Source organism: Bradyrhizobium jicamae, assembly GCF_018130695.1.
GTDB classification, from domain to species: Bacteria; Pseudomonadota; Alphaproteobacteria; order Rhizobiales; family Xanthobacteraceae; genus Bradyrhizobium; species Bradyrhizobium jicamae_B.
Map to the genome: position 1 here is coordinate 1 of NZ_JAFCJX010000011.1, position 224,143 is coordinate 224,143.

224 protein-coding genes, 2 tRNA genes and 1 pseudogene (1 of these 227 cut by a window edge) are annotated in these 224,143 nt (G+C 64.8%); 99 read left to right on the forward strand and 128 right to left on the reverse strand.

The features are described from left to right. The first annotated feature begins 415 nt into the window (after positions 1-415). Positions 416-1,000 carry a tetratricopeptide repeat protein gene (locus JQ604_RS17195; protein ID WP_212358669.1) on the forward strand — a complete coding sequence of 195 codons (585 nt, stop codon included), beginning with the start codon at positions 416-418 and terminating at the stop codon, positions 998-1,000. Between the two features lie 117 nt (positions 1,001-1,117). Here JQ604_RS17195 and JQ604_RS17200 read toward each other — a convergent pair whose 3' ends face one another. After that, entirely contained in the window at positions 1,118-1,336 is a 219-nt protein-coding gene (locus JQ604_RS17200; RefSeq protein WP_212358671.1) for a dodecin, read from the reverse strand. Positions 1,337-1,724: 388 nt separating this feature from the next. On the opposite strand from JQ604_RS17200, the gene JQ604_RS17205 reads away from it, so the two are divergent. Then, a complete protein-coding gene (locus tag JQ604_RS17205) occupies positions 1,725-2,066 on the forward strand; it encodes a hypothetical protein (RefSeq protein ID WP_212358673.1) in 342 nt (113 codons plus the stop codon). Here the strand turns inward: JQ604_RS17205 and JQ604_RS17210 are convergent. Next, on the reverse strand, positions 2,063-2,350 hold the full coding sequence (locus JQ604_RS17210; RefSeq protein WP_212358675.1) for a hypothetical protein: 288 nt from the start codon (positions 2,348-2,350) through the stop codon (positions 2,063-2,065). The two genes, JQ604_RS17205 and JQ604_RS17210, sit on opposite strands and share 4 nt — an antisense overlap. On the opposite strand from JQ604_RS17210, the gene JQ604_RS17215 reads away from it, so the two are divergent. Together JQ604_RS17215 and JQ604_RS17220 are read left to right on the forward strand one after the other, a co-directional pair. Continuing rightward, positions 2,349-4,706, forward strand: a complete 2,358-nt coding sequence (locus tag JQ604_RS17215) for an Orn/Lys/Arg decarboxylase N-terminal domain-containing protein (protein ID WP_212358677.1) — start codon at positions 2,349-2,351, stop codon at positions 4,704-4,706. The genes JQ604_RS17210 and JQ604_RS17215 overlap by 2 nt on opposite strands. Beyond that, on the forward strand, positions 4,703-5,278 hold the full coding sequence (locus JQ604_RS17220) for an N-acetyltransferase family protein (RefSeq protein ID WP_433996253.1): 576 nt from the start codon (positions 4,703-4,705) through the stop codon (positions 5,276-5,278). Before JQ604_RS17215 ends, JQ604_RS17220 begins: the two co-directional genes overlap by 4 nt. A gap of 7 nt (positions 5,279-5,285) precedes the next feature. Here JQ604_RS17220 and JQ604_RS17225 read toward each other — a convergent pair whose 3' ends face one another. The 5 genes from JQ604_RS17225 to mntR all read right to left on the reverse strand — a co-directional run bounded on the left by JQ604_RS17225 (position 5,286) and on the right by mntR (position 10,458). After that, positions 5,286-6,026, reverse strand: a complete 741-nt coding sequence (locus JQ604_RS17225) for a hypothetical protein (protein WP_212358679.1) — start codon at positions 6,024-6,026, stop codon at positions 5,286-5,288. A gap of 76 nt (positions 6,027-6,102) precedes the next feature. Then, entirely contained in the window at positions 6,103-8,361 is a 2,259-nt protein-coding gene (locus JQ604_RS17230) for a xanthine dehydrogenase family protein molybdopterin-binding subunit (protein ID WP_212358681.1), read from the reverse strand. A gap of 2 nt (positions 8,362-8,363) precedes the next feature. Beyond that, positions 8,364-8,840, reverse strand: a complete 477-nt coding sequence (locus JQ604_RS17235) for a (2Fe-2S)-binding protein (RefSeq protein ID WP_212358683.1) — start codon at positions 8,838-8,840, stop codon at positions 8,364-8,366. 4 nt (positions 8,841-8,844) lie between these two features. Continuing rightward, entirely contained in the window at positions 8,845-9,714 is an 870-nt protein-coding gene (locus tag JQ604_RS17240) for an FAD binding domain-containing protein (protein ID WP_212358685.1), read from the reverse strand. Positions 9,715-9,981: 267 nt separating this feature from the next. Beyond that, positions 9,982-10,458 (reverse strand): manganese-binding transcriptional regulator MntR, encoded by a 477-nt coding sequence (mntR, locus tag JQ604_RS17245; RefSeq protein ID WP_212358687.1) that lies wholly within the window; start codon positions 10,456-10,458, stop codon positions 9,982-9,984. A 501-nt stretch (positions 10,459-10,959) separates the two neighbouring features. Between mntR and JQ604_RS17250 the strand changes: the two genes are divergently transcribed. After that, complete coding sequence (locus tag JQ604_RS17250) at positions 10,960-13,863, forward strand: TonB-dependent receptor domain-containing protein (protein WP_212358689.1); 2,904 nt, start codon at positions 10,960-10,962, stop codon at positions 13,861-13,863. Positions 13,864-13,920: 57 nt separating this feature from the next. Here JQ604_RS17250 and JQ604_RS17255 read toward each other — a convergent pair whose 3' ends face one another. The 4 genes from JQ604_RS17255 to JQ604_RS17270 all read right to left on the reverse strand — a co-directional run bounded on the left by JQ604_RS17255 (position 13,921) and on the right by JQ604_RS17270 (position 16,192). Further along, positions 13,921-14,673 carry an energy transducer TonB gene (locus tag JQ604_RS17255; protein WP_212358690.1) on the reverse strand — a complete coding sequence of 251 codons (753 nt, stop codon included), beginning with the start codon at positions 14,671-14,673 and terminating at the stop codon, positions 13,921-13,923. Then, positions 14,670-15,095 carry a TonB system transport protein ExbD gene (gene exbD, locus JQ604_RS17260; protein WP_212358693.1) on the reverse strand — a complete coding sequence of 142 codons (426 nt, stop codon included), beginning with the start codon at positions 15,093-15,095 and terminating at the stop codon, positions 14,670-14,672. The genes JQ604_RS17255 and exbD overlap by 4 nt, the downstream gene beginning before the upstream one ends. A 4-nt stretch (positions 15,096-15,099) precedes the next feature. Beyond that, positions 15,100-15,849: a tonB-system energizer ExbB gene (gene exbB / locus JQ604_RS17265; RefSeq protein ID WP_249158315.1), complete on the reverse strand. Its 750-nt coding sequence runs from the start codon at positions 15,847-15,849 to the stop codon at positions 15,100-15,102. Between the two features lie 181 nt (positions 15,850-16,030). Next, entirely contained in the window at positions 16,031-16,192 is a 162-nt protein-coding gene (locus JQ604_RS17270) for a hypothetical protein (protein WP_212358696.1), read from the reverse strand. Positions 16,193-16,426: 234 nt separating this feature from the next. Here JQ604_RS17270 and JQ604_RS41560 point away from each other — a divergent pair, with 234 nt between their 5' ends. Both JQ604_RS41560 and aspT read left to right on the forward strand, forming a co-directional pair. Then, positions 16,427-16,924, forward strand: a complete 498-nt coding sequence (locus tag JQ604_RS41560) for a hypothetical protein (RefSeq protein WP_249158316.1) — start codon at positions 16,427-16,429, stop codon at positions 16,922-16,924. Between the two features lie 603 nt (positions 16,925-17,527). Continuing rightward, positions 17,528-19,222, forward strand: coding sequence for an aspartate-alanine antiporter (gene aspT, locus JQ604_RS17280; RefSeq protein ID WP_212358704.1), 1,695 nt, complete (start codon positions 17,528-17,530; stop codon positions 19,220-19,222). Between the two features lie 223 nt (positions 19,223-19,445). Here aspT and JQ604_RS17285 read toward each other — a convergent pair whose 3' ends face one another. The 5 genes from JQ604_RS17285 to JQ604_RS17305 all read right to left on the reverse strand — a co-directional run bounded on the left by JQ604_RS17285 (position 19,446) and on the right by JQ604_RS17305 (position 24,889). Further along, positions 19,446-20,216: a hypothetical protein gene (locus JQ604_RS17285; RefSeq protein WP_212358706.1), complete on the reverse strand. Its 771-nt coding sequence runs from the start codon at positions 20,214-20,216 to the stop codon at positions 19,446-19,448. Positions 20,217-20,279: 63 nt separating this feature from the next. Next, complete coding sequence (locus JQ604_RS17290) at positions 20,280-20,777, reverse strand: hypothetical protein (RefSeq protein WP_212358708.1); 498 nt, start codon at positions 20,775-20,777, stop codon at positions 20,280-20,282. Positions 20,778-20,928: 151 nt separating this feature from the next. Continuing rightward, a complete protein-coding gene (locus JQ604_RS17295; protein ID WP_212358710.1) occupies positions 20,929-21,669 on the reverse strand; it encodes a phosphotransferase in 741 nt (246 codons plus the stop codon). A 131-nt stretch (positions 21,670-21,800) separates the two neighbouring features. Further along, positions 21,801-23,138 (reverse strand): cytochrome-c peroxidase, encoded by a 1,338-nt coding sequence (locus tag JQ604_RS17300; protein WP_212358712.1) that lies wholly within the window; start codon positions 23,136-23,138, stop codon positions 21,801-21,803. 23 nt (positions 23,139-23,161) lie between these two features. Further along, complete coding sequence (locus JQ604_RS17305) at positions 23,162-24,889, reverse strand: alkaline phosphatase family protein (RefSeq protein WP_212358715.1); 1,728 nt, start codon at positions 24,887-24,889, stop codon at positions 23,162-23,164. Between the two features lie 466 nt (positions 24,890-25,355). Here JQ604_RS17305 and JQ604_RS17310 point away from each other — a divergent pair, with 466 nt between their 5' ends. Continuing rightward, complete coding sequence (locus tag JQ604_RS17310; RefSeq protein WP_212358716.1) at positions 25,356-30,113, forward strand: Dyp-type peroxidase; 4,758 nt, start codon at positions 25,356-25,358, stop codon at positions 30,111-30,113. On the opposite strand, the gene JQ604_RS17315 is transcribed toward JQ604_RS17310, so the two are convergent. Then, on the reverse strand, positions 30,101-33,202 hold the full coding sequence (locus JQ604_RS17315) for an ATP-binding protein (protein WP_212358718.1): 3,102 nt from the start codon (positions 33,200-33,202) through the stop codon (positions 30,101-30,103). The genes JQ604_RS17310 and JQ604_RS17315 overlap by 13 nt on opposite strands. A gap of 333 nt (positions 33,203-33,535) precedes the next feature. On the opposite strand from JQ604_RS17315, the gene JQ604_RS17320 reads away from it, so the two are divergent. Continuing rightward, positions 33,536-35,146 (forward strand): ABC transporter substrate-binding protein, encoded by a 1,611-nt coding sequence (locus JQ604_RS17320; protein WP_212358720.1) that lies wholly within the window; start codon positions 33,536-33,538, stop codon positions 35,144-35,146. A gap of 47 nt (positions 35,147-35,193) precedes the next feature. On the opposite strand, the gene JQ604_RS17325 is transcribed toward JQ604_RS17320, so the two are convergent. From JQ604_RS17325 to JQ604_RS17360, 8 genes are all read right to left on the reverse strand, one after another. Beyond that, entirely contained in the window at positions 35,194-37,203 is a 2,010-nt protein-coding gene (locus tag JQ604_RS17325) for an SPFH domain-containing protein (RefSeq protein ID WP_433996255.1), read from the reverse strand. Between the two features lie 241 nt (positions 37,204-37,444). After that, positions 37,445-38,212, reverse strand: coding sequence for a substrate-binding periplasmic protein (locus JQ604_RS17330; RefSeq protein WP_212358722.1), 768 nt, complete (start codon positions 38,210-38,212; stop codon positions 37,445-37,447). Between the two features lie 27 nt (positions 38,213-38,239). Beyond that, on the reverse strand, positions 38,240-38,626 hold the full coding sequence (locus tag JQ604_RS17335; RefSeq protein ID WP_349631112.1) for a c-type cytochrome: 387 nt from the start codon (positions 38,624-38,626) through the stop codon (positions 38,240-38,242). Positions 38,627-38,657: 31 nt separating this feature from the next. Next, entirely contained in the window at positions 38,658-40,376 is a 1,719-nt protein-coding gene (locus JQ604_RS17340) for a pyrroloquinoline quinone-dependent dehydrogenase (protein WP_212358724.1), read from the reverse strand. A 382-nt stretch (positions 40,377-40,758) separates the two neighbouring features. Further along, on the reverse strand, positions 40,759-41,553 hold the full coding sequence (locus JQ604_RS17345) for an enoyl-CoA hydratase/isomerase family protein (protein WP_212358726.1): 795 nt from the start codon (positions 41,551-41,553) through the stop codon (positions 40,759-40,761). A gap of 12 nt (positions 41,554-41,565) precedes the next feature. Next, complete coding sequence (locus tag JQ604_RS17350) at positions 41,566-42,555, reverse strand: alpha/beta hydrolase family protein (protein ID WP_212358728.1); 990 nt, start codon at positions 42,553-42,555, stop codon at positions 41,566-41,568. A 55-nt stretch (positions 42,556-42,610) separates the two neighbouring features. Further along, the gene (locus JQ604_RS17355; protein ID WP_212358729.1) at positions 42,611-43,090 is read right to left on the reverse strand and encodes a DUF5680 domain-containing protein; all 480 of its coding nucleotides are present in this window, start codon (positions 43,088-43,090) and stop codon (positions 42,611-42,613) included. A gap of 4 nt (positions 43,091-43,094) precedes the next feature. Further along, positions 43,095-44,246 (reverse strand): zinc-binding dehydrogenase, encoded by a 1,152-nt coding sequence (locus JQ604_RS17360; protein ID WP_212358732.1) that lies wholly within the window; start codon positions 44,244-44,246, stop codon positions 43,095-43,097. A gap of 254 nt (positions 44,247-44,500) precedes the next feature. Between JQ604_RS17360 and JQ604_RS17365 the strand changes: the two genes are divergently transcribed. From JQ604_RS17365 to JQ604_RS17380, 4 genes are all read left to right on the forward strand, one after another. Next, positions 44,501-45,739 carry an MFS transporter gene (locus tag JQ604_RS17365; RefSeq protein ID WP_283818002.1) on the forward strand — a complete coding sequence of 413 codons (1,239 nt, stop codon included), beginning with the start codon at positions 44,501-44,503 and terminating at the stop codon, positions 45,737-45,739. A 131-nt stretch (positions 45,740-45,870) separates the two neighbouring features. Beyond that, positions 45,871-46,488 carry a PilZ domain-containing protein gene (locus JQ604_RS17370; protein WP_212358735.1) on the forward strand — a complete coding sequence of 206 codons (618 nt, stop codon included), beginning with the start codon at positions 45,871-45,873 and terminating at the stop codon, positions 46,486-46,488. A 333-nt stretch (positions 46,489-46,821) separates the two neighbouring features. Beyond that, positions 46,822-47,436 (forward strand): transglutaminase-like cysteine peptidase, encoded by a 615-nt coding sequence (locus JQ604_RS17375; RefSeq protein ID WP_212358737.1) that lies wholly within the window; start codon positions 46,822-46,824, stop codon positions 47,434-47,436. A 156-nt stretch (positions 47,437-47,592) separates the two neighbouring features. Next, positions 47,593-47,871, forward strand: a complete 279-nt coding sequence (locus JQ604_RS17380) for a hypothetical protein (protein WP_249158317.1) — start codon at positions 47,593-47,595, stop codon at positions 47,869-47,871. A gap of 5 nt (positions 47,872-47,876) precedes the next feature. Here the strand turns inward: JQ604_RS17380 and JQ604_RS17385 are convergent, their stop codons facing one another. Beyond that, positions 47,877-48,125, reverse strand: a complete 249-nt coding sequence (locus JQ604_RS17385) for a hypothetical protein (protein WP_212358739.1) — start codon at positions 48,123-48,125, stop codon at positions 47,877-47,879. Between the two features lie 240 nt (positions 48,126-48,365). Here JQ604_RS17385 and JQ604_RS17390 point away from each other — a divergent pair, with 240 nt between their 5' ends. Next, positions 48,366-48,857: a uroporphyrinogen-III C-methyltransferase gene (locus tag JQ604_RS17390; RefSeq protein WP_212358746.1), complete on the forward strand. Its 492-nt coding sequence runs from the start codon at positions 48,366-48,368 to the stop codon at positions 48,855-48,857. Between the two features lie 70 nt (positions 48,858-48,927). Here the strand turns inward: JQ604_RS17390 and JQ604_RS17395 are convergent, their stop codons facing one another. Then, positions 48,928-49,317, reverse strand: coding sequence for a DUF6156 family protein (locus JQ604_RS17395; protein ID WP_212358749.1), 390 nt, complete (start codon positions 49,315-49,317; stop codon positions 48,928-48,930). Between the two features lie 460 nt (positions 49,318-49,777). Between JQ604_RS17395 and JQ604_RS17400 the strand changes: the two genes are divergently transcribed. After that, positions 49,778-50,596, forward strand: a complete 819-nt coding sequence (locus JQ604_RS17400) for a dienelactone hydrolase family protein (RefSeq protein ID WP_433996257.1) — start codon at positions 49,778-49,780, stop codon at positions 50,594-50,596. 16 nt (positions 50,597-50,612) lie between these two features. Here JQ604_RS17400 and JQ604_RS17405 read toward each other — a convergent pair whose 3' ends face one another. The 4 genes from JQ604_RS17405 to JQ604_RS17420 form a co-directional block, all read right to left on the reverse strand. Continuing rightward, positions 50,613-50,762 carry a hypothetical protein gene (locus JQ604_RS17405; protein ID WP_212358754.1) on the reverse strand — a complete coding sequence of 50 codons (150 nt, stop codon included), beginning with the start codon at positions 50,760-50,762 and terminating at the stop codon, positions 50,613-50,615. 185 nt (positions 50,763-50,947) lie between these two features. Further along, on the reverse strand, positions 50,948-51,430 hold the full coding sequence (locus JQ604_RS17410; RefSeq protein WP_212358757.1) for a hypothetical protein: 483 nt from the start codon (positions 51,428-51,430) through the stop codon (positions 50,948-50,950). 172 nt (positions 51,431-51,602) lie between these two features. After that, positions 51,603-53,297: a PAS-domain containing protein gene (locus JQ604_RS17415; RefSeq protein WP_212358766.1), complete on the reverse strand. Its 1,695-nt coding sequence runs from the start codon at positions 53,295-53,297 to the stop codon at positions 51,603-51,605. Positions 53,298-53,536: 239 nt separating this feature from the next. Then, the gene (locus JQ604_RS17420) at positions 53,537-53,848 is read right to left on the reverse strand and encodes a hypothetical protein (protein WP_212359277.1); all 312 of its coding nucleotides are present in this window, start codon (positions 53,846-53,848) and stop codon (positions 53,537-53,539) included. 72 nt (positions 53,849-53,920) lie between these two features. On the opposite strand from JQ604_RS17420, the gene JQ604_RS17425 reads away from it, so the two are divergent. Next, a complete protein-coding gene (locus tag JQ604_RS17425; protein ID WP_212359245.1) occupies positions 53,921-54,169 on the forward strand; it encodes a hypothetical protein in 249 nt (82 codons plus the stop codon). Positions 54,170-54,175: 6 nt separating this feature from the next. Here JQ604_RS17425 and JQ604_RS17430 read toward each other — a convergent pair whose 3' ends face one another. Continuing rightward, entirely contained in the window at positions 54,176-54,706 is a 531-nt protein-coding gene (locus tag JQ604_RS17430; protein WP_212358768.1) for a gamma carbonic anhydrase family protein, read from the reverse strand. Positions 54,707-54,773: 67 nt separating this feature from the next. After that, complete coding sequence (locus JQ604_RS17435; RefSeq protein WP_212358771.1) at positions 54,774-55,103, reverse strand: DUF6949 family protein; 330 nt, start codon at positions 55,101-55,103, stop codon at positions 54,774-54,776. 217 nt (positions 55,104-55,320) lie between these two features. Between JQ604_RS17435 and JQ604_RS17440 the strand changes: the two genes are divergently transcribed. Beyond that, a complete protein-coding gene (locus tag JQ604_RS17440) occupies positions 55,321-56,031 on the forward strand; it encodes a hypothetical protein (RefSeq protein ID WP_212358774.1) in 711 nt (236 codons plus the stop codon). 119 nt (positions 56,032-56,150) lie between these two features. Here JQ604_RS17440 and JQ604_RS17445 read toward each other — a convergent pair whose 3' ends face one another. Both JQ604_RS17445 and cysE read right to left on the reverse strand, forming a co-directional pair. Next, positions 56,151-56,363, reverse strand: a complete 213-nt coding sequence (locus tag JQ604_RS17445; protein ID WP_212358776.1) for a DUF3126 family protein — start codon at positions 56,361-56,363, stop codon at positions 56,151-56,153. Positions 56,364-56,535: 172 nt separating this feature from the next. Beyond that, a complete protein-coding gene (gene cysE / locus JQ604_RS17450; RefSeq protein ID WP_212358779.1) occupies positions 56,536-57,363 on the reverse strand; it encodes a serine O-acetyltransferase in 828 nt (275 codons plus the stop codon). Between the two features lie 205 nt (positions 57,364-57,568). Between cysE and JQ604_RS17455 the strand changes: the two genes are divergently transcribed. Beyond that, the gene (locus tag JQ604_RS17455) at positions 57,569-58,960 is read left to right on the forward strand and encodes a hypothetical protein (RefSeq protein ID WP_212359247.1); all 1,392 of its coding nucleotides are present in this window, start codon (positions 57,569-57,571) and stop codon (positions 58,958-58,960) included. On the opposite strand, the gene JQ604_RS17460 is transcribed toward JQ604_RS17455, so the two are convergent. Together JQ604_RS17460 and JQ604_RS17465 are read right to left on the reverse strand one after the other, a co-directional pair. Beyond that, entirely contained in the window at positions 58,946-59,701 is a 756-nt protein-coding gene (locus JQ604_RS17460) for an alpha/beta fold hydrolase (protein WP_212358781.1), read from the reverse strand. The genes JQ604_RS17455 and JQ604_RS17460 overlap by 15 nt on opposite strands. A 56-nt stretch (positions 59,702-59,757) precedes the next feature. Beyond that, complete coding sequence (locus tag JQ604_RS17465; RefSeq protein ID WP_249158319.1) at positions 59,758-60,867, reverse strand: hypothetical protein; 1,110 nt, start codon at positions 60,865-60,867, stop codon at positions 59,758-59,760. 274 nt (positions 60,868-61,141) lie between these two features. On the opposite strand from JQ604_RS17465, the gene JQ604_RS17470 reads away from it, so the two are divergent. Then, positions 61,142-61,387, forward strand: coding sequence for a zinc-finger domain-containing protein (locus tag JQ604_RS17470; RefSeq protein WP_057852504.1), 246 nt, complete (start codon positions 61,142-61,144; stop codon positions 61,385-61,387). A 23-nt stretch (positions 61,388-61,410) separates the two neighbouring features. Continuing rightward, complete coding sequence (locus tag JQ604_RS17475) at positions 61,411-62,613, forward strand: FAD-dependent monooxygenase (RefSeq protein WP_212358786.1); 1,203 nt, start codon at positions 61,411-61,413, stop codon at positions 62,611-62,613. Between the two features lie 60 nt (positions 62,614-62,673). On the opposite strand, the gene JQ604_RS17480 is transcribed toward JQ604_RS17475, so the two are convergent. Continuing rightward, entirely contained in the window at positions 62,674-63,105 is a 432-nt protein-coding gene (locus JQ604_RS17480) for a twin-arginine translocation pathway signal (protein ID WP_212358788.1), read from the reverse strand. 230 nt (positions 63,106-63,335) lie between these two features. On the opposite strand from JQ604_RS17480, the gene JQ604_RS17485 reads away from it, so the two are divergent. Beyond that, a tRNA-Leu gene (locus JQ604_RS17485) sits at positions 63,336-63,422 on the forward strand. A 117-nt stretch (positions 63,423-63,539) separates the two neighbouring features. Here the strand turns inward: JQ604_RS17485 and JQ604_RS17490 are convergent. Beyond that, positions 63,540-63,827, reverse strand: coding sequence for a PilZ domain-containing protein (locus tag JQ604_RS17490; RefSeq protein ID WP_212358790.1), 288 nt, complete (start codon positions 63,825-63,827; stop codon positions 63,540-63,542). A gap of 146 nt (positions 63,828-63,973) precedes the next feature. Between JQ604_RS17490 and JQ604_RS17495 the strand changes: the two genes are divergently transcribed. Further along, a complete protein-coding gene (locus JQ604_RS17495) occupies positions 63,974-64,120 on the forward strand; it encodes a hypothetical protein (RefSeq protein ID WP_212358792.1) in 147 nt (48 codons plus the stop codon). A gap of 78 nt (positions 64,121-64,198) precedes the next feature. Here the strand turns inward: JQ604_RS17495 and JQ604_RS17500 are convergent, their stop codons facing one another. After that, on the reverse strand, positions 64,199-65,818 hold the full coding sequence (locus JQ604_RS17500) for an ABC transporter substrate-binding protein (protein WP_212358794.1): 1,620 nt from the start codon (positions 65,816-65,818) through the stop codon (positions 64,199-64,201). Positions 65,819-66,072: 254 nt separating this feature from the next. Between JQ604_RS17500 and JQ604_RS17505 the strand changes: the two genes are divergently transcribed. From JQ604_RS17505 to JQ604_RS17545, 9 genes are all read left to right on the forward strand, one after another. Next, a complete protein-coding gene (locus JQ604_RS17505; RefSeq protein WP_212358795.1) occupies positions 66,073-67,203 on the forward strand; it encodes a M20/M25/M40 family metallo-hydrolase in 1,131 nt (376 codons plus the stop codon). A 113-nt stretch (positions 67,204-67,316) separates the two neighbouring features. Further along, a complete protein-coding gene (locus JQ604_RS17510; protein ID WP_212358797.1) occupies positions 67,317-68,258 on the forward strand; it encodes an ABC transporter permease in 942 nt (313 codons plus the stop codon). 4 nt (positions 68,259-68,262) lie between these two features. Beyond that, a complete protein-coding gene (locus JQ604_RS17515) occupies positions 68,263-69,153 on the forward strand; it encodes an ABC transporter permease (protein ID WP_212358799.1) in 891 nt (296 codons plus the stop codon). Next, positions 69,150-70,805, forward strand: coding sequence for an ABC transporter ATP-binding protein (locus JQ604_RS17520; RefSeq protein WP_212358801.1), 1,656 nt, complete (start codon positions 69,150-69,152; stop codon positions 70,803-70,805). The genes JQ604_RS17515 and JQ604_RS17520 overlap by 4 nt, the downstream gene beginning before the upstream one ends. Before the next feature lie 254 nt (positions 70,806-71,059). Further along, complete coding sequence (locus JQ604_RS17525; protein WP_212358803.1) at positions 71,060-72,577, forward strand: M81 family metallopeptidase; 1,518 nt, start codon at positions 71,060-71,062, stop codon at positions 72,575-72,577. A gap of 7 nt (positions 72,578-72,584) precedes the next feature. Next, on the forward strand, positions 72,585-73,757 hold the full coding sequence (locus tag JQ604_RS17530) for a M20 aminoacylase family protein (RefSeq protein WP_212358805.1): 1,173 nt from the start codon (positions 72,585-72,587) through the stop codon (positions 73,755-73,757). Beyond that, the gene (locus JQ604_RS17535) at positions 73,750-75,168 is read left to right on the forward strand and encodes an amidase (RefSeq protein WP_212358807.1); all 1,419 of its coding nucleotides are present in this window, start codon (positions 73,750-73,752) and stop codon (positions 75,166-75,168) included. Before JQ604_RS17530 ends, JQ604_RS17535 begins: the two co-directional genes overlap by 8 nt. 159 nt (positions 75,169-75,327) lie before the next feature. After that, entirely contained in the window at positions 75,328-76,218 is an 891-nt protein-coding gene (locus tag JQ604_RS17540) for a crotonase/enoyl-CoA hydratase family protein (protein ID WP_212358809.1), read from the forward strand. Next, positions 76,215-76,874 (forward strand): alpha/beta fold hydrolase, encoded by a 660-nt coding sequence (locus JQ604_RS17545; protein ID WP_212358811.1) that lies wholly within the window; start codon positions 76,215-76,217, stop codon positions 76,872-76,874. Before JQ604_RS17540 ends, JQ604_RS17545 begins: the two co-directional genes overlap by 4 nt. 102 nt (positions 76,875-76,976) lie before the next feature. Here JQ604_RS17545 and JQ604_RS17550 read toward each other — a convergent pair whose 3' ends face one another. The 3 genes from JQ604_RS17550 to JQ604_RS17560 all read right to left on the reverse strand — a co-directional run bounded on the left by JQ604_RS17550 (position 76,977) and on the right by JQ604_RS17560 (position 79,401). Continuing rightward, complete coding sequence (locus tag JQ604_RS17550) at positions 76,977-77,951, reverse strand: NADPH:quinone oxidoreductase family protein (RefSeq protein ID WP_212358812.1); 975 nt, start codon at positions 77,949-77,951, stop codon at positions 76,977-76,979. Beyond that, on the reverse strand, positions 77,951-78,562 hold the full coding sequence (locus JQ604_RS17555) for a 2-hydroxychromene-2-carboxylate isomerase (RefSeq protein ID WP_212358814.1): 612 nt from the start codon (positions 78,560-78,562) through the stop codon (positions 77,951-77,953). The genes JQ604_RS17550 and JQ604_RS17555 overlap by 1 nt, the downstream gene beginning before the upstream one ends. Positions 78,563-78,696: 134 nt before the next feature. Beyond that, the gene (locus tag JQ604_RS17560) at positions 78,697-79,401 is read right to left on the reverse strand and encodes a glutathione binding-like protein (RefSeq protein WP_212358816.1); all 705 of its coding nucleotides are present in this window, start codon (positions 79,399-79,401) and stop codon (positions 78,697-78,699) included. 110 nt (positions 79,402-79,511) lie between these two features. Between JQ604_RS17560 and JQ604_RS17565 the strand changes: the two genes are divergently transcribed. Then, complete coding sequence (locus JQ604_RS17565; RefSeq protein ID WP_212358825.1) at positions 79,512-80,534, forward strand: methionine synthase; 1,023 nt, start codon at positions 79,512-79,514, stop codon at positions 80,532-80,534. Further along, positions 80,534-80,755: a hypothetical protein gene (locus JQ604_RS17570; protein ID WP_212358827.1), complete on the forward strand. Its 222-nt coding sequence runs from the start codon at positions 80,534-80,536 to the stop codon at positions 80,753-80,755. Before JQ604_RS17565 ends, JQ604_RS17570 begins: the two co-directional genes overlap by 1 nt. Here the strand turns inward: JQ604_RS17570 and JQ604_RS17575 are convergent. The 4 genes from JQ604_RS17575 to JQ604_RS17590 are packed head-to-tail and all read right to left on the reverse strand — an operon-like array spanning position 80,752 to position 83,466. Continuing rightward, complete coding sequence (locus tag JQ604_RS17575; protein WP_212358829.1) at positions 80,752-81,366, reverse strand: hypothetical protein; 615 nt, start codon at positions 81,364-81,366, stop codon at positions 80,752-80,754. The genes JQ604_RS17570 and JQ604_RS17575 overlap by 4 nt on opposite strands. Continuing rightward, positions 81,366-82,163, reverse strand: coding sequence for a class II aldolase/adducin family protein (locus JQ604_RS17580; RefSeq protein WP_212358830.1), 798 nt, complete (start codon positions 82,161-82,163; stop codon positions 81,366-81,368). Before JQ604_RS17580 ends, JQ604_RS17575 begins: the two co-directional genes overlap by 1 nt. 10 nt (positions 82,164-82,173) lie before the next feature. Next, positions 82,174-82,698, reverse strand: coding sequence for a xanthine phosphoribosyltransferase (gene gpt, locus JQ604_RS17585; RefSeq protein WP_212358832.1), 525 nt, complete (start codon positions 82,696-82,698; stop codon positions 82,174-82,176). 30 nt (positions 82,699-82,728) lie between these two features. Beyond that, entirely contained in the window at positions 82,729-83,466 is a 738-nt protein-coding gene (locus JQ604_RS17590) for a competence/damage-inducible protein A (protein ID WP_212358834.1), read from the reverse strand. Between the two features lie 223 nt (positions 83,467-83,689). Between JQ604_RS17590 and JQ604_RS17595 the strand changes: the two genes are divergently transcribed. The 4 genes from JQ604_RS17595 to JQ604_RS17610 all read left to right on the forward strand — a co-directional run bounded on the left by JQ604_RS17595 (position 83,690) and on the right by JQ604_RS17610 (position 87,645). Continuing rightward, complete coding sequence (locus tag JQ604_RS17595) at positions 83,690-85,111, forward strand: circularly permuted type 2 ATP-grasp protein (protein ID WP_212358836.1); 1,422 nt, start codon at positions 83,690-83,692, stop codon at positions 85,109-85,111. A gap of 7 nt (positions 85,112-85,118) precedes the next feature. After that, complete coding sequence (locus JQ604_RS17600; RefSeq protein WP_212358837.1) at positions 85,119-86,066, forward strand: alpha-E domain-containing protein; 948 nt, start codon at positions 85,119-85,121, stop codon at positions 86,064-86,066. A 140-nt stretch (positions 86,067-86,206) separates the two neighbouring features. After that, positions 86,207-87,049 (forward strand): transglutaminase family protein, encoded by an 843-nt coding sequence (locus JQ604_RS17605; RefSeq protein ID WP_212358839.1) that lies wholly within the window; start codon positions 86,207-86,209, stop codon positions 87,047-87,049. Positions 87,050-87,231: 182 nt separating this feature from the next. Next, positions 87,232-87,645: a carboxymuconolactone decarboxylase family protein gene (locus JQ604_RS17610; protein ID WP_212359249.1), complete on the forward strand. Its 414-nt coding sequence runs from the start codon at positions 87,232-87,234 to the stop codon at positions 87,643-87,645. A 104-nt stretch (positions 87,646-87,749) separates the two neighbouring features. On the opposite strand, the gene JQ604_RS17615 is transcribed toward JQ604_RS17610, so the two are convergent. Next, on the reverse strand, positions 87,750-89,303 hold the full coding sequence (locus tag JQ604_RS17615; protein WP_249158333.1) for an ABC transporter substrate-binding protein: 1,554 nt from the start codon (positions 89,301-89,303) through the stop codon (positions 87,750-87,752). Positions 89,304-89,567: 264 nt separating this feature from the next. Between JQ604_RS17615 and JQ604_RS17620 the strand changes: the two genes are divergently transcribed. Then, positions 89,568-90,020 carry a hypothetical protein gene (locus tag JQ604_RS17620; RefSeq protein WP_212358841.1) on the forward strand — a complete coding sequence of 151 codons (453 nt, stop codon included), beginning with the start codon at positions 89,568-89,570 and terminating at the stop codon, positions 90,018-90,020. Between the two features lie 2 nt (positions 90,021-90,022). On the opposite strand, the gene JQ604_RS17625 is transcribed toward JQ604_RS17620, so the two are convergent. Further along, positions 90,023-90,412: a tetratricopeptide repeat protein gene (locus tag JQ604_RS17625; protein WP_212358843.1), complete on the reverse strand. Its 390-nt coding sequence runs from the start codon at positions 90,410-90,412 to the stop codon at positions 90,023-90,025. A gap of 133 nt (positions 90,413-90,545) precedes the next feature. Between JQ604_RS17625 and JQ604_RS17630 the strand changes: the two genes are divergently transcribed. The 3 genes from JQ604_RS17630 to JQ604_RS17640 all read left to right on the forward strand — a co-directional run bounded on the left by JQ604_RS17630 (position 90,546) and on the right by JQ604_RS17640 (position 93,297). Next, entirely contained in the window at positions 90,546-91,307 is a 762-nt protein-coding gene (locus JQ604_RS17630) for a peptidase (RefSeq protein WP_212358845.1), read from the forward strand. Between the two features lie 14 nt (positions 91,308-91,321). Then, positions 91,322-92,086, forward strand: a complete 765-nt coding sequence (locus tag JQ604_RS17635) for an SDR family oxidoreductase (RefSeq protein ID WP_212358847.1) — start codon at positions 91,322-91,324, stop codon at positions 92,084-92,086. A gap of 323 nt (positions 92,087-92,409) precedes the next feature. Then, entirely contained in the window at positions 92,410-93,297 is an 888-nt protein-coding gene (locus tag JQ604_RS17640) for a tetratricopeptide repeat protein (protein ID WP_212358849.1), read from the forward strand. A 133-nt stretch (positions 93,298-93,430) separates the two neighbouring features. On the opposite strand, the gene JQ604_RS17645 is transcribed toward JQ604_RS17640, so the two are convergent. Together JQ604_RS17645 and JQ604_RS17650 are read right to left on the reverse strand one after the other, a co-directional pair. After that, a complete protein-coding gene (locus tag JQ604_RS17645; protein ID WP_212358851.1) occupies positions 93,431-94,165 on the reverse strand; it encodes a hypothetical protein in 735 nt (244 codons plus the stop codon). Between the two features lie 323 nt (positions 94,166-94,488). Beyond that, on the reverse strand, positions 94,489-95,712 hold the full coding sequence (locus JQ604_RS17650; RefSeq protein WP_212359253.1) for an MFS transporter: 1,224 nt from the start codon (positions 95,710-95,712) through the stop codon (positions 94,489-94,491). A 117-nt stretch (positions 95,713-95,829) separates the two neighbouring features. Here JQ604_RS17650 and JQ604_RS17655 point away from each other — a divergent pair, with 117 nt between their 5' ends. After that, the gene (locus JQ604_RS17655; protein ID WP_212358853.1) at positions 95,830-97,080 is read left to right on the forward strand and encodes a NupC/NupG family nucleoside CNT transporter; all 1,251 of its coding nucleotides are present in this window, start codon (positions 95,830-95,832) and stop codon (positions 97,078-97,080) included. A gap of 112 nt (positions 97,081-97,192) precedes the next feature. Here the strand turns inward: JQ604_RS17655 and JQ604_RS17660 are convergent, their stop codons facing one another. Next, positions 97,193-97,729, reverse strand: coding sequence for a cupin domain-containing protein (locus JQ604_RS17660; RefSeq protein ID WP_212358855.1), 537 nt, complete (start codon positions 97,727-97,729; stop codon positions 97,193-97,195). A 154-nt stretch (positions 97,730-97,883) separates the two neighbouring features. Next, the gene (locus JQ604_RS17665; RefSeq protein WP_212358857.1) at positions 97,884-98,174 is read right to left on the reverse strand and encodes an usg protein; all 291 of its coding nucleotides are present in this window, start codon (positions 98,172-98,174) and stop codon (positions 97,884-97,886) included. Between the two features lie 380 nt (positions 98,175-98,554). Between JQ604_RS17665 and groES the strand changes: the two genes are divergently transcribed. The 4 genes from groES to JQ604_RS17685 all read left to right on the forward strand — a co-directional run bounded on the left by groES (position 98,555) and on the right by JQ604_RS17685 (position 104,630). Further along, positions 98,555-98,869, forward strand: a complete 315-nt coding sequence (gene groES, locus JQ604_RS17670; protein ID WP_212358859.1) for a co-chaperone GroES — start codon at positions 98,555-98,557, stop codon at positions 98,867-98,869. A 45-nt stretch (positions 98,870-98,914) separates the two neighbouring features. Beyond that, entirely contained in the window at positions 98,915-100,555 is a 1,641-nt protein-coding gene (gene groL / locus JQ604_RS17675) for a chaperonin GroEL (RefSeq protein ID WP_212358861.1), read from the forward strand. A gap of 324 nt (positions 100,556-100,879) precedes the next feature. Further along, complete coding sequence (locus tag JQ604_RS17680) at positions 100,880-104,209, forward strand: adenylate/guanylate cyclase domain-containing protein (RefSeq protein WP_212358863.1); 3,330 nt, start codon at positions 100,880-100,882, stop codon at positions 104,207-104,209. A gap of 109 nt (positions 104,210-104,318) precedes the next feature. Then, complete coding sequence (locus JQ604_RS17685; RefSeq protein WP_212358865.1) at positions 104,319-104,630, forward strand: hypothetical protein; 312 nt, start codon at positions 104,319-104,321, stop codon at positions 104,628-104,630. A 66-nt stretch (positions 104,631-104,696) separates the two neighbouring features. Here the strand turns inward: JQ604_RS17685 and JQ604_RS17690 are convergent, their stop codons facing one another. The 4 genes from JQ604_RS17690 to JQ604_RS17705 form a co-directional block, all read right to left on the reverse strand. Further along, on the reverse strand, positions 104,697-105,293 hold the full coding sequence (locus JQ604_RS17690) for a 2OG-Fe(II) oxygenase (RefSeq protein ID WP_212358867.1): 597 nt from the start codon (positions 105,291-105,293) through the stop codon (positions 104,697-104,699). Positions 105,294-105,367: 74 nt separating this feature from the next. After that, the gene (locus tag JQ604_RS17695) at positions 105,368-106,516 is read right to left on the reverse strand and encodes a slipin family protein (protein WP_212358869.1); all 1,149 of its coding nucleotides are present in this window, start codon (positions 106,514-106,516) and stop codon (positions 105,368-105,370) included. Between the two features lie 340 nt (positions 106,517-106,856). Further along, a tRNA-Gln gene (locus JQ604_RS17700) sits at positions 106,857-106,922 on the reverse strand. A gap of 269 nt (positions 106,923-107,191) precedes the next feature. Further along, complete coding sequence (locus JQ604_RS17705; RefSeq protein ID WP_212358871.1) at positions 107,192-108,025, reverse strand: LysR family transcriptional regulator; 834 nt, start codon at positions 108,023-108,025, stop codon at positions 107,192-107,194. A gap of 127 nt (positions 108,026-108,152) precedes the next feature. Here JQ604_RS17705 and JQ604_RS17710 point away from each other — a divergent pair, with 127 nt between their 5' ends. From JQ604_RS17710 to JQ604_RS17730, 5 genes are all read left to right on the forward strand, one after another. Next, positions 108,153-108,746 (forward strand): cysteine hydrolase family protein, encoded by a 594-nt coding sequence (locus tag JQ604_RS17710; RefSeq protein WP_212358873.1) that lies wholly within the window; start codon positions 108,153-108,155, stop codon positions 108,744-108,746. An 11-nt stretch (positions 108,747-108,757) separates the two neighbouring features. Continuing rightward, on the forward strand, positions 108,758-109,387 hold the full coding sequence (locus JQ604_RS17715; protein ID WP_212358875.1) for a glutathione binding-like protein: 630 nt from the start codon (positions 108,758-108,760) through the stop codon (positions 109,385-109,387). A 396-nt stretch (positions 109,388-109,783) separates the two neighbouring features. Continuing rightward, on the forward strand, positions 109,784-110,206 hold the full coding sequence (locus JQ604_RS17720) for a phasin family protein (RefSeq protein WP_249158320.1): 423 nt from the start codon (positions 109,784-109,786) through the stop codon (positions 110,204-110,206). 229 nt (positions 110,207-110,435) lie between these two features. Next, a complete protein-coding gene (locus JQ604_RS17725; protein WP_212358879.1) occupies positions 110,436-110,648 on the forward strand; it encodes a hypothetical protein in 213 nt (70 codons plus the stop codon). Positions 110,649-110,693: 45 nt separating this feature from the next. Beyond that, positions 110,694-110,882 (forward strand): hypothetical protein, encoded by a 189-nt coding sequence (locus tag JQ604_RS17730; protein WP_212358881.1) that lies wholly within the window; start codon positions 110,694-110,696, stop codon positions 110,880-110,882. 58 nt (positions 110,883-110,940) lie between these two features. On the opposite strand, the gene JQ604_RS17735 is transcribed toward JQ604_RS17730, so the two are convergent. From JQ604_RS17735 to JQ604_RS17780, 10 genes are all read right to left on the reverse strand, one after another. Then, positions 110,941-111,696: a Crp/Fnr family transcriptional regulator gene (locus JQ604_RS17735; RefSeq protein WP_212358883.1), complete on the reverse strand. Its 756-nt coding sequence runs from the start codon at positions 111,694-111,696 to the stop codon at positions 110,941-110,943. 220 nt (positions 111,697-111,916) lie between these two features. After that, entirely contained in the window at positions 111,917-113,401 is a 1,485-nt protein-coding gene (locus JQ604_RS17740) for an AMP nucleosidase (protein ID WP_212358885.1), read from the reverse strand. A 112-nt stretch (positions 113,402-113,513) separates the two neighbouring features. Then, positions 113,514-114,260, reverse strand: a complete 747-nt coding sequence (gene lepB, locus JQ604_RS17745; RefSeq protein ID WP_212358887.1) for a signal peptidase I — start codon at positions 114,258-114,260, stop codon at positions 113,514-113,516. A 259-nt stretch (positions 114,261-114,519) separates the two neighbouring features. After that, the gene (locus JQ604_RS17750) at positions 114,520-115,683 is read right to left on the reverse strand and encodes a tlde1 domain-containing protein (RefSeq protein ID WP_212359255.1); all 1,164 of its coding nucleotides are present in this window, start codon (positions 115,681-115,683) and stop codon (positions 114,520-114,522) included. A gap of 455 nt (positions 115,684-116,138) precedes the next feature. Then, positions 116,139-117,479, reverse strand: a complete 1,341-nt coding sequence (locus JQ604_RS17755; protein WP_212358889.1) for an RtcB family protein — start codon at positions 117,477-117,479, stop codon at positions 116,139-116,141. A 437-nt stretch (positions 117,480-117,916) separates the two neighbouring features. Further along, on the reverse strand, positions 117,917-118,612 hold the full coding sequence (locus JQ604_RS17760; RefSeq protein WP_212358891.1) for a DUF899 family protein: 696 nt from the start codon (positions 118,610-118,612) through the stop codon (positions 117,917-117,919). A gap of 74 nt (positions 118,613-118,686) precedes the next feature. Then, positions 118,687-120,192 (reverse strand): glycosyltransferase family 39 protein, encoded by a 1,506-nt coding sequence (locus JQ604_RS17765; protein ID WP_212358892.1) that lies wholly within the window; start codon positions 120,190-120,192, stop codon positions 118,687-118,689. Positions 120,193-120,199: 7 nt separating this feature from the next. Then, the gene (locus JQ604_RS17770) at positions 120,200-121,333 is read right to left on the reverse strand and encodes a glycosyltransferase family 2 protein (protein ID WP_212358894.1); all 1,134 of its coding nucleotides are present in this window, start codon (positions 121,331-121,333) and stop codon (positions 120,200-120,202) included. Between the two features lie 246 nt (positions 121,334-121,579). Next, positions 121,580-121,780 carry a hypothetical protein gene (locus JQ604_RS17775; protein WP_212358895.1) on the reverse strand — a complete coding sequence of 67 codons (201 nt, stop codon included), beginning with the start codon at positions 121,778-121,780 and terminating at the stop codon, positions 121,580-121,582. Positions 121,781-121,852: 72 nt separating this feature from the next. Further along, complete coding sequence (locus JQ604_RS17780; RefSeq protein ID WP_212358898.1) at positions 121,853-122,203, reverse strand: hypothetical protein; 351 nt, start codon at positions 122,201-122,203, stop codon at positions 121,853-121,855. A gap of 130 nt (positions 122,204-122,333) precedes the next feature. Between JQ604_RS17780 and JQ604_RS17785 the strand changes: the two genes are divergently transcribed. Further along, complete coding sequence (locus JQ604_RS17785) at positions 122,334-123,161, forward strand: DUF72 domain-containing protein (protein WP_212359257.1); 828 nt, start codon at positions 122,334-122,336, stop codon at positions 123,159-123,161. Between the two features lie 62 nt (positions 123,162-123,223). On the opposite strand, the gene JQ604_RS17790 is transcribed toward JQ604_RS17785, so the two are convergent. Continuing rightward, positions 123,224-124,174 (reverse strand): Bug family tripartite tricarboxylate transporter substrate binding protein, encoded by a 951-nt coding sequence (locus JQ604_RS17790; protein WP_212358900.1) that lies wholly within the window; start codon positions 124,172-124,174, stop codon positions 123,224-123,226. 191 nt (positions 124,175-124,365) lie between these two features. On the opposite strand from JQ604_RS17790, the gene JQ604_RS17795 reads away from it, so the two are divergent. After that, positions 124,366-124,827: a DUF488 domain-containing protein gene (locus JQ604_RS17795; protein WP_212358907.1), complete on the forward strand. Its 462-nt coding sequence runs from the start codon at positions 124,366-124,368 to the stop codon at positions 124,825-124,827. Here JQ604_RS17795 and JQ604_RS17800 read toward each other — a convergent pair. The 6 genes from JQ604_RS17800 to JQ604_RS17825 all read right to left on the reverse strand — a co-directional run bounded on the left by JQ604_RS17800 (position 124,824) and on the right by JQ604_RS17825 (position 130,743). After that, complete coding sequence (locus JQ604_RS17800; protein WP_212358909.1) at positions 124,824-125,738, reverse strand: PhzF family phenazine biosynthesis protein; 915 nt, start codon at positions 125,736-125,738, stop codon at positions 124,824-124,826. The genes JQ604_RS17795 and JQ604_RS17800 overlap by 4 nt on opposite strands. Positions 125,739-125,856: 118 nt before the next feature. Next, a complete protein-coding gene (locus JQ604_RS17805) occupies positions 125,857-127,170 on the reverse strand; it encodes an adenylate/guanylate cyclase domain-containing protein (protein ID WP_212358911.1) in 1,314 nt (437 codons plus the stop codon). A 33-nt stretch (positions 127,171-127,203) separates the two neighbouring features. After that, complete coding sequence (locus tag JQ604_RS17810) at positions 127,204-128,367, reverse strand: ABC transporter permease (RefSeq protein ID WP_212358913.1); 1,164 nt, start codon at positions 128,365-128,367, stop codon at positions 127,204-127,206. Then, the gene (locus JQ604_RS17815) at positions 128,364-129,317 is read right to left on the reverse strand and encodes an ABC transporter ATP-binding protein (RefSeq protein WP_212358915.1); all 954 of its coding nucleotides are present in this window, start codon (positions 129,315-129,317) and stop codon (positions 128,364-128,366) included. The genes JQ604_RS17810 and JQ604_RS17815 overlap by 4 nt, the downstream gene beginning before the upstream one ends. Next, complete coding sequence (locus tag JQ604_RS17820) at positions 129,314-130,090, reverse strand: HlyD family secretion protein (RefSeq protein ID WP_433996258.1); 777 nt, start codon at positions 130,088-130,090, stop codon at positions 129,314-129,316. Before JQ604_RS17820 ends, JQ604_RS17815 begins: the two co-directional genes overlap by 4 nt. Before the next feature lie 11 nt (positions 130,091-130,101). Continuing rightward, on the reverse strand, positions 130,102-130,743 hold the full coding sequence (locus JQ604_RS17825) for a TetR/AcrR family transcriptional regulator (protein WP_249158322.1): 642 nt from the start codon (positions 130,741-130,743) through the stop codon (positions 130,102-130,104). Between the two features lie 957 nt (positions 130,744-131,700). Here JQ604_RS17825 and JQ604_RS17830 point away from each other — a divergent pair. Next, a complete protein-coding gene (locus tag JQ604_RS17830; RefSeq protein WP_212358921.1) occupies positions 131,701-131,913 on the forward strand; it encodes a hypothetical protein in 213 nt (70 codons plus the stop codon). Between the two features lie 57 nt (positions 131,914-131,970). On the opposite strand, the gene JQ604_RS17835 is transcribed toward JQ604_RS17830, so the two are convergent. The 3 genes from JQ604_RS17835 to JQ604_RS17845 form a co-directional block, all read right to left on the reverse strand. Further along, the gene (locus JQ604_RS17835) at positions 131,971-132,165 is read right to left on the reverse strand and encodes a hypothetical protein (protein WP_212358924.1); all 195 of its coding nucleotides are present in this window, start codon (positions 132,163-132,165) and stop codon (positions 131,971-131,973) included. A 120-nt stretch (positions 132,166-132,285) separates the two neighbouring features. Beyond that, the gene (locus JQ604_RS17840; RefSeq protein ID WP_212359259.1) at positions 132,286-132,696 is read right to left on the reverse strand and encodes a DUF2000 family protein; all 411 of its coding nucleotides are present in this window, start codon (positions 132,694-132,696) and stop codon (positions 132,286-132,288) included. A 57-nt stretch (positions 132,697-132,753) separates the two neighbouring features. Continuing rightward, positions 132,754-133,131, reverse strand: coding sequence for a tautomerase family protein (locus tag JQ604_RS17845; RefSeq protein ID WP_212358926.1), 378 nt, complete (start codon positions 133,129-133,131; stop codon positions 132,754-132,756). Positions 133,132-133,252: 121 nt separating this feature from the next. Here JQ604_RS17845 and JQ604_RS17850 point away from each other — a divergent pair, with 121 nt between their 5' ends. Next, entirely contained in the window at positions 133,253-133,852 is a 600-nt protein-coding gene (locus JQ604_RS17850) for a TetR/AcrR family transcriptional regulator (RefSeq protein ID WP_212358928.1), read from the forward strand. Positions 133,853-134,017: 165 nt separating this feature from the next. Further along, positions 134,018-134,392 carry a hypothetical protein gene (locus JQ604_RS17855; RefSeq protein ID WP_212358930.1) on the forward strand — a complete coding sequence of 125 codons (375 nt, stop codon included), beginning with the start codon at positions 134,018-134,020 and terminating at the stop codon, positions 134,390-134,392. A 52-nt stretch (positions 134,393-134,444) separates the two neighbouring features. On the opposite strand, the gene tuf is transcribed toward JQ604_RS17855, so the two are convergent. Continuing rightward, positions 134,445-135,650: an elongation factor Tu gene (gene tuf, locus JQ604_RS17860; protein WP_212358932.1), complete on the reverse strand. Its 1,206-nt coding sequence runs from the start codon at positions 135,648-135,650 to the stop codon at positions 134,445-134,447. 400 nt (positions 135,651-136,050) lie between these two features. Here tuf and JQ604_RS17865 point away from each other — a divergent pair, with 400 nt between their 5' ends. Then, the gene (locus JQ604_RS17865) at positions 136,051-136,347 is read left to right on the forward strand and encodes a hypothetical protein (RefSeq protein WP_212358934.1); all 297 of its coding nucleotides are present in this window, start codon (positions 136,051-136,053) and stop codon (positions 136,345-136,347) included. An 85-nt stretch (positions 136,348-136,432) separates the two neighbouring features. Here JQ604_RS17865 and JQ604_RS17870 read toward each other — a convergent pair whose 3' ends face one another. Then, positions 136,433-137,701, reverse strand: coding sequence for a hypothetical protein (locus tag JQ604_RS17870; protein ID WP_212358936.1), 1,269 nt, complete (start codon positions 137,699-137,701; stop codon positions 136,433-136,435). Positions 137,702-137,836: 135 nt separating this feature from the next. On the opposite strand from JQ604_RS17870, the gene JQ604_RS17875 reads away from it, so the two are divergent. Continuing rightward, positions 137,837-138,436 carry an outer membrane beta-barrel protein gene (locus JQ604_RS17875; RefSeq protein ID WP_212358938.1) on the forward strand — a complete coding sequence of 200 codons (600 nt, stop codon included), beginning with the start codon at positions 137,837-137,839 and terminating at the stop codon, positions 138,434-138,436. On the opposite strand, the pseudogene JQ604_RS17880 reads toward JQ604_RS17875, so the two are convergent. The 9 genes and pseudogenes from JQ604_RS17880 to JQ604_RS17920 form a co-directional block, all read right to left on the reverse strand. Next, a pseudogene (locus JQ604_RS17880) lies at positions 138,437-138,786 on the reverse strand (DUF4189 domain-containing protein). A gap of 244 nt (positions 138,787-139,030) precedes the next feature. Further along, complete coding sequence (locus tag JQ604_RS17885) at positions 139,031-140,635, reverse strand: NTP transferase domain-containing protein (RefSeq protein ID WP_212358940.1); 1,605 nt, start codon at positions 140,633-140,635, stop codon at positions 139,031-139,033. Beyond that, positions 140,632-141,333: an XdhC family protein gene (locus JQ604_RS17890; protein WP_212358942.1), complete on the reverse strand. Its 702-nt coding sequence runs from the start codon at positions 141,331-141,333 to the stop codon at positions 140,632-140,634. Before JQ604_RS17890 ends, JQ604_RS17885 begins: the two co-directional genes overlap by 4 nt. Positions 141,334-141,335: 2 nt before the next feature. Continuing rightward, positions 141,336-141,659, reverse strand: a complete 324-nt coding sequence (locus tag JQ604_RS17895) for an XdhC family protein (protein WP_212358944.1) — start codon at positions 141,657-141,659, stop codon at positions 141,336-141,338. 25 nt (positions 141,660-141,684) lie between these two features. Then, positions 141,685-142,887, reverse strand: a complete 1,203-nt coding sequence (locus JQ604_RS17900; protein WP_212358946.1) for a vWA domain-containing protein — start codon at positions 142,885-142,887, stop codon at positions 141,685-141,687. Positions 142,888-142,928: 41 nt separating this feature from the next. Then, positions 142,929-143,837 carry an AAA family ATPase gene (locus tag JQ604_RS17905; protein WP_212358948.1) on the reverse strand — a complete coding sequence of 303 codons (909 nt, stop codon included), beginning with the start codon at positions 143,835-143,837 and terminating at the stop codon, positions 142,929-142,931. Positions 143,838-143,871: 34 nt separating this feature from the next. Continuing rightward, complete coding sequence (locus tag JQ604_RS17910) at positions 143,872-144,678, reverse strand: FAD binding domain-containing protein (RefSeq protein WP_212358950.1); 807 nt, start codon at positions 144,676-144,678, stop codon at positions 143,872-143,874. Between the two features lie 39 nt (positions 144,679-144,717). Then, positions 144,718-145,203: a (2Fe-2S)-binding protein gene (locus JQ604_RS17915; RefSeq protein WP_212358952.1), complete on the reverse strand. Its 486-nt coding sequence runs from the start codon at positions 145,201-145,203 to the stop codon at positions 144,718-144,720. A 155-nt stretch (positions 145,204-145,358) separates the two neighbouring features. After that, positions 145,359-145,805 (reverse strand): SRPBCC family protein, encoded by a 447-nt coding sequence (locus JQ604_RS17920; RefSeq protein ID WP_212358954.1) that lies wholly within the window; start codon positions 145,803-145,805, stop codon positions 145,359-145,361. Between the two features lie 217 nt (positions 145,806-146,022). Between JQ604_RS17920 and JQ604_RS17925 the strand changes: the two genes are divergently transcribed. Continuing rightward, positions 146,023-147,378 (forward strand): 3-carboxy-cis,cis-muconate cycloisomerase, encoded by a 1,356-nt coding sequence (locus tag JQ604_RS17925; RefSeq protein WP_212358957.1) that lies wholly within the window; start codon positions 146,023-146,025, stop codon positions 147,376-147,378. An 18-nt stretch (positions 147,379-147,396) separates the two neighbouring features. Further along, positions 147,397-148,179, forward strand: coding sequence for a 3-oxoadipate enol-lactonase (gene pcaD, locus JQ604_RS17930; RefSeq protein WP_212358959.1), 783 nt, complete (start codon positions 147,397-147,399; stop codon positions 148,177-148,179). Positions 148,180-148,238: 59 nt separating this feature from the next. Here pcaD and JQ604_RS17935 read toward each other — a convergent pair whose 3' ends face one another. Next, positions 148,239-150,014 (reverse strand): adenylate/guanylate cyclase domain-containing protein, encoded by a 1,776-nt coding sequence (locus JQ604_RS17935; protein ID WP_249158323.1) that lies wholly within the window; start codon positions 150,012-150,014, stop codon positions 148,239-148,241. A 242-nt stretch (positions 150,015-150,256) separates the two neighbouring features. Further along, complete coding sequence (locus JQ604_RS17940) at positions 150,257-151,093, reverse strand: 3-keto-5-aminohexanoate cleavage protein (protein ID WP_212358961.1); 837 nt, start codon at positions 151,091-151,093, stop codon at positions 150,257-150,259. Between the two features lie 252 nt (positions 151,094-151,345). On the opposite strand from JQ604_RS17940, the gene JQ604_RS17945 reads away from it, so the two are divergent. Beyond that, on the forward strand, positions 151,346-152,194 hold the full coding sequence (locus JQ604_RS17945) for an SDR family NAD(P)-dependent oxidoreductase (protein ID WP_212358963.1): 849 nt from the start codon (positions 151,346-151,348) through the stop codon (positions 152,192-152,194). Positions 152,195-152,203: 9 nt separating this feature from the next. On the opposite strand, the gene JQ604_RS17950 is transcribed toward JQ604_RS17945, so the two are convergent. Further along, on the reverse strand, positions 152,204-152,368 hold the full coding sequence (locus JQ604_RS17950; protein WP_212358965.1) for a hypothetical protein: 165 nt from the start codon (positions 152,366-152,368) through the stop codon (positions 152,204-152,206). Positions 152,369-152,441: 73 nt separating this feature from the next. On the opposite strand from JQ604_RS17950, the gene JQ604_RS17955 reads away from it, so the two are divergent. After that, positions 152,442-152,831 (forward strand): carboxymuconolactone decarboxylase family protein, encoded by a 390-nt coding sequence (locus tag JQ604_RS17955; protein ID WP_212358974.1) that lies wholly within the window; start codon positions 152,442-152,444, stop codon positions 152,829-152,831. On the opposite strand, the gene JQ604_RS17960 is transcribed toward JQ604_RS17955, so the two are convergent. Both JQ604_RS17960 and JQ604_RS17965 read right to left on the reverse strand, forming a co-directional pair. Next, complete coding sequence (locus JQ604_RS17960; RefSeq protein WP_212358976.1) at positions 152,814-153,350, reverse strand: hypothetical protein; 537 nt, start codon at positions 153,348-153,350, stop codon at positions 152,814-152,816. The genes JQ604_RS17955 and JQ604_RS17960 overlap by 18 nt on opposite strands. A gap of 193 nt (positions 153,351-153,543) precedes the next feature. Beyond that, positions 153,544-153,693, reverse strand: coding sequence for a hypothetical protein (locus tag JQ604_RS17965; RefSeq protein ID WP_212358978.1), 150 nt, complete (start codon positions 153,691-153,693; stop codon positions 153,544-153,546). Between the two features lie 277 nt (positions 153,694-153,970). Between JQ604_RS17965 and JQ604_RS17970 the strand changes: the two genes are divergently transcribed. From JQ604_RS17970 to JQ604_RS17990, 5 genes are all read left to right on the forward strand, one after another. Beyond that, on the forward strand, positions 153,971-154,888 hold the full coding sequence (locus JQ604_RS17970; RefSeq protein ID WP_212358980.1) for an ABC transporter permease subunit: 918 nt from the start codon (positions 153,971-153,973) through the stop codon (positions 154,886-154,888). A 15-nt stretch (positions 154,889-154,903) separates the two neighbouring features. Then, positions 154,904-156,232: a high-affinity branched-chain amino acid ABC transporter permease LivM gene (gene livM, locus JQ604_RS17975; protein WP_212358982.1), complete on the forward strand. Its 1,329-nt coding sequence runs from the start codon at positions 154,904-154,906 to the stop codon at positions 156,230-156,232. Further along, the gene (locus tag JQ604_RS17980) at positions 156,229-157,056 is read left to right on the forward strand and encodes an ABC transporter ATP-binding protein (RefSeq protein ID WP_212358984.1); all 828 of its coding nucleotides are present in this window, start codon (positions 156,229-156,231) and stop codon (positions 157,054-157,056) included. Before livM ends, JQ604_RS17980 begins: the two co-directional genes overlap by 4 nt. Then, a complete protein-coding gene (locus JQ604_RS17985) occupies positions 157,053-157,805 on the forward strand; it encodes an ABC transporter ATP-binding protein (protein WP_212358986.1) in 753 nt (250 codons plus the stop codon). The genes JQ604_RS17980 and JQ604_RS17985 overlap by 4 nt, the downstream gene beginning before the upstream one ends. 240 nt (positions 157,806-158,045) lie before the next feature. Continuing rightward, entirely contained in the window at positions 158,046-159,164 is a 1,119-nt protein-coding gene (locus tag JQ604_RS17990; RefSeq protein ID WP_212358988.1) for a branched-chain amino acid ABC transporter substrate-binding protein, read from the forward strand. Between the two features lie 75 nt (positions 159,165-159,239). Here the strand turns inward: JQ604_RS17990 and JQ604_RS17995 are convergent, their stop codons facing one another. Beyond that, positions 159,240-159,629, reverse strand: a complete 390-nt coding sequence (locus JQ604_RS17995; protein WP_212358990.1) for a response regulator — start codon at positions 159,627-159,629, stop codon at positions 159,240-159,242. Between the two features lie 393 nt (positions 159,630-160,022). On the opposite strand from JQ604_RS17995, the gene JQ604_RS18000 reads away from it, so the two are divergent. Further along, complete coding sequence (locus tag JQ604_RS18000; RefSeq protein ID WP_212358992.1) at positions 160,023-162,803, forward strand: PAS domain S-box protein; 2,781 nt, start codon at positions 160,023-160,025, stop codon at positions 162,801-162,803. A gap of 54 nt (positions 162,804-162,857) precedes the next feature. Beyond that, a complete protein-coding gene (locus JQ604_RS18005; RefSeq protein WP_212358994.1) occupies positions 162,858-163,856 on the forward strand; it encodes a P1 family peptidase in 999 nt (332 codons plus the stop codon). 34 nt (positions 163,857-163,890) lie between these two features. On the opposite strand, the gene JQ604_RS18010 is transcribed toward JQ604_RS18005, so the two are convergent. Next, a complete protein-coding gene (locus JQ604_RS18010; RefSeq protein ID WP_212358996.1) occupies positions 163,891-165,153 on the reverse strand; it encodes an acyl-CoA dehydrogenase family protein in 1,263 nt (420 codons plus the stop codon). A 14-nt stretch (positions 165,154-165,167) separates the two neighbouring features. Here JQ604_RS18010 and JQ604_RS18015 point away from each other — a divergent pair, with 14 nt between their 5' ends. Further along, positions 165,168-166,073, forward strand: a complete 906-nt coding sequence (locus tag JQ604_RS18015; protein WP_212358998.1) for a LysR substrate-binding domain-containing protein — start codon at positions 165,168-165,170, stop codon at positions 166,071-166,073. A 75-nt stretch (positions 166,074-166,148) separates the two neighbouring features. On the opposite strand, the gene JQ604_RS18020 is transcribed toward JQ604_RS18015, so the two are convergent. Then, a complete protein-coding gene (locus JQ604_RS18020; protein WP_212358999.1) occupies positions 166,149-166,925 on the reverse strand; it encodes an EF-hand domain-containing protein in 777 nt (258 codons plus the stop codon). A gap of 250 nt (positions 166,926-167,175) precedes the next feature. On the opposite strand from JQ604_RS18020, the gene rpe reads away from it, so the two are divergent. The 3 genes from rpe (at position 167,176) to JQ604_RS18035 (ending at position 168,369) form a co-directional block, all read left to right on the forward strand. Continuing rightward, positions 167,176-167,877, forward strand: a complete 702-nt coding sequence (gene rpe, locus JQ604_RS18025) for a ribulose-phosphate 3-epimerase (RefSeq protein ID WP_212359001.1) — start codon at positions 167,176-167,178, stop codon at positions 167,875-167,877. A gap of 164 nt (positions 167,878-168,041) precedes the next feature. After that, entirely contained in the window at positions 168,042-168,179 is a 138-nt protein-coding gene (locus tag JQ604_RS18030) for a hypothetical protein (protein ID WP_212359003.1), read from the forward strand. Positions 168,180-168,183: 4 nt separating this feature from the next. Further along, entirely contained in the window at positions 168,184-168,369 is a 186-nt protein-coding gene (locus tag JQ604_RS18035; protein ID WP_212359005.1) for a hypothetical protein, read from the forward strand. Between the two features lies 1 nt (position 168,370). Here the strand turns inward: JQ604_RS18035 and JQ604_RS18040 are convergent, their stop codons facing one another. The 5 genes from JQ604_RS18040 to JQ604_RS18060 all read right to left on the reverse strand — a co-directional run bounded on the left by JQ604_RS18040 (position 168,371) and on the right by JQ604_RS18060 (position 172,894). Then, positions 168,371-169,801 (reverse strand): serine/threonine protein kinase, encoded by a 1,431-nt coding sequence (locus JQ604_RS18040; RefSeq protein ID WP_249158341.1) that lies wholly within the window; start codon positions 169,799-169,801, stop codon positions 168,371-168,373. 16 nt (positions 169,802-169,817) lie between these two features. Next, entirely contained in the window at positions 169,818-170,558 is a 741-nt protein-coding gene (locus JQ604_RS18045; protein ID WP_212359009.1) for a metallophosphoesterase family protein, read from the reverse strand. 299 nt (positions 170,559-170,857) lie between these two features. After that, positions 170,858-171,466, reverse strand: coding sequence for a hypothetical protein (locus JQ604_RS18050; protein WP_212359011.1), 609 nt, complete (start codon positions 171,464-171,466; stop codon positions 170,858-170,860). Next, positions 171,459-172,130 carry a hypothetical protein gene (locus JQ604_RS18055; protein ID WP_212359013.1) on the reverse strand — a complete coding sequence of 224 codons (672 nt, stop codon included), beginning with the start codon at positions 172,128-172,130 and terminating at the stop codon, positions 171,459-171,461. Before JQ604_RS18055 ends, JQ604_RS18050 begins: the two co-directional genes overlap by 8 nt. Next, positions 172,127-172,894, reverse strand: a complete 768-nt coding sequence (locus tag JQ604_RS18060; protein WP_212359015.1) for a MotA/TolQ/ExbB proton channel family protein — start codon at positions 172,892-172,894, stop codon at positions 172,127-172,129. The genes JQ604_RS18055 and JQ604_RS18060 overlap by 4 nt, the downstream gene beginning before the upstream one ends. 178 nt (positions 172,895-173,072) lie before the next feature. Here JQ604_RS18060 and JQ604_RS18065 point away from each other — a divergent pair, with 178 nt between their 5' ends. Next, positions 173,073-174,434: a sensor histidine kinase gene (locus JQ604_RS18065; RefSeq protein WP_212359017.1), complete on the forward strand. Its 1,362-nt coding sequence runs from the start codon at positions 173,073-173,075 to the stop codon at positions 174,432-174,434. 7 nt (positions 174,435-174,441) lie between these two features. Then, positions 174,442-175,095, forward strand: a complete 654-nt coding sequence (locus JQ604_RS18070; RefSeq protein ID WP_212359019.1) for a response regulator — start codon at positions 174,442-174,444, stop codon at positions 175,093-175,095. Between the two features lie 262 nt (positions 175,096-175,357). Here the strand turns inward: JQ604_RS18070 and JQ604_RS18075 are convergent, their stop codons facing one another. Together JQ604_RS18075 and JQ604_RS41880 are read right to left on the reverse strand one after the other, a co-directional pair. Then, on the reverse strand, positions 175,358-175,945 hold the full coding sequence (locus tag JQ604_RS18075; RefSeq protein WP_212359021.1) for a TetR family transcriptional regulator: 588 nt from the start codon (positions 175,943-175,945) through the stop codon (positions 175,358-175,360). Next, positions 175,942-176,076 (reverse strand): hypothetical protein, encoded by a 135-nt coding sequence (locus tag JQ604_RS41880; RefSeq protein WP_283818005.1) that lies wholly within the window; start codon positions 176,074-176,076, stop codon positions 175,942-175,944. Before JQ604_RS41880 ends, JQ604_RS18075 begins: the two co-directional genes overlap by 4 nt. A gap of 365 nt (positions 176,077-176,441) precedes the next feature. Here JQ604_RS41880 and JQ604_RS18080 point away from each other — a divergent pair, with 365 nt between their 5' ends. The 5 genes from JQ604_RS18080 to JQ604_RS18100 all read left to right on the forward strand — a co-directional run bounded on the left by JQ604_RS18080 (position 176,442) and on the right by JQ604_RS18100 (position 182,404). Next, on the forward strand, positions 176,442-177,101 hold the full coding sequence (locus JQ604_RS18080; RefSeq protein WP_212359023.1) for a TetR/AcrR family transcriptional regulator: 660 nt from the start codon (positions 176,442-176,444) through the stop codon (positions 177,099-177,101). Continuing rightward, complete coding sequence (locus JQ604_RS18085; protein WP_212359025.1) at positions 177,098-179,779, forward strand: molybdopterin-dependent oxidoreductase; 2,682 nt, start codon at positions 177,098-177,100, stop codon at positions 179,777-179,779. The genes JQ604_RS18080 and JQ604_RS18085 overlap by 4 nt, the downstream gene beginning before the upstream one ends. Further along, on the forward strand, positions 179,776-180,699 hold the full coding sequence (locus JQ604_RS18090) for an FAD binding domain-containing protein (protein ID WP_212359028.1): 924 nt from the start codon (positions 179,776-179,778) through the stop codon (positions 180,697-180,699). Before JQ604_RS18085 ends, JQ604_RS18090 begins: the two co-directional genes overlap by 4 nt. A 91-nt stretch (positions 180,700-180,790) precedes the next feature. Beyond that, positions 180,791-181,123 (forward strand): PRC-barrel domain-containing protein, encoded by a 333-nt coding sequence (locus tag JQ604_RS18095; protein WP_212359029.1) that lies wholly within the window; start codon positions 180,791-180,793, stop codon positions 181,121-181,123. A gap of 108 nt (positions 181,124-181,231) precedes the next feature. Continuing rightward, positions 181,232-182,404, forward strand: a complete 1,173-nt coding sequence (locus tag JQ604_RS18100; protein WP_212359031.1) for a M20 aminoacylase family protein — start codon at positions 181,232-181,234, stop codon at positions 182,402-182,404. Positions 182,405-182,568: 164 nt separating this feature from the next. On the opposite strand, the gene JQ604_RS18105 is transcribed toward JQ604_RS18100, so the two are convergent. Beyond that, positions 182,569-183,129: a cytochrome b gene (locus tag JQ604_RS18105; RefSeq protein WP_212359033.1), complete on the reverse strand. Its 561-nt coding sequence runs from the start codon at positions 183,127-183,129 to the stop codon at positions 182,569-182,571. A gap of 205 nt (positions 183,130-183,334) precedes the next feature. Between JQ604_RS18105 and murI the strand changes: the two genes are divergently transcribed. After that, entirely contained in the window at positions 183,335-184,132 is a 798-nt protein-coding gene (murI, locus tag JQ604_RS18110) for a glutamate racemase (protein ID WP_212359035.1), read from the forward strand. 61 nt (positions 184,133-184,193) lie between these two features. Next, on the forward strand, positions 184,194-184,970 hold the full coding sequence (locus JQ604_RS18115) for an HpcH/HpaI aldolase family protein (RefSeq protein WP_212359037.1): 777 nt from the start codon (positions 184,194-184,196) through the stop codon (positions 184,968-184,970). 30 nt (positions 184,971-185,000) lie between these two features. Here JQ604_RS18115 and JQ604_RS18120 read toward each other — a convergent pair whose 3' ends face one another. Further along, a complete protein-coding gene (locus JQ604_RS18120) occupies positions 185,001-185,549 on the reverse strand; it encodes a hypothetical protein (protein WP_212359039.1) in 549 nt (182 codons plus the stop codon). Positions 185,550-185,632: 83 nt separating this feature from the next. On the opposite strand from JQ604_RS18120, the gene JQ604_RS18125 reads away from it, so the two are divergent. After that, positions 185,633-187,348 (forward strand): FAD-dependent oxidoreductase, encoded by a 1,716-nt coding sequence (locus JQ604_RS18125; RefSeq protein WP_212359041.1) that lies wholly within the window; start codon positions 185,633-185,635, stop codon positions 187,346-187,348. 178 nt (positions 187,349-187,526) lie between these two features. Here JQ604_RS18125 and JQ604_RS18130 read toward each other — a convergent pair whose 3' ends face one another. Beyond that, positions 187,527-187,817, reverse strand: a complete 291-nt coding sequence (locus tag JQ604_RS18130) for a hypothetical protein (RefSeq protein ID WP_212359043.1) — start codon at positions 187,815-187,817, stop codon at positions 187,527-187,529. Between the two features lie 175 nt (positions 187,818-187,992). Between JQ604_RS18130 and JQ604_RS18135 the strand changes: the two genes are divergently transcribed. Then, complete coding sequence (locus JQ604_RS18135; RefSeq protein WP_212359045.1) at positions 187,993-188,703, forward strand: hypothetical protein; 711 nt, start codon at positions 187,993-187,995, stop codon at positions 188,701-188,703. On the opposite strand, the gene JQ604_RS18140 is transcribed toward JQ604_RS18135, so the two are convergent. After that, positions 188,700-189,530: a tetratricopeptide repeat protein gene (locus JQ604_RS18140; protein WP_349631113.1), complete on the reverse strand. Its 831-nt coding sequence runs from the start codon at positions 189,528-189,530 to the stop codon at positions 188,700-188,702. The genes JQ604_RS18135 and JQ604_RS18140 overlap by 4 nt on opposite strands. Positions 189,531-189,620: 90 nt before the next feature. Further along, positions 189,621-190,811, reverse strand: a complete 1,191-nt coding sequence (locus tag JQ604_RS18145; protein WP_212359047.1) for a lanthionine synthetase C family protein — start codon at positions 190,809-190,811, stop codon at positions 189,621-189,623. A 308-nt stretch (positions 190,812-191,119) separates the two neighbouring features. Here JQ604_RS18145 and JQ604_RS18150 point away from each other — a divergent pair, with 308 nt between their 5' ends. From JQ604_RS18150 to JQ604_RS18170, 5 genes are all read left to right on the forward strand, one after another. Continuing rightward, the gene (locus JQ604_RS18150; RefSeq protein ID WP_212359049.1) at positions 191,120-192,004 is read left to right on the forward strand and encodes a sulfite exporter TauE/SafE family protein; all 885 of its coding nucleotides are present in this window, start codon (positions 191,120-191,122) and stop codon (positions 192,002-192,004) included. Positions 192,005-192,141: 137 nt separating this feature from the next. Further along, complete coding sequence (locus tag JQ604_RS18155) at positions 192,142-192,528, forward strand: cupin domain-containing protein (protein WP_212359051.1); 387 nt, start codon at positions 192,142-192,144, stop codon at positions 192,526-192,528. 116 nt (positions 192,529-192,644) lie between these two features. Then, complete coding sequence (locus JQ604_RS18160; RefSeq protein ID WP_212359054.1) at positions 192,645-193,430, forward strand: acyltransferase; 786 nt, start codon at positions 192,645-192,647, stop codon at positions 193,428-193,430. A 293-nt stretch (positions 193,431-193,723) separates the two neighbouring features. Further along, positions 193,724-194,341: a 30S ribosomal protein S4 gene (rpsD, locus tag JQ604_RS18165; RefSeq protein WP_212359062.1), complete on the forward strand. Its 618-nt coding sequence runs from the start codon at positions 193,724-193,726 to the stop codon at positions 194,339-194,341. A gap of 93 nt (positions 194,342-194,434) precedes the next feature. Next, the gene (locus tag JQ604_RS18170) at positions 194,435-195,499 is read left to right on the forward strand and encodes a threonine aldolase family protein (RefSeq protein ID WP_212359064.1); all 1,065 of its coding nucleotides are present in this window, start codon (positions 194,435-194,437) and stop codon (positions 195,497-195,499) included. 104 nt (positions 195,500-195,603) lie between these two features. Here the strand turns inward: JQ604_RS18170 and JQ604_RS18175 are convergent, their stop codons facing one another. From JQ604_RS18175 to grxD, 4 genes are read right to left on the reverse strand one after another with little or no spacing between them, the layout of a single operon-like run. Continuing rightward, complete coding sequence (locus JQ604_RS18175; RefSeq protein ID WP_212359266.1) at positions 195,604-196,860, reverse strand: serine hydrolase domain-containing protein; 1,257 nt, start codon at positions 196,858-196,860, stop codon at positions 195,604-195,606. Positions 196,861-196,879: 19 nt separating this feature from the next. Next, positions 196,880-198,157, reverse strand: coding sequence for a serine hydrolase domain-containing protein (locus JQ604_RS18180; protein ID WP_212359067.1), 1,278 nt, complete (start codon positions 198,155-198,157; stop codon positions 196,880-196,882). A gap of 45 nt (positions 198,158-198,202) precedes the next feature. After that, the gene (locus JQ604_RS18185) at positions 198,203-198,754 is read right to left on the reverse strand and encodes an O-acetyl-ADP-ribose deacetylase (RefSeq protein ID WP_249158346.1); all 552 of its coding nucleotides are present in this window, start codon (positions 198,752-198,754) and stop codon (positions 198,203-198,205) included. After that, positions 198,751-199,083, reverse strand: coding sequence for a Grx4 family monothiol glutaredoxin (gene grxD, locus JQ604_RS18190; RefSeq protein WP_212359071.1), 333 nt, complete (start codon positions 199,081-199,083; stop codon positions 198,751-198,753). Before grxD ends, JQ604_RS18185 begins: the two co-directional genes overlap by 4 nt. Before the next feature lie 308 nt (positions 199,084-199,391). Between grxD and egtB the strand changes: the two genes are divergently transcribed. Together egtB and egtD are read left to right on the forward strand one after the other, a co-directional pair. Beyond that, on the forward strand, positions 199,392-200,645 hold the full coding sequence (gene egtB, locus JQ604_RS18195; RefSeq protein ID WP_212359074.1) for an ergothioneine biosynthesis protein EgtB: 1,254 nt from the start codon (positions 199,392-199,394) through the stop codon (positions 200,643-200,645). A gap of 53 nt (positions 200,646-200,698) precedes the next feature. Beyond that, positions 200,699-201,670, forward strand: a complete 972-nt coding sequence (gene egtD, locus JQ604_RS18200) for an L-histidine N(alpha)-methyltransferase (RefSeq protein ID WP_212359076.1) — start codon at positions 200,699-200,701, stop codon at positions 201,668-201,670. Between the two features lie 116 nt (positions 201,671-201,786). Here egtD and JQ604_RS18205 read toward each other — a convergent pair whose 3' ends face one another. Together JQ604_RS18205 and JQ604_RS18210 are read right to left on the reverse strand one after the other, a co-directional pair. Then, positions 201,787-202,968: a low temperature requirement protein A gene (locus JQ604_RS18205; protein WP_249158324.1), complete on the reverse strand. Its 1,182-nt coding sequence runs from the start codon at positions 202,966-202,968 to the stop codon at positions 201,787-201,789. Between the two features lie 26 nt (positions 202,969-202,994). Next, a complete protein-coding gene (locus JQ604_RS18210; protein ID WP_212015434.1) occupies positions 202,995-203,231 on the reverse strand; it encodes a BolA family protein in 237 nt (78 codons plus the stop codon). A 183-nt stretch (positions 203,232-203,414) separates the two neighbouring features. On the opposite strand from JQ604_RS18210, the gene JQ604_RS18215 reads away from it, so the two are divergent. Then, positions 203,415-203,774 carry a DUF427 domain-containing protein gene (locus JQ604_RS18215; protein ID WP_212359078.1) on the forward strand — a complete coding sequence of 120 codons (360 nt, stop codon included), beginning with the start codon at positions 203,415-203,417 and terminating at the stop codon, positions 203,772-203,774. A gap of 74 nt (positions 203,775-203,848) precedes the next feature. After that, positions 203,849-204,952: an alpha/beta fold hydrolase gene (locus JQ604_RS18220; protein WP_212359080.1), complete on the forward strand. Its 1,104-nt coding sequence runs from the start codon at positions 203,849-203,851 to the stop codon at positions 204,950-204,952. 26 nt (positions 204,953-204,978) lie between these two features. Here JQ604_RS18220 and JQ604_RS18225 read toward each other — a convergent pair whose 3' ends face one another. Beyond that, positions 204,979-205,152 carry a DUF1328 domain-containing protein gene (locus JQ604_RS18225; RefSeq protein WP_212359082.1) on the reverse strand — a complete coding sequence of 58 codons (174 nt, stop codon included), beginning with the start codon at positions 205,150-205,152 and terminating at the stop codon, positions 204,979-204,981. A 190-nt stretch (positions 205,153-205,342) separates the two neighbouring features. Here JQ604_RS18225 and JQ604_RS18230 point away from each other — a divergent pair, with 190 nt between their 5' ends. Then, entirely contained in the window at positions 205,343-206,530 is a 1,188-nt protein-coding gene (locus JQ604_RS18230; RefSeq protein WP_212359085.1) for an acyltransferase family protein, read from the forward strand. Positions 206,531-206,639: 109 nt separating this feature from the next. Here JQ604_RS18230 and purL read toward each other — a convergent pair whose 3' ends face one another. Continuing rightward, positions 206,640-208,856, reverse strand: a complete 2,217-nt coding sequence (purL, locus tag JQ604_RS18235) for a phosphoribosylformylglycinamidine synthase subunit PurL (protein WP_212359087.1) — start codon at positions 208,854-208,856, stop codon at positions 206,640-206,642. Between the two features lie 160 nt (positions 208,857-209,016). Between purL and JQ604_RS18240 the strand changes: the two genes are divergently transcribed. The 3 genes from JQ604_RS18240 (at position 209,017) to JQ604_RS18250 (ending at position 211,308) form a co-directional block, all read left to right on the forward strand. After that, positions 209,017-209,496, forward strand: a complete 480-nt coding sequence (locus tag JQ604_RS18240; RefSeq protein WP_212359090.1) for a PaaI family thioesterase — start codon at positions 209,017-209,019, stop codon at positions 209,494-209,496. A 75-nt stretch (positions 209,497-209,571) separates the two neighbouring features. Further along, positions 209,572-210,558: a DMT family transporter gene (locus JQ604_RS18245; RefSeq protein ID WP_212359092.1), complete on the forward strand. Its 987-nt coding sequence runs from the start codon at positions 209,572-209,574 to the stop codon at positions 210,556-210,558. An 81-nt stretch (positions 210,559-210,639) separates the two neighbouring features. Next, entirely contained in the window at positions 210,640-211,308 is a 669-nt protein-coding gene (locus JQ604_RS18250) for a CPBP family intramembrane glutamic endopeptidase (RefSeq protein ID WP_212359094.1), read from the forward strand. 8 nt (positions 211,309-211,316) lie between these two features. On the opposite strand, the gene JQ604_RS18255 is transcribed toward JQ604_RS18250, so the two are convergent. The 5 genes from JQ604_RS18255 to purC all read right to left on the reverse strand — a co-directional run bounded on the left by JQ604_RS18255 (position 211,317) and on the right by purC (position 214,999). Next, complete coding sequence (locus JQ604_RS18255) at positions 211,317-212,060, reverse strand: tetratricopeptide repeat protein (protein ID WP_212359096.1); 744 nt, start codon at positions 212,058-212,060, stop codon at positions 211,317-211,319. Between the two features lie 245 nt (positions 212,061-212,305). Continuing rightward, positions 212,306-213,274, reverse strand: coding sequence for a tripartite tricarboxylate transporter substrate-binding protein (locus JQ604_RS18260; protein WP_212359098.1), 969 nt, complete (start codon positions 213,272-213,274; stop codon positions 212,306-212,308). Then, a complete protein-coding gene (gene purQ, locus JQ604_RS18265) occupies positions 213,271-213,972 on the reverse strand; it encodes a phosphoribosylformylglycinamidine synthase subunit PurQ (RefSeq protein ID WP_212359100.1) in 702 nt (233 codons plus the stop codon). Before purQ ends, JQ604_RS18260 begins: the two co-directional genes overlap by 4 nt. 10 nt (positions 213,973-213,982) lie before the next feature. Next, positions 213,983-214,222 carry a phosphoribosylformylglycinamidine synthase subunit PurS gene (gene purS, locus JQ604_RS18270; RefSeq protein ID WP_212359103.1) on the reverse strand — a complete coding sequence of 80 codons (240 nt, stop codon included), beginning with the start codon at positions 214,220-214,222 and terminating at the stop codon, positions 213,983-213,985. Between the two features lie 9 nt (positions 214,223-214,231). Beyond that, positions 214,232-214,999 (reverse strand): phosphoribosylaminoimidazolesuccinocarboxamide synthase, encoded by a 768-nt coding sequence (gene purC, locus JQ604_RS18275; RefSeq protein ID WP_016843454.1) that lies wholly within the window; start codon positions 214,997-214,999, stop codon positions 214,232-214,234. Between the two features lie 352 nt (positions 215,000-215,351). Between purC and JQ604_RS18280 the strand changes: the two genes are divergently transcribed. Continuing rightward, on the forward strand, positions 215,352-215,675 hold the full coding sequence (locus tag JQ604_RS18280; RefSeq protein ID WP_212359105.1) for a DUF1476 domain-containing protein: 324 nt from the start codon (positions 215,352-215,354) through the stop codon (positions 215,673-215,675). Between the two features lie 515 nt (positions 215,676-216,190). After that, positions 216,191-217,621 (forward strand): adenylosuccinate lyase, encoded by a 1,431-nt coding sequence (gene purB, locus JQ604_RS18285; protein WP_212359113.1) that lies wholly within the window; start codon positions 216,191-216,193, stop codon positions 217,619-217,621. 105 nt (positions 217,622-217,726) lie between these two features. Here purB and cynS read toward each other — a convergent pair whose 3' ends face one another. The 7 genes from cynS to JQ604_RS18320 form a co-directional block, all read right to left on the reverse strand. Next, positions 217,727-218,209: a cyanase gene (gene cynS, locus JQ604_RS18290; RefSeq protein WP_212359115.1), complete on the reverse strand. Its 483-nt coding sequence runs from the start codon at positions 218,207-218,209 to the stop codon at positions 217,727-217,729. Between the two features lie 60 nt (positions 218,210-218,269). Then, a complete protein-coding gene (locus JQ604_RS18295) occupies positions 218,270-219,196 on the reverse strand; it encodes an ABC transporter ATP-binding protein (RefSeq protein ID WP_212359118.1) in 927 nt (308 codons plus the stop codon). A 145-nt stretch (positions 219,197-219,341) separates the two neighbouring features. Next, positions 219,342-220,175 (reverse strand): nitrate ABC transporter permease, encoded by an 834-nt coding sequence (ntrB, locus tag JQ604_RS18300; protein WP_212359120.1) that lies wholly within the window; start codon positions 220,173-220,175, stop codon positions 219,342-219,344. Between the two features lie 148 nt (positions 220,176-220,323). Next, positions 220,324-221,712 carry a CmpA/NrtA family ABC transporter substrate-binding protein gene (locus tag JQ604_RS18305; protein ID WP_212359122.1) on the reverse strand — a complete coding sequence of 463 codons (1,389 nt, stop codon included), beginning with the start codon at positions 221,710-221,712 and terminating at the stop codon, positions 220,324-220,326. Positions 221,713-221,829: 117 nt separating this feature from the next. After that, complete coding sequence (locus tag JQ604_RS18310; RefSeq protein ID WP_212359125.1) at positions 221,830-222,708, reverse strand: sulfurtransferase; 879 nt, start codon at positions 222,706-222,708, stop codon at positions 221,830-221,832. A 46-nt stretch (positions 222,709-222,754) separates the two neighbouring features. Continuing rightward, complete coding sequence (locus tag JQ604_RS18315; protein WP_212359127.1) at positions 222,755-223,894, reverse strand: acyl-CoA dehydrogenase family protein; 1,140 nt, start codon at positions 223,892-223,894, stop codon at positions 222,755-222,757. Positions 223,895-224,023: 129 nt separating this feature from the next. Beyond that, positions 224,024-224,143, reverse strand: partial view of an OsmC family protein gene (locus tag JQ604_RS18320; RefSeq protein ID WP_212359130.1) — the end only. Its footprint extends 423 nt past the window's final position; the window shows 120 of its 543 coding nt (coding positions 424-543); its start codon lies off the right edge, out of view; its stop codon occupies positions 224,024-224,026.

The window sequence follows — 224,143 nt, forward strand, 5'->3', positions numbered from 1 at the left end:
TTTGTGCCACCATCATCCGCGATCGGCTTTGGACCTTTCGCGTGCTTGCCACCTGCATCGGGGCGGCAGGCCCACACGACTTCACCGTCCGCCTTGCGCACACACGCCTGTTGCACGCCCAGCGGCCACCGCATCGTCACCCACGTTCGTGGCGTTCGCGAGCGCCCCTCGTGTCGGGTGAGACGGGCATATTGTTAGCATAATCGGAAGTTCGTGTAAATCACATTATTTTTGCCCGCACCCCTTGACAGCTTTTTCTGATTTGCCCGTCGTGTCGATCTTGCCACAGTCCGTGGCTTGGACGGACTTCATTACACGTCCTCGTGAATGCGGACCGGTGGCAGGGAATGCCGGACCTCGGGCGGAGTTATAGCCGTCGGAAGGCTTCCTCCCCTCACCGCATGCAGGAGTGCACATGATCAAGCCCGCAATCAGGATTGCGACTTTGGCGATATCTGCGTTCGCGCTCGTCGCGACGCCATCAACCATGACGGCCTATGCGGCCGGAGGCGGCGGTGGCGGTGGCGGCGATCCGGCGGCGGACACCTATCCGCAAACACCGCCCAAATCCGACAAGAAGAGCTCGAAGAGCAAGAAATCCAGCAAGCAATCCGGCTTCGAGGACCCCGCGTTCCGCGAGGGCTACCGCACCGCCTACGCCACGATCTACGAGCGCAACGATTACGCCGACGCGATCGCGCAGCTGAAGGCGCTCGGCCATGACGACCATCCAAACGTCGCCAATCTGATCGGCTACTCCTACCGCAAGCTCGGCGACTACAAGACATCGCAAGTCTGGTACGAGCGCGCGCTGAAAGCCGATCCCAACCACGTGCTGACCTGGCAGTATTACGGCCTCTGGCAGCTCGAACAGGGCAACCGCGAGCAGGCGCAATATCACCTCAGCCGGATCGCCGCGATCTGCGGCACCGATTGCGCGGAGTATCGCTCGCTGGCGGAGGCGCTGGAGAAACCGCCGGGCACGGGGCTGGTGTATTGAACGACGTTTCGTAGGGTGGGCAAAGGCGCACTTGCGCCGTGCCCACCGTTCACGACGTGCTCACGAGGGTGGGCACGCTATCGCTTTGCCCACCCTACAGTCCATCTCACCGTCGCCCTACTCCAGCGTGAAGCCGACGCGCAGCGTCACCTGGTAATGCTTGACCTTGCCGTCCTCGATATGGCCGCGGGTCTGCACCACCTCGAACCATTTCATCTCACGGATCGTCTTCGAGGCGCGGCTGACGGCATTCTCGATCGCCGCTTCGACGCTCTTCTCTGACGATCCGACCAGTTCCAGAATCTTGTAGACGTGGTCGGCTGCTGCTGCAGGCATGTCGGTCTCCCTGGCTGTCACAAAACTCCGGAGCGATCCTCCGCCGTCGGCGCTTCACTTCGCTCGCCCAAATCGCTCGCCCAAATAGCTCGCCCAAGGCAAGCGGCGGCACACCGCTTCGTTCCGCCGATTCTAGATCATGATGCGATCAAGCGGAATCGCATCCAGGATGCTGCGCCGCGAAGAAATCGGTTCAATGCCGGCCAGCAGGCCCGGATCATTCGGACAAACCGATTCGGTTTGGTGGATCACATTCCTGCGACGGCCTGCCGCAGGCCTGGCCTGCGGAAATTTTCTGGGCCCCCTCGAACCAAGATCGGGCACGCGCAGTCCAACCCTGCGAGCGGGCCATTCCGGTCCCGCCGAAAACCAAGGACTGGAACAACCCATGTCGTTCACATCAAGACTTGCATTGTTCACGGCGGCGGCGACCACGACGCTGGCGACCACCGCAACGCTGACCGTCATCGTCGCTTCGACGGCGCTGACCTCGACCGCGGCGAATGCGTTCACGGTGTATGACCCGCTCTGCAACTCGTCCTCGAAGCGCTCCTGCAGCATGGTGCAGTATCAGCAGGAGACCGGCCGTCGCACGTCCGTCATCCGCGTCGGTGACGGCGACATCTCGCCTCCCTACATCAAGCAGACCGACCCGCGCTACAACCAGGGCATGCTGACTGCCGGTGGTGGCGGTGGCGGCGGCGGTGGTGGCGGCGGTGGCGGTCGCTAATCCGCGCTGACATCGATCGGACTGACATCAATCAGCAGGCGCCGTCGGACAAAGGTCCGGCGGCGTTTTGCTGTTTGCAAAGATTTTCGTTGGTAGGATGGGTGGAGCGCAGCGATAGCCATCATCTCATCATGCGGCACGAAGGTGATGGATATCGCTTCCGCCTTCGCTCTTCGAGCTACGGCGGACAAGTCGCTCCGCCCATCCTGCATTCGATCGCCCATTGTCATCTGCCTGTCATGAAATGTGCCGACACGTTGCCGGCACAGTTCGAGGACACGCATGGACTATTTCAAACGCTTCAACTTCCTGTTCGCCGCCCCCGTGTTCGAGGCCGACGACCTCGAAGGCATCCGCTTCAACCAGATCATCACCGAAATCGAGCGCTCCGGCTTCGAGGTGGTGCGGGCCCGCAAGCTGGAGGACGCCGAGATTGCGGTGCAGACCGATGCGGCAATCGGCTGCATGGTGGTTGACTGGGGCAAGAAGGGGCTGGAAGGCAAGACCGCCTCGCTGATCAATCTGATGCGGCGGCGCGGGCTGGATTTCCCGATCGTCCTGTTGATCCGCCGCAAGCGGTTCGAGGATTTGCCGGTCGAGGTGCTCGATTTCATCGACGGCTATGTGTTCCTCTCCGAGGAGACGCCGCCCTTCATTGCCAAGAATCTGATCAGCCGCCTCAAGCAATATGCGGAGACGCTGAAGACGCCGTTCTTCGGCGCGCTGGTCGACTATGCCGAGGAAGGCAACCAGCTGTGGACCTGCCCCGGCCACAATGGCGGCGTGTTCTACAGCCGCAGTCCGATCGGGCGGGTGTTCGTCGAGCATCTCGGCGAAGCGGTGTTCCGCGACGACCTCGACAATTCCGTGCTCGATCTCGGCGACCTCCTCACCCATGAGGGGCCGGCGCTGCGGGCGCAGAAGGAAGCGGCGAAGATCTTCGGCGCGGAGAAGACCTATTTCGTGCTCAACGGCACCTCGACCTCCAACAAGGTCGCGCTGGGATCGCTGGTCACCGACGGCGATCTCGTGCTGTTCGACCGCAACAACCACAAGGCCGCCCATCACGGCGCGCTGCTGATCGGCGGCGGCATTCCGGTCTATGTGCCGACCGTGCGCAACGCCTGGGGCCTGATCGGGCCGATGCGCTGGGACCTGCTCGATGAAGGCCAGCTTCGCGACCGCATCCGCAAGCATCCGCTGGTGAAGGACGAAAACGCCTGGAAGAAGCCGCGCCCGTTCCGCGTCGCCGTGGTCGAGCAGTGCACCTATGACGGCACAATCCATTCCGCCGAGATGATCCTGAAGCAGATCGGCCATCTCTGCGACTACATCCTGTTCGACGAGGCCTGGGCCGGCTTCATGAAGTTCCACCCGATCTATGCGGGGCGCTTCGCGATGGGGCTTGCCGATCTCGGCCCCGAGGCGCCCGGCATCATCGCGACGCAATCGACCCACAAGCAGCTCGCGAGCTTCTCGCAGGCCTCGCAGATCCACATCCGCGACCGCCACATCAGGGGCCAGAAGCGCCGGGTCGAGCACCGCCGCTTCAACGAAAGCTTCATGCAGCACGCCTCGACCTCGCCGTTCTATCCGCTGTTCGCCTCGCTCGACGTCGGCGCGCAAATGATGAAGGGCCGTTCCGGCGAGGTGCTGTGGGACGACACGATCCGGCTCGGCATCGAGCTGCGCAAGAAGATCCGCGCCGTGAAGCGCGAGTTCGAGGAGAACGAGGCGCGCGCCGAGCGGCGCTGGTTCTTCGAGCCGTTCGTGCCTGATCGTGTGATGATCCCGGATGTCGCGCGCGAGAACGGCGTGCATGATGTGGCCTGGGAGACGATCTCGACCGATCAGCTCGCGACCAATCCGGCCTACTGGCAGCTCAAGCCGGGTGAGAGCTGGCACGGCTTTGCCGACGTGACCGCCGGCTTTGCCATGACCGATCCGAACAAGCTGACCCTGCTGACACCGGGCTTCGATCACCGGACCGGCGCCTATGCCGATCACGGCATCCCCGCCCCCGTGGTCGCGCAATATCTGCGCGAGAACCAGATCGTCGCCGAGAAGAACGACCTCAATTCGCTGCTGTTCCTGCTCACCCCCGGCGTCGAGGCCAGCAAGGCCGGCACGCTGGTGAGCGGCCTCGTTGCGTTCAAGAAGCTGCATGACGACAATGCGCTGGTCGAGGACGTGATCCCGGAATTCTTCCGCCGGCGGCCGAACCGCTATGCGGGCGTGCGCCTGCGCGATCTCTGCGGCGACATGCACCGCTTCTTCCGCGACGCCAATGTCAGCGCGCTGCAGGCCAAGCAGTTCCTGCCGGAGCATCTGCCCGAGATCGCGATGTCGCCGCGCGAGGCGTCGCGCTACCTGGTGCGCAACGACGTCGACTATCTCCCGATCGACGAGATCGTTGGCCGCGTCGCGGCGACGCCGTTCGTGGTCTATCCGCCGGGCATCGCGACCATCGTGCCCGGCGAGCGGCTGTCGGAACAGACCCGGCCGATGATCGACTATTTGCGGATGTTCGAGGCGAGCTTCAACGCCTTCCCCGGCTTCGAGGTCGAGATCCAGGGCGTCTACAAGGAGACCGATGCGTCCGGCCGCGTTCGCTTCTACACCTATGTGGTGGCGGAATGAGCGACGGGATCATGCCGCCCGAACGCCGGATCACGGTGCGCGCCTCGCGCGATTCCGACGTCGATGCGATGCTTTCGATCTACCGCCGCCATATCCGTCACGGCGTCGAAGACAGCGTCGACGACACCGGTACGCCGGAGCCCGACGATCTGCGCGACCGCCGCAAGAATTTGCGCAACACGCGGCTGCCGCATCTGGTGGCGGTCGAGCATGGCGAGGTCGTCGGCTACGCCTATGTCGTGCTGTTCCGCAAGCGGCCGGCCTATCGCTACACCGTGAAGCACTCGATCTATGTGCATCACCAGTATGTCGGCCAGGGCGTCGGGCGGATCCTGCTGCAGGAGCTGATCGACACCTGCGCCGCCGCCGGCTTCCGCCAGATGATCGGTTATATCGACGGCGACAATGCCGCCTCGCTGGCGCTGCACGACCGCTTCGGCTTTGCGCGCGTCGGGCGCCTGCCCGGCGTCGCCTATCGCCACGGCCGCTGGTCCGACAGCGTGATGGTGCAGCGCTCGCTCGCGGCAGGTGCGACGGAGCCACCGCCGCCTGCGCCGCTGTCGCGGCGATGAGGACGCGCTACCGCCTGATCTCCGCCGCCGCACGCACCAGCGGCCGGTCCGAGAGCTGCAGCGGGCCGGAGAACGGCGTGCTCATGTCGAGCATCAGGTAGATCGCGCCCGAGATCAGCGCGGCCGCGGCGACATAGGTTGAGATCACCACCGCGTTGCGCGGCGCGCGGAAGCCCAGCGTTGCGAACATCAGCGTCAGCCAGCCGACCAGGATGCAGATCAGCGGCGACGGAAACCAGCCCTCGGACTGCTCGACGAAGGTCCAGCGCTGCTGCACCGCCTGCCGGTAGAGCGAGCGGGCATCGTTCCACAGCGCGACCTTCTGCTCGTCGTCGAAGCGCAGCTCGCGCAGGCTGTTGCCGACCTCGTCGAGCAGATGCTCGGAGACCTCGCTGGCGCGCGAGATCGGCACATCCTTGAGCACCTGCTCGACATAGGCGAGCAGCCGCTTGCGCGGCTCCTCGGCGCTCGGGCCGAGCGGCCGCATGCTGCGGTCGAGCAGGATCAGGTCGGTGGCGAAGACGTGCATGTTGCGGTCGACCGCCACATAGGTGTTGGCGGCGTTGTTCATCATCAGGCCCAGCAGCAGCGAGGGCATGGTGACGAACAGGGTGGCGACCAGCCGCACCGAGGTGTTGGTGTCGTCGCCGCGGTGATGCTCGCCGAGCCGGGCATGGATCGCCATGGTCACGAGCATCGCACCGGTGAGCAGCACGAAAATCAGGAGTGCGATGAGGATTGCGACCACGGCCTTAGCTGGTACCTGCGAGAGAATCAGATCGCAGGATAGCAAGTGGGGCGGATTCGTCATCCGCCCCGAGCGATCACTCCGCCGCCTGTCGGGTCGGCGCGTCGAGCACCTCGGACACTTTCGGCGGCGACATCGGCAAATGATAGAAACGTTTGCCGAGCGCGTTGTAGACGGCGTTCGAGACCGCCGCCATGACAGGCACCAGCGGCACCTCGCCGACGCCCTTGACGCCCTGCGGATGCTTGGGGTTCGGCACCTCGACCAGCACGCAGTCGAGCATCGGAAGATCCGAGCAGACCGGCATGCGATAGTCGAGGAAGCCGGGATTATCGACCTTGCCGTCGCGGTTGTAGATGTACTCCTCGTTCAGCGCCCAGCCGATGCCCTGCGCGACGCCGCCCTGCAGCTGGCCCTCGACATAGCTCGGATGCACGGCGCGGCCGACATCCTGCACCGCCGTGTAGCGGATCACCCTGACGATGCCGAGCTCGACGTCCACCTCGACGTCGCAGATATGGGTGCCGAAGCCGCCTTCGGCGCCCTGGGTGTTGAGCTGCACGCTGGCGCCGATCGGGCCGCCCTGCGACGGCGCCTTGTCGGCGAGATCCGCGAGGGTCAACGGCTCGAACTGGCCGGCATTGGGGCTTGCCGGATGCGCGGCGCCGTTCTCCCACTTCACGGCTTCCGGATCGATCTCCCAGATCTTGGCCGCGCGCTCACGGAGCGTGTTGATCACCTTGTCGGTCGCCTGCGTCACCACCATCGAGGAGGCGAACAGCACGCGGCTGCCGCCGGTGAGATTGGAGAAGCCGACCGTCTGGGTATCGCCGATGATCACGGAGATGCGCTTGTAGTCGATGCCGAGCAGCTCGGCGCAGATGTTGGCGATCCCCGCGCGGGAGCCGCCGATATCGGGATGGCCCGTGGTGACGACGACGTTGCCGTCCTCGGTGATGTTGACCTGCGCGGAAGATTCGCCGCCCGCGTTGAACCAGAAACCGGACGCGACGCCCCTGCCCTGCAGCTTGCCGAGCGGCGCCGCATAATGCGGATGGTTTTTCGCCGCCTCCAGCGTCTCGATGTAACCGATGCGCGGGAACACCGGGCCATGCGCCGCTTTCGTCCCCTCCTTCGCCGCGTTCTTCAGGCGCAGCTCCAGTGGGTCCATCTTCAGCTTCTCGGCGAGCTCGTCGAGTACGCATTCGACCGCATAGGCGCCGATCGGTGCACCCGGCGCGCGATAGGCCGCGACCTTGGAGCGGTTGGAGCAGACGTCAAAGCCCTCCGACAGCACGTTCGGGATATCATAGGGCGCAAAGCTGCAGCCGACCGCGCCGCGGATCGGCGAGCCCGGGAACGCACCGGCCTGCAGAAAGAACGCGCCATGCGCGGCGACGATGGTGCCGTCCTTCCTGGCGCCGATCTTCACAATGCTCTTCGAGCCCGATGTGGGACCGGTCGCCCGCATCACCTCCTCGCGGGTCATCACCATCTTGACCGGACGGCCCGACTTCTTGGCCAGCATGGTGGCGAGCGGTTCGAGATAGACGATGGTCTTGCCGCCGAAGCCGCCGCCGATCTCGGCGGGGATCGCGCGGATGTCGCTCTGCGGGATGCCCGTCAGCATCGACGTCATGGCGCGGACCATGAACTGGCCCTGGCTCGACGACCAGATCGTGGTCTTGCCGTCGGCCGCCACCGAGATGAGGCAGGCATGCGGCTCGATATAGCCCTGGTGCACCGGGCGCGTCGTGAAGGTGTGCTCGACGATGATTTCGGCCTCGGCAAAGCCTTTTGCGATATCACCCTTCTTCACCTCGAGCTTGCCGAGGAGATTCGACGGCTTGCCATCGACCTTGTTGAATTCGTGCAGGATCGGCGCGCCGGGCTTGAGCGCATCGTTGATCTCGATCACCCAGGGCAGCACCTCGTAGTCGACCTCGATCAGCTTGCAGGCCTCCGCCGCGATCGCCTCCGTGGTCGCGGCCACCGCTGCGACGGGATGGCCGGGGAACAGCGCCTTCTCGCGCGCCATCACGTTGCGGCACATCCAGCGCATGTCCTGGATGCCGAGCATCACCGCGCCCTTCTCGATCGTGAAATCCACGATGTCGCGCGCGGTGACCACAGCCTTCACGCCCGGCAGCGCCTCGGCCTTCGCGGTGTTGATCGACCTGATCCGCGCATGCGGATGCGGGCTGCGCAGCACCTTGCCCCAGATCATGCCGGGCATGTTGGTGTCAGCGGCAAACGCCGCGCGTCCGGTGACCTTGTCGACGCCATCGGGACGGATGGTGCGCTGGCCGATCCATTTGTTGTTGACGACGTTCATGCTTAAGCTCCCCGCATTTCGGCCGCGGTCTCCATCACCGCGCGGACAATCTTGTCGTAACCGGTGCACCGGCAAAGATTGCCGGCGAGCCAGAAGCGGACTTCCTCTTCGGTCGGGTTCGCGTTCTTCTTCAGGAGCGCCTCCGAGGCGACCAGCATGCCCGAGGTGCAGATGCCGCACTGGAGCGCGGCGTGCTCCAGGAATTTCTGCTGCAGCGGATGAAGCTTGTCGCCGTGGGCCATGCCCTCGATGGTCCTGATCTCATGCCCCTCGGCTTCCGCCGCCAGCATCAGGCAGGAGCAGACGAGGCGATCGTCGAGCGTGATCGAGCAGGCGCCGCAATCGCCGGACGAGCAGCCCTCCTTCGAGCCGGTCAGGCCGAGCTGGCCGCGCAGCGCGTCGAGCATGGTGTCATAGGGCTCGCAGAGGAATTCCACGGGCTCGCCGTTGACGGACGTCGTGACGTGAAGTTTCGCCATGGTGTTATTGTCCTCCGGCGCGCTGGGCGGCGATGGCAACGGTGCGCTTGAGCAGCACGCCTGCGGTCTTGATGCGGTAAGCGATGGTGCCGCGCTTGTCGTCGATCGGACGGCATGCGGCGCGGCAGGCGGCAGCTGCCGCTTCCAGCGCGGCATCATCGAGCCTGGAGCCGATCAGCGCCTTCGCGGCGAGCTCGACCAGCAGCGCAGTCGGCGCCACCGCGCCGAGGCCGACGCGGGCGGCGGTGCAGACGCCGTCCTTCAAGGTGAGGCTGACGCCGAGGCCGACAACGGCGATGTCCATCTCGGTGCGCGGGATCATGCGCAGGTACGCGTCGCTCGACCCAGCGGGGCGCGGCGGCAGCGTGAAGCTGACGAGAATCTCGCCCGGCTTGAGGTTGGTGCGACCGGGCCCGGCCGGCACCTCCTCCACTTTCATCTCACGGCGGCCGTTCGGGCCCTGCAGGGTGACGACGGCGCCGGATGCGATCAGTGCCGGCACGCTGTCGCCGGCGGGCGAGCCGTTGCAGAGATTGCCGCCGGCCGAGGCGCGGCCCTGCACCTGCTTGGAGCCGATCAGGTTCACGGCCTCGAGCACGCCGGGCCAGACCTTGCCGAATTTGGCATGCTCGGCGAGCGCCATGCCGGAGACGGCAGCGCCCACGCGGAAGCCGCCATCGGCGGTCTCCGTAATTTCGGTCATCTCGCCGATCTTCTTGATGTCGACGATCAATCCCGGCCGCACCAGGCCGGATCGCATTTGCACCAACAAATCGGTGCCGCCTGCCATAATGCGGGCGGCACTTCCGGCGGCAGCGAATGCGCCAATCGCTTCATCAAGCGTGCGCGGTGCCACGTATCGGAGGTCGGTCATGGCTGCTTGAACTCTCCCTCGTCTGCTTGTTCCCTTGTCGTGGCCTTATGGTTGGCCAGCAGGATCAAGAGCCTACACGCCGGGGCGGTTCCGGAACAGCCTCCCGGTTGCGGTGGAAAGCGGCAGGCTCCTATGCAGGAAGTGGGCTTGTGCGGCGCTGGAAGCGGAACACGCTTCGGGCGCTATCATGGACGTTTCACATCATGAGAGGTTTTGGCGGATGGGGTCGAGGCAGCGGCGACACATCTCGGCAACGCAGCCGAACCGTCAGCTGGCCTTCTTGACCCGCGATCCCCTAAGAAACTCCGAAAACGCCTTGAGCGTCGCTTCCGACACGTGGTGCTCGATGCCTTCGGCATCTGCTTCGGCAGCTTCATGCGGCACGCCGAGTGCAAGCAGCACCTCGAGCACGAGACGGTGGCGCGCTCGTACCCGCCTTGCGAGGACATCCCCCTTCTCCGTAAGGAAGATGCCACGGTAAGGACGGGCCGTAGCCAATCCCTCGCGCTTCAGCCGTGCGATCGTATTGATGGCTGTTGGATGCGACACACCGAGCCGTCTCGCAATATCGGTGGCGCGGGCCTCGCCCGTCGATTCGATCAAATCGGCGATCAACTCGACATAGTCCTCCAGGATCGCCGTCGATCGCGCCGAGCGTGCTTTGCCGAAACGTCGGGCCTGCGCCTGTTCCGTCGGCAGAGCGTGCAGCGATTGTTTGCGAACAGGTGAAGCCTTCCGGCTCATTGGAGAATCCGTGTCTTTCCGCGCCGAACCATGGGCTCCGCGGCAGGACATTGCAAGCTGACGGTTTGTCCTGTCGCCTTCTTGCAACAGCTTCGCAATTGCAACAGCCCCGCCTTGACATCGTAGCTGACGCTCTTCAATTGTAGCCAAAGCTACATGTTAGTGCTCTTGCTAACGCGCTTGCGGGCGCGCCTTTGGGGGTTGGGAATGCGTGTTTGCGTCGCTCGTTCGGTTCTGTTGGGCACGACGTCGGTCGCCTTGATCTGGTTGCAGGGACTAGCGGCGGCCCAGCAGGCTCCGTCTCCGTCGACCGACAGCCCGGCCCAGACCCAGCCGGCCGCGGCACCGGACGCACCGCCTGCTTCCGGCACCTCCACGCCAGTCCCGGCGGCGTCCGGTGTCCCGTCACCCCCGGCCCCGCCTCCCTCCACCGCATCACAACCGTCGCCGTCGACATCGCCCGCACAGGCTGCCGGTCCGGCAGAGGTCGACATTCCTCAGGTGACGGTCGAAGGACGGCAGCCCAAGGCGACACGCCGCACCGGCCGCGATGAGCCGGCCCGACGGACGGCATCTCGCCCAACGCCCGCGCCGGCCGCGACCACTCCGCCCGCGGTCGCATCCGACACGCAGCCCTTCGCGCCATCGGCGCTGACCAGCGGCCAGATCCAGTCGAGCACCAGTCCGAGCTTCGGAAATCTGTTCTTCACCGCCCCCGGAGCGACGTCGGCAGGCCTGTCGACCCAATCCTCGCGCCCGGTGCTGCGCGGGCTGTCCGACGCCAAGGTCAGGATCCAGGAAAACGGCATCGGCAGCGTCGACGTCTCCGACATTGCGCAGGATCACGGCGTGCCGCTCGATCCGCTGGCGCTGCAGAAGACGGAGGTGTTTCGCGGACCGGGCGCGCTTCGCTTCGGCTCGCAGGCCGTCGGCGGCATCGTCGACGTCACCAACAACCGGATTCCGACCGCCGCACCAGTCGGCGGCATGGCGGCGGAGCTGCGCTCGGCCGTCACCTCGGGCGACAGCGGCTGGGAAAGCGGACTGCTGCTGGATGCCGGCTCAGGCAACGCCGCCGTGCACGCCGACGTCTACGGCCGCGGCGCCCAGGACTATCGCATCCCGAGCTACCCCTATCTGGTCCCGCCCAGTCCGGCACCGGCCTTCAACGGGCGGCAGCCGAACTCGGCCATGCAGAGCGCCGGTGCGGCGATCGGCGGCTCCTATCTGTTCGACGGCGGATATGCCGGCCTGTCGATCTCCCGCTTCACCAGCGACTACCACGTCCCCGGCATCGCATCGGCCGACAGCCAGCAGCACAATGATCTCGAGCAGACCAAGATCATGAGCAAGGGTGAGTATCGTCCCGATGCCGCGGCGATCGCCGCGGTCCGCTACTGGCTCGGCTATTCCGATTACCGACATGACGAGATCGACGTCAACCAGACCGCTTTCGGCACCTTCCAGACCATCGGCGCGACGTTCAAGAACCGCCAGACCGAGGGCAAGGTCGAAGTGGAGAGCCAGCCGGTGGCGACGCCACTCGGCGCACTGACCAGCATCATCGGTGTGCAGGGCGCATACCAACGGCTCGACACGCTTGGTCAGGCGATCCTGCTTCCGGCGCAGACCACGACCGCTGCGGGGTATTTCTTCGAGGAGATGCGGCACACCGACACGCTGCGAACGCAATTCGCCGCGCGCATCGAATCCGTCGACGTCGCCGGTACCTCGTTCGGATTTCCGAGCAGCTACCTGCCGCCGCCGGGCGCGCCCACGAGCACGCCGTCCCGCTCGGACTTCCTGCCGACGAGCGTCAGCTTCGGGGTCATCAAGGATCTTCCGTCATATCTGCAGGCCAGCCTGACGCTGCAGCGGATCCAGCGCGCGCCGCGCGCGCTCGAACTGTTCGCGAGCGGCCCCGACGATTCGGAGAAGACCTTCAAGATCGGCAATCCCGACCTGACGCTCGAGACCGCCAACACCGCGGAGATCGGCCTGAAGCGCACGCGCGGCGACGTCAGATTCGACGCCAATCTGTATTACACCCGCTACGACAAGTTCATCTTCGGCCAGTCGACGGGCAATTTCTGCGGAGCGACCTTTGCGACCTGCGTGGCCGGCGGCACCGGCGACTACATCCAGGTCGCCTACTCCCAGCGCGACGCGATCTTCCGCGGCGGCGAATTGTCGTGGCAATGGGACGCCCTCCCGCTCTCGGGCGGCATCTTCGGGCTCGAGGGCCAGTTCGACATGGTACGCGCCACCTTCACCGACGGCAGCAACGTGCCGCGCATCCCGCCGATGCGGCTCGGCGGCGGCGTCTACTGGCGCAGCGACGCTTGGTACGCGCGGCTGAACCTGCTGCACGCCTTCAAGCAGAACGACTATGCGCAATTCGACACGCCGACCGACGGCTACAATCTGCTCAAGCTCCAGATCGAGCATCGGCAGAGATGGAAGGATTCGCCCTGGGGCGCCGTGGACGTGGCAACCGGCCTGATCGGCGACAACCTTCTCAACGCCGACATCCGCAACTCCGTGCAGTTCCACAAGGACGAGATCCTGCAGCCGGGCCGCACGGTCAAGCTGTTCCTCAACGTCAAATACGGCGCCGATGCGCCCGAGGCAACGCGGATCGGCGCTGCGCGCACGCAGGACGTTCCCTCGATCTTCCGTCAGACGCCGTCCGCAACAGGCTGGACCTGGGGCGGCTTCTATGCCGGCGGCAACGCAGGGTTCGCGTGGGGCGCCGCAAAGACCTATGCCGGCTTCATCGACAATGCGAGCCAGACACCGCTTTATGGCGAACAGCCGAGCGCCGGGCTCGACCACGCGGGCCTGGGCGTGCAGGCCGGCTACAACTGGACGATGGGCCGGATGCTGGCGGGCATCGAAGGCGATTTCGTCTATGGCAACCAGCGCGGCCACTCGTCCACCACCTGCCCCACCGCTGCCTGCAATGCGGCGCTGCTTCCGCTCAATGCCCCGATGACGGCCGACATGAACTACCGGCTCGACTGGATGGCCTCGCTTCGCGGCCGGGTCGGCGTTGCCGTCACCCCCATGACGCTCGCCTATCTCACGGCGGGCGTCCCCTTCGGCACCGTGAGTTCGTCAGGAACGGTATCGGGTTTCACGACGACGGGCGCGGCCACCACGATGCCCTACAGCGTCGATACGTTCCGCTTCGGCTGGGCCGTCGGCGCGGGACTGGAAAGCCGGCTGTTCGCCAACTGGACCGGACGGATCGAGTACCTCCACTCCGACCTCGGCACATTCCGCGCCACGCCGAACCTGGCGGCCGGCGTGGCAACCGCCTTCGATTCCGATGCGCAGGTGCGCACCGACGCCATCCGGCTCGGCCTGAACTACAAGTTCGGTGCCGACATCGCAAAGAACTGATGCGCGATCAATTCGGGATGAGGCGTTGTCACGTTTTCGACGCGGCCGACGAACACCCTACTTGACGGTGAAACGGATCGGCAGCCGGACCACGACGACGGGCCCGGCAAACGTATCGGGCGGCGCGGGAAATGGCTGGGCGCGCTTCAACAGGGCGATGGCTTCGCCATCCAGCGCATCGGAGCCGGAGCTCTGGATCACGCGCGGATCGCCGACGATGCCGTTGCGGTCCAGCGTGAAGCGAACCTGGGTGATGCCCTGCTCGCGCCGCGAGCGCGCCGCGTCCGGATAGCGCTTGTTGCGCTCGACCAGCGCCAGGATCTGCGACCGCCAGGTCGCAACGGCCTGCGAATTCTTTTGATCCGGTTGTCCCTGCATCGGCGCGGCCGCCACCGGCGCGATGCGTTCCGATATCGCCGGCGGCGCCGACGTCGTGGCCGCGGCCTGCTGCTCCGGCGCTGCATCAGGCTGCGCCCTGGTTTGCGCATCGACCACGGCCTCGGGATTGGCGGTCTGCGGAAGCTCCGGCGCATCGTCGGGCTGCGCGACCTCCGGCTTCGCCGCGGGACGCGCCTCCGACATCACCTGCTCCGGCCCGGGAGGGATGTCGGTCGGCGTCGCCGATGGCGCGGCGGGCATCGGCGCAAGGTCGACCACCACGGCTCCGGATGGTTCGGCAGGATCGAAATCGTCAGGCCGGGGCCACGTCACGGCTGTCGCCGCAAGGGCGCCGTACATGGTCAGGACGGCGAGACTGCTGAGGGTCCAACGCTTGAGATCGGAGGCATCTTCCGCAGCGAGACGCATCATGGCTCGGTCGTCTGCTCCAGCCCAACCAGCGCCACCTTGAGATAGCCCGCGGTTCGCAGCCCGTTCATGACCTTCATGATCTCCCCATAGGGCACGAGCTGGTCGCCGCGAAGGAAGATGCGTGTGTCCTTCTGACCGTTGGTCGCGGCATCGAGCGCGCCGGCCAGTGCAGCCCGGCTCACCGCCGCATCGCCGACCGACAGCGAGAGATCGGGCTTGACCGTGAGATACACCGGCTTGTCGGGCCGCGGATGCGGCTGCGCATTCGACGCCGGCAGATCGACGGCGATGTCGACCGTCGCGAGCGGCGCCGCAACCATGAAGATGATGAGAAGCACGAGGATGACGTCGATGAACGGCGTCACGTTGATGTCGTTGACCTCGGCAAGATCGCCGCCGGCCTGGTTGAGATTGATCGCCATTGGTTCATTCCGCTGCGGCGAGCCGCGGTTTTCCGGCGATCATGCCGCCATCGAGATCCCGCCCCACCAGTCGCGCGATCTCCGACGACCCCTCGCCGAGCAAGGCGCGAAACGATCCGATCTGGCGTGCGAAGAGGTTGTAGATCACCACGGCCGGAATCGCGGCGACGAGCCCGAGCGCAGTCGCCAGCAGCGCTTCCGCGATGCCGGGCGCGACCACGGCGAGATTGGTGGTCTGGGATTTCGAGATGCCGATGAAGCTGTTCATGATGCCCCAGACCGTGCCGAACAGGCCGACGAAGGGGCCGGTTGCGCCGATGGTCGCGAGCACGCCGGTCCCGAACGCCATACGCCGGCCGGCGGCAGCTTCGATCTGCTGCAGGCGAGACACGATCCGCGCCTTGATACCGTCGCAGTCCATCCGATCGGTGCTGAGATCGAGCTCGGCAACGGCGCCGTCGAGCAACCGGGCCACCGGCCCGTCGCGGACGGCGCGCACGGCCTGGTCCATGTTGCGCGCAGCCGCAAGCGCGCGCAGCGCCCGCCCCACGCTGCGGCGCGCGCCGATCAGCTCGATCGTCTTGGACAGACAGACGATGCAGGTGACGAGGGTCGCGAACGCAAGCCCGATCATGACGGCCTTCACGATCATATCGGCCTGCATGAACATGCCCCAGGGGCTGAGATCGCGCGGCAGCGTGGCGGCCGCAACCGGCGCACCGTCAGACCCCTGCTGGGCGAGCGCGGAACTCATCGTGCCGATCAAGCCAGGCACGGCGCCCGCGGAAACACGGCCGGCGACACGAGCCGCCCGGCCGGCCCAACGGAGGTGACGGCGCGGAAATGTACAAAATTGCATCGACTCCAGCCTTTCAGCAGCTTTCGGGATTGCCAACGCTTTATTATGTAGCATTGCCTACGTCTTGCTGCAAACGCTAATACCCGCCGGGAACGGCTGCAATCTCGCGGCGCTTCAGCGTGACCCGGGCAGCGTCGAGACCGTCTGATTGATGGTCGGCACGCCGACGCCACTCGCCGCCAGGTGCAGCTGGCAGCAGCGCGATCGTATTCGCGACGCTGTTCACGCTCGTCGGCATGCCGATCTCGGCGATCAGGGAATCGCGTTTGACAACGGGCCCTGGCGATATCGTCCCGGCATCTGGTTGCGCGACGTCCTGCATCGCGGCGGGCACACGCCACATGCCAACGGCACGACATGCGCCACACCATCGTCGGCCGAGAACAAACGTCGATTGGCTTGATCTGGATCAAGCCGCGCTCACTTCGGTCATGAGGTGTTGCGGCGTTGGCGTCCTTGAAAGGAGAGAGCAATGAAACAGGTAAGCAAGTCTGCCATTGCAATTGCGACCTTCGCGTGCGCTACACTCGTCTCCTTCGGCTGGTCTGGACAAGGCGGGGTCTCGATGTCGGTCGATAGTGCCGAGGCCCGCGTCGGTCGTCCCCTGACACCCGTCAGCGCTGCCGGCGTTGCGCGTCGGCAAACGCGCCGTGCGGCGTATGGATATGGGGTTGGCGGGGCTGTCGCTGGTGCCGCCGCCGTCGGCACCGCCGCCGCCGTCGGCACGGCCGCCGCCGTCGCGACCTCACCCTATTATGGAGGATGGGGCAGCAACAACTGGAGCAACGCTTACGCGGCCCAGACCGATCCTTATTTTGGGCAACCCCTCTATCCACACCGGGCCTATTTAGGACGTAGCCCCTATTACGGTTATGCCGGATGGGAGGATTACTCGACGCGCAACGGCCTCAAATGCACGCCCGGCGGCGTCATCAAGCTCGACGACGGTCACACCTATACGTGCCAGTAGCAGTTCGACCTCATCATGGCAGGAGCGGCCGTCCTGCCGCCTCTTCGACAGGGGCCAACTGGCAACCTCGCTCGCTGGCACACTTGAGGCGCCAGCAGCATTCTCGATTGCAGCCGCGGCGCCAACCCACAACGCATGGCGTCGAAGGCTGACGCCACGAGATAGCTTTCGACGACACACGCAGGAGGCCTCCCATGATCAAATGGATTGCTGCGGCAGGTTTCGCCTTGACGCTCGCAACATCGGCGCACGCCTTCACGCCCGCGCTGATTGCGGCGCCGGATGACATGGTCACGCCAGTCGCCGTCGGCTGCGGACCCGGCAGAACCCGGGTCGACGGGGTCTGCGTTGCAAGAACCACGATCCGCCAGACTCGCCGAACAGCCCGCAGATGCCTGCGATGGAGCGGGACGACTTGCGCGCTGTACGAATAGGGTCTGCCGAAGGACGTCGATAGTCGCAGCCCGATAAAGCTGAACCGTCGTCGGCCGGCGCGGCATGGCTCATCGCCAAGGCGGGATGCTGCCACTCGCGATTTGTCGTCAAAGCCTCCCTTGTCGATGTCTGCACACGGGGAGCCGGCCGCTGGAGGGGGCTCGCGGAATGCTTGCCTGGCTTGAGCAATTTCTGGTTCGCTATCCCGAACTCACGCTGTTCCTTGTGATCGCCGCGGGCTACGGGATCGGCAACATCAAGATCGGCACCTTCAGCCTCGGCCCGGTCGCCGGCGCTCTCTTTGCAGGCCTGTTCATCGGCTGGCTCGCGCCCGTGCCTGTCGCAGGCATGACGAAATCCTTTCTGTTCCTGCTGTTCCTGTTCGGGATCGGCTACTCGGTCGGTCCGCAATTCATGCAAGCCCTGAAGCGCGACGGGCTGAAGCCCATGCTGCTGGCCGTCGTCGTGTGCATCACCGGTCTCGCTACCTCGATCGTCATGGCCAAGGTGCTGGGATTGGACGCAGGATTTGCGGCCGGGCTGATGTCGGGCGCCCTGAGCCAGAGTGCCGCCATTGGAACGGCGACGGACGCGGCAAACGGTTTGGCCCTGCCCGAAGCGGAGCGTGGATCGATCGTCGCCCACATCGCCGTGGCTCATGCGGTCTGCTACATTTTCGGCTATGCCGGCGTGATCATCTTCAGCACCATGATCGCGCCGGCGCTCCTCAGGATCGACCTCAGAACGGAAGCGCTCAGGCTGGAACAGAGTTTGGGCATGAGCCGCACGAGGCCCGGTCTGGCATCGGCCCTGCGGAAATTCGAATTGCGCGCCTATCGAGTGGCCGAAGATTCTCCGCTGTGCGGACTGACCGTGGCCGCCGCAGAGGCCCGCTTTCCCGAGCATCGGCTGTTCCTGCACAGGATTCGGCGCCGGGAGCGCATTCTCGAGGCGGATCCCGCCATGACGATCGCGGGAGGCGACGTCATTGCGCTCTCCGGGCCGCGCGAAGCGATCGTTGAACTGACGAGATCCCGTGCCAACGAGATCGACGACAAGGAGCTTCTCGACGTACCTCTCTTGGCCGCGGACGTCCTGCTGATGCGTGCAGAGCTTGCCGGCGCAAGTCTCGCGGTCATATCAGGAAAGGACTGGGCTCGCGGTGTCTACCTGCGATCGATCAGCCGCGGCGGTCAGGAGATCCCTGTGGCAGACGGGATCACCCTGCAGCGTGGAGATTTGCTTCGCATCATTGGTCCGGAGACGCTCGCGCAGAACGCGGCCGAAAGGATCGGAGCGGTCGTCGCTCCGGACGCGAGCATCGATTATTTCGTTCTGGGTCTCGCGATTTTCCTGGGTGGCGTCGTCGGCGTCCTCATGACCGTGTCCGTCGGACACGTCACGCTGTCGCTGAGTACGAGCGTAGGGACGCTGCTGGCGGGCCTTCTCGTCGGACATCTCCGAACCCATTTTCCGCTGTTCGGGCGGATCCCCGGGGGCGCCGTCGCCCTCATGACGTCGCTTGGCCTGTCCGCCTTCGTCGGACTCACCGGCATCGAGGCGGGCCCGGTCTTCCTCTCGGCTTTGAGAGAGGTCGGTGTCGCGCTGCTGTACGGCGGCGTGGTGGTGACCCTTCTGCCGCAGATCGTTGGTTTGCTCGTCGGCCATTTCGGCCTTCGGATGCATCCCATCCTCCTGCTCGGCGCCCTCGCCGGCGCTCAAACCGCAACGGCGTCGATGGCGGCAGTCCAGGAACGCTCAGGCAGTCCCGTCGCGGTGCTCGGCTACACTCCGGCCTATCCGGTTGCGAACATCCTGCTGACGACCTGGGGCGCGCTCATGATCCTGGTGTTTGCGGCCTGAGCGCTGTCGACCCGGTCGTACTTCGCCAAGTTTCAAGATTTGATATATGAGGCAATACGGCTCGACTGGACGATCGCCTCACCCAGTTCGATAAATCCAGCGAGGTCGTGAGGCGCCGGAGGTAAGCCGCCAGCGCCGCGTTCGTGACGATCGAAATCTCCGTCAAGCACCTCGGTGCCCAGACCATTACCCGCCACGCGAATGACGAAGAGATCGTTTGGCCCTAGTCAGGGATAACCGGCATGCCGGCCACCAGATCAACCATGGGTCGCACGTCCTCCTTCAGGAATCCGGCGCGTGGGGAATCCAGATCAATGATGAGAAATATGACGGCACTGACCAGCGTTGCTGTGGTGAGGCTAGGCCAGCGAGACCGAAGCGGGTCCAGCCTGTTCGCGTAGCCTGCAAATCCGCAGGAAATGGCGCAAATCGCAAACAGCGCGGCCATTATTTCTTCCGGAATCTGGTTTCGCAGTTCTGCAAGACGCTTCGCCTGGTTGTCGATCATCTCGTTGAGCGACTGGATAAAGAGCCCGGTGGGCACCATTTCCTTGTCATTGGCGGAAAGAGTCTTCGCATGCTCCCATAACTTCTCCTGGATTTCGTTCGTACGAGCCAAAAGCACCGTCCGCGCTTTCTCGGACGTGGAAAGGGCCGTCCGCATCTCGGCATTTTCCCGAAGCAACTTCAGTGTCTCTGTCCGGGTGGGCTCTGGCAGCAAGCGCGCACGCAAGGCCGTGGTGCCTATCGCGTTGGCCAAATTGACTGTCGCTTCGCGTCGCGCGTCGAAACGCGTGAGCGCCATCAGAAAGCTAAAACCAACCATCAAGGCGACCATTCCGAGAAGCACTTGCTCCAGCGCGGCCAGATGGTTGCTGACGCCTTTGCCCTCATTCCGCTTGCCAAGTTGCCATCCGATTTCGTGCGCCAAGAAGACAACGCCGACGCCACCAAGAAAAAGGAAGAGAAGGGGGAAGCCGTAAAGTTGTGCCATGGACCTTGGCCAATCGCTGCCCAACGCAGATGCTGCAGGTCTCCTGCGGGCCTCACGCGTGCGCTACGCGCTTCGGGACCCCTGCATGACACGCTTGACCACCATGGCCGCGATACCTGCGAGCACGGCCTTTGCCTGCGGGGACGCAAGCATGTCGAAGATCGGGTTCGACGGTTGTGCTTGCTCTTGAGGCTGGGCGTCGCCACCGCCGAGAATATCCCGGAGCTGACCGGGCTTCCCATGCAGATCGGTGAGCACCTCGCCCAGTTGCTTCGGTTCGGGCGCCACTTGTCTCGGTAGCGCCACGCCGCGCGCCATGGCGCGCTCCTGCAACATCTTCACGAACGCCGCCCGCTCCTCCGGCGAAAGCTTGCCCAACGCTTCTGTTGCTGCCTGCGCGTACTGGTCAGGCGGCACGGCGTGTGACACATCACCATACCGCTTGAGAACCTCTTGATCGGAGTAGCCCTGCGACGGGTCTCCCTGTTCGTATCGATCAATGAAGTCCCGGTACTCCCTCTGGCGTTGGCCACCACCCATTAGCTCGTCAAGGATACCCATCTACAAGCTCCCTCATCGGCGTTGCGCACGGGGCTAAGATTGCAGTCGCTCCGAAAGTTGGTTGCTCTACCTCCAAGGTGAATCCGGGCGGAGAGTCTTGACCTAGGTCAAAGCGCCATCACAGCCGCGCAAATTCATGTTCGCTCGTGAGTCAGACCGCGCGAACCTGTGCAAGCCGCTTCCTTGAGAAATCATCGTCCCAGCAGACGGCGGCTTCCCAAGCGGCCGAGGCCTGGGCTGCGATGTCATGCGCGGCGGCGTCGAGACCGCCGGCGTTGTGGGGCAGCGCGAGGTCGAGATCGGGGACGTCGACATGCGACTCGTCCCAGTCGATCAGCGCGACCCGATCGGCTGATATGCGGATGTTGCGCGGGTTGGGATCGCCGTGGACGACGCACCTCTCGCGTCCGACGAGCCGCGCCCACGCGGCGCGGCATCGCGCAACGGCCTCTGGCGGCATTGCGCCGAGATTGATCCTCGTGCCGGTCTCGGCATGCAGCAGGTCGGTCGACGATCGCCAGCCCGGACGCTGCGGCCAGCCCTGCGTGATCAGATGCAGCTTGCGCAGCGTGTCGGCCACGCGACGCCAGTCGGCTTCCGTCTCGGGCGGCGTGCCCTCCAGATATGTCATCACCATCAGGCCGTCCGCGAACAGCCGGCCGTCTGTCGTCGGGATCGGCACCGGCACGGTCAGGCCTGCACGGTCGAGGTGCTGGAGCAGCCCGGTCTCCCATGCGAGATCGGCGTCGCTCCTGCTACCCAGACGACCGACCGCAAGCTGCCCGTGGACGCGCACGCTCCACACGTCGTTGGCGACCCCGCCGGAGAGTCGTTCGATGCGAGTTGCATCGTCACCCCACTGCCCGAGCGACTCCCATCCGGCTTGCGGCATCAGGGGCGCTCTTCGTCGCGTTGGCAGGCAAAGGACATTTGGCGAATGTGGCTTATTAGACCTGAGATGTCACCTATGGCGCTGGGCCTGTTGAATATTCACGAAACGCCGGTGGCAGGGATCTAGCCCCCTCACCGCTCCGCGCGATACCCATCCGTCAGCGTCTTCAGGAACGCGATGATGTCGGCCTCGTCCTGCGCGGTCATCGCCGGCTGATCGCCCGCCTTGCGGTCGAAGGGCGGATCGGTGACGTCGACATTGGCGTGATATTTCGCGGGCAGATCGTCGTACTTCTGCACCGAGCCGTCGGCCGCGCGCGGAAACACCTTTTCCGGATTCGTGTCGCGGAAATTGTAGAAGTCGAGCACCTGCTCGAGGCTGCTAAAGACGCCGTTGTGGAAGAACGCGCGGCGCGTCGCGGTGTTGCGCAGGCTTGGCGTGACGAACATCCCGCAATATTGGGTCTGCTCGGCGATGTCGGTGCGGTGCGGGCCGCAGACCCCGAGGTCGAAATAACCGGGGTTACCGTTGCCGGCGAGCGCGGTATTGCGCGGGGCACCGAGCGCTTCGTATTGATGGTCGGTGAACAGCGGCGGCAGGCCGTCGAGGGTCGGCGCCGAGGTATGGCAGCCCGCGCAATTGGCCTTGTCGGGATCGTTGAACAATTTGAGGCCGCGCAACTCGCTCTCGGACAGCCGCGCCTTGCCTTCGAGCCAGTGGTCGTACTTGCTGGTGTAGGGATGGAAGCTGACATCCTCGATCTGATAGCGCGCGACGGCGAACATCGCCTCGGAGACCAGCAGGCCGGTATTGCCGAACACGCCAGGCCCGAACAGGTCGGTGAAGCGCGCGGCGTAAGGCGCCTTGCGCAACTTGTCGGCGACGATGTCGATGCTGCCGCCGTCCATCTCGTTGGGATCGAGCAGCGGAAACAGCGCCTGCTCCTGCAGGGTCTCGGCCCGGCCATCCCAGAACAGGCCGCCCTGCGGCACGATGTTGGCCGCCGAGGCCGCGGATCCGCCGGCGGTCTTCGTGGCGCGCGCGGCCTGCTGGCCGACCGCGGCCATCTGCGCGAGATCGATGACGTGGTCGTCGTCACCCTTGTCCGGGCCGATGCTGAAGACCGGCTGGCGCTCCAGATAGGTCAGTGACGGCACGGCGCGCATGCCCTGCCGCGACAGCGTGGCGCCGCCGAGCATCACCGGCCCGTCATTGGGTGGGCCGTAGGCGTGGTCCGGGCTGTGGCAGGAGACGCAGGCGAGCTTGCCCGACGAGGACAGCGAGACGTCGTAGAAGATCTCCTTGCCGAGCAGCGCCATCGCCGACAGCGGCGCGACCGGCGGGCGCATCAGGCGAACCGGATTCGGATTGACGCCCACAGGCGTCGCCTCCGGCGCCTCGCCCGCAAAGCAGACGCCGGCCAGCAAGAGCAGGCCGGCGCCGAGGAGCCACACGATGCGGCTGTTCATTGATCGTCCGTCGTTTCTTATAATTATTGCGCCGGCGGGCTGGTCACGACCGTGCCGGACACCGGATCGAGATACAGCGTGGCAGGCCGGACCTCGCGGCTATGGTCGTGATCGAAATCGAAGAGATCCATGATCGATCCGGCCTTTTCGTCGAACGCGCCGCCGCCGAGGCGCCGGTGCTGCAGCCAGTTGTCTTCGATGAAGGCCACCACGGAGGCCTGCGTCGTGTAGTTGTGGCTGACAAAGTTGGTCCTGGCGTAGGGCGAGACCAGGATCAGCGGAACGCGCGTTCCCGGACCGCAGCGGCCGTTCACCGGCTTGCCGGCAAGGCCGTCGGGCTGCTGCTGCTTGTCGGCGCCGCGGCCGCACAGGCCGGGACCGTTGACCTGATCGGCGGTCGGATCATAGGAGGCGGTCTTCGGCGCCATGTACTGGTGATCGTACCAGCCGTCGGAGTCGTCGTAAGTAATGATGATGGCGGTGTGGCGCCATTCCGGCTGCTGCTGGATGAAGTTGATCAGCGCGACGTTGCCGGCCTGCTCATCGAGCGGGTCGGAGTTGCCGGCGTGACCGTCCTGATAGGCCGGCATCTTGATGTAGGAGACGGCCGGGAAGTTGCCGGCCTTCACCGCGGCGTAGAAGTCCTGCAGATCGTAATTGTGGTTGGCCGGATCGAGCGCCGTTCCACCCACGACCTTGCTATGGCCGATCGCGGCGACCGAGCTCGGACGCGCATGGGTCGGGTTGGCCGTCGAGGCGTGATACTGGAAGAAGGCGTGGTGCGGCACGTAGTCGACGATGGTGCTGTTGACGGTGCTCGAGAACGTGCTGCGCCCGCAGCCGGTGGTGCCGTTGGCGTTCTTGAGCGTCAGGTCGAAGCCGCCCATGAAGCTGCCCCAGCTGATGCGCTCGGCGGTGAGCAGGTCGCCGATGTTCTTGCCGCCCATCAGCATCGTGCTGGTCGTGCTGGAGCACGCGTCATGGCCGGGATCGGTGTCGCCGGTGAGCGTCAGGCCGCCCTGCCCGTCCGCAATCGATGACGTCGTGCCGATCACCGGCTGCACGCCGTTGGTCTGGCCGGCGACCACCTCGAGCACGCCGGGCGTCGACGGACCGAACGTGTCGGTCCAGTTGTTGTCGCTCATGGCGAAGTGCTGCGCGTAATTCCACAGCGCGGTGACGGTGTTGCCGTCGAAATAGCCCATCACCTGGCCATTGGTGCCGAAAGCGCCGGTGGCGCCCGCCGTGCCGCGGCCGGTGTACTTCGGAAAAAGGTCTTCCTTGCCGTTGTCGACGGCCTGCTGCTCGGGCGTATAGGAGTGGTTCTGCGAGCGCGTGTTGGCCTGGGTGCGATCGAGGCGGAACGGGTTCGACGCGTTGATCACCCCGTTGCTGTTGTTGGCGGGGTTGAGGTTCGGATTGTTGGTCAGCAAATTGTTGTTGGCGAGGTTGTTGACCTTCGGGGTATGCGGCCGCGGCACGAACGGGATCGATCCGGACGGATTGCCCGCGTTCGGATAGGTCGCGAAATAATGGTCGAAGGAGCGGTTCTCGTTGAAGATCACCACGAGATGCTTGATCGGCGTCTCCGTGGGGATCTCATGCCCGCGGCGATGATCGTTGTCATGGCCCTGGTTGTCGTGATTGCCCTGGTTACCCTGATTGTCCTGACCTGCGAAAACCGGAATGCTGCACGCAATCGCAGCCGCGACCGCAAGGACCGATGCGGTCGACAGAAGCTTCGTTTTCATTGTTGCCCCACTGTTCAATGTAAAAGCCGGGACACACTTATTCGTCGTCCGTGACAGCCCTGTGTCAGTTTGACGCAGCAGGGATCATCGACGGATTTTTGGTGTGGGCGCCTCCGATTCACACTCGGAATCGGCAAAAGAGCCACGCCTCACAACGACCTGCGGTTGCAGCGACTGCCTGATCGTCACGGCTTTCCGTTCCGCGGACCGCGACAGGAAAGTTCGCAAGTGTGGGCCAGTTCATAGAATCGAGGGCGCGGGAACAGCAGAGTTGACTGGCGACATCGATGCGCAGCTGGCGAGGGCACTGCGAGCGTAGAGGCTGCGGCAAAACCCCATCATCCAGCGGCGGAAAACCAGCGATAGTGTGGGCAGAATTACATCTTCCGAACGAAACACGTATTAGTTGTAATTTCAGGCTTGAGCGCGACGACGGTTCGACGGCTTGCCACCAGGGAGAGTGAACATGCGTCGGGATTTGACGATCAAGAACGGCAGCATGGCCGGCACTTCGGATTTCAGGGTGCTCGCTCCGATCAAGAAAGGGTTCGTGCCGTCGCTGGATGCGACCACCTACAAGACACGCGTCAAATACGTGCTGCGGACGCTGAATGCCGGCCGCGCCTTTGCGTTCGAATACGAACTTGCCCGCATCCTGTCCGACTCCGTGGAGCGCGTCGGACGCATCCACTCCGTGGGCATCGCCGTGCTCGAGCCCGAGGACGACCCCGAGGACTATGTGCTGCTCACCGTGACATTCGACGGCGCGTGGGAAGCCTATGTCCGCACCATCTGGCAGAAGGTCGCGCGGCTGCTCGATCTCATCTTCTGCAACACCGAGGGTTATGTCCTCGGCTATGAGAACACCTATGAAGACTGGGGCAAATGGCTGAAGAGCAGCCAGACCGAAGCCTACTTCCTCTACGCCGTCCCCGACCTGACCGTCGATGACACCCGCTACCTGCAGATGGAGGAGCGGGTCTACCGGCGCGCCACAGGCGACAATGCCGACCTCCTGGTCACGCGGATCAAGATTCCGTCGCCGGAGGAGATCGCGCAGCGCGGCATCTTCGAGGTCGACGGCCTGATCGGCGTCGATCCCACCGATGCCGGCTACAGCAAGCCGCTCACCGTCGAGATCGCGGGCCGGCCCCCGTTCCGTCATGGTGTCGGCACGCTGGCCGGGCTGTACCGGCTGGCCGACTACTATCCGCCCGGCACCGACGACGGGAAGATCCTGCACCGTGCCGCCCATGAGCTGCTGCCGGAATTCGTCGCCATGATCAACGACGGCAACAGCTACGCGGAAGGCATCGGCCGCGCGCGCCGGCGGTTTGACGAGGCCATGCTCTGGTTGATGTCCCCGCCCGACGTCGCGCCGGTGCGGCAAGACCTGCCGCTCGCCTTGCCGGCCGTGCCGCCGGTGCAGGATCGCGGCAATGTGCAAGGCGGGATTCTGACATCCTATGAGAACACGGATCACGGCTGCCTGCTGTTGCTGCAGTTCACGACGCCGGCGGCGCTGGCCGCCTTCCTGAACGCGCTGCAGGTGACGTCGGAAGCCGACGATCTGAAAGAGCGGCAGTTCACCACCAACATCGCGTTCACGGTCGAGGGCCTGCGCTACGCCGGACTGTCGGATGCCGAGGTGCGCAGCCTGCCGGATGAGTTCGTGCAGGGCATGGAGCGCCGCGCCGGCCTGCTCGGCGACGTCCGCTGGAATCATCCGCGGCGATGGCGCCTGCCGGCAAGCAACTGGGCGCTCGGGATCAACGCGCCTGATGTGCGCGAAGACGACCCGGCGCCGCGCATCGACATGAGCTCCGTCCACGCCGTCCTTCAGCTCCGCCTGCTGTCCAAGACGCCGCCGGCAACGGAGAAGGCGCGCGCACCGTTGATGGCCGAAATGCAGCGCCTGGTCGACGTCGATCCCGGCGTCAGGCCACTTTCGATCCAGTGGATGCAGCGTCAGCACGATGCGTCCGGTGCGACGCAGGACCATTTCGGTTTCGTCGACGGCAATTCGAACCCGGTGCTGCGCAAGGACCAGGCCGGCACGCGCTATCCCAATCAGGTGCATCTCGGCGAGGTCCTGTGCGGCTATCCGAACCTGGCCGACAAGAAGGCTCCTTTCGGCGACGACACCAATCGCGTTCACATGCTGCTTCGCGACGGCAGCTTCCTGGCGCTGAGGAAACTTCGACAGGATATCGAAGCACTCGAGGAAGTGCTCTACCGCAACACGCGACAGGCGGCCGACGCGGCCGCGGCCGGCGCCACCGCACCCGTCCTGCCGCGCGAAACGCTGCTGGCCAAGATGATGGGACGCTGGCCCACCGGGCACCCGCAGGCGGGTGAGCCGCTGAACCCGGTTCATCCAACCGACAAGCTGCTCAACGACTTCAACTACGATTACGACACGCAGGCCAAGCTGTGTCCGTTTCACGCGCACATCAGGCGTGCCAATCCACGCGTGCGGGTCACGCGGGCGGATGGCGGCGTTCGGCCGCCGCGCATCATCCGGCGCGGCATGTCCTACGGTCCGCCGCTCAAACCCGACGACGGCAGGGATGCCGTGCAACAGGAGCGCGGCCTCGTCTTCATGGCCTACAATGCGAGCCTCGGCGAACAGTTCGAGGTGGTGCAGCGCTGGCTCGCCGGCGGCAACAGCTCGGGCTCCTACTCCGGGCAAAGCGACCCCTTCCTCGGCCTCGCCGAGCCTGGCCGGCTGCGCCATTTCCGTTTCGAGCATGACGGCCAGACGGTTCGCGTGGCGCTCGACGGTTCCGACCGCCTCCACGACGAGCCGCGCCCGTTCGTGCGCCTGGAATGGGGCGCCTACTTCTTTGCGCCCTCGAAGAAGGCGCTCGCGACCTTGCAGCAATGGGCGGAGGAGCGTTGTCGCAAGCCGCAGGTGACGTGGAGCGCGGATGCCGGCGAAGAGGAGATCGCGCGGCTGCGTGAGATCGAGCGCCTGCACGGTGACGCCGAGGCGGCGGCCGCATGGAAGACGGCGCTCGAAGATCCGGATTCAGCCGCGAACTTCATCAATGCGTCGATCTGGGCTGCGATCCGCGAGCGCCACGGCGGCGTGCTGCGCACGCCGTTCGGGGTGCTGGTCGCCGACCGGGACATGGTCCATCAGGTCTTTGCCGATCCCGAGCACAGGCTGACGATCACCGGCTACCTGCCCCGCATGCAACGCTCGTTCGGCATCCTCTATCTCGGCCGCGACGCCGGACAGGAGGACCATGCGTATGAGCGGGAGTCCGAAGTCGGCAATGCCGCCATCATGGCGCTCGACCAGCCGGCGGCATTCGAGCTGGCGCGGACGACGATCCAGCGCGTACTCGACTGCTTGGTCGAGGAATCGATCGGCTATGCCCGGGACGACGGCGAAGCGAGCTGGAATCTGACGGTCGATGTGCGCGAACTGATCGATCCGCTGTTCATGATCTTCTGTGAAGAGTGGTTCGGCATGAGCGAGCAGGACGGTCTGTTCCGCCGCTCCGGCTATCGCTGGGACTGGAAGCCGGGCGAGCCCCCCAACTATCCCGGCCATTACCTGTCGCCCTCGCGCTACATCTTCCAGCCGCATCCGAACCAGGAGGTCGAGGCCGTCGGCGCCGCGCACGGCGCCGCGGTCCGCACCGCCATGATCGAATATCTCAACCGGTTCAAGGCAACGATCACCGCGCCGGTCACACGCGCCGTCCTCGACTCGCCACGGGCCGTCGGCGACATCCCGTATGTGGCGCGCACCATCGCCGGCGCCATGATGGGCTTCATTCCGACCGTCGACGGCAATTTGCGCCGCATCCTGAACGAATGGCTGCGCGAAGGAACGCTGTGGTCGTTGCGTGCGCGCTATGCCGGCACGACCGCAAGAGACTACATCGACGCCCTCAACCGGCTGCGAGACGATTTCATCCCGGCGATGCAGCTGCGCGCGGTACCCGAACTGATATGGCGGACAGCCGTCCTTACACACACGCTGGGAAAGGACGAGCACGCGGTCGAGGTCAGGCCGGGCGACATCGTCGTCGCCGGCGCGGTATCTGCCACCCAGCAAAATCTCGCCGAAGGCCGCCAGGATCTCTATCCCGCCTTCGGCGGCAACCGCAGGGTCCAGGGGCATCCCACGCATTCGTGTCCCGGAGCAAATCCGGCGCTCGCCGTGATGCTGGGCTTCTTCAGCGCGCTGGTGGAAACCAAGCTGCCGCTGCGGGCCGGCCCCGGTCCGCTGACGCTGAGCATGGACGGAAGGCTGCCGCCGCAGCCCGGCTCTCCCCTCACCCTTGCCCTGGAGACCAGAATGTTGACCGCAAATGATTTCCGTACATTTGATTTCCGTTCATCGACCATTCCGGCGCTCCACGATCCCCACGCCTATCAGATCCAGGACGCCGACAGGCTCTTGAGGGCCACCACGACCGAGATCGTCACACTCGGCGATTCCTGGCTGTTCGAATTCCCGCCGGCCTTCTTCCGGCCGAGCCTCTCATCATCGCTCAAGAAGCTGCGCTACGTAGCCGGTAACGGCCATCACTTCGGCACGTTCGGCGCACGCCTCGAGGAGATGGCGCGTCCCGACAGCCTCGACAAACTGCGAAATTGTTTCCTCAATCCCGATCCCCTTGCGCCGCCACCGCAGGCACTCGTGATGGGTGGTGGCGGAAATGACATCGTCTATGGCTACTTCGCGCCGGCGACCACGCCGCTCTTCAAGATGCTGCTCCAGGCACCGGCTGCCGGCGTCGACCCGCTGATCGAGGACGAGGTCCACGCGTTCATCGACATCAAGATCGCCAACTTCTACCGGACCATCCTCGATTGCATCGTCCACGAACTGAAGGATCACACCGACATTCCGATCCTGATCCATGGCTATGATTATGCGATCCCCGACGGCCGGAGGGATCCGGCGGCCGGCCCGTGGCTGTTTCCGATCTTCAAGGCACGCGGCATCCTCGACCTGTCCGTGTCAACCAAAGTGGTGCGGCGTCTCATCGACCGGGTCGGCGCGGTGGTGGCGACGGTCGCAGCCGAGTATCCGGGCCGCGTGTTCCCGGTCAAAACCGCCGGCACGCTGGAGCAGGATCCCCGCTTCCAAGTCGACTACAAGCTGCTGTGGGCCAATGAATTCCACCCGACGGAGGCGGGCTTCGACCTGCTGGCAGAGGTGGTCCGCAAGAAGCTCAAGGACGAGCTTCACATCGGCTGACGTGCACCCGTCACCAAGCGGATCGCGTGCTCCGCGTGCCAATGCATGCCGAGCGCGTGCAGTTTCGCGGTGGCTTCCGCTGCGATCTGCTGGGCCGCCTCACTCTGCCCCTGGTGGGCAAGAAGCTCACCGCGCGCGGCCATGTTCAGGGCGGCGTCGCGCAGCGATCCGCGCCAGCCTGCCGACGTGTCGGCCCGCTGCAGCCAGCGCTGGCTTCGCCCAAAATCGTGGCGCCGGGCTGCGAGCCTCGCAAGCGAACGGCATGCCATCGCCTCGCCGATCCGCTCTCCCTCGCGCGCGCGGGCGAGCACATGGGCGGCGTAGCGCCGCGCGGTGTCGACATCGCCCTCGGCCGCCGCCGCCTCGACCAGCCAGCTATACTGAACCGAGGTGTAGAAGTGGAAGTTTCGCCGTTCCATCCATTGCGCGGCATTCCGCAACTGCTGCAGACCGTCGGCATCGCCGCTCGCCGACCAGCGCGCAAATCCGGACGCGGCGCGGCAATCCGCCAGCAGCAGCAGGCTGCGGGTATTTTCGGCGACGCGCGCGCCCTCGACGGCGAGGCGCTCCGCTTCCTGCCAGCGGCCTTGCCAGACCAGCGCGACCGAGATCCAGTTGCGCACCGAATTGACGACCGGATGGGTCGACCCTTCGACCAGAGCCATCGCTTCATTGAAACATTCGTGAGCGCCGTCGAAATCGCCGCGATCCGCCAGGACGCCGCCCTTGCACGACAGCGCATAGGCCGAGCCGATGGCGATGGCGCCGTGCCGGCGGCTGCGTTGCTGCTTGGCCGAGATGGCTGCGTCGATCAAGGCGATGGCTTCGTCGTACTGACAGCTGGCGGCGAGAATCTGGCCCAGCGTGGCTTCGATCTGGGCGATCAGGCGCGGCTCCCCGAGCTTGCGCGCGATTTCCAGCGCCGTCCGTGTGTGTGTCACGCCCTCCCGAAAGCGGCCGAAGCCATAGCACATGTAGCCAAGCCATTCGTAGGCACTCGCCATCGCGGCGGTATCGCCGAGCGAGGACGCGATCGAGACCGCCTTCTCGAATACGCTGGTGTCATCGGTCAACGATAGCGGGTCGAATATGCTGGCCATGCCCAATTTATTGGCCAGCAGGCACCAGCGCAGCGACTGCTCGCGCGTGCGGTTCTGCACGCGATCCAGCGATTCCATCGCAACCTGATACTGGGCGCGGGCACGGTCGAGCGCGAACGCGGCCATCGCCTTGTCGCCGGCACGTTCGGCATAACGGGCCGCGCTTTCCCAATGGCCTGCGCCGCGCGAATGGTAGGCCAGGGCTTCCAGCGCGTCTTCGCGATCGGCCTGCTCGGATCGTGCCAAAAATGTCGCTTCGATGCGCTTGTGCATGGCCTGACGCTCGTGCAGGCCGATGGTGTCGTACACCGCGTCCCGCGTGATGCCATGCTTGAAGCGAAGGACACTGCCCGCCGGATCGGCATAGAGAAAATCCGCGTCGGCCAATGCCCGCACCGTCGCCGGATCGGGCTCGCTGCCGCAGGCCGAAACCAGCAACCCGTTCGGCACCGTGTTTCCAATGACCGCCGCGGCGCGCACCACGTTCATTTCATCCGGCGGCAGCCGCGCCAGCCGCGAGGCGACCAGCGTTGCGATCCATCCTTGCTTGCTGCGCATTTCGAACGATGCAGGATTGTTGGCCGAGATGGAATGGCACAGCTCTTCAATGAACAGCGGCACCCCGCCGGCATAGGCGTGAACACGGGCCACCAGGAAGGGATCGGCCTGCGGCACCCAGCGTCGGACCGCAAGGTCGGTTTCCGGTCCCTCGAACGGCTGCAGCAGCAGATGCGGCGCGCCGGCAATCCACTCGGTGCCGTCGTCGCGCGGCCGGCTGGCGAGGATGACCCGCGGTCCGTTGGGCAATTGCAGGATTGCCTCGAGCAACTGCCGGCTCGCGTCATCGGACCATTGCCAGTCGTCGATCACCAGCACCAACGCATCCTGCGCGGATACGGCCGTGAAGAATCCAAGCAGGTCACCGACCACGCCATCGACGGTGATCCGGCCGCCGCGCGCATCAGCGCCGGTCGACGCCAGCCCGATGATCGCGTTAGCACGCGGACCGAGCTGGGCGACCCATGGCTGCAGCGCGGCACGGGCCGTCTCGTTGGCCTCGGCGACAGATGCGTCCGGCCGTATTCCGAGGCAGGCGCGCAGCATCTGCAGGAAGGGCTGCAGAACCTCGGCACCGACATAACTCTCGCAGCTGCCCCGCAACAGCTTGAACTGTTCGGTGCCGCACTGTCGCAAGACTTCTTCCAGAAGGCGCGTCTTGCCGAGCCCGGGACCGCCAACGACGACCGCGCAACGTTGCTTGGCCGGTTTTCCCTCGCCGAGAAAGCCGGTCAGGAAGTTGAAGATCTCGTCGCGGCCAATGAAGGGCGTCAAGCCGCGGCGGGACGTGGCCTCAAATCGCCGGGTCGCCGTGCTTCGTCTCAGCACCACCCGCGCCTGCGGCATTCCGGACGCCGGCCCCGATGTTTGCAGATAGCCGCCGAGCTCGAAGAAATTCGCATGAGGCCCGAGGGCATCAATGCTGGCGAGGATCTGACCTGGACCGGCGTAGCGCGACAGGTGCGCCGCCGTGTTCACGACATCGCCGATCAGGTCGTACCGGCCTGACTCGATGTCGCCTTCCGCGAGCAGCAGGGTGCCGGCGTGGATCCCGGAATGCATGCGAAGCGGCATCAGCGCCGGCGACACACCGTCGTGGCGCAACTGTCCGACCCATTGGTGAATATCGAGTGCGGCTTCTGCGGCACGACGCCCGTCATCCTCGCCCGACCGTGGATAGCCGAACACGGCGAGAGCACCGTCACCTTGCGTCCTGATCACCCGGCCGCCGTGCTTGGCCACCGCGCGATGCCAGATCTGCCGCAGCTGGCCCAGCAGCTCGGACAGGTCTTCCGACTCCATATCTCTGCCCAGGACGGTGGACCCGACGAGGTCAGAGAAAAGCACCGTCAATCGATGACGTTCGCCTTTCGGGTCACGGACATGTACATTCATCGTTGCTGTCGAGGCCAGCTCGTTCCCGAACAGCAAGCACGGTCCTAACTGGCGCTAGACCGGATGCCGCAAGGGCATCATACACAGCCGTAGAAGCCCGGCTACCCTTCGCGAGCGCAAGGTAAACGGTCGGGAGGTCGCATCAACCGGAGATGGCACTCCGCGCGGCCGCCTCGAAACAAAATCTAACCCGTTCAAAAACCTGATTCATTTCCCTTGGCGGCACGCCTGCGTTGTCGCGGCATGCACGGCAATCGGCTACCTTCGGACTATCGAGGGCCAAGCGGACCCCATATGCTCGCACTTGCTTCGCGGGTTTATGACGTCACGTCCCGGCCACCTCGCCCGCCCCACTCTGGAGACGCCAGCATGTTTCACGTTTCGCGCCGAAAGCTTCTCAAGTTTGCCGCGGTCGCACCGGGCGCCGTGGCGCTGCCGGCGGCCTGGACGTCCGCTGTGGCGGCCGGCAAGAAGACCCTCACCGCCGTGATGCAATCGGACCTTCGCGTCACCGATCCCGGCTTCACGACGGCCATCATCACCCGCGACCACGGCTACATGGTTTACGACACGCTGCTCGGCATCGATTCCAGCTTCAAGGTGCGGCCGCAGATGGCCGACTGGACGATCTCCGACGACAAGCTGACCTATACCTTCACCCTGCGCGACGGATTGAAATGGCATGACGGCGCACCGGTCGCGGCGGAGGACTGCGTCGCCTCGCTGAAGCGCTGGGGTGGAAGCGTCGACGGCATGGCGCGCAAGCTGATGGACTTCACGGCGAGCATCGAAGCCGCTGACAGCAAGACGATCGTGCTCAAGCTGAAGGAACCCTATGGCCTCGTGCTGGAGACGATCGCCAAACCATCGTCGATCGTCGCCTTCATGATGCCGAAGCGGCTGGCCGAGACCCCGGTCAGCAAGCAGATCCCGGAGCAGATCGGCTCCGGCCCGTTCAGGTTCGTAGCCAGCGAATTCCAGCCCGGGGTGAAGGTCGTCTACGAGAAGAACACCGACTACGTCCCGCGCAAGGAGCCGGCCGAATGGACCTCGGGCGGCAAGGTGGCCAGGGTCGATCGCGTCGAATGGATCACGATGCCGGACGCGCAGACCGCCCTCAACGCGCTGCAGTCAGGCGATGTCGATTTCGTCGAGACGCCGCCGTTCGACTTCCTGCCCGCGCTCGAGTCCAATCCTGACATCAACGTGTCGATCCTGAACAAGTTCGGCTTCCAGTCGTTCGGCCGGATGAACTTCCTGCATCCGCCGTTTGACAATGTGAAGATCCGCCGCGCCGCGATGCTGGCGATCAACCAGAAGGACGTGCTCGACGCCCAGATCGGCAATCCCAAATACTACAAGCTCTGCGGCGCCTTCTTCATCTGCGACACGCCGCTCGCCAGCGACGAGGGCGGCGAGACCCTGATCAAGGGCAATAATCTGGCAGCGGCCAAGAAGGCGCTCGCCGAGTCCGGCTATGACGGCACGCCCGTCGTGATCCTGGCGCCGACCGATCAGATCCTGCTGAAGGCGCAGCCGGTCGTGGTCGCGCAGCTGCTGCGCGACGCCGGCTTCAAGGTCGATCTGCAGGCGATGGACTGGCAGACCGTGGTCACCCGCCGCACGATCCAGAAGCCGCCGAAGGAAGGCGGCTGGAACATGTTCTTTACCTATCAGGGCGCCGCCGACGCGATGAACCCGCTGGTCAACGGCGCAATCGTCGGCAAGGGCAAGGACGGCGGCTGGTTCGGCTGGTCCGAGGATCCCAAGCTCGAGGCGCTGCGCGACGCCTACGCCCGCGCGACGTCACCCGAGGAGCAGAAGAAGATCGCCCTCGACGTGCAGAAGGAAGCCTACGACCAGGTGATCTACGTCCCGCTTGGTCAATTCCAGGCACCGAGCGCCTGGCGCAAGTCGCTCTCCGGCGTGATCGACGGCCCGGCGACGCCGATGTTCTGGAATGTCGACAAGAAGGAGTGAGAGGCGGCGGCGCGATCGCCTCGCGCCGCCGCTCATTTCGTCGATCGCTATTGCGGACCGTTGGGCCGGCGCGCTGCCTTCGGCGCTTCGTCCTTCAGCTTCTCCAGCGCATCGGGCATCATGCGGCCGAACATCGAGCTCAGCATCGCGGTCGGGATCAGGCCGGCATTGCTGCCCTCCTGTCCCTGCGCGCCCGACATCAGGAATTGCGGCACCAGCGGCTGATTGATGCGCGTCAGCGCATCCGCGAACTTCGCAAAGTTCTGCTCGGCGAGGCGGAACTCCGGCCCGCCATAGGCGTCGACCGCGAGCTTGGTCGACTGCGCGTTCGCGGTACCGACCGCGAGCACGCGATCCGCCTCGCCCTGGCCTTCGAGCCGCGACTGCTCGCCGACCGCGGCCGCCGTCACCTTGCGGGTCTCGGCGTCCTTCTGCGCGCGGGCAAGTGCGGCCGCACCCTCGTTCTCGTTGACCTTGATCTGGATCAGCGATTGGGTGAGCGCGGTCTGGGCCGCGGCGGTCGCCTTGGCTTCGTTCAGCGCACGCTCTTGCGTCGCGGCCTTCTCCTGCTCCTGATAGGTCTCGATCTGCTCCCGCGCGACCTGGCGCGAGCGCAGCTGGATCAGGATGTTCTCGATGGTGTGGTCGCCGGCCGGCGCGCGCGGCGTGCCGATCAGCACCTCCTGCAGGTCGAGCGAATAACCCTCGAACTTCGCCTTCATCTGCGCCGCCGATTCCTCCTGGATCGAGGCGCGGTTCTGCAACAGCTCGATCAGCGTCATCTTCTGCGCGATGTTCTTGAAGAACGCGCTGACCATCGGGTCGAGCGTCTGCTCGACCAGCTTCTTCACGTCGCCGAAACGCTGGATGATCATCGGCGCCTTCTTGTAGTCGATATGCATCACGACAGAGAGCGGCAGCGTCGGCTCGAACGCGTCGCGCGTGATCAGCGAGATCTCCGACAAATTCTCGTCGAGCTTCATCGCGCCGACCTCGCCCCTCACCCATTTCAGGATGAAGTTGACGGTCGGGATGATCTCGATCTTGCCGGCATAGGTGTTGAAGGCATACTTGCCCGGCAGCAGCGGATCCTTCCAGACGCCGCGGCTGCCGTTGTGCACGAGCTCGCCATGACGATACTGCTCGCCGGAGACGTCGTCGGTGCGCGGTCCCGTGTAGAAGATCACGACGCCGACATTGCCGACCGGGATGATCGTCTTCGGCACCGCCTCGACGGTGGCGAACAGGCGGTTGATGTACCAGGTGCCTTCGACGATGATCTGCAGCTGCCGGCCGCGATAGCCGCCGGCGGCCAGGAATTTCTCCGGCTCCTGGAAGTTGTTGTGAAAGGTCGCACCATCAGCGAGCTCGGTGCCGACCTCGGGCGCGATGATTTCGCCTGGCGGCAGCGACGGGCCGTCGTGCACGGTGACGATGCCGACCAGATCGTGATCGGTCGCGAGCACGAAGGGCGTGAAACCCGAGCGCTCCAAGATCGTCTCCTGCATGCTCGCCAGCACGCCCCGCTCCTGCGCGCTCAGCGCATGACCATAGACGCGATCGTCGGTGATGATGGCGAATTGCGTGGTGTTGAACGCATAGGTCCCCTCGCGCAGGATCTTGCGCTGCGGGCCCTTCTGGCCGCCGCCGAGCAGGAAGCGCCGCGCGTCCTGGAAGTCGGACTTGTCCTCGGTGTCGTTGGCGCCGAGCACCTGCGAAGGGCCGAGCGGCGCGCCGTCGCGTGCGAACACATAGGCGATCTTGCCCTGGCCGACGGTGACGAGGTCGGAGGTGTGGATGCGGTACATGAACGGAAAGAACACGTGCAGGCCACCGCGCAGCACTTCGGGCTCATAGCCCGCCTCGCCGTTCAGCGCGATGAAGCCGTCCTCGATCGAGCCCCTGAAGGTCCAGAGTTTTTCGACGATGCCGACCTGGTTGTTCGGAATGTAACGAAAGATGTTTGAAATTCGCAGCAGGACGCCAAACGCAATCACCGCTGCGATCCACAGCCCCGGCTGAAGCAGGTTGGAGCTGTTCAAAGCATTGAAGTCCATCATCTTCTCCACAATACGCAACCGGGCGTTTTGGGATTCCAAAACGGTCATCCCAGAATTGCGGAGCGCTGATGTGGTGTGCCGCCACCTGCCGGCAAGGCGGATACAATAACAGCCGAGCCAATCTTTTTTCGTGCGCGCCTGATTGACAATGCCGAGGATTTGCGCCGTGCAAATCGACGCGGCATTTATAGGATTTTTATGCTCGCTCTGAGCTAAAGCCTTCGCAACGATGCCACGTCTAGTTCGGCCCCCGCAGCGCGACGCCGTAGCGGCGGTAGATCCGTTCGATCGTGCCGTCGGCCCGCAGCTTTTCCATCGCGCCGTCGACGGCATTGCGCAAATCGTCGTCGGGCCGGATCATGCCGACCGCAACGTTCCAGCTCAGCGCGGGCTCGCCGTCGTCGGGATCGACGATGCGGACCGCCTTGTCCGGATGCGTCAGGTTGAAATAGCTCGCCATCGCCGGCGTCACCGCGGCCGCGTCGATCTCGCGGTTGGCGAGCGCCTCCAGACTGTCGATCTCGAACCCGAAGGTCGACATCGGCACGTGGCGCTGGCCGAGCGTCATCGCCGCCATCGATCCGACGAGGACGCCGACCTTGGTGTGCCCGTCGAGACTTTTGAATGACGTCAGGCTGCTCGACGCCGGCACGGCCAGCGCGACGCCCGTGCGGTAATAGGGTTTTGAGATCCGCAACCGGGTTTCGCCCTGCGCCTCGCGATCGGCGATCACGTCGAGCACGATATCGCAGCCGGCGCTGCGCATCTGATACTGGGTGATGATCCAGTCGGGCCGCATGGTGACGCCGAGCTCGCGCGCCAGCGCCTGCCCCAGCTCGATCTGGAAACCCGGCGGATCGCCGGCCTTGCTGGCGAACGGCAGCGAGTTCGGATGGGCGCACAGTCCGAGCACGCCGGAGTCGCGGATTGCGCCGAGCGGTCGCGCCTGCCCCGCGCCAGCAAGTGCAATCGAGACGCCGACCGTGAGGGAGAGAATGATCTTCATTCTGTTGCCCGATGACGTTTGCCTGGCTCAACCCTCGTGCGGCTTGAGGGCGCGGATGTATTTGACGAGTCCGTCGATCTGCACATCGCTGAAAGCGCCGCCGAAGGCCGGCATCGCGCCCTGCTTGCCGGTCTTGATGCGATTGCGCAGGAAGTCATCGTCCCGCTTGCTGTCCATCAGCTGCGGGCCCTTCCCTGCCATGCGCCCGCCATCGGAGTGGCACCAGCCGCAGGTCGTCGCGAACAGCTGCCCGGCTTCGCCCGGTCCGTCATCGGCTGCGAAGGCCGGCACTGCAAGGGAGACAACGAGCATCAACGATGGCAGAGCCACCAATTTCCAATTCGATCGCATACTGCTCAACATCAGACCTGCGGGTTTGTTCGAAGCACATCGCAACGCATCGGGGAGCGGCACGACACCGCTCCCCGATATTTCAAGAAACGGCCTATTTCAGGCTGTAGACGATCAGCGCGCCGTCGTCCCGCGGCATGCTCTTGTAGACGCCGCCGAAGGTCGCGGCGTAATCGTCCGACAGCATGCCGCCGAAGCCTGCGGTCATCGCGATATACTGCTTGCCGCCGACGGAGTAGCTGATGATGCCACCCTGGTGTCCGGTGCCGTTGTTGTGGTTCCACAGCTCGGTACCGCTTTCGGCGTCGTAGGCATGCACGACCCCGCGAGCGTCGGGCACGAACACGAGATTGCCGGCCGTCGACAGCACGCTTGCGATCGGCGGCTCGGGGAAGCGAACCTCCCACTTCTTCGCGCCGGTGATGGGATCACGCGCGTCGAGGTGACCGTAGATCTCGCCGCCGGGCGGCGGCGCGATCTTGAAGTCGGCGCCGATGTTGAGCTGGACCTGCGGGGCGACGACCGGCGTGGTCTTCTGCACCTCGAGCGTCATGCACCATTCCTGGCCGATCTTGTAATAGAGACCGGTCTTCGGGTTGTAGGACCCGCCGTTCCAGCTGATGCCGCCGCCGATATAGGGGCACAGCGGCGGTGACTCGACCTTGCCCGCCGTGAAGTCGCGGCGGCCGATCAGCTCGCCGGTCTTGGGATTGATATCCTTGACGAAGTTGATGTTCTCCACGAGCCGCCAGACGTTCTTCACCGCAAGGCCGCGGTCATAGACGAACACGAAGCCGCTCTTGTTCGGATGCACCACGAGCTTCTGCCCGTCGCGCTCCAGCATCAGGAACTCGCCGACCGCGCTGTCGAAGTCCCAGGCGTCATGCGGCAGCTCCTGGTGGTAGGATTTCAGCTTGCCGGTCTCGATATCGAGTGCGATCACCGAGGTGGTGTAGAGATTGTCGCCGGGACGCGCGCCTTGCGTCTTGTAGTCGGCGCCCGACCAGTCGTAGAGCGGCGCCGGGTTGGCCGTGCCCCACAGGATCGTATTGGTCTCGCTGTCGAAGGTGCCGGGCATCCAGCCGCCGCCACCGCCGGTGCGCCAGGAGTCGTTACCCCAGGTCTTCATCGCCTCGTCGGTGCCGGCGACGGTGAGGAATTCCCACTTCTTCTTGCCTGTCGTCGCGTCGACCCCGAAGATCGGTCCGCGGCCCGGCCATTCGCCGCCCTGCGAGCCGATCACCACCGTGCCCTTGGCGTAGAGCGGCGCGCCGGTGAAGCCGACGGTCAGTTTCTGGGAATCGATCAGCTTGGTTTCCCACATCACCTTGCCGCTCTTCATGTCGAGCGCAATAAGCCGCCCGTCCATGGTGCCGACATAGACCTTGCCTTCGCCGATCGCGGCGCCGCGATTGTAGGGCGAGTGGGTCTGCCGCGCGATCAGGGCTTCATCGAGCTCAGGGAAGTAGGACCAGATCACCTCGCCGGTCGCGCCATTCAGCGCAAAGGTGCGGCTATAGGAACCGGTGTAATAGAGCACGCCGTCGGCGACCAGCGGCGTCGACTGCAGGCCGCGCGTCGAGCGTCCGGGAATGTGCATCCAGGCGACGCTGAGGTTCCCGACATTGCTCGCGTTGATCTGGGCCAGCGGAGAGTAGTGATAGGATTTGTACGAGCCGTGATAGGTCAGCCAGTCGTTCTGTCCGCCGGCCTCGATCCGCGCCGTGTCGACAGTCTGAGCCAACGCAGACGAGGTGCCGAGTGCCGCGACCGCCGCTGCAGCAAGGAAGCTGAAACGCCACTGCCTCTTCATGAGCATGTCCTCCTGATGATGTTTTTTTGTCGATGCCGGACGCGAGCGGCGCCTGCACTTGCGTATGCTTCTCGTTCTTGTCGCGCGTGCAGACTGACGGGAGAGAGATCGCGGATGAGCGATTGCCAGCCTGGTTTTCGGTGCACAGCCCTGCCCGCTCCCATAGCGTAGCACGGAATTGATGACGGCCAATCATGGAGAGGTGATGACGCGATTCACTGCGCGTCGAACGGTCAGCAATGCTGACCGTTATCTTTCAATCGATATTGCGATAGCAATTCATATAAAGCGCAACCGCCGCCGGTACGTGTTGCAACGCGGCAGCCGGCCACGGAACGCTTCGGATATACGCGACAAAGTGACGCCCGGTAGCGGTGCCGCGTCAGGTGCCGCGAAACACCGGCTTGCGCTTCTCATTGAAGGCACGGACGCCCTCGCGCCGGTCTTCCGTCGGCACCAGGCGATTATAGGCCTCGATCTCGAAGGCGAGACCATCCGGCAGCGACATCTGCAGGCCGCGATGGATGGACTGTTTGGCTTGCCGCGTCGCGAGCGGACCGTTGCCCGCAATGCGGCGTGCGATGCCGAAGGTTGCTTCGAGGAGTTCAGCAGGCTCGGTGACGAGATTGACGAGCCCCCACACCTCTCCTTCTGCCGCGGTGAACGGCAGTCCCGACAGGATCAGCTCCTTGGCCCGGCGCTCGCCGACGGCGCGCGCGAGATTCTGCGTGCCGCCGGCGCCGGGCATGATGCCGAGCGTCACCTCGGTCAGCGCAAACCGCGCAGTGTTCGACGCGTAGATAAAATCTGCAGCAGCAGCGATCTCACAACCGCCGCCATAGGCCGCGCCGTTGACTGCCGCTATCACCGGGATCGGGCAGCCCAATATCGCCCGCAGCATCCGCTCGAAGATGACATGCTGCGCCTGCCAGGCGGCATCAGTCATGCCATTCCGCTCCTTCAGATCGCCGCCGGCGCAAAACGCCTTGTCGCCGCTGCCGGTCACGATGATCGCGCGCAGATCCTGCAGATCGATCGAGAAGCCTTCGAACAGCTCCATGAGATCGAGGCCCATCTGCGTGTTGAGCGCATTCGATGCGGTAGGCCGGTTCAGCGTGACGAGCAGGATGTGCTGGTCGGGACGCGACAGCGCGATGGTCTCGAACTCGGTTCGCATCGTCAGTTCCTCTCAAGGCGTCGTTCCAAGGTGCTTGCGGAAAAATGCAACGGCTGCGTCGTTGAGCTCCCTGTGGAAGGCCACACGGTCGAAGCCCGGCGGATCCGTGCACAAGGCCGGTGCCGCTTTCGCAAATGCTGGCGGGCATGGCGCGATGAAGGAGAAGTGCTGCGAATTGGACGCCGTGCGATAGTCGGGCCTGACGGGAAGCAGCTTCTCCAGAGCGTCGATCGTGTTGGGCGTCGCACCGTCACCGCCGAACTCCGAGCGCCACAATAGCAGCGGGATCGTCACGCCGGCCACGCCCTCGCGATTGAAGAGGCCTTCGACCAACGGCGGATCCGCCAGAATGGCGGCCTTGACGCGCGGATCGTGAACCGGCGGCGCGGTCGGCATCCGTCCCTCGCGGATCGCCAGGCATTTCGCCGCCACGGCTGCCGCCTGTTGGCAAAGCGGCACCATCACGCCGTAGTCGGGGTTGCCGCCGATCACCATCAGCCCGGTGTAGGCGCCGCGCGAAAACCCGAACAGGCCGACCCGCCGGGGATCGAGCACCGCCGCATCCTTCCAGGTGCCGAGCATGAAGTCGGTCAGGCGCTTCATGTCGGCCGGTCGCTCGACCAGCACCGAAAACTCATCCGTCCGGCTGAAGTCCTGAGAGGTGTCGCCGGGGTGATTGATGGCGGCGACCACAAAGCCAGCGTCTGCGAGAGCAGTTGCAGTGTCGATGTGGCTGAGCGATGAGGCGCGTCGTCCGTGCGAGACGACGATGAGCGGCAATCGATTGCCGGCGATCGCACAATCCTTCACCCCTGACAGGACGATGCCGCCATCAAAAGCCGCCTCTGCCGCCGGTGCCGCGCATGGCGTCCATATGATGCCCTTGAGCGGCAAGCCACCATCTGCCGGGATCTCGAACAGCTGGAGCCCGGCCGCCTCGACATGCGGTGCGGCGAGGCTAAAGGCCGCGATGAGAAGAAGTTGGGCAAATCGTCCGGGCATGCCTGGCGCTTCCACATTCAAATTGCCTTGGCCGGCGCGCAGTGAAGGAATGCCCTCACCGAAGCAGGCCACCACTGTAGCGCAGCTCGTATAGCAGAGCATCGTTCTGCGAGATCGTTTCGACACCATGGAAGCGCTCCATCGTGCCTTCCACATCGGTGCGATAGGTCATGCCGTCGGCGGCGAGGACAGGCGGGCCTCGATACGGCGCGGCAACGTCGCCGGCGAGCAGCGCCTGCCGCAAGAATCCGTAGATCGCCAGCAACCGTGATCGATCCGCGATCTCCGGCCGCGCGCCGCCGCTGTAGCTCATCGACCAGATGACGCGGTCGTCCTTCGACACGGTCTCCTGGCCGACGAAAAAGCCCATTCCGAAATAGATGTCGCGATAGGCATACGGCGGCGCGCGATGCTCGAGCTGCCTGGAGCCGCCGAGCAGCGGCACCGCGATGGTCGCATCGTCGTCAAGACCTGCGTAGGTGCGCCGCTTGGCCTCGACCAGGAAGGCTGCGAGATCATCGGGAACGTTGGTCACGCGATCAACTCACCAATTCCGGCCACGGCACGATGGTCGACTTCACCGTCCGCATCGCCATTGCGTCGGCGACCGCAGTCGCGACGCCCTCCTCCGTGAATGGATAGATCGTCTGGGTGTCGAGCCAGGGATATTTGTTGCGGGTCCGGTAGAGCATGTCGACGCCGAGCGGAAGATCATTTCCGGTGAAGCCCCAGGAGCCGAGCACGTTGAGGTCCTTGGTGCAGATGCGATGCCAGGACGTGTTGATCGAACCGGCGTCGGTGAACTGACCCATCTCGACATAGGTGCCGCCGTCGCGCAGCATCTCGATGCCTTCAGGACCGGCGGTCGGATGGCCCGAGCAATCCATCACCAGATCGGCGCCGAAGCCGCCGACGATGTCGCGCACTGCCTTGATGCGTTCTTCCGGCGTCTTCAGCTGCTCGATGTCGACGGTCGCCTCCGCGCCGAATTTGCGCGCCAGCGCCAGCCGCGGATTTTCCGGCGCGCCGACGCAGATCACGCGCCCGGCGCCCATCTCCTGCGCGGCGGCGACCGCGAGAATGCCGATCGGGCCGGAGCCCTGGATCACCACCGTATCGCCCCAACTGAAGCCACCCGCGCGGGTGGCGCGGTTGAAGGCGCGGATGCAGGATGTGAGCGGCTCCGACAGCGCCCCTAACCGCAGCGACATGTCGTCAGGCAGCTTGTAGATCTTGGTGCCCGGCAGCTCTTCGAGATCGACATAGACATATTCGGCCCAGCCGCCCCACAAATGAGGTGGTTTATCGAAGCCGAGATAGCGGCCGTAATAGACCGGCGTCAGGCATTTGTTGGCGGTCAGCGGATAGTGGATGCAGTAGTAGCACTGGCCGCACGGCATCAAGGGCGGGATCATCACCTTCGAGCCGACGGTGAGCGGCTTGCTCATGAAGTCTTCCCTGAACTCTGGCCCGCATTCGACGATCACGCTGCCGATCTCGTGGCCGAGCGTGAACGGCCAAGGCAGCGGCTTCGGCCAATGTCCTTTCAGGATATGCAGATCGGTGCCGCAGACCCCGCACGCGCCGACCTTGAGCAGCGCCGCCTTCCGGCCGACCTTCGGCCACGGCACGGTGCGGATCACGGGTTTTGCGCCAGGGCCGTCATAGGTGCATACGCGGATCTGGTTCATGGCTGTTCCTCGCTGCCCGCTTATTGTGATTGATCATGGTGGGGCTAACGGCAGCGTATGGGAGACGCATTGCGATGCCAAGCAGCCGTCAGGCGCGCAGGGATCATCACGACAACGTCACCGCTCTGCTGCAATGCGCGTAGCGCCGAGGTCTACGCCTTGAGTGGTCGGTGGTGAGCGTGTATCCGCCCAAGCAAAGCCTGTTTGCCGCCGCGACCTCGCCGAGGCCAGCAAAATCCTGTTCAGGTGCCCCCTTGAACCCCCATCCTCCCCGACCCGTGGTCGCATCGAGCTCGTTTGCGGCCATGAAGTCCGTGCCGTATCGCGCGCAGTTCATCGCCTATGTGCTGGCGATGATGGCCGACAACATCGAGCACGTGATCAGCTATTGGGTGGTGTTCCAGAAATTCCATTCGCCGACGCTGGGCGGCTTTGCGGTGCTGTCGCACTGGCTGCCGTTCCTGCTGTTCTCCGTCGCCGTCGGCGGACTTGCCGACCGCACCGATCCGCGCCGCATCATCCAGTGCGGCATGCTGCTGTTCATCGTGGCGTCCGCCGGATGGGGCGTGTTCTTCATCACCGATACGCTGCAGATGTGGCACGCGATGGGGCTCCTGGTGATCCATGGCTGCGCCGGCGTGCTGTGGCAGACGCCGAACCAGCTGCTGCTTTATGATCTCGTCGCGCCATCAGACCTGCCGAGTGCGGTGCGGCTCAACGCGATGGCGCGCTATCTCGGCATCCTGGTCGGCCCGGCCGTCGGCGGCGTCATCATGCTGGCGCTCGTTCCCTCGCACGGCATCATCCTCAACACGCTGTTCTACCTGCCGATGCTGCTGTGGCTGTTCTGGGCGCCCGCCAAGGACATGGCCGTCGCGACGCACCGCTTCGCGGTCCGCGGCTTCGCCGATGTCATGCAGACCATCCGCGCCATCGGCCTGAAGCCGGTGCTCGCCTCGATGACTGTTCTCGCCGGGCTGACCTCCTTCATGATCGGCAACGCCTACCACGCCCAGATGCCGGGCTTTGCAGGCGATCTCGGGCACGGCGATCCCGGCGTCTCCTACAGCGTGCTGCTGGCCGCCGATGCGGCCGGCGCCCTGCTCGCCGGCATCGCGCTGGAATCATGGGGGCGGCTGAAGGGCACGCCGCGCACCGCGATCGGGCTTGCGATCCTCTGGAGCGCCTCGCTGCTCGCCTTCGCCTCCGTCAGGGTCTATCCGTTCGCGATCGCGCTGTTGTTCTGCGCCGGATTCTTCGAATTGTCGTTCAACACCATGGCGCAGGCGCTGATGCAGCTGAACGCGCCCGCCGAGATCCGCGGCCGCGTCGTCGGCCTCTATAATATGGCCGGCCTCGGCATGCGCGCTTTCAGCGGCATCACGGTTGGCGTCGTGGGCGCGGGCATCGGCATTCACTGGTCGCTTGGTCTCTCGGCCGCGGTCCTGCTGGCGCTGCTGCTCGCGCTGCAGCACCGGGCCAGGAAGGTGTGAACTGGTGGAACTTCCCGCGTCGCTCAACCGCAGGCCGTGCACACACTTCTTGCACCCTTTGCTAACGCATCGTTAACCCTGTCAGCCGTAGGGTCTATTCGAGCCGAAAGGCCGGGTGGCGGATTGCGGTAATGTCGTTTGCACAGAAGAAAACTACGGTCGTGCCCCAGGCTGAGGAGCGGCGCCGCTTCCAGCGCGTCAAGGTGCACCTGCTCGGCCGCTACATGCTGCCCGACCGGCGCGAATTTCCCTGCCAGATCATCAATATGTCGCCCGGTGGGCTAGCTTTGCTGGCGCCCGGCATCGGCAATGTCGGCGACCGCGTGATCGCCTATCTCGACCATATCGGCCGCGTCGAGGGCCGCATCACCCGCATCATCGACAACGGCTTTGCCATGACGGTCGGCGCCACCGCCCGCAAGCGCGACAAGCTCGCCGCCCAGCTGACCTGGCTCGCCAACCGCGACATCCTCAACTTGCCCGAGGATCGCCGCCACGATCGTATCGTGCCGCGCAATCCGATCGCCCTGCTCACCCAGGAAGACGGCACGCGGATGACCTGCCGCATCATCGACCTGTCTCTGTCGGGCGCTGCGATCGCCGCCGAGAACCGTCCGCCGCTGAAATCGCTGGTCATGCTCGGCCGCGTGCAGTCCCGCGTGGTGCGCAATCTCGAAGAAGGCTTCGCGCTCGAGTTCGTTCACGAGCAGGCCGCTGAAACGCTCGAAGAGAGCGTTACCGCGCGGTAAAGCGCGAGACGCGCAAAAACCCCTGATTTTCGGCCTCAAGAGGCGGCGTCCGGTGCAGCGGAAGCCGCCTCTGCCGCTTTTGGCGCGCGCCTTCCGCGGTTAACGGCACAGCCATTTGCAGCAACAAACCGCGATGGAACAACGCCTCGCGCGTTAATGCATAAAATTTGAATCAATTGCAGTTGTTTCAAATTTTACGCGAATTTGAATCAAGTATAGATCGAATTCACCGCGCTTTTTACCAGTATTCGCGTCAAATCTACTTTGCTGACTTAGCGGCGGTGCAAAACCTTTGTGGCAAAAGTGGTCCCAACAAGAAAAACGGGGGCCACAATGTTTGGTTTCGGGGGACAGGGGAAAGGCTTGGCGGTTGCCGCCATCCTGTTTGCTACATGCGTGTCGGCGAAGGCCGGCGACGCGCTCTATGCCAGCCTGGGCGACACCACGCGCTCGCCGATTGGCTGGGTCGAATTCTGCGCCGACAACGCCAGCGAATGCCGCGGCGGCGCGACACAACCCCGCGACATCGTGATGTCGCAGACCGCTTGGCGCGACCTGGTGCGGGTCAACAAGTGGGTGAACGAGACAGTGAAGCCCCTGACCGACATGGATCATTGGGGCGTGATCGAGAAATGGTCGTTGCCATCAGACGGCTACGGCGACTGCGAGGACTACGTGCTCCTGAAGCGCAAGATGCTGATGGATGCCGGCTGGCCACGCGAGGCGCTGTTGATCACGGTCGTCCGCGACAAGAAGGGCGAAGGCCACGCGGTGCTGACGGTGAAGACCGACAAGGGAGAATACGTGCTCGACAATCAGAACGAGAACGTCGTCGGCTGGACGGAGACCGGCTACCGCTTCGTCAAGCGGCAGTCGCAGAGCGATCCGAATGTGTGGGTCTCGCTCGGCGACAACCGCCCGGCCGTCTCGACTGCGAGCTCACGCTAACGACTTCAAAGGAATCCGCGACCCGGTCACATCCCCACCCCTCCCCGTCCCAGACCGGTTCGCGCGCGGCCAGGCTTCCCCCAAAGCCTGGCCGCAACTTTTTTGGTGGCATGGATCATCGCGCGTGCGATCATCGACGACTTGAGGAGACGAGTCATGATCATCCGCGCCATCATGCTGCTTGCCGTGCTCGTCGGCGCGAGTGCAGCCTTCACCAGCCCGTCGCGTGCCATCACCGCCGAGCTCGCCAAGAGGTGCAAGATCATGGCGGATGCGGCGTACCCGCGGCGTTCGGCTGTTAATCCCGCGGCCGGCAGCACCAAGGGGACGGTCCGCGACATCACGGCCTATTTCAACAAATGCGTTGCCAACAACGGCAAGGTCGATGACGGCGACGCGCCGACCACCGGCGGGCCTGCGGCGCCGTCGAAGTAAAGGGTTCAGGGCGCGTTGTTCGGACCTGCGACGTGGGCGCCGTGCGGCGCCTTGCGCTCCTTCGTCCCGATGCTGGCCCGCGCGAGGCCGGCGGCGACGAGCAACAGCAGACACAGCCAGGCGCATGCTGTGAGAAGAACTGGCACGATCCTGCGCATGACAAGCGGCCCTTCGAACAACGACGTCGTCACGCCGGGCGACGGACAGATCGCGGCGCGATCGATGCCCGGCAGGTGAAAGGCTAGCGCCCGCATTGGCCCTCGCAACAACATCCCGGCATTAAGCTTGATGCCCGCCCGGGTCGGTCCGTGCACCGCCATGCGCCTGCAGGGTGCGGCCGGGTGAATCCCCTGCAACGTCCCATTTTGGCGCAAAAGCCGCGCTTTTGCTGCGAATCAGGGGTGAATCCTTAAGGAAGCGTGAATCCCGGGTTTGAGGGCGTGCCCGGCTGTGCTATTCGGAACCTTTCAATTTAAGTCCGGTTTTGGTGTCGTATGATCGAACTCGCCCCCCGGAATTCCCCCGACAGCGCCCGTCTCGGCGTGCAACCGATCGCGATCGGGGCGGTCGCGCTGATCCTCGTGGTGCTCGGCATCGGTGCGATCGCCGGATGGCGCTTCTATACCGGTCATTCCCCGGAGACGGACCGCGCCGCAGTCGCCCGCCAGCTGCAGGTGCGCACCGCGCAGGCGTCGGAGGCGCTGGTCGAGAAGACCAAGGGTCTCGAAGCCACCCAGCAGGAATCGATCGATCAATTGCAGGTGGTACAGGACCAGTTGCAGACGATGCGCCGGCTGATCGCCTCGCAGCAGGGCGACACCAAGAAGCTCTCTGACCAGGTCGCAGCCCTCACCGAGGCTGTCGAAGGCCTGCGGCAGTCCTTCGCGAGCGCCAAGGACAATGACCCGTCCGCCGAGGCCACCCCGCGCAAGCGCTCCAAGGCGACGCGCACCTCGTACCGCAAGCGCTACCGCTCGCGCGGCTAGGCCGCTTTTTGTTTTGACGCGTTTTCTTCACGCGAACCGGGATCCACTTCGCTCGAAAACGCTATGGCCGCTACCAGACGAACGTCGGCGAATCCGCCTCCGTGTAGTCGCGCTCCAGCACCTCGCCCCGCGCATTGGTGACGGTCATGTGCCTGAGCCGGCCGCTCGGGTAGTAGCTGTAATGGTGCTCGAAGAACACCTGGCCTCGCAGCATCTTGACGTCGCGGACCAGACGGTTGTCGGCATCGAAATAGCCGACCAGATAGGCCGAGCCCCTGACGGCGCGGGCCTCGGCCTCCTCCTTGCTGATTCGCTTGACGAGGCGCAGCGGCAGGCCATAGCCGTCCCAGCTGCCGAAATACTCGACCGGATCGTGCCGGCGGGCGCGGAAGCGCCGCCAGAGCAGCCTTGCGGCAAAGCCGGCAGCCAGCAGCCCGGCCAGCACAAACAGCATTGTCATTGCCACGATCCGCCTCGGATTGACCCTCACGGTCAGTCGCGCCCCGAAGGCCCCGCGTTCGAGGGCGGATCATCCGCCGGACGGGCGGCGGGCACCCAGCCCGGAGCGCCTCAAAGCACGTCAACGTGATTTTTGTCTGCGCTTTGTGAACTGGTTCACATATCGCGGCGCGAATCCGGGGCATTGTTACGGCTACCGGATGGCGTGAGCCGATTTCAATGTCCGGGGCTGGCAAGGTCGTTGACGGTATACTACGTCGGCGGCCTTGTTTTTTTTCTGCACCAGCCCGCCGATCCGCAGCCATGAGCCACCTCGCACGCTGGTGATTTGCCTCCCCGCCCCATTGTTTGCTGAATGCGCCTCCTTGTTGTCCTGGGGAATATGGATGAGCGCTGAACCTGTTTTGACCGCCGACGTGGTGGGATTGACCAAAGCCGCGCCGGTGTCCCGCCGCGGCTTCATGACTGTGTCCGCCGCGGTCGCTGCCGGCTACACGCTGGCCGCCGGCCCGGTGCGGGCCGACGTGATCACGACCGACACCACCGGACTTGCGGTGGGCGACGCCAGGATCAAGGTCGCCGACGGAGAGATGCCCGGCTATTTCGCCCGTCCCGCCGGCGTCAGCAATCCGCCGGTCGTGCTGGTGGCAATGGAGATCTTCGGCCTGCACGAATACATCAAGGACGTGACGCGCCGGCTCGCCAAGCTCGGCGCCTTCGCGATTGCCCCGGACTATTACTTCCGCAAGGGCACCGACCTCACCAAGATCACCGACATCGCGCAGCTGCTGCCGATCGTGAATTCAAAGCCGGACGCCGAATTGCTTTCCGATCTCGACGCGACGGTCGCCTGGGCCAAGGCGCAAGGTGGCGACACCGCCCGCCTCGGCATCATCGGCTTCTGCCGCGGCGGCCGCACGGTGTGGGAATATGCGGCGCATTCCACCGCACTGAAGGCGGGCGTCGCCTTTTACGGCCCACCGGTCGATCCGCCGAACCCGCTCTGGCCGAAGAGCCCGACCCAGCTCGCGCCGGACATGAAGGCACCCGTGCTCGGTCTTTACGGCGAAGCCGACACCGGCATTCCCGTCTCAACCGTCGAGGCGCTGAAGGCGGCGCTCGCCGAGAACAAGAAGACCGCCGAGTTCAAGATCTATCCCGGCGCCCCGCACGGCTTCCATGCCGACTACCGCGCGAGCTACCGCAAGGACGCCGCCGAGGATGGCTGGAAGCAGATGCAGGGCTGGCTGAAGAAATACGGCGTGCTCAGCCACGACTGACGCGTGCCGCTTTTCTTCAGCGCATGCGATCTCGGAAGATGTGAACGTGGTCGCGCCGCAGCTTCGCGATCTTGGGCTCCAGCTCCCAGAGCATCCACACGAACGCGGTCGCCAGACTGGAAACGATGCAAATGAACAGCAAGGTCAAAGCAGGAATCGTCAGCATATCCAGACCCTCTCGCGCTTAACCGCCATCAACGCAGCCAACTTCCGACCTGCAAAGCAATCGGCGTACCAGCAGGACGCCGCACAATGGCCGGCCCCGGCAGTGAAAACACCGAGGCCGCGACAAACGTTCCGAAATGGCCGGCGTCTTCAGGCCATTCGCCGGTCATGCATTCGAGGGCGGGGTCAGTAGCAAATCTGCACGGGTCGAATCTGCCAGCCGTAGGGCGTCATCACCTGCTGGCGAACGATGCTGCAGCCGCCGTTGCCGTAATAGCCGTCGTCGTAGCCGTAATTGGCGTAATACGGATAGGCGTCATCATAATATCCGTACGGATAGCCGTAGCCCGCGGCATAGCCGAGGCCGACCCCTACGGCCGCCGCGAACGGGAAACCGCGGTGGCGGTAGCCCGGATAGTAGCCGCCACGCCAGGCGTTGCCGGCCAAGGTGCCGCCGCGGACGATGCCGGGGCTGACCGCAACCGCGCGAAAGCCGGCGCCGCCCATGCCAATTCCAGCGGCGCGGAAGCCCGGCGCACCCCCGCCACGGAAGCCGCCGAAGCCACCGCCGCCATGTCCGCCAAAGCCGCCGCGCGCCGACGCGGCATCGACGCCAAGCAGGCCGACCGCAGCCGTCGCCATCAGGGCGATCGTCATCTTCCGCAACATCACCTCACCCTCCTTGTCAGTGTCGGTGCGGGACGCATCCTCTCGTCCGCGCGTGCAACCCCAATCTAGGACGGCTTCTTCCGGCGCGGGTGTCTTGCGCCGCTCACATCTGCGCGACCGCAAGCGGCAATGGCGCGGCAACCGGCCAGGATGAACGAATGCCTTGGGATCCTCAGGCCGCGACGTCGGCCTGCCTGGTGCGGTCCTCGACCATGCTGACGAACAGCTGGGACTCGCCGTCCGGTCCGCCGATCTGCAGGCGCCGCACCGCGATGGTGCGCCGGCCGCGGACGGGATTGTCGATGGTGTCGACGATCTCCTCGAGCTGCTGCTTGCGCTCCATCAATTGGCGGTCGCGCCGCTCGATCAGGTCGGCCGCCTCTGCAGAGAACAATTCGCGCGCGGTCTTGCCCATGATCTCGCCGCGCGACATGCCGATCATCTGCTCGGCGGCGCGGTTGACGAAGACGTAACGCAGATTGCGCGCATCCTTGGCGATGATGCCTTCGGGAATGTTCTCGATGATGGTGGCCAGGAACTGCTCGGTGCGCTTCAGCGCCCGCTCGTTCAGCCGCTGCTCGGTGACATCCTCGTGCACCGCGACCCAGCCGCCGCCGTCCATCGCCTGCTCGGTGATGCCAATGATGCGGCCGTCGCTCAGCGTGATCTCGTCGGCACCGGGCGCGCGTTTGGCGATGCGCGCCTGGATCGCGGCGAGATAGGCGGCGACGTCGCCGATGAACAATCCGCTCTTGACACGGTGCTGCAGGATCGCCTCCAGCGACGCGCCGGCCACGATGGTCGCGGGCAGATCGTAGAGCTTGCGATAGCGGTCATTGATCGCGAGCACGTCCATCCTGGCGTCGAGCATGATGATGCCCTGCGGCATGGTGTTGATCGCCGCGGACAGCTGCCACTTGGTGGCCTGATATTTGTCGGAAAACTTGTCCCGCTCGTCCATCGCCGCGTCGCGCGCCCTGGCCGTGTAGATACCGAGCTGCTCGAGCTCGGCATTGCGGCTGACGGCCTTGCGGAAATCCTCGACCGCCAGCGCCAGCTTGCCGATTTCGTCCGGAGTGTCGAGATGCGGGATCGTGCCGGCGGTGTCGCCGGCGGCAATGCGCGCGGTCGCCGCCGTGATCTCGGACAGCGGGCCGACCACCGACGAGCGCATCAGGATGACGTTGAGCACGGCGAACAGCGCGGCGCCGATGCCGAGGATGCAGAGGTACCAGGACGCATAGCGGCCCTGGTCGCCGAGCTCCGCCGCATCGCTGGCGCGCTCGCGGTAGATCCGCTGCAGCGCCTCGAGATCGGTGTTGAGCTGGCTGCGCAGCGTGCGATTGGCATCGTTGTCACCCCATTCGCGCGCCGAGGCCGCGCTGACCTCGATGCCACGCCGGGCCAGCTCCTTGCGGAATTCGATGAACCGGTTGATCCGCTGCCTGAAGGCCTCGAACTGCGCGGCGTCGTCGGCGCGGATCGCCGTCCCCCACTGCTTCATCACCTCGGCCAGCTCGCGGTTGCGCTTGAGCAATTCTTCCGCGAATTGCTTCGCCTTGGCGCGCTCGGTCGACATATAGACACCGCGCGATTCCATCACGATGGCGTAGATCAGCGCATTGACGCGCCCGACATTGTCGCCGGCCTGCATTGAGGCCGTCTGCAGATGCTGGTAACCGGATTGCAGGCGGACCGTCTGGATCGACATCGCCAGCAGCACGACCGTGACGATGATCAGCCCGCCCATGATGGCGTAGCTCTTCTCGGCGACGCTCATCCCGGTGATGGCGCGCGCAATGATCTTCTTGATCGCTCCGGGGCCGGACGCATGGCCGGGACCGGCGCTCAGGGATGTACTTTCCATCGACGTAACCACAGGCTGACGAAACGACCGAGCCTAGACGCCGCAGCCCTAGCGCCGCCTTAAGTTGCGGATCGGTAGTACTACGGGACGGCCGCCGCGATGGTGCCAAGACCAGGCGACATCCGCCAGTTGTGGCCAGTGATTACGATTGCTGGTGGTAAACCGACTGAAACGGCGAAGGCTAAAGCGTGATGAGAATTGGAACCGTCATCGCGCGCTTGGCGCGAGGGACCCGCTTCCTAGCAGCCGCGACAGATGCCCTTCACCTTCCGGTCCATCAGCCTGTTCTCGTCCGCGATCGCCTTGTCGGTGCTTTCGGAACCCGACGCGCCGGTCGTCACACCCGCGCCCCTGTTGAGCCCGGAGGATTGCGCGGTGCCGGCGCTGTTGGTGCCGGGCGGCGACGTGTTGATGCCTGTCGATGGACCGCTCGAAGGACTGCTGGACGAGGGACTGCTGCCTGAGCTCCCCGTGCCCTGGGCGGATGCGGCGATCGGAAATGACAGAATCGCGATTGTCGCAAGCGCTGAGGTGACCGATAATTTGCGCATCGGAAGTCTCCTTTGCCGGTCAACGATTCGGCGAAGGCGCAGTTCCGAGCCTGCAACGGGAGCAATTCAGCCTTGCGCAAGCTGATTGAGTTCGACGACGACACCTTCGACAAGCTGAAGCAGCTCGGCCGCGACCGCATGGGCACGCTGCAGGAACTGGCCGACGAAGCGTTCGCCGATCTGTTGAAAAAACACGGCGTGCCCATCGACCTGAAGGACGCACTGCGCAAGAGCGCCCGGCTCAATGCGGCACCCGAGCAAACGCGCGCAAACATCAAACGCAGCACGAAGAAGAGCGGCACAACGAAGAAGACGAAGTGAGCGGCCTCAGCCGATCTTCTTCAGGCCGGTTTTGAATTGCGGGCCCTTGATCGCATAGGACTTGGCCGGCCGCGACATCGTTTCGATCTGCGCGGCATCGAGCGTGCGGATCACCCGCGCCGGCGCGCCGATGATCAGCGAGAATTCCGGAAACTCCTTGCCCTCGGTGATCACGGAGCCGGCGCCGACGACGCAGCCGCGCCGGATCCGCGCGCCGTTCATCACGATCGATCCCATGCCGATCAGCACGTTGTCTTCCAGCGTGCAGCCATGCACGATCGCGTTGTGGCCGATCGTGACGTCCTTGCCGATGGTCAGGGGAAAGCCGGGATCGACGTGAAGCGTCGAATTGTCCTGGACGTTGGAGCCCTCGCCGATCTCGATCCAGTCATTGTCGCCGCGCACCACCGCGCCGAACCACACGCTCGCCCGCGGATGCAGCCGCACCTTGCCGATCACGACCGCGGTGTCGGCGATGTAGAAATTTCCATCCGAGGGAAGATCGGGGGCCTGGCCGTCGAGCTCGTAGATCGCCATGAAAGTCTCCTTGATTAGGAAGACCTTGGCACGGCCGCTAACGAGGTTTCAAGCGAGCAAGCCTTGTTCAGGTAAGCAGGCCTGCGGCGCGCAGCGTCATCAGGAAGAAGGTACCGGACATCAGGCTCCAGAAGCCGGCGATGACGGTCGCCATCATCACGAATTCAAAGCGGCGACGCTCGATCTTGGCGCCACGCAGCGTGTTGCGCATGATGATGAAGGGCGCGGCGAACACCAGGAACGGCACGGCGGCAAAGGTCGTCGCCGCCACGCCCTCGCCGAGCAGGCCGAACCCGGCCGGACGCTGGGCCCAGGCCTGGTAACCGCTGGCCAGCGCGCCCGCGAGCGCAAAGCCAATGCAAAGCGAGAACAGGGAATTCAACGCATCCGGCGACATGGAACTTCCGCTACGCAATCAACTGAGGGTTCCACATCGCAAATTGGCCGGCCGGCCGCTACAACATCCTTAAGAAAAGGTTAACCCGCCTGCCCCGTTGCGCCGCACATGCATGGCTCACGCCTGGGTGATTCCCTTGGAATCATACGGAAATCGCCCGCTCCGTGGCATATTGCCCGGTGATTCGGCGCCCGCGCCTTCAACCGACGCATGGTTCATGACGCTTCTCTCGACGGCCCAGCATCTTGCCCGTGACACGCGCCGCAATCCGCGCGGCCACCTGCTCCCGATCACCGTCGCCATCATGCTGACCGCCGGCGCCGTGACGCTCGTGGGCTATCTGCTTTGGCCGACCTACGGCACGGTGTCGCCGGCCGATCCGTCACGGCTCCCCGTCAGCGTCGGCGCGACGCTGTTCAACGTGCAGCCCGCGGCGGTGCGCATGAAAATCCAGCGCCATTCCGGGCCGCAGGAGCGCGTCGACCTCAGCTTCGTCTATCCCTCGCTCGAAGCCCCCGCCGCGCCGAAGCACTACAGCGCCGACACCGTCGAGGACAAGGTGCAGCCGATCGACCGCATCTTCCTGTCGATCTCGGCGCATCATGATGCGCTGGCGCCCGAGGCCCGCGCGAGCACGATCTATCCGCGCTATCTCGAACCGACATCGACCGCCGACGATGGCTTGACCGCCCGCGCATTCCGCAACGGGACACCCTACGCCGGCGAAGATCTTTACACCGCGACCGAGCCCGCGCTGGTCGCGCGCTGCACGCGCGACACCAGCACGCCCGGCATGTGCCTCAGCGAACGCCGCATCGACGGCGCCGACCTCACCTTCCGCTTTCCCCGCAGCTGGCTCGCGCAATGGCGCGACGTGGCCACCGCAATGGATCGCCTCGCGCAGCAACTGCACGGCTCGAAGGGGTGATTTCTTGTAGAGATTTGTAGGGTGGGCAAAGGCGCGTAGCGCTGTGCCCACCATCACCAGCGTGCTCGCGAAGGTGGGCACGCTATCGCTTTGCCCACCCTACACATCTCGCGCTCAGCTTACTCGCTGAGATCTTCTTCCAGGATTGCCATCTGGAACTGGAACGAGCGATCATCGTCCTCGTCATCGACGAACAGCACGCCGATGAACTCCTCGCCGATATAGACTTCGGCGGAATCGTCCTTCTTCGGCCGCGGCACCACGCGGAGCTTGGGATTGCCAAATACGCGCTTGAGATAAGCGTCGAGTTTCCTGACTTCCTGAACGTCCACGGCGGTCTCCAATCGGATCGATGATGGTATCGGGTTGATGATTTTCCGGGGAGTTTTAGGACGAGACGACAGGGATCGCCAGAGGCTTTTGCGCCCCGGCGATCCCAAACTTGCGCAAATTTTGACGGCTCAAATCGCGAATAAAATCAAAGCTCGCGATTGAAACCTGCAATCAAATTCCAATTGCGTTGAGCATCTGGTCCATGGTGCGCGACGGCTCCGCGCAGCCGGCTTCGCCGACGATCTTGGCAGGCACGCCGGCGACCGTGACATTGTGCGGCACGGGCTTGACCACGACCGAGCCGGCCGCAATGCGCGCGCAATGGCCGATCTCAATGTTGCCGAGGATCTTGGCGCCGGCACCGATCAGCACGCCGTGGCGAATCTTCGGGTGACGGTCCTCGTTCTCCTTGCCGGTGCCGCCGAGTGTGACTCCGTGCAAAATCGAAACGTCATCCTCGATGACGGCGGTCTCGCCGCAGACAAAGCCGGTGGCGTGGTCGAGGAAGATGCCGCGGCCGATCCTGGCGGCCGGATTGATATCGGTCTGGAACACCGCCGACGAGCGGCTCTGCAGATAGAACGCGAAATCCTTGCGGCCCTTCAGGTAGAGCCAGTGCGCGAGACGATGCGTCTGCAGCGCGTGAAAGCCCTTGAAGTAGAGCAAGGGATCGATGAAGCGCGAGGTCGCGGGATCGCGGTCATAGACGGCGACGAGATCGGCGCGGAAGGCGTTGCCGAAATCGGGCTCGTCGCGCAGCGCCTCGCTGTAGGTCTGGCGGATCAGATCGCCCGACAGCGCAGCATGGTCGAGCCGCTCAGCGATGCGATGGACCACGGAATCTTCCAGCCGCTCGTGATGCAGCACGGTGGCATAGATGAAGGACGCAAGCTCGGGCTCGCGGCGCACGATGTCCTCCGCCTCGGTGCGCACGCGATCCCAGATTGGATCGAGCGTCGCAACCTTGCCGCCCTGCGGATTGACCTGATGAACTGCCATGATTGTCGCCTCGGCTGCTCTCAATGCATTTGTGGTGGTGCGTTATAGCACGGTGAAGTGGTCGCGTCCCGGGAAGGCTCGGTACAGTAAACCCCAGCCGAACGGCTCCCCATGGGCGTCATGAGCAAGTGGCCCAGATTTCGCCGAAATCAAGCCGCTGGCCGTGCAACTAATGACGAATTTCCTCTTGACCTCGCGTTTGGGCATGGTCCCGGAAACGGGGGGATATGCCATCAACACGCAGATTTTACGTGCGCGCACGACCGATACGCGCGCGGTCTGGGTCGCCGCCATCGCTCTTCCCTTGCTGCTGCTCGCGCCGGCCTTCTGGAACGGCTACCCGCTGCTGCAATGGGACACGGGCGGCTATCTGGCACGCTGGTATGAAGGCTATTTGGTGCCGAGCCGCTCCACGGTGTTCGGCATCTATCTGCATGTCGGCGAAGACTCGGGCTTCTGGTTCAACCTCGGCATTCAGGCGCTGGCCACGCTGTGGGTCCTGCAACTGACGTTGCGCGTGCTTGATCTCGCGCAACCGAGACGGCTGGTCGCGATCAGCCTGGCGCTGGTGCTCGCCACCGCCCTGCCCTGGCTTGCCAGCATGCTGCTGACCGACATCTTCGCCGGTCTCGCCGTGCTCGCGCTCGCGATCCTGGTGCTGCATGGCGAGCGCATCTCCAAAATCGAGACCTGCGCGCTGTTCGCCTTCATCGCATTCGCCGCTGCAACCCACAGCGCGACGCTGGGAGTGCTGTTCGGGCTCTGCTGCGTCGGGTGGATATTATGGCCGGTGTTGCGCAAACGCATTCCGGCCAAGGGCCTCGCGCAGGGCAGCCTGACCATTGCCACGGGCGCGGTCATGCTGCTGTCGGCGAATTTCGCGCTGTCGGGGCAGTTCGCCTGGACGCCGGGCGGCACCGGCGTCGCCTTCGGCCGCATGCTGCAGGATGGCATCGTCACGCAATATCTGCGCGACCACTGCGCGCAGGAGCAATTGAAGCTCTGTCCCTACCGCAACGAGCTGCCGGCCACTGCCGACGAATTTTTGTGGGGCAAGAGCATGTTCAACACGCTCGGCCGCTTCGCCGGCATGAACGACGAGATGGGTTACATCGTGCGCCGCTCGCTTGCGGCCTATCCAGGCTGGCAGGCGGAGGCAGCAGCGGTAGCGACCGCGCAACAACTCGTGCATGTCGCGACCGGCGAAGGCACCAATGGCTGGATTCCGCACACCTATGGGATCATCGAGCGCTATATCCCCGCCCAGTTGAAGCCGATGCGCGCGGCGCATCAGCAGAAGTGGCAGCTCGACTTCACCGCGATCAACCACATTCACGTGCCGGTCGCACTCGGCTCGATGCTGCTGGTAGCGATCCTGTTCGGCCGCGGCCTCTGGCAACGGCGGCTGGACGATCTCACGCTGCTCGCCGGCACCGTCACGCTGGCGTTGCTCGGCAACGCCGTCATTTGCGGCGTGATCTCCGGCCCACACAACCGCTATGGCGCGCGGATCGCGTGGGTGGCGACCTTCGTGGTGCTGATCGCGGTGGCAAAGCGCTTTGGCAAGAACGCGGTAGGTGACTCAGGCGCGGCGTGACAGGAAGTCGAGCACGCCGGTCTTGTAAACCTTGTCGCCGACCGCGCGCATGTGGTCGCGGTTGGGGATGTCGAGCACTTTTGCCCCCGCAACGAGATCGGCCAGCCCCTTTGCAGAGCCCGCGATCTCGTCCTTGGTGCCGGCCGCGACCAGCACCGCGACACCGATCCGCGAGGCCTCCTCGCGCGTCATCAGCCGCCGCGAGCCGCGCAGGCAGGCGGCGAGCGCGCGGCGGTCGGAGCGGGTCTGCTCGGCAAAGGCACGGAAGGTGCGCCCGACGGGATCGGTGACGTCGTCCAGCGAGGCGGCCTCCAGCGCTTCGGCGACGATCTCGCCCGGGCCGGTGCCCTCGATCATGCCGCCGATGCCGATGCCGCCGAGGATCGCCGAGCGCAGCCGCGCCGGATCCTTCAGCGCCATCACCGCCGTGATCCGCGATCCCAGCGAATAGCCCATCACGTCGGCGCGCGGGATCGACAGATGATCCATCAGCGCGAACACGTCGCCGGCCATGGTCTCAAGGCCGTACTGTGCGGAGTCGTACAGCTTGGAGGACTCGCCATGGCCGCGATTGTCGAGCGCAATCGCCCGACGGCCGGCCTTGGTCAATTCCGACATCCAGCCCGGATAATTCCAGTTCACGTTCTTGCTGGAGGCAAAGCCGTGCACCAGCACGATCGGCTCGCCCTCGCCTTCGTCGAGATAGGCAATTTCGACATCGCCGTGGTGAAAACTCGGCATGCATTCATTCCATGGATTGGGAGATTGGAATTGGCGATCGAGAAACGACCGCGAGTTTAGCCCTGCACTGCGGCGCCCGCCAGCGCAACATCACCGCTTGCCGCCGCGGCCAATTGCGCCTTCAGGCGACGCGCCTTGCGCCGGCGCAGCCACGACTCCGTCGCCCGCTCGGTCGCTGATTTGATCGAGGACAGGAAGCCGAACAGCATCACGAGCGCACTGAACAGCCACATCGAGAGATTGAACGCGCCGGTCGCGAGCAGAAGCGCGCCGCGGCCGAGGATCTTCAGGATCGCCCGGGTCTGGCTGCCCTTGGCTTCCGCAAGCCGTGCCGCGCGCGCCACGTCCTTCGGCCCCTCCGCGACCCTGAGCGTGTCGAGTGCACCGCGCGTGCCGGCCTTCTCGCCGACGCGGCCGACATCCTTGGCGAGCCGCACCAGGCCGCCGGCCTTCTCGACGCGGAACGCCGCCTTGATCGCATCGACCGTCTGGCCCGGCCGCAGCACCGAGCCGGAGGCGACGGCCTGTTGCAGCATCGGCGTATCGACCACTTCGCGCGCGGAACGGCCGGCCCATGCCGCAAGCCCCTCACCAACGCGGCCGACCTTGCGGGCGTCCTTGACCAGCGTCAGCCCGGCGCGCACCGGCCCCATGCCGCCAACCGAAACATAGGTGGCCGCAGTGACGGCGAGGCCTGCGGTGGCGAGCCCGAGCACGAGATGATCGGCCTCCTCGCCCATCGCCAGATGCTTGCTCTCGCGCACGACGTCCCTGACATCGCCGAACACGAAGAGATCGCCGGCAACGGTGCCCGTGAGGCTGCCGACATCGTCGGCCGTGCCGGTGACGAGCCCGGCGGCAAAGCGCTTGGCGAAATGCGAGGCGGAGTTCTCCTCGGCGACGGCATCGTCGACGCGGGTGATCAGGCCGTCATCGAGCGCAACGTTCCGCTCGCGCGCAAGCGCAACGAAGCTCGCGGCGAGGTCGGCATCGCCGGCGGCCAACGCCGCCTCGATATTGTCAGGGATCAATTTCGGGTTGTTCCGCAAGACTGCGCCGATCTTGACGTCGGCAAGCGTTGCGGGATCGTCCCGCGCTGTCAGCTCTGCGTAAGCTTCGCGGGCCTGCGGCCAAATGGCCACGCCCAGGGCAATGCTTGCTGCCATGCCTGCCGCCGCAAAACTGAGCCCCACCCGCGTCATCGCGCCGAAAACCTCGCAGTTTTAGTCAGCTTGAAAATAGTGTGCCGTTTTTGCGACACAACGTCCCCGACGAAAGAAGGGCTTCTCTGGGACGACAAGATTGTGTCGAATTTGCATGAGCAAATGAGCGGACGGGGCTACTTGGAATCAACGGTTCCCGCCAGTATGGTGCCGGCATTTCGTGATGCCGCATCTCGTTTGATTGCGTTTATCCGCCGTTGCCATCCAAGGTGAGAATATGTCCGACCACGTCGTCCCGCACTTCCACAACGATGCCGGAGTCTCGGTGATCGAGATCGGCTCGCAGGAGTTCATGTGCGTGGGCGCCAACCCGCCGTTCGACCATCCGCACGTGTTCCTCGACCTCGGCAACGATAACGAGATCATCTGCCCCTATTGCTCGACGCTCTACCGCTTCGCAGCCGACCTCGGCGCCGGCGAGGCCCGTCCGCCCGAATGCGTCCTGAAGGACAAGGTCGCCTGACCGCGCGCCCTGTGCGCTGACCCGTGGCGCTGACCCGAACCGTCGTCGTCGCAGGGGCCGGAATCGGGGGACTGACGGCGTCGCTTGCGCTCGCCGCGGTGGGCTTTCGCGTCGTCGTGCTGGAGAAGGCCGAGCGGCTCGAGGAAGCCGGCGCCGGCATCCAGCTCTCCCCCAACGCCAGCCGGATCCTGGTCGAACTCGGACTGAAGGATCGGCTTGCCCCGCGCGCGGTGACGCCCGAGGCGGTCAGCATCGTCAGCACACGGGCCGGCGGCGAGATCGCCCGCCTCCCGCTCGGCGAGGCCGCCGCCTTCCGCGCCGGCGCCCCCTATTGGGTGATCCACCGCGCCGATCTGCAGGCCGCGCTGCAGGCCGAGGTCAACGATCATCCCGATATCGAGCTCCGTCTCGGCTGGCAGTTCGAGGACGTCGCGAAGCATGCCAAGGGACTGACGGTGGTCGGCCGCCGCGGCACCACGCGGCAACAGGATCTGGCGGTGGCGCTGATCGGCGCCGACGGCATCTGGTCGTCGGTGCGCAGCCTGCTGTTTCCGGACGTCGCGCCGCAATTCTCAGGCCTGATCGCCTGGCGCGGCACCATGGAGGCGAAGGCGCTGCCGCGGGAATACACCTCGCCGCGCGTGCAGCTCTGGATGGGACCGAACGCGCATCTGGTCGCCTATCCGATCTCGGCAGGACGCCAGATCAACGTGGTCGCGATCGTGCCCGGCACCTGGAACAGGCCGGGCTGGAGCGCGCCCGGCGACACCAACGAGATCAAGGACGCGTTTGCCGCCGCGCGCTGGCCCGCGACCGCGCGACTGCTGATCGGTGCAGTCGACGGCTGGCGCAAATGGGCGCTGTTCACCCTGCCTGACATCGGCGACTGGCACGCCGATTCGGTGGCGCTGCTCGGCGACGCCGCGCATGCGATGCTGCCGTTCGCCGCCCAGGGCGCAGGCATGGCGATCGAGGATGCCGCTGTGCTCGCCAAGGCCCTGAGCGACAGCACGGGCGAGAACATCGCCGGCATCCCTGCTGCGCTGAAGCGCTACGCGCGGATGCGCCGCGCCCGCGTGCTGCGAGTTCAGCGTACCGCGCGCCAGCAGGGGCGCATCTATCACCTGACGGGACCGGCCGCGATCGCGCGCGATCTTGCGATCCGCGCGATGGGACCGCAGCGCATGCTGGCGCGGCAGGACTGGATTTACGACTGGCGGGTTTAGACTTCTTTTTTGAGCATCATCTTGTCGGAAAACCGCTCCACACTTTTTCCGGATGATGCTCTAACCCGACTTGCGCTTGCCCTTGGCGTTCGCAGCCGGCGCGGGCGCAATTTGCGGCGGCGTCGCGGCCGCCGGTGCAGGCGGCTCGTCGTGACACTTGCTGCGCTGCCAGTTTTCCTCGACGAGCTTCTGCTGGCCGCGCGCCGAGATGTAATCATTGCGATAGACCACCTCGGCCACGACAGGCCCGCCGACGCCGGTCTCGGCCTTTGCCATCAGCCCCTGCAAATCCTTGATGCGTGCAGCAAGGCTCTTGCGTTCCGCATCGAGTTGCTTGCAGTCGTACAGATCGTATTTCGCGGGATCGGCGAAGGCCGGCGAGATGGTGTCGCCCATCTGCGCGCAGCCGGACACGCCAACGCCCAGCGCCAGCAGCGCCCCGACGGCAGCGGCGCGCGGCAAGATTCGACGACATGAGCGGGTTGGCGACATCCGACCTTCGTAAGCAGACAGTGTTGAGATTGCCTAAAGCAGCCGCCGGTGTCCGGATTGAGGCTTGATTCCGGCCGCGCGCGGGCCCTTAGCGCGCCGAGTGAGGTCAGCGCAAATGATTTCGCAACGTACCGCGCTAAGCCATTGAAAGCGCGCATATTCGCCCAAGAGAATGCCATTTCACTTCCACCCCAAACGCGCTAGATATCGGCGCACCCTCGAGGGGCGATGCGGACGTGGCGGAATTGGTAGACGCAAGGGACTTAAAATCCCTCGATGGCAACGTCGTGTGGGTTCGAGTCCCACCGCCCGCACCACGCTTCGCCCTGACGGGCTACGCGTGGCGCAGCCACGCCGCAGGCCGGCTGGGTGAGGCGTGTCCGGCATAGCTTGAGCACCGCGAAAGCGACGACGGACGACGTCGGCAAGCCACCTCACTCGAAAGCCAGCCCCAGCCGCTTCTCCCTCCGCCACACGATCCGGCACGGGTGCCGTTCGCCGTCGACGGCGAGGACGAAGCGGTCGGGGAACCACAGCGGCGTGTTGACCTCGATGGCGGCGCCTGAGGCCGAGAGGCTGCGGACGGTGCAGGGAATCGCACCGCCGGCGAACTCGATGGTGCCGGCCTTGAGCACCTTGCGTCGCGGCGCCACGCGGCGGTTGTCGTCAGGCGGAGCGCATTGCAGGACGGCCGGTGTGGGTTCGAGATCGTGCGCGGTCATGGACTTCGTCGAAATCGTGTCGAGAGTCGATCTGCAAGGCTATCGCTCCAACCTGACGCGAAGCTGACGCGCCGCGCGGAACCGCAGCTCACCCCGGAACCACATGGCATCACGATTGTTGTCATGCAGCAATTGGAGCACGACGCATGACGAACGAGCAGCTTGACGACAAGGACGTGGAGAACGATCGCGATCAGCGCGACAGCGAGCGGTCGATCAAACAAGATTCGCCGTCGGTCAGCTCGCGTCTGATCCATCACGGGCTCGAGCAGGTGCGCGACACCTACACCTGATACGCTTGCGCACAACGCGCAAAAGAAAATGGCCGGGCGAGCCCGGCCATTTGCATGTCGTGACGAGAGGGTCTGCCCCTACTCCGTCTTGTCGATGTTCCAGAAGATCGGCGTCGCCGGACCGTCGAGCACGCCGGTCAGCGACTTCCGCCACGCGCTCGGGGCCTGGTACTGGCCGAGCGGGATGTAGATCACCTGGTCGTAGGCTTCCTTCTGGATCTCGGTTGCGATCTTCTTCTGATCGTCGAGTGACGCCGCGCGGACGAAGGCGTCTTTGAGCTGCTCGATCTTGGCGTCTTCCGCCCAGCCGAACCAGCCGCCTTTCGTGCCCTGGCCGCCGATCGACAGATTGGAGATCGGGTTGGAGACGTCGGCCGAGACCCAGTTGGTGAAGAACATGTTCCAGCCGCCTTCCTTCGGCGGCTTCTGGCTGGCGCGGCGGCTCACCACGGTCTGCCAGTCGGTCGCCTGCAGATCGACCTTGAAGCCTGCATCGCGCAGCTGCTGGGCGACCACGATCGGCTGCGCCTTCAGCGTCACCACATCGCCCGGTGCCATGATCACGACCGGCGTGCCGTCGTAACCGGACTCGGCGAGCGCCTTCTTGGCATCGGCAATGCTGCCGCCCTTCACCAGGCTCTCGCCGCCCGCGTCGGTCGCGAACGGCGTGTCGCAGATGAAGAACGCCGCGCAGGTCTTGTAGTATTTGGGATTGCCGACCAGCGCGTCGAGCACGTCCTTCTGGTTGACCGCGAGCAGAGCGGCGCGGCGGACCTTCGGATTGTCGAACGGCGGATGCAGGAAGTTCATCCGGCCGAGCGTCTGGAAACCGAACTTGTTCAGCGTCTCGACCTTGAGATCCTTGTTGCCCTCGAGGATCGGCAGCATCTCGAAGGACGGGTTCTCCATGAAGTCGATATCGCCCGACTGCAGCGCGTTGATCGCAGTCTGCGCGTCCGGCATCGTGATCCACTCGACGCGGTCGACCTTGACGACCTTGCCGCCCGCGGTCCAGCTCGCCGCTTCCTTGCGCGGCACGTAGTCCTTGTTCTTCTCATAGACCGACTTCACGCCGGGCTGGAATTCGGCCTGCACGAACTTGAACGGGCCGGAGCCGATCTGCTCGGGGATGGCCTTGTCCGGCGGCGTCTCGGCGAGACGCTTCGGCATCATGAAGGCGACGCGCGACGACGGCTTGCCGATCGAGTCGAGCACGAGGCCGTAAGGCTCCTTCAGCTTCAGCGTGATGGTCTTGGCGTCCGTCGCCTCGATGCTGGCGGTGAAGTCCATCAGCTTCTGGCCCATGCCGTCGACCTTGCCCCAGCGCTTCAGCGAGGCGACGCAGTCTTCCGCCGTCACCGGCGTGCCGTCATGCCACTTCAATCCGTCACGCAGGGTGAAGGTGTAGGTCAGCTTGTCGTCGGAGATTTTCCAGTCCGCCATCTGCGGCTGGATCTTGAAGTTGGAGTCGGTCGCGACCAGCGTGTCGTAGACCATGTAGCCATGGTCGCGCGTGATGTAGGCGGTGGTGAGGATCGGATCGATGATGCGCAGATCCGAATGCATCACGGCGGTGATGGTCTTGCCCGCGGCCAGCGCCTGCGGCGCAAACGATAGTGACGGCGGTGCGAAGGATAACGCGAGCGCGGACAACGCCGCAGCCAACGTGTGTCGTTTCCAACGCGAGATGTCGAACATTCAATCTCTCCTGACGTGAAACTGGTCAAAGCCGGCTTATTCGTTATGCATGTGGTTCGTTATTTGGGCGAACTAACATGCTGTATGGCTTCGGAAATCGAGACTTGCACCAAGCGCTTGGCCCGTCAATCGGGATTTGGTCGAGATCGCATGTACACAAACGAATGTCCCTTCCGCCCTTTACAAAACCGGGGGAAGCGACTTTCGTACGGGGCGCGATGCCGCGCGGCGGATAAATAGAAGAGAGAAAATCCATGAACCCAGCCAATCTTCCCTTTGATTCCGAAGCAATGCTGCAAGGCCTGCGCAGCTGGGTGGAATGCGAGAGCCCGACCTGGGATGCGAAGGCGGTGGAGCGCATGCTCGATCTCGCCGCGCGCGAGATGGCGATCATGGGTGCGACGATCGAACGCATCGCCGGCCGCCAGGGCTTTGCCGGTTGCGTGCGCGCCCGCTTTCCGCATCCAAAGCAAGGCCAGCCCGGCATCCTGATCGCCGGCCATCTCGACACCGTGCATCCCGTCGGCACCATCGAAAAGCTGCAGTGGCGGCGCGACGGCAACAAATGCTACGGCCCGGGCATCTTCGACATGAAGGGCGGCAACTATCTCTCGCTGGAGGCGATCCGCCAACTGGCGCGCGCATCCTTCACCACGCCGCTGCCGATCACCGTGCTGTTCACGCCCGACGAGGAAGTCGGCACGCCCTCGACGCGCGACATCATCGAGGCGGAGGCCGCGCGAAACAAATATGTGCTGGTGCCGGAGCCCGGCCGGCCGAACAACGGCGTCGTCACCGGCCGCTACGCGATCGCGCGCTTCAATCTGGAATCGATCGGCAAGCCGAGCCATGCCGGCGCCACGCTCTCCTCCGGCCGTTCCGCAATCCGCGAAATGGCGCGGCAGATTCTCGCGATCGACGGCATGACCACGGAGGACTGCACCTTCTCGGTCGGCATCGTGCATGGCGGGCAATGGGTCAATTGCGTCGCCACCACCTGCACCGGCGAGGCGCTCAGCATGGCCAAGCGCCAGGCCGATCTCGATCGCGGCGTCGAGCGCATGCTGGCGCTGTCAGGCACCAGCAATGACGTGACGTTCAAGGTGACGCGCGGCGTCACCCGTCCGGTCTGGGAACCCGATGCCGGAACCATGGCGCTCTATGAAAAAGCCAAGGGGCTTGCACGGGAGATGGGTCTCGATTTGCCCCATGGCAGCGCCGGCGGCGGTTCCGACGGCAATTTCACCGGCGCGATGGGCATTCCCACCCTCGACGGCCTCGGCGTGCGCGGCGCCGATGCGCATACGCTGAACGAACACATCGAGGTCGACAGCCTCGCCGACCGCGGCCGCCTGATGGCCGCGCTGCTGGCGACATTGGAGTGATCGCGCCGCCTAGCTGCATCGCAAAAAACGCGGCGCCAATGGCATAGGACTTGCTCAATTGCAGGCGTCCCGGCACCATCGGGACGCATCGACCCTCATCGAACGGATCGCCTTTGCTCGGATATCTGCTACGCCGCATCCTCGCCGCCATACCCGTGATGGGCGTGGTGGCCCTGTTCGTGTTCCTGCTGCTGCGCCTGACGCCGGGCGATCCCGCCGCGATCCTCGCCGGTGACAACGCGACGCCCGAACAGCTCGAGCGCATCAGGACGTCGCTCGGCCTCAATGAGCCGCTCGTGGTGCAGTTCTACACCTGGATCATGAAGCTGCTGCACGGCGATCTCGGCGTGTCCCTGATCTCGAACAAGCCGGTGATCGACCTGATCAGCAACCGCGTCGAGCCGTCGATCTCGGTCGCGCTGTCCACCATCATCCTCTCGATCCTGGTCGCAGTCCCGCTCGGCGTCATCGCGGCGTGGAAGCACGGCACCTGGATCGATCGCTTCGTGATGGGATTGTCCGTGCTCGGCTTCTCCGTGCCGGTATTCGTGATCGGCTATGTCCTGATCCAGCTGTTTGCGATCGATTTGCGCTGGGTGCCGGTGCAGGGCTTCAAGAGTATCTCGGCCGGCTTCGGTCCCTTCTTCGAGCGCATCATCCTGCCGACCTGCACCCTCTCCTTCATCTATGTCGCGCTGATCGCGCGCATGACGCGGGCCTCGATGCTCGACGTGCTCGGCGAGGATTATGTCCGCACCGCGCGCGCCAAGGGCATCGCGGAAGCCGGCGTGCTGCTGCGCCACGCGCTGCGCAATGCCGCCGTGCCCGTCATCACCGTGATCGGCTCGGGCTTTGCGCTGTTGATCTCGGGCGTCGTCGTCACCGAGAGCGTGTTCAATCTGCCGGGCATTGGCCGCCTCACCGTGGATGCGGTGCTGGCGCGCGACTATCCGGTGATCCAGGCGATGATCCTGTTGACGTCAGGCATCTATGTCGGCGTCAATCTGCTGATCGACCTCGCCTACACCCTGCTTGATCCTCGTATCCGGTACTAAAGCGATGGCGATCGAAACCCTCCCTGAGTCATCGCTGCCCGTCACCCGCCCGTTCCGGGTGAAGTTCGGATTTCTCACGGCAACGCCGATCATCGCGATCGCGACGATTTGCCTGGTGCTGATCATCCTGATGGCGATCTTCGCACCGCTGATTGCGCCTCACGATCCGCTGCTGCTGGCACCCGCCAAACGGCTCAAGCCGGGTGATGCGACCTTCCTGCTCGGCACCGACGCGTTCGGCCGCGACGTGCTGTCGCGCATCATCTATGGCGCGCGGATCTCGCTGTTGATCGGGCTCGGCGCCGCCGTGTTCTCGATCGCGCTCGGCCTTGTGATCGGTCTCGTCTCCGGCTTCTTCCGATGGGTCGACGCGGTGATGATGCGGGTGATGGACGGGTTGATGGCGATCCCCGCGATCCTGCTCGCGATCGCCGTGGTCTCGCTGTCGGGCGCCAGCATCTGGACCGTGATGGTCGCGATCACCATCCCCGAAATCCCGCGCGTGGCGCGGCTGGTGCGCTCGGTGGTGCTGACCGCGCGCGAGGAGCCCTATGTGGAGGCCGCGATCTCGGTCGGCTCCAGCCTGCCCAAGATCATGTGGCGGCATCTGATGCCGAACACGATCGCGCCGCTGATCGTACAAGGCACCTATGTCTGCGCCTCCGCGATCCTGACCGAGGCGATCCTCTCCTTCCTCGGCGCCGGCATCTCGCCGGAGACGCCGACCTGGGGCAACATCATGGCCGAAGGCCGGCAATATTTTCAGATCAAGCCGTCGCTGATCTTCTGGCCGGGTCTTTTGCTGTCGATTGCCATCCTCAGCGTCAATCTGATCGGCGACGCCGCCCGCGACGCGCTCGATCCCCGCATGAAACAGCGCGAGGCCGGCAAGTGACGACAGCGAATCCGAACAACGTCGTCCTCGACATCAACAATCTCGTCGTCAGCCTCGGCAAGAAGCCGGGCGGCGGCCGCATCATCGACGATCTCTCGCTGCAAGTGCACGAGGGCGAGACGCTGTGCCTGGTCGGCGAAAGCGGCTCGGGCAAATCGGTGACCTCGCTGACGGTGATGGGCCTGTTGCAGAAGGGCGCGCTGACGCCCTCGGCCGGCAGCGTCAAGCTGGTCGGCGAGGAGTTGCTCGGCGCCACCGACCGCCGGCTGCGCCAGTTGCGCGCGACGCGGATGGCGATGATCTTCCAGGAGCCGATGACGGCGCTCAATCCGGTTGTGCCGGTCGGCCGCCAGATCGACGAGGTGCTGCGGGTCCATACCGATCTCGATGCGCGCACCCGCCGCCAGAAAATCCTCGCGATGATGGAGCATGTCCGGCTGCCGGATGTGGAGCGCATCTTCTCCTCCTACCCGCATCGCCTCTCCGGCGGCCAGCGCCAGCGCATCATGATCGCAATGGCATTGGTGCTGGAGCCCAAACTGCTGATCGCGGACGAGCCGACCACGGCGCTCGACGTGACCACGCAAAAGCAAATTCTGACCCTGATCCGCGACCTCCAGCGCGACCACGGCACCGCCGTGCTGTTCATCACTCACGACATGGGCGTGGTCGCCGAGATCGCCGACCGCGTCGCCGTCATGCGCCACGGCCGTCTCGTCGAGACCGGTCCGCTCGATGACGTCCTGCGCACGCCGAAGATGGATTACACGCGCAATCTGCTCTCCTCGGTGCCGAGCCTGGTGCCGCGCGCGCCGCGTGAGGAGACCCAGGAGCCGGTGGTGCTGGAGACCAACGAGCTCAGCAAGGTCTATCGCGAGCGCTCCCTCTTCGGCAAAGCCCGCGAGGTCGCCGCCGCCAAGAGCGTCACGCTGACGCTACGCAAGGGCCGCACGCTCGGCATCGTCGGCGAAAGCGGCTCCGGCAAGTCGACGGTGGCGCGCTGCATCGTCCGCCTGATCGATCCGACCTCCGGCGGCGTCCGGCTGGCGGGCCGCGAAATCTCCGAACTGTCGCGGCGGCTGCTGCAGCCTCACCGCAAGAAGATCCAGATCATCTTCCAGGATCCCTACCGCTCGCTCAATCCACGCGTCACCGTCGGCGAGAGCATCGCGGAAGGCCCGATCAACTACGGCACGCCGCGCAACGAGGCGATGGCGCGAGCGCGTGAGTTGCTGGAGCTGGTCCACCTGCCGCCCGATGCGATCTCGCGCTATCCGCACCAGTTCTCCGGCGGCCAGCGCCAGCGCATCGCGATCGCCCGGGCGCTGGCGCTCGATCCCGACGTGCTGGTGGCCGATGAAGCGGTCTCGGCGCTCGACGTCTCCGTGCAGGCCCAGGTGCTGGATCTGCTCGACGAGATCCAGAAGCGGCTCGGCATCGCGCTGCTGTTCATCACCCACGACCTGCGCGTCGCCGCGCAAATCTGCGACGACGTCGTGGTGATGCAGCATGGCAAGGTCGTGGAACAGGGTCCGGCCGCCGAGGTGCTGTCCCATCCGCAGCAGGCCTATACGCGGGCGCTCCTGGATGCGGCACCCGGTCGCGGCTGGGACTTTGCGAACTTTCGTCCGGTGTCGGAGGCCGCAGAGTAGCGGTCTCTCCCCCGTTATTGCGAGCCAACGGGTCGCGCGAATGCGCGCCCGATGACAGGCTCCGCGAAGCAATCCATCCCTTCGCGCCCGCGGACAGATGGATTGCTTCGTCGCTATCGTTCCTCGCAATGACGGGCTCTCTGCAATGACAGCCAGCCCTGAGGGGCATGCAATTCCGGAAGTGCTCGGCAGCTTGCGCTCCGCCTGACGACGCGCTTAACGTCGCGGCCAAGAAACATGTTGAGACCAACTTGATGACCCGCATCGCCGTTGGCGGCTTCCTGCACGAAACAAATACCTTCGCGCCGACGAAGGCCACCTACGAAGACTTCGTGCATGGCGGCGGCTGGCCTTCGATGGCGCGCGGCGCCGACGTGCTGAAGGTGATGCGCAAGATCAATGTCGGCCTCGCCGGCTTTGTCGAGGAGGCGGAAGCCAATGGCTGGGAGCTGGTGCCGACGATCTCGGCGGCGGCAAGCCCGTCGGCCCATGTCAAAAAGGACGCCTTCGAGCGCATCGTCACCGAGATGGTCGACGGCATCGCCGCGGCCCTGCCCGTCGATGCCGTCTATCTCGATTTGCACGGCGCGATGGTGACCGAGCATTTCGACGACGGCGAAGGCGAGATCCTCGCCCGCGTCCGCAACGTGATCGGTCCCGATCTGCCGCTGGTCGCAAGTCTCGATTTACACGCCAACGTCTCGCCCGAGATGGTCGCGCATGCCGACGCGCTGATCGCCTACCGCACCTATCCCCATGTCGACATGGCCGACACCGGCCGCGCCTGCGCCAAACACCTCGGACTGCTGCTGAAGACCAAGCAGCGCTTTGCCAAGGCGTTTCGGCAACTGCCGTTCCTGATCCCGATCAGCTGGCAATGCACCAACGATCAGCCGACCAAGGGCATCTACGAGAAGCTGGCGGCGCTGGAGAGCGATGCCGTGCCGACGCTGTCCTTCGCACCGGGCTTTCCGGCCGCCGACTTCAGGGATTGCGGACCGAGCGTGTTCGCTTATGGCCGCACGCAAGCGGACGCCGATGCCGCCGCCGATCAGGTCGTCGCCATCGTCGCAAGCCATGAGGACGATTTCGACGGCAAGATCTATTTGCCCGACGAGGGCGTGCAGCACGCGATGGCGCTGGCGAAATCGGCGAGCAAGCCGATCATCATCGCCGATACCCAGGACAATCCCGGCGCCGGCGGCGATTCCGACACCACCGGCATGCTGCGCGCGCTGGTGCGCAACAAGGCCAGCGCCGCCACCGGCGTGATCTATGATCCGCACTCGGCCAGGACCGCGCATGCCGCGGGCGTTGGCGCAACGGTGACACTCGAGCTCGGCGGCAAATCAGGCATTCCCGGTGACGCCCCCTACAAGGAAACCTTCGTCGTCGAGAAACTGTCGGACGGCAAGTTCGTCGCCCCCGGCCCCTATTACGGCGGCCGCGACATGGACATGGGCCCGTCGGCGTGCCTGCGCATCGGCGACGTCCGCATCGTCGTCGGCTCCTACAAGGCGCAGCTCGCGGACCAGGCGATGTACCGCTATGTCGGCATCGAGCCGACCACGGAAAAAATCCTGGTCAACAAGAGCTCCGTGCACTTCCGCGCCGACTTCGAGCCGATTGCGGCAAAGCTTTTGATCTGTGCCGCGCCCGGCGCGATGCCGGCCGACACCGCCGCCCTGCCCTGGACCAAGCTGCGTCCGGGCATTCGCCTCAAGCCGAACGGCACGCCGTTCACACCCGCCCACTCACGCACAACCGGATAGGGATCAGATGCCCACGATCGACCGCATCGACGGCTTTGCCGACGAACTCACTGCTATCAGGCGGGATTTGCACGCCCATCCCGAGATCGGCTTCGAGGAGGTGCGCACGTCGGGCATCGTCGCCGAGAAGCTTTCGAGCTGGGGCATCGAGGTGCACCGCGGCCTCGGCCGCACCGGCGTCGTCGGCGTGCTCAAGGGCAAGGGCAATGGCACGAAGAAGATCGGGCTGCGCGCCGACATGGACGCGCTGCCGATGGAAGAGAACACCAATCTGAAGTGGCGCTCGACCATTCCCGGCCGCTTCCACGGCTGCGGCCATGACGGCCACACCACCATGCTGCTCGGCACCGCGCGCTATCTCGCCGAGACCCGCAATTTCGACGGCACCGTGCATTTCATCTTCCAGCCGGCCGAGGAAGGCCTCGGCGGCGCGCGCAAGATGATCAAGGACGGGCTGTTCCAGAAGTTTCCCTGCGACGAGATCTACGGCCTGCACAATGCGCCCGATCTCAATCATGGCGAGGTTGCGATCCTGCCGGGCCCGGCGATGGCCGGCGCTGATTTCTTCGACATCAAGATCCACGGTTATGGCGCACATGGCGCGATGCCGGAGCGCTCCAAGGACGCGGTCGTGATTGCAATGTCGGTCGCGCAGGCCTTGCAGACCATCGTCAGCCGCAACGTCGACCCGCTGCACGCCGCGGTGCTCTCGATCACCCAGATCCACGCCGGCTCCGCCTATAACGTCATTCCCGGCGAGGCGTGGCTGTGCGGCACGGTGCGTACGTTCGACGATGAGATTCGCAAGCTGATCGCCAAGCGGATGCGCACGATCTGTGCTGGCATTGCGGCCACCTTCGACGTTGAGATCGAGGTCGACATCCGCGACATCTTCAGCGTGCTGGTGAACCAGGAGGAGCAATCCCGCGTGGTCGAGGAAGTCGCCCGCACCGTGGTCGATCCCGACAAGGTGTTCACGCGCGCGACGCCGAAGATGGGCAGCGAGGATTTCGCCGACATGATGATGGCGATCCCCGGCGCCTATTTCTGGATCGGTCATGATGGCTCGGTCCCCGTCCACAATCCCGGCTACGTCCTCGACGACAAGATCCTGCCGATCGGCGCCAGCATGTTTGCTCGCATTATCGAGAAACGCCTGCCGGTAGGTGCCCATGCATAAGCTCAAGCCGAACGCGATCACATCGTTGCATGACCTCTCGGCCGTCGACCTGCTCGCCGGCTATCGCGCCAAACAATTCTCGCCGTCGGAGGTGCTGGACGAGGTGATCGCCCATGTCGCGGCCTGGGAGCCGCACATCAAGGCGCTCTATCTCTACGATCCCGATGCCGCGAAGAAAGTGGCGAAGGCCTCGACCGAACGCTGGCAACAGGGCGAGCCCGTCGGCACGCTCGACGGCGTCCCCGCCACCATCAAGGATAACGTCGCGACCAAGGACCAGCCGGTGCCGCTCGGTTCAGCGAGCGTCAAGCTCGCGCCGGCGGTGAAGGACGCGCCACCGGCGGCGCGGCTGCGCGAAGCGGGCGCGGTGATCTTCTCCAAGACCACGATGCCTGACTACGGCATGCTGTCGTCGGGCCTGTCCTCGTTCCATCCCCTCACCCGCAATCCCTGGGACCTCGGCAAGAATCCCGGCGGATCCAGCTCCGGCGCGGGTGCCGCGGGCGCGGCCGGCTATGGCCCGCTGCATCTCGGCACCGACATCGGCGGCTCCGTGCGCCTGCCGGCATGCTGGAACGGTCTCGTCGCGCTGAAGCCGAGCCTCGGGCGCATTCCGATCGATCCGCCCTATGTCGGCCGCGTCGCTGGCCCGATGACCCGCACCGTCGATGACGCCGCGCTGATGATGAGCGTGCTGTCGCGCCCCGACCGCCGCGACGGCATGAGCCTGCCGGCGCTGGAGGTGAACTGGAAGGCGCTGGAGAAATCGCCGCGCAAGCTGCGCATCGGCCTGATGCTCGATCTCGGCGTCGGCCAGAAGCTGGAGAAGGACGTCCGCGACGTCGCGGTGAAGGCCGCCAAGGCGTTCGAATCCGCCGGCGCCGTCGTCACCGAAGTCGACGGCATCCTCACCCCAGAGATGCTCGAAGGCCTCGACAATTTCTGGCGCGCGCGGATGTGGGATGATCTCTCGAAACTTCCCGCCGCCGAGCGCGACAAGACGCTGCCCTACATCCTCAAATGGGGCGAGGCCGGCGCGAAGCTTTCCGGCGTCGACGTCATCAGAGGCTTCAACATGACGATGGCGATCCGCGCCGCCGCGGCAAAGCTGTTCTGCGAGTTCGACTATGTGCTCTCGCCGGTATCGCCGGTGGTGAACTTCCCGGCTGAGTTCGCCTCCCCGCTCAACGATCCCGCAAAGCCGTTCGAGCACATCTGCTATACCGTGCCGTGGAATATGTCGGAGAACCCGGCCGTCTCGGTCAATGGCGGCTACGACAAGAAGGGTTTCCCAATCGGCGTGCAGATCGTCGGCCGCCGCTTCGACGACATCGGCGTGCTCGGCATGGCCAAGGCCTTCGAAGGCCTGCGGGGTGCGCAGAAGCCGTGGCCTACGCCGCCAAAGAAATAGCGCCTCGATAGCGTCTGAACACAATCGCCATGGCCGGGCTTGTCCCGGCCATCCACGTTCTTACACTGTCGCCAGAAAGACGTGGGTGCCCGGGACAAGGCCGGGCATGACGATGCCTTTGAATTCGACACCAACAATAACGCGGAGAGGAAACCGTCCATGGCATATGAGACGATCAAGTACGAGGTCGCCGAGCAGATCCTCACCATCACGCTGAACCGCCCCGACAAGCTCAACGCCTTCAACGGCCAGATGCAGCAGGAGCTGATCGACGCGTTCGACGCGGCCGACAAGGATGACGACATCCGCGCGATCATCGTCACCGGCGCAGGCCGTGGCTTCTGCGCCGGCGCCGATCTCTCCTCCGGTGCCAATACGTTCGATCGCGACGCGCGCCGTGGGCCGGTGAAGCGACTCGCCGACGGCAAGGTCGATTACAGCGATCCGCAGGTGCGCGACGGCGGCGGCCAGGTGACGCTGCGCATCTTCAACTGCCTCAAGCCCGTGATCGCCGCGGTGAACGGCCCGGCCGTCGGCATAGGCGTCACGATGCAGCTTGCGATGGATATCCGCATTGCGTCGGACGCCGCACGCTTCGGCTTCGTGTTCTCCCAGCGCGGCATCGTGCCGGAGGCAGCATCGAGCTGGTTCCTGCCGCGCATCGTCGGCATCTCGCAGGCGCTGGAATGGTGCTACACCGGCCGCGTGTTCCCGGCGCAGGAGGCACTCGCCGGCCGCCTCGTGAGCAAGGTGGTGCCGCCGGATGATCTGCTGCCGACCGCACGTACGCTCGCCAAGGAGATCGCCGCCAAGACTGCGCCGGTGTCGGTCGCGCTGATCCGCCAGATGATGTGGCGCATGATGGGGGCCGACGATCCAATGGAAGCCCACAAGGTCGACAGCCGCGGCATCTACGCCCGCGGCCGCTCCGACGACGTCAAGGAAGGCGTGGTGTCGTTCCTGGAGAAGCGCCCGGCGCAGTTCAAGAACAAGGTCTCCTCGGACATGCCCGACTATTTCCCGTGGTGGCAGGAGCGCGACTATAAGTGAGCGACGCGCGCGATGGCGTGGTGCTGCTGCACGGCATCAGCCGGACGGCGCGCTCGTTCCGCAAGATGGAGCTGGCGCTGCAACGCGCCGGCTATGCAACGCTCAATCTCGACTATGCCAGCCGGCGCAAGCCGCTCGAGGCGCTGACGGAGGACATCCATCCGGCGATCGAGCTGTTCGCCGGCGGCGTCACCGGCGTGGTGCATTTCGTCTGCCATTCCATGGGCGGCCTGCTCGCCCGCGCCTATCTCGCCAAGCACCGGCCGCCACGCCTCGGCCGCGTCGTGATGCTGGGCACGCCGAACGGCGGCAGCGAGATCGCCGACCGCCTGAAGGACCTCAAAGCCTATCGTGCCTTCTTCGGCCCTGCCGGCCAGCAGCTTGGTACAAAGCGCGATGCGGCGATGGTGGCGCTGTTGCCTGCGATCGATTATCCGATCGGCATCATCGCCGGCAATCGCTCGATCTACCCAATCAGTTCGATCGGCCTGCCGCGGCCGCATGATGGGCGTGTGTCTGTTACCAACACCAGGCTCGACGGCATGGCCGACCACATCGTGATCCGGACGTCGCATCCCTGGCTGGTGAGGAATGGCGAAGCGATCGCGCAGACGATGGCGTTCCTGCGGGATGGGAGGTTTCACGCAAATTCGTAGGATGGGCAAAGCGAAGCGTGCCCACCATTCTCGGCGTGCTCGTGATGGTGGGCACGTCGCTTACGCTCCTTTGCCCACCCTACGCTCTTCGCAACGACAGGACTACCGCATCATCAACGCCACGCGGCCGATCGCCTTGCGTTCGACCAGCAGCCGCATCGCCTTCGCATAATCTTCCAGTGGCAAGCGGTACGAGATGTTCGGCCGCACCTTGCCGGCCTCGGCCCATTCGCTCAGCGCCTTGATCCTGACCTCGCCGAGATCAGGATCCTTCCGCACCGCCTCGCCGGCGCGGACGCCGAGCACGCTGGCGCCTTTGATCATCAGCAGATTGGTTTTTGCCAAGCCAACACCGCCGGTGAAACCGATCACGAGAATGCGCGCGCCCCAGTTGATGCAGCGCATCGAGCTTTCAAACACCTCACCGCCGACGGGATCGAACACGACGTCCGCGCCCCGGCCGTCGGTCAGGCGCTTCACGGCATCACGAAACGGCTCGCGGTCGTAACGCACGAGATGGTCGGCGCCGCGGCCTTTCGCGATCGCGAGCTTCTCGTCGCTGGAGGCGGTGGCGATGACGGTGGCGCCGAGCAGCTTGCCGATCTCGACAGCCGCCAGCCCCACGCCGCCGCCGGCGCCGTGCACCAGCAGCACCTCACCCGGCTTGAGCTGCCCGCGGTCGATCAGCGCGTGATAGGCGGTGCCGTGCGCGGCGAGGAACGTCGCGCCTTCCGCGTAGTCGAAGGTCGAGGGAATCTTCACGAGTTGCGACGGCACCGCGACCGCCTCGTCGCAATAGGCGCCGAAGCGCATCTTGACGATCACCTTGTCGCCGACGCTGACGCCTGCGGCCTCGTTGACCTCGACGACATCGCCCGCGGCTTCCGAGCCCGGCGTGAACGGCAGTGGCGGCTTGAGCTGATACTCGCCAGCCGCCATCAGGATGTCGGGAAAGTTGATCCCGGCAGCGCGGATCGCGACGCGGACCTCGCCCAGCTTCAGCGGCGCGGAGGCAAAGCTCTCCAGCTGCAGGCGCTCGGGCGGGCCGAGCTCGCGGCAAATAACGGCTTTCGGCATCAGGCGGCCTTCGCCTTCAGCCGCAGCAACGCCTCGCGGATCAGCGGCAGGCGGTCATTGCCGAAATACATGTCGGTCTTGCCGACGAAGATGGTCGGCGAGCCGAAGCCACCGCGCGCCACCACCTCCTCGGTGTTGGCCTTGAGCTGGTCCTTGATCGCCTGGTCACCGATGCCGGCAAGGAATTGTTGCGGATCGATCCCGACCTTGCCGCAAATCTCGCTCAGCACCGCATCCTGCGAGATGTCCTTGTCGTCGCCCCAATAGGCGGCGAATACCGCGCGCGCAAACGGCACCATCGCCTCGTTGCCGAGCAGGATGCAGCCGCGCATCGCCTTGACGCTGTTCACCGGAAACACCGTCGGCGGCATCTTGATCGCAAGCCCCGCCGAACGCGCCCAGTCGGCGAGATCCTTCTTCATGTAGCGCGCCTTCAGCGGCACCGGCGTCTCGCGCTGGGCGTAGACCGAGGGATTAACGGTGTTGAAGATGCCGCCAACCAGGATCGGCCGCCAGATGATCTCGGCGCCGAGCTCTTTCGCCAGCGGCTGAATGTTGTGCCAGGCGAGATAGGTCCAGGGGCTGGAACAGTCGAAGAAAAATTCGATCATGGCGTTTCCTTTTGCTTCGTTTTTTATCCCTCATCCTGAGGAGCGCGAAGCGCGTCTCGAAGGATGCGGGCCCGTCTGTGGCCTCGTGGTTCGAGACGGCGCTTCGCGCCTCCTCACCATGAGGGGTGAGAGTGTCACGTCTTCCCAATCAATTCCTTCGCCTTCGCGCCGAACATGTTCTTCCGCGCTTCCTCGTCGAACGGCTCCTTGACGAACTTGCCGATCGCCAACCCCGCCTGCACCCGCGGCCGGGCGCGCACGGTCGCGTACCAGCGCCTGGCGTTCGGATAGTCGTCGAGCGTGAAGCCCTGCGCCTTGTGGGTCATGGTCCAGGGGAAGCAGGCGATGTCGGCGATCGAATACTCATCACCGGCGATATAGGCGCCGGTCTTGCCGAGCTGGCGGTCGAGCACGCCATAGAGCCGCGCGGTTTCGTCGCGGTAGCGTTCGATCGCGTAGGGAATTTTCTCGGCGGCATAGAGCGCGAAATGGCCATGCTGGCCGAGCATGGGCCCGAGTCCACCCATTTGCCACATCACCCATTGGATGACGTTCGACCGCGCACGCAGCTCTGCGGGGAGGAAGCGGCCGGTCTTGTCGGCGAGATAGATCAGGATCGCGCCGGTCTCGAACACCGAGAACGGTCCGCCGCCGTCGGCGGGCGCGTGGTCGACGATCGCGGGGATGCGGTTGTTCGGGCTGATCGCCAGGAATTCGGTGCGGAACTGCTCGCCTGCGCGGATGTTGACCGGGATCACCCGATAGGGCAGCCCCAGTTCCTCCAGCATGATCGAGATCTTCCAGCCGTTCGGCGTCGGCGCGTAGTGCAGGTCGATCATGAGTTTCCTTAAGGGCTCCCTATTCCCGCATCACAGGACTTTTGTTTTCTGTACCTCGACCATAAGACATGGCAGACAGGCGCTCAATCATATCCGTCCGGGAGGCTCCCATGCTGTTTCCAACCACGATCGCAGGCTCGCTGCCGAAGCCGGAATGGCTGGCCGAGCCGAACATCCTGTGGGCGCCCTGGAAGGCGCAGGGCGACGAGCTCGCCCGCGCCAAGCGCGACGCCACCGTGCTCGCGGTGAAGATCCAGGAGGACGCCGGCATCGACATCGTCACCGAGGGCGAGCAGGCGCGCCAGCATTTCGTTCACGGTTTCCTGGAGAAGATCGAGGGTATCGATTTCGCCCACAAGGTCGAGATGGGCATCCGGAAAGATCGCTACAAGGCGATGGTACCGCAGGTCGTCGCCCCGCTGCAGCTCAAGGGCCGTGTTCATGCCGGCGAAGCGCTGACCGCGCGGGCACACACCAGGAACAGGCTGAAGTTCACCCTGCCCGGCCCGATGACCATCATCGACACCATCTCCGATCAATATTACGGGGACCGCGTCAAGATGGCGTTCGCCTTCGCCGAGCTGTTGAACCAGGAGGCCAAGGCGCTGCAGGCCGACGGCGTCGACATGATCCAGTTCGACGAGCCCGCCTTCAACGTCTACATGGACGAGGTGCGCGACTGGGGCATCAAGGCGCTGGAGCGCGCCGCCGAGGGCCTGACCTGCGCCACCGCCGTGCACATCTGTTACGGCTACGGCATCAAGGCCAACACCGACTGGAAGCAGACGCTCGGCAGCGAGTGGCGGCAATACGAAGAGACCTTCCCGGTGATCGACAAGAGCACGATCCAGCAGGTCGCGATCGAATGCCGGAATTCGAAGGTGCCGATCGAACTGCTCGGCGCCCTGCCGGCCAAGATCGTGCAGGCCGGCGTGATCGACGTCGCCAGCGACGAGGTCGAAACTCCCGAGGATGTCGTTCAGGTGATCGAGGCGGTCGCCAGGCACGTGCCGAAGAGCAACATCATCGCGACCACCAATTGCGGCATGGCGCCGATGCGGCGGGATATTGCCGAGGCCAAGCTGCTGGCGCTGGGCGCCGGCGCCAAGCTGGCCAGGCAACGGCTTGGCTGATGCGCGTTCGGCCGGCGGCAGCACTTGTCCTGCTGATCGCAGCCTCGCCCGCTCTTGCCGGCGAGCGCGATCAGCTCAATGCCTGCAAGACGCTGATTGCAGCACATCCGGCCGGAGCGCCGGAGACGCCGGACGTGGCGCGCTGCCGCCAGATCATCAAGGAATGGACGCTGCGGGACTCCCGCAGGTCGGTCGACGAGAACGGTGAGCCGCTGCGCTAGGCCGACGCGGTCGGATGCAGCACAGGCCGATAGCCGGCCTGAAATGTGCGGACCGTTGACGGTGGCGTCAACAACAGCGCTGCACCATCAACCTCGGCCCGCCGATATCCATCGAACGACCATCGCAACGTCTTGCCGCCGGTGACGAGATAGCTCTCACCATCCGCCTGCACCATCGCGCCGTCGGGCAACTCCTGCATCGGCATCGGCAACGGATGCAGCCGCTTCTTGCCGCGGTCGAGCCTTTCCGCATGCAACACCGCATCCATCGCCTTGGCGCTGATGCCGCTCACACCATTGCCCTCTTCCCACGCGGCACGGAATCGTTTGGCATCCTCGCGGCGGCAGAAGAAGCATGGCCGGTGACCGGCAGCGAACGCCGTGGCCTCGTCGAGGAAAAACAGCTCGGTCCAGCTCCGCTTGCTCATCACCTTGCGCCGCCAACCGCGGAATTCGCAGAGGCAGGTGATCCAGGCCGGCGTCGACCAGCGCTTGCTCAGCAGCGTCCTGGTTGCGGGATCGTGGATGATGCCGCGATTGCCGGTGAAGGTGCCGCGCTGCGGCGTCGCGACGATCTCGCCTGCGGGCGTGACGCGGTTCTGCAGCGGCATTATTTGCCTTGCGCGGCGACGCGCATCTTCCACAGATTCCAGACCCGGTCGAGCACCTGCAGATTGATTGCATCAGCCTTGGCGCCTTCGGCTGCGGTCAGATAGTTCACCTCGCCGCCCAGCGCGATCGCCTGCGACTGCAGCCGCGCGTTGACGTCGGTGTAATAGGCGCGAAACACCGCGACCTTCACCGACGGTCCGACCGCGGCATCGCCATGGCCGCGCATCAACACCACCGCCTTGTCGCCGAGCGCAGCTGCCAGCGTCCTGCCGATCTCGGCATTGCGCACCAGCATGTCGGTCTCGCCGAACTCTTTCCTTATATCCCAGACCGGCGTGCCAGCGGCGAGGAACGCGGCGTTGTGGAACACCGGCCGCAACGCGACCTGGCTGACGGTGAACGGGATCACGCCCGGCGAATGCGTGTGCACCACGGCCATCACGTCCGGTCGCGCCTTGTAGATTTCGCTGTGGATGAAGCGCTCGAGGAAAACGCTGCGTCCCTTGGCGTCGACGGCATTGCCGTCGAGGTCGAACTCCATGATATCGCCTGATGTGACGAGCGCCGGCGCCAGCGAGCGCGCCATCAGGAAATGATTGGGATTGGCGGGATCGCGCGCGCTGACGTGGCCAAAGCCGTCGAGCACGCCGAACTCGGCCAGCACGCGGCTGCCGGTTACGATGTCCTCGACGACGGCCGCGTCCTGGCTCCGCGCCTCGGCGACACCGAGCAGCGCACACAGCGCGACCAGGACGCCGCGTCGTGCCTGCCGTGCCAACCGCGCGCGTCCCGTCATTGACAATGCCCTACGCCGCCCCGTCGCGGATCGGCGGCTGGAACGACAGTGCAGTGTCCCAGGGGAAGAAGATCCAGGTGTCCTGCGAGACCTCGGTGATGAAGGTGTCGACCAGCGGACGCCCCTTGGGCTTGGCGTAGACGGTGGCGAAATGCGCGTCCGGCATCATCTCGCGGACCAGCTTGCCGGTCTTGCCGGTGTCAACGAGGTCATCGACGATCAAGAGCCCCTTGCCGGTGCCGCCGCCGAGCCTGGCGGTGTCTGCCGAGATGCCCTTGAGCACCTTGAGGTCGCCCTGCTTGTCGTGGTCGTAGCTCGCGATGCAGACGGTATCGATGATGCGCACGCCGAGCTCGCGCGCCACGATCGCCGCCGGCACCAACCCGCCGCGGGTGATCGCGATCACCGCATGGAACGGACCGACCTCGTTGAGCCGCCAGGTCAGCGCCCGGCAGTCCCGGTGAAACTGGTCCCACGACACCGGAAAGGCCCTGCCGGCCCGCTCCTGCGCACTGAGGGTGGTATCTGAAGCCATATCTCTCTCCAAAAAATCCGGCTGGCCGCCTTAAGCCTTCGCATGAAGCTTGGCCAGCATTTCCTTCACGGCCCCCATCGCAGCCGCGAGCTTGTCCGGATCGCGCGAACGCACCACCAGATTGGTGTTCGGCTTCATGTCCTCGTCCATGAACGGATAGCTGCCGATGATGGTGTCGGGATGCGCTTCGGCGATCGCCCGCAGCGGGCCGCCGATGTCGCCCTCGCGCGAATTGGCGCGCACCGAGTCCGACAGCATGCGCACACCGGATTTCAGGCGGGGCGCCACGATGTCCATCATCGCCTGCATAATCGAGGGGATGCCGGCCATCACGATGACGTTGTCGAGCTTGAAGCCGGGCGCCAGGATAGTCGCGCTCTGGATCAGCTCGGCGCCATCGGGCACGCGGGCCATGCGCAGCCGCGCCTCGTTCAGATCCTGCTCGCTCCAGCGCTCGCGAAACCGTGCCACCACTTCGGGATGGTGATCGATCTTGACCCCGAACGCCTTGGCCACGCTGTCGGCGGTGATGTCGTCATGGGTCGGCCCGATGCCGCCGGTGGTGAAGACATAGGTGTAGCGATGCCGCAGTGCATCAAGGGCCGCGACGATGTCGCTCTCATCATCGGCGACGACGCGGACTTCCTTCAGGTCGATGCCGATGTTGGTCAGGTACTCGGCGATGAAGCCGATATTCTTGTCCTTGGTCCGGCCGGACAGGATCTCGTCGCCGATCACCAATATGCCCGCCGTGACGATCTCGCTCATGGTTCACTTCCTTCTTCCATTCCCCGACATTGCCGCCACAACGCCTTGATGTCACGGGGTTTTGCCGCACAAATAAGCACGGCCCCGCCGGTTTTTCAGGCAGCCCTTCGGCCCGTTCCCCGCAAATGCCTTCAGCCAGTGCATATCGCGCTGGCCCGGGCCTTGCTACCACCCCTTGAAGTCATGCAGTGTATCGAACGACCTCGAGGGGCAGTCAGGATTTATGGCAGTTGCGTTCGATGAGATGAACGGGCTCGGCGAGGCAGATCTCCGCCCGGCCTATCAGGAGCTCTCCCGCTGGCTCAAGGAAGTGCCGCCGGATGCGCTCGAATATCGCCGCCAGGAAGCGGAGCTCCTGTTCCGCCGGATCGGCATCACCTTCGCGGTTTATGGCGACTCGGAAGCCCAGGAGCGGTTGATCCCCTTCGACGTGATCCCGCGAATCATGTCGGCCAAGGAATGGACCATCCTGGAAAAGGGCCTGAAGCAGCGCGTGCTCGCGCTCAACATGTTCCTCAAGGACATCTATCACGGCCGCGACATCCTGCGCGCCAACATCATCCCGGAAGACCTGATCTTCCAGAACCCGGTGTTCCGGCCCGAGATGAACGGCCAGGCCGTGCCGCACGACGTCTATGTCCACATCGCCGGCATCGACATCATCCGCACCGATCCGGAAAACTTCATCGTGCTGGAGGACAACGCCCGCACGCCGTCCGGCGTATCCTACATGCTGGAAAACCGCGAGATCATGATGCGGCTGTTTCCGGACCTGTTCGCACGGCACCGCGTGGCGCCGGTCGAGCGCTATCCGGACGAACTGCTGTCGGCCTTGCGCTCGGTTGCACCGCTCTCCGCCTCCGCCGAGCCGACCGTCGCGTTGATGACGCCCGGCGTCTACAACTCCGCTTATTACGAGCACTCCTTCCTCGCCGACAAGCTCGGCATCGAGCTGGTCGAGGGCCGCGACCTCGTCGTCAAGAACGATGAGGTGTTCATGCGCACCACCGAGGGACTGAAGCGCGTCGACGTGATCTATCGCCGCGTCGACGACGACTTCCTCGATCCCCTCACCTTCCGCCCGGACTCCGCGCTCGGCGTTCCCGGCCTGATGTCGGCCTATGCCGCAGGGAACATCACGCTGGCGAATGCGGTCGGCACCGGCATCGCCGACGACAAGGCGATCTACTCCTACATGCCCGATGTCGTGAAATTCTATCTCGGCGAGGAGCCGATCCTGAAAAACGTGCAGACCTGGCGCTGCCGCGAGCCGCAGGATCTCTCCTATGTGCTCGACAATCTCGGCGATCTCGTCGTCAAGGAAGTGCACGGCTCCGGCGGCTACGGCATGCTGATCGGCCCGGCCGCGACGAAAGCGACCATCGAGGCGTTCCGCGACAAGCTCAAGCGCGAGCCGGAAGGCTTCATCGCCCAGCCGACGCTGGCGCTGTCGACCTGCCCGACCTGCACCGAGAAGGGCCTCGCCCCCCGCCATGTCGATTTGCGGCCGTTCGTGCTGACCGGCAGCAAGAGCACCACGATCGTGCCGGGCGGACTGACCCGCGTGGCGCTGAAGGAAGGTTCGCTGGTGGTCAATTCGAGCCAGGGCGGCGGCACCAAGGACACCTGGATTCTGAGCGAGTAAACCGAGCATGCTGTCGCGTACTGCCGAAAACCTGTTCTGGCTGGCCCGCTACGTCGAGCGCGCCGAATATCTCGCCCGCACCATCGATGCGACCCTGCGCGTCACGGCTCTGCCCGCCGCCTATATCGGCAAGACCAATGAATGGGATTCCGCGCTGCTCACCGCCGGCGTCGGGCCGGCTTTCTACGAGCACTACAAGGAAGCCAACGAGGCCAGTGTCGTCGAGTATCTGTCGTTCTCGGACGAAAATCCCTCCTCGATCAAGAACTGCATCGAGGCGGCGCGGCTGAACTCGCGCTCGGTGCGCACAGCACTGACATCGGAGATGTGGGACACCATCAACTCGGCCTGGATCGAGCTGCAGGGCGTCTGGAGCAAGGGCGGCACCGGCAACCGCGAGGAGCTGGCGAAATTCCTGCGCTTCGTTCAGGAGACCTCGCTGCGCTTCGACGGCTCGGCCTATCGGACCATGCTGCGCAACGACGCCTACTGGTTCTCGCGGCTCGGCGTCCATCTCGAGCGCGCCGACAACACCGCGCGCATCCTCGACGTGAAGTATCACGTGCTGCTGCCCGAGGAGGAGCATGTCGGCGGTCCCCTCGACTACTATCAGTGGACCTCGATCCTGCGCTCGGTCTCGGCAACGACAGCCTATCACTGGGTCTATCGCGAGACGCTGAAACCTTGGCTGATCGCGGACTTGCTGATCCTCAACGACACGCTGCCGCGCTCGCTCGCCAGCTGCTACAGCAATCTGGTGCGCAACCTCGACCAGATCGGCGTCGCCTATGGCCGCCAAGGCGCCTCCCAGCGCCACGCCCGCGGCATAAGGAACCGGCTCGAGCACAGCCACATGGACGACATCTTCCAGCACGGCGTGCACGAATTCATCCAGGAATTCATTGCAGACAACTCGCGCCTGGGCGAAATCATCACCAAGCAGTACCTGATCTGATCCGTCATGGCCGGGCAAAAGCGCGGAGCGCGTCTTTAAAGAGACTTTCCCGGTCCTCCACGTCTTGCTATGCCGCTCGAATAAGGGCGTGGATCCCGGCACGAGGCCGGGTACGACGCCACTAACCTCCTGGTTCAGCCATGCGCCTGCGGATAGCCCATACCACCACCTATCGCTACGAGCCGCCGGCGTCCGGCGTGATCCAGATCCTGCGGATGACGCCCGGCAGCCATGACGGGCAGTATGTCGCGAACTGGCAAATCGATGTCTCGACCGACTCCCGGCTCGACGTCCACGAGGACGCCTTCGGCAACGTCACCCATGTCTTGACCTATGGGTCGATCGCCGACCTCACGATCCATGTCGAAGGCCTGGTCGAGACCCACGACACCGGCGGCGTGCTGCGCGGCACCGACGAGCGCTTCCCGCCGAGCCTGTTCCTGCGCGCGACATCGCTGACCGAGGTCAATCCGGCGATGGCGAGTTTCGTGCGCGAGCTGCGCTCCGAGGCGACCGGCGACACGCTCGGCTTCCTGCATGCGCTGATGGTGCAGCTCAACGAGCACATGACGTTCGACGAAGACCCGACCAACAGCGGCACCTCGGCGGCGGAAGCCTTCGCACTGAAGCGCGGCGTCTGCCAGGACTACGCGCATATCTTCATCGCCTGCGCGCGCGCCGGCGGCGTCCCGGCCCGCTTCGTCTCGGGCCATTTCCTGCGCTCCGACGGCATGGTCAACCAGCAGGCCGGCCACGCCTGGGCGGAAGCCTATGTTCCCGATCTCGGCTGGGTCGGCTTCGACGCCGCCAACGGCATCTGCACCACCGACGCCCATGCCCGCGTCGCCATCGGCCTCGACTATCTCGGCGCCGCCCCCGTCCGCGGCACCCGCTATGGCGGCGGCGCGGAAACGCTGACGGTCGCAGTGAAGGTCGACCAGGCCGGCCGGCCCGGTCAGTGGCAGAGCCAGACGCAGTCGTAAAGCTCACATCTCGCCATCGTTATTTCGCGGCTTGCACCGAAGCCGTAGGGTGGGCAAAGCGACTTGTCCGCTGTAGCTCGGCGAGCGAAGGCGGAAGCGTGCCCACCATCGCGAGCACGCCGAGAATGGTGGGCACGTCGCTGCGCTCCTTTGCCCACCCTACGCAGCTAGCGAGACTGATCATGGCGACCGTAAAACTGCTTTCAGACGACGAGCTCTCGGCGGAGGCACGCGCCGTCTTCGAAGACATCCGAAACGTGCGGAAGTCGGACTTCGTCAACAATTTCTGGCGCGCGCTCGCGCACGACCCAAAGACCCTGCGCCGCACCTGGGAGAGCATCAAGGAGGTGATGGCCCCCGGCGCGCTCGATCCGAAGGTCAAGGAGATGCTCTACGTGGCGGTCTCGATCGCCCATGGCTGCAGTTACTGCATTCATTCGCATACCGCAGCCGCGCGCGCGAAAGGCATGACGGACGCCGAATATCAGGAGATGCTGGCGATCGTCGGCATGGCCGCGGAGACCAACCGCCTGGTCACCGCGTTGGGCGTGCCTGTCGATGAGGCGTTCCTGATCGATACGTCCAAAGAAATGTAGGGTGGGCAAAGGAGCGCAGCGACGTGCCCACCATCACGAGCACGCCGTAGCTGGTGGGCACGGCGCAAGCGCGCCTTTGCCCACCCTACGCAGCCACGCATCTGTCACTTATCCAGCCACACGTCCTCGAAGCGCAGATTGTTGTACTGGCTGCTTTCGTGCGGATGAAAATTCTTCACATAGGGCTGCCAGCAATTGCCGGCGGCCGAGTGCAGGATGATCGGGCGCGCGGCATCGTCGACCAGGAGGCGCTCGATGTCGAACACGATTCTGCGCCGCTTCTCCTTGTCGAGCTCGCGCGATTGCGCGGCGATGAGCCTGTCGACCTCGGCATTGCAATACTGGGTGTAGTTGCGCTCGGAGTTGCAGCTGTAGTTCTCGACCAGATTGCCGTCGGGGTCGTCGACGCTGACGCCGGTGACGTTGAGGCCGATGGTGTAGTCCTTGCGCTGCAATTTCGCGTACCAACGCGGCGTGTCGAGGATATCGAGCTCGCCTGTGATGTAGATCTTCTTCAGCTGGTCGGCGAGGATCACGGCGGGATCGCGATAGGTCGGCAGATTGCGGGTCTGGATCTTGATCGGCAGCGTCTTGCTCTCGCTGTAGCCGAGCTTCTGCATGATGGCTTGCGCCTCAGCGAGGTTCTTCGCGGCATCGGGGCCATAGCCGGGCAAGGTCGCCATCACGTCGTCGGGCAGGCCCCACTCGCCCTCGGGCTTCGCCAGCATGGCGCCGCCGAGTCGCGCATTGCCTTCCATCAGGATCGTATTGAACGCCTTGCGGTCGAGTGCCAGCGACATCGCACGCCTGATCTCGGCATTGTCGAACGGCGGGTTGACGCGGTTGACCAGCAGATTGATCTGCGTATTGGTCGACGTCATCTCGCAGATCGCGCTCGGCGCCCGCGCCTTGACGTCCTTCATCAGGGGCACGCTGACATCGGAGGGAAAGGTGATGTCGTAGTCGCCGGTCGCAAACGCCAGCATCCGCGTCGCGCGGCTGTCGATGGTGCGCACCGAGATCTCGTCGAGATATGGCCGGTCCTTCTTGAAGTAATCGGGATTGCGCACCAGGCGGATGGAATCGCCGCGCTTGAACTCGACGAATTTGAACGGGCCGGTGCCGATGGGCTTGGTCCGCATCACCTGCTGCGGCACGTGGCAGGGATAGACCGCCGAGAAGGCGCTGGCGAGCAGCGCCAGCAGGCCCGGCTGCGGCTCCGACAGCTCGAACGTCGCCTCATGGTCACCGTTGATGCTGACGTCCTGCAGCTTCGAGTACCAGACCTTTCGCGGATTGCGCTTGAAGTCCTGGGTCTCAGCCTTGCCGATCACCATCCGCCAGGTGCACTGCACGTCTCTGGCCGTGAATGGCTGGCCGTCATGCCATTTCACGCCCTGCCGCAGCTTGAAGGTCAGCTTCGTGTTGGTGGAATCCCACGACCAGCTCTCGGCGAGATCCGGGATCACAGTGTCGATAGTCTCGTGCGGCTTGGCCGGATCGAACACGACGAGATTGTTGAAGACAGCGGCGAACGGCATCACCGAGGCGATGGTCGACTCTTCCAGCAGCGAGGTCGAGGGCGGATTGTCGTTGTGATAAAGCCGCAGCGTGCCGCCCTTCTTCTGCGCGGCAACCGGGCCTGCGGCCAACAGCATCACGCCAAGCATCGCGACCGACGCAGCCAGTCTGAGCGTTATTCTCGCCTCCCGGAATTTTCTGTTTTCTTGTCGTACATGCAGTCGAGCACACGCCGCGATGCATCGCAATCACGGGAGAGCCTTGTCATTGCCGGATGCGCTGCACGCAGATCGCGACGCTGTGGCGCAGCCGCGTACCACCAGGGTTCCGCACCGCCGATGAACCTCGCCGGCGGCTACGGCCACTAAGGCGAGACAACCCTTTGGTAGAAGCCTTTCGCGATGACCGCCACGCAAGTGCAATCCCGCCGCCTCGGCTCGATCGGCAGCATCATCGGCCTCCTGGCCCTGATCGCCGCCGTACTGCCGCATTGGGTGCTGCCGGTGATCTATCCGCCGCCGCCGGTCGACAAGGTCGTCGTCGACACCGGTCACAAGATCAAGGATCGCATCATCGCCCGCGTGAAGGGCGTCGAGTATCAGGAGCCGCAGCAGGAGAAGCCGGTCCGCCGGACCCTGAGCGACAGCCTCTCCATCACCGCGATCTCGCTCGGCCTGCTCGCCATCATCCTTGCGGTGCTTGCCCTGATCTTCCGCGAGGAACGGCTGCTGGCCGTGGTCTCAGCCGGCCTCGGCATTGGCGCGATCGCCATCGAGGTCTCGTTCTTCTTCATCGGCGTGCTGATCCTGATCGCGATCCTGTACCTGATCGCGAACATCATCAATCTGTTCTGAAGCTAGTACGAACAATTGCGATAATCGGACGCTTCACAGGCGTCGACCATCTGGCGCGCATGTGACAGCTCGTCAGGCGTCATTGTCTTCGCGACCGCCTGCATCTCGGCCTTCGCCTTGCCGTCGCCGCGCCTGGCCGCCGCGCTGAACCACATGAAGGCCCGGGCCGCGCTTTTGCCGACGCCCTCGCCCTTGCGGTACATCGTCCCCATCTGGGACTGCGCCTTGGGATTGCCGGCCTCCGCCAGCGGCCGGAACAGGCGCATGGCCGGGATGTAATCGCCGCGGTTATAGGCGACCATGCCGTCCTCCCAGGGCCCGGCCGATGCGGCTGTTGAGGTCATGACAAGGGCGGCCGCGATCGCGCCGCTCACGACGATAACTTTCCTCATACGTTTGCCCGCCTCTTCCCATCGCCTTTTACCTCATCCGCGGCCTATCTCGCCACGGGAATTGGGGTTGGATGCCCCGACGAAATTGGCTATCAGTCGGGCGCCGAGACCTTCGGACGTTCGGGGACTGGAAATGACCTATTGCTGCGGAATCCTGGTGCGCGACGGCCTCGTCATGATCGCCGACACCCGCACCAATGCCGGCCTCGACAACGTCTCGACCTTCCGCAAGCTGCACATCTTCTCCAATCCCGGCGAGCGCATCATGGCGGTCGCCAGCGCCGGCAATCTGGCGATCAGCCAGTCGGTGCTGTCGACCTTGACCGAAGGCATGGAAAACCCCGACACCGGCGAGCTCGAGACCCTGATGAACGCGCCGACCATGTTCCAGGCCGCGCAGCGCATCGGCCGCGCCATCCGCGCGGTGCATGCCACCGAAGGTGAAGCCCTGAAGTCGGAAGACGTCTCATTTGACGTCTCGTTCCTGTTCGGCGGCCAGATCAAGGGCTCCAAGATGCGCCTGTTCATGGTCTACACGGCCGGCAACTTCATCGAATGCACCACCGACACGCCGTATTTGCAGATCGGCGAGCACAAATACGGCAAGCCGGTGCTCGACCGCGCCATGCATTACGACGTTGAGCTCTATGAGGCGCTGAAGACCGGGCTGATCTCGATGGATTCGACGATGCGCTCCAATCTCGGCGTCGGCCTGCCGATCGACGTGCTGCTGGTGCGCACCGATGCCTGCGAGGCCGACCTCAACCACCGCATCGAGGCCGGCGAGCCCTATTTCCACGATCTGCGCTCGCGCTGGTCGGCGGCGCTGCGCGCGGCGCATCAGAACATTCCACGTCCACCCTACAAGAACGAAACCGAAGCAAAAGCCAAATAAGCAGAGGAAACCAAATGGCCGAAGCAACCCAGAAGATCGCGCTCGTCACCGGTGCCGGCACCGGCGTCGGACGCGCAGCCTCGCTCGCGCTGATGAACGCGGGCTACACCGTCGTCCTGGTCGGACGCCGCATGGAAATGCTGGAGGAAACCAAGAAGCTCGGCGACAACATCGGCAAGAGCCTGTGCGTCTCCGCCGACATGACGAGCCCCGCATCGATCGCGGCGCTGTTCCAGAAGGTGAAGGACACCTATGGCCGGCTCGACGTGCTCTTCAACAATGCCGGCATGGGCGCGCCCGCGGTGAACTTCGAGGATCTCTCGCTCGAGCAGTGGCAGGCGGTGGTCAACACCAACCTCACTGGCCCGTTCCTGTGCACCCAGCACGCCTTCCGCATCATGAAGGACCAGACCCCGCGCGGCGGCCGCATCATCAACAACGGCTCGATCTCGGCGCACGCGCCGCGACCGTTTTCGGCAGCCTACACCTCGACCAAGCACGCCATCACCGGCCTCACCAAGTCGAGCAACCTCGACGGCCGCATGTACGACATCGCGGTCGGCCAGGTCGACATCGGCAACGCCGCAACGCCGATGACCGATCGCATGGTCAACGGCCCCGGCGTGCTGCAGCCCGACGGCACCACCAAGCACGAGCCGCGCATGGATGCGAAGGCGGTCGGCGATGCCGTCGCCTACATGGCGAGCCTGCCGCTCGACGCCAACGTGCTGACCATGACGGTCATGGCCACCAAGATGCCGTTCGTCGGACGGGGCTGATCTTCGCCCCCACTGCGGAAGGGCGATCACGTCGTCATGGCCGGGCATAGCCGTCCGAAGGACGGCGTGCCTTCCGCTCGCCTATGCCCGGCCATCCCCGCCGCTCCCTGGGCGCTCTGCCAAAATATCGAAAACAACCCCATGCACTGTAGCCGGCGGCTGCCGCTGTTCGCCACGGCAACTTGAAACGTCGGGCAAATCTGGCCCTTTGCAGGCCGGCCTCACATCAAAAGGTCATGTGCGCTCGAACCTTTTAGGGCAACCCGGTCACAAAGCATCCAAGATGCGATGGAATCGATCCGGTGAAAGCCGAGCGGAACAACATGCGAAAAGCTTTGCTCGCCGTTGCCGGCGCCGCGTTGATGGGGTTGGCCCTGGTCGCCCCCGCCTGCAGCGAGCCCATTGCTGACTACAGCGAGGCGATCAGGCTCGACCCCAAGAATACCATCGCTTATGGCAACCGCGGCATGGTGTACTACGCCAATGGCGACTTCGACCGCGCCATCGCTGACTTCGACGAGGTGATCCGGCTCGATCCCAAGGACGCCATCGCCTATAACAACCGTGGCGCGGCGCGTGCCGCCAGGGGCGATCTCGACCTTGCCACCATCGTCTATTGGACCATCATCGCCGACAGCCGGTGGCCTGTCCCCAAGGCCGTCTTTTCCTACAAGAACAACGGCCTCGGACAACGCCTCAAGGGCGACCTTGGCCTCGCCATTGCTGACTTCAGCGAGGCTGCAAAGCTCGCCCCCAAGGACGCCATCATCTACAGCAACCGTGGCGCCGCGTATGGCGCCGCTGGCGACCTCGACCGCGCCCTCGCCGACTTCAACGAGGCGATCAGGCTCGACCCCGGGAACGCCCAGGCCTTCAACCAGCGCTGTTACGCGCTCGCCATCACCGGCCAAGCGCAACGGGCACTTGCCGATTGCAACGAGTCGCTGCGGCTGCGGTCGGACGATGCCGATACTTTCGACAGTCGCGGCTTTGCTCACCTCAAGCGCGGTCAATTCGACAGCGCCATCGTCGATTACGACTCCGCTCTGAAGCACCATCGGTTGACGGCGAGCTCGCTCTACGGGCGCGGCGTCGCCAAGCTCAAGAACGGCGATCGCACAGGCGGAGCCTCCGACATCGCTGCGGCGAAGGCGATCCAGGCCGACATTGTCGACCAGTTCTCACGCCTCGGAATTCCGGCGACCGAATAGCTCGCGCCGATGCGTCACCCCTTGTCAACCCAATCTGATTAACCCGAGATGACCGCTGTTGGCCCATCGCGACATACTGCGCTGCCGCCCAAACCTGGTCGCCATAGGAGCTCGTGGGACGGAAGTGAACCCGTCACCGGTTCTTGCCAAACGCTTCCGACATGACATGGACCCCGACATCCCTGGCTGCGATCAACCGTCGTTGAAACGCGACCAGGGTTGCCTGTTTGCTATCGGGTGCAAGATCATTGCTCAAGGCAGCGAGGTGATTGTCGGCCTCGTCAAATCGGCCAAGGCGCCGCAGCATCTCGCCCATCAGAAGCCGATCGACGGTGCGCGCTTCCGCGCTCCTGGTCGTGTCGGCAGCATCCACCGCCAGCCGCGCCAGCAATTCATTCGCATAGCGACGATAGCGTTCGCCGGTCGTGCCTTCCGCCATGATGCGGCGAGCGAAATCCGCGGCGCCCTTCGCGGGCTCGCCCGGTGGGTTCGCTCGCGCCCGTTCAACAAGCTCGGCCTGTCCCGCCTCCCACGTCGCCTGCAGCAGCAGGCTGGACACTTGCGGATGCGCTGCGCCGGTGTGCTCCATAATCCAGGCTGCACGGTAGTAAGGCGTCTCGCTCTTGAGGTCCTGATATTCCGGCGACAGGATCAAGGGCCGTAGCTTTTCGAGCTCATCGTCCTCGTACTTCGCCTTGAGGAAGACAAATCCGTTGGTCGGACAGCTCCCGAGCGGCCAGGGACTTTCAATCGCGCCGATCGGCATCCAATCGAGCTGTCTGTCGAACGATGTGCCGGAGTTCTGCGCGCTGAAGCTGAAAGTTACGCCGTCATAGGGACAGGTCATTTCGACGGTGCTTCTGGTCATCGCATGAGCGGCGGATGCGGCGAGAACGCCGCCGGCCAGGGCAAACGCCGCCCAGGATGATAATTTCGATCGCAGGCCCATCGCTCCCTCTGCCAGACGTGGAGACCGATCTTCCGATCCTTCACGATACAATGCAGTTGGGAATACGCCGTTCGTGTGGCGTCTCTAAAACACACGTCCTCCGGGAGCCGGTCTCCTGCCCCGGGCGCAGCGCAGCGTGCAATGCTGCGCTGCTGAACCGGGGCCCATATCTCCATGAGCCGCGATAGGTCCCGGCTCTGCGGCGCACCGCTTCGCGCTGCGCCGCGTCCGGGACACGAAAGTTACTCCAGCCTCTCCACATCCCGCAGCGTCGGGAACAGCTTCATCCAGAGCAATGCGATGCCGACGGTGGCGACGCCGCCGAGGACGGCTGAGGCGACCGTGCCGAGCAGCGCGGCGACGACGCCGCTCTCGAACTGGCCGAGCTGATTGCTGGCATTGATGAACAGGAAATTCACCGCGCCGACGCGGCCGCGCATCTCGTCGGGGGTCGCGAGCTGCACCAGCGAGAAGCGGATCACGACGCTGATCGTGTCGGCGGCGCCGAGCACCGCGAGCGCCAGCACCGACAGCCACATCCATTGCGACAGCGCGAACACGACGGTGGCCACGCCGAACACGATGACGGCCTGGAACATGCGCCGGCCGACATGGCGGTTGATGGTGTGCCGAGCGAGAACCATGGTCATGAACAGCGCCCCGACCGCAGGTGCGGCGCGCAGGATGCCGAGCCCGAGCGGGCCGGTGACGAGGATATCACGGGCATAGATCGGCAGCAGCGCGGTGACGCCGCCGAACAGCACCGCGAACAAATCGAGCGAGATGGTGCCGAGGATCGCCGGATTGCTGCGCACGAACCTCACGCCGGCATAGAGATCGTCCGAAGCGTCGGAGTCTTTCACCACCGCCTGCTGCAGCCGGCCGATGCCGCCGGTCAGCACCATGCCGAACAGCCAGAACACCACCATGATCCCGTAAGCGAGACTCGGCGTGAAGGCATAGGCGAGCCCGCCGAGCGCAGGGCCCGTGATGGTCGCAACCTGCGCGGCGCCGCTGGAGATCGCGGTCGCGCGCTGCAGCGAGCCCTGCGGCGCGATCAGCGGCAACAGCGCCGCGGTCGCCGGGCTTTCGAACGCACCGGCGATCCCGATCACGAAGGTGGCAATGAAGATCTGCACCTCGCTGATCGTGCCGGCGAAGGTGCTGCCCGCGAGAAACAGCGCCGTCGCCGCTTCCGCGAGCTGGCAGGCCTGCACCACGCGTTTGCGCTCGAAGCGATCGGCGGCGTGGCCGGCGACGAAGACGAGCAAGGCGGTGGGGAGAAACTGCACCAGCCCGACCATGCCGAGATCGAAGGCGCTGCCGGTCAGATCATAGATCTGCCAGCCGATCGCGACCGCGCCGATCTGGCTGGAGAAGCGCGACAGGCTGCGCGACAGCAGGAAGAACAGAAACGGTCTGTGCTTCAGGAGATCGCGGGCGCCGACCGGCATCATCGAGGACATGGCCGAGCCGTGGCTGAGCGCCAATGAGTTGTCAATGGCTGCCACGCCAACGCGCAACAGCATTGCGCGGCGCGAAGCCCCTGCCATAATCGCTGCAGGGGTTTCTGCGGGGGCATGATGCTGCAGCTGCAATCGGCATTCGGCGTGGTCGCGCTCCTGGGCATCGCCTGGGCGCTCGGCGAGAACCGCCGCGCGGTCTCGCTCCGTCAGGCCGCCATCGGATTGGTCGCGACCATCGTCACCGCTGTCGTCCTGATCAAGGTGCCGCTGGTCACCAGGGCGTTCGGCTCCATCAACGACGCCGTCGGCACCATCGCCGCGGCGACGCGCGCCGGCACCGCTTTCGTGTTCGGCTATGTCGGCGGCGGCACGCTGCCGTTCGATCCCAAGGCGCCGGGCGCGGATTTCATCCTGGCGTTCCAGGCGTTGCCGATCGTGCTCGTGATGAGCGTGCTGACCACGCTGCTGTTCTATTGGCGCGTGCTGCCGCCGATCGTGCGCGGCATGGCCTGGCTCTTGGAGCGCACGCTCGGCGTCGGCGGCGCGGTCGGGCTGTCGACCGCCGCCAACATCTTCCTCGGCATGGTCGAGGCGCCGCTGTTCATCCGCCCTTACCTCGCGCAACTCACGCGCAGCGAATTGTTTCTGGTGATGACCGGCGGCATGGCCGGCATTGCCGGCACCGTGCTGGTGCTCTACGCGACGCTGCTGGCACCCCTGATCCCGGATGCGGCCGCGCATTTCGTCATCGCCTCCGTGCTCGGCGCACCGGCTGCGATCCTGATCAGCCTGATCATGGTTCCGGAGACGTCCGACAAGCGGACGGGCGGGTTGTTGAACGATCCGGAAGCCGGCGTGTCCTCGACCATGGATGCGATCGTCAAGGGCACCACGGCGGGCCTCGAGCTCCTGCTCAACATCGTCGCAATGCTGCTGGTGCTGGTCGCGCTGGTCTATCTTGCCAACGCCATCATCGGCCTGTTGCCGGAGATCGGCGGCGCAAAAATCTCGCTGCAAAGATTGCTCGGATACATCATGGCGCCGGTGTGCTGGCTGATGGGCTTGCCCTGGCCGCAGGCGATCACGGCCGGCAGTTTGATGGGCACCAAGACGGTGCTGAACGAATTGATCGCCTATGTCGATTTCGCCAAGCTCGGCCCTGATGCGCTCGATCCGCGCTCACGGCTGATCATGCTCTATGCGATGTGCGGCTTCGCCAATTTCGGCAGCCTCGGCATCATGATCGGCGGCCTCGGTGTGATGGCGCCCGAGCGGCGCGAGGAGATCAACGCGCTCGGGCTGAAGTCGATCGTCTCGGGCACGCTGACGACGTGTCTGATGGGCGCGATCGTGGGGCTGTTGACGTAACTGCGTAGCCCGGATGGAGTGCAGCGCAATCCGGGGCCGCATCATCCGCGGAGAAACTTTCCCGGATTTCGCTTCGCTCCATCCGGGCTACGAAGCTACGAGATCTACGACGTCAGGCCTTCAACCCCACCGTCTTGAACTCTGCCGGCAGGATCACCTCCAGCAGCTCGACGTCGTCGGAGTAATCCAAAATCATGTGCTTGATCTTCGGCGGCTGGGTCCAGGCGCTGCCTTCTTTCATCAGCGTCTCGCCCTCGCCTTCCATGTAGGTCTTCACCCAGCCCTTGAGCACGTAGACCATCTGGAACTGGACGTCGTGGAAGTGCAGCTTCGACACTTCCTCCGGATTGCACGGGCCCTGCAGGCGGATGACATGCGCCTGCGCCAGACCATGCGATGCCGCGGCGATGCCGAGATCGCGATATTTGGCGTAGGCACGCAGGCCGTCGGCCTTGAAATCTTCCTCGCGGTGATGGCTGATCGCGATGCGCTGCTTCGGCCGCGCTTTCGCCTTCGGCTTGGCGGTCGAGACGCGGCCCTTCGATTTGATCGCCTTGCGCGCGGAGGATTTGGCCGCGGTCTTGTGCCCGGTCCATTTCTTCCTGACCGCCGTCTTGGCTGCGGGTCTTGATGCCGGCTTCTTGGCCATGCTTGCCTCCCTGATGATTTCATGACGGAGGCTAACACGGATTGCGGTCTGTAGGGTGGGCAAAGCAGCGCAAGCGACGTGCCCACCATTCCCGGTGTGCTCGCGAGGGTGGGCACGGCGCTACGCGCCTTTGCCCACCCTACAAGATCGAGCCTCAGTGCAACCTGAAGACGCCGTCGACGGCGCGCATCTCGGCCGGCTTGACCAGCTTGGAGTGCGCCACCGTCACCGAGAACAGCGGCCCCTCGAGTTTCTCCTGCCAGAACGCGAGGAAGTCCTGCAGCGCCGGGAATTTCGGGAACAGATCGTAGTTCTGCCAGACATAGGTCTGCAGCAACGAGGGATGATCCGGCATCCGGTAGAGAATTTGCGCCGTCGTCAGCCCGTACCCCAGCAACTGTTTCCGGAAGTCGTCGGAAACAACCCCACCAACCCGCGAGACCATGCCAACCTCCTGTGACGGAGCGCATTCATTGGGGTGGCCGACCTGCCGGACACCCCGGCCAAGATTGCGCTCACATGAGAGAAATGTGACGCACGCGACTAACTCATCACAAGCCCAAATGTTTAATGAGTTGTTGAAATTTCATGCGTTAGCAGCAGCTTACCGCACGTGCTAATACGGGGTCGGCAGCCCCTCGGCATCGTTAAGAATGAAAAACAATTCTGGCAGCCGTGCCATCCGAGTGCCAAATTTTCTGCTAGAAGCCCTTGCCCGGCGCCCAAAGCTGGCCTATCTCAGCCGCGGCTGGACTAGCACTCGCTAGTCTGGACTGCTAACGCTCCAAAAATCCGACAACATATGCAAATGCTTAGGAGGACTGCATGAAATTCCGTCCGCTTCACGACCGCGTCGTGGTCAAGCGTATCGACGCCGAAGAGAAGACTGCTGGCGGCATCATCATTCCGGACACTGCCAAGGAAAAGCCCTCCCAGGGCGAAGTCATCGCCGTCGGCCCGGGCGGCCGCGACGAAGCTGGCAAGCTGATCCCCATCGACCTCAAGGTCGGCGACCGCGTCCTGTTCGGCAAGTGGTCGGGCACCGAGGTCAAGATCGACGGGCAGGACCTGTTGATCATGAAGGAAAGCGACATCATGGGCGTGCTCGACGTCCCCGCTTCCAAGAAGAAGGCCGCTTAAGCGCTTCTCCCCTCCAAAGATCAATTCTCAAGGAAGACAACTCACATGGCAGCCAAAGAAGTCAAATTCTCGGTCGAAGCGCGCGACAAGATGCTGCGCGGCGTCGACATCCTCGCCAATGCGGTGAAGGTCACCCTCGGTCCGAAGGGCCGCAACGTGGTGCTCGACAAGTCGTTCGGCGCTCCCCGCATCACCAAGGACGGCGTCACCGTCGCCAAGGAGATCGAGCTCGACGACAAGTTCGAGAACATGGGCGCCCAGATGGTGCGCGAAGTCGCCTCCAAGTCCGCTGATGCGGCCGGCGACGGCACCACCACCGCGACCGTGCTCGCGGCCGCGATCGTGAAGGAAGGCGCCAAGTCGGTCGCCGCCGGCATGAACCCGATGGACCTCAAGCGCGGCATTGACCTCGCGGTCGAGGCCGTGGTTGCGGACCTGCAGAAGAACTCCAAGAAGGTCACCTCGAACGAGGAGATCGCCCAGGTCGGCACCATCTCCGCCAACGGCGATGCCGAAATCGGCAAGTTCCTCTCGGATGCCATGAAGAAGGTCGGCAACGAGGGCGTCATCACCGTCGAGGAAGCCAAGTCGCTCGAGACCGAGCTCGACGTCGTCGAGGGCATGCAGTTCGACCGCGGCTACATCTCGCCCTACTTCGTCACCAACGCCGACAAGATGCGCGTTGAGATGGACGACGCCTACATTCTCATCAACGAGAAGAAGCTCTCCTCGTTGAACGAGCTGCTGCCGCTGCTCGAGGCCGTCGTGCAGACCGGCAAGCCGCTGGTGATCGTCGCTGAAGACGTCGAAGGCGAGGCGCTTGCCACCCTCGTCGTCAACCGCCTGCGTGGCGGCCTGAAGGTCGCGGCCGTCAAGGCTCCGGGCTTCGGCGATCGCCGCAAGGCCATGCTGCAGGACATCGCGATCCTGACCGGTGGCCAGGCGATCTCGGAAGACCTCGGCATCAAGCTCGAGAACGTCACGCTGCAGATGCTCGGCCGCGCCAAGAAGGTGATGATCGACAAGGAGAACACCACGATCGTCAACGGCGCCGGCAAGAAGGCCGACATCGACGCCCGCGTTGCCCAGATCAAGGCGCAGATCGAGGAGACCACCTCGGACTACGACCGTGAGAAGCTGCAGGAGCGTCTGGCCAAGCTCGCAGGCGGCGTCGCGGTGATCCGCGTCGGCGGCGCGACCGAGGTCGAGGTGAAGGAGCGCAAGGATCGCGTGGATGACGCGATGCATGCGACCCGCGCGGCTGTCGAGGAAGGTATCGTCCCGGGCGGCGGCGTCGCCCTGCTTCGTGCCTCCGAGCAGCTCAAGGGCCTGCGCACCAAGAACGACGACCAGAAGACCGGCGTCGAGATCGTGCGCAAGGCGCTGTCGGCTCCGGCTCGCCAGATTGCGATCAACGCTGGTGAGGACGGCTCCGTCATCGTCGGCAAGATCCTGGAGAACAAGACCTACACGCACGGCTTCGACTCCCAGACCGGCGAATACGCCGACCTCGTCAAGAAGGGCATCATCGACCCGACCAAGGTCGTGCGCACCGCGATCCAGAACGCTGCCTCGGTTGCAGCGCTCCTGATCACCACCGAGGCGATGGTCGCCGAGCTGCCGAAGAAGAACGCCGGCGGCCCCGCGATGCCCCCGGGCGGCGGCATGGGCGGCATGGACTTCTAAGCGACGAAGTCGTCCCGGACGCGGTGCAGCGCGAAGCGGTGCACCGCAGAGCCGGGATCTCGCTCAACGACAACAAGATGCAAAACCCCGGCAGCGATGCCGGGGTTTTTGTTTTTGTGGGTATTTCAGTCCCTTGAACGGGCTCCTCCCTTCGTCCGGGATCGAGATGCCTGATTCCTTTGCAACAATGTGGCGGCGAGACGTTTTGACGAAGCGGGGCGGCAAATCTAAAACGGGTGCGGGAATCCCCCGCGGTTAGAACAGAAGCCGCGGGATGAATGGTTGGGCCGCGGATGGGCACGAACGCGGCCAAGAGGACTCGATTTGGGCATCGACGACTGGCTTTCAGAGATCGGCCTTCCGCAATATGCCGAGGCCTTCCACCAGAACGGGGTCGACCTCAGTGTCGTCCACGACCTGACGGATCATGATCTCGCGCAGCTCGGACTGCTGCTGGGCCACCGCCGCAAATTCCTGCGCGCCGTCGCCAATCTCGGGACTGCCGAGACGAACGCATTGCCGGAGCAGACCGCCACCCCACGCCGGGCCGATGCCGCCAACCGCCGCCAGCTCACCATCATGTTCTGCGACCTGGTCGGCTCGACGGCACTGTCGACGCGGCTCGATCCTGAAGATCTGCGCGAAATCATCGGCGCCTATCAGCGCTGCTGCACCGACATCATCACCAGCGCCGGCGGCTTCATCGCGCGCTATCTGGGCGACGGCGTGCTCGCCTATTTCGGCTATCCGCAGGCCCATGAGCATGACGCCGAGCGCGCCGTGAGGGCTGGCCTCTCGCTGGTCGAAGCGGTGCCGAAGCTGCAGACGCCGGCGCAGGCGCCGTTGCAGGTGCGCATCGGCATCGCGACCGGCCTCGTCGTGGTCGGCGACCTCGTGGGCGCAGGCTCGGCGGCCGAGCAGACCGTGATCGGCGAGACGCCGAACCTGGCGGCGCGGCTGCAAGCCATGGCCGAACCCGGCTCCGTCGTGATCTCGTCCAGCACCCGCCGTCTGACGGCCGGTCTGATCGACTACCGCGAGATGGGCACCTTCGAGCTGAAAGGATTTGACGAGCCGGTCGAGGTGTGGCGGGCGCTCGGCGTCAGCGCCGCGGAAAACCGCTTCGAGGCGCTGCGCACCTCCACGATGCCGCTGGTCAACCGCTTCGAGGAGGTCGACCTGCTGATGCGGCGCTGGCAGGCGGTGCATCATGGCGAGGGCTCGGTGGTGCTGCTGTCGGGCGAAGCCGGCATCGGCAAGTCGCGGATCGCGCAGAACCTGCTGGAGCGGCTGAGCAACGAGCCGCATACGCCGCTGCGCCAGTTCTGCTCGCCCTATCACCAGCACACCGCGCTCTATCCCGTCATCACCCAGCTCGAGCGCACCGCCGGCTTTCGCCGCGACGACAAGGACGAGCAACGGCTGGCCAAGCTGGAGGCCGCGCTGGCACCGGCAACCCGCAGCCGCGGCGAGACCGTGTCGCTGCTCGCCGGCCTGTTGTCGATCCCGAACGGCGAAGCCTATCCGGCGCTCGACCTGACGCCGCAGAAGCGCAAGGAGAAGACCTTGCAGGCGCTGCTCGGTCAGGTCGAAGGGCTCGCGATGCGCCAGCCGCTGCTGCTGCTGCTCGAGGACATGCATTGGGCGGACCCGACCTCGCTCGAGCTGTTTGAGCAGATCATCGACCGCGCCCCTGCCCTGCCGATGCTGGCGATCGCGACCTTCCGCCCGGACTTCGTGCCGCCGTGGTCCGGCCGGCCGCAGGTCACGACGATCGGCCTCGATCGCCTGCAGCGCCGGCACTGCACCGAGATGATCTCGCACATCACCGCGCGCAAGAATTTGCCGCAGGAGGTCGCCGACCAGATCACCGAGCGGACCGACGGCGTGCCGCTGTTCGTGGAGGAGCTGACCAAGGCCGTGGTCGAGAGCGGCGCACTCGTCGAGCAGGACGATCGCTACATCGCGGTCGGTCCGGTGACGCAGCTCGCGATCCCGACCTCGCTCCAGGAATCGCTGCTGGCGCGGCTCGACCGGCTCGGACCGACCAGCAATGTGGCGCAGATCGCCGCGGCGATCGGCCGGCAATTCTCCTATGAATTGATCAGCGCCGTGACGGCGATGCCGCCGGCGGCGCTGGATGAGACCTTGCAGCAGCTCGTCGATGCCGAGCTGATCTTCCAGCGCGGCAAACCGCCCGAGGCGGAATACACCTTCAAGCACGCGCTGGTGCAGGATACCGCCTACGGCACCATGCTGCGGGGCCCCCGCCAGCAGGCGCACAGCCGCATCGCCGATACGCTCGAAGCGCAATTCCCCGACATCGTCGCGGCACAGCCCGCCTTGCTGGCCCGGCATCACACGGAAGCCGGACAGCCCGGGCGCGCCGTCGCCTATTGGCTGAAGGCCGGCCAGCAGGCGCTGGCGCGTTCGGCGATGATCGAGGCCGCCGCCCAGCTGCGCAAGGGATTGCAGGCGCTCGACGGCGTGCCCGATGGTGCCGAGCGGCGCAAGCAGGAGCTCGATCTGCAGCTTGGACTCGGTTTGGCGCTGATGGCCTTGAAGGGCTATTCGGCGCCCGAGGTCGGCGAGACGCTGGCGCGCGCCCGCGTGCTCGCCGAACAGATCGATCAGCCGCGCTACCTCTGGCCGGTGATCCTCGGCCAATCGTCGTTTCACCGGGTGCGTGGCGAGCACCGGCTCGCGCTCGCATTGGCCGAGCAGCTCGAGCATGTCGGCGAAGCGCGCCATGACATCGGAGCGCAACTGGTCGGCCGCTGGGCCAACGGACGCTCGCTGCTGTTCCTCGGCGACTTTGCCGGCGCGCGCGACTTGCTTGAGCGCTGCCACGGCCTCGCCGATCCCGCGCACCGCCGTGGCGTCTCCTCCGCCGACCCCTATGTGATGACGCTGACCTATCTCGCCTGGACCTTGGCAATGCTCGGCTTCCTCGACCAGGCCAGCGCGCGCTTGAGCGAAGCGCTGGCCGAGGCACGACGGCTCAACCATCCCCAGACGCTCGCCGACGTGCTGCTGTCGGCGCGTCCGGTCGAAGGCCTGACCGGCTCGCCGGACATGGAAACGCATGTGGCGGAGCTGATGGCGCTGTCGACCGAGCGCGGCTTCCCGCTGCATCTCGGCTGGGCCACGGCGTATCGCGGCGTGTCGCTGACCGCGCTCGGCGATGGCCAGGCCGCGCTGACGCAGATCCAGCACGCGATGGTGGCGATCCGGACCACCGGCGCCGTCACCGGCACGCCCGATCTGCTCCGGATGATCGCCGGCGCTCACGCCACCCTCGGCCAGACCACCGAGGGCCTGGATTGCCTGACCGAGGCCGAGCAGATCATCGAGGTCACCGACGAGCGGTTCGGCGAGGCCGAACTGCATCGGCTGCGTGGCGATCTGCTCAACGCCGCCGGCGATCTCGCCGCGGCCGAAGCGAGCTATCATCAGGCCATCACGGTGGCGCGGCGGCAGAGCGCCAGGCCGTACGAATTGCGTGCATCGATCCGTCTCGCGCGTCTGTGGTGCACACAGGACCGCCACGTCGAGGCGCGCGATCTCCTGGCAAGCGTCTATGGCGCCTTCACCGAAGGATTCGATGCGCCCGACCTGCGGGAAGCCGGCGCCCTGCTCGAAGAGCTCGCCTGACCGCCGGCGTCACGCCGAATTGTGCGGCATCGTCAATTCAACCAATATTGACAGTCCCGGCGACTGGTTCGATTGTGTCGCGGCGGGATCATATTGGAGGAAATGAATAATGCGACAAATTATCAAGGGCGCCGACGCGGACGAGATCACCCATTTCTACCTGATCAGCCGTACCGAAAAAGGCCGGTCGCAGAGCGACGCCGACAAGAAGCGCGGCGCCAACGACGTCACCAAGGCGGTGCAGAAGGCCGGCGGCCAGTGCCGGCTCTACTCAACCCGCGGTTCGGCGCACGACTATGTCAGCGTCATCACCGGCATCGGCCCGGCTGCAGCGATCCGGCTCGTCGAGGCCATCGAGAGCACCGGCGCCGTGAAGGCAACGCTGGTCTCCGGCCTCGAGATGTTCGGCGCCGCGCGCTGATCGGATCGCGCGTTTCCATCGCAATGCAAAGGGCCGCCCGTGGGCGGCCCTTTTTCTTTCACGCGCTCATGCCGTCAGCGTGGCGATACGGCGGTACATCACGTCGGTCCGCAGCACATATTTGCGCCCCGCGGAGACGGGATCGCCGCGATGCAGGATCGGGTGGTGGAACAACAGCCCCATGCCCTTCGCCGGCGTGATGCGCAGCATTCCGCTGGTCCCGAAACCGAAGCCATCGTCGCTGAACGTCGTCGCGCCGCCTTCGAAGTCGTCGTTCAGGTAGACCATGAACGTGAACTGGCTGCGCTCGCCGTTCGGCCGCTCGAAATAACCGTCACGATGCCAATCGAACTGCTGCCCGATGTCGTAACGGTAGAGTCGAAGCCGCTCGTTGAACGCCACTGGCCACCATCTCTGCTGAAAGCGGGGCGGCAGATCGTCGGCGAGCCGCTGATAAAGCGCCAGCGCCCGCGCCGGATCATCGATCATGACCCGGTTGTTGTTGCGCACGTCCTTCATCATGATCATCCCGCGCGAGGTGGTGATCGGTGCGTCCTCGAAACCGGTCGCCTCGCCAAGCGCGATATAGTCGTCGCATTCGGCCGCCGAGAGAAAGCCCGCGATGGTGGCGATGTTGTCCGCTCTCCAATAGATCTCAGCCATAACAGGCTCCTGTCATGTGATGTCCGTGAAGGGCCGCGCGTGGGCGGCCCTTCTGTCTTGTCACGCATTCTCTTTCAGGCGCTTTCGGGCGCCTTCAGGCGAACCAGCCTGGTGAGCAGCGCATCAAGGCCCTGCCCGTCGCCCGCATGCAGGTCGATGCGGCCGACCTTCTCGACCAGGCGCTCCAGCGACTCCAGCTCCTTGAGCCGGAGCAGCAGAGGGTTCTCTTCCATCAGCTTGGCGGTGTTCAGCAGTGAACGCGTCGCCGCGGTCTCCTCCTGGCGACGGATCAGGTTGGCCTTCGCCACCCGCTCCGCCTCCACCACCTTGTTGACGAGCTCGCGGATCTCGCCGGGCAGGATCACGTCCTTCACACCGAGCTCCGTCACCTCGACACCGGACTCCGCGACGCGCTCACGGACGTATGCCCGCAGCTCGTCGTCGAGCGCAGCCTTCGCCGACAGCACCTCGTCGAGCGTGCGGCCGGCAACCGCCTCGCGGATCGCGAACTGCACCAGACGGTACAGCCACGCATCCACGTCGGGAACGCTGGCAACGACCTTCTCGGGATCGACGATCCGGCGGAACGCGGTCAGCGTCACGCGCAGCGCGATGCGATCCTTGGTCAGCATCTCCTGGGCCGTGATCTCGAGCACCTGGGGACGCAGGTCGAGGCGCTTCACCTCGATCTTGCGACCGGCGATCCAGAACGCGTGACGGCCAGGCGCCAAGCGCTCAACCAGCTTGCCCTCGACGGTGAGCAGACCGGCCTCGTGGTTCTCGATCACGGCCTCGGTGATGACACCAGCCCGGTTGGGCTGGATCATCGCCAGATGCTGTGCGGTGACGCGCGGCTGCTCGGCCACGTCGATGCGCTCGACCGTGACCGCAGTCACGACCTTCCAGTAGACGCGCAGCTGCCAGGGCGTCATCACCTGCGCGGGACGGCCGTCGAGGCTGACGATGGCGATCTCGTTCGCCTTCGTCTCCACCGCCTCGAACAGCTCCGCGGCGAGATCAGGACGCGCAGCCTTGATCACGGCGTAGCGATCCGCGGGGAATTCGGTCCCCACGACATTGTACACGCCGGCCACGAGCTCGTTGCGCAGGTCGAACAGGCGATGCTTCCCGGGCGCGAGCACACGCTCGAGCCGGCCGTTGCGTGTCAACAGCGCGCGCTCACCGTCCTTCACGGTCAGCTTGGTCATCAGATGCCAGGTCATGGCACGTCTCCATCGTTTGCCGCCGGCCCATGGGCCGCGCAGCGGGTTTTCGTTGGCAAAGGACGTGAGGACGCGGACGCGACTTCCTGTAAGGCGCAGCGGGCCGTGGCTTGAGCTTGCGCGATGACGGGCGCACGCGCGCGATCGCGCGACAGAAGCCGCGCGGCCGTGCGGAGCCACCCGGCATCAGCGCAAGCGGCATCCACCGCGGCGCATAGCCGGTCTCACAGTGTCTTAAGTTCGGACGAAAAGCCTTTCGGCAAAACGACCGGACTGCGACTGAAGCGCGCGTCCGGTCCCCTTCAGAGGTATCAGCTTTGCAGGCTGAAACGGAGCGCTATGGAGCGGGATTCGAACCCGCGACCCGTTGATTCAATGTCAACTGCTCTACCCAACTGAGCTATCCTTTGTGGTGCGAGAGATCGGAATCGAACCGACGCCTTCGGAGTTTCAGCTCCGACGCTCTCCATGAGCTACATCTCGTGGCCTTCCCTTCAGCGGAACACGAAGCTGCAGAGCAACCCGCGCCAGTCAGGATCTCAACGAGCCTGAACACATGGCCAAAGCGAAGGAGCGGGCTAATAGACGAAGCACGTTCGGGTTGCAAGGGGGTGATTGAAAAATTTTTTGTCGCACGCCGCGTCGTATGACGCACTCATCACGACGACAGCGGTGTCAATTGTGCGGCAATTCCTGGAAGCACGCCCGCACCCAGTCGATCGTCACGCGCGTCGCGGCGTCGCGCTTGAGGTGGTTTTGCACCAGCAGCCAGACGTCGCGCCGCTTCGGCAGCAGCGTCGCGCGCAGGCGGCGATCGGCGAGCAGATCCGCGCAGCTGTGCTCCGGCAGGACGCCAGCGGCCTGATGCGAACGGATCAGCGTCCGGATGACGCGGACATTGTGCGTGACGCAGCGTGCGCGAGCTTTCCTGGCGCGCAGGAATTGCGTTTCGGGAATGGGCCCGAGCTCATCCGGATACGCGCACAGCACGGGCTCGTCATCGGTGGTGACCGGTTCAAAGAAATAGAGCCTGATGTCGCCGAGCTTCGAGATCGCGAAATCGCCCTTGTCGGGTTTGCGCAGGCGGATCGCGAGGTCGGCTTCCCAGCGCGAGAACTTCACGTTCTCGCTCGAGGTCAGGAATTGCAGCGACAGCCCGGGATTGGCGCGCAGGAAATCGCTCGCGCGCGGTGACAGCACCTCCTCGGCGACCGCATTGGTGGAAGCGATGCGCAGGCGCCCCACCGGGCCCGGAAGACTTTCGCCGATGCGGCCGATCTCGGCGGCATGCGCGGCCATCGCCTGGACATGCGCCAGCACCGCCTCGCATTGCCGGGTCGGCTTGCGAACGCCGTCGGCGGCCTCGAACAGGCGCAGGCCGAGCGAGCGCTCGATCCGCGACAGCCTGCGCCCGACCGTGGTCTCGTCGATCTTCAGCCGCGCGCTGGCGCCGGCATAGGTGCCCTCGTCCCTCACGGCGGCGATGATGCGGAGGTCGTCCCAGTTCATCGCTTGAGGCTACATCGCGCGCGAGCCGCCTGCAATATCGCAGCCATCGGCTGCAATATCCCTGCATATCGGCAGGCGTCCGAGCGGCTATGTTTGGTGAGCCACACGTCCCGGAGATCCAAGGCCCATGACATCCGCAAAGACCCTGCTGCAGCTCGCCGGCGCCGATCTCACCCCGCCGCGCCTCGGCGACGCCGCGCTGGTGCTGATCGACATCCAGAATGAATACCTCGCAGGTCCCCTCGCCCTGCCCGACGCGAAGCCCGCGACCGCGCAAGCCGCGGCGCTCCTGGCGCGGGCCCGCGAGAGCGGCGCGTCCATCATCCACATCGCCCATCGCGGCAAGCCCGGCAGCCTGTTCGATCGCAGCGCCGACCGCGGTGCCATCGTCGCCGAGCTCAGCCCTCGCGCAGGCGAACTCGTGATCGAGAAGGAATTGCCGAACGCCTTCGCCGGCACCGATCTGCAGGCGCGGCTTGCCGCGACCGAGCGCAAGAACATCGTGCTGGCCGGCTTCATGACGCATATGTGCGTCAGCTCCACCGCGCGCGCCGCGCTCGACCTCGGCTTCCGCACCACCATCGATGCCGATGCCTGCGCCACGCGCGACCTGCCCGACGGTCGCGGCGGCACGCTCGACGCCCGCACCATCCACGCGGTCGCGCTCGCCGAGCTGTCCGACCGCTTTGCGATCATCGCGCGCGGCGACGCGCTGAAGTGACGGAGCGCGCCATGCTGCAGCTGTATTTCTTTCCGATGGCCTGCTCGCTGTCGAGCCGCATCGCCTTGATGGAGGCCGGCATCGAGGCGCGCTATCACCTCGCCCATATCTGGACCAAGAAGGTCGTCGACGACGACAGCGATTTCCGCAGCGTGTCGTCGAAGGGCGCGGTCCCGGTCCTGGTGCTGGAGAACGGCGACCGCCTCACCGAGAGCGCCGCAGTGCTGCAATATATTGCCGACCTCAAGCCCGAGCTCGGCCTTGCCCCGCCGCCCGGTCATCCCGATCGCTACCGCCTGCAGGAATGGCTGAGTTTTGTCGGCGCCGAAATCCACAAGGCGTTCCTGTTTCCGACCTTCTGGTACAAGGATGACGCCGCGCTCGCCAAGCCGCGCGCCAGAATTGGACAGACCTTGTCGATCCCGGCTGCGCATCTCGCGACCAGGGAATTCTTGGTCGGCGACCGTTTCACTGTCGCGGATGCGCATCTCACCTGGACCTTGCTGCTGCTCCGCGCCGCCGGCGTCGATGTGGCACAATGGCCGCAGCTCGCGGACTATCTGTCCCGCATGCAGGCGCGGCCGCAGGTCAAGGCCGCGATCGGGATCGAGGCGGCCCTGCGCAAGACGCTCGCGGCGTGAGCGCGACAACCACGAACCGCTTCACGCTCCAGTCAAAGGTAGGGTCGCAACTTGCGGCGATGTCGGCACTTTTCGCAAAACCCGCGACGGGTTCTCAGCGCGACTGACGCGAATATTTTTTGCACAACCTTACGCTGAAAAAAGAATCGCCTGCTGCCCACGATATCCACGTTATACACAGAATGCCCGTAAACATACGTTGGTTTGAGTTGACATCTCAAAAATAATTTTCACGAGAGTCGCAAACCGAACCGACAGTCGTGCTCTTGTCCCGCACATTAGCGTCGGGACGGGCTGAAAACTCACCCAAAATCAAAACGGAAGCACGGAGCATCAGCTCTCGTGACGCGGACAAGCGTTGCGAGGAAGGCTTTCGCTCGCGAGGGAGACTGCACTTTGAGTGAAACTAAAACGAAAGTCACGGGCAACGGCGCCAGCACCAACGGAACGCAATCGTTTCCGTTTTCGAGGATTGCCATCCCTGGTGTGGTTGGCGATCTCGCCGAACGCAGTTTTGCCCGCGCGCAGGCGTTCAGCGAAGCGTATTCATCCAATGCGCAAGGCGCGGCCGACTACGGGCTCAAAGTGCTCGAGATTTCGCATGCCAACGCCGCCTCGGCGTTCGGCTTCTTCGTCGATCTCCTCGCCAGCAAGTCACCGACCGATGTCTTGAGCTTGTCCGCCGAGCACGCCCGCAAGAGTTTCGCCATGGCAACCGAACAGAACAGGGAATTGTGGGCGCTCGGCCAGAAGCTGGCCACCAACATGAGTGAGCCGGTCAAGAAGCAATTCGCCACGGTTCTCCAACAAGCCCGCTAGAAAAGCAGGCAGTCAATTCACGTCGAGGAAACGTTCGAGGAGGGATCCGGCCGGTTGGATACGCCCATGACGAGCATGCAGCCCCCACTGCCCGATGCTTGTCAAACGCCGCAGGTGCGCGCGATGCCCCCCAAGATAGCCGCACCAACACCAGGCGTACTCCAACCGGTCGGCGCTTTTTTTTCCAAAGAAAACAAACAATCAAAAGCAAGTATCGAGGGAGGCTCACATGGGTATGCTCATGGTCAAATGTCCGCGGACCGGAGACGCGATTCCCACCGGAATCCTGACGGATCGCGAGAGCTTCAGGCGTAGCGCGGTGTTTTTCTCGCGCACTAGTTGCCCGCTCTGCCACACCGACCACTCCTGGTTCGCGCGGGATGCCTGGGTCCACGAGCCGAGCATCCGCGTGCGGCGTCGCGGCGCCGCCGCGCCGGCCTGAACGTCGACGGAAAGGCCCTTTGATGATCGCGATGGAGGGGACGCCATGGCGCGCATGGAAATCACCACTGAAACATCCACCTGGCTGCTGCAGGCCAAGGATTTTCTCGACGAAGCACGTCGGCTGAAGCCAGGCCCGCAACGCAATGAATTGCGCGAGACCGCGAAGGTGCTGCGCGAGATTGCCAAGCTCGAGATGCAGGCCGGCAAGCCCGATCGGCGCCGGAGCCACTGATCGCGCCGAGGCGCGGTTGCAGCGTCGGTTTCGATCGCGCCCTCAAGCCCTTACCGCATCATGCTCGACATGTACGTTTGGTTATGGGCGCCGGGTGAAATCGGGCCTTGCGGCTCGCCAGGACCTCCTCGGCCTCGAAACGCATGACGCGGTGGCATTCGCACGCCGCCGCCGAAAGCCGCGCCCGGTCGATCTCGATCCGGCCGCGTTGCTCGGATCTGATCGCGCCGCGCGTGCGCAGATTGCGCATCAAGAGCGTCACCGTCGTGCGCCGCACCCCGAGGATTTGCGACAACGCGTGCTGGGTCAGCGGCAGCACGTCGCCGTCGACGCGGTCGCGCAGCTGGAGCAGCCAACGCGCCATGCGCGTCTCGACCGGGTGCAGTGCATTGCAGGCGGAGCCGAGTTCCAGCTGGATCAGCAACATCCTGATGTACTTCAGAACCGCCTGACGGATCGTCGGACTGCGGTCGAAAGCGGCCTGAAAGCGCGCCGCCGAGATCCGCGAGGCGGTGCCCGCAGCCCGGACGACTGCGGTCACGCCCAACGGTGACGACCCGAGCACCGCGAGACCGCCGAACGCCCCTTCGCGCCCGACCACGCCGGTCGCAACCGTGTGGCCATCCGCCATGTCGATCATCAGCAGGATCGCACCGCTATGCGGGAAGTAAACATAGTCGATCTCGTCGCCGGCGCGCGCCAGGACCACATCCTGCTCCAGAGCGATCGTCTCCAACTCCGGCCGCAACAGTTCGAGATCCGCTGCCGGCAATGTCGCAAGTAAGCGATTACCGGTTCCGCCGAAAGCACTCACTGGCGGGGACTCATCGTCAAACACACGCAACCAACACACTCCGACACGTTCAAAAAATCAGACTTCCAAACGCATTCTGCGGCAGTACTCTCTAAAGTTAGATGCAAATGCGCCGCCGGACGCAACAGCAAAATGCGCATGGTGGGGCCGTAGTAACGCGGCCCCAAGTTCCAGTTTCCCAACGCAAAATCGGCAAAGCGCGACAGCGTGACGACCGGAGCTACTGAAACGCAACTTCGGCAAAACTGCGCAACTTGCGCGAATGCAGCCGCTCGGATTCCTGCTGCTTCAACCGTTCGAGCGCCTTCAGGCCGATCTCCAGATGTTGCCCGACACGGCGCCGATAGAACTCGCTGGCCATGCCGGCGAGCTTGATCTCGCCGTGCAACGGCTTGTCGGAGACGCAGAGCAAGGTGCCGTAAGGCACGCGGAAGCGATAGCCGTTGGCGGCGATCGCGGCCGACTCCATGTCGAGCGCGATCGCGCGCGATTGCGACAGCCGCCTGATCACCGAGGGACCGCTGATCTCCCAATTGCGATTGTCGACGCTCGCCACCGTTCCGGTGCGCATCAGCCGCTTGAGCTCGAAGCCGGAGAGCCCGGTGACGTCGCCGACCGCCTCCTCCAGCGCAACCTGCATTTCAGCCAGCGCCGGGATCGGGACCCAGAGCGGCAGCTCGTGGTCGAGCACATGGTCCTCGCGGGCGTAACCATGGGCGAGCACGTAATCGCCGAGCCGCTGCGTGTTGCGCAGGCCGGCGCAATGGCCGATCATCAGCCAGGCATGCGGCCGCAGCACCGCGACGTGATCGGTGATGTTGCGCGCATTCGACGGCCCAATCCCGATATTGATCAGGGTGATGCCGCGATAGCCGGGCTCGACCAGATGAAACGCCGGCATCTGCGGCGCACGCTCCGGCGCGACCCCCGTGCTGCCGCCGCCTGCTTGCGCGTTGTGTGTGACCACATTGCCAGGCGCGACGAAGGCCTCGAGCCCCGGCTCGCCCGCCGCGAGGCGCTGCTGGCACGATTGCACGAAGGCGTCGACATAGAACTGGTAGTTGGTGAAGATCACGAAGTTCTGGAAGTGCTCGGGATCGGTGCCGGTGTAGTGATAGAGTCGGCGCAGGGAGTAATCGACCCGTGCGGCGCGGAACAGCGACAGCGGCTCGGGTGCGCCCGGCTTCAGCTCGAACGTGCCGTCCGCGATCGCATCGTCCATCGCCGACAGGTCGGGCGTATCGAACACGTCGCGCATCGAGCGCGTGAAGGCCGATGAGTCGGCGATCGTCAGCGCCGCCTCGATGTTCATGTCGCGCCGATAGGCGAAATGGATCGGGATCGGCTCGAGGGACTCGCCGATCTCGACGGGCACGCCGTGGTTCTTGATCAGGAGCCCGATCTGCTCGGTGAGATAGGTGCGGAAAATATCCGGCCGCGTGATGCTGGTCTCATGCACGCCGGGTCCCGCGACGAAGCCGTAAGCAAGGCGGGAATCCAGCCGCGCATGCGACGAGGTCGTGATCCGCACGAACGGATAATGCGCGCGCACGCGCGCCGTCGAAATCCCGCTGGTCACATAGGCTTCGAACCGATCGCGCAGGAACTGCGTATTGCGCTCATAGATCGCCTCGAGCCGGTCGACCGCCGCATCGGCATCGACGAAGGTTTCGGTTGCGATCGGCGGCGGCGTTTCGACGAGCATTGCGGGACACATTCGCTTGGCACCGGTTTGGTTGTCGGGCCAGGGACTCAAGGCCTGGATGGCCAGACTACAACAACCGTCGGCGATCCTGCCAGATCGCCTTCCCCGCCGCTCAACGAACCACCGTTCCGATGCGCTCGGATCGGGTCACCCCTGACGGCGATTTCGAGAAAAAGATCAGCCCGACACGCCCGATGACATTCTCGAGCGGGATGTAGCCCATCTGCGACAACACGCGGCTATCGACCGAATTGTCCCTGTTGTCGCCCAGCACGAAGAAATGGCCCGGCGGCACCGTGTAGACGTTTGTGTTGTCGTAGAAGCCGTTCGCGACGCAGTCGAGCGTCTCATAGCTCACGCCGTTCGGCAGAGTTTCGCGCCAACGCCGTGTGGCGGTTGCCGGGCCCGATCCGCAGGGATCGTTGCCGACGAAATCCTGCCCGCGCTCGCGCGCCACGGCCGTTCCGTTGATGTAGAGCTGTCCCTGCTTGACCTGGACGAGGTCGCCGGGCAAGCCAACCACGCGTTTGACGAAGTCGATACGATCGTCCTTGGGCGAGCGAAAGACCACCACGTCGCCGCGTTCCGGTGCCGATCCAAAGATGCGTCCCGAGAACAGATTGGGCGAAAACGGCAGGGAATAGTGGCTGTAGCCATAGCTGTACTTCGCGACGAAAAACATGTCGCCAACCTGCAAGGTCGGCGTCATCGAACCCGACGGCATGTTGAACGGATGAAACAGGAAGGTGCGAAACGGCAGCGGAGACAGGATGAGACCGGCAAGTACGATCAGCACGATCTTGCCCCAGGGCCTCCTCCGGCCCGCTTGCTGCGCTCCCGCTTGCTGTATCAGCGTCATGTCATGCCCGTATCCCTGCAACCCTGGGGTTCAGAATAGCCGAGATACCGCCCCGCGCAATCCGGCAGCGATGATCGGCGAGAGCATGCGAGCCCGCATCCAGGCCACGTCTGAAGGATGTCATCGCCCTTGACCGGGGCGACCCGGTACGCCGCGGCTCCCCGGCTCTATCGCTGGCGTCTCTGGAATACTGGATCAGCCGCGTGCGCGGGTGATGACGCCGTTGGGTTGTCAGGACGACGGTAGTGAGACCCTTCGCCTACTGAACCCTTGCGAGCACGGCGAGGCGGCGGATGCCCTTGTTGCGATAGGCGTCGAGGAATGCGTAATAGTCCTTGAACGAGACGCAACCGTTGGAATCGCCGTTCGGGCCGAGCATGAAGGTGTGTGCGAGCAGCCCGTTGCGATTGAAGATCTTGCCCTCGCCGCCGACCGGCGTCAGCCGCAGCGCCGGCACGCCGTGGAACAGCGCCTCGCGCGGCTTCAGCTCGTAGATGTGCGGCGGCGTGACGCCGACCATCTTCAGATGCGAGGAGCGCGGATCGTCGAGCCGGGAGCCGAGGCCGGAATGCGCTTCGAGCCTGGTGCCGTCGGGCAGATACACCGTCTTGGCGGAGATGTCGTAGACCGCGGTCTGGCGGTCATAGGGTGGCGAGCCGCCGAGCATCGGATCCTGATCGAGCGTCGAGGGGATACTGCCGGTGACGCTGGCGTCGGCCGAGGCGAACGACAGCAGCGACCCCGCCCCCTCGCGCTTGCCCCACAGCTTCTCGACCATGGTCTGCTTCTCGTTCGAAGCGATCGACATCACCGCGGCCTTGGCGCGCGCGGCCATGTCGCGAACCGTGACGCCGGACTTCGTCGCCGACTTGGCGTCAGGCGCCTTGTCGGCCGGTTTGGCTTCGGCGGGCCTGGTGTCAACCGCGGCCGCCGGCGTGTTGAGCGCGACCTGCAGATTGGCGGCCGCTTCCTTCTTCGCGGCGTCGACCGATTTCGGCGCAACGCTGGTCTTCGAGGCCTCGGCGACACGCGAGACCACAACGGGCTTGACAGCTTCTGCGACCTTCGGCGTATCCACGGGCTTGATGATTTGCGCGGGCGCGGCATCGGCGACGACGCGCGACGGCTCGCCCTGCGGGGCCGACGCCGCAAACCGATCGTTGAACATCAGCTCAGGCTGCGGCGCTTCCGGTTTCGCCGCCTGCTGCGGCTGCGCCGGCAGCGAGGCGAACACCTCGTTGAATGCGGGCGGCGCCAGCCGTGCGGCGACCGCGACCGGTCGCCTGGCCACTGGCGCCTCATAGGCGGCGCTGTTCACCGACGGATAGACGCTTGCAGCGAAGATGTTCGCATAGACCGTCCACGCGCAACCCAGCACGAGCCCCGCGATCGCGGCACTGCCGAGGAAATGCTGAGGAAGGATTTTCCGGGAAGACGTCTTGCGGACTGGTGCCCCAAGAACCAACGCACTCGCACTCGTACTCATACGCCCGCTCGAAACAGTTCCACCATGTCCCTCGCTCGATCTCGCGCCGAAAACACATCATCTCGGCGCCGCATCTCGCAGGGGTGCGGACGGCCATTAAGGCGGGTTTTAGTTAAATGCGGCTTAATTGCTTGCGATCCCTGCACCGCGGGAAGTGCCTGTGGCATGGGGCTTTTTTAAGATGAGTTCCGCGCGGAAATGCGGAATTTCTGTCCCATCATGGGACATTGACGCGCCTCCCGGCAGCGCGGAGAAATTCGTTTCCGATCACCCCGCAATCGCACGGGAGTTCCGCAAAATCTCTCTCCAGCAGGATTACGGGGACCGTGGGCGGCGAACGCTTCACGGCGCGGAGCGTCGATCAACGTTCCGCACCGGGCTGTTCGCCGCATTCAGTCCTTGAAGGGATCGAACTCGTTCCCACCGGCCATCACGACCGCGAACGGACGCAAGGTGTGCTGCACCTTGATCGTGCCGGCATGCTCGGCGATCACCTCGGGCAGCCTGCGATACGCCATCGGGCTTTCGTCGAGATCGGCGCCGATCAAGGTGACGCCGCGCGAGGCGAGCCAGGCGTCCATCTCGGCGCGCGTGAAGCGACGCTTGGCCTCCTTGCGGCCGAACAGGCGGCCGGCACCGTGCACGGTCGAGTACAGCGACGCCTTGGCGGCCTCGCTGTCGATCCCCTCCACGATCACGGCATCGTCGCCCATCGAACCGCCAATGAAGCCGCGCTGGCCCGGAAAGGCCGGCGTCGCGCCCTTGCGCACCACCCAGAGGTCCTTGCCGCCATGGTTCTCCCGCCACGCATAATTGTGGTGGTTGTGGACCATGTCGGTGACCGCGCCGCCGATGATCTTGCGCACGCGCTCGACCACCCACTCGCGGCCGGCATAGGAGTAGCGCCCGGCGAGTTGCATCGCCGCGATGTAGCGCCGCCCGATCTCGCTGTCCTCGTCGATCACGGCCGGCGGCACGTTCATGCCATCCTTGCCGCCTGCTGCCTTCAGATAGCGCGTCGCGCTGGTGTGGCCGAGACCACGGCTGCCGAAGTGCACGCCGATCCAGACCAGGCCGGCCTCGTCGCGCATCAGGTCGACATAGTGGTTGCCGGAGCCAACCGTGCCGAGTTGCGCGGTCGCCTTGTTCCGATACGCCTCCATGTCGGACTCGCGCCAGGCGTCGGCATCGTCGAACAGATCATGCTCGACGCGCTCCTCATTGGTGCGACCGATACCGAACGAGATCGCCTGGTGCACATCCCTGATGATGGTGCCGACCTTGCCCTCGATCTGGCTGAACGGCGTATCGAGACGCACGGCCATGTTGCCGCAGCCGATGTCGAAGCCGACGCCGGAGATGCTGATCTGCTTCTCATAGGCGATCACCCCGCCGACCGGCTGGGCATAGCCGAGATGGCCGTCGGCGCAGATCACGCCGGCCACGACATTGCCGACCGACATGCAGTTGCGCATCTGCGCGACGGTCGCGTCCTCGTGCTTGCCGAAGATCTTCAGCGGGCTGTTCTGATACGCGGCACCCTGCGGCTTGATCGCGACGTCGGCGGCCACGGCCTCCATGTCGCGCGCAAGCTTTTCCTTGCGCGCGGCATCGCGGAACAGGCACCAGGTCGGCATCGGCCGCTGTCCGGGGCGGTCGATCCTGGCGTCCGGATCGAGGCCGGCTTCGATCGCGAGCTCCCTCGCGCGGGTCTGATAGGGATCGGATCGCATGGGATCCTCCTTCACTGCAGTACACTCGGCTCCGGCCGCCAATTCAAGCGGCCGGCGATGACCTCCGTCAGACGCGACGGAGGCCGGTTTGGTGTTGCAGACAGGGAGACCTTCTGGAGATTTGGCGTGCCCCTTAAAGACACGTGACGGCGTCTCTCTCTGCCTGCGCGGCAGAGGGACACCCCGCTGCCGTTTACCGCGACGATGGGCGCGGGAGTATCGACGCAATCGCCGATGCTGCGCGCGCGACATTCCGTTCCCGCCGGACGACCGGCAGGACGGCATAGCGCGCGTGATCGGATTGGAGACGCAGCATCAATCTTCTCGTGGATCGGCAGAAGTGCGGGTTGAAATACAGCAATTCCCGGTTTTGTAAAGTGCAATGCCCGCAACGGGTGCGGCGGTCGCACCGTTCGACCGCCGACTTGAGTGAGCGATCAGTAGCTAAGCTTCGGATACCAGTCCTTGCCGCGTCCCTCCGGCGTCGTGTCCAGAATCGTCCAGAGCGGATCCAGGTCAGGCGCGCCGCGCGGGTCCTGGCCGGGGTCGACAGTACCCGCTCCCATCTCGCCGGCCCAGAAGTGGCGGATGGTCCCATCACGACGGGTGAACACGTTGTAGCCGGGCATATCGGCGTCGTCCTTGCTGACATAGTCGCGCGTGTAATCGCCGGACTGGTCGGAATAGATCCGGTGCCGCGTCCAGCCACGCGCGGTCTTCGCCTCGATCAGTCGGGCGATCGGCGAGCGCGCCACGAACACGAACGACATGCGCTGCTCGATGTCGGGCAGCTTCGCCGCCCAGGTGCTCATGAAGGAGGTGCACATTGGGCACGCCTTCTCGCGCTGCGGTCCGAACATGTAGCTGTAGATCACGAGCGTCGTCTTGCCGGCGAAGAGATCGGCCAGCGTTGCCTCGCCGGCCTCACCGATGAATTCGTAAGCACGAGTCACCTCGCCGCCCGGCGGCAACGCACGGCGCATCTCGGCGACGCGCTCGATGTGGCGGCGAAGCTCGATCTCTTCGGCGAGCAGGGCCTGGCGGGCGCGGCGATAGTCATCGCTTTCGTTGGGAACGCGCCTCGCGTTGGTCTTGGCGAGTTCGGTAGCGGGTTTCAGGCTGGAACCATTCATGGTGACCTCCCGTGCTAGGACGTGAGACTACAAGACGTTCCGGCATTGGGCGATCCGACACACCCCGCAACTTTTTACGGCTGTAGTTCCGGCGGCGGCGAGCGGTCGAAAATCTCGCCCTTCGGGCCTTCAAGCAGGTCGAGTGCGTAGGTTTCGATGACGAGCGGCCCGCGCATCCGCTTGGCCTCCGCAACCTTCTCAATACGACCGAACGTATCGCGCAGGGCCGGCGGCATACCCTGGTCGAGCTCGTGCACGTAGAGCAGCTTGCCGGCGAGCTGCGCGGCAGTCGGCTCCGCCATGTTGATCCAGCGAATGCGCTGGCTCGGCTGCGCGACGCAGGTGCCCTTCGGCAGATAGAAGGCGAGCCAGCTCGTGGTGCCATAATCCGGCGCCAGCACGCAGGTCGCGCCGATCCGCGCCCTCACCGCCTCGATCTCGCCGGCCAGTTCGCGCCAGCCGACGCCGACGCTGCGCACGGTGGCATCGCGCCGATAGCCCGACAGCGCGCCGGTGTTGGCCTGCACGATCAGCAGCGCAAACAGCATGACGCCGCCCGGCATCGCCCAACGCCGGCAGAAATCGATCAGGCGTTGCGCGCGTGGTCCCCATTGCACCAGCACCGCGGCCACTGCAGCCGCGACCGCAAAGCCCGGATAGACCGGTGCGAACCAGTTGGCCTCGACCCGCGCATGCAGGGAGTGCCAGACGAAATAGGCAACGATGGTCCAGACCATCGCATTGATCAGCACTCGCGCGCCCAACGCGCCGACCCGGCCCCGGTACAGCGCGGAGAGGCCCATCGCACCAAGGATGAACACCAGCGGCGTCGCAAAGGCGATCTGCGTCGGGATCAGCTCGGCGATAAAGGCGGGACGGAAATCCTCGATCCGCGCGCGGCCCATCTGCTTGATGAAGGACACCCAGTGGTGATCCGCGTTCCAGAGGATGACCGGTGCGAACAGGCCGAGCGCGACCAGCCCGCCGAGATAGAGCCAGGGCGACAGCAACCAGCGCCGCAGCTTTGGCACCACCGCGAGCCAGATCAGGATCGCAGGCCCGAAGAACAGCGCGGTGTATTTCGACAGCAGCGCAGCACCGGCGCTGGCGCCGACCGCGAGCCACCAGGCGCCGTTGCCGCTCTCCAGCACTTTCGCGAGCGAGAACAGCAGGAAGCTCGAAGCGACCAGCAGCGGCGCATCGGGCGTCACGATCATCGTGCCGACGGCGGCCATCAGCGTGACGTTGAGCAGGATGGTCGCGCTCGCCGCCACGCGACGGCCGCCGAACAGGATCGCGGCGGAGTGATAGATCGCCCAGCTCATCGGCAGCGCCAGCAGGATCGAGACCAGCCGCACACCGAGCGCGGTGTCGCCGGCGATCAGCGTGCCCGCGCGGATCACGAGGGCGACCATCGGCGGGTGGTCGTAATAGCCGCCGGCGAGCGCCTTCGACCACATCCAGTAATAGGCTTCGTCGAAGGTCAGCGGCGTCCAGGCCGCCGCCGCAAGCCGAACTGCGACCAGCACGCACACCGTCGCGACGGTGTTGAGGACCAGCCGCGCCTCGCCCGGATTCATGCGCGCGTCATCGCCTGCGCCAGACGAACAGTCCGGACATCGCGTAATTCCAGACCACGCCCATCAGCGCACCGGCCGCGCCCGCCAGCCACCAGATCGGCTCCTGGTCGTACACCGAGAAGGCGACGCCGACATTGGCGAGCAGGCCGACACTGCAGACCAGATAGAACAACAGCAAGCCGCGCAGGATCGCAAAACCCTTTAGCCGCTGGTCGCGGTAGGTCAGGAAGTTGTTGAGGATGAAATTGCTGGTCATCGCAACGATCGCGCCCGCGGCCTGCGCCTCCGGGAACGGCGCGTGGAAGATTTCCAGCGAGATGAAGAGCACGGCGAGATGCACCAGCAGGCCAAGCCCGCCGACCGCCGCGAACAGGATGAAGCGCAGCGTGATCAGGTCATTGGTCAGCTTCGCCAGCACCAGGCCGAGGAAGTCCAGCACGACCATCGAGTCGAGCTTGCTCTCGCCATGCTGACGCGCGCCGAAAGTGTAGGGAATTTCCACCGCGCGCAGCTTGCCCTGCGCCGTCGCGACGACGTCGAGCAGGATCTTGAAGCCCTGGGTCGAGAGCTGCGGGGCGAGCTGCTCGAAGCGGTCGCGGCGCAGCATGAAGAAACCGCTCATGGGATCGGCGATCTCGACCTTGAGCGCACGCCGCGCGATCTCGGTGGCAAACGCACTGCCGCCGGCGCGCTGCTTGTTGAAGCCCTCGGCCTTGTAGCCCTCGATGTAACGGCTGCCGACCACGAGCTCGGCCTCGCCGCTCTGCAGCAGCGAGACCATCTTCGGCAGCTGCGTCTCGTCGTGCTGCAGGTCGGCGTCGATCACCGCGGCATAGGGCGCGCTGGAGGCGAGGATGCCCTCGATGCAGGCGCCCGACAGGCCGCGCCGGCCGACGCGGCGGATGCAGCGCACCCGCTTGTCCTGCCGCGCCAGGCCGCGCACGACGTCCCAGGTGCCGTCGGGCGAATTGTCGTCGACGAAGATGACCTCCCAGGGGATGTCCTTCAGCGTCGCGTCGAGCCGGCGATACAGCACCGTGACGTTATCGCGCTCGTTGAAGGTCGGGACGACCACCGAAAGCTGCGGCAAACCTGTGGCCTGCGACGGGGTTTCGGGGCCCGGTTTGATGGTGTCGTTCATGAGGGCCAGCGTATAGCCGCAGCCTCCCGCGCTGCCAAGGCGGCAGGTTCCGATTCGCAGGCCGGAAACAGGGGGAAACCGGATAAAGGGGCCCGGAAATGCCAACGACCACGAACACTGGGCGCGCGTACATCCGGCGCAGCCAACTGTATCGTGGTCGTCCCAGCGCCGGAGCCTCTGAAGCTGCAACGTCGCCGTTGGTAGCTAAATAGGAACGCGCAACGCCTTCCGCAAGAGCCGGTCGGCCTAATTGTTCGGGACTTCCCGAATCACCGGTCCCCGTGGCGTTGGGGCGGGCGCGGGCTGGGCAGCCGGTGCCGGCTGCGCTGCGGCCGGCTGGGCGGGCTTGCCGATCTGGCTCGGCGACGGCCCATAGATGAACGCTGCCGCCAGCACGATCGCCGCGACGATCGCGCCCAACAAGCCCGCGACGGATTGAGAATTCATGCCGGTCGTCCCCTCGCCTCCGAGGCGGGATTGATATCAAGAATCGGCCGGCTGCAACAGCGGTTCCGCCCGTTACCTCGCCCGGCGCCGGACGAAGGCGGTCACGATGTCCTTTTGCGCAAGCTCGATGGCGCGGTTGGCGGTGGTCAGGTGCTTGTCGGCATCGTCTTTGGGATTTTGCAGCGACAGGAAATCGATCAGCGATACCCGGAAATTCTGCCGCTCGGAGGGACAGACGGTCGCGATCAGCGTGGTGAATTCCTGGTCCGACATCGCCTTGTTGGTATCGCGCGGATATTCGCGGGCAAGGCAATTCCAGTAGGCATCGCGGCCGCTGATCGCGAGCTTGTGCGCGTCCCCAACCTCGTCGGCGATCGCGGCCGAGGATGCGAGGGCCAGGACGGAAGCGAGCAGCATGCGCATGGTTGTTCTCCCTTTTTGAACATCCTAGCGCGGCGTGATGCACGCAACCAAGCGCATCGGCGCCAATCTGCCGAACTGGCCAATCACGATTATTTTGACTACTCTCCTTGCAGTTGTTCCCCTCCTCACGATGAGTTCGTTCGTGGCCAAAGCCCCCAAGACCAACGCAGGCAACATCTATATCGGCATCGGCGGCTGGACCTTCGAGCCGTGGCGCGGCGTGTTCTATCCGGACAAGCTCGCGCAATCGAAGGAGCTCGCCTACGCCGCGTCCAAGCTGACCTCGATCGAGATCAACGGCACCTATTACGGCTCGCAGAAGCCGGAGAGCTTTCGCAAATGGGCCAGTGAAGTCCCCGACGGATTCATCTTCTCGCTGAAGGGTCCGCGCTTCGCCACCAACCGCAAGGTGCTCGCCGAGGCCGGCGACTCCGTGAAGCGGTTCTACGATTCCGGCGTGCTGGAGTTGAAGGATCGGCTCGGCCCGGTGCTCTGGCAGTTCATGCCGACCAAGAAGTTCGACGGCGCCGATTTCGGCAAGTTTCTGGAGCTGCTGCCGAAGACACTCGACGGCCGCGCGCTACGCCACGTCGTCGAGGTCCGCCATGACAGCTTCTGCGTGCCGGAATTCATCGCGCTGATCCGCGAGTTCGAGACGCCCGTGGTGTTCGCCGAGCACGGCAAATATCCGGCCATCGCCGATGTCGCGAGCGACTTCGTCTATGCGCGGCTGCAGAAGGGCAATGACGAGCTGAAGACCTGCTATCCGCCAAAACAGCTCGACGCCTGGGCCAAGCGGCTGCAGGACTGGGCCGGCGGAAGCGAACCCGATGACCTGCCGCGCGTTGACAAGATCAAGCCGAAAAAGGCGCCGCGCGACGTGTTCGCCTATGTCATCCACGAGGGCAAGATCCGCGCGCCGGCCGGCGCGATGGAATTGATCGAACGGGTGAAGTGACGGCGGAGCACGGTCGGAACCGCGTCCGTCGCCCTGATCGATGAGTTGGATCGCGCCGCACGTCAATCCAGTTTGATCCCCGCTTCACGGATCAACCTTGTCCAGCTCTGGTGCTCGGACGCGACGAACGAAGCGAGCTTCTCGTCAGGGACGTCCCACACATCCCCGCCGCTTTTCTCGAACCGCGGTTTCAGATCGGGCAACGCGGCACGGATGTCCCGGCGCAGCTTCGCGATCACCTCCGGCGGGGTCCGGGCGGGCGCGAAAATCCCGAGCCAGGAATCGACGTCGAGGCCGGAGACGCCGGCCTCCGACATGGTCGGCACGTCGGGGGCGAGCGGACTTCGCTGCGACGACAGCACGGCGATGCCCCTCGCCTGCCCCGACTGCACATAGGGCAGCCCGGCGGCAACGGAGTCGAAAAACAGGTCGATGCGGCCGGCGAGCAGATCGGTGAATGCCGGCGGCGAGCCCTTGTAAGGGACCTCCTGCAGCTTCACGCCGGCGGCCTTCATGAAGGCCGCCGCAACCAGATGCTGACCGGTCCCAACACCGGCGGTCGCAACGCTGATGGAGCCGGGATTTGCCTTCGCAGCGGCGACGATGTCCTGCAGCCTGGCGTGCGGCAGGTCCTTGCGCGCGACCATCACATAGCCGAACTTGTAGACGACGGCGACCGGAACGAAATCCTTCAGCGGATCGTAGGCGAGCTTCGAATACAGCGCCGAATTGAACGCCATGTTGGAGAGCCCGCCGATCAGCAGCGTATAGCCGTCCGCCTCGCTCTGGGCTGCGGCCTGAGTCCCCACCACGGTGCCGGCGCCGGGTTTGTTCTCGACAAAAAAGCTCTGGCCGCTGCGCTTCGACAGCACCTCCGCCAATTGCCGTCCGACCAGATCGTAGCTTCCGCCGGGCGCAATCGGAACGATGATCTTCACCGGACGCTCCGGATAGGCCGGTTGCGCGAGCGCCAGCGTGATGCCGACGCCGAAAGCCGCGAACGCAACTGCCATCCTTGCCAGCAAATGCCCTGTCATTGCGTCCCCCCAAGCGACGGCGGCCTTCCGGATGAGCCGACCATGCGCCATGCCGAAGGGGTCGGCAACCACATGCCGGGCCGGATCGCCCGCATAACCTCGGCGGTTGTGGAAATGCGTTGCCGGCTGACATAGGCTCGACCGGAGTCCAGTTCCGGAATGTCAGCATGGCCAGAACCAAGACACTTTTCACCATCGGCTATGAGCAGACGCCGTCGAAGGCCGTGCTCGACGAGCTCGAGGACGCCGGCGTCAAGCTCCTGGTCGACGTCCGCGCCATCGCCTCCTCGCGCCGTCCCGGCTTCTCCAAGAGCCAGCTTGCCGCAGGGCTCGACGAGCGCGGCATCGCCTATCTGCATCTGCGCGGCCTCGGCACGCCCAAGACCGGCCGCGAGGCCGCGCGGAGCGGCAAGTACGACGTGCTGCACAGGATCTATTCGGCGCACCTGAAGACGGTTCAGGCCAGAGAGGAGCTCGACGAGCTCTCCGCGCTGGTGAAGAAATCCGGCCCGGTCTGCATCCTCTGCTACGAGCGCGACCACACCAATTGTCACCGGCAATGGATCGCGGAGATCATCCAGGACCGCGACGGCGTGAAGGTGAAGAATCTGGCCGCGCCGCAGGTCTAACCCTCCCCCTCCAGCTTGAACGTTCCCTCCATCATCTGCACGCAGGCCCCGCCGACATGCGCCGATACATTCGCGCCATTCTGCTTGCACACGCGCGTCAGCAGCAGGCTCGGACGGCCCATGTCAAAGCCCTGGCCGATCGTCAGCTTCAGTTCGCCATCGCGCTGCGGGTCGAGCTCGGCCAGCAGCGCGGCCGCCGCGACCGTGGCGCTGCCGGTGGCGGGGTCCTCGATCAGGCCGCTCGATCCCGGAAAAAACATCCGCGCCTGCAGATCGCAGGGCTTCTCCGCTGCAGGAACGTCGCGCGTGTAGAAATAGGCGGAGAAGGCGCCGTCCTTCGGGAAGAATCGGCTGAAGGCGGCAGCGTCGGGCTTGGCGCGGCGCACCGCATCGCGCGAGACGACCTCGAACACCAGGAACGGCGTGCCGACGCCGACGACTTGCGGCGCCTGACGATCCGTCTTGATCTCCTCCGGGCTCAGGGAGATCAGGGCTGCAACCTCGGCGGCGGACAACTGCGCCAGGCGCGACAGCGGCTGCGGCGCGGTCAGCTCGGTGGCCACGACCCTGCCTCCATCCCTGACGATGTCGACCGGCACCAGCCCGGCCTTCTCCTCGAAGCGCAGCTGCGGCTTTGGCTGCTTCGCGAGCGTCGCCAGCACGAAGGCGGTGCCGACATTGGGATGCCCGGCGAACGGAAGCTCGCGGACCGGCGTGAAGATGCGGACCTCCGCATCGTTCGCGGCATCCCGCGGCGGCAGCACGAAGGTGGTCTCGGAGTAGTTGAACTCGGTCGCGATCGACTGCATCTGCGCCGTCGTCAGTCCGCGTGCATCGAGCACGACGGCGAGCGGATTGCCGCCGAAGGCGCGGTCGGTGAAAACGTCGACGGTGATGTAGCGGCGCTGCATTGCTGTTGTCCTCGTGCTTGATCGAGCGAAGTGCGATCACTTTAACATGCTCGCGGTGACGCTCTTCAGAACACTCGGTGCAATCTCCCTCTTCGGAGCACTCAGTACAATCAAACCTCTATCCCAGCTCCCACACCGTCATCGGACGGTCGTAGCCGCGGACCGCGACCTCGCCGTGCGAGACCGCTTCGCCGCAGCCGTCGCCGAGCGCCTCGCGCACCGCTGACGAAATCAGCAGCTGCGAATTGAAATCCTTGTTCAGCGCCTCGAGCCGCGAGGCGAAATTCACGGTGTCGCCGATCACGGTGTATTCCTTGCGCCGGGGCGAGCCGATATTGCCGGCGACGACCTCGCCGATGTGGATGCCGATGCCGATGCGCAAAGGCCAGCTCGTCGCCTTGTTGGCGCGCTCATTGGCCTCCAGCATCTCGCGTGCGGCGGCGACTGCGTGCTGCGCAGAGTCCTTGGATTCAAAGGGCGCTCCGAACAGCGCGAGGAAGCCGTCGCCGAGAAATTTGTTCACGATGCCGCCGTGGCGATCGAGGATGTCGACCAGCACGGCGAAGGCGCCGTCGAGTCGATCCACCACCTCCTGCGGCGAGCGGGTGCGGGCGGTCGCGGTGAAGCTGCGGAAATCGACGAACATCACGGCGACGTGGCGGATGTCGCTGTGGGTCGACGCGCCTTCGGTCATCAAGCGCTCGACCACCTGCGGCGAGACGTGCTGGCCGAACAGATTGGTGATGCGGTCGCGCGCGGTCGCCGCCATGATGCTGGCGCCGAACTGGCGGCGCAGCTGCATGCCGACTGCGCCCGCCAACATGCCGCAGACCAGGATGATGACACTGCGCGCAGCGTGATAGAACAGCACCGGCTCGGGATCGACGCTGCCCGAGCGATGATAATACATCGCCATCCAGAACAGCTCGGCGGCCGCGACAAAGCCGGTGAAGGTCGAGAGCCAGAAATCCAGCCGCAGCGTCGAGGTGATGATGAAGATGAAATAGATAAGCGGCGCCACGAAGCCGAGCGCAGCGACCGAACCCATGTTGTCGATATGGATCGCCAGCGCCACCGTCGGCATCGAGGTCTCGATCAGCGCGCCGATGTAGCGCCGGACCACCGGCAGATCGCGCCCCTGCCGCATGTGCCGGGTGATCGCGCCATGCACCCACCATTCGAACAGGATGAACGGCACGATGACCGAGTAGAGATAGGACGGCTTGAGGTTGCCGTGCCACACGCGCATCATGGCCTCGGGATCGATGAAGTAGATGATCCAGACCATGACCCCGAGCACAGCGGCGGTGCCGATCAGCACCTTGATCCGCAGCAGCTCCGTGCTCATCACTTCCTGCATCAGCACATGCTGGAAGTCGGCCGTGACCGTTGCGTCCTGCGCCGTCTTTTCCCTGTCCACGATTCCAGCCATCGCTCCTGCCCCAGCCACTGCGATCATATTGCCTCAATCGAGTGTCCGGCGGAAGCGCGTCACGGCGATGGTCATGGCGAACAGCATCAGGGCGATCAGCGCCAATGTGTCATATTGCAGGTTCTGCACCACCGCGCCCTTCAGCATGATGGCGCGGACGATTCGAACGTAGTGGGTCAGCGGCAGGCCCTCGCCGATATATTGCGCCCAGACCGGCATGCCCATGAACGGGAACATGAAGCCGGAGAGCAGGATGCTCGGCAGGAAGAACATCATCGAGAGCTGCATCGCCTGCAGCTGGTTCTGCACGATGGTCGAGAAGGTGTAGCCGATCGACAGATTGGTGGTGATGAACAGCGTGGTCAGGAGCGCGAGCAGCGTCAGGCTGCCGAGGATGGGCACGCCGAACAGCAGCACGCCGATGCCGATGATCAGCGTCGCCTGGATGAAGCCGACCAGGACATAGGGGATGATCTTGCCGAACATGACCTCTACCGGCTTGATCGGCATCGACAGCAGGCTCTCCATCGTGCCGCGCTCGATCTCGCGTGTCACCGACAGCGCGGTGAAGATCAGCATGGTCATGGTCAGGATGGTGCCGACCAGGCCGGGCACGATGTTGAGCCGCGATTCCGCCGCCGGATTGTAGCGGGCATGCGTCCTGATCTCGAACGGCATCGACGGCGGATCGCCGGTATGCAGATCGTGGTCGAGTGCGGTCTGCACCAGCGGACCGAGCGCGCTGAGCGCAGATCCCGCGGCCACCGGATCGGTGGCGTCGGCCGCGACCAGCAGCGCCGGCTTGTCGCCGCGCCGGACCGCGCGCTCGAAGCCGCGGGGGATCTCGACGCCGAACAGCACCTTGCCGGATTGCAGCAGGTTGTCGAACTCCTCGACCGTGTGCACCTCGCGCGTGAAGCGGAAATAGGCGGTGTTCTCCATCGCCTTCAGGATCGAGCGGCCGAGATCGGAATCCTCCTGCATCAGCACCGCCGTCGGCAGATTGCGCGGCGTGGTGTTGATGGCGTAGCCGAACAAGGTGAGCTGCATGACCGGCAGCATGATGATCATGGCAAAGGAGACGCGGTCGCGGCGGAGCTGGATGAACTCCTTCACCAGCATCGCGTAAGAGCGCCGCCAGAAGCCGAATCTCGGCTCCCTCGCCTCGCTGTTGGGGATGGTGTCGGTTGCGCTCATTGGAAATTATCCTTGGAGCGATTCATCAGGTCGATAAACACGTCTTCGAGCGAGGGCTCACTCTCCTCGAAATGCCATCTGGGATTGCTGCGATAGGGCGCGATGGTCGCTTCCAGAGCCGCCTTGTCGCGGCCGGAGACGTGGAGGCTGGTGCCGAACGGCGCCACCATGTCGATGCCGGGCTTGCTGGTCAGTTCGTTCGACAGCCCGTTGAGATCTCCGGTGACCGTGTAGGTCGAGAGCGCCGAATGCGCGATCACCTCGTCCACCGTGCCGTGCGCCAGCAGATTGCCGTAGGCGATGTAGGCGATCTCGTGACAGCGCTCGGCCTCGTCCATGTAGTGGGTCGAGACCAGCACGGTGAGCCCGTCGGCGGCGAGCGCGTGGATCTCGTTCCAGAAATCGCGCCGCGCCTTGGGATCGACGCCGGCAGTCGGCTCGTCCAGTAGCAGCAATTGCGGATTGGGCAGCGTGCAGGCGCCGAGCGCCAGCCGTTGCTTCCAGCCGCCGGAGAGATTGCCGGCGAGTTGCTCCTCGCGGCCCTTCAGCCCGATCCGCGCGATCATCTCGCGCGCGGCCGCGACCGCATTCGGCAGGCCGTACAGCCGCGCGACGAATTCAAGGTTCTCCCGCACCGAGAGATCCTGGTACAGGCTGAAGCGCTGCGTCATGTAGCCGACCTTGCGCTTGATCTTGTCGGCGTCGCGCCGGATGTCGTAGCCGAGGCAAGTGCCCTCGCCGCTGTCGGGTGTCAGCAGGCCGCAGAGCATGCGGATGGTGGTGGTCTTGCCGCTGCCGTTGGGACCGAGGAAGCCGTAGATCGAGCCGCGCCTGACCTGCATTGAGAGGTCGCGCACCACCGGCCGGCCGCTGAACGACTTTGACAGGCCTTTCACCTCGATGGCGATGCCAGCAGAGTTGGTGTGCGAGTTGGTGTGCACGTCGGTCATTGCCGGTTCGCCACGGGCGTCTTGGCGTTGAGATAGACGCTGATCGGCTGGCCGACGCGCAAGACGTCGGGCCGGCTCGGCCGCGCCTGGATCAGGTAAACGAGCTTGTTGCGCTCATCGAGGCTGTAGATGACAGGCGGGGTGTACTCCGCCGTGGTCGCGATGAAATAGATCTTCGCCGTGAGATCGGCCGCGCAATTGTCGCAGGTGACCTTCACCTCGTCGCCGATCGCAAGCTTCGGCAGCTCGGCCTCGGGCACGAAGAAACGCAGCTTCATGTTGCCGGGCGGCATGATCGACAGCACCGGCCGCTTTTCCGGCACCATCTCGCCCTCGCGGAAATAGATCTGCTGGATCGTGCCGGCAACCGGCGCGAAGCCACTGCGGCGCGCCAGCCGGGTCTGCGAGGTGACGACGCGCGCCTCGGCCACCCGCAGCGCCGACACCGCGGAATCGAGGTTCGCCTGCGTGCCCGCGCCGGTGCCGCGCAGCGAGTTGGCGCGGTCAAAGGTCTGCTGCGCGTTGGCCAGCGTCGCGCTGTTCTGGTTGAGGTCGGCCTTCTGCAGGTCGTCGTCGACCGAATAGAGCTGGTCGCCGGTCTTGACCTCGTCGCCCTCGCGCACGTTGAGTTTTGTCACCCGGCCGGACTCGTCGGGGCTGACGAAGATCATGTCGGCCTCGACCCAGCCCTGGAAGCCGGGGTCCTTCTTCTGGTTGCAGCCGGCCAGAGCCGTCGCCGTCGTCAGCGCCAGCACCGCAAACAGCTTCGTCATTCGCGACGAGGTCATGTCGTCCTCCGTTCGCCAAAAATCAGATCGAGATGCACCTTGAACATCGCCAGCGCATCCAGTGGCGCGTGCCGCGCAAACAGGCTCTGCCAGATCACCGCGACCATCGCGGGCGCGATCAGCAATTGCGGATAACGCGCCAGCCCCTCGTGGCGGATTTCGCCGCGCGCGATCGCAAGCTCGATCAGCGCGCGCATGCCGGCGAGGCCCTTGGAGACCACCTCGCGGTAGTAGAAATCGGCGATCGCCGGGAAGCGCGGTCCCTCGGCCACGATCACGCGCACGATGTCGCCGCGACGGGTCGACACGATCTCGTGGATGAAGGTCTCGACGAACCGCTCCACCGCGTCGCGGATCGAGCCGCCGATCGGCGGCGGCCCCGCCATGCGGCCGATCAGCGGCACGATCGCGGTGCGGATCAGCTCCTCGAACATCGATTCCTTGTCCTTGAAGTGCAGATAGAGCGTGCCCTTGGCAACGCCTGCCCGCTTGGCGACGTCATCGAGCCGGGTCGCCGCGAAGCCGCGGGTGAGGAACTCGTCCATCGCCGCCGCCACGATCGCCGCCCGCCGTTCCGCCGATTTTTCCGCGCGGTTCGATGCGGGTTTTTCAAGCTTGGGCGAGACGACCTTCGGCATCTTGGCCGCGGCGGCCCGGAGAATCGCCGGGCGTTTGGCGGGAGGTTTGCGCGAGGGTTTTGCGGCTCGTTTTGTCATGATCCATATATGACTGACTGGTCAGTCATAGTCAACCTGGGCCGGCGCGGCGGGGTGTCACAGTGCCGTGATGCCTGCTTTGGGGATGGCTGGCCTTGATGGGGGTCAAGCCAGGAGGCATCTGCAACCACCAGCAGTGTCATCACCTGCGCATGCGGATGCGGGTGATCCAGTATTCCAGAGGCCGTCGTGCTCGACCCGATGGGCCGCGGCGTACTGGATCCACGCGTACGCGGGGATGACATTGAAACATGCGTCCGCATTCTCGCGACATGATTTGCCCGAGTTGTCCATCTCGTTCCGCCCTCTCTCGATAGCGAGGGCGCAGGGAAGACCGGGAGCACGCCGCCCCCGCGGTCTCGCGTGCAATGTGCACAAAAAAGTGCGCACACGAGCATACAGGTTTGGCTGAGACATCCGGCCCTCCCTGCGCGATGGCTTTACGGCTTATACGTGCTCGCCCTGGTGAGACTCTGCGTTTGTGCCACCATCATCCGCGATCGGCTTTGGACCTCTCGCGTGCTTGCCACCAGCATCGGGGCGGCAGGCCCACACGACTTCGCCGTCCGCCTTGCGCACACACGCCTGTCGCACGCTCAGCGGCCACCGCATCTGCACCCACGTTCGTGGCGTTCGCGAGCGCCCCTCGTGTCGGGTGAGACGATGCATTTTTAGCATATTCAGAAGTTCGTGTAAATAGGAAATATTCTTGCATGAGCCGCTTGACAGCTTTTTCTGATTTGCCCGTCGTGTCGGATTTGCCACACCGCTGGTGCCGCCCGCTCGCGCGTCGGTGATGGCGCGTGATGAAATAACGCCGTCCCCTCGCCGCACCTGGTCATTGGAAGCCTCGCTTCCACCATCCCAATGGAGAGACCCATGACCAAATTGACCTTCGTGGCGGCAGCGCTGGTTGCGGCGGCGGCCTATACGACCGAGGCGGTGTCCGCACGCAGCCATGCGCCGGCACAGAACGCCCAGATGACGGCAATGACCGGCGCCGTCGGCGGTTGCGTGCGGGCGCCGAAAGCGGGCGCGTTCGCCTCGGCGCCCTACTCCGTGCCGCCCTGCATGCCGAACCAGGCCAACTGACGGCGCGCATGATCGGGCCGGCAGCCTCCCGGCCGGCCGGATCGTCGACTCCTGCGCTTACGCCTCGTGGCAGGCCTGCCCCATCTCGATCCCGTGCCGGCGTCCGCGCGCGATGCCTTCGGCGATCGCTTTCGCGACGATCTCGGCATCCGCTGCCGAGAGATGGTTGAGCGGGCCCCACGAGCGCGCGATCTCGCGCGCGCGCTCCATGTCCCCGTAGATAGCAAAGGGAGCAAGCGGTTTGATTGTCATGGGCGTGGCTCCGCAGCCGCAATGCGCGGCAGCGTACAATGAGCCCGACCGGCCAGCTATGCGTTTGATCGCGCCATGGCCGCCTGTTGCGCCGCGCAGACGCATGACGCGCCACATCGATCAGGTATGAAACTTCAGCCCATCCATGATCTTGTCGACCACCTTGCGCTCGGCGCGCACGGCAAGCCCGACGAGGTTGAGATCGGCGCGCACGACCGCCTTCACCACCTCGCGATTGGCGGCATCATGCGTGGTCCTGAACATGTCCTCGGTGTAGAGCGCCGGCTTCACGTCCCGCGCAAGCGCGCGTTCCAGCGCCCGCGACAGCGCGGCACGGTCGGCGCCGTAGATCAGGATCGGCTGGCCGATCAGGGACAGATAGCTCGTCCCCGATCCGTCCTGGTAGTTGTCGCCGATACATTCGGGAAAGGCGGCGGCGATGCCGCCGGCGAGAAAGGAAGCGACATTGAGTTTCTGCCAGGCTTCCAGGTTGGTGCGGATCACGACCGCGATCTTGGTGTCGAACTGCATGGCGCGAGTGTAGCGGCGTTTCACCGCCGATGACCAGAGCCGGCAGCAGCGATCGCCTCACGCGAATTGTGCTAGCCCGTGACCGACCGACCAGTTCTCCTTGGGTGAATCGAGCACATTCACGAAGACATCATCCGGCCGAATGCCGGGATTGTCGCCGAGCAGCGCGGCGATGCGGCGATACAGCGCCTTCTTCTGCTCGACCGTGCGCGTGCTAAACACGGTGATCTGGATGTAGACGACGTCGTCGCTCCTGGCGACGCCGTAAGCCGAGCCGGTACGGAAGTTCGCGGGCGCGTGCTCGGTGATGGTCATGAACTGATCGTCCTCGGGCACGTCGAGCGCCTCGCGCATGGCACGGTAGAGGCCATCGAGGATCGCCTGCCGGTAGGCGTCGGACTTTCCGGCACGCAGCGAGACGTGGATCAGCGGCATCACGGGATCCTTTCGCAAGGCTATGAAATCAGCTACAAATGTTTTTGACACGATGTTAAAAACACATTCTTGACGCAGCGTCAAATACTATTTGGCGCCGATGATCCCGAGGAGACTTGCCGTGAGGCCCCGCGAGTTCGACCATGACGACGTGCTGCGCGTCGCCTTCGACCAGTTCTGGCGCAAGGGGGTGCGCGGCACACAGCTCGCCGACATCGCGCGCGACGCCGGCGTCCAGCGCGGCAGCCTCTACAACGCCTTCGGCAGCAAGGAGGCCCTCTTCCTCGCCGCCTATGAGCGCTACGCGCGCGACTATCTCGCCGCGATCGAGACGACGCTCGGCCAGGGCAGCCTGCGCGCCCGCCTCACCGCGTTCTTCGAGGTGACGATCAGCAACATGTGCGCGGGCTCGCCGCCGCGGGGATGCCCGACCACGCGCGGCCTGATGGAGCTCGGAGCGGCCGAGGGCGAAGGGCTCGATGACACCGCGCGGCAGGCATTTGCGGATTTGATCGAAGGGATCGCCGAGGTGCTGCGAGACACCTTCGCCGAAGGCAAGACGCGCGGCGAGTTCGCCGGCAACCCCGAGATGGCCGCACGCCACATCGTCACGGTCACGCGCGGTCTCGCCGTGCTCGAACGCGCCTTCGGCGACGAGGATGAGCTGCGGACCATTGCCGCGCATACGGTCGATCTGGTGCTGGGAAAGGCAGGGCGATGATCGCAGCCGTGCTGGCAACGTGGACCGTACAGACGCTCACAAATCCGGACAGGACCGCACACCATCCAAGGATAATTGCCGAACATTGATGGAAACGATGCTTGCGACAATCAGGCGCGAGAGCGTTCATTTCCGGATGTACGGCAACAGTCTGGAGGCCTTGGCGTGCCCGATCCGCTCCACTTATCTACCGGGTTCTTCTATCTCGCCACATTGATCATCAACCCACCCATCATAGGTGGAAATCCGCTTGTCACTGCACCGGATTCCAACGGCAATGTCTCGTTTACGTTCACACAGCCTGAGCAGCCGTGCGGCGACCCGGAATGCCAACAGGAGATCTTTCGGTTCGAACAGAATCCCGACTCGTGCTGGGTCTACGAGAATATTGCACTCGACAACGTGAACGAGGTGCGAGGATTCTTCTTCGCGCCCATTTTCACCCCCGGGGGATTCACGCTCAAATCTCTTGGAAACGTGAATGGGTGTGTATTCACCTTTCGCGCGCATGTGTCATCGCGTTGCGCACCGAGCAGTTGATGGACGTCGGGATCAATGTGAATGGGGGCCGGTTTGACCCGGCCCCCGTCCGTCACGCCACGATTTGCGTCACGATGCCGGCACCGACGGTGCGGTTACCCTCACGGATCGCAAAGCGCGAACGCTCTTCGAGTGCGATCGGCTTGTTCAGCTCGATCGTCAGTTCGGCGCTGTCCCCCGGCATCACCATCTCGACGCCGTCGTCGAGCTGGACGGTGCCGGTGACGTCGGCGGTGCGGAAGTAGAACTGCGGACGATACTTGCCGAAGAAGGGCGTGTGGCGCCCGCCCTCGTCCTTCGTCAGCACGTACACTTCCGCGCGAAAGGTCCGGTGCGGCTGAGCCGAACCCGGCCGCGACAGCACCTGGCCCCGCTGCACGACGTCCCGATCGATCCCGCGCAGGAGGCAGCCGACATTGTCGCCGGCCTGCCCCTGCTCGAGGATCTTCCGGTAGGTCTCGATGCCCGTGACCACCGACCTGCGGCTCTCGCCGAGGCCGACGATCTCGACCTCGTCGCCGAGCTTGACCGTGCCGCGCTCGATCAGTCCGGTCACGACGGTGCCGCGGCCGGAGATCGACTGCACGCCTTCGATCGGCATCAGGAACGGACGATCCTTGGCCCGCTCGGGCACCTCGATGTAAGCATCGAGCGCCTCGAACAGCTTCAGGATCGCCTGATCCGCGAGCGGACCGCTTTCGCCGCGCAGCGCCTGGATCGCCGAGCCTCTGATGACCGGCACGTTGTCGCCGTCGAACTTGTACTTCGACAACAGATCGCGCAGCTCGATCTCGACGAGATCGATCAGCTCCGGATCGTCAGCCACATCGCACTTGTTCAGGAACACCACGATACGCGGCACGCCGACCTGACGCGCCAGCAGGATGTGCTCGCGCGTCTGCGGCATCGCCCCGTCCGTCGCCGAGACCACCAGGATCGCGCCGTCCATCTGGGCCGCACCGGTGATCATGTTCTTCACATAATCGGCGTGGCCCGGACAATCGACATGCGAGTAATGCCGCGCCGCCGTCGAAAATTCGACGTGGCTCGTCGCGATCGTCAGGATCTTCGAGTCGTCGCGCGTACCTTGCGCAGCCGACGCCTTGGCGACATCCTGATAGGAGACGAACGCGCCCCAGCCGTGATCGGCCGAGACCTTCGTCATTGCCGCCGTCAGCGTCGTCTTGCCATGGTCCACGTGGCCGATCGTGCCCACATTGCAGTTGGGCTTGAGACGGGTGAACTTCTCTTTGGACATTGGACACCTGTGGTGCTCGAGCTCCCGTGCCGGGTTTGCACTGCTCGGGACACCGCGAGAGCTCGATCGGCATCCGGAGCCGTATCCGCTCCGGGCCGCTTCGATTGTCAGGTGTGACGTTCGTTCAGGCGCGCAGCAGATCCACGGCGGACAAGGGCATGAGCCCTTCCGTCATCATCAGCACTGATGCTTGCTGTGACTGCCGCATTGTTGGATGCCTAAAGTCTCTGAACACGAGGAGGCGCGTACATAAGCGAATATCTCGCCGTTTGCAAGTCGTGGATGCAACGACGCCAGCACCACCATCCCCAACTGCCATATTTTGTCCTGCCCTTCACAGGGAACATGGGCTCCGGTGGGCCGTTACTGCGCACACGTCCCTACAGGAGGAGGTTCCTAAATGAAGACGTTGATGATAGCTGCGACCGCGATTCTGATCGCCTCGCCCGTTCTCGCCCAGAACACGACATCCTCGCGCGGCGCATCGAAATACGCGCCGGGCCAGGAGATGCAGAACAGCACCAAGTCAACGGGGCCAGGCGCTTCGGAATATGCGCCGGGTCACCAGCGCAACACGGCGGCCGGCCCGGGCCACTCGGAAAGCGCGCCGGGTCAGAAGATGCAGACCACGACCGGCGCGAACACAAAGTCGTCGAACACAAAGGCGATGACCGGATCGAGCACGAACCGAAAGTAATCGCGATCGGCGGTTCGGCGATCACGCCGGACCGCCCGTCAATAGCGCGGCGCGTGCAATGCGCGCCGCGTGCGAACAACAACCTTCACGCCGCAACGCCCTCACGCTGGTGCGCCAACCACCATTGCGCGATCGCTTGCGTGAGCTCTTCCCACAGCGGCGTCGGAAGATCGGGCACGGCGAGGCGGACGCTGTAGCGGTCCGTCGTCGCGTTGTGAAACCACTCGGTGGCGGCAAAATCGAAACCAAAACTGCCGGCGTGGCGGATCGGCAGACCGGCTTTCGCGAGATCGTCGCTCATCTGCGCGGACGCGCGGCGTGCACTCGCCTCATCAAACGGCTGCGTGCTGGCCAGCGTGAGATAGAGGCCGTGGGCGAAGTGGAGTTCCGCCGTCAATCCCGGAATGGCAGACGCAAGATATCGGATGGCGCGGCGGCTGTTGCGCAGCATCGCCGCCACGCGCCGGCTGGTCAGCGCATGATAGGACGCAGTGCCGATATAGGGCGGGAAATGCGCCGGCAGCGGTGCGCCGCCAAGCAGCCTGACCGCATTGCGCATTTCGACGGGAAGCTGCTTGAGCGTCGCGTTGTGGTCCCAGTCAACGAACACCGCCGAGCCGAGCCGACCGTACTCCGCGCCGAGCGAGTCAAGCTTGGTGTGACTGCGCACCATCACCGTGGGGATTTCTCGCCGGCGCGCCCGGCGCAGCACGCGGCGGATGCGGCCGGAGCCGGCGGAGAAGCAGGTGGTGTCGAAGATCAGGAGATCGAGCGAAGGACTCATGATGCCGCGCAGTGCGGCTTCGAAGCCGCGCGCCGGCGCGCAGGAATCGAGCAGAAGGATTTGGCGCGATGTCGTCGGTGCCCTCACCTCGTCCAACGCATGCTTCAGCGTGACCAGGCGCAGATGACGCGCGTGGCGTTCGATCAGTTCCAGCGTCTCGCCATAGGAGCCCGCCGCAACGCGGATGTCGGCCTTGCCGATGACATCAGCGGAGGCCAGCAGCAGCGCCGCAATCGCCGCCATGCCGGAGGCGGTGTAGACCGTCTCACCGGCGCTTTCCTGGAGGTCATAGAAGGACGGACCGTGCACCTCGAGATCGGCGCGCTGATAGTCGTAAGCGAACGCGAACGGGCCGGCGTGCGGCTGGCCGGCATGCGACCAGTCGGTCTCGGTCGCGTTCCAGTCATGCAGCGTATGCTCCGCCTTCAGCGCCGCGGTGAGCTGGAATTTTTGCCTGACGACCTCCGTGACCGATTGAGGGCGCGGTACCGGCAAGGGCGTGCGCAGGCCCTCGTTCAGAAGCCTGAGTTCCTCATGCTTGCGGTCGAGATAGGCTGCGATGCTCTCCATGGCCGGGTTCGTCGATGCGCTTCGCTTTAGAAACGTTTCGAAACTGCATTGGGTCCTATCCGGACTGTGACTGCACCACACTGGCCCTCGCCGCCTTCGCCGTGTATAATTCCGGTGTTCGGATACAGGTGTCTGATGTCTCTGTTCGCAAATCGATGCGGTCTCACAATCCTGACGGCGGTGCTGTGCCTCGGCGCCCACGCCGCCAGCGCGCAGGTCGCACCGGTGCAGTACTGGATTCCCGGTGGTCCGTTCGGCTTCGGCGGCGGCGCCAGCGAGGGCGCGAGCCCGGACAGCTACACCAATGCGCCGGGCTTCGATGCGACCGGCCGCTACAATTTCCAGAACGGCTGGTTCGTCGGCGGCGAGCGCGGCAATCTCGGCTTCAGTGGTCTTGGCCGCGCCAGCGCGTTCGGCAGTTTCGGCACGCTGTCCTATGAAGGCATGCAGATGGGCAAGACCTTCAAGGGCGTCGGCGATTCCCCGGTGACCTTCTTCGCCGGCTTCGACACGCTGAAATACAATCCGGGCGGCATCACGCCGATGGGCCCGTTCAACAACAATTTCAGCACCAACGCCGGCTACAGCATGCACGGCGGCGTCGAGTTCAAGCCGGCCTCCAATGTCAGCCTGCAGTTCGGCGTCGGCTACACCCAGCAGGGATCAACCCGCGTCGACAGCGACATCAATTCGAATTTGCTGCCGGGCCAATCGGTGATGTTCGGCGGGCGGTAGTCAGCCCTTGGCGTCGCAGGCCCAGGCGCGGATTACGCATTCCTTGCCGCCGTACTCGTAGCACTTCTTCGTCGCGCGTTCAGCGTGCTCGATATCCGCGGCTTCACGGCATAGCCATGGGCGCCGCAGGGATTGGCCATGTCGACCGAGAGCGCGGCGCAGGCACGCTTCATGGTGATGGTGGTGCACTCGCCCTTGCACTGCTTCTGCGCGGCGGCGCGGGCGGCGGCTTCCGCCTGGTAGTCGTAGGCCTGGCCATAGGCGCCGCATTTGCCGACCGCGAACGCGCCGGCACCCCAGGCCTTGGTGACGAGATTGTCCGCGGCGAAACGCGAGGCGCCGAGCACCAGCGTGAAGGCAAGGACAATCAGCGCGCGGCGCTGCGCCGTGGCGGTCGACACGATCAAGACGGAAATCCCCCAGAACCCGGCCGGGAATCTAGCGGGGGGACGTTTCCAGATGGTGAATGAGGGGTTGACTGCGGCGGGCTGTAGGGTGGGCAAAGGAGCGTTAGCGACGTGCCCACCATCCTCGGCGTGCTCGTGATGGTGGGCACGGCGCAAGAGCGCCTTTGCCCACCCTACGGCACCGGTTTTAGCCTCTTCGCGCCGCTTCCAGCGCCTGTGGCGTATCGATGTCGAGGAAGGCGCTGTCGCCGTCGACGGGGACTTCGGCAACGGCTTCGGCGTGCTTGGCGATCAGATGGCGGGCGCCGATGTCGCCGTCGAGCGTCATGAGCTCCTTGAAGAAGCGGCGCGACCACAGCACCGGATTGCCGCGGCGGCCCTCGCTGACGGGAACGGCGATCAGGTGACCGCGGTCCGGCGCAAACGTCTCGATCAGGCGGTCGATCAGCTGCGCATCGATCAGCGGCATGTCGCCGAGGCAGACGATGGCGCCATCGGCCTTGTCGGAGACTGCCGAGATGCCCGCCTTCACGGAGCTGGCGAGCCCGCCGGCGAAATCGGGATTGCGAACGAATGTCACTTTCAGGCCGGCGAGCGCCTGCTCGACCAGCTCGGCCTGGTGGCCGGTGACGACGATCACTTCGGACGCCTTCGAGGCCAGCGCCTGCTCGGTGGCGATGCGCACCAGCTTCTTGCCGTCGAGCTCGGCGAGCAGCTTGTTCGGCCCGCCCATCCGGGTGGAGCGGCCGGCGGCGAGCACGATCGCGGCAACGTTGCGGTTGCCTTCGGTGTCGGGGACGGTGCGCGGCTGCGGCCTTGTGACGATCTCCATCAGGAGACCGCCGACGCCCATGCCGGTGAGGTCTGCGCGCGTCACCTTGAGCCCGGCGAGCAGCCGCATCAGCACCCAGTCAAAGCCGTTCTCGACCGGCGAGCGCGCGCAGCCGGGCGCGCCGAGCACCGGCACCTCGCCGGCGCGGCCGATCAAGAGGAGATTGCCGGGATCGACGGGCATGCCGAAATGCTCGACCATGCCGCCGATGCCGGTCAGCGCCGCCGGGATCACGTCGCGCCGGTCGGCAATCGCCGACGCCCCGAACACGATGACGAGCTCGGCGCCAAGTGAGAGCAACTCCTTGATCGAAGCCGCGAGCACGGTCTCGTCGTGCGGCACGCGGCGCTCGGCGATGATGGTGGCGCCCGCAGGCGCCAGCCGCTCAGCGGTCACGCGCAGCGTCTTGTCGATCACCTTCGGCGACAAGCCCGGCAGCAATGTCGAGACCACGCCGACCTTGCTGATGACATAGGGCGCGATCCGCAGCGCGTCCTTGCCCGCGGCCGCAACCGCGGCATCGCGCAGTTTCGCTTCGACGCCGAACGGGATCAGCTTGACGGTCGCAATCATCTCGCCTTCGACCACCGGCTTGAAGGCGGCGAGCGTGGCGAACGTAATGGCTTCGTCGACGCCGTTGATGCGGTCGACCGCGGCGCGATCGACCACCAGCACGCCGGGCCGCGCGGCGAACAGATTGGCGCGGCCGGTGAAGGCGCGCTCGACGGTGACGCCCTCGCCCGCCACCGCCTGCGCGACGCTGGCGGCGGCAACGTCCTCGGAGACGTCGCCCTCTTCCAGCCGCACCACGACGATGTCCTTGACACCCGCCTTGGTGAGCGCGTCGACCTCGGCATCGCCGATGGTCGTGCCTTTCTTGAGCACCAGCGCGCCCTGGCGCAGCGTGTGCACGGTGACGCCGCCAATCGCGTCGGCCGGACTGGCGGGACCGAACTTCATGCCGCTTCTTCTTTTTCTTTGGGAGGCAAACGCAGCTGCGCGGTGATCTCGGCCATGATCGAGACCGCGATCTCCGACGGCGAGACAGCGCCGATGTCGAGCCCGATCGGCGCGCGGATACGCGCGATGTCAGAGTCCTTCGCGCCCTGCGCGCGCAATCGCTCGCAGCGCTTGGCATGGGTCTTCCGCGAGCCGAGCGCGCCGATATAGAAGCAATCGCGGTCGAAGGCGTGCAGCAGCGCGGGGTCGTCGATCTTGGGATCGTGGGTCACGGCGACGAACGCGGTGTAGTGATCGACATTGAGCGGCGGCAACGCGACGTCAGGCCATTCGGCGACCAGCGGCACGTCGGGGAAACGCTCGGGGCTTGCGAATGCCGTGCGCGGATCGACCACGGTCACATCATAGTCGAGCGAGCGCGCCAGCGGCGCCAGCGCTTGGCTGATATGCACCGCGCCGATGATCACGAGCTTAGCCGTCGGCGCGTAGACATTGAGGAACAGCTTCTTGCCGCCGACCTCGACATTGCCGCTCTTGCCCATGCGCAGCTGTTTTGACAGCTCCGCGCGCAAGGGATCGGCGGCGATGTCTTTCGCTTTCACCAGGCGCTGATCGCCGCTGGCGGTGTCGGTGACGATGATGACCGGGCGGCGCGCGGCGCGCTCGGCGTTCAGTTCCTTGAGGGTGTCGAGTTTCACGGTCAGCCGACCTTCTCGACGAAGACGCGGATGGTGCCGCCGCAGGACAGGCCGACATTCCAGGCGGTCTCGTCGGCGACGCCGAACTCCAGCATCTTGGGCTGCCCGCTCGAGATCACATCGAGCGCCTCGGTGACGACGGCGCCTTCGACGCAGCCGCCGGAGACGGACCCTAAGAACGTGCCGTCATCATTGATGACAAGGCTGGAGCCGGCCGGGCGCGGCGCCGAGCCCCAGGTCTCGACCACGGTCGCCAGCGCGACGCCATGGCCCTGCTTCTGCCAAGTCTCGGCGGCCTGCAGGATGTCTTCGTCGCGGTTCAGCATGGCGGCCTCCTGTTCGGATGCTTCTTCAGGCTACGGAGCGGATCAGGCTGCGGTGGTGCGCCGGCGGCGGCGACGACAGCGCCTCGATCAACCCCTTGATGGACGTCAAGTTATGCACCGGACGGAATTCGTCAACGTGGGGCAGCATCATTTTGATGCCCTGTGCCTTGGCCTCGAAGCCGGAGTAGCGCAGCAGCGGATTGAGCCAGATCAGGCGGCGGCAGGAGCGGTGCAAGCGGTCCATCTCGAAGGCCAGTTTGGCATCCGCCTCCCGTTCTAGTCCATCGGATATAAGGAGGACGATGGCGCCCTGCCCGAGCACCCGGCGGGCCCAGAGCTGGTTGAAGCTGTGCAGCGACGCGGAGATCCGCGTACCGCCGGCCCAGTCCTCGACCGTGGACGAGCAGCTGGCCAGCGCCTCGTCGGGATCGCGCTGCCTAAGCGCCCGCGTCACATTGGTCAGCCGCGTGCCGAACAGGAACACCGAGACGCGCTTGCGGGCATCGGTGATGGCATGCAGGAAATGCAGGAACAGGCGGGTGTACTCGCTCATCGAGCCCGAGATATCGAGCAGCGCCACGATCGGCGCCGGCTTCTGGATCTGGCCGAGCTTTCTGATATCGATGATCTCACCGCCGGTGCGCAGCGAGTTGCGCACGGTGCGGCGCATGTCGAGGCGCAGGCCATGCGCATCCGGCTGGTAGCGGCGGGTCACCAGCTCCGCCTGCGGCAGCCGCATCTTCATGATCTCACGCGTCACCTCGGCGATCTCGGCCGCGGTCATCTGCGCAAAATCCTTCTTCTGCAGGATCTCCTTGTCGGAGACCGACAGCTTCAACTCCTGCTCCTGGGCCTGCGGCCGCTCCTCCTGCATTTGCGGCTGCGCCATCGCCTCCTGGACGCGGCGCGAGGCCGGCGGCGGCTTCTTCCTGGCGTGGTCGGGCAGCGGCACCGAGTCCAGCATGCTCTTCCACTCCTCGGCGGCGCGGAAGAAAAGGTCGAAGGCCTGGCGGAAGATCAGCGCATGCTCGTGGCGCTTGACGAAAATCGATTCCAGCGTGGTGTAGAAATCGCGGCGATGGCCGACCTCGATCAGCTGCAGCGCATTGAGCGCATCGATCACCGAGCCCGGACCGACGGGCAGGCCCGCCGCACGCAGCGCGCGGGCAAAGCCGATGACATTGTCGGCCATATGCCCGGTCGGCGGATTGAGGTGATTGATCGCCATCGAACCACTCGCTTGCGGAATCACTGTTGACGATTCTGCGATCAGGTCTCGCTTGTCGCGTCCTTCAAAACCTTCTGCAGCGCGTCGCCCTGCATGCGCGCGATGTCGTCCTGATACTTGAGCAGTGCGCCGAGGGTATCGCCGACCACCTGCGGGGTCAGCGAGCGCGCATCGAGCTCGGACAGCGCGGTCGCCCAGTCGATGGTCTCGGCCACGCCCGGCGACTTGTAGAAATCCTGGCTGCGCAGCGCCTGCACGAAGCGCACGACCTGCTGCGACAGCTTTGCGGAGATGTTCGGCACGCGCGACTTGACGATCGCAAGCTCGCGCTCGGCAGCCGGGTAGTCCACCCAGTGATAGAGACAGCGCCGCTTCAGCGCGTCGTGAATCTCGCGGGTGCGGTTCGAGGTGATGATGACGATCGGCGGCGCCGGCGCCTTCACGGTGCCGAGCTCGGGAATCGTGACCTGGAAGTCCGAGAGGATTTCCAGGAGATAGGCCTCGAACGCCTCATCGGCGCGGTCGAGCTCGTCGATCAGGAGCACCGGCGGTCCGGCAACGTCGGGCTCCAGCGCCTGCAGCAGCGGCCGCTTGATCAGGAAGCGTTCGGCAAAGATGTCGCTGGCGAGCTGGTCGCGGTCGGTATCGCCGGAAGCTTCGGCAAGGCGAATGGCGATCATCTGCGCGGCGCTGCTCCACTCGTAGACGGCGGAGGCAACGTCGAGGCCTTCATAGCATTGCAGGCGGATCAGCTTGCGCCCGAGCGCGGCCGACAGCACCTTGGCGATCTCGGTCTTGCCGACGCCGGCCTCGCCTTCCAGGAACAGCGGCCGGCCCATCCGCAGCGCAAGATACGTCACCGTCGCGAGTGACCGCTCGGCGAGGTAGCCGCGCGAGGTCAGCAATTCCACGAGCGCATCGACGGAAGTGGGTAGCGCCGATGCACTCATGGGACTGCCAGTCTTCGATCAGAGGTCAGCAAGGTCACGCTTTGGCGGTCGCAGCTTCCACGGCACGGCGCGCCAGAACGGCGATCAGATGGGCGCGGTATTCGGCGCTGCCATGCAGGTCGCTGTTGAGACCTTCCGCCGGCACGGTCATGCCGTCGAGCACCTTGTGCGAGAAGCGCTTCTTCAGGGCTTCCTCGAACGAGGTGACGCGGAACACGCCGTCGGAACCGGCGCCGGTCACGGCCACGCGGACGTCGGCCGGACGCTTGGCCACGAACACACCAACCAACGCGTAACGCGAGGCCTGGTTGCGGAATTTCACATAGGCCGCCTTCTTCGGCACCGGGAACATCACCTTGGTGATGATCTCGTCGGCCTCCAGCGCGGTCGAAAACAGGCCCTGGAAATATTCCTCGGCCTTGAGGCGGCGCTTGTTGGTGACGATGGTGGCCCCGAGCGCCAGCACCGCGGCCGGATAATCCGCGGTCGGGTCGTTGTTGGCGAGCGAGCCGCCGATGGTGCCGCGATGGCGCACGGCGGGATCGCCGATCTGGCCGGCGAGATCGGCCAGCGCCGGAATGGCTTCACCGACGACAGCGGAGTTCGCGACATCGGCGTGCTTGGCGGTGGCGCCGATGACGAGCGACCGGCCCTTCATCTCGATCGTGTCGAGGCCCTCGATATGGGAGAGATCGACCAGATGCGGCGGGCTCGCAAGCCGCTGCTTCATGACCGGCACCAAGGTGTGACCGCCGGCGATCAGCTTGGCGTCCTCGTTCTTGACCAGGAGGTTGGCGGCCTGCCGTACGGTCCCCGGACGATGATATTTGAATTCGTACATTGGAATTTCCTGATCGCGTGTCGCGATGAATGCGGGACTTTAGGCGCGGTCCGACTTCGCCATCGCCTTGGCGCCGGCGGAGATCGAGGCGACGATGTTCTGATAGCCGGTGCAGCGGCAGAGATTGCCTTCCAGCTCCTCGCGGATCACGTGATCGGACAGATCATGGCCCTTGCGATGGACGAGGTCGACCGCGGTCATGATCATGCCGGGGGTGCAGAAGCCGCACTGCAGGCCGTGATGCTCGCGGAAGGCCTCCTGCATCGGATGCAGCGGCGCGCCGTCCGCCGCCAGCCCCTCGATCGTCTTGACCTCATGGCCGTCGGCCATGACAGCCAGCGTGGTGCAGGACTTCACGGCCTTGCCGTCGAGATGCACGACGCAAGCGCCGCACTGCGAGGTGTCGCAGCCGACATGGGTGCCCGTCAGGCGCAGATGTTCGCGCAGGAACTGGACGAGAAGGGTACGAGGATCGACGTTCGCGTTAACGGGGTTGCCGTTCACGATCAGGGAAATCTTGGCCATCAGCACTCTCTTATCTGCCCTGCCGCATATCGGCAGAACAGGCGGTTTAAAATCGTTCCAGCGGCATAATATGGGCCAGACTCCCCAAGGGCAACCTCAGGAGCCACCCGTTTGGGGCATGGCCCGGCGCGACCGATCCGGGATATCGGCAGGGCTTACCCCTGCACCGCCTTGGCAAAATTGGCAAAGAATTCGTCGGCCAGCTTCTTGGCCGCGCCATTGATCAGGCGCTGGCCGAGCTGGGCGAGCTTGCCGCCGATCTGCGCCTCCACGTTGTAGCTGAGCAGCGTGCCGCCATCCTTGTCGGCCAGCGCCACGGTGGCGCCGCCCTTGGCGAAGCCGGCGACCCCGCCCTCGCCCTCGCCGGAGATCTTGTAGCCGTTCGGCGGGTCGAGGTCGCTCAAGGTCACCTTGCCCTTGAAGCGGGCGGAGACCGGGCCGACTTTCATTTTCGCGGTGGCGCGAAAGCCCTGGTCCTCGGTCCGCTCCAGCTCCTCGCAGCCGGGGATGCAGGCCTTCAGCACCTCCGGGTCATTGAGCTTGTCCCAGACGGCCTGGCGGGTCGCCGCAAGCTGCACTTCGCCTGTCATCGTCATGGCCATGAGACGTCTCCCCGGATCGCAAAACCTGTTATCCCCCAGTAAAGCAGCCGCCGCGCAAAGAAAAGAGCACCTTGGGAGGATGTGCGATGCATATTCGCAAGCGCAGCAAGACTATCGGCTGGCTCGCAAAAATCCGTATCCCGGCTGTGGCCGAAAATCGTGCAAAGCGCTGGCGGCCATTGGCATGGCGCCGCGGGAATGGTTAGGTCGCCCCGACATGAGCACCGCCCTCTCCCCACTGCTTGCGCCGATGCTGTCGAGCGCCGCCATGCGCGCCGTCTGCGACGATGCGACCTATCTGCAGAACATGCTGGACTTCGAGGCCGCGCTGGCCCGCGCCGAGGCGGCCTGCGGTGTCATTCCGCAGGCCGCAGCCGACCCGATCGGCGCCGCCTGCAAAGCCGAATCGATCGACCAGGCCGTGTTGGCCGATGCCGCGACGCGATCCGGCAATCTGGCGATTCCTTTGGTCAAGGCGCTGACCGCCAATGTCGCAAAGGCCGACGCCGAGGCCGCGCGCTATGTGCATTGGGGCGCCACCAGCCAGGACGTGATCGACACCGCGACCATGCTGACCTTGCGCGCCGGCATCGACGTCCTGCTCACCGACCTCGACCGCGCCGTCGCAGGCTTCGCCAAGCTGGCGCAAGCGCACCGCAACACCGCCGTGGTGGCACGGACCTGGCTGCAGCACGCGCTGCCGATGCCGTTCGGCCTGAAGCTTGCCGAATATGCCGCCGCCCTGCACCGCTCCCGCAAGCGGTTGCAGCGCCTGCGCAGCGAATCGCTGGCGCTCCAGTTCGGCGGCGCCGCCGGCACGCTCGCCGCACTCGGCGACAAGGGGATGGTGGTCGCGGAAGCGCTCGCCAGGGAATTGCAGCTGCCGCTGCCGGAGGCGCCCTGGCACACCCACCGCGACCGCATTGCGGATGCCGCCTCCGTCTTTGCCATCATCGCCGGCAGCTGCGGCAAGATCGCGCGCGACGTCTCGCTGATGATGCAGACCGATGTCGGCGAGGCCTTTGAGCCCGCGGGCGCCGGCCGCGGCGGCTCCTCCACCATGCCGCACAAGCGCAATCCGGTCGCCGCCGCCAGCGCGCTCGGCGCGGCCACCCTGGCGCCGAATCTCGCAGCGACCATCTTCGCGGCACAAGTTCAGGACCACGAGCGCAGCGCCGGCCCCTGGCACGCGGAATGGCCGACCCTGCCGGCCCTGATGCTGGCGACCTCGGGCGCGCTCGCGGCGATCGTCGATCTCGCGGAAGGTCTCGAGGTCGACGCCGCACGCATGCGCGACAATCTCGATATGACGCACGGGCTGATCATGGCCGAAGCGGTCACCTTCGCGCTCGCCGAGAAGCTCGGCAAAAGCGACGCGCATCATCTGGTCGAGGCCGCGAGCAAGACCGCGGTCGCCGAGAGGAAGCATCTGCGCGACGTGCTGTCATCAGATGCAAAAGTCACCGCACAGCTCAGCACCGACCAGATCGCAAAATTGTTCGAGCCAATGGCCTATCAGGGTGCCTCGCAGGCCCTGATCGACCGTTTGCTCGCCTCGCTCAACGATATCTAAGAGACCGGAGTATTTCCGATGCCGATGATCGACGCCGACGGATGCCTGCTCAACGTCTCCGTGGAAGGCCGCGACGGCGGACCGACGCTGATGCTGTCGAATTCACTGGGCTCGACCATGCAGATGTGGGAGCCGCAGATGAAGGCGCTGACGCAGCTGTTCCGCGTCATCCGCTACGACCGCCGCGGTCACGGCAAATCCAGCGTACCGCCCGGCCCCTACTCCATGGAGCGTTTCGGCCGCGACGTGCTCGCAATCCTCGACGACCTCAACATCGAGAAGACGCATTGGTGCGGCCTGTCGATGGGCGGCATGGTCGGTCAATGGCTCGGCGCCAACGCGCCGGAGCGGTTCGGCAAGCTGGTCCTCGCCAACACGTCCTGCTACTATCCCGATCCCACCCGCTGGCATCAACGCATCGCCGCCGTGAAGGCAGGCGGCATCGCCGCGGTCGCTGACGCCGTGATAGGAGGCTGGCTGACCGCGGATTTCCGCGAGCGCGAGCCGCAGATCACCGCCAACATGAAGGCGATGATGGTGGCGACGCCGGTCGAGGGCTACCTCGCCTGCTGCGAAGCGCTGTCGACCCTCGACCAGCGCGCGCTGCTGCCCAAAATCAAGAGTCCGACGCTGGTGATCGCCGGACGGCAGGACATGTCGACGACCATCGCCGACGCCGAGCTGATCCGCAGCAACATCCCCGGCGCCGGCATGACCATCATCGACGCTGCGCACATTTCCAATGTCGAGCAGCCGCACGCGTTCACGGACGCGGTGGTGGGCTTCCTGACGCAGCGCTAATTCGGCCGCCAACTCTTAAGTATCGCAACGACTTGCCCGAGTTATTCGAAGGGCGGGCTTCACTCTGGAAGCCCCGCCATGCGTAGCGGGCCGACCAATGCGTCCAGGTCGCCTTGTCGACGGTACGGAAGCAGCCTGGCCCAGCGGACCAAGGTGAAACTGGGATGACCCGCCAGCAATTCCCTTGAAATGATGCGCGCTTCATCCTTCTGGTCGAGATTCCAGAGCGCCGCTATGAGCGTTGATTGCGCAGTCAACCAGAGCGGCCGCTCTTTCAGGACGCGGGAGGCAATGTCGCGTGCCATCGCGAATTCACCGAGATGAAATCTCGCCCGCGCTTCGTCCACCATGGATTCATTGCGCTCAATGGGACTGAGCTGCTGCGCGTGTTCCTCATAGATGACCGCTTTTCGAAAATTGCCGGCATAGCCGTGGTACATGCCTGCCATGTGATGGGCGTCAGAACTGCCTGGAGCGAGGTTGATCGCCATTTCTCCTGCTGCCACGGCCTCGTCATGGCGGCGTTGAAACGTGCGAACATAGCCGATGATCAGGTATGCTTCGCCGAAACTTGGGTCGGCCGCGAGGGCTCGGTCCGCACAGTCCAGTGCGGCTTGATACGTTTCGGTTTCATCTTTCTTCCAACCGAACCGCGCCTGGTCGGTCAGAGTAAGGCCCAACAAATAGAGCGCCGGCATAAAGGCGGGATTGATCTCCAGCGCCCGTTCAAAAAGATTCTGGGCTTGTGAATGGGTGTGCCTTGCGAAATTAACGTAGAGGGCACGTCCTTTCAGGACATGCTCATAAGCCAGTGGACTGCCTGAGCGTTTTCGCCATACCCTTGCGCGTTCGCCGACTGTCAATTGAACTTCGAGCGCTTCAACAATCTCTTGCGTAATCCGGTCCTGGAGATCGAACACGTCGTCCAGATTCCCGTCGAAGCGATCCGCCCACAGATGACCGCCGTCTCGACTATCGATCAATTGCGCCGTCAACCTGATGCGATTGCCGACTTTTCGAACGCTGCCTTCCAGCAAATAACGAGCACCCAGAATCTGTCCAATTTCGCGAATGTCCCTGTTCTGTCCCTTGAACGCGAAGCTCGAATTGCGAGCGATCACCATCAACTCTTGAACCTTTGATAGGGTCGTGAGGACGTCTTCCGCGATCCCATCTGCGAAATACTCCTGCTCGCGTTCGCCGCTCATATTCTGAAATGGCAGCACCGCAATGGAGGGCTTTCCCGATAGCGGGCGGACATAATGCGGTTCGGTAGAGGTTGAATGGCGCGCGGCCGAAACCTCGGTACCGATTTTCATCCGCCAAGCACGTATCGGTTCAGTTATATTTTTGAGGGTTTGCCCGCCCATATCTTCGAACGCCGCGTCGACCTTTCCCCGAATTTGCCGGTAGGCATCGTCAGACAGACAAATACCGCCCGGATCGGCAATATTCTCCAGCCGAGCGGCGATGTTGACGCCATCGCCGAAGATGTCGTCGTTGTCGATGATGATGTCGCCGACGTGAATACCGATGCGAAATTCGATCCGCTGCGCTTGCGACAAGGCGGCATTCTGCTCCGCCATCCTGCTCTGAACTTCCATAGAGCTGCGCACCGCATCAACGGCGCTGGCGAATTCGACCAGCAGGCCGTCGCCTGTCGTCTTGACGATACGGCCTCGATGGGAAGCTATCGCAGGGTCGACCAGAGTGTTTCTGGCCGCCTTAAGCCTTGCCAGCGTGCCTTCCTCGTCGATTCCCATCAAGCGGCTGTAGCCGGCGACGTCCGCCGCCAGCACTGCTGCCAGTCGCCTTTCCACTCGCTCGGGCGCCAAGGAACTGCCCTAAACTCGGAAGTCCAACACGAACCATCAAAGCACGCCGGACTGCCCTCAGGCTAGAGGCGACTTCCCGCCCCCCAGTCCGGCAGGGTTTCCTGACGCAACGCTAGAGCATGATCCGGAAAAGTGTGAAGCGGTTTTCCGAAAAGATCATGCTCAAACAAAGAGCTAAAGCGCGATGACAATTCAACCTAATCTCATCGCGCTTTAGCTGACCCATGCGCTCCGCCGCGCAATTACGCTTTCACTGGAATCCCGAGGATCTCGCGCGCCTGCTGCCAGCTTGCGACAGGCCGCCCGTATTGCTGACACAGTGCTGCCGCGCGTTGGACCAGGGCTGCGTTCGATGGCGCCAGCCGCGTGCGGTCGAGACGCACGTTGTCCTCCATGCCTGTGCGGGCGTGGCCACCTGCCGAGATGGCCCATTCGTTCAACACGATCTGGTTCGAACCGATGCCGGCTGCGCACCACGGCGCGTTGTCGCCGAACAGGCGCTTGACGGTCGCGACATAGTAATCAAACACGTTCCGATCGGCGGGCATCGCGTTCTTCACGCCCATCACGAACTGAACATAGGGGCGATCCCTAAGCTGTCCGCGCTTCCACATCTCATGCGCCTTGAGGATATGCGAGAGGTCGAAGGCTTCGATCTCGGGCTTGACGCCATGAACCACCATTTCCGAGGCCAGCCAATCGACCAGGTCCGGAGGGTTCTCATAGACCCGGGTCGGAAAATTGTTCGAGCCGACCGAGAGCGACGCCATGTCCGGACGCAGCGGCAGCATCCCGCCGCGGGCCTGCCCCGCGCCCGACCGGCCGCCCGTCGAAAGCTGGACGATCATGCCCGGACAGTGCTTCTCGAGGCCCTCCTTGAGACGGGCAAAGCGCTGAGGATCCGACGTGGGTTTACCCTCGTCATCGCGCACATGACAATGTGCGATGGTCGCGCCGGCCTCGAAAGCCTCATGCGTGCTTTCGATCTGCTCGGCAATCGTGATCGGGACTGCCGGGTTGTTTTCCTTGGTCGGCAACGAGCCGGTGATGGCGACACAGATGATGCAGGGTTGCGACATGGCTTAAACATCCTGGAGACGGGCTACACTTCGCGCAAATCGAAGTGCAGCAGGAAGCGTGAACCATCATTAGCACGATGGCCTCGGGACAGCGACCTCGAAAATAGGACCGTACGAAGCCGTCGAAGTGATCCGGTGAGAGACTCGTCGGTCATCCGGCACCCTTCCCAATCGTTCGAAAGTGCGGTCATATGCCGTCCGGCGCCACTTGGCGTTGTGGCAAGAGTCTCGGCTTGCGGGAGGATAACGCGCGTGAAAGAACTCGCTGGAAAGACCGCGTTCGTGACCGGTGCAGCGTCAGGCATTGGACTGGGTATCGCAACCGCTTTCGCCCAGGCCGGGGCGAAAGTCATGCTTTGCGACATTGAAGAAGAGGCCCTGTCCGCAGCGCTCAAGCAACTGAGGCTCACCAACGTCGATGTCGACGGCGTGAAAGCAGACGTCTCGCTCAAAGCCGAACTCGTGGCAGCGGCCGAAGCCACGACTGCCCGCTACGGCAAGGTGCACATTCTCGTCAACAATGCGGGTGTCGGCGGCGGTGGCCCCTATGGCACCTGGACCGAAGCGTCGTGGAATTGGACCCTGGGCGTCAACCTGATGGCGACCATTTGGGGGATCGAGATCTTCGGGCCTTTGATCGAGCAGCATGGCGAGGGTGGACACATCGTCTCCACGGCCTCGATCGCTGGCCTGATTTCAGGGGCGAGCACCGCATACAACGTTTCAAAGTATGGCGTTGTCGCGCTGTCCGAGGGCTTGCGGCAAGAACTCGCGCCACGCGGGATTGGCGTATCGGTGCTGTGTCCCGGGTTCATCCGCACTCAAATCGTGAACTCAAGGCGCAATGTCCCCAAGCGCTTCGAGGAGGCGGTCCCTGCCATGCCGACTTCGGGCCCGATTGCCGAGCGGATCAATCTGATCCGGGAACGCGTCTCTCAGGGCATCGATCCCCTCTATGTCGGTGAACTCGTCCGCGAAGGCGTCGAAAACGACTGGCCGTATATCTTCACCGACCTCGAATTCGAGCCGATCGTCGAAGCGCGCTACGCCGCAATCAAGCAAGGCTTCGACCACATCCGCGGTCGTAACCCGAAACGCTGAGCGCGCAGCCTAGCCAACGATGGCCTTGATGTAGTCGCGAAGGATGGTCTTGCCCGTCTCTACGTCGCCCGAGAGCATGGCATCAACACCTTCACGCAACAGCGCCTCGGCGAACTTCCGGTCGCTCTTGACCTGTTCCTGGACAAGCTCCTTAAAGCGCTTGGTTCGTGCCATCATCGGCCTCCAAGAGCAGCGTAACACAAGTGTTACCTCGTGGCGAGCGAGGCGATCAGCAGAGGAGACTTCCATGGACGACAATCAGCGCCGCGATGACGGCATGACGCAGCGACGCAAGGTGCTCGGCAATGAGTGGGTCGACAAGTCGATCACAAACCGCAACGCCTTCAACACCGACTTCCAGGACTTGATCACGCGCTATGCGTGGGGCGAGATCTGGACACGGCCGCATTTCGATCATCGGACACGGCGGGTGCTCGTGATCGGCACCATGGTGGCGCTCGGACAGTGGGACGAATTCCGCCTGCATGTCCGCGCGGCGCTGGCCGAGGGCGGCTTCACGCCCGACGACATCAAGGAGATCCTGCTGCAGCAGGCAATCTATTGCGGCGTCCCTGCGGCCAATCACGCCGTCAAGGAAGCAGGCGCGATCATCAGCGAATTAGGGCTGTTGAAGTGACAGCTCGCCGGCCGGCGCGGTCGCCTCGACGGTGGCCTGCGCCGGCTTCTCGACGGCCATCACGATCGCGGTGCCGAGCAGCATCAACAGTTCGGCCGCGTGGATGCGCAGCGCTTCCATCTCGCCGACCTTGGAGGCCATCACCATGCTGATGAAGCTGAGCACGCTGCCGATCGCGAGCGCGAAGGCCAGCGCCTCGTTGCAGCCGCCGCTCTTGCGGATCGACGGGCGGGTGAGGAAGACCAGGAACAGCGCGAAGAACGCCACCGTGGTCATGCGTGCCAGCGCGAGGATCCAGGCGAGGCGGATCGTCGGCATCGCCGTCCAATGGAAGTTATCGCTGACGAACAGCGCAATCGCCACGCTCGGCCGGTCATAGAAGCTGTGGATCGGCGAGACCATGATGTTGAAGGCGATGATGGTCCAGGTCGGGATGAAATAGGCGGCAAGCAGCGCGCCGTTGAATGCGCTGATCCGCCAGCCGTCACCCGCTTCGCTCTTCGACCCAATGCCCGCCATGCCGCTTCCCGTTCGTTCCGCGGCCTCAGGACGCGAGGCGGCGGTTTTCGGACGTAACGCTCCTCAAGAGTGAGCGGCAATTTAAACCCTTTGTTAACCTTAACGCCCCCCCGGGGAACCGGCCATTCGGCCGGGCATGAAAAAGCCCCGCCTTCCGGCGGGGCCTGATTTCAGTGCATTGCTTCGCTCCGAACTAGCGATCCATGTCGGGATTGGGGGTCTGGCCCTGACGGCTCGGGTCCTGCTGCTGCTGGCCGGGCTTTTGCCCGCCGCCCTGCTGCTGGCCCGGCTTCTGACCCGGGCTCTGGTCCTGCTGACCCGGACTAGGCTTCTGGCTGCTCATTCGGGAATCTCCCTTGTTTCATGGAAGCCAGTGACAACGCGGCGGCGGGCAGCGGGGTTGCGCGGAAACGCCGGTTCCGGCGTGATCATTGCAAGGCGATGCCGTGACCGCCCTGTGACATCGGAACCGCACCCGCCAAACTAGTTATGTACAAGCCCGATCAACCAAGGCCGGCGCTGTTGCCGCCGCCGGGGTTCCACTGTTAGAAAATGCAACGACGCGGAGAAAAAGGCTGCCGGGGGCCTCGCCGCGTCTTCCTCTCGAGTTACGGCAGCGCATGGATTATTTCGCCCAGCAACTGATCAACGGCCTCGTGCTCGGTTCGATCTACGGCCTGATCGCCATCGGCTACACGATGGTCTACGGCATCGTCGGCATGATCAATTTCGCCCATGGCGACATCTTCATGATCGGCGGCTTCATCGCCCTGATCTCGTTCCTGGTGCTGGTCTCCTTCGGGCTGACCGCGATCCCCGTGATCCTGTTGCTCGTGCTGCTGGTCTCGATGGCGGTCACGGCGCTCTATGGCTGGACCATCGAGCGGATCGCCTACCGTCCGTTGAGGCATTCGTTCCGCCTGGCGCCGATGCTGTCGGCCATCGGCATGTCCTTCGTGCTGACCAATTTCTCGCAGGTCTCGCAAGGCGCCCGCGTCAAGCCGGTGCCGCCGATCATCACCGGCGGCCACACGTTGCATGAGGGATCGCAGGGCTTCGCCGTGCAGCTCTCCAACATCCAGATCGTCGTGGTGCTGACCACCCTGGTGCTGCTCGCGCTGTTCACGTGGATCGTCTCGCGCACCCGGCTCGGCCGCGACATGCGCGCCTGCGAGCAGGACCAGACCATGGCCGCGCTGCTCGGCGTCGACGTCGACCGCACCATCTCCATGACCTTCGTGATCGGGGCTGCGCTGGCCGCCGTCGCCGGCATGATGTACCTGCTCTATTACGGCCTGGTCGATTTCTTCATGGGCTTCGTCGCCGGCATCAAGGCCTTCACCGCCGCCGTGCTCGGCGGCATCGGCTCGCTGCCGGGCGCGATGCTCGGGGGCCTTGCGATCGGCCTGATCGAGACATTCTGGTCGGCCTATTTCTCGGTCGAGTACAAGGACGTCGCCGCGTTCTCGATCCTGATCGTGGTCCTGATCTTCATGCCGACCGGCCTGCTCGGCCGTCCCGAAGTCGAAAAAGTCTGACGGACGGATCGCTAAGTGAGCACCCCCAACGTCCGCACCTCGCAAGCCGCCCAGCAGCCCTCGGGCGCGGCCTTCATCTTCAAGAAAGCCCTGATCAGCGCCCTCGTCGCGCTGGTGTTGTTCTCGCTGATGATCGGCGTGCGCACCGAGGCCGGCAACCAGGGCGGCCTGATCTACTGGACCCGGTTCGACGACCTCGCCGCCATGGTCGCCGCGGTGTTCGGCGGCAGCATCGTCGTCGAGCTGCTGCGGCAATGGCTCGGGCCGGTCGACAAGGAGAAGCTCGTGCCGCCGGTGGTGCGCTCGGCGACGGCGCTGGCCGGACGCTGGATCGCGCCGGCGCTGCTGATCTTCACCTTCCTGGTCCCCGTCATCTTCTACGACCAGCGCTACATCCTCGATCTTGCGATCCTGGTGCTGACCTATGTGATGCTCGGCTGGGGACTGAATGTCGTGGTCGGCCTCGCCGGCCTGCTCGATCTCGGCTACGTCGCCTTCTACGCGGTCGGCGCCTATTCCTACGCGCTGCTCGCCACCAATTTCGGATTGTCATTCTGGGTCTGCCTGCCGCTCGCCGGCATCCTCGCCGCGTTCTGGGGCGTGCTGCTCGGCTTCCCGGTGCTGCGGCTGCGCGGCGATTATCTCGCGATCGTCACGCTCGCCTTCGGCGAGATCATCCGCCTCGTCATCATCAACTGGCAGAGCCTGACCGGCGGCCCCAACGGCGTCTCCGGCATTCCGCGCCCGACGTTTTTCGGCATTCCCCTGGACAACAGCGATGACGGCCTCGCCGCCAAGCTCGGCATCGAGTTCTCGCCGACCCACCGCGTGGTCTTCCTGTTCTATTTGATCCTGGCGATGGCGCTGCTCACCAACTGGGTGACGATCCGGCTGCGGCGCCTGCCGATCGGCCGCGCCTGGGAAGCGCTGCGCGAGGACGAGGTGGCCTGCCGCGCGCTCGGCATCAACACCACCACCACCAAGCTGACGGCGTTTGCGACGGGGGCGATGTTCGGCGGCTTCGCCGGCGCGTTCTTCGCCACAAGGCAGGGCTTCATCAGCCCGGAATCCTTCACCTTCCAGGAATCGGCGCTGGTGCTCGCCATCGTCGTGCTCGGCGGCATGGGCTCGCAGCTCGGCGTGGCGCTGGCCGCACTCGCGATGATCGGCGGCTTCGAGCTGTTCCGCGGGCTCGACCAGTACCGCATGCTGGTGTTCGGCATCGCGATGGTGCTGCTGATGATCTGGCGGCCGCGCGGCCTGATCGGCCATCGCGCGCCGACCGTGTTTCTCGAAAAGAGCCAGGCGATCTCGTCCGACCTCGTCAAGGAGGGCCACGGATGAGCGAGCCGATCCTCAGCGTCAATCATCTGATGATGCGCTTCGGCGGCATCGTCGCCGTCAACGACCTCTCCTTCGTCGCCCAGCGCAAGCAGATCACCGCGCTGATCGGGCCGAACGGCGCCGGCAAGACCACGGTCTTCAACTGCATCACCGGCTTCTACCGGCCGAGCGGCGGCTCGATCCGTCTCACCCATGACGACGGTCACGCGATCCAGCTCGAGCGGCTCAACGATTTCCGCATCTCCCAGCAGGCCAAGGTCGCCCGTACCTTCCAGAACATCCGCCTGTTTCCCGGCATGACCCTGCTGGAGAATTTGATGGTCGCCCAGCACAACGCGCTGATGCGCGCCTCGGGCCTGACCTTCCTCGGCCTGATCGGCGCGCCGAGCTGGCGCCAGGCCGAGCAGCACGCGATCGAGCTGGCCCGCAACTGGCTGACCCGCGTCAATCTGCTCGACCGCGCCGACGATGCCGCCGGCAATCTCGCCTATGGCGACCAGCGGCGGCTCGAGATCGCGCGCGCGATGTGCACCGAGCCGGCGCTGCTCTGCCTCGACGAGCCGGCCGCCGGCCTGAACGCCCGCGAGAGCGGCGCGCTCAACGAACTGCTGCTGGCGATCCGCGGCGACGGCACCTCGATCCTGCTGATCGAGCACGACATGTCGGTCGTGATGGAGATCTCCGACCACGTCGTCGTGATGGACTACGGCGTCAAGATCGCCGAAGGCACGCCGCAGGCGGTGCGCGACGATCCCAAGGTGATCGCCGCCTATCTCGGCGCCGACGAGGAAGAGGCCATCGCCGTGATGGAGAGCGGCACGTGAGCGCGGCGTCCACCTCCACAACACCCCTGCTCGCGATCCGGGGCCTTCGCGCGGCCTATGGCAAGATCGAGGCGCTGAAGGGCGTCGACATCGAGATCAACCCCGGCGAGATCGTGGCGCTGATCGGGGCCAACGGCGCCGGCAAGTCGACCTTGATGATGACGATCTTCGGCAAGCCGCGCGCCCGCGCCGGCCAGATCGAATTCGACGGCCGGGACATCACCGGTGTTGCCACCCACGACATCGCGCGGCTGCGCATCGCGCAATCGCCGGAGGGCCGTCGCATCTTCCCGCGCATGAGCGTGGCGGAGAATCTGCAGATGGGGGCGGACGCCACCGACTGCAGCGAGGCCGAGCGCGCCAGCGGCCTGGAGCGCGTCTTCACGCTGTTTCCGCGCCTGAAGGAGCGCATCGCGCAGCGCGGCGGCACGCTGTCCGGCGGCGAGCAGCAGATGCTGGCGATCGGCCGCGCGCTGATGAGCCGGCCGCGCCTGCTGATGCTGGACGAGCCCTCGCTCGGGCTCGCGCCGCTGATCGCGCGACAGATTTTTGACGCCATCCGCACCCTCAACCGCCAGGACGGCCTCACCGTGCTGATCGTCGAGCAGAATGCCAACCATGCCCTGAAACTCGCCCATCGCGGCTACGTCATGGTCAACGGCCTGATCACGCTGACCGGAACCGGCAAAGAGCTGCTGCAGCGCCCGGAAATCCGCGCCGCCTATCTCGAAGGCGGCCGGCACGGCTAAGCGGTAAGGCCTTCTTGTTTTGACGCGTTTTCTTGACGCGAACCGGTCCCCATCCCGGATCAAGTCCGGGACGGGCTTCGCTCGAAAACGCTACGCCTGCGGCGACGTGCTGCGAAGTGACGATCGATTTGCCCGAAAATTGCCGGTGACTTCCCCGTAAAATCAGCCGATTATGGCGCCGGTTCTTGCGCCCGGCCTGCCGGGCGCTTCCCGTAGAGGCAACGACCACGAGGACTTGTCATGAAATCACTAAAACTCATCGGCCTGGCATTGGGCGCTTCGTTCGCATTGTCGGCGAGCGCGTTCGCGCAGGACATCACCATCGCAGTGGCCGGCCCGATGACGGGGTCGGAATCCGCTTTCGGCCGGCAGATGAAGAACGGCGCCGACCAGGCGATCGCCGACATCAATGCCGCCGGCGGCGTTGGCGGCAAGAAGCTCAAGCTCGAAGTCGGTGACGACGCCTGCGATCCCAAGCAGGCCCGCTCGGTGGCCGAGAAGCTCGCGGGCGCCAAGATCCCGTTCGTCGCCGGTCATTTCTGCTCGTCGTCGTCGATCCCGGCCTCGGAGGCCTATGCCGACTCCAACGTCCTGCAGATCACGCCCGCCTCGACCAACCCGCTGTTCACCGAGCGCAAGCTCTGGAACGTGGCGCGCGTCTGCGGCCGTGACGACCAGCAGGGCATCGTCGCCGCCAACTACATCGCGAAGGCCTACAAGGGCAAGAACATCGCAATCCTGAACGACAAGACCACGTACGGCAAAGGCCTCGCCGACGAGACCAAGAAGTCGCTCAACAAGCTCGGCATCACCGAGAAGGTCAACGAGTCCTACAACAAGGGCGACAAGGACTTCAACGCGATCGTCTCGCGCCTGAAGAAGGAAAACATCGACCTCGTCTATGTCGGCGGCTACCACCAGGAAGCCGGCCTGATCCTGCGCCAGATGCGCGACCAGGGCATGCAGGCCGTGCTGATGGCGGGCGACGCCATGAACGACAAGGAGTTCGCCTCGATCGCCGGCCCGGCCGCCGCGGGCACCATGTTCACCTTCGGCCCCGACCCGCGCAACAAGCCGACCGCGAAGGCGATCGTCGAGAAGTTCAAGGCCAAGAACATCGACCCCGAAGGCTACACCCTCTACACCTACGCCGCGATCCAGGTCTGGACCCAGGCCGCCGCCAAGGCCAAGACCACCGACGCCAAGAAGGTGATGGAGACCATCAAGGCCGGCGAGTGGGACACCGTGCTCGGCAAGATGGGCTTCGACGCCAAGGGCGACATCAAGGTGATCGACTACGTCGTCTACAAGTGGGACGACAAGGGCAACTACGCCGAGATCAACCCCAAGGGGTCCTGATCAAGGAGCCCTGATATCAGTCGTCCAAGAGATCAAACGCCCCGGTTCACCGGGGCGTTTTTTTGGCGTGGGGCGTTAGCCGACTGCGCGTTGCCTGGCCGCATGCGCCGCGCCGCGGGCGGTCTCGATCGCACGCGTCAAATCGCCCGGCCGGAACGGCTTCTGCAGGCAGACCACATTGGCAAGCTCGGGCGAGCCCGGCAGGAAATCCAGCGCGGTCATGCCGGAAATGGCGACGATCGGAAGATCGGGAACCCGCTCGCGCAGCGCCATGATGACGTCGACGCCGCTCTTGTTCTCAAGGAAGATGTCGACGATCGCGAGGTCGAAAGCGGAGGCATCGAAGGCCTGCAGCGCCTCCTGTGCGTCGGCCGCCTCCACAATCTCGAAGCGCTGGACCCGCAACACGATGGCCATCATCGCGCGAACGTCGGCCTGATCGTCGACCACCAGAATGCGGGCCATGCAATGCTCCCGTAATTTCCTCAGCCTGGGGATAATCCCAAATCAGCTGGTAAAGTCCGGCATTATCCGAATTGTCGGTAAAGGGGCGGTTACTTCGATGCCGAACAGGCTGGCCCTTCGAATGAAAAGGTAATAAGTAACCTGGCGTTGAGTCTCTTTCGATCGCGCGCCGTATCGCGTCCGCGCCAGGTCGCAAGGCGTATGTACAACGCCATCGACGATAGAGCATGATGCGGGACAGTTTGCAGCGGTTTTCCCACCAGATGATGCTCGAGCCGACCGGCGTTCCCACCAATCTTGGTTGTTGCCTGGATTTCGGTTGCTGCGCGTTCCCAGCGTTGATTTCGAGTTCTTCCTTGGCGCATCGCGATGCCCCTTTTCAGGAGACCTTGAGTGCCGGCGGGAAGCGACCGTAGCATCTTCCTATCGACGCTGCCGGCCTCGCGCGGCGAAAAGACCGCCGCGCTGACCGTCGTTGCGATCTCGGCCGTGCTGTTTGCGGTCGCGCTTCCCTTTGCCGGGACGCCGCTGCTGCAGGTGCCGGCCTTCGTCGCCAGCTATCAGGCGGCGCTCGCGATCAGCGACATCATCACCGCCGTCCTGCTGCTCTCGCAGTTTGCCATCCTGCGCTCGCGCGCGCTGTTGATGCTGGCGAGCGGCTATCTGTTCACGGCCGCCGCTGCGGTGACGCACGCCCTCACCTTCCCCGGGCTGTTTGCGCCGCAGGGGTTGCTCGGCGCCGGCCCGCAGACCACGGTCTGGCTCTACATGATCTGGCACGGCGTATTCCCGCTGCTGGCACTCGGCTACGCCCTGTCGAAGGGCAAGGACGGCGGCGCCAGGATCCGCGGCTCGACCTGGCGCGCGGCGGTCGGCAGCATCCTTGCCGTGATCGGCGCGATGGCCATCCTGGCCTGGCTCGTCACCGCGCATCACGACCTGCTGCCGATCCTGCTCCGCGGCGGCCACTACACCGCGACGATGATCGTGGTGGTGTCGACGATCTGGTGCCTCTGCCTGGCCACGCTGGCGGTGCTGTTCGTCCGCAAGCCGCATTCGGTGATCGACGTCTGGCTGATGGTGGTGCTGTGCGCCTGGCTGTTCGACATCGCGATGTCGGCGATGCTCAACGTGGCGCGCTACGATCTCGGCTTCTATCTCGGCCGCATCTACGGCCTGTGCGCCGCGAGCTTCGTGCTGGCGGTGCTGCTGATCGACAATGTCGCGCTGCAGGCCGAGATGGCGCGGCTGCTCGGCGTCGCCCGCCGGCAGGCCGAGAGCGAGCGCGACTATCATGCCGAGCGCGAGCGGCTGTTCAGCGCGGTGGTGGAATCCTCCAACGACGCCATCATCACCAAGGCCCTCGACGGCACCATCACCGGCTGGAATCGCGCCGCGGAAAACCTGTTCGGCTATTCCACGGTCGAGGCCGTCGGCCGCCGCATCGATATCATCGTGCCGCCGGAACGGCGCGAGGAGGTCGACGAGATCCTCGCGCGTGTCGGCATCGGCGAGAAGATCGAACATTACGAGACCGTGCGGGTCCACCAGAGCGGACGCGCGGTCGACGTCGCGCTCAGCATCTCCCCGATCCGCGCCGCCAACGGACAGATCGTCGGCGCCTCCAAGATCGCGCGCGACGTCACCGACACCAAGCGCGCACAGACCGCGCTCGACCGCGAGATCGAGGAACGGCAGCGCATCTTCGACAGCTCGAACGATTTGATCCTGGTGACGGACACCCAGGGCAATTTCGTCCAGGTCAGCCCGAGCTCGAAGATGATCATCGGCTACGATCCCGCGGAGATGGTCGGGCATTCGGCGGTCGAGTTCATCCATCCCGACGATCTCGAAAACACCCGCAACGAGATGCGCGCGGCCCGCCGCGGCATGAGCAAGCGCAATTTCGAGACGCGCTACGTCTCAAAGGACGGCAAGGACGTGGCGCTGAACTGGACCGGCACCTGGTCGGAGCCGGTGCGGCGCCACTTCTTCATCGGCCGCGACCTGACCGAGAAATATGCCGCGGAGGCGCAGCTTCGCCACGCCCAGAAGATGGATGCGGTCGGCCAGCTCACCGGCGGCGTCGCGCACGACTTCAACAACATCCTCACCGTGATCACCGGCACGATCGGCATCCTGGAGGAAGCCGTCGCCGACCGGGCCGACCTCGTCGCGGTGGCGCGCCTGATCGACGAGGCCGCCGAACGCGGCGCCAATCTGACCAAGCATCTGCTCGCCTTCGCCCGCAAGCAGCCGCTGCAGCCGGCCGAGGTCGACGTCAACCGCCTGGTGCTGGAAGCCGCAAAATTGCTGCATCCGACGCTCGGCGAGCACATCGAGATCACGCCGCTGCTGGCCGAAGACGCCTGGAGCGCGATGGCGGATCCGAACCAGTTGACCACGGCGGTGCTCAACCTCGCGATCAACGCACGTGACGCCATGCCCGACGGCGGCAAGCTGACGCTGGAGACGCGCAACGTCTATCTCGACGAAGCCTATGCCGACATGAACAGCGAGGTCACGGTCGGCCATTACGTCATGGTCGCCGTGAGCGACAGCGGCACCGGCATTCCCGCCCATCTGCTGGAAAAGGTGTTCGATCCCTTTTTCACCACCAAGGAGGTCGGCAAGGGCACCGGCCTGGGCTTGAGCATGGTGTTCGGCTTCGTCAAGCAGTCGGGCGGCCACATCAAGATCTACAGCGAGGAAGGCCACGGCACCTCGGTCAAGATCTACCTGCCGCGCGCGACCGGGCTCGGCGAGACCGCGGTGGAGGCGCAGGCCGTCGCCACGATGGCCGGCGGCGACGAGACGGTGCTGGTCGTCGAGGACGACGCGATGGTGCGCAAATACGTCCTCACCCAGGTCGAAAGCCTCGGCTACCGGACGCTGGAGGCGGCCAACGCCGCGGAAGCCCTGCACGTGCTGGATGCGACGCCTTCGGTCGACCTGCTGTTCACCGACGTCATCATGCCCGGCGCGATGAACGGCCGGCAATTGGTCGACGAAGCGCTGAAGCGGCGGCCCGAGCTGAAGACGCTGTTCACCTCAGGCTACACCGAGAACGCCATCGTCCATCACGGACGGCTCGATACCGGCGTGTTGCTGCTGGCAAAACCGTACCGCAAGTCGGAGCTGGCGCGGATGCTGCGCACCGCGCTTGACGGTTGATACGCCCCGCGCGGCTGCTATATCGGATTTGACCGATAAACGCAGGCGCAGCTCGTGAAAAACCTCCTCACCGATATCCCCGGCGTCAATGTCGGCCACGCTGACGACCCCGTCGTTGCCTCAGGTGTCACCGCGATCGTTTTCGATCAGCCGGCGGTGGCCGCGATCGACGTCCGCGGCGGCGGGCCCGGCACCCGCGAGAACACGCTGCTCGACCTGCACAGCGCCAACGAGGCGATCGATGCCATCACGCTGTCCGGCGGCTCGGCGCTCGGGCTCGATGCCGCCGGCGGCGTCCAGGCCTGGCTCGCCGAGCGCGGCCGCGGCCTCAAGCTCCGCGGCGCCGTGATCCCGCTGGTGCCCGGTGCGATCTGCTTCGACCTGCTCAACGGCGGCAACAAGGCATGGGGGCGCTTTCCGCCCTATCGCGATCTGGCCTACGCCGCAGCCGATGCCGCGGCAGGCGGCGATTTCGGCCTCGGCAGCGTCGGCGCCGGCATGGGCGCGACCACCGCGACCGTGAAGGGCGGCCTCGGCTCGGCCTCGGCCACGACCGAGGACGGCGTCATGGTCGCCGCAATCGCCGTGGTCAACGCGGTCGGCAGCGTCACGGTCGGCGACGGCCCGTGGTTCTGGGCGGCGCCGTTCGAGGTGAACGGCGAGTTCGGCGGGCGCGGCCTGCCGCCGTCGTTCACGCCGGACATGCTCAGGATGCGCGTGAAAGGCGGGCCTGAGGTGAGTGCCGTCGAAAACACCACGCTGGTCGCCGTGGTCACCGATGCCAAAGTGACAAAACCGCAGGCGCGGCGGCTCGCGATGATCGCGCAGACCGGCATGGCACGCGCGATCTATCCGGTGCACGCGCCGACCGACGGCGACGTGGTGTTTGCCGCGGCCACCGGCGTGAAGCCGATCGATCCCGTGTTCGGCCTGACGCAGCTCGGCACGGTCGCGGCCAACGTGGTGGCGCGCGCGATTGCACGTGGTGTGTTTGAGGCGACCGCGCTGCCCTTCCCCGGCGCGCTACCGAGCTGGAAGGATCGGTTCGGTTAGAACCAGTCGTACGCCGCCACTCCATCGAATGTCGCTAAAATCGCGTGGTGCCCGGATCCATGCCGAGACCTAAACGGCCCGCAACAACGTAGTTGAGGGGGCTCATCGCGACATGCTTGACTGCGGCGTTGATGTCGCGTCCTGCACGCTCCAGGGGGTTGCTCTCGAAGATGGCGCCGGCACCAGCTTCGGTTGTCAGCATTTGCACCATATTTGAGGATCCTTCCGCAGCATAGGCGCAGGCGATCCGCAGCCGAGCGCGGGCTCGCATCAGGCGAGCGTGGTCGTCATCAAGTGCAGCAATCAGCTCGGTGATCGCTTCCTTGAGGAAGGCCCGGGCGGCGCCGACAATCGCTTCGGCCCGGCCAACTGCGGACTGAACCGCCTCGCGATCTTGCAGCCGGACCGTCATCCCCATCCGGACCTTTTGCTGGGTCGCTGATGTCACGAACGCGGCCATCGCGCCGCTTGCGATGCCCAGGGTGGTGCCCGTGATCGACCAGGGAAATATCGTCAGCCCCGGTATCCGGTAGATCACACCCGCCTGGCTTGGCGCCGGGGCGATGAGATCGTGGGTGTGCTGTGCCGGCACGAAAGCGTCCGTCACCTCGAAGTCGCAACTGCCGGTACCGCGAAGCCCGGAGACGTGCCAGGTGTCGTGAACCGTAACGCTTTCGCGCGAAAAGTAGCAGCAGATCGGCGGCTTGACGTTGTCACCGTCGTCTTTCACCGCGGCGAGCCCCATGAAGCGGGTGGCATGCCTCGCTCCGCTGCCAAATGGCCATCTTCCGCGAACGCGATAACCGCCCGCAACAGGTTCGGCCGTTCCGACTGCACCGGTGGCGCTGACGATGAACGCATAGGGATCGGCAAACCACTCGCGCGCAATGGACTCCGGCAAATATCCTGCAACGCGGCTCATGCCACCGCCATTTGCCACGATCCATCCGATCGAGCCGTCAAGAGCCGATGCCGCTTCAACGACTTCCATGAATTCGATGGGCGACAATTCCGGACCGCCGATCGCCGACGGCAGCCACAGGCGGAACAGCCCGGCCTCGGCCAGCGCGCGAAATACAACATCAGGAAGCTTTCGGTCGCGATCGAAGAAAGCGCGGTGCTGCTCGACGAGAGGTGCAAGCAATTCGATGGCGCGAAGGTATTCCGTCGTACGCGAGGGCGTGACAGCTAACATTTGGCCGCCTGTCCACTTGCAATGGGCGATGATGGCAATGTCGACGCATGCCGGCAGCGGACGCAATATCGAATATTTTCGGTACAGATGAATGAAATTCATCTAGACTTCCGGGCATGCGTAAACTCCCTCCCCTGGTGGAATTGCGTGCATTCGAAGCGGCGGCGCGTTGCCGGAGCTTCAAGCTGGCCGCGACCGAACTTGGGGTGACGCCAACCGCAGTGAGCCATCAAATCAAGTTGCTGGAAGCCTATTGCGGACAGCCCCTGTTTCGGCGACAGCCGCGTCCGATCACGTTGACCTGGGCCGGCGAGCAGCTCTTCCCCGTCGTGCGGGATGGCTTCACCTCCTTTGCGGAAGCAATCAACGTCGTTCGAGCCGGAGGCGCGACGGGGCGCTTGCGCATTACGACAACAAACGCCTTCGCGGCGCGGTGGCTGGTGCCACGACTACCGCAATGGCGAAAGGCACATGCGCGGTTGAAGCTTGAAATTGTGGCCAGCGATGAAGTCCTGAGCCTGAAGAACGGCGAAGCCGACATTTCGATCCGGTATGTCCGAAGCATTCCGACCGATGGGCTTTCATTCGAGCTGACACGCGACAGGTTCCACGTCGTCGCCGCGCCCAAGCTGGTCGGAAAGCGGAAGAGGCCGTTCAGTCCGGCCGAGCTGGCGCGATTTCCGCTGATCGAGGCCGGCTGGCGTTCGAATGATGCGGAAGCACCAACCTGGCAACAATGGGAGGCCGCCGCGCGCAAACATCACAAGCACGTTCCGGATCTTTCCGGCCTCGTCAGCTTGAATTTTCGTGAAGAACTTCACGCCATCGAGGCTGCGATATCAGGCCAAGGGATCGCGATCTGCAGCGACGTGCTGGTGGCTCCCGAGCTGGCGACGGGGGCCCTCGTGAGGCTCACCGACGTGACGATGCCGGGTTGCCGTTTCTACATCGTCCATCGGGCCAGTCATCCGAAGATGTCGTCGATCAAGGCTTTCGTCGCTTGGGCCATGTCGGCGCGATAGCACTGTTTGTGACAACAGCGGTTTGCCAAATCCGCGAGAGCCGATGCCTGCAGAGGCCCTCTTACCCCATTAGACCTACGCGCTCACCGACACCGAGGACGCAGCCTGCGCGGACACCGCCTGGGCCTGGCGCTGGATCAGCTGCTCGATGAAATTGTAGGACGAGGTCGCGTTGCTGGAGGCCGACTGCGCGGCCGGGGTCGTCATCGTGACCTTGGAGCCGTCGGCGTAGGTCATCGTGGTCGTGGTCGAGCCGTCGCTGTTGGTCGTCGAGGTGGAGGTTGCGCCGTCGAGCGCCTGCATCAGCGGATCGGAGCTCGATCCATCCGAGTTGGAGCCGTCAGTGGAGTTGCTCGCCATGTGATGATGATGGCCGTGGCCGCCATGCGAGCCCTTCAGCCCTTGCGACATCTCGTCGAGACTGACCGAGCCGTCGCCATTCTTGTCGAGCTTGGAGAAGACGTCGTCGGCCTGCGCGGTGTTGGTGCCGCCGGCGCCGAGCGCGTTCTCGAATTCGGACTTGGTGATGCTGCCGTCGCCATTGGCGTCGATCTGCGAGAACAGGTCCTTCAGCGCATCCTGCGGGCTCGTCGCGGTCGTGCTGCTCGACCCGCTCGAGGACTGGCTTTGCGCCGCGAGCAGCGCGCTCATGGTCTCCGGCGAGATCTGCGCGCAGCCGCTGCCGCCCGATCCGACGCTGGTGCTGCTGCCGGTCGAGCTCGCGGCGCCCGGCAGGGCGTCGAACAGGCCGCTGCTTTGGGTATTCGATTGGGTCGACGAGGACGAGTTCGTCGAGGTCAACGACTTCAAGAGATCGATGGCGGACGACGCAGCGCCAAGGGCAAACAACATGACCAAACTCCGACAGCACCGTGCACGGTGCGCGCTCTACTCTTGGCCAAAGTCGAGCAAGCGCTGTGCCATGGTGAAAAACCCAATGAAATCGGGCCTTTTCGCAATCGGCGGAGTTCCCTGCACCGGGCAGAAACTGCCGTCGGCGGCAGATTTTTCCGCCCACAACGCTTTGCCGTTGATTGCTCACCACACTGCTGCGTGTTAGGCGGAATGACCCGGTGCGCCCTCGTAAGTCTCGGAAGAGCACATGACTCAAGCCTTCACTCCGCGTCCCCTCGTCATCGCGCCGTCGATCCTGGCGTCCGACTTCTCCAAGCTCGGCGAAGAGGTCCGCGCCGTCGACCAAGCCGGCGCCGACTGGATCCATCTCGACGTGATGGACGGGCATTTCGTGCCGAACATCTCCTACGGCCCCGACGTCATCAAGGCGATGCGGCCGCATACCAGGAAGATCTTCGACGCCCATCTGATGATATCGCCCTGCGATCCCTATCTCGAAGCCTTCGCCAAGGCCGGCTGCGATCACATCACGGTTCATGCCGAGGCCGGTCCGCATCTGCATCGTTCGCTGCAGGCGATCCGCGCGCTCGGCAAGAAGGCCGGTGTCTCGATCAATCCGGGCACGCCGGCGAGCGCGATCGAATATGTGCTCGACCTGGTCGACCTCGTGCTGGTGATGTCGGTCAATCCCGGCTTCGGCGGCCAGGCCTTCATCCGCTCGGCGCTCGGCAAGATCCGCGACATCCGGGCGATGACCGCGGGCCGTCCGATCGACATCGAGGTCGACGGCGGCGTCGGCCCCGATGTCGCCGGCGAGCTGGCCGCCGCCGGCGCTAACGCGCTGGTCGCCGGCTCCGCGGTGTTCAAGGGCGGCACGCTCGAGGCCTATAAGACCAACATCGGCGCGATCCGCAACGCCGCCGCGCAGGCCCGCGGGGAAGCGATCTAGACTTTCGTCTCATCGTTAGCGACCCCGTCGCGACGGACGCGCTGTCCGTCGCGGCGATGTTGCGTTGCCGCAGCAATTATTCGTCCGACTCCGTATTCGACCGGACTTCACGGAGTCCTGCAAATCACTGCAAGAGGGGTGCACTGATTCTTTGGGAGTGCACCATGACGATGACCCTGGTTTGGACTGGCGTTGCGTTCTGGCTTGGTTTGAACGCGGCGCTGGCCGCCCGCTACGTCTACATCGCGCTTCCGGACCTGACGTCGTCGGCCAAGATCATCGAGCTGCCGCGCAAGGGCTAAGCACGTGCCCGCCGTGATCGTGAAGCGGCAGCCGAAGCGCAGGTGCCATATCCCGAAGCGTCCGCATCCGGACATCGAGTTCTTCTTCAACAAATACGACCGCAAATCCGCTGTGACGTCGCACGATGACGGAACCGGATTTGATGGCATCGAGCTGGACGACCAGCTCCATCCACCGAACGGGCGCTGATCTAGCCCGCCGCGTCCCGCGGCTCCTCGCCATCCTCATCCGCCTGCGCCACCAGCCGCGACGGCCGCACCACCGTCACCGTGCACGGCGCTTCCGAGGCGACCTTGGCCGAGACGCCGCCGAGCAGCGAGCGTACGGTCGAGTTCTGCCGCGCGCCCATAATGATGTGATCGACATGATTGACCGCGGCGAACTCCAGGATCGCGGCGGCCGGATCGATCGCCTCCAGCACATGCGTGGTTAGCCGCCCCTCCTCCAGGCCGAACGGCCGCGCCCAGTGTTTGAGCGCGACCAGGCGGTCGACGTGCTTGTTGCGGCCCTGCTCGTCCAGCGTGCGGTCGATGCTGACGAGGTTCAGCTTCAGCACGTTGAGACAGGCGAGCCGCGCCGAGGGCGAGGTCGAGAGCACGCGCTCCGTTGTGACGCGGATCGCGTCATGCAGCGCATCGCCGCCTTCGGACAGATCCAGCGCCACCGCGACGATCGGGCTCGAGGCCAGTTGCGCGGCGACGTCGGACTTCGGCTGCGGCTTAATCGCGCCGCGATTGAAGCGTCGCCGCCAGACCGTGCCGAGGGAATCGCGATCGATCCGCTCGGACCGCGCGGTCAGCTTGACCTGGTCGGGATGGGCGAGATCGAAGGCAAGTTGGGCCGCCGTCGGATAGCGCGCGGCCGGCTCGATCTCGAGACAGCGCAACACGATCTCCTGCAGCCCCGGCGGATAGTCGGCGCGCAGCTTGCGCGGCGGATAAGGATCGCGCCAGAGCCGGCGGCGCATGCCGCGCAAGGTCTCGGTCTCGCCGAACGGCCGCACGCCGGTGGTGAAGAAGTACAGCATCACGCCGAGCGAGAACAGATCGCTGCGCGGATCGTCGCGCACGCCGAGCAGCCGCTCCGGTGCCATGTAGGGCGCGGTGCCGTAGGGCAGCCGAAATTCTTCCTGCAGAAGATCGGGCAGATGGTTGTGATGCGACAGGCCGTAGTCGATCAGCACGGCCTCGCCGCGCTCGCGGAACATGACGCTGCTCGGCTTGATGTCGTGATGGATCACGTTCTGCCGATGCAGGCTCGCCAGCGCCGACGCGATGCGGCCCGCGATCCCCCTCGCCTCCTCATACGGTATCGGCAGATCGCCGAGCCGCTTGTAGAGCGTCACGCCGGGGATGCGCTCCATCACCACATAGGCCTGGCGCTCGAAATCGCCGGTGCCGAAACAGGCCGGCACATGCGGCCCCGACAGCCGCGGCACGATCATCTGCTCCATCTCGAAGGAGACGATCGCGGCCGGATCCTCGCCCTCGGACGTGAGCGGCACCTTCATCAGCGTCGGCACGCCGATGCCGGGATGGGTCACGGTCCACAGCGTCGCCATGCCGCCGCGATGCACGAGCTCGCCAATGGTGAAGCCGTCGATCTCGACACCCGTTTGCATCGGCTGCGGCACGGCGTCACCTGCCGAGGAACAGGCGGTCGGCGAGCCAGTTCGGCAGGCCGGCGCTGCGGATCCGCGCCGCCGCGGTCTCGACGTCGTAGGGCGCGCGGCAGTAGGTGATCTCGCGGCTACCCGTATCGAACATCGCAAAAGATGCCGCCGGATCGCCGTCCCGGGGCTGGCCGACCGAGCCGAGCACCGCAAGCCAGCGCCGGCCAGTCAGGAGTTGCACCGGCACGCCCGTGGTCGGGACAAAGCTCGTCATCTTTGCCGTCGTCGACATCGAATACAGTGCCGGGCGATGGATGTGGCCGCAAAAGGTGATGTGCTGGTCGGTTGCCATCATGCTGCGGCCGGCATCCGACGCGCCACGCACATAGTGCCACCTCGACGGCGCCGAGGCCTCCGCATGCACATAGAGGCGGTTGTCCTCCTCGCGCGTCATCGGCAGGTCAGCGAGAAACTTGCGCTGTACCTCGCTCAGCCGCGCGCGCGTCCAGTCGATCGCCGCCTGCGCGTCGGCATTCATGTTGTCGCTGGGATTGCCGATCGCATCGTCATGATTGCCGCGCACGGCGAGCGCGGCCTGCGCGACCAGCTCGCGCATCGTATCGACGCACCATTCGGGATCTCCACCATAGCCGACGACGTCGCCGAGACAGACCAGCCGTTCGGCGCCACGCGCGCGCGCGGCCTCGAGGCAGGCGGTAAAGGCCTGCCGGTTGCCGTGGATGTCCGCAAAGATCGCCAGTCGCACGCGCTCGCTCCCTCCCTCGATCCTATCTGCCACAGATCAGGCTGATTTGAGGGAGGTCAACAGGATGCGTCAGTGCGCGGCGGTTTTCCAGCCGGCGCTTTGCGGCGATGGCGCTCACTCGTAGCCGCATCGGCACTCGGCTCCCTCTCCCGCTTGCGGGGGAGGGTTGGGGTGGGGGTGCCTCCGCGTTGGGTTTCCCATTGTGGAGAGACCCCCACCCGCCGCGCTCTTCAAGCGCGTCGGCCTCCCCCGCAAGCGGGAGAGGCGAAGCGAGCCAGCGGACTCACTTGTCATGCGGCCTATTGCTGCTCGTCCTTGGGCGGCATGCGCGGCGGCGGCAGGGGCGTGAAGACGGCGCCTTGCGCGCCGGCTGGCGGCGCCAGGAACACGCCCGTCGTGGAATCGCCGCCGGTGGTCTCCAGCACGGTCTTGGGCGTGATGTATTCCCGGACCAGGTCCATGATGGTGCCGTCGCCGCCGCCGAAATCGGCGGCGCGGCCGCCCTGGGGATGGCCGGCCTTGATCTCGTTCTCGGCGGTGTGGGTCTTCTCGGCCAGCGCGTCGCTATAGGGCACGCGGAAGGCGCGCGGGATCGCGCTCGGGCGATTGTCGGCGTCGAGCTCCTCGACCCACAGATAGATCGCGCCGGGCTCGCCCTCCAGCGAATGCGGCTCGACGATCCGCGAATGCAACAGCTTGAACGAGGCCGGCAGTCTGTCCGGCGTGGCCCAGCCGAGCAGCCCGCGCATGCCGCCGAAGCTGATGATGTAGAACGCGCTGGTGACGATCACGGCGAGCGCCTTCCACGACCAGTGCAGCCGCGCATAGACCAGTACCAGCAGCAGCAGCGCGCCGATCACGGCATAGGCGACCGACAGCGTGACGATGACCCATTGCAGATTAGTCACGGCGCACCCTCACCCCGGTCTTGGCATCGAGATCGCCGCCATTGCGCCAGCTGCTGCGGAACGTCTCGAGCAGCGATTTCGGCCGCTGGTCGACATTGATCACCTTGCCCTCGCTGTCGAGGCGGAACCGCACCGCCGTCTTCTCGTCGCCGGTGTGGTCGAGCTTCAGCTTGTTGTCGAAGATCACCTGCGCCGTCGGATTGAGCTTCTGCACCTTCACATTGGCCTCGACCGGCTGACCGGTCGTCGCCACGAAGTGCGAGATGTTGACCGTGTACTCACCGGCAAGGATGCCGCGCACAGTGACGATCTCCTCGCGGATGGGCGAGGCGATCTTCTTGCCGTTGACGACGATGAAATCGTTGGCGCCGCCGCGATCGTCACGGTCGAGCGTCAGGAAACCGGCCTCGCGATGCCGGTACCAGGCGATGTTGCCGGCGGGATCCTGCACGAACAGGTCGAGATCGTCGGGATGATTGTCCGGCCAGTCCATGGTGATGATGAACTCGGCCTTGGAGTCGATCTTGCCCTCCTTGGAATCGGGCGAGACCGCGAGCAGCGCCAGGAAGAACAGGAACGCGATCACCTGCAGCGCCTTGAACAGCATGACGCCCAGCGGATCGAACTGCTCCTCGCGCGGATAGAGGCCGTAATCGTCCATCATGACCGCGTACCGCCCCGACGCTCCAGCGCCGGCGTCACATAGGTCTCGGTCAGCATCACGGCGTCGGAGAACACCCGCTGGGTCGCGGCATCGAGCATGTAATACTGGATGCGGACCAGGATCGAGCCGACCAGGCCCGCAAGCGTCGTGTACATGGCGACCGCCATGCCGTCGCTCATCAGCCCCATCGAGGAGCGCATCGCCACCTTGTCGGCGGCATCGAGTCCCGCGATCGGCGCCAGCATGATGATGAAGCCGATGATGGTGCCGAGCAGGCCGAGCTTCATCAGCGTGTCCGAGACGAAGGCGCCGAACCCGTTGGAGCCGCGCAGCCGGTCGGCGAGCGTGCGCAACAGCAGCGTCTGGTCGACCGGCCGGTAGTCCTGTGCCGCGGCTTTGGTCGCGAGGCTCTCGATGTGGTCACGCACCAATCCATCAGGCAGTTTTGCGGCTGGCGCATCGAGCGCCTTGCCGCCGTCGGCGGTCGACAGCACCGCGCGGCAGCGTCTCGCCGCGACACCCTCGCGCGCGATCGCCCGCGTCCGCCAGAAGCAGTGCGCACAGGTGACGATGTAAAGCACGCCGATCAGGCTCGAAATGTAGGTGCGGTCCGAGACCAGCATCAGATGGATCAGGCCATAACGCCACAGCAGGATGACGGCGAAGATCGACAGCCCCGTGAAGATCATCCAGAGCAGCAGCGCACTGCGCTCGGACGGATCGGTGGCTGGCCGTACAGTCGGTCCCATCGTCATCGAACTCATGCTGCATTGCTCCCAGATTCCTTTTGCCGATTAGATCAAAGCCGGGTCATCCCGTCCAAAGAGCGATGCCCAGATTGGTTCGGGAAATTTGCCCGAGCTGTGACCTCAAGCGCCGCCGCGATTGGCAAGCCATGGCGGCGTTGTTAGTCTGACCCTACCAAACACTGGGGATGATCGCATGCGCCTCGTGCTCCAGCTTGTCGCCCGTCTGCTCCTGATTGTCGCGCTGTGCCTCGGTGCGGCGACGGCATGGGCCATTTTCGACGCCCATCGCAGCGTCGATCGCGCCACGTCGGCCTCGGCCCAGCGGGTCGCCAAGGCGCTGGAGGGGCTGTACTGGCAGGAGCTGTTGCTGCGCAGCAGCCGGATGCGCGAGCACCTGCTGCCGGTTCCGGACTGGCGCACGCTGGACATGATGAAGCTGATCTCGCCCGGAATCTGCGTCCAGTTCCAGCCGGCCACCGCCTTCGAGACGCCGCTGTGCGGCCAGAGCCAGGGCATCGGCAAGACCCCGCCCCGCTGGTTTGCGGCTGTTGTCCCGAGCTTCCTCGGCAGCCATGCCGAGGTGGTGCGGCCGGTCAGCCCGCGTGCGGCGTCGGCCGGCACCGTCGTGGCGACGCCGAATACTGAGGCCGCGATCTCGCTGGCCTGGGAGTACATTCTCAACGTGCTTGGTGTCGCGCTGCTGATGGCGGCGGCGATCGCCCTGCTCGCCTCGCTCGCGATCGCGCACACGCTGGCGCCGGCGCGCTCGATCGTGTCAGCGTTGCAGCGGATGGCGCGCGGCCAGTACCGCACGCAGCTGCCGCGCTTCCGCTCGATGGAACTCGCGATGATCGGCCAGGCCGTCGGCGAGCTCGGCGGCCGGCTGGAAGAGGCCACCGAGCAGCGCGCGGCGCTGACGCGGCGGCTGATCGAGATCCGCGACGACGAGCGGCGTGCGCTGGCCCGCGAGCTGCATGACGAGTTCGGCCAGAATCTTTCGGCCATCCTCGCCTTCGCCAGCACGATCGAAGCCGCTGATACCAGGGACAAGACCATCGCGCAGGACGCGCGCATGATTTCGCAGGCCACGCACCGGATCATGGGCTCGCTCCGCGACACGCTGAAGCGGCTGCGCCACCCGCTGCCGGAAGAGCTCGGGCTCGAGGCCAGCCTCGTCAATCTCGTCGACAGCTGGCGTTCGCAGAGCGCGGCACAGCCGGTGATCCAGCTCGACCTCAAGGGCGATCTGACCGACGTGCGCGGCACCGCCGCCACCACGGCCTATCGGGTCGCGCAGGAATGCCTGACCAATGCGTTGCGCCACAGCGCGGCGCGCGAAATCGTGCTGCGGATCGAGCGCCGCAGCGGCGCCGAGGATGAGCTGTTAATCCGGGTCGAGGACGACGGCGGCGGCGATGCGGCGCGCGTCGCGCAATCCGCAGGCTTCGGCCTCACCGGCATCCGCGAGCGCGTCACCGCAGCCGGCGGCTCGCTGTCGATCGCACCGGCCACGCGCGGCCTCAGCGTCGCCGCGACCATTCCGCTTGCCGCATGAGACCGGCATGACCGACGTCGCATCCCAGGGCATCACGGTGCTGCTGGTCGACGATCACCCGATCGTCCGCCAGGGCTACCGCCGCGTGCTGGAAAGTCAGGGCGACCTGCATGTGGTGGCGGAAGCCGACAACGCGGCGGAGGCCTACGGCGCCTTCAAGGCGCACGCCCCCGACGTGATCGTGCTCGATATATCCATGCCCGGCGCGAGCGGTTTGGAGGCCATCAGGAATATTCGCGCGCGTGATCCGCGCGCAAAAATTCTCTGCTTCACGATGCACAACGAGGCCGTGCTGGTGAAGTCCGCCTTCAATGCCGGCGCCAGCGGCTATGTCACCAAGAGCAGCGAGCCGTCAGAGGTGGTGAAAGCCATCCGCGCGGTGGCACGCGGCGAGCGCGCGATGAGCGACGACGTCGCGCACAGCCTTGCCGACGCCAGCCTGTCGCGAAGCGGATCGGTGCTCGATGAGTTGGGTGAACGGGAAATCGAGATCTTGCGCCAATTCGCCGGCGGCGCCACCACCGAGCAGATCGCCTCGCACCTCAATCTCAGTGTGAAGACGGTGCAGAACTATCATTACATGATCAAGACCAAGACCGGCGCGCGCACCGATGCGCAGCTGGTGCGGATTGCCGCGAGTTGCGGGCTGACGAAGCTTTAGGGCGCTGAGATCGACCCAAGTAGCGGCCGCGTCGGAACTGCGCCCCCTCGCCCCGTTCTTACGGGGAGAGGGTTGGGGTGAGGGGCTGCTTCCGCACAATGATGATCTCATTGGCGCGCATCATTCAACGAGTCGGAGAGATCGTCCTTGCGGCGATCGTGTGCCATGCCCCTCACCCGAAATTCGCTACGCGAATTTCGACCTCTCCCCGCTGAAAAGCGGGGCGAGGTGAAGCGCGCTCGCCGCTTCGACTCAAATTATATCAGCAGGCCCTCAACCCGCGCAGCAGCAGCGCGAGCGTGGCGTCGATCCGCGCCGGCAGATCGGCGTCCTTCCATTCCAGCGCGTGGCCCGGATGATGGTAGCGGCTGGTGGCGTCGAAGATGGCTTTCGCGGTTGCCCTGGCATCGGCGACCTCGAACACGCCCTGCTTGACACCGTCGGTCAGAATGCCGGCGACCTGGTCGACCAGTCCTTCCTTGTGCGCGCGCACGGTGGCGCAGGCTTCGCGGGCCAGTGTGAGGTACGTCTCGAACATCTCGGGGTCGTCGTTGACACGCGTATGCTTGGCGGCGAACAGCGCGCGCAGCCAGCGATCGAGCCGCTCCGGCGCAGGTCCGGTCTCGGCCGCGATCTGGCGCAGCGGTGCGCCCATGCGGTCGAGCCAGCGTTTGGCGACGGCCTGGCGCAGCGAGGCCTTGCTCGGGAAGTGGCGGTAGACGCTGCCGTGGCTGACATCCAGCGCACGGGCAACGTCGACGACGGTGGCCTTGGCGAGCCCGAAGCGTCGCAAGACATCCTCGGTTGCTTCGAGGATGCGCTCGGGAGTCAAAACCACCGCCTCGTTCATGCGTTCACCGTCCGGTTGTCGCTGTCCTGCTCGCGGTGAAACTTGGCGGCCTGGGCGGCCAAATGGCGAGCAACACGCAAGTTGAGCCACTGTTGAATCTGGGTGGTGAGATGGATCAATTCTATCGTCATGGCGGTATTCCTTTAAGTCCGGCAGGCCCGCCGACCGGTGCCGGCTAAAGACCTTTGACGCCCTGCCCCGGCGTCGACTTTGGTTATATCGTATCGCGCTGACAGATTTCAATATCTGTTAGTCAAACTTCCGTGATTGATGGCTGAAATTGTGGGGTCAAGGAGTTCGGGCCGGTCCCGGGACGGGTCACCGGCGGAGGCCGTCCCTTCCGGCAAGGCCAGAAACCCAGGTCTCAAATCGCCCTCTCGCTACCATGAGCCGCGCCCGCGCATCGCGAATGTCGCCCGCGCTGACCGCCCCCGGCCTCGCCTCGTCTCACCAACTCGCGATTTGACAGTTTTCCCTATTTTGTCAAAATCGACAAATGGGACCTAAGACGCGCATCCTCGATGCGGCCATGCTGGTGTTTCGCCGGCACGGCTTTCGCCGCTCCTCGATCGAGCAGGTGGCCGAAGCGGCCCACCTGACGCGGCAGGCGCTCTATCATCATTTCGAGTCCAAGGAGGCGCTGTTCCGCGCCGTGATCGCACGCGTGCACGAGACCGCGCTTGCCGCCGAGGCGGCTGCGATCAGCGAGGCGGAGAACGCAGGCGGCTTCGCCGATGTGCTTGCCGCCGGCATGACGGCGCGGATGCAGGCCATGATCGGATCCTTCGACGGCTCTCCGCATATCGAGGAACTGTATTCCGAGCACCTCGTGCACGGCCGCGATCTCTACCAGAAATATGCGGCGCTCTATGCGGAGCGGCTGGTCGCGACGATCGCGCGGATCGCGCGCAAGCAGAATCTTGTGCTGCCGCAGGGCCTGTCGCCGGCCGAATTTGCACGCCTGGTCGAAATGGCGGTGCATGCATCGAAGTCGCAGCATCCGGCAATGCAGCCGGTAGATGCCTTCCTGAAGGACATGGTGCTGATGGTGCGCACGCTCTGCGCCGGCGTCGCGCCGAAGTCGCAAAACCAACCCGCCAACAGAGCCGGGATCAAATCACGATCACCACGCAGCAAAGCGGGAGCCCGTCCATGAACACGATGACCATCAACGGCCGCGTCGAAACCCTGCCCGACGATCCCGACGCGCTCCTCATCGACGTCGTGCGCGATCAGCTCGATCTCACCGGCACAAAGCTGTCTTGCGGTGGCGGCGTCTGCGGCGCCTGCACGGTGCTGGTCGACGGCGCGCCGGTCACGAGCTGCCTGATGCCGGCGCATGCCGCCGCCGGCAAATCCGTCACGACCGTGGAAGGCATCGGCGCGCAAGGTCTGCACCCGGTGCAGAAGGCGTTCATGGCGCATGACGCCTTGCAGTGCGGCTTCTGCACGCCCGGCTTTGTCGTGGAAGCGGTCGCGTTCTGCGACCGCTGGCGCGCGGCAAACGGAACAATGGTGCCGTCGCGCGAGGAGATCGGCGCGGCCTTGTCGGGTCATCTTTGCCGCTGCGGCGCCTATGACGGCATCTTCCGCGCCGTCGCCGATGCCTGCGCCGGCCGCTTCGATGGCGACAATTTTGCGTCTCCCCGCGTCGAGGCGCGCGACAAGGTGACGGGAGCGGCCAAGTACACCGTCGATATCAGGCATGACGGTCAGCTCGAAGGCGTGATCCTGCGCTCGGGCGAGGCCCATGCGCGCATCACGGCGCTCGATCTCGCGCCGGCGCGGGCGCTCGGCGATGTCGCTGCGGTGTCGCTGCTGTCCGACGACCGCATCGTGCGCTATGTCGGCGAGCCGATTGCGGCGGTCGCCGCCAAGGACCGCAGAAGCGCGCTCGCGGCACTCGCTGCGATCAGGCTGACCAGCGAACGGCTGCCTGCGGTGATCGGGCTGGACCTGGCGCGGAGAGATGATGCGCCTGTCGTGTTCGACCGGGCCAACCGCAAGAAGGCGGGCAATGTGTCGGAAGCGGCCGGCGGCCCGGCGCCATGGAAGCAGAACATCCGCGGGCCGACCTCGGTGTTTGCCAAGCGCGCCAGGAAGGCCCGCAACTGGGTCAACGAGGCACGCCAGGCCAACAACCGGCTGCTCGTCGAGGGGACCTTCCGCACCGGCACGCAGCAGCATGCCTGTCTCGAACCGCACGCCGCAGTGGCGCGGTTCGACGGCGATCGGTTGACCGTGCATGCCTCATCGCAGTGGGTGTTTCATCTGAAGGAGCAGATCGCAAAGCGGTTCAAGCTCGATCATGACAAGGTCCGCGTGATCGCCGACCATGTCGGCGGCGGGTTCGGCTCGAAGTCAAGCCTCGGCATGGAGACGATCGCCGCCATCGAGCTTGCGCGCGCGGCGAATGCGCCCGTGAGAGTTGCCTACGACCGGCATGAGGAGCTGTCGGTCGCCGGCTATCGGCCGGCCGCGGAGGTGAAGGTTTCGCTACTGCCCTCCGACCAGGGCGAGCTGAAAGCGCTCTCCGTCATCGCGCATGCCGACACGGGTGCTGCGACCAACTCGATGATCGCGGGGCTGGCGCGGCTGATCTACCCGGCCGAGGCCAAGGAGCTCCGGGATTTCGACGTCATCAGCAATCTGCCGCCGGGCGCGGCGTTCCGCGGCCCGGGCGGTCCGCCGATGGCATTCGCGGTGGAGCAGGCAATCGACGAGGCCGCGCTGCGCCTCCAGCTCGATCCGATCGCGCTGCGCAAGCGCTGGGACCCCGATCCCAACCGCCAGCGGCTTTATGATTGGGCGTCCGGTCTCGAGGTCTGGCGCAACCGGAACGCGGTGCAAACCGGCCGCTATCGCCGCGGCGTCGGCGTCGCGACCGGCTACTGGCTCTATCTCTGGCAGCCCAAGGTGAAGGTCGAGGTCGCCGTCAAGGCCGGCCGCATCGTCGCATCGACTGCGACCCAGGATATCGGCACCGGCACCCGCAGCGTTCTGGCCGAGACGGTCGCGCGCGCGTTCGACATCGAGGCCAGCGAGGTCGAGGTGCGGATCGGCGATTCCGCGCTGCCCGAAGGCCCCGGCTCCGGTGGCAGCCGCGTCACCGCCTCGGTGCTGCCGCCGACGCTGAACGCGATTGCGAAACTGAAGGCGGCGATCCTCGATCAGGCCACGCGAAAACCTGCACCCGGCTCGAATGCGCCATGGCGCGAGCTGATCGCGCGCTCGCCCGACATCGCCGTCACCGAAACGCGCGGCGAGGACGGCACCAACACCGCGCCCGGCATCCGCTCGCCGCTGAAGGAGCTCGGGCTTCTCGGCATCATCTTCGGCTGGATGATGCGCCGCAGCTCCAACATCGCGATCGGCGCCGGCGTGCCGAGCTCGGTGCAGGTGATCGAGGTCGAGGTCGACACCTGGCTCGGCCACGTCCGCGTGCTCAATGTGCACACCGGCATCGCGGTCGGGAGGATCGCGGCTCCCCAGCTCGCCCATAGCCAGGCCTGCGGCGCGGTGATCCAGGGCCTTGGCTACGCGCTCTACGAGGCGCGCGAGGTGGATCCGCGCGGCGGCAACGTCCTGACCGCAGGGATGGAGGATTATCGCATCCCCGGCATTGCTGATACGCCCGAGATCGACGTGCATTTCGACGAGGCGGGTTTCGATCACGTGCTCGGCAACAGCGTCGGCATCGGCGAAGCGGCGACGGTGCCGACATCGCCTGCGGTGGCGAACGCGATCTTCAACGCGATCGGTGTTCGCCTCACCGAGATTCCGATCCGGCCAGACCGCATCGTCGCCGCGCTGAACAAGAGGGCCGTCGCATGAGTGCCGCAACAGCAACCGCAAGCGCCCTGCCCGAATTCCGCGCCGCCGGCACCGACCTTTCGGAACGCCGCCGCAGCGGCCTGTCGCGCGGACCCATCGTCGATCTCGCCGCGACACCAGGCACGATCGGAGTATCCTGGGCAGCCGACGGCTCGGCCCGCATCGGTGCCTTCACCACGATTGCGATGATCGCGGCCGATCGGCGCATCGCCGCCGCCTATCCCGGCGTCGCCGCCGCGGCACAGGGGCTCGCGACACCGCAAATCCGGCATCTGGCCACGCTCGGCGGCAACCTCGCCCAGCGTTCACGCTGCTGGTACTTCCGCAATCCGCAGATCGACTGCCTGAAGAAGGGCGGCTCCGATTGCCCGGCGCGCTCGGGCAATCATCTCTATCACGCAGCCTTCGACCTCGGCCCTTGCGTGGCGCCGCATCCGTCGACCATGGCGATGGCGCTGCTCGCCTATGATGCGACGGTAACAACCGACCAGCGCAGCCGATTGACGCTTGCCGATCTGCTCGGCGATGGCACCAATGGTACCGCCGACCATTTGCTGGCGCCGGGCGAACGGATCGAGGCCATCGACCTTCCCGCGCCGCTCGCCTCCGAACGCGCCGCCTACAAGCGCGCGATCAGCCGCACCTATGCGGAATGGCCGCTGGTCGAGGTGTGCGCGCGCACCGTGCTAACAGGCGGCACCTTCCGCCAGGTGCGCATCGCCGCCGGCGGCATAGCCCCGGTGCCGCTGCGGCTGACAGCATGCGAAGCAGCCCTGGAGGGAAAGCCGGCGGACGTGGAAAACATCGCGCAAGCCGCGCAGCTCGCTACATCGGGCGCAAGGCCGCTGCCGATGACCGGATACAAGCTCGCGCTGCTGGTCGGCCTGGTCCGGGACGTGGTGGAGCAGATCGCGGAGTAGGATGGCCGTAAGGCCGTAGGGCGGCTAACCGCCCTACTTCCCCCGCGCCTATTCGTGCTATCATGACACCCGAGGCAAACGGGAGGACGCCATGACTCATGCCATGGTTCCCAGTGACCGCGTGGAGCACGTGACCGTTTACGGGCGCGACAGCGCCAAGCTCGGCACCATCGAGCGGTTGATGCTCGACAAGCTGAGCGGAACGGTGGCCTACGCGGTGATCAAGACCGGCGGGCTGCTCGCCAGCCACCACCACTATCCGGTGCAGTGGAGCGCGCTCAAATATGACCCCAAGCGCCAGGCCTTCGAGACCGAGCTGACGCTGGAGGAGTTGCGCGCCGGCCCGTGCGAGTTCGATGACGACGATTTCGACTGGGGCGATCGCTCGCAGTCGTACACGCATCCGCACTATTGGTCGGTCTGAAATTGCAGGGCGGATCGGCGTGATCCGCCCTTTGCCCATCACAACGCGGCGGGTTACGCTGTGCGAACTCGCTCACCCCTTTATTGTCTTTGCAAACGGACCCTTCCCATGCCCATCGTCAACCGCGTCGCTGCTCTCTCGGACGAAATGGCCGCCTGGCGCCACGACATCCACGAGAACCCGGAGCTGCTCTACGACGTCCACCGCACCGCCGGCATCGTCACCGAGAAGCTGAAGGAGTTCGGCTGCGACGAGGTGGTGCCGGGGATCGGCCGCACCGGCGTGGTCGGGGTGATCCGCGGCCGCAAGAACGGCTCGGGCAAGACCATCGGCCTGCGCGCCGACATGGACGCGCTGCCGATCGAGGAGACCTCGGGCGTGCCCTACGCCTCGAAGGTGCCGGGCAAGATGCACGCCTGCGGCCATGACGGCCACACCGCGATGCTGCTCGGTGCCGCAAAGTACCTCGCCGAGACCCGCAATTTCGACGGCACCGCGATCGTGATCTTCCAGCCGGCGGAAGAAGGCGGCGGCGGCGGCAAGGCGATGGTCGAGGACGGGCTGATGACGCGCTGGGGCATCCAGGAGGTCTATGGCCTGCACAACATGCCGGGCCTGCCCGAAGGTCATTTCGCCACCACGCCGGGCGCGCTGCTGGCCTCATCGGATTCGCTGGAGATCTTCGTGCAGGGCAAGGGCGGCCATGCCGGCGCCGGCCCGCACCGCGCGGTCGACACCGTCTTGATCGGCGCGCAGATCGTCAGCGCCTTGCAGTCGATCGTGTCGCGCAATGTCGATCCGCTCAAATCAGCGGTGATCTCGATCACCATGTTCCAGGCCGGCACCGCCTTCAACATCATCCCGGAGACCGCGCGTCTCGCCGGCACGGTGCGCACGCTCGACCCGGAGATCCGCGACCTCGTCGAGCGCCGCATCGGCGAGATCGCCGACAGCATCGCGCGCGCCTATGGCGGCTCGGCCGAGACCAAGTACACGCGCATGTATCCGGTGACGATGAACCACGCGCGTGAGGCCGGCATCGCCGCCGAAGTCGCCCGCGACGTCGTCGGTGTCGATCGCGTCAACGACCGCGCCATTCCGCTGATGGGCGCCGAAGACTTCTCCTTCATGCTGGAAGCGCGCCCCGGCGCGTTCGTGTTCCTCGGCATGGGCGACGGCAATGAGTGCCACCACCCCGGCTACGTCTTCAACGACAACATCCTCGGCCACGGCGCATCCTACTGGGTGCGGCTGGTCGAGAAGTCCATGCCGGCCGGCTGAGGCTGTTCCTCACCTCTCCCGGAGGGAGAGGTCGAATTGCGCAGCAATTCGGGTGAGGGGCTGCGGTGCCCACGAGAGAGCGTGACCCCTCACCCGGCGCTACGCGCCGACCTCTCCCAATGGGAGAGGTGAAGGACGAGCGCCTCATCTGACTCGATTTCGCTTCATGCTGTCTTGTCCGCCTGTCCGCCGATCATCCGTCCCGCCACGCGGTCGCGCTTGATGAACTGGTGGAACGCTGCGGCGGCGACATGGAGCACGACCAGCGCCAGCAGCACATAGGCAGAGAGGATGTGGCGGTCCTCATAGGCGGCTGCGGCCGCCTTGTCCGGCGAGGTGAACTGCGGCACGTGGAACAGGCCGAAGAAGTCGGAATAGTCAGGCGAGCGCGCGCCGGAATGCGCCCAGCCGAGTAGCGCGACCAGGATGGTGACGGCATAGAGCGCGCCATGGCTGACCCGCGCCGAGATCCGCTGCCAGCGCGGCGTGTCCGCCGGCAGCGCCGGCGTCGGATTGACGCCACGCCAGACCAGCCTCAGCACAGTCAGCAGCAGCACCAGATAGCCGATGTCGGCATGGATGGAGCGGTAGAAAAAGCGGTCCGCCCGCGCCGGGACGTGGTTCATCCACCAGCCGTAAGCGAGCATGCCGATGATGGCCGCGCCCAGCGCCCAGTGGAACGCCCGCGCCAGCGAGCCCCAGTTGGTTTGAGTGTTTCGAATCATCTCTGGCGCAGTCCCCTGTCGATCCCCAAAATCCGCCGTTGTGGCAATGGCTTGCCCTGATAATGGCAGGTATCGGCCATAGCCATAAGAAATTCCAAAGAAAATCCAGGAGCTCACCGCCTTGTGTGTTCCGCATGCCTCCGCGCAACCCCGGCCGGGTCGAAAACAACTGAATCGTAACCACAGTTCGGCTAGACTCGCCGTCGTGTCCGCTCCCCCCACCATTCTCGTGTTCGATTCCGGCCTTGGCGGCCTGTCCGTGCTGCGCGAAGTCGTGCGCGCGCGGCCCGATGCCCATTACGTCTATGTCGCGGACGACGCCTTCTTCCCCTACGGCCATCACACCGAGGACGAGATCATTGCCCGCGTGGTGCCGCTGGTCGGCGACCTCATCGCGGCGCATGCGCCCGACCTCGTGGTGATCGCCTGCAACACGGCCTCGACGCTGGTGATGTCGCACCTGCGCGATGCCTACACCCTGCCCTTCGTCGGTACCGTCCCCGCCATCAAGCCGGCCTGCGCCTCGTCAAAGACAAAACGCGTCTCCGTGCTCGGCACCAAGGGCACCGTGAAGCGCGAATACACCCGCAAGCTGATCCATGATTTCGCGCAAGGCTGCGAGGTCACCCTGGTCGGCTCCGGCGAGCTTGCGTCGCTGGCGGAAGCCGCGCTGAGCGGCAACGCCGTCCGCGACGAGGACATTGCAGCCGAGCTCGCCCCCTGCTTCCTCGGCAATGGCGCCGAGGATCCTGCGCGCACCGACACCGTCGTGCTCGCCTGCACCCACTATCCGCTGCTGCTGGACCGCCTGACCAGGCTGGCGCCCTGGCCGGTCGACTGGATCGATCCCGCGCCTGCGATCGCCCGCCGCGTCGCCGACCTGCTCGGTCCCGCCGGCGCCGTCAGCGACACCGCCGGTGCCGAGATGATCTTCACCTCGAAGCGCCCGCACACGCTCGCCGACACGCTAATGCCGTTCTTCGGCGGCCGCGTCCCGGCGTGATGCTTTTCGGCGTCATGGCTGACTGCTAGCTTCCTCCCTGCCTTCACGAGGAGGACTGGAATTGACACCGACACCCCCGCCCCCGCTCAATCGTCTCCGCAAGGCGTGGCGCAACAAGCGTCCCACCTTCGGCGCGATCGCGACGATCCCGAGCGTGCAGACCGTGCAGATCATGGCGCAGTCGCTCGACTGGATCATCGTCGACCTCGAGCATGGGCCAATCGATCTCACCATGGCGCATGCGATGATCGTGGCGACGTCAGGCACATCATGCGTGCCGATGGTGCGCATCGCGGCCAATGAGCCGCATCTGGCGAAGGCGCCGATGGATCTCGGCGCGCTCGGCATCAACTTCCCGATGATCTGCAAGCGGGCGGATGCCGAGAAAGCCGCGCGCAGCGTGCGCTATCCGCCGAACGGCGACCGGCTATGGGGCCCGTTCCATGCGCCGTTTCGCTGGGGCGTCTCGATGGCCGACTACATGGCAACCGCCGATGACGATATGATCTGCATGATCACGATCGAGCATGTGGAAGCGGTCAACCGCATCGATGAGATCATGGCGACACCGGGCATCGATCTCGCGGTGATCGGCCCCGGCGATCTCGCCACCTCCATCAACAAGCGCGGCCTGCCCGACGATCCCGAAGTCATCGCGCTGATGCAGCGCGCCGAGCAAGGCATCTTGAAGAGCGGCGTGCCGATCGGCGGCGTCGCGCGCACCGCAGAGCAAGCCAATGCGATGATCGATCGCGGCTACCTCGCGCTTGCGCTCGGCTTCGACTGGTCTCTGTTCCAGCGCGGCATCGCGGCGGCATTCGCGGGGATCAGGCGGTGAGCGATCCGTGACCGCGGACCAGCGCGGTCATCACGGTGTCTCGGCTGGAAACTCGCGCGGCGAGACCCAGAAGCCGTAGCCGCACAGCTCGAACGGCCGGCGCCATTTGTCGATGTCGATCGCAGGCACCAGATAGTTCGTCGTGCCGGACGAGACGATGAATCCACCGTCGGATCCGATCAGGTCGAGCAGCCGGGATTCGGCCTCCTGCCAGCGCTTGCCGTAGACCCTCGGGTCGTTCTTGCCGTAGCCAAGATAGGCCTGCTGGAAGTTCGTGACGCTGTTCTCGTAGGACGGGACGAATTCGCCGTTGAGCTCGATCCTGTTCTTCCCCGCGACCAGCGTGAGGCGCGCCTTGCCGTCATGGCTGGTCGAAGCCGGGTGCTTGATCAGCAGTCCGAAGCCGCGACCGCAAGAGAGCTCGAACACCTTCTTGCCGTCGTCGAGATAGCTGAGGATATGGCCGTCGTTGCGGTCCTCGTGATAGGTCCAGCGGCCGGCGGCATGTGCCGCCGTGGAGACCACGAAGAGGCCTGCGGTGAAGGCCACTGCCAAAGACGCTGTTCGCGCAGACAACATTGAGCCACTCCGGGTGAATGGGATAGACCTTTGTTCGGCGCCCTGGCCGACAGGTTCACCAAAAAGCGTTCAAGACGGCACCGATGTCTTCACCCGACGACCGCCATTGGGATGACGAGACCGACTTGCTGGTGATCGGCGCCGGCGCGGCCGGCATGACGGCGGCGCTGGTCGGCGCGCTCGAGGGGCTACAGGTCGTGCTCTGCGAAAAGTCCGACATGGTCGGCGGCACCACGGCGACCTCGGCGGGCACCGTGTGGATTCCCGGCAGCCGGCAGAGCAAAGCCGCCGGCGTCCCCGACACGATCGATGCAGCGAGAACCTATCTCGGAGAATTGCTCGGCGAAGCTGCGGCAGACGAGCGGCTGTCGGCCTATCTCGCGTCGGGACCGATCGCGCTCGACGACCTCGCGCAGCGCAGCCATGTCATCTTCACGCCGCCGCCCGTGCATCCCGACTATCACGATTTGCCTGGCGCGGCGCGCGGCGGACGCGCGCTCTCCACCGTGCCATTCGACGGGCGCCTGCTCGGCGCCGACTTCGATCGGGTGCGGCCGCCGCGGCGCGAATTCATGGTGCTCGGCGGCATGATGGTCGGCAAGACCGATATCGCGCCGCTGCTCGCGCCGTTCCGCTCGCTGGCGAATTTCCGGCACGTGATCGGCCTGCTCGCCCGGCAGCTGTCGGATCGTCTGCGCTTCAGGCGCGGCACGCGTCTCATCATGGGCAACGCGCTGGTCGCTCGCCTGCTGTACGATCTCCGCCGGCTGAGCGTCGACATCCGCTATCGCACCGGTTTGAAGGACCTCATCCGGAACAATGACGAGATCATTGGCGCGATCCTGACCACGCCGGCCGGCGAGATCGCGCTGCGCGCGCGCAAGGGCGTGATGCTGGCGACCGGCGGGATCGGCTGGAGCGACGCGCTCCGCGCGCGGCTGCTGCCGGAGAACACCCGCCGCTATTCGATGGCCCCGGAGAGCAACACCGGCGACGGTATCTTGGCCGGCGAGCGCGCGTCAGGCGAGATCGACACCGCGCTGGAGGGCCCCGCGCTGTGGATGCCAGTTTCGGTGATGATGCTGCCCGACGGCCATCTCTCGGTATTCCCGCACATCATGCTGGATCGCGCCAAGCCCGGATTGCTCGCGGTCGACAAGAGCGGACGACGTTTTGTCAACGAGGCGAATTCATATCATGACTTCGTGCAGGGCATGCTGCGGTCGAACCGGAATCCCTCCAGCGTGCCGGCCTATCTCATCTGCGACCGCAATTTCATCACCGACTATGGGATCGGCCTGATCCATCCGGGCACGCGCGATCTCGAACGCTTCGTCGAGGCCGGCTATCTGGTCGAAGGCCGCGAGATCGCCGACCTTGCCGCGACGATCGGCATCGACGGTGCCGCCCTCGCCGACACCGTTGCGCGTTACAATGCCTACGCCGAGAGCGGGATCGACGAGGAGTTCGGCCGCGGCAGCAGCGAGTTCAACCGCTTCAACGGCGATCCCTTGAACACGCCGAACCCCTGCCTGCGCAAGCTTGGACCCGGCCCCTGCTACGCGGTGGCGGTCTGGCCCGCGGATCTCGCCAGCAGCGCGGGCCTGCGCACGGATTCCCGCGGACGTGTGTTGACGCGCGACAGCAGCCCGATCAAGGGCCTCTACGCCATCGGCACCGATGCCTCGTCGATTTTCCGCGGGACCTATCCCGGACCGGGAACGATGATCGGGCCGGCCATCGTGTTTGCCTGGCGCGCCGCGATGGACGCCGCCGGCGAGTTGGACGGAAGGTGTTGAGGGAAACTCGTCTGTCGTAGCCCGGGTGAGCGAAGCGACACCCGGGGAGACTTGTCCCGCATATCGCTATCGCTCATGCGGGCTACGCAGCTACGCAGCGTTCTCAACCCGGCATACTGCAACGCTGAAAGAGGCCACCTTGCGGTGGCCCCTCCTGCATTTCACCAGGACGTCATCGTCACTTGCCGCTGCCACCGCCGGCCGTGCTGCCCATGTTGTTGGTGTTCGGCAGGCTGCCGCCCGGCGTCTTGCCGCGGCTGTCGCCGGCCTTGTTCTTCATGGCGCCACCGGTGCCGGTGGTCATGCCGGTGGCGTGATTGATCTTGCCCTTCTTCATCGTGCCCTTTGTCGCGCCCGGGCCGACCTCGCCCTGCCCGGACGCGCCGGGTGCGGGTTGACCAGTCTGCGCGAATGCGCCGGCCGACGACAGCGCAAGGATGCAGGCCGAAGCCAGGATGATCTTCTTCATACGGTCGTTCTCCCTATGGTCTTAAACACATTGATATCAGTCGGGCCAACGGCCGATCGGAACGGCGGTTCCTAAATGGTACGATGTTGGAACGCGGATTGAGTGGCGATCGCGATCTGTCGTAGACTCCGATCGCCGAAGTTCCTCCTCGCCCATCCGAGCTCAGACAAACCCCATGTCCGCCACCGAAAAACCGACGCTGAAATTTCGCTGCCCGCCGGAACTCGAAGGCCTGCTGCCGCCGCCGATCCCGGCAGCGCAAGGCATTCCCGACTGGATCAAGGCGATGCCGGTCAAAGCTTTCAGCGCGCTCAATCTGCGCGACGAGGAAACGGTCAAGCGCTGCCCGCCCTTCATCGACGCCATGACCTCTGGCTTCCTGATTCCGCTGGTCTGCGATCTCAGGATCGAGAACGGCGAGATCACCTGGGACAACGAGATCCCGCCGGGCGGCGAGCTCGACTTTCCGCGCTCGCCGATCGGCTTTCATGATGCAGGCCAGCTGTCGGGCACGCCGCTGTTCGACCAGGACCGCTTCTTCATCAAATTCCACAATCTCTGGACCATCGAAGCGCCGGAAGGTTATGCGGTGATGTTCACCCATCCCTTCAACCGCTTCGACCTGCCCTTTACCACGCTGAGCGGACGGGTCGATTGCGATCGCTACAACGAGACCTGGATCCACTTCCCCGCACATTGGCACAACACGAGTTTTCGAGGCGTGCTGCCGAAGGGCACGCCGATCGCGCAATGCATTCCGGTCAAACGCGAGAGCTGGGCGGTGCAGACCTCGTCCTTCACACCGGACGAGTCGCTGAAGGTGCACGAACTGCGCAATGAGATCCGGCGCGAGCCGGAGCTCTACCGGCGGAAGTTCAGGGCCTAATTCTCGCGCCCAAAATACTTCGCCGCCGCGCTGGGACGAAAGAAGAAGCGGCCATGCGCCGACGTCGCCATCACATAGGCGGTGCGGCTCAGCATGTTGGGCCGCCCGGCCAGCACGGCGCGGAGCGCCGCCTCGCCGCCGTCGCGCTGTCCCATCTCGAGCAGAGCGCCCGCGAGATTGCCGCGTGCCATGGTGTCGTCGGGCCGCAGGCCCAGCGCGTGACGATAGACATCCGCGGCCGCAGCGTAGTCGCCGTCGCGATAGAGCACCCAGGCGAGTTCGATCAGAATGTCGTGGCGCCCCGGCGCCGCATCGCGCGCGACGATCAGCGCCGCACGCGCCCTGGCGCGTTCATTGTTCTGCAAACAGAGCCGCCCGAGATCGAGTTTCAAATCGATGCTGTAAGGTGCCAGCGTAAGCGCATCCTCGATCACCGCGATGGCGTCGCTGAGCTGCCCGGCCTTGGCGAGCTGACCGGCCAGTTCCTGGAACGCCGGCAGATAGAGCGGACGCTTCGCCGCGACGCGCCGCAGTTGCGCGATGCCATCCGCCGCGCGATCCGCAGCACAGAGCGCGGCCCCCAGCAGCGTGCCGATTTCCGCGTCCTCGTGGCGGCGCAAAGCGCGTTCCAGCGGCGGAAGCGCCTCAGCCGCGCGATTTTGGCCGAGCAGCGCATGCGCCAGGATCAGCGCCGCGTTGCGGTCGGCGCGGTTCGATTTCAGGATGCCGTTCGCGATCTGCTCGGCCTGGCCGAACTGCCGCATCTGCAGCGCATGCGCGGCCTGCTGAAGGGCCTGCATCAAAGATTTGTTCTGTCGATCGCTCACGATGTCGTCTCTGCCATCCCGCCCGACCATAGACGCTGGCAGCACGAAATCCACGACAAAACGACGAGCCCGGCCGTCGCATTATCGCCGTCAGAACACGTCGATGGTCGGAAAGCGCGGTTCCGCGGTGATGCAATCCCACAGGTAGATCGCAAGCCCGACGTCGCCGGTCCACAGCGAATAGCGTCCGCGACCGACCGCCAGCAGCGCACCGCGATACTGCACGATCGCGGTCATCGCGAATTGCCGCGCACGATCGAGCCAGACCGGATCGTTGGTGCGGCGATGGAGCTTGAGGAAGGCATAGCCGTTGCCGCCGGTGCCGTGGCAGAGGTTCGAGCCCTTGGTCAGCGGGCCGGCAGCCCAGGTGAAGCGGCCGCCATCCAGCAGCAGGTCGTCGAGCTCGGGACTCGCGAACGGCGCATCGGCGAAGGTCGTCACCATGCCCGGTGCGCCGTGGCAATGCTGGCACATCGCCGGCGGCCTCTCGCGCTGGCTCTTCATGCTCCATGTCGTCCCGACGTCGGACCGCCACGCATTCGCCGCGAGGGCCTTCGGCACAAGGTCGGCCACCTGCGCCTGCTGTGCCGGCGTCAACCAATCCCAGCCGCGCAGCAACGGAATGACATTGCCGGCAAAGCCATGCACGGGCCCGAGCCAGCAGTCGTGAGTGCCATATAGATCCTGTCTCCAAAGCGGCCCTTGCGGCGTCTCCTCCAGATCGGCGAGCAGACGGGCCGCCTGCTCTTCAAACAGCGCGCGCCATCGCGGCTCGCGCGTCATGTCGGCCATATGGACGGCCGCCACCATGGAGCCGGGCGTACCCCACATCAGCTCCCGGACCGGCAGCTCCATGTTGGCCATGGCGCGCGCGTGCACGAGATCGGCAAAGTCCGACGCCGGTGCAAGGCGCATGGCAAGCAGTCCAGCTCCCATGTCGCCGACCAGCAGCGAGCCATGTTTCAGGTAGTCCGCCGGCCGGCCCTGCAGATTGGCGACCGTCCGCTCCATGAGCGTCGGCAGCACCGGGCGAAAGTCCATTGCGGCATCGACAGCGCCGATCCGACGCAGATAGTCCAGCGCCCAGATCACGCCGGCCGCGCCGTAGTAGAAGCTGGCGTTGCCGTCACCGACCCAATCGTCGCTCGGGTGGGCCGGCCAGAACTTGTCGGGATCGAACTGGGCGATCGCGTCGCACGCGATCTCCTCGATCACAGCGCGGACGGCCTGTTCATTCCAGGCGTCTTGTACGAGCCGACGATGGCGACCGAGGACGATCATGCCTTTGGAATTCCCGAGCGGCGAACATCACGCGATGAGGGGATCGCCCCACGATCGCCGCGTCCGTCGCCTCCCGCAACCATAGACATCGGCGCGGCGAAATCCACAGCCAAGCTCTCATATCTGCGCACGGCCGACCAGAATTCCGCCGTAGCCGGGCGAGATCACCTTGAGCCACTCGGAATCGCGATTGCCGAGGTGAACACAAAATGCGAATGCAGGAATGTGCGGCTTCCGGCACGCCAGACTGTTGCGATATCATCGACACGCTTCCCAGCGACGGCTGGCCAGGTGATTGAGTAGAGAAGATGCCTGCCTTTGACACCGCCATGCTCGTCCTCGCCGCGATCGCTCTGCTGGCGGCTACGGTCAATGGCGCGCTGGGTTACGGATTTTCGTCGCTGACCGTGCCGCTGGCGCTGGTTTTCTACACCAATCGCGTGCTGAACCCGGCCATCGTTTTGGTCGAGGTCGTTCTGAACTGGTACGTCCTGCTCACCAATCTCGGGGGCGTCAGGTCGGTGTGGCGGCGGGTCATTCCCATCCTGGTCGGGATGCTGCCCGGCATCGGCATCGGCGCGCTGGTTCTCACGTCGCTCGAACCAGGCTGGATCAAGCTCGCCACCTACGCGATGATTCTGCCGCTGATTCTGGTCCAGGCCGCCGGCTGGCGGCGGCCGATCTCGTTCGGCTGGACCGTCGGTTTTCCCTTCGGCACCGGCCTCGGGCTGTTGTATTCGGTGACGACCATCTCAGGCCCGCCGCTGGCGATCCTGTTCAACAATCAGGGCCTGGTCAAACATGAGTTTCGCGCCGGGCTGGCCCTCGTGCGCGTGGTCGAGTCGAGTGTGACGGCGCTCGTCTACTATCGGCTCGGCCTGTTCATTCACGACAGCGCGAACGTGCTGCTGGCGCTGATTCCGGGCGTCGTGATCGGAATCCCGCTCGGGGCCTATCTGATCCGACGGATGCCGTCCGAGACGTTTCGTCGAATCTGCATGAGCTTCGACGCATGGGTGGTCGGGTTTGGATTCTCGCGGGTGCTGATCGAATTGAATCTGATGGCAAGCCCGCAGGCCTACATCGTCATGGCGACCGCCATCCTGATCGACGTCTATTTGCTGTATGTGTTTTTCACCAGGCCGCGAAGTGCATCGGCGGCGGCGCAGATGAGCGGAGAACGTTTCCATTAAGTGGAATGGTCCGATGCGCGGTACCATCCATGTCTCCACCGAAGGACCTAGGCGCCACGTCCGGGATTGAGCCTGCCCGCCGCTTTCCGCTCCGTTACCGCGCTGCTAAACTCGCGCGCACAGGGAGAACCAAAACCATGCTCAAGAAATTCATTTTCGGCTGCACAGTCCTTGCCATCGCCGGCGTCGGCATTGCCTTTGCCCAGCAGAGCGGCATCAAGCGCACGCCGCTGCAGAAGCTCGATTTCCCGCCTGGCTACAACACCGTCACCGCCATTGCCGAAGTCCCGGCCGGCGGTGCGGCGGGTCGCCATACCCATCCCGGTGCCGAGACCGGCTATGTGCTCGAAGGCGAGCTTGAACTCATCATCGACGGCAAGCCACCAATGAAGATCAAGGCCGGGGAATCCTACCAGATCCCCGAAGGCGCCGTTCATGATGCCAAGGCGGGCGACAAGCCCTTCAAAGTGCTTGGCGTTTACGTGGTCAAGGCCGGCGAGCCGCTGGCCAAGCCGGCGCCGTAATAAAAAGAACCAATTGGCCTCAGGCCCGTTGGTTCGTGGTATCAGGGAGCCGGCGAGCGACCGATTTGGCGCGCCGGTTGCTTGATCATTTGCTGTTGGGAATTTGAGCCAAACGGATGCGCGGTACGTCACGGAAAATCTCGCTGCCGCGTCGCCTCGTCGCCGACCTCATGCACGCGTCGATGTGCGTGCCGTTCGTGTCGCTGTCCCGTCCGATCAACGTCCGTGGCCTGCTCGAGGCGCGCGCGATCTGCGCCGAGCCGGCCGGCTGGGCGGCGATCTTCGTCAAGGCCTTCGCGATCCTCGCCAAGGGCGAGCCGACCTTGCGCACGCTCTATGCCAAATGGCCGTGGCCACAGCTCTACGAATTGCCTGATAGCGTCGGCACGGTCGCGATCGCGCGCGTCGAGGACGGCCAGGACTGCGTGCTGTTCCAGCAGATCCGTTATCCCGACGCGGTGCCGCTCACCCAGATCGCAGCCGAGCTCCGTCACGCCAAGGATGCGCCGATCTGCGAGGTGGCCTCGTTCCGCAGGATGCTGGGCATCACCCGCCTGCCCTTGCCGTTGCGGCGGCTGTGCTGGGCGCTGGGGCTGAACTTCGGCCGGCAGCGCGCCAATTTCTTCGGCTCGTTCGGGATCACCTCGGTCGCGGCCTATGGACCGGGTGAGCTGCACCCGCTGAGCCCGGGACCGTTCGTGCTGAGCTATGGCGTGGTCAATCCCGACCAGACCATCGACGTGGTGCTGCGCTGGGACCACCGGGTCTGCGATGCCGCGCTGATGGCGCGGATGTTCGGCCGGCTGGAACAGGTGCTGAACACCGAGATTTCGGCCGAGTTGCGGGCGATTGTGCCGCAAACCGAGGCAAAACCGGTCCGGGCGGTGGGATCCCGGCCCTAGAGCCCGTTCTGATTGTACCGGAACGGTGTCCACTTCACTGGAAAACGCTCTAAATGGCCGAAACGGCCGGTTTTCCGCACCGATCCGCGCCAAAACCGGCCGGTTTCGTTTGACAGGCCGGCGCTTCCCCCTTAAAGACCCCCTTGCTCGCGGGCCGATTTCGGCCCGCGATGCGTTTCGCGACCCGTGGTTCTCCCCGAGCTTTCGAGGCGGACCTGTCGGCACCGGTCTTGTGGGGCGGGTGCACAGGAGGGCGCGTTTCCTCAAAACTCAAACTCTATCAAGAGGACGCGATGACTAAGCGCAGTGAGGCGAAGTACAAGATCGATCGCCGTATGGGCCAGAACATCTGGGGCCGCCCGAAGAGCCCCGTGAACCGCCGCGAATACGGCCCCGGCCAGCACGGCCAGCGCCGCAAGGGCAAGCTCTCCGACTTCGGCGTGCAGCTCCGCGCCAAGCAGAAGCTCAAGGGCTACTACGCCAACATCAGCGAGCGCCAGTTCCACGGCATCTATGTCGAGGCCGGCCGCATGAAGGGCGACACCGGTGAGAACCTGATCGGCCTCCTGGAGCGCCGTCTCGACACCGTGGTCTATCGCGCCAAGTTCGTCGCCACGATGTTCGCCGCGCGCCAGTTCATCAACCACGGCCACGTCAAGGTGAACGGCCGCAAGGTCAACATCGGCAGCTACAAGCTGAAGGTCGGCGACACCATCGAGGTCAAGGAATCCTCCAAGCAGCTGACCCCGGTGCTCGAAGCCTCCCAGCTTCCCGAGCGCGACGTGCCGGACTTCATCGAAGCCGATCACGGCAAGATGACCGCGAAGTTCGCCCGCATCCCCGGCCTCTCCGACGTGCCGTTCCCGGTGCAGATGGAGCCGCATCTGATCGTCGAATTCTATTCGCGCTGATCATTTCAGCATTGCGAGATTCGGAAGGCCCCGGTTTTGCCGGGGCCTTTTTGTTTGGGTAATGTCGCGCGAACCTCATCGAGAGATTTTGTCATGTACACCCCTGCCCGTCCCGATCCGAAGGCGCCGCCTGTCCGCATCAATCTGTTGTCGGACACACAGACAAAACCGACGCCGGCGATGCGCGAGGCGATGGCGCGGGCGGAGGTCGGTGACGAGCAGGTTGGCGACGATCCGACCACGAACCTGCTGTGCGACCGCGTCGCCGAATTGCTCGGCAAGGAAGCCGCGGTGTTCATGCCGTCGGGCACGCTGTGCAACGTCACCGCGACCCTGGTGCATTGCCGTCCCGGCGACGAGATCCTCGCGCATGCGACCGCGCACATCATCGCGCGCGAGGGCGGCGCACATGCAGCCGTCGGCGGCTTCCAGATCATGCCGCTGCCGGGCGAGGACGGCCAGTTCACGCCGGAGACGTTCCGCGCCGCGCTGCATCCGCGCACCCGCTACCAGCCGCCGCAGACCGTGGTCAGCGTCGAGCAGACCGCCAATATCGGCGGCGGCACGATCTGGAAGAAGGCCGCGCTCGATGAGGTCGTGGCAATCGCCAAGGCCCACGGCCTCGCCACCCACATGGACGGCGCGCGGCTGCTCAATGCCACCGTTGCGACCGGCATCTCCGCGCGCGACATGGCGGCGGGCTGGGATTCGGCCTGGATCGATTTCTCGAAAGGCCTGGGCGCGCCGATCGGCGGCGTGATCGCCGGCACGCGCGCCTTCATCGACGAGGTCTGGCGCTGGAAGCAGCGGCTCGGCGGCTCGATGCGGCAATCCGGCATCTGCGCAGCGGCCTGTGTCTACGCGCTCGATCATCACGTCGAGCGCCTCGCCGACGATCACGCCAACGCCCGCGCGCTGGCGCGCGGCCTGTCGCAGATCTCTGGCGTCGAGGTGCAGTCGCCCGAGACCAATCTCGTGTTCTTCAAGCCCGACGGCGCCGGCGTCTCCGGCGACAAGATGGTCAGCGAATTGCGCAAGCGCGGCGTGACGCTGGCGATGATGGACGGACGGATCAGGGCCTGCACCCATCTCGACGTCAACGCGGCCCAGATCGAGGAGATGGTGGGACACGTCCGGGATATCGTCCGGGCGGCGTAGCCCGCACGTGTAGCCCGGATGGCGCGCAGCGTAATCCGGGGCAGGTCCATCCGCGAATGAACCGGCCCCGGATTGCGCTTCGCTCCATCCGGGCTACGAAACCACTACCTTCCCATCGCCTGATAGATCAGCGTCTTCAGCGCGAGCTGGATCCGGCCGCGCTGCGATGGCGTCTGCACCATGAAGATCCCGAACAGATCGTCCTCGGGATCGATGAAGAAGAACGTGCCGCCGACGCCGTCCCAGCGATACTCACCGAGCGGCCATGACGTGCCCGGCGGCACCGCGGTGCGCACGGCGAAGCCGAGGCCGAAGCCACTCGTGACGCCCGGATAGTAATTCTGGTCACGCGCGATCTTCGTCTCCGGACCGATGTGGTCGGATGCCATCAGCGCGATGGTCTCGGGCTTGAGGTAGCGCCGGCCGTCATACGTCCCGCGGTTCAGCAGCATCTGCGCGAAACGCGCGTAATCGCCGATGGTGCCGACCATGCCGCCGCCGCCGGATTGCCATTTCACGGGCCGGCGCGGATCGCGCACCGGCGTGGTCGGATTGACCAGGCGATCGTCTGGCATCGGCTCGGCGATGCGCAGGAAGTTCTTGGGATCGGCGACGTAGAAAGCTGTCTCGGTCATGCCGAGCGGATCGAGCAGCCGCTCCTTCTCGAACTGCAGCAGCGTCTTGCCCGAGATCACCTCGACCACGCGGCCGAGCACGTCGGTGGAATAGCCGTAGTCCCACATCGTGCCCGGCTGCTCGACCAGCGGCAGCGTCGCGATCTTCGCGACGAAATCGGCATTGCTGAGGTCGGCGTGGAAGAGATTGGCCTGCGCATACAGCTCACGCACGGCGCCGCCGCCATAGTAGCCGTAAGGCAGCCCCGACGTATGGCGCAGCAGGTCCTTGATCGTGACCGGACGCGCGAGCGGCTCCAGCGTCAGCGTGACCTTGCCGTCCTCCCCCTTCTTCTCGACGCCGACTTTCATGTCGGCAAAGGCCGGAATGTATTTCGAGACGGGATCGTCGATGGAGAGCCTGCCCTCCTCGACCAGCATCATCGCCATCACTGATGTGATCGCCTTGGACATCGAATACAGGCGGAAGATGGTGTCTGAACTCATCGCAAGCTCGGTTGCGACGTCGCGGACGCCAAAACTCTCGTAGTAAACCGGCTTGCCGTGCTGCTGCAGCAGCAGGATCGCGCCGGGAATCTTGCCCGTCGCGATCTCGTTCCTGATGTAGTCGGAGACCTTCGCCAATCCCTCAGGCGAGAACGTGCGGGCCCGCATCTCGGAGGCCCGCGCACCGAACGTCCCGAACAGCAGAACGAGCGCCGCGATCAGCGCGCGGCGCCCGCACAGGTCAACGCGCCAGGACGGCTTAATTCGCCAGGGCTTCATAGACCAACTGCTTCAAAGTCCGCTGAATGCGCTGGCGTTCGGTCGGCGTCTGCTCGAGCAGGACGAAGAACATGTCCTGCTTCGGATCGACCACGAAGTAGCAGCCACTGGCGCCGTCCCATTTCAATTCTCCGAGGTCGCCCGGCGGCGGCGGCTTGGCGTTGCCGGGATCGGTGCGAACGGCAAGGCCAAGGCCGAAGCCAAAGCCGTCGCCGGGGAAATAGAAATAGTCACGCTCGACGCCGGAACCAGGGCCGATCTGATCCTTGGTCATCAGCTTGAAGGTCTCGGGCTTCAGGTAGGTCTTGCCCTCGAACGTGCCGCCGTTGAGCACCATTTGCACGAAGCGCGCATAGTCGCCCATGGTCGAGACCATGCCGCCGCTGGCGGATTCCCATTTCTTGACCTTGGTCGGATCGTTGATGCGGCCGACGCGGAAATCGCTGTCGTTCGGCATCGGCTGCGCCATCAGCTTCACTTTCGCAGGATCGGTGACGAAGAAGCTGGTGTCGGTCATCCCCATCGGATCAAGCAGCTTCTCGCGCTCGATCGCATACAGCGACTTGCCGGCCGCGACCTCCATCACCCGCGCCAGGATGTCGGTGGAGTGGCCGTATTGCCAGAGCTTGCCGGGCTGATTGTGCAGCGGCAGTTTTGCAATCCGCTCGGCGAACTCGGCAAGGTCGAAATCGCCGGCATAGATATTGGCGTCCTTGTAGGCCTTGCGCACCAGGCTGTCGCCATAGAAGCCGTAGGTGACGCCCGAGGTGTGCGTCATCAGATCGTGCACCGTCACCGGGCGGTCCGGCGCCACCAGCTCGAGCGTCTTGCTGCCGTCGTCGGCCTTCTTCTCGACGCCGACCTTCACATTGGCAAAGGACGGAATGTACTTCGAGACGGGATCGTCGAGCTTGATCTTGCCCTCCTCCAGAAGCTGCATCGACACCACGGCGGTGATCGCCTTGGTCATCGAGAACAGGCGGAAGATGGTCTTGTCGGTCAGCGGCGCCTTGCTCTCGACGTCCTGCACGCCGAAGGACTCCTTGTAGATCGGCTTGCCGTGCTGCTGGATCAGCACCATCGCGCCGGGGATCTTGCCGGTCGCGACCTCGTTCTTGAAGAACTCGCCGATCCTGGCGAGCTTGTCGGGGTTGAACTTGGCGCCGGCCGGAACCTCATAGGTGCCTTCGCCGCGCGCGGGCGCAGCCGCCAGCAACGCCGCAACGGCGGTCGCACAAAACAATCGCAAAAATGTCATCAAATCCCTCCCCGGAAAACGCCGGGGAGTGTAGCCAGCACGTCATCAGGCACAAGGGCTGCCGAACGCGTCCAAAGCGTCCTGATGCAATTCGCCGCTGCTCCTGGAGAAGCAGCAGAAGGTCACCTGCGTCACGCCAGGGGCTGAGGTCAGCGCACCAACGACGGTCTTCACCGCAATCTTCGCGGCCCTGTCAGGCGGAAAGCGAAAAACGCCCGTCGAGATCGCCGGAAAGGCAACGGAGGAAAGATTATTGGCGTGGCACAGCTCGATGCCGCGGCGATAGCACGATGCGAGGTCGGCATCCTCGCCTCGGTCGCCGCCGTACCAGACGGGACCGACCGCATGAATGACATGCTTGGCCGGAAGCAGGTATCCTTTGGTGATCTTGGCGTCGCCGGTGGCGCAACCGCCGAGCGTCCGGCACTCGTCGTACAGCTCTGGACCAGCCGCGTCGTGGATCGCACCATCAACACCGCCGCCACCGAGCAACGACGAATTGGCCGCGTTGACGATGGCGTCAACGCGCAACGTGGTGATGTCAGCAACGATGATGTCGAGCCGCGCGTGACCGACGCGGCGCGCGGTCACAATCAGGCCGCCGCGTCGACCGGGATGCCCTTGTCGGCAAACAGCTGCTGCAGCTCACCGGCCTGGAACATCTCGCGGACGATATCGCAGCCGCCGACGAACTCGCCCTTCACGTAGAGCTGCGGAATGGTCGGCCAGTTCGAATACTCCTTGATGCCGTTGCGCAGTTCGGCAGATTCAAGAACGTTGAGGCCTTTGTAGCCGACGCCGATGTGGTCGAGGATCTGGACCACCTGGCCGGAGAACCCGCACTGCGGAAATTGCGGCGTGCCCTTCATGAACAGCACGACGTCGTTGGCCTTCACTTCGTTGTCGATGAATTGCTCGATGCTCATTGTGGCTTCCTTTGCGGGCGGACCCTCAAGCCAACCTTTGAACATCGGTTGGCCGGTCCACCCTGTCTAACCCGTGACTTGCCATATATGTAGCCCAAACCATTGTGCATCCAAAGCAAAATGGCGGGGGTCTGGCATGCCCGGAGGTTGGGCGGCGGCCCATTGGGCCTCGATCATAGCCTGATGACATTCATATCATAGCGCCTGAGGAGGTCTTTTTTCCTGTAACAGAGCCCCTATCTAGGACGAACTGTCCGTTAGGAACCTGTCTGCCGAACCAACGTTCTCTCCACTCACCGGAGATACCTGTGACGAAAACAGCATCCGCTGCGGCCGCCCTTTCCGCCCCTACCCCGTCACTGCTCTCCCAATCCGGGTCGCTCGCCCGGCGGCTGGTCGAGGCTTACCGCGCCGTGCGCGAGGAAACCGAACGCCGCGCCGCACCGCTGTCGCCGGAAGACCAATTGATCCAGTCGATGCCGGACGCGAGCCCCGCCAAATGGCACCGCGCGCACACGACCTGGTTCTTCGAGCAATTCCTGCTCGGCGAGCACGTCGCGGGCTACACGCCGTTCCACCCCGACTACGCCTATCTCTTCAATTCCTATTACGTCAGCGCCGGCCCGCGCCATGCCCGCCACCAGCGCGGCCATCTGACGCGCCCGAGTGCGGATGAAGTCACCGCCTATCGCCGCCATGTCGACGCGGAGGTGGTGAAATTCTTCCAGTCCGCGAGCGAGGACGCGCTGACAAAACTCGTGCCGCTGGTCGAGGTCGGCCTCAATCATGAGCAGCAGCATCAGGAGTTGATGATCACCGACATCCTGCATGCCTTCGCGCAGAACCCGATTCCGCCGGCCTATGATCCCGCCTGGCGCTTCCCGGCATCGAACCGCGGGGCCGAGGAATGGGTCGCGCTGAACGAGGGCATCCACACCGTCGGTCACGGCGACGACAGCTTCCATTTCGACAATGAGAAGCCGGCGCACCGCGCCCTCGTCGGTCCGGTCAAGCTCGCGAAGAATCTCGTCACCAATGCCGAATGGCTCGCCTTCATGAAGGACGGCGGCTACGCGACCGCGACGCTCTGGCTGATGGACGGCTTTGCCGCCGCCAACAACGAGGGCTGGCAAGCACCCGGCCATTGGCGCGAGATCGATGGCAAATGGAAGATCATGACGCTCGGTGGCCTGCAGCCGATCGATCCCGACGCGCCGGTCTGTCACGTCAGTTATTACGAGGCCGACGCGTTCGCGCGCTGGGCCGGCAAGCATCTGCCGACCGAGATGGAATGGGAGGTCGCGGCCCGCGCCGGCCAGCTCAACGACGCCTACGGCATCGTCTGGCAATGGACCCGCAGCTCCTACTCGCCCTATCCCGGCTATCGCGCCATCGAGGGCGCGCTCGGCGAATACAACGGCAAGTTCATGGTCAACCAGCTGGTGCTGCGCGGCTCCTCGCTGGCAACGCCTGAAGGTCACAGCCGCGTCACCTACCGCAACTTCTTCTATCCGCACCACCGCTGGCAGTTCACGGGACTACGCCTCGCCGACTACGCCTGATCTGATCTCTGTCAACATCGTCACGCGCGGGAAAGCGCGTTCAGGAGAGTATCATGAATGTGCACACTCCCGCTTTGGGCAATTCCGATCCGTTCGATGAAGCCACCTCGATCTTCGCAGATGACGTGATCGGCGCGCTCGCGCAGCATCCGAAGCGGCTGTCACCGAAATATTTCTACGACGCGGCGGGCTCGGAGCTGTTCGAGCAGATCACGGTGCTGCCGGAATATTATCCGACCCGCACCGAGCTCGGCATCCTGCGCAACCGCGGAGCCGAGATCGCCGCGATCATTCCGAAGGGCGCAGCGCTGGTCGAATTTGGCGCCGGTGCGACGACAAAAGTGCGGCTGCTGCTGCAGCATTGCGAGTTCGCCGCCTATGTCCCCGTCGACATCTCCGGCGATTTCCTGACGCAGCAGGCCGCGGGCCTGCGCAAGGATTTCCCCAGGCTTGCGGTCCATCCGGTCACCGCGGATTTCACCGCGCCCTTCGCGCTGCCGGAGGAGATCAGGGACCTGCCGAAGGTCGGCTTCTTTCCGGGCTCGACGCTCGGCAATTTCGAGCCGCAGGAAGCCGCCGCCTTCCTGCGCACCGCGCGCGAGATCCTCGGCCGCGGCGCGCAGATGATCATCGGCGTCGATCTGGAGAAGGACGAGCGCGTGCTCTACGACGCCTACAATGACGCGGCCGGCGTCACCGCGCGCTTCAACCTCAATGTGCTGGTGCGCATCAACCGCGAGCTTGGCGGCAATTTTGACATCTCCGCCTTCAACCACCGCTCGATCTATAACCGCGACCGCCACAGGATCGAGATGCACCTGATCAGCCGCAAGGCCCAGACCGTGCGCATCCTCGGCAAGTCCTTCTCGTTCCGACCGGGCGAGAGCATTCACACCGAGAACAGCTACAAATACTCGCTCGACCGCTTCACCGCGCTCGCCCGCGAGACCGGCTGGACGGTGCGCAACTCCTGGACCGATAATGCGAAGATGTTCTCGGTGCACGCGCTGACGGCGTCGGACTGAGACGGCTCTCTCCCCGTCATTGCGAGGAGCGAAGCAACGAAGCAATCCATATCTCCGCAAGCCGTGAGATGGATTGCTTCGCTTCGCTCGCAATGACGGGATAAAACTGCACCGCCCTATTCTTCTTCCGCCGGCGCACTCAGCGACAGCGACTCCCACATTGCGACCACGATCAGGATCGCGGTCGTGACCACCGACAGAAGCAGCGGCGACATATCACTTGCGAACCAGGCGGTCACAGCCAACAGGATGATGCCGACGCCGTGCGAGAGCTGCAGGAAGCCGCGGATCGAGTGCTTGAACAGGATGGTCCCGACCAGGAACAGCAGCGCACCGCCGACGGCGCTGACCGCGGTCTTGAGATCGGCATGGCCGGTCGGATGCTTCAAGACAAGTTCGTCGGCGACTGCGGTCAGGATGATGCCGCCGACGATCGGCATGTGCAGATAGGTGTAGGCGAGCCGCGCCAGGCGGCCGGACTCGGTCGATTTCGACAGCCGCTCGGAGCCGGCCTCCGCGCCGCGATGGAAATAGATCCACCACATCGCGATGCTGCCGACCAGGGCCGACAGGAACGCTGCGACATTCTCCGGCGTCCAGGTCAGCTCGGCGAAGGTCGCGCCGTCGACGACGATGGCTTCACCGAGCGCGATGATGATGAAGCCGGCGCAGCGCTCGGCCATGTGGCCGCCCTCGACCGACCAGGCCTCCATCGAGGAGAAGCCGAGCCCCGGCGTCCAGAACCGCGCGGCGGGCGAAACATATTCGATCGCGATCGCGACGATCCACAGCCACAGCCGGGTCTCGCCCTCGGAGAGCCCGCCGAGGATCCAGAACACCGCCGAGCCGGACAGCCAGACCAGGATGCGGATCGCGTTGTGGCGTACCGCCGTGCGATGCGGCGGCGTCGCGAACAGCCAGAATGCGGTGCGCCCGACCTGCATCGCCGCATACGCAATCGCAAACCACAGGCCACGGCCCTCGAAGGCCTGGGGAATCGAGGTCGACAGCACCAGCCCACCCAGCATCAGCAGGAACAGCAGGATGCGGACCGGCGTCAGCTCGGGATTGAGCCAGTTGGTGACCCAGGTGGTGTAGACCCACACCCACCACACCGCGAGGAACAGCAGCGTGACCTGCACGGCGCCGAGCGGGGTGAAGTGGTGCAGCAGCGCGTGCGACAGCTGCGTGACGGCAAAGACGAAGACGAGATCGAAGAACAGCTCGGCATTGGTGACGCGGCTGTGCTGGTTCGGCACCAGCACACGAAACATCGCGCCGCGCGGATTGTCGGCCATCGCTGCCGCCCCTCGCCCGTTGGGCGCTAGCCGCCGGGCACGCCGGTCTGTAGCGCCAGCGCATGCAGCACGCCGCCCATCTGGCCCTTCAGCGACTGGTAGACGATCTGGTGTTGCTGAACGCGCGACTTGCCACGGAAGGATTCCGAGATCACGGTGGCTGCGTAGTGGTCGCCATCGCCGGCCAGATCGCGGATCGTCACCTCGGCATCAGGGATCGCTGCCTTGATCATCGATTCGATATCGCGGGCGTCCATCGGCATCCCAGTCCACCTCCATAAGGTCTTCGAATCACGGCCCGCTCGCGCGGCCGTGAGGGATAAACCTAGGGCTTGCGCTCTTCTAGGTCATCCCATCGGTCACTATATTCTCATTCCCGTCGATTGAAACCTGCAACAATCGGTCACAAGCAATCACGTCGAAATGACCCAAGAAGGCGCAAAAACATGAAGCTCCCCGGTCCCGACCACCCGATCACGATCACGCCCAATCCGAAGCGCGTCCGCGTCACCGCCGACGGCGTCGTGATCGCCGAGACGACCCATGCGCTGACCCTGAAGGAAGCGATCTACCCTGCCGTGCAATACATCCCGCGCCAGGACGCCAGGATGGACCTGTTCACCCGCACCGAGCGGACCACGCATTGCCCCTACAAGGGCGACGCGAACTATTTCAGCATCAAGGCCAACGGCAAGACGCTGGACAACGCCATCTGGACCTATGAGACGCCGTTCCCGGCGATGGCCGAGATATCAGGCCATCTGGCGTTCTATCCGGACAGGGTCAAGATCGAGGAAGTGGTGTAAGCTTGGGGCGCACCGCGAGTCGATCTTCGTCGACTCCTCTCAGTCGCCTCCTCTTAAGCCAGCGCAAGGCTCCGATGCCGCGAAAGTCCGTAAGACGGTTTGGGGTCGCTCTGCTGGGGGCAGCTTGCGTCCTCATTGTCCTCGCCTCCGCCGGACTGGGATATCGTGCCTACCGCCAGCATGTCGCCGCGGAAACGCTCGCGATCCGCTCGCCCAACGGCGTGCAGGAATCAGGCTACGTCGAGATCGGCGGCATCAAGCAATGGGTCCAGATCCGCGGCGAGAATCGGGATAATCCGGTTCTGCTGTTCGTCCATGGCGGGCCCGGCGCGTCCAGCCTGCCGATCTCGTCCGCCTGGCGGCCATGGGAGAAGCGCTTCACCGTCGTGCAGTGGGACCAGCGCGGCGCCGGCCGCACCTATGGCGCGGCTGGAGAGGCGCTGGCGCCGACCATGACGGTGGAGCGGATGACGCAGGACGGCATCGAGCTCGCCGAATATCTGCGAAACCATCTGCACAAGGACAAGATCATCCTGGTCGGGCATTCCTGGGGATCGTTCCTCGGCATTCGCATCGCGAGGGAGCGCCCCGATCTGTTTCATGCCTATGTCGGCACTGGCCAGGTGGTGGGCAGGACGACGTTCGAGAAGGCCTTCGCGCTCACCATCGCGCGCCTGCAAACGCTGGCGCAGTCCGCCAACAACGCTTCTGCTCTCGCGGAGCTGGCGCCGATCGCATCGCAGCCGGCCCTCACCCCGGAGAATCGCCTGATCGCCGACAAATGGAGCAACGCGCTGGCCCTGCCGCCGGCTGACAGCTTCCCGCTGGCCGGCCCGGTCCCGCCGCTCTTCATGCCTGATGTCTCGCTGCTCGATTTGTACAACTGGCACAAAGGCGTGGCCTTCTCCGCCAAATACCTGACCGGACGGACCGGGCCGATGTATCAGAGCGACATGGCCGGAAGCGGCCTCGCGTTTCCGATCCCCATGGTCTTCATTCAGGGCGATGCGGACAGCGTGACGCCGGGCGAACCTGCCGAGCAGTATTTCAAGGAGATCACGGCCCCGTACAAGGAATTCGTCTGGGTGCGCGGCGGCGATCACTTCATTCCGTTCGATCGTCCCGACGAGTTCCTGGCGGAGCTGCTGACACGCGTGATGCCGTTCGTAGGCAATTGAGCCTCACAGATCGCGCGTCTGTCCCGCTACGCCCTGAAGATCGTCAGCCCAAGTATCAGCAGCACCAGGAAGATCACGACGAAGACGTAGAACAGGAAGCGCGCGATGTCGGCTGAGGCCGCCGAGATGCCGGTGAAGCCCAACAGGCCCGCGACGATCGACACCACGAGGAAGATCAGCGCCCATTTCAAGATCGTCATTGCGTGCTCCAAAACCTGCCAACGGCGCCGCGTCTTGCCGCGGCCAGCCGGATATTCGGCTTGATAACCGCGGTCCGCGGCTGCTGTTCCTTGTATGAAACGAGCGCTGCGACATCCGGCTGGCCGGATTGGCCCTTGCTGAATCGGGTTCGCGGCTGCAACATTGCCCAAAACCCTGCCGGGGGGATTGATGTCATCGATTTCACAGACGGCCGCGACCGCGGACGTCCACGCCGCGCCACAGGCGCGAGCCCGCAACGCGGCGCTTGATCGTGCGCGGACCTTCCTCACGCTCGTGGTGCTGCTGCACCACGCGGTGATCCCCTATACCTATTTCGGTCACACCGATCCGAAGTACTTCTTCGGCTTCGACATGATCGTGCTCGCCACCGACAGTTTCTTCATGGCGATGTTCTTCTTCCTGTCGGGACTGTTCGCCTGGTCCGGTATCGCCCGAAAGGGACCGTTGAACTACATGACGGACCGCGTGCTCCGGCTTGGCCTGCCGTTCGTGATCTGCGCCTTCACCGTCATTCCGCTCGCCTATTACGCCATCTCGCTGCGGCACCATCCCGAGATCGGCTTTTCGGACTACTGGTGGAACATGGTCACGAAGGGCCCGTGGCCGAGCGGACCGATCTGGTTTCTCTGGGTCCTGTTCGCCTTCGACCTGGTTGCCTGCGTGCTGTACCGGCTGTCGCCCAATTTGCTCGATCCGATCAACCGCCTCTCGCTGCACGGCCGTCGCCGGCCCGCCGTGTTCTTCGCGGTCATGCTTGCCGTCACCGCCGCGTTCTACATTCCCGGGCGGATTCACTTCGGAGCAGGCAGCTGGTTCGAATTCGGGCCGTTCTCGGTACAGCACGGGCGCGTGTTTCTCTATGCGAGCTACTTCTTTTTCGGTGCCGGCATCGGCGTTGCGCAAATGGATCGCGGGCTGCTCGCAGCAGACGGCCGGATGGCGAAGGTCAGCTGGGACTGGATGGTGCTGGCGATCGTTCCGTATTGCCTGCTGTGGACGCTGATCTTCATCAAGCGCGAAATACTGGGCAACCCGTCGCCACTGCCGGACTGGTATGAGGGGCTCTATGCCGTCTGCTTCACCGTCTTCAGCGTGGCCATCATGTTTCTGATCCTGGCCCTGTTCCAGAGATTCAAGCAATCGGGCTCAGCCAGGCTGCTCGATCCGATGCAGGCCGACGCCTATGGCATCTTCCTGGTGCACTATCCGATCGCGCTATGGCTGCAATACTGGCTGTTCGACTACGACCTGCCGGCGATCGTCAAGGTGGCGATCGGGTTCGTGCTGACGGTCGCCGCAAGCTGGGCGCTGACGCGCGCGCTGCGGCAGATTCCGGGCGCGACGAAGGTGCTCTGACCTTAGTGACGCGTAGCCCGGATGGAGTGCAGCGCAATCCGGGGTCACCTTTTCCGCCGAGGGACTTCCCGGATTTCGCTTCGCTCCATCCGGGCTACAGGTCCGTGAACTACGCCGCCTTGCCGCCCATATAGGCCGGGAGCCACGCCTCGAACGCCGCGTTGAGCGCCGTAATCGACACCGGCGTCTCGCCGGCGACCGCGATCGCATCGCCACCGGTGGTGCCGATCCGCGCGCAGGGCACGCCCGCGCCCTTCATCTTCGCCAGCACCAGGCCAGCGTCCGCCGCAGGCACCGTCACGATGTAGCGCGCCTGATCCTCACCGAACCAGAAGGCATGCGGCACGAGCGACGACGGCGCCGCCAGCAGCTGCGCGCCGATGCCGCTCGCGATCGCCATCTCGGCGAGCGCGATCAGGAGACCACCGTCGGACACGTCATGCACCGCGGTCGCAGTCGCCGCGTGGATCATGCCGCGCACGACGTCGCCATTGCGCTTCTCCGCGGCGAGATCGACCGGCGGCGGCGCGCCCTCTTCGCGGCCGCAGACGTCGCGCAGATACACGGACTGGCCGAGCCAGCCTTGGGTGTCACCGATCAGGAGGATCGCCTCACCGGACGACTTGAACGCCAGCGAGGCTGATTTGGTGAAATCGTCGAGCACGCCGACGCCGCCGATCGACGGGGTCGGCAGGATGCCGCGGCCGTTGGTCTCGTTGTAGAGCGAGACGTTGCCGGACACGACCGGGAAGTCGAGCGTGCGGCACGCTTCGGAAATGCCCTTCAGGCAGCCGACGAACTGGCCCATAATCTCGGGCCGCTCCGGATTGCCGAAATTGAGATTGTCGGTGATCGCGAGCGGCCGGCCGCCGACCGCGGTGATGTTGCGCCAGGCTTCCGCCACCGCCTGCTTGCCGCCCTCGAACGGGTCGGCCTCGCAATAGCGCGGCGTCACGTCGACGGTGAGCGCAAGGCCTTTCGGCCCGTCCTGCACGCGCACCACAGCGGCATCGCCGCCGGGGCGCTGCACCGTGTTGCCCATGATGACGTGGTCGTATTGCTCCCACACCCAGCGCTTCGAGCACAGCTCAGGCGTGCCGATCAGCTTCTCCAGCGCCTGCGCGATGGGAAGCGGCGGGCTCACGTCGCGCGCATGCACGACCGGCTGCGCGGCGGACGCGACATGCGGACGGTCATAGAGCGGCGCCTCGTCGCCGAGCTCCTTGATCGGCAAATCGGCCATCACGTCGCCGCCATGCTTGATCACGAAGCGCTTGGTCGGCGTGGTGTAGCCGACGATCGCGAAATCGAGCCCCCACTTCTTGAAGATCGCCTCGGCCTGCTTCTCCTTCTCGGGCTTCAGCACCATGAGCATGCGCTCCTGGCTTTCCGAGAGCATCATCTCGTAGGCGCTCATGCCGGTCTCGCGGGTCGGCACCGCGCTGAGATCGAGCTCGACGCCGAGGTCGCCCTTGGCGCCCATCTCGACGGCCGAGCAGGTCAGGCCCGCCGCGCCCATGTCCTGGATCGCGATCACGCAATCGGCTTCCATGATCTCGAGGCAGGCCTCGAGCAGCAGCTTCTCGGCAAAGGGATCGCCGACCTGCACGGTCGGACGCTTTTCCTCGGACGCATCGTCGAATTCGGCCGAGGCCATCGAGGCGCCATGGATGCCGTCGCGGCCGGTCTTGGAGCCCAAATAGACGATCGGCATGTTCACGCCGGACGCCGCCGCATAGAAGATCTTGTCGGCATCGGCGAGCCCGACCGCCATCGCGTTGACGAGGATGTTGCCGTCATAGCGGGTGTGGAAGCGCACCTGGCCTCCGACGGTGGGCACGCCGAAGGAATTGCCGTAACCGCCGACGCCGGCGACCACGCCGGACACGAGGTGGCGCGTCTTGGGATGCTCCGGCGCACCGAAGCTCAGCGCGTTCAGGCAGGCGATCGGCCGCGCGCCCATCGTGAAGACGTCGCGCAGGATGCCGCCGACGCCGGTGGTCGCCCCCTGATAGGGCTCGATGTAGCTCGGGTGGTTATGGCTCTCCATCTTGAAGACCACGGCCTGGCCGTCGCCGATATCGATCACGCCGGCATTCTCGCCGGGGCCCTGGATCACCCAGGGCGCCTTGGTCGGTAGTCCCCGCAGATGGATGCGCGAGGATTTGTACGAGCAATGCTCGTTCCACATCGCCGAGAAGATCCCGAGCTCCGTGAAGGTCGGCACCCGTCCGATCAGCTTCAGGATGCGCTCATACTCGTCCGGCTTCAGCCCGTGGGCTGCGACGAGTTCGGGGGTGATCTGGGGCTCGTTCTTGGCGGTCATGGGACCCTTCATAGGGAGATCGAACGGGGGCGAAAAGGCCTTTTAGGGGGCATTTTCGGCCTGTCCAGAGCTTTGCGGCGGCTTACCGCAGGCGTGGGATTTGCACTGCGGGAATGGATCGGATTTAAGGACCGAAACCGTCATTTGAAGGCCAGATTTCGTGAACCAGCATACCAAGACCGCATTCGACCTTCGCCCCGGCATCCACGTCGAAACCGAGGGCGAGTTTGCCGGCTGGCGGACCTGGAAACGGGACCATTTCGAGACCCATGCCGGGCCGTTCTACCACCGGATGGACGAGACCGGCCGCATCACTTGCGCATTCCGGGTCGCGAAACAGCACCTCAACAGCTCCGGCAACGTCCATGGCGGCTGCTTCATGACCTTTGCCGATTACTGCCTGTTTGCATTGGCCGCCATCGAGCTGCAGGGCCCGGCGGTGACGGTGTCTTTTTCCAGCGAGTTCCTCGACGCCGCTCGCGAGGGCGATCTGGTCGAATGCACCGGCGAGGTCACCCGCGCCGGCGGCTCGCTGATCTTCGTGCGGGGCATGCTGACCTCAGGCGATCGCTCCCTGTTCACGTTTTCCGGGACGATCAAGCGGGTGAAGCGGAAGGCACAGCCTGAGGCCAGCGCATAGCTCGCGGCTATCTTTCTCCGACGCAGCCAAGCTACAAAGTTGAGTAGCGCATGGATGCGCGGGGAGCCAAACAAGGTGCCGCAGAGCACAGCGAGAACGGGCCGCGCGACGGCTCCCGTGCAAACGCCGATTCCGTCCATCAACCCACGGCCCAAAGGCGGCTGGCGCGACTATGCGCTGCTGCTGGCACTCGCCTGCTGCTGGAGCTCGACCTATCCGCTGACCAAGATCGGTCTCGGCTCGATCCCGCCAATCACCTTCATCTCGGCGCGCTCGCTGGTCGCCGCCCTCTTCCTGTTCGTGATCCTGCGTTTCCGCGGCCTGACGATCCCGACCGATCTGAAGGCCTGGAAGCTGTTCGCCTTCCAGCAGACCATCAACTCGACGATCCCGTTCCTGATGATCACCTGGGCGCAGCTCTACGTTCCGGCCGCGCCGACCGTGGTGCTGGCCTCGACCACGCCGATCTTCGCCTTCCTGATCACCTGGGGCATCACCCGCCACGAGCCGGCGACGTTGCTGAAGCTGATCGGCGCGATCCTCGGCCTCGCCGGCACCGCCGTGATCATCGGCCTCGACGCGCTGCAGGGCATGGGCCATCAGCTGATCGCCGAGCTTGCGATCCTGCTCGCCACCGTCTCCTTTGCCTGCGCGACGATCTTCGGCTTGCGGCTGTCGGACTACGACCCGATGGTGGTGGCCGCCGGCTCACTGTTGTTCGGCGGCATGGTGCTATTGCCGGTCTCGCTCATCGTCGACCATCCCTGGACGCTGCATCCGACGCCGGAGGCGCTGGCTGCGGTTGTCGCCATGGGCATATTCTCCAGCGCGCTCGGCCTGATGCTGTTCTACATGTGCCTGGTGCGGCTCGGTACGCTCACCACGAATGCGCAGGGCTATCTGCGCATTCCGATCGGCGTGGCGCTGTCGGTGGTGCTGCTCGGCGAAAGCGTGCCGTCAAACCTCGCGCTCGGCCTCGTGCTGGTCATGGCCGGCGTCGCCGCGATGACGATCCCGGGCGGGGTGTACAAGCGCTGGCTCGGGCGATTGCGGGGGCTCTGAGGGCCGGTTGACACACGTTGGGCGAATGTGAGGTAGTCGCGCGCAAGCCTGACGTGACGCATCCCTCCCTCAAGGCTCAGCATGGAGAGTCGTTCACCGTACGCCATTGGCGATTCAAAAGCCGATCGCGTGCCCGGCATCTGGTGGTTCGCCCTCGCGCTTGTTCCGCTCGTGGCATCCCAACTCATGCGCCTGCATCAGAACACTGCAGCGGGTTGGCTCGTCTGGGACTATGCGGGCCGGATCGCCGCCCTGGTCATCCTTGCGGCGATTCCGGCAACACGAGCTATTGCCTATCGCACGGAGAAACGTCGGATTTCCATTCTTGAAATCGGCGTCTGGATCGCGGGAATTGTGCTGTTGGACCGCTTAGGCCAGTGGCCGCGACGTCTCATCAATGCGACATTTCCGGCGACCATCATTGGCAAGTATCCGCATCCGACCGGCTGGCTCAACGTTCTCGATCTCATCGTTGGCCTGGCGCTGGTCGCAGCCAGCGAAGAAATCATTTTCAGGCGATTGCTTCGGAACGCATCGCAGCCTTACCTCGGCGACGGTGGCTTTGCCATTCTGGTCACGTCTTTGATATTCGGCGCCTATCATTGGTGGGCGGGAATCGGAAACATCTTGCTCTCCGCAACAATTGGCATTCTTTTCATGGCGATGTTCCGGCGCTCAGGCGCGCTTTGGCCGGTCGTGCTCGTGCATTACCTGGTTGACCTGATCGCCTTCTCTGGCGTTTGGCGTTGAAGTGACGATCAGCGCGACGCTGACAATTGCTTCTCGGCGATGTTCAGCCATTCGGCCTGCGCGTCGCGCAGATATTTTGGCGCGCGGCGCATCTGGATCAGGAGTTCGTTGAACACGATGCGCGCTTCCGCGGTCCGGCCGACCATGTCGAGCAGCAGGCCGTAGCGCACCCGCGCCTCGGCGCCGGGCGCATAGTCGACCAGCGCGTGATATTCCTCCAGCGCCTCGTCGGTGCGGCCGAGCTCGGCGAGCGCGCGGGCGTACAGCAGATGGCCCTCGGCGGATTCAAACTCGGGCCAGCGTTCCCGCAAGCTGTCGAGCGTGGCGAGCGCGTCGGCAGCGCGGCCGCGGGCGAACTGGGCCTGCGCCTTGGCGAGCGCATAGGCCGGGTCGTTGCCCATCGGCAGCGTCATGATGTGGTCGTAATGGTGCTCGGCTTCGTCGAAGCGGCCGACATTCTGGCACTCGGCGGCGAGCGCGGCGCGATTGGAGATCGTGTCCGAGACCACCAGGCGATCGGACAGTTCGCGATACTGCTTCTCCCGATCGAGCTTGCTCGCGACCCGCTTGCGGGCCTGTGCGCCGCCCGGCCCACCCCACCATTCCGGGACCAGCTCGACCACGATGTAGGCCAACGCGCCGATCAGCGGCACCATCAGGATGATGAAGGCCCAGGGCTGCAGCCGCCCGGTGCGCGAGGCGTGCCAGATCAGCGTGATGTCGAGCAGCAGAACGACCAAAGCAACGGGCATGGCGAAATCCAGCTAAGCGATCAAAATCATGGCCTTGATAGCGTGACCGGCAACATCGAACAATCCCCGGTTGTCGCCACCGCAGAGATCATCGTGAAAGGAATGTGAAACGCAAAGCGGCTGACTGTTAGTTTCCCGCCATGCCCCGCAGGTTCATCGCGCTAGCGCATGATCCGGACCCGTAGGCCGCGTTAGCGCAAAGTGTGAAGCGGTTTTCCGAAGGAGATCATGCTCAAACCAAGAGTTTACTTCTTGTCGTCCGCCAGCAGCTTCCTGTACTTCTCGACGTCGCGCGTCACGAGCTGCTGCAGCACCTCCGGCGTCATCTCGTTTGCGTCGGGCGCGACCGTCGACAAATCGACGAAGCGCTTCTTCACGGCGTCGCTGGCCACCGCGCTGCGCGCCGCGGCATTCAGTTTGGCGATGATCTCGGGAGCTGTACCTTTCGGGGCGAACAATCCGTTCCAGCCCTGCGCCTCGAATTCAGGCAGGCCCGCCTCGGTCGACGTCGGCAGATCCGGCAGCGTCGACAGCCGCACATCGGAGCCGACCACGAGGCCCTTCACCAGCTTCTCGTTAACCGATTGCGACACCGAGGCCGCGGCGTCGCAAACGCCGTCGATCTGACCGCCGACCGCGTCGGTCAGCGCAGGCGCGGCGCCGCGATAGCCGACCAGCGTGACGTCGATCTGCGCGGCATGAACGAAGCTCTTGCAGATCAGGTAATTCGAGGAGCCGACGCCGGCGTGGCCGAGATTGATCTTGCCGGGATTCTTCCTGGCGTAGTCGAGGAACTCCTTGAGATCCTTCGCCGGGAAATCCTTGCGCAGCGCGACGATGCCGAAGGTCTTGGCGACAACAGCGATCGGCACAAAGGACTCGGGCGTGAACGGCAGTTTGGGATAGATCGTGTAGGTCGCGGCACTGGTGCCGGCATTGCCGATCGCAATCGTGTAGCCGTCGGCGTCGGCGCGCGCGGCGCGCGCCAGCGCGGTCGAGCCGCCGGCGCCGGCGACGTTCTCGATCACAATCGGCTGGCCCAGCGCCGGGCTCATCTGGTCGGCGACCGCGCGCGCGATCACGTCGGAGGTGCCGCCGGCCGCGAACGGCACGATCATGGTGATCGGACGTTTTGGATAGTCCTGCGCATGCGCGACCGACGCAAGCGACAGCGCCGCCAGCGCGGCGATAAGCCTTACGCTGCGCGAGATCACGCCGCCTTGTCCAGATGCTGGACCAAGCCGGCAAACAGACCGCGGCCGTCGGTGCAGCCCATGATCTCTTCGACGTGGTTTTCCGGATGCGGCATCATGCCGAGCACGTTGCCGCGCTCGTTGACGATGCCGGCGATCGAATGCGCCGCGCCGTTGATGTTGGAGGCCTCGTCGACGACGCCATCGGCCGAGCAGTAGCGATAGAGCACCCGCCCCTCGCCCTCGAGCCGCTTCACGGTCTCCTCATCCGCCTCGTAATTGCCCTCGCCATGCGCGACGGGGACGCGGATCACCTGGCCGGCATTGTAGCCGCGGGTGAACGGCGTATCGGAGCGCTCGACGCGCAGATGCACGTCCTTGCAGATGAACTTCAGCCGGTCGTTGCGCATGAGAACGCCGGGCAGCAGGCCGGACTCGCAGAGGATCTGGAAACCGTTGCAGACGCCGAGCACGAGGCCGCCCTTGGCCGCATAGTCGCGCACCGCATCCATGACCGGCGAACGCGCCGCGATCGCGCCGCAGCGCAGATAATCGCCATAGGAGAAGCCGCCGGGCACCACCACGAGATCGGTGCTCTCGGGCAGCGAGGTCTCGGCATGCCAGACCATCGCAGCTTCGTTGCCGGAGGCAAGCTTCAAGGCGCGCGCCATGTCGCGCTCGCGGTTGATGCCGGGGAAGACGAGGACGGCTGATTTCATGGATTTAGGCCTAGAGCAGTTCGACGCGATAGTTCTCGATCACGGTGTTGGCGAGCAGCTTGTCGGCCGCCGCCTTCAGCGCGGCTTCCGCCTTCGCCTTGTCGCCTTCGGACAGTTCGATGTCGAACACCTTGCCCTGGCGGACGCTGGCGACGCCATCGACGCCGAGCGATTTCAGCGCACCCTCGATCGCCTTGCCTTGGGGATCGAGGATGCCCGACTTCAACGTCACAGTCACACGTGCCTTCACGACTTTCCCTCAGCTCTTAACCAACACCGGGCCGCTACCAGCCGGCCGTTCATTCTCGATCAGGATGCCGAGCCGCTTTGCCACCTCGGTGTAAGCCTCCAGCAGACCACCGAGGTCACGACGGAAGCGATCCTTGTCGAGCTTCTCGTTCGACTTGATGTCCCACAGCCGGCACGAGTCCGGCGAGATCTCGTCGGCGACGATGATCCGCATCATCTCGTTTTCGAACAGGCGGCCGCACTCCATCTTGAAGTCGACGAGGCGGATGCCGATGCCGAGGAAGAGGCCGGTCAGGAAGTCGTTGACGCGGATGGCGAGCGCCATGATGTCGTCGATCTCCTGGGGCGTGGCCCAGCCGAACGCGGTGATGTGCTCTTCCGACACCATGGGGTCGTTGAGCTGGTCGTTCTTGTAATAGAATTCGATGATCGAGCGCGGCAGCTGGGTGCCCTCCTCGATGCCGAGGCGCTGCGACAGCGAGCCCGCGGCGACGTTCCGCACCACCACCTCCAGCGGCACGATCTCGACCTCACGAATCAGCTGCTCGCGCATGTTGAGGCGGCGGATGAAGTGGGTCGGCACCCCGATGTCGTTGAGGTGCTGAAACAGGTACTCCGAAATCCGGTTGTTGAGGACGCCCTTGCCCTCGATCACCTGGTGTTTCTTGGCATTGAACGCGGTGGCGTCGTCCTTGAAGTGCTGGATCAGGGTTCCCGGCTCCGGGCCTTCGTACAGGACCTTGGCCTTGCCTTCATAAATGCGACGTCGACGGCTCATTGGGATGTACCGTGTTTTGTTGAAATCCATGAATTTGGTGTGCTCCGGATAACAGGGGTTTACGACCCACGACGGAGCTGCCGCGGAGGCCTGGAACCCGACCATTTCAACCGGAAACAGAACAAGAACCACGCCTGTTGGCAACCTATCCGATTGGCCCTTCCAGCACAATCGATCCGGGCCCATTGGCGGCACTTATACCGCCCTATCGTAAGGCTCGGATTCCGCCTGTTTTGCCTGCGGCTTAACGGCTCGTTGTGTTGCCGTTTTCTCCTACCTATCTAGGCAGGCGCCGGGGCTACCGCAACGGATGCGGCGGCCGGCCTTTCAGCAGGGGATTGGAACTTCAGCCATGAGCGAATTCAACAAGCGCCAGGAAGGTTTTGAGAAGAAGTTCGCCCTCGACGAGGAGCAGAAATTCAAGGCGGAGGCCCGCCGCAACAAGCTGCTCGGCCTGTGGGCCGCCGAGAAGCTCGGCTTCACCGGCGATGCTGCCGCCGCCTATGCCAAGGAGGTGGTCGCCGCGGACTTCGAGGAAGCCGGCGACGGCGATGTCCTGAAGAAGGTGCTGGGCGATCTCACTGCCAAGGGCCACGCCGTCACCGAGCGCGACATCCGCGCCAAGATGGACGAGCTGCTGGCCCAGGCCGCGGCACAGGTGAAGGCGGGCACGTAAGGCGGGCCGCACCTGCATCAGCGCGATCTGGAGGTTCATCGATCCGTTTCGCATTCGCGCGCCGCAATGGATGATGCGGCGCGCGCGACAGAGCGATCTCACTATCGTCCCTATTGTTCACGCGATGCGACAAGCGTCGCTCCCGTCACAGCTCGGCAATGGGCCGTCGGGCCTGAGCGGGCTTGTCGATTTCTGTGAGGATTTTTGCGGGGTCACCGCTCGGGCGGCGTCCAGTCGATCGAAATTCCCTCCTGTCCCGGGCGCACTGCGGCGCGAAGTGCCGCTGTGCAGAACCGGGACCCAGCTTCGAGAATGGGTCCCGCATCAGCGGCGCACCACTGCGTGCTGCGCCGCGCGCGGGACACGAGAACCTTGACGCGGAAGCGCCAGCTGCCGATCGGCGCCGAACAGGCCGGATTGCCGGACCAGGAATCAGAACCTATCTGGTAGGGTGTCGCCCACAGGCGCGTTCGAGGCTTGCAGCCGGCCCCGGGCAATGCCAAGACAGCGGAATCATGCCCCAGGATCACATTTCCAACGTTCTCTCCGAACGTTACGCTTCACCCGCCATGCGCGCCATCTGGAGTGGCGAAGGCAAGGTGCGCCTCGAACGCGACTACTGGATCGCCGTGCTGAAGGGCCAGCGCGACCTCGGCATTGCCGTGCCGGATGGCGTGATCGAGGCTTACGAGCGCGTCAAGGACCAGGTCGACCTCGCCTCCATCATGCAGCGCGAGCGGATCACCCGCCACGACGTCAAGGCGCGCATCGAGGAGTTCTGCGATCTCGCCGGCCACGAGCACCTGCACAAGGGCATGACCAGCCGCGATCTCACCGAGAACGTCGAGCAGCTGCAGGTCTATCGCGGACTGCAGCTGATCGAGACCAAGAGCATCGCCGCCCTGATCCGGTTTGCGAAGCACGCCAGGCAATTGCGCGACATCCCCTTCACCGCGCGCACCCACAACGTGGCCGCGCAGGTCACCACCCTCGGCAAGCGCATCGCCATGTTCGGCGAGGAGATGCTGCTGGCGCATCAGAGCCTGGTCCATGTGCTGCAGACCTATCCGGCGCGCGGCCTGAAGGGCGCCGTCGGCACCCGTCTCGACCAGATCACCCTGTTCAATGGCGACGCCGGCAAAGCCCGCGCGCTCGAGCAGCAAATCCTCAAGCACCTCGGCCTGCCCAAGAGTTTTGACGCCGTCGGCCAGGTCTATCCGCGCAGCCTCGACTTCCGCGCCGTCAGCGTGCTGGTCGATCTCGCCAGCGGCCCCGGCAGCTTTGCCAAGACGCTGCGCCTGATGGCGGGCCATGAGCTCGCCAGCGAAGGCTTTGCCAAGGGCCAGGTCGGCTCGTCGGCGATGCCGCACAAGATGAACAGCCGCTCCTGCGAGCGCATCAACGGCCTGCATGTGGTGCTGAAGGGCTATCTCGCGATGGCCGCCGGCCTCTCCGGCGATCAGTGGAACGAGGGCGACGTCTCCTGCTCCGTGGTTCGCCGCGTGATGCTGCCGGATGCCTTCCTCGCCATGGACGGCCTGCTCGAGACCCTGCTCTCGGTGCTCGACCAGATGGAAGTGTTCGACGCGGTCGTCGCGACCGAGCTCAATCGCTACCTGCCCTTCCTCCTCACCACCACCGTGATGATGGAAGCGGTGAAGAAGGGCGCCGGTCGCGAAGGCGCCCATGAAGCGATCAAGGAGCACGCGGTCGCCGCCATCCGCGACCTCCGCACCGGCACCATCGTGCAGAACGATTTGCTGCAGCGCCTCGCCGCCGACAAGCGCCTCGGCCTCAGCGACGCCGAGCTGCAGAGCGTGCTCGATCACGGCCGCGCCAATTCCGGCGACGCGCCCGCCCAGGTCGATCATTTTGCCGAGCAGGTCGACGCGCTGGCGAAGGCGAAGCCGGAAGCGGCCAGCTACACGCCGGGTGCGATCTTGTAGGCCCCAATCGTCATTGCGAGCGAAGCGAAGCAATCCATTTCGCAACTAGCGGAGACATGGATTGCTTCGTCGCTATCGCTCCTCGCAATGACGGTTGAGAGAACCTTACTCCTCCTTGAACCCGTACTCCGGCACATTGCCGCTGGCGCCGTAATATTTGTACGGCAGGAACTTGCCCGACATCGTGATCTTGACGCGGTCGCCCTTCGGGTTCGGCAGGCGCTCCATCACCATGTCGAAGTCGATCGCCGACATGATGCCGTCGCCATATTCCTCCTCGATCAGCGCCTTCCAAGCCGGACCGTTGACCATCACGAGTTCGTAGAAGCGGTAGATCAGGGGGTCGGTCGGCGGCATCGGCATGCCGCGCATCGGCGTCTCGTTGAGCATCGCAATCTCGGACTTCGACAGCCCGAACAGCTCGCCGGCATTGGCGGCCTGCGGCTTGGTCAGTTTCATCTGGCCGAGGATGGCACCGACGATCAGCACCTCGGAATAACCGCCGATCTTCTCGCAGATATGCTTCCAGCTCCAGCCCTTCTCGCGCTTGATGTCGAGCAGCTTTTCGGTGAGGTCTTCGCGTTTCATGTGGTTTCCTCTCTTCGTCATGCCCGGGCTTGTCCCGGGCATCCACGTCTTGGTTGGCAACTAAGTAGACGTGGATGGCCGGGACAAGCCCGGCCATGACGTCTGTGGGTGTGGTTCAGCTCCAGATGCGATCACCAACTCCGGCAGGCCCGGCCGGACGGTCGGCACGTTGCGCGGGTCGTGATCGCCGACATCTGCCGCAAAGGTCTTGCTGCGGCTGACCAGGAAATCGACGATGTGGTTGCGGAGCGCATAGTAATAGGGATGCCGGTGCAGATCGATGCGGTCGCGATGCTTCGGCAGCGGATTTTCCACGATCTCCGCCAGCACTGCTCCGGGGCCGTTGGTCATCAGGAAAATCTTGTCGGCGAGGAAGATCGCTTCATCCACGTCATGGGTGATCATGAAGGTGGTCTGGCCGGTCTCCAGACAGATGCGCCGCACCTCGTCCTGCAGCGTGCCGCGGGTCAGCGCATCCAGCGCCGAGAACGGCTCGTCCATCAGCATGATCTTTGGCGTGATCGACAGCGCGCGTGCGATGCCGACGCGCTGCTTCATGCCGCCTGAGAGTTCGGAAGGGTGCTTGTGCTCGGAGCCGGTGAGACCGACGAGATCGATGAACTTCTGCGCGTGCGCCTTCACCCGCGCGCGGTCCCATTTGCGCCACTTCGAGCTCACGGCATAGGCGACGTTGCCGAGCACGGTGCGCCATGGCAGCAGCGCGTGACTCTGGAAGATCACGGCGCGATCGAGGCTGGTGCCCTCGATCGCCCGCCCGTCGACGATCACGGCGCCCTCGCTCGGCTCGTCGAGACCGGCGAGGATGTTCAGCACCGTGGTCTTACCGCAGCCGGAATGGCCGATGATGCAGCCGAACTCGCCCCGCGCCATCGACAGCCAGAGATTCTCGAAGATCGTGGTGCTGCCGCCCCCGGCCGCCGGATAGCGCCGCGCGATGCCCTCGATGGAGATGAACTTGTCGGTCATGATTCTCGTGTCCCGCACGCGGCGCAGCACGCAGTGGTGCGCCGCAGATGCGGGACCCATGTCGCCGCAATGGGTCCCGGTTCTGCGCAGCAGCACTTCGCGCCGCAGCGCGCCCGGGACATGAGAGAATTGCGCGTTGCCATACTCATTCCGGAAACGTGACCATGCGCGCGAAGCGCGCCAGGATCTGGTCGAGCAGCATGCCGACGATGCCGATCAGCAGGATCGCGATGATCACGTTGGTGATCGAGAGGTTGTTCCACTCGTTCCAGACGAAATAGCCGATGCCGGTGCCGCCGACGAGCATCTCGGCCGCGACGATCACGAGCCAGGCGATGCCGATCGAGATCCGCATGCCGGTCAGGATCGTCGGCGCCGCCGCGGGCAGGATCACCGTGAAGGCGCGCCGGAGCGTGCCGACCTCGAGCGTGCGGGCAACGTTGATCCACTCCTTCCGCACGCTGGCAACGCCGAACGCGGTGTTGAGCAGCATCGGCCACACCGAGCAGATGAAGATGACGAAGATCGCCGAGATCGAGGAATCCTTGATCGTGTAGAGCGCGAGCGGCATCCAGGCGAGCGGCGAGATCGGCTTCAAGACCTGGATGAAGGGATCAAGGGCCTTGCTGATCAGCGGCGACATGCCGATCATGAAGCCCAAGGGGATGGCGACCAGCACCGCGATGAAATAGCCGAGCCCGACACGGCCGATCGAGTAAGCCAGCTGGATGCCCAGCCCCTTGTCGTTCGGCCCGTTGTCGTAGAATGGACGCTTGAGATGCTCCCAGAGCTTTGCGCCGACATCGAGTGGTCCCGGCATCGCGGATTTGCCCTGCGTTGCCGTCAGCCCCATCAGCTTTGCGTATTCCGGACTCATGTTGGCCGCAGCACCGGTGCTGCGGGTCGCGAGATGCCAGACGCCGAGGAACAAGGCGAGCAGTGCGATCGAGACGATGGCGGCGCGGAGACGGAGGGTCATTCCCTTCTCCCCGCTTGTGGGGAGAAGGTTAGGATGAGGGGGAATCTCCGCGAGCCGAATTCGTGGAGAGTCCCCCTCACCCGCCGCGCTTTGCGCGTCGGCCTCTCCCCGCAAGCGGGGCGAGGCGAAGTAAGCAGAGCGCGCTCCCTCACGACGACTTCCTGATCTTGAAGCTCGCGAGATAATCGTCGGGCTTGGCCGGATCGAACGTCTTGCCCATCACCGAGAACGATTTGGACGAGGTGGTCGGCGGCGCGAGGCCCATCTCGGCCATCACCTTGCCCGTATCGGTCGCGAGATAGACTTGCTCGGCGACCGCCTTGTAGTCGACGTCGCCCTTGATCTGGCCCCAGCGTTTCATCTGGGTCAGCATCCAGACCGCAAAGGACTGCCAGGGGAACGGATCGAAATCGACGCGCTTGGCATCCGTCTTCACGCCGCCGAGCCCGTCCGCATAGGTGCCGGTCAGCACCTGCTCCAGCACCGTCACCGGCGCGTTGATGTAGTTCGCCGGTGCGATCGCCTCCGCGATCTGCTTGCGGTTCTCAGGCTTGGCCGCATAGCCGGTCGCATCCACGATCGCGCGCGTCAGCGCCGCAAACGAGTTCGGCGAGGTCGTGATGAATTCCTTGCTCGCAGCAAAACTGCAGCAGGGATGGCCGTCCCAGATCTCCTTGGACAGGATGTGCAGGAAACCGACGCCGTCATAGATCGCACGCTGGCAGATATTGTCGGGCGCGAGGAAGCCGTCGATATTGTCGGCGCGCAAATTGGCGACCATTTCCGGCGGCGGCACCGAGCGCAGCTGCACGTCGGTATCGGGATCGAGGCCGTGCTCGGCCAGATAATAGCGCAGCAGATAGTTGTGCATGGAATAGTCGAAGGGAATGGCGAACTTCATGCCCTTCCAGTCCTTCGGGTCGCGCTTGTCCTTGTGCTTCATCGCCAGCGTGATGCCCTGCCCGTTGATGTTCTCGATCGCAGGCACCGCGAAGGGAATCGCATTGGCGCCTAAGCCTAGCGAGATCGCGATCGGCATCGGCGCCAGCATGTGCGAGGCGTCGTATTCCTTGTTGATGGTCTTGTCGCGAATGACGGCCCAGCCGGCGGTCTTCACGACCTCGACATTCAGCCCCTGCTTGGCATAGAAGCCGAGCGGCGCGGCCATGATGATCGGCGTCGCGCAGGTGATCGGGATGAAGCCGACCTTGAGGTCCTTCTTCTCCGGCGGCCCACCGGCGGCGAAGAGATCGGTCGCGGTCTTCAGCGGGAAGAATTGCGAGAGCGCGGCGAGCGCAGTGGAGGCGCCGACCGATTTCAGGAAGGCGCGGCGCGCCGCATCCCTGGGGAATACCGCGCGCATCACGGCGGACGCGACGACGCCTTCGTAGCGCTTCTCCTCACTCGGCGCAGGCGCAATCGGCTCGCAACGCATCATGCGTTCGGCGTGATCATGCTCGGCTGCGGAGCGATGCTGGCCGCAGACGCAGCGCGTCAGCGCGCGGTCGGAATCGAAGGGATCGTCGAAGGTGGACATGCTGCGCCCCATTGTCACACCGAGCCGCGACGAACGGGTTCGTTCGCCGCGATCCGGCCCATTTCATCGCCGTCCGGTTGCTTTTTGCGCAGCCGGACGGTGCAAAGCATGCACGTTCTATGCCGCTTTGCCTGTTACGACGGCAGCGGTCGGCAGACCTTCGTCGATCGGCAGCGACGGATCGCGCGACCATTCGTTCCAGGAGCCGAAATACATCCGCACATCCTTCACGCCGGCATTCTTCAGCGCCAGGAAGGTGTTCGAGGCGCGCGCGCCCTTGAAGCAATAGAGATAGACCGGCGTCGACTGCGAGATGCCGACGGTGGCGCATTCCGCCAGAATCTCGTCCTTCGACTTGAAGCGCGGGCCTTCGGCGGTCGGCTTCATCATGCGGTACCATTCCAGCCACACCGCGCCGGGGATGCGGCCCTTGCGCGGGCAGAAGTCCTTCCCATAAGGCGAGGAGCTGTCGCCGATCCACTCGTCGACATCGCGCACGTCGAGGATCGCGATGCCGGGCTTGTCGAGCGCCGACAGCATGGTCTTGGCGTCGATCAGGATGTCGCCCGCCTCAGGCACGACCGCGAACGCGGCCTTGATCGGCACCGGCACGTCGGTAGTGGTCGGAAGGTCCGCCGCCTTCCACGCATCGTAGCCGCCATGCAGCACCTTCACCTTGGGATAGCCGAGCATGGTCAGGAGATAATAGCCGCGACAGGATTGGCCGAAGCCGGAGTTCATCGACTGCTCGTAGATCACGGCCGTCTCCTTGCCGGAGAGACCGGCGCCGCCGAACGCATCGGCGAATTTGGTCTTCAGCTCGTGCATGCCCTCGGGCGTCGAGGTCGCCAGATAGGTGAAGATGTCATGCACATTGACGGCGCCGGGCAGATGACCGGCCGCATAGGCATCCGGATTGCGCGTGTCGATGACGACACACGGCTCTTTCTTGACGAGCTCGGCAAGTTCGCCGGCAGTGATCAGAACGTCCGTCATGGCTCTCTCCTGTTTGTGGTTGCAGTCTGGGTGGACCCGTGTTGCCTCACGATGGCTCCGCCAGCATCTTGCGAAGCTGCTTGGTGGCGGGCGTGACGATGGCAACGAAATAGGCTTCGCGAAGCCGGCGCTGGGCGCGGTGGCTCTTCAGATAGCCGCGCGCGCCGCAATGGAGCATCGCCGCATGCGCGGCCGCGACGCTGGCGTCGCCGATGCGCAGGCGCAGCGCGACCACGCGGCGCCAGAATGCGTCGTCGGTGTTGTAGGGATCGCGCGCGAGCGCCATCGCCTCCTTCTCGAACTCGGCATGCAGCTCGCGGAACTGCGTCGGCTGCTGCGGCAGATAGCGGTTGACGTGGCCGAGCGGCGCATGGACCTCGTCCATGATGTTGATGCAGTCCTTGATCAGGCCAAGCCCCATGCCGGCCTGCAGCAGGATGAAGCCGGCGCGGATCTTCTTGACGAACGGTCCCGCCTGCTCGGCCAGGATCAGCTCATCCGGCACGAAGACATCGCGAAATTGCACGCCATAGGTGCCGGTGCCGTCCATCGCCAGGAACGGCTTGCACGGCTGCAGCGTGATCGCGGGATCGGCGCAGTCGGCGAGGAACATCACTATTCCCGGCCCGCCCTTGGCGGTGCCGTCGCCTTCTTCATCCTCGCGCTCGAAGATGGTGCCGAAGAAATGGTCGGGGCCGAGATTGGAGACCCAGGGCAGCGCGCCGCGCACGATGTAGCCGCCGTCAACCTTGCGCCCCTTCAGCTTCAACCGCTCGATGCCGAAGAAACTCTTCATCGGATTGGAGAGCCCGGTACCGCCGAGCACGCGGCCGCTGGCAAAACTGTCACCGACGCGCGCGGCGAGCTTCATGTTGGTGGAGTTGGCGGCGTACCAGACCAGCGTGTTCTGGCACCAGGCCATGAAGGCGGTGGCGCCGCAGACCTCGCCGAGCGCGGCCATCGACTGGATGGCACAGCGCAGATCTGCCGGCCCCTCCAGCGGCACATGGCTGCGCCAGGCGCCGACGTCGCCAATCCGGCGCAGGAAGTCGCCGGGATAGACGGAGCCGGCATCGATGGCCGATGCCAGCGGCGCCAGCTCCTGACGGGCCAGTCGTGCGACCTCGTCGACAATGGTCGGTGCGGGACTTGCAGCGTCAACCCGCGATAAAGCCAGTGAACCCATCTTTTGTCTCCGCACCTTGCAATGTCTGGTCAGTTCGTAGGGCGGATTAGCGCAGCGTAATCCGCCTTCAATCTCGGTCCGTCGTGGCGGATTACGCTTCGCTAATCCGCCCTACGGCTGCCCGCGAGATCAGGCGCTGACCTCGAGATTGACGGGACGGGTGAAGGTGTTGGCGACCGGCGACCATTTCTTCACATGCGCCACCAGCGCGTTGATCTCGTCTTGCGGAACGCCCTCGCATTCCATGTC

Excerpts from the sequence above, each read along its gene's own strand:
- JQ604_RS17195 (WP_212358669.1), top strand. The coding sequence starts at position 416 with ATGATCAAGCCCGCAATCAGGATTGCGACTTTGGCGATATCTGCGTTC.
- JQ604_RS17200 (WP_212358671.1), bottom strand. The coding sequence starts at position 1,336 with ATGCCTGCAGCAGCAGCCGACCACGTCTACAAGATTCTGGAACTGGTC.
- JQ604_RS17205 (WP_212358673.1), top strand. The coding sequence starts at position 1,725 with ATGTCGTTCACATCAAGACTTGCATTGTTCACGGCGGCGGCGACCACG.
- JQ604_RS17215 (WP_212358677.1), top strand. The coding sequence starts at position 2,349 with ATGGACTATTTCAAACGCTTCAACTTCCTGTTCGCCGCCCCCGTGTTC.
- JQ604_RS17210 (WP_212358675.1), bottom strand. The coding sequence starts at position 2,350 with ATGCGTGTCCTCGAACTGTGCCGGCAACGTGTCGGCACATTTCATGAC.
- JQ604_RS17220 (WP_433996253.1), top strand. The coding sequence starts at position 4,703 with ATGAGCGACGGGATCATGCCGCCCGAACGCCGGATCACGGTGCGCGCC.
- JQ604_RS17230 (WP_212358681.1), bottom strand. The coding sequence starts at position 8,361 with ATGAACGTCGTCAACAACAAATGGATCGGCCAGCGCACCATCCGTCCC.
- JQ604_RS17235 (WP_212358683.1), bottom strand. The coding sequence starts at position 8,840 with ATGGCGAAACTTCACGTCACGACGTCCGTCAACGGCGAGCCCGTGGAA.
- JQ604_RS17240 (WP_212358685.1), bottom strand. The coding sequence starts at position 9,714 with ATGACCGACCTCCGATACGTGGCACCGCGCACGCTTGATGAAGCGATT.
- mntR (WP_212358687.1), bottom strand. The coding sequence starts at position 10,458 with ATGAGCCGGAAGGCTTCACCTGTTCGCAAACAATCGCTGCACGCTCTG.
- JQ604_RS17255 (WP_212358690.1), bottom strand. The coding sequence starts at position 14,673 with ATGATGCGTCTCGCTGCGGAAGATGCCTCCGATCTCAAGCGTTGGACC.
- exbD (WP_212358693.1), bottom strand. The coding sequence starts at position 15,095 with ATGGCGATCAATCTCAACCAGGCCGGCGGCGATCTTGCCGAGGTCAAC.
- exbB (WP_249158315.1), bottom strand. The coding sequence starts at position 15,849 with ATGAGTTCCGCGCTCGCCCAGCAGGGGTCTGACGGTGCGCCGGTTGCG.
- JQ604_RS17270 (WP_212358696.1), bottom strand. The coding sequence starts at position 16,192 with ATGCCGACGAGCGTGAACAGCGTCGCGAATACGATCGCGCTGCTGCCA.
- JQ604_RS41560 (WP_249158316.1), top strand. The coding sequence starts at position 16,427 with ATGAAACAGGTAAGCAAGTCTGCCATTGCAATTGCGACCTTCGCGTGC.
- aspT (WP_212358704.1), top strand. The coding sequence starts at position 17,528 with ATGCTTGCCTGGCTTGAGCAATTTCTGGTTCGCTATCCCGAACTCACG.
- JQ604_RS17285 (WP_212358706.1), bottom strand. The coding sequence starts at position 20,216 with ATGGCACAACTTTACGGCTTCCCCCTTCTCTTCCTTTTTCTTGGTGGC.
- JQ604_RS17290 (WP_212358708.1), bottom strand. The coding sequence starts at position 20,777 with ATGGGTATCCTTGACGAGCTAATGGGTGGTGGCCAACGCCAGAGGGAG.
- JQ604_RS17295 (WP_212358710.1), bottom strand. The coding sequence starts at position 21,669 with ATGCCGCAAGCCGGATGGGAGTCGCTCGGGCAGTGGGGTGACGATGCA.
- JQ604_RS17300 (WP_212358712.1), bottom strand. The coding sequence starts at position 23,138 with ATGAACAGCCGCATCGTGTGGCTCCTCGGCGCCGGCCTGCTCTTGCTG.
- JQ604_RS17305 (WP_212358715.1), bottom strand. The coding sequence starts at position 24,889 with ATGAAAACGAAGCTTCTGTCGACCGCATCGGTCCTTGCGGTCGCGGCT.
- JQ604_RS17310 (WP_212358716.1), top strand. The coding sequence starts at position 25,356 with ATGCGTCGGGATTTGACGATCAAGAACGGCAGCATGGCCGGCACTTCG.
- JQ604_RS17320 (WP_212358720.1), top strand. The coding sequence starts at position 33,536 with ATGTTTCACGTTTCGCGCCGAAAGCTTCTCAAGTTTGCCGCGGTCGCA.
- JQ604_RS17325 (WP_433996255.1), bottom strand. The coding sequence starts at position 37,203 with ATGGACTTCAATGCTTTGAACAGCTCCAACCTGCTTCAGCCGGGGCTG.
- JQ604_RS17330 (WP_212358722.1), bottom strand. The coding sequence starts at position 38,212 with ATGAAGATCATTCTCTCCCTCACGGTCGGCGTCTCGATTGCACTTGCT.
- JQ604_RS17340 (WP_212358724.1), bottom strand. The coding sequence starts at position 40,376 with ATGAAGAGGCAGTGGCGTTTCAGCTTCCTTGCTGCAGCGGCGGTCGCG.
- JQ604_RS17345 (WP_212358726.1), bottom strand. The coding sequence starts at position 41,553 with ATGCGAACCGAGTTCGAGACCATCGCGCTGTCGCGTCCCGACCAGCAC.
- JQ604_RS17350 (WP_212358728.1), bottom strand. The coding sequence starts at position 42,555 with ATGCCCGGACGATTTGCCCAACTTCTTCTCATCGCGGCCTTTAGCCTC.
- JQ604_RS17360 (WP_212358732.1), bottom strand. The coding sequence starts at position 44,246 with ATGAACCAGATCCGCGTATGCACCTATGACGGCCCTGGCGCAAAACCC.
- JQ604_RS17370 (WP_212358735.1), top strand. The coding sequence starts at position 45,871 with ATGTCGTTTGCACAGAAGAAAACTACGGTCGTGCCCCAGGCTGAGGAG.
- JQ604_RS17375 (WP_212358737.1), top strand. The coding sequence starts at position 46,822 with ATGTTTGGTTTCGGGGGACAGGGGAAAGGCTTGGCGGTTGCCGCCATC.
- JQ604_RS17380 (WP_249158317.1), top strand. The coding sequence starts at position 47,593 with ATGATCATCCGCGCCATCATGCTGCTTGCCGTGCTCGTCGGCGCGAGT.
- JQ604_RS17385 (WP_212358739.1), bottom strand. The coding sequence starts at position 48,125 with ATGCGGGCGCTAGCCTTTCACCTGCCGGGCATCGATCGCGCCGCGATC.
- JQ604_RS17390 (WP_212358746.1), top strand. The coding sequence starts at position 48,366 with ATGATCGAACTCGCCCCCCGGAATTCCCCCGACAGCGCCCGTCTCGGC.
- JQ604_RS17395 (WP_212358749.1), bottom strand. The coding sequence starts at position 49,317 with ATGACAATGCTGTTTGTGCTGGCCGGGCTGCTGGCTGCCGGCTTTGCC.
- JQ604_RS17400 (WP_433996257.1), top strand. The coding sequence starts at position 49,778 with ATGACTGTGTCCGCCGCGGTCGCTGCCGGCTACACGCTGGCCGCCGGC.
- JQ604_RS17405 (WP_212358754.1), bottom strand. The coding sequence starts at position 50,762 with ATGCTGACGATTCCTGCTTTGACCTTGCTGTTCATTTGCATCGTTTCC.
- JQ604_RS17410 (WP_212358757.1), bottom strand. The coding sequence starts at position 51,430 with ATGTTGCGGAAGATGACGATCGCCCTGATGGCGACGGCTGCGGTCGGC.
- JQ604_RS17415 (WP_212358766.1), bottom strand. The coding sequence starts at position 53,297 with ATGGAAAGTACATCCCTGAGCGCCGGTCCCGGCCATGCGTCCGGCCCC.
- JQ604_RS17420 (WP_212359277.1), bottom strand. The coding sequence starts at position 53,848 with ATGCGCAAATTATCGGTCACCTCAGCGCTTGCGACAATCGCGATTCTG.
- JQ604_RS17430 (WP_212358768.1), bottom strand. The coding sequence starts at position 54,706 with ATGGCGATCTACGAGCTCGACGGCCAGGCCCCCGATCTTCCCTCGGAT.
- JQ604_RS17435 (WP_212358771.1), bottom strand. The coding sequence starts at position 55,103 with ATGTCGCCGGATGCGTTGAATTCCCTGTTCTCGCTTTGCATTGGCTTT.
- JQ604_RS17440 (WP_212358774.1), top strand. The coding sequence starts at position 55,321 with ATGACGCTTCTCTCGACGGCCCAGCATCTTGCCCGTGACACGCGCCGC.
- cysE (WP_212358779.1), bottom strand. The coding sequence starts at position 57,363 with ATGGCAGTTCATCAGGTCAATCCGCAGGGCGGCAAGGTTGCGACGCTC.
- JQ604_RS17455 (WP_212359247.1), top strand. The coding sequence starts at position 57,569 with ATGGTCCCGGAAACGGGGGGATATGCCATCAACACGCAGATTTTACGT.
- JQ604_RS17460 (WP_212358781.1), bottom strand. The coding sequence starts at position 59,701 with ATGCCGAGTTTTCACCACGGCGATGTCGAAATTGCCTATCTCGACGAA.
- JQ604_RS17465 (WP_249158319.1), bottom strand. The coding sequence starts at position 60,867 with ATGGCAGCAAGCATTGCCCTGGGCGTGGCCATTTGGCCGCAGGCCCGC.
- JQ604_RS17470 (WP_057852504.1), top strand. The coding sequence starts at position 61,142 with ATGTCCGACCACGTCGTCCCGCACTTCCACAACGATGCCGGAGTCTCG.
- JQ604_RS17480 (WP_212358788.1), bottom strand. The coding sequence starts at position 63,105 with ATGTCGCCAACCCGCTCATGTCGTCGAATCTTGCCGCGCGCCGCTGCC.
- JQ604_RS17490 (WP_212358790.1), bottom strand. The coding sequence starts at position 63,827 with ATGACCGCGCACGATCTCGAACCCACACCGGCCGTCCTGCAATGCGCT.
- JQ604_RS17495 (WP_212358792.1), top strand. The coding sequence starts at position 63,974 with ATGACGAACGAGCAGCTTGACGACAAGGACGTGGAGAACGATCGCGAT.
- JQ604_RS17500 (WP_212358794.1), bottom strand. The coding sequence starts at position 65,818 with ATGTTCGACATCTCGCGTTGGAAACGACACACGTTGGCTGCGGCGTTG.
- JQ604_RS17505 (WP_212358795.1), top strand. The coding sequence starts at position 66,073 with ATGAACCCAGCCAATCTTCCCTTTGATTCCGAAGCAATGCTGCAAGGC.
- JQ604_RS17515 (WP_212358799.1), top strand. The coding sequence starts at position 68,263 with ATGGCGATCGAAACCCTCCCTGAGTCATCGCTGCCCGTCACCCGCCCG.
- JQ604_RS17525 (WP_212358803.1), top strand. The coding sequence starts at position 71,060 with ATGACCCGCATCGCCGTTGGCGGCTTCCTGCACGAAACAAATACCTTC.
- JQ604_RS17530 (WP_212358805.1), top strand. The coding sequence starts at position 72,585 with ATGCCCACGATCGACCGCATCGACGGCTTTGCCGACGAACTCACTGCT.
- JQ604_RS17535 (WP_212358807.1), top strand. The coding sequence starts at position 73,750 with ATGCATAAGCTCAAGCCGAACGCGATCACATCGTTGCATGACCTCTCG.
- JQ604_RS17540 (WP_212358809.1), top strand. The coding sequence starts at position 75,328 with ATGGCATATGAGACGATCAAGTACGAGGTCGCCGAGCAGATCCTCACC.
- JQ604_RS17550 (WP_212358812.1), bottom strand. The coding sequence starts at position 77,951 with ATGCCGAAAGCCGTTATTTGCCGCGAGCTCGGCCCGCCCGAGCGCCTG.
- JQ604_RS17555 (WP_212358814.1), bottom strand. The coding sequence starts at position 78,562 with ATGATCGAATTTTTCTTCGACTGTTCCAGCCCCTGGACCTATCTCGCC.
- JQ604_RS17560 (WP_212358816.1), bottom strand. The coding sequence starts at position 79,401 with ATGATCGACCTGCACTACGCGCCGACGCCGAACGGCTGGAAGATCTCG.
- JQ604_RS17565 (WP_212358825.1), top strand. The coding sequence starts at position 79,512 with ATGCTGTTTCCAACCACGATCGCAGGCTCGCTGCCGAAGCCGGAATGG.
- JQ604_RS17570 (WP_212358827.1), top strand. The coding sequence starts at position 80,534 with ATGCGCGTTCGGCCGGCGGCAGCACTTGTCCTGCTGATCGCAGCCTCG.
- JQ604_RS17575 (WP_212358829.1), bottom strand. The coding sequence starts at position 81,366 with ATGCCGCTGCAGAACCGCGTCACGCCCGCAGGCGAGATCGTCGCGACG.
- JQ604_RS17580 (WP_212358830.1), bottom strand. The coding sequence starts at position 82,163 with ATGACGGGACGCGCGCGGTTGGCACGGCAGGCACGACGCGGCGTCCTG.
- gpt (WP_212358832.1), bottom strand. The coding sequence starts at position 82,698 with ATGGCTTCAGATACCACCCTCAGTGCGCAGGAGCGGGCCGGCAGGGCC.
- JQ604_RS17590 (WP_212358834.1), bottom strand. The coding sequence starts at position 83,466 with ATGAGCGAGATCGTCACGGCGGGCATATTGGTGATCGGCGACGAGATC.
- JQ604_RS17595 (WP_212358836.1), top strand. The coding sequence starts at position 83,690 with ATGGCAGTTGCGTTCGATGAGATGAACGGGCTCGGCGAGGCAGATCTC.
- JQ604_RS17600 (WP_212358837.1), top strand. The coding sequence starts at position 85,119 with ATGCTGTCGCGTACTGCCGAAAACCTGTTCTGGCTGGCCCGCTACGTC.
- JQ604_RS17605 (WP_212358839.1), top strand. The coding sequence starts at position 86,207 with ATGCGCCTGCGGATAGCCCATACCACCACCTATCGCTACGAGCCGCCG.
- JQ604_RS17610 (WP_212359249.1), top strand. The coding sequence starts at position 87,232 with ATGGCGACCGTAAAACTGCTTTCAGACGACGAGCTCTCGGCGGAGGCA.
- JQ604_RS17615 (WP_249158333.1), bottom strand. The coding sequence starts at position 89,303 with ATGCTGTTGGCCGCAGGCCCGGTTGCCGCGCAGAAGAAGGGCGGCACG.
- JQ604_RS17620 (WP_212358841.1), top strand. The coding sequence starts at position 89,568 with ATGACCGCCACGCAAGTGCAATCCCGCCGCCTCGGCTCGATCGGCAGC.
- JQ604_RS17625 (WP_212358843.1), bottom strand. The coding sequence starts at position 90,412 with ATGAGGAAAGTTATCGTCGTGAGCGGCGCGATCGCGGCCGCCCTTGTC.
- JQ604_RS17630 (WP_212358845.1), top strand. The coding sequence starts at position 90,546 with ATGACCTATTGCTGCGGAATCCTGGTGCGCGACGGCCTCGTCATGATC.
- JQ604_RS17635 (WP_212358847.1), top strand. The coding sequence starts at position 91,322 with ATGGCCGAAGCAACCCAGAAGATCGCGCTCGTCACCGGTGCCGGCACC.
- JQ604_RS17640 (WP_212358849.1), top strand. The coding sequence starts at position 92,410 with ATGCGAAAAGCTTTGCTCGCCGTTGCCGGCGCCGCGTTGATGGGGTTG.
- JQ604_RS17645 (WP_212358851.1), bottom strand. The coding sequence starts at position 94,165 with ATGACCAGAAGCACCGTCGAAATGACCTGTCCCTATGACGGCGTAACT.
- JQ604_RS17650 (WP_212359253.1), bottom strand. The coding sequence starts at position 95,712 with ATGTCCTCGATGATGCCGGTCGGCGCCCGCGATCTCCTGAAGCACAGA.
- JQ604_RS17655 (WP_212358853.1), top strand. The coding sequence starts at position 95,830 with ATGCTGCAGCTGCAATCGGCATTCGGCGTGGTCGCGCTCCTGGGCATC.
- JQ604_RS17660 (WP_212358855.1), bottom strand. The coding sequence starts at position 97,729 with ATGGCCAAGAAGCCGGCATCAAGACCCGCAGCCAAGACGGCGGTCAGG.
- JQ604_RS17665 (WP_212358857.1), bottom strand. The coding sequence starts at position 98,174 with ATGGTCTCGCGGGTTGGTGGGGTTGTTTCCGACGACTTCCGGAAACAG.
- groES (WP_212358859.1), top strand. The coding sequence starts at position 98,555 with ATGAAATTCCGTCCGCTTCACGACCGCGTCGTGGTCAAGCGTATCGAC.
- groL (WP_212358861.1), top strand. The coding sequence starts at position 98,915 with ATGGCAGCCAAAGAAGTCAAATTCTCGGTCGAAGCGCGCGACAAGATG.
- JQ604_RS17685 (WP_212358865.1), top strand. The coding sequence starts at position 104,319 with ATGCGACAAATTATCAAGGGCGCCGACGCGGACGAGATCACCCATTTC.
- JQ604_RS17690 (WP_212358867.1), bottom strand. The coding sequence starts at position 105,293 with ATGGCTGAGATCTATTGGAGAGCGGACAACATCGCCACCATCGCGGGC.
- JQ604_RS17695 (WP_212358869.1), bottom strand. The coding sequence starts at position 106,516 with ATGACCTGGCATCTGATGACCAAGCTGACCGTGAAGGACGGTGAGCGC.
- JQ604_RS17705 (WP_212358871.1), bottom strand. The coding sequence starts at position 108,025 with ATGAACTGGGACGACCTCCGCATCATCGCCGCCGTGAGGGACGAGGGC.
- JQ604_RS17710 (WP_212358873.1), top strand. The coding sequence starts at position 108,153 with ATGACATCCGCAAAGACCCTGCTGCAGCTCGCCGGCGCCGATCTCACC.
- JQ604_RS17715 (WP_212358875.1), top strand. The coding sequence starts at position 108,758 with ATGCTGCAGCTGTATTTCTTTCCGATGGCCTGCTCGCTGTCGAGCCGC.
- JQ604_RS17725 (WP_212358879.1), top strand. The coding sequence starts at position 110,436 with ATGGGTATGCTCATGGTCAAATGTCCGCGGACCGGAGACGCGATTCCC.
- JQ604_RS17730 (WP_212358881.1), top strand. The coding sequence starts at position 110,694 with ATGGCGCGCATGGAAATCACCACTGAAACATCCACCTGGCTGCTGCAG.
- JQ604_RS17740 (WP_212358885.1), bottom strand. The coding sequence starts at position 113,401 with ATGCTCGTCGAAACGCCGCCGCCGATCGCAACCGAAACCTTCGTCGAT.
- lepB (WP_212358887.1), bottom strand. The coding sequence starts at position 114,260 with ATGACGCTGATACAGCAAGCGGGAGCGCAGCAAGCGGGCCGGAGGAGG.
- JQ604_RS17755 (WP_212358889.1), bottom strand. The coding sequence starts at position 117,479 with ATGCGATCCGATCCCTATCAGACCCGCGCGAGGGAGCTCGCGATCGAA.
- JQ604_RS17760 (WP_212358891.1), bottom strand. The coding sequence starts at position 118,612 with ATGAATGGTTCCAGCCTGAAACCCGCTACCGAACTCGCCAAGACCAAC.
- JQ604_RS17765 (WP_212358892.1), bottom strand. The coding sequence starts at position 120,192 with ATGAATCCGGGCGAGGCGCGGCTGGTCCTCAACACCGTCGCGACGGTG.
- JQ604_RS17770 (WP_212358894.1), bottom strand. The coding sequence starts at position 121,333 with ATGAACGACACCATCAAACCGGGCCCCGAAACCCCGTCGCAGGCCACA.
- JQ604_RS17775 (WP_212358895.1), bottom strand. The coding sequence starts at position 121,780 with ATGAATTCTCAATCCGTCGCGGGCTTGTTGGGCGCGATCGTCGCGGCG.
- JQ604_RS17780 (WP_212358898.1), bottom strand. The coding sequence starts at position 122,203 with ATGCGCATGCTGCTCGCTTCCGTCCTGGCCCTCGCATCCTCGGCCGCG.
- JQ604_RS17785 (WP_212359257.1), top strand. The coding sequence starts at position 122,334 with ATGAGTTCGTTCGTGGCCAAAGCCCCCAAGACCAACGCAGGCAACATC.
- JQ604_RS17790 (WP_212358900.1), bottom strand. The coding sequence starts at position 124,174 with ATGGCAGTTGCGTTCGCGGCTTTCGGCGTCGGCATCACGCTGGCGCTC.
- JQ604_RS17795 (WP_212358907.1), top strand. The coding sequence starts at position 124,366 with ATGGCCAGAACCAAGACACTTTTCACCATCGGCTATGAGCAGACGCCG.
- JQ604_RS17800 (WP_212358909.1), bottom strand. The coding sequence starts at position 125,738 with ATGCAGCGCCGCTACATCACCGTCGACGTTTTCACCGACCGCGCCTTC.
- JQ604_RS17805 (WP_212358911.1), bottom strand. The coding sequence starts at position 127,170 with ATGGCTGGAATCGTGGACAGGGAAAAGACGGCGCAGGACGCAACGGTC.
- JQ604_RS17810 (WP_212358913.1), bottom strand. The coding sequence starts at position 128,367 with ATGAGCGCAACCGACACCATCCCCAACAGCGAGGCGAGGGAGCCGAGA.
- JQ604_RS17815 (WP_212358915.1), bottom strand. The coding sequence starts at position 129,317 with ATGACCGACGTGCACACCAACTCGCACACCAACTCTGCTGGCATCGCC.
- JQ604_RS17820 (WP_433996258.1), bottom strand. The coding sequence starts at position 130,090 with ATGACGAAGCTGTTTGCGGTGCTGGCGCTGACGACGGCGACGGCTCTG.
- JQ604_RS17825 (WP_249158322.1), bottom strand. The coding sequence starts at position 130,743 with ATGCCGAAGGTCGTCTCGCCCAAGCTTGAAAAACCCGCATCGAACCGC.
- JQ604_RS17830 (WP_212358921.1), top strand. The coding sequence starts at position 131,701 with ATGACCAAATTGACCTTCGTGGCGGCAGCGCTGGTTGCGGCGGCGGCC.
- JQ604_RS17835 (WP_212358924.1), bottom strand. The coding sequence starts at position 132,165 with ATGACAATCAAACCGCTTGCTCCCTTTGCTATCTACGGGGACATGGAG.
- JQ604_RS17840 (WP_212359259.1), bottom strand. The coding sequence starts at position 132,696 with ATGCAGTTCGACACCAAGATCGCGGTCGTGATCCGCACCAACCTGGAA.
- JQ604_RS17845 (WP_212358926.1), bottom strand. The coding sequence starts at position 133,131 with ATGCCGCTGATCCACGTCTCGCTGCGTGCCGGAAAGTCCGACGCCTAC.
- tuf (WP_212358932.1), bottom strand. The coding sequence starts at position 135,650 with ATGTCCAAAGAGAAGTTCACCCGTCTCAAGCCCAACTGCAATGTGGGC.
- JQ604_RS17865 (WP_212358934.1), top strand. The coding sequence starts at position 136,051 with ATGAAGACGTTGATGATAGCTGCGACCGCGATTCTGATCGCCTCGCCC.
- JQ604_RS17870 (WP_212358936.1), bottom strand. The coding sequence starts at position 137,701 with ATGGAGAGCATCGCAGCCTATCTCGACCGCAAGCATGAGGAACTCAGG.
- JQ604_RS17875 (WP_212358938.1), top strand. The coding sequence starts at position 137,837 with ATGTCTCTGTTCGCAAATCGATGCGGTCTCACAATCCTGACGGCGGTG.
- JQ604_RS17885 (WP_212358940.1), bottom strand. The coding sequence starts at position 140,635 with ATGAAGTTCGGTCCCGCCAGTCCGGCCGACGCGATTGGCGGCGTCACC.
- JQ604_RS17895 (WP_212358944.1), bottom strand. The coding sequence starts at position 141,659 with ATGCTGAACCGCGACGAAGACATCCTGCAGGCCGCCGAGACTTGGCAG.
- JQ604_RS17900 (WP_212358946.1), bottom strand. The coding sequence starts at position 142,887 with ATGGCGATCAATCACCTCAATCCGCCGACCGGGCATATGGCCGACAAT.
- JQ604_RS17905 (WP_212358948.1), bottom strand. The coding sequence starts at position 143,837 with ATGAGTGCATCGGCGCTACCCACTTCCGTCGATGCGCTCGTGGAATTG.
- JQ604_RS17910 (WP_212358950.1), bottom strand. The coding sequence starts at position 144,678 with ATGTACGAATTCAAATATCATCGTCCGGGGACCGTACGGCAGGCCGCC.
- JQ604_RS17915 (WP_212358952.1), bottom strand. The coding sequence starts at position 145,203 with ATGGCCAAGATTTCCCTGATCGTGAACGGCAACCCCGTTAACGCGAAC.
- JQ604_RS17920 (WP_212358954.1), bottom strand. The coding sequence starts at position 145,805 with ATGGCCATGACGATGACAGGCGAAGTGCAGCTTGCGGCGACCCGCCAG.
- JQ604_RS17925 (WP_212358957.1), top strand. The coding sequence starts at position 146,023 with ATGAGCACCGCCCTCTCCCCACTGCTTGCGCCGATGCTGTCGAGCGCC.
- pcaD (WP_212358959.1), top strand. The coding sequence starts at position 147,397 with ATGCCGATGATCGACGCCGACGGATGCCTGCTCAACGTCTCCGTGGAA.
- JQ604_RS17940 (WP_212358961.1), bottom strand. The coding sequence starts at position 151,093 with ATGTCGCAACCCTGCATCATCTGTGTCGCCATCACCGGCTCGTTGCCG.
- JQ604_RS17950 (WP_212358965.1), bottom strand. The coding sequence starts at position 152,368 with ATGGCACGAACCAAGCGCTTTAAGGAGCTTGTCCAGGAACAGGTCAAG.
- JQ604_RS17955 (WP_212358974.1), top strand. The coding sequence starts at position 152,442 with ATGGACGACAATCAGCGCCGCGATGACGGCATGACGCAGCGACGCAAG.
- JQ604_RS17960 (WP_212358976.1), bottom strand. The coding sequence starts at position 153,350 with ATGGCGGGCATTGGGTCGAAGAGCGAAGCGGGTGACGGCTGGCGGATC.
- JQ604_RS17965 (WP_212358978.1), bottom strand. The coding sequence starts at position 153,693 with ATGAGCAGCCAGAAGCCTAGTCCGGGTCAGCAGGACCAGAGCCCGGGT.
- JQ604_RS17970 (WP_212358980.1), top strand. The coding sequence starts at position 153,971 with ATGGATTATTTCGCCCAGCAACTGATCAACGGCCTCGTGCTCGGTTCG.
- JQ604_RS17980 (WP_212358984.1), top strand. The coding sequence starts at position 156,229 with ATGAGCGAGCCGATCCTCAGCGTCAATCATCTGATGATGCGCTTCGGC.
- JQ604_RS17990 (WP_212358988.1), top strand. The coding sequence starts at position 158,046 with ATGAAATCACTAAAACTCATCGGCCTGGCATTGGGCGCTTCGTTCGCA.
- JQ604_RS17995 (WP_212358990.1), bottom strand. The coding sequence starts at position 159,629 with ATGGCCCGCATTCTGGTGGTCGACGATCAGGCCGACGTTCGCGCGATG.
- JQ604_RS18010 (WP_212358996.1), bottom strand. The coding sequence starts at position 165,153 with ATGAATTTCATTCATCTGTACCGAAAATATTCGATATTGCGTCCGCTG.
- JQ604_RS18015 (WP_212358998.1), top strand. The coding sequence starts at position 165,168 with ATGCGTAAACTCCCTCCCCTGGTGGAATTGCGTGCATTCGAAGCGGCG.
- JQ604_RS18020 (WP_212358999.1), bottom strand. The coding sequence starts at position 166,925 with ATGTTGTTTGCCCTTGGCGCTGCGTCGTCCGCCATCGATCTCTTGAAG.
- rpe (WP_212359001.1), top strand. The coding sequence starts at position 167,176 with ATGACTCAAGCCTTCACTCCGCGTCCCCTCGTCATCGCGCCGTCGATC.
- JQ604_RS18030 (WP_212359003.1), top strand. The coding sequence starts at position 168,042 with ATGACGATGACCCTGGTTTGGACTGGCGTTGCGTTCTGGCTTGGTTTG.
- JQ604_RS18040 (WP_249158341.1), bottom strand. The coding sequence starts at position 169,801 with ATGCAAACGGGTGTCGAGATCGACGGCTTCACCATTGGCGAGCTCGTG.
- JQ604_RS18055 (WP_212359013.1), bottom strand. The coding sequence starts at position 172,130 with ATGATGGACGATTACGGCCTCTATCCGCGCGAGGAGCAGTTCGATCCG.
- JQ604_RS18060 (WP_212359015.1), bottom strand. The coding sequence starts at position 172,894 with ATGAGTTCGATGACGATGGGACCGACTGTACGGCCAGCCACCGATCCG.
- JQ604_RS18065 (WP_212359017.1), top strand. The coding sequence starts at position 173,073 with ATGCGCCTCGTGCTCCAGCTTGTCGCCCGTCTGCTCCTGATTGTCGCG.
- JQ604_RS18070 (WP_212359019.1), top strand. The coding sequence starts at position 174,442 with ATGACCGACGTCGCATCCCAGGGCATCACGGTGCTGCTGGTCGACGAT.
- JQ604_RS18075 (WP_212359021.1), bottom strand. The coding sequence starts at position 175,945 with ATGAACGAGGCGGTGGTTTTGACTCCCGAGCGCATCCTCGAAGCAACC.
- JQ604_RS41880 (WP_283818005.1), bottom strand. The coding sequence starts at position 176,076 with ATGACGATAGAATTGATCCATCTCACCACCCAGATTCAACAGTGGCTC.
- JQ604_RS18080 (WP_212359023.1), top strand. The coding sequence starts at position 176,442 with ATGGGACCTAAGACGCGCATCCTCGATGCGGCCATGCTGGTGTTTCGC.
- JQ604_RS18085 (WP_212359025.1), top strand. The coding sequence starts at position 177,098 with ATGAACACGATGACCATCAACGGCCGCGTCGAAACCCTGCCCGACGAT.
- JQ604_RS18090 (WP_212359028.1), top strand. The coding sequence starts at position 179,776 with ATGAGTGCCGCAACAGCAACCGCAAGCGCCCTGCCCGAATTCCGCGCC.
- JQ604_RS18095 (WP_212359029.1), top strand. The coding sequence starts at position 180,791 with ATGACTCATGCCATGGTTCCCAGTGACCGCGTGGAGCACGTGACCGTT.
- JQ604_RS18100 (WP_212359031.1), top strand. The coding sequence starts at position 181,232 with ATGCCCATCGTCAACCGCGTCGCTGCTCTCTCGGACGAAATGGCCGCC.
- JQ604_RS18105 (WP_212359033.1), bottom strand. The coding sequence starts at position 183,129 with ATGATTCGAAACACTCAAACCAACTGGGGCTCGCTGGCGCGGGCGTTC.
- JQ604_RS18120 (WP_212359039.1), bottom strand. The coding sequence starts at position 185,549 with ATGTTGTCTGCGCGAACAGCGTCTTTGGCAGTGGCCTTCACCGCAGGC.
- JQ604_RS18125 (WP_212359041.1), top strand. The coding sequence starts at position 185,633 with ATGTCTTCACCCGACGACCGCCATTGGGATGACGAGACCGACTTGCTG.
- JQ604_RS18130 (WP_212359043.1), bottom strand. The coding sequence starts at position 187,817 with ATGAAGAAGATCATCCTGGCTTCGGCCTGCATCCTTGCGCTGTCGTCG.
- JQ604_RS18135 (WP_212359045.1), top strand. The coding sequence starts at position 187,993 with ATGTCCGCCACCGAAAAACCGACGCTGAAATTTCGCTGCCCGCCGGAA.
- JQ604_RS18145 (WP_212359047.1), bottom strand. The coding sequence starts at position 190,811 with ATGATCGTCCTCGGTCGCCATCGTCGGCTCGTACAAGACGCCTGGAAT.
- JQ604_RS18150 (WP_212359049.1), top strand. The coding sequence starts at position 191,120 with ATGCCTGCCTTTGACACCGCCATGCTCGTCCTCGCCGCGATCGCTCTG.
- JQ604_RS18155 (WP_212359051.1), top strand. The coding sequence starts at position 192,142 with ATGCTCAAGAAATTCATTTTCGGCTGCACAGTCCTTGCCATCGCCGGC.
- JQ604_RS18160 (WP_212359054.1), top strand. The coding sequence starts at position 192,645 with ATGCGCGGTACGTCACGGAAAATCTCGCTGCCGCGTCGCCTCGTCGCC.
- rpsD (WP_212359062.1), top strand. The coding sequence starts at position 193,724 with ATGACTAAGCGCAGTGAGGCGAAGTACAAGATCGATCGCCGTATGGGC.
- JQ604_RS18170 (WP_212359064.1), top strand. The coding sequence starts at position 194,435 with ATGTACACCCCTGCCCGTCCCGATCCGAAGGCGCCGCCTGTCCGCATC.
- JQ604_RS18180 (WP_212359067.1), bottom strand. The coding sequence starts at position 198,157 with ATGACATTTTTGCGATTGTTTTGTGCGACCGCCGTTGCGGCGTTGCTG.
- grxD (WP_212359071.1), bottom strand. The coding sequence starts at position 199,083 with ATGAGCATCGAGCAATTCATCGACAACGAAGTGAAGGCCAACGACGTC.
- egtD (WP_212359076.1), top strand. The coding sequence starts at position 200,699 with ATGAATGTGCACACTCCCGCTTTGGGCAATTCCGATCCGTTCGATGAA.
- JQ604_RS18205 (WP_249158324.1), bottom strand. The coding sequence starts at position 202,968 with ATGGCCGACAATCCGCGCGGCGCGATGTTTCGTGTGCTGGTGCCGAAC.
- JQ604_RS18210 (WP_212015434.1), bottom strand. The coding sequence starts at position 203,231 with ATGCCGATGGACGCCCGCGATATCGAATCGATGATCAAGGCAGCGATC.
- JQ604_RS18215 (WP_212359078.1), top strand. The coding sequence starts at position 203,415 with ATGAAGCTCCCCGGTCCCGACCACCCGATCACGATCACGCCCAATCCG.
- JQ604_RS18220 (WP_212359080.1), top strand. The coding sequence starts at position 203,849 with ATGCCGCGAAAGTCCGTAAGACGGTTTGGGGTCGCTCTGCTGGGGGCA.
- JQ604_RS18225 (WP_212359082.1), bottom strand. The coding sequence starts at position 205,152 with ATGACGATCTTGAAATGGGCGCTGATCTTCCTCGTGGTGTCGATCGTC.
- JQ604_RS18230 (WP_212359085.1), top strand. The coding sequence starts at position 205,343 with ATGTCATCGATTTCACAGACGGCCGCGACCGCGGACGTCCACGCCGCG.
- purL (WP_212359087.1), bottom strand. The coding sequence starts at position 208,856 with ATGACCGCCAAGAACGAGCCCCAGATCACCCCCGAACTCGTCGCAGCC.
- JQ604_RS18250 (WP_212359094.1), top strand. The coding sequence starts at position 210,640 with ATGGAGAGTCGTTCACCGTACGCCATTGGCGATTCAAAAGCCGATCGC.
- JQ604_RS18255 (WP_212359096.1), bottom strand. The coding sequence starts at position 212,060 with ATGCCCGTTGCTTTGGTCGTTCTGCTGCTCGACATCACGCTGATCTGG.
- purQ (WP_212359100.1), bottom strand. The coding sequence starts at position 213,972 with ATGAAATCAGCCGTCCTCGTCTTCCCCGGCATCAACCGCGAGCGCGAC.
- purC (WP_016843454.1), bottom strand. The coding sequence starts at position 214,999 with ATGAGCCGTCGACGTCGCATTTATGAAGGCAAGGCCAAGGTCCTGTAC.
- JQ604_RS18280 (WP_212359105.1), top strand. The coding sequence starts at position 215,352 with ATGAGCGAATTCAACAAGCGCCAGGAAGGTTTTGAGAAGAAGTTCGCC.
- purB (WP_212359113.1), top strand. The coding sequence starts at position 216,191 with ATGCCCCAGGATCACATTTCCAACGTTCTCTCCGAACGTTACGCTTCA.
- cynS (WP_212359115.1), bottom strand. The coding sequence starts at position 218,209 with ATGAAACGCGAAGACCTCACCGAAAAGCTGCTCGACATCAAGCGCGAG.
- JQ604_RS18295 (WP_212359118.1), bottom strand. The coding sequence starts at position 219,196 with ATGACCGACAAGTTCATCTCCATCGAGGGCATCGCGCGGCGCTATCCG.
- ntrB (WP_212359120.1), bottom strand. The coding sequence starts at position 220,175 with ATGACCCTCCGTCTCCGCGCCGCCATCGTCTCGATCGCACTGCTCGCC.
- JQ604_RS18305 (WP_212359122.1), bottom strand. The coding sequence starts at position 221,712 with ATGTCCACCTTCGACGATCCCTTCGATTCCGACCGCGCGCTGACGCGC.
- JQ604_RS18310 (WP_212359125.1), bottom strand. The coding sequence starts at position 222,708 with ATGACGGACGTTCTGATCACTGCCGGCGAACTTGCCGAGCTCGTCAAG.
- JQ604_RS18315 (WP_212359127.1), bottom strand. The coding sequence starts at position 223,894 with ATGGGTTCACTGGCTTTATCGCGGGTTGACGCTGCAAGTCCCGCACCG.